This is a genomic window from Acidaminobacter sp. JC074 (assembly GCF_022496765.1).
GTDB lineage: Bacteria > Bacillota > Clostridia > Peptostreptococcales > Acidaminobacteraceae > JABXKX01.
This window is the reverse complement of the sequence record NZ_VANV01000005.1, coordinates 57,672-274,947: the sequence shown is the minus strand read 5'-3', so window position 1 is coordinate 274,947 and position 217,276 is coordinate 57,672. Positions and strand designations below refer to the sequence as shown.

The 217,276-nt window shown below is 35.2% G+C and carries 225 protein-coding genes, 1 rRNA gene, 3 riboswitches and 1 other annotated feature (1 of these 230 running past the window's edge); of the genes, 178 read left to right on the top strand and 48 right to left on the bottom strand.

Annotation, left to right across the window (positions count from 1 at the left end):
- Nucleotides 1-181: 181 nt before the first annotated feature.
- The 5 genes from rrf to nadC all read left to right on the top strand — a co-directional run bounded on the left by rrf (nucleotide 182) and on the right by nadC (nucleotide 4,634).
- Nucleotides 182-298, top strand: a 5S ribosomal RNA gene (rrf, locus tag EZV73_RS07435).
- 364 nt (nucleotides 299-662) lie between these two features.
- Nucleotides 663-1,334, top strand: a complete 672-nt coding sequence (locus tag EZV73_RS07430) for a GntR family transcriptional regulator (RefSeq protein ID WP_240839621.1) — start codon at nucleotides 663-665, stop codon at nucleotides 1,332-1,334.
- A gap of 52 nt (nucleotides 1,335-1,386) precedes the next feature.
- On the top strand, nucleotides 1,387-2,304 hold the full coding sequence (gene nadA / locus EZV73_RS07425; protein WP_240839620.1) for a quinolinate synthase NadA: 918 nt from the start codon (nucleotides 1,387-1,389) through the stop codon (nucleotides 2,302-2,304).
- Nucleotides 2,305-2,307: 3 nt separating this feature from the next.
- Nucleotides 2,308-3,795: an L-aspartate oxidase gene (gene nadB, locus EZV73_RS07420; RefSeq protein ID WP_240839619.1), complete on the top strand. Its 1,488-nt coding sequence runs from the start codon at nucleotides 2,308-2,310 to the stop codon at nucleotides 3,793-3,795.
- 2 nt (nucleotides 3,796-3,797) lie between these two features.
- Entirely contained in the window at nucleotides 3,798-4,634 is an 837-nt protein-coding gene (gene nadC, locus EZV73_RS07415; protein WP_240839618.1) for a carboxylating nicotinate-nucleotide diphosphorylase, read from the top strand.
- Nucleotides 4,635-4,638: 4 nt separating this feature from the next.
- On the opposite strand, the gene EZV73_RS07410 is transcribed toward nadC, so the two are convergent.
- Entirely contained in the window at nucleotides 4,639-4,809 is a 171-nt protein-coding gene (locus EZV73_RS07410; RefSeq protein ID WP_240839617.1) for a uracil-DNA glycosylase, read from the bottom strand.
- Nucleotides 4,810-4,926: 117 nt separating this feature from the next.
- On the opposite strand from EZV73_RS07410, the gene murI reads away from it, so the two are divergent.
- Together murI and EZV73_RS07400 are read left to right on the top strand one after the other, a co-directional pair.
- Complete coding sequence (gene murI / locus EZV73_RS07405) at nucleotides 4,927-5,694, top strand: glutamate racemase (RefSeq protein WP_240839616.1); 768 nt, start codon at nucleotides 4,927-4,929, stop codon at nucleotides 5,692-5,694.
- Nucleotides 5,681-5,917, top strand: coding sequence for a hypothetical protein (locus EZV73_RS07400; RefSeq protein WP_240839615.1), 237 nt, complete (start codon nucleotides 5,681-5,683; stop codon nucleotides 5,915-5,917). The genes murI and EZV73_RS07400 overlap by 14 nt, the downstream gene beginning before the upstream one ends.
- A 20-nt stretch (nucleotides 5,918-5,937) precedes the next feature.
- Here the strand turns inward: EZV73_RS07400 and EZV73_RS07395 are convergent, their stop codons facing one another.
- Complete coding sequence (locus tag EZV73_RS07395; protein WP_240839614.1) at nucleotides 5,938-7,122, bottom strand: pyridoxal phosphate-dependent aminotransferase; 1,185 nt, start codon at nucleotides 7,120-7,122, stop codon at nucleotides 5,938-5,940.
- A gap of 141 nt (nucleotides 7,123-7,263) precedes the next feature.
- Here EZV73_RS07395 and EZV73_RS07390 point away from each other — a divergent pair, with 141 nt between their 5' ends.
- From EZV73_RS07390 to rsmI, 7 genes are read left to right on the top strand one after another with little or no spacing between them, the layout of a single operon-like run.
- Entirely contained in the window at nucleotides 7,264-7,446 is a 183-nt protein-coding gene (locus tag EZV73_RS07390; protein WP_240839613.1) for a hypothetical protein, read from the top strand.
- On the top strand, nucleotides 7,443-8,831 hold the full coding sequence (locus EZV73_RS07385; protein ID WP_240839612.1) for an aminotransferase class I/II-fold pyridoxal phosphate-dependent enzyme: 1,389 nt from the start codon (nucleotides 7,443-7,445) through the stop codon (nucleotides 8,829-8,831). The genes EZV73_RS07390 and EZV73_RS07385 overlap by 4 nt, the downstream gene beginning before the upstream one ends.
- An 8-nt stretch (nucleotides 8,832-8,839) precedes the next feature.
- Nucleotides 8,840-9,403 (top strand): signal peptidase I, encoded by a 564-nt coding sequence (lepB, locus tag EZV73_RS07380; protein ID WP_240839611.1) that lies wholly within the window; start codon nucleotides 8,840-8,842, stop codon nucleotides 9,401-9,403.
- Complete coding sequence (gene holB / locus EZV73_RS07375; protein WP_240839610.1) at nucleotides 9,393-10,367, top strand: DNA polymerase III subunit delta'; 975 nt, start codon at nucleotides 9,393-9,395, stop codon at nucleotides 10,365-10,367. Before lepB ends, holB begins: the two co-directional genes overlap by 11 nt.
- The gene (locus EZV73_RS07370; RefSeq protein WP_240839609.1) at nucleotides 10,368-11,258 is read left to right on the top strand and encodes a stage 0 sporulation family protein; all 891 of its coding nucleotides are present in this window, start codon (nucleotides 10,368-10,370) and stop codon (nucleotides 11,256-11,258) included.
- 24 nt (nucleotides 11,259-11,282) lie between these two features.
- Entirely contained in the window at nucleotides 11,283-12,026 is a 744-nt protein-coding gene (locus tag EZV73_RS07365; protein ID WP_240839608.1) for a tRNA1(Val) (adenine(37)-N6)-methyltransferase, read from the top strand.
- 8 nt (nucleotides 12,027-12,034) lie between these two features.
- Entirely contained in the window at nucleotides 12,035-12,868 is an 834-nt protein-coding gene (rsmI, locus tag EZV73_RS07360) for a 16S rRNA (cytidine(1402)-2'-O)-methyltransferase (protein ID WP_240839607.1), read from the top strand.
- A gap of 52 nt (nucleotides 12,869-12,920) precedes the next feature.
- Here rsmI and EZV73_RS07355 read toward each other — a convergent pair whose 3' ends face one another.
- Nucleotides 12,921-13,166, bottom strand: a complete 246-nt coding sequence (locus EZV73_RS07355) for an AbrB/MazE/SpoVT family DNA-binding domain-containing protein (protein WP_240839606.1) — start codon at nucleotides 13,164-13,166, stop codon at nucleotides 12,921-12,923.
- A gap of 272 nt (nucleotides 13,167-13,438) precedes the next feature.
- Between EZV73_RS07355 and EZV73_RS07350 the strand changes: the two genes are divergently transcribed.
- Complete coding sequence (locus EZV73_RS07350) at nucleotides 13,439-14,788, top strand: hypothetical protein (protein WP_240839605.1); 1,350 nt, start codon at nucleotides 13,439-13,441, stop codon at nucleotides 14,786-14,788.
- Between the two features lie 2 nt (nucleotides 14,789-14,790).
- Here the strand turns inward: EZV73_RS07350 and EZV73_RS07345 are convergent, their stop codons facing one another.
- Nucleotides 14,791-15,210: a DUF948 domain-containing protein gene (locus EZV73_RS07345; RefSeq protein WP_240839604.1), complete on the bottom strand. Its 420-nt coding sequence runs from the start codon at nucleotides 15,208-15,210 to the stop codon at nucleotides 14,791-14,793.
- Nucleotides 15,211-15,311: 101 nt separating this feature from the next.
- On the opposite strand from EZV73_RS07345, the gene EZV73_RS07340 reads away from it, so the two are divergent.
- Nucleotides 15,312-16,748: an NAD-dependent succinate-semialdehyde dehydrogenase gene (locus EZV73_RS07340; RefSeq protein WP_240839603.1), complete on the top strand. Its 1,437-nt coding sequence runs from the start codon at nucleotides 15,312-15,314 to the stop codon at nucleotides 16,746-16,748.
- Nucleotides 16,749-16,779: 31 nt separating this feature from the next.
- Here EZV73_RS07340 and EZV73_RS07335 read toward each other — a convergent pair whose 3' ends face one another.
- Nucleotides 16,780-17,142 (bottom strand): hypothetical protein, encoded by a 363-nt coding sequence (locus EZV73_RS07335; RefSeq protein ID WP_240839602.1) that lies wholly within the window; start codon nucleotides 17,140-17,142, stop codon nucleotides 16,780-16,782.
- Between the two features lie 153 nt (nucleotides 17,143-17,295).
- Between EZV73_RS07335 and EZV73_RS07330 the strand changes: the two genes are divergently transcribed.
- From EZV73_RS07330 to EZV73_RS07215, 24 genes are all read left to right on the top strand, one after another.
- Nucleotides 17,296-18,246, top strand: a complete 951-nt coding sequence (locus EZV73_RS07330; RefSeq protein ID WP_240839601.1) for a hypothetical protein — start codon at nucleotides 17,296-17,298, stop codon at nucleotides 18,244-18,246.
- On the top strand, nucleotides 18,243-19,478 hold the full coding sequence (locus tag EZV73_RS07325; RefSeq protein ID WP_240839600.1) for an ATPase, T2SS/T4P/T4SS family: 1,236 nt from the start codon (nucleotides 18,243-18,245) through the stop codon (nucleotides 19,476-19,478). Before EZV73_RS07330 ends, EZV73_RS07325 begins: the two co-directional genes overlap by 4 nt.
- Nucleotides 19,475-20,338 carry a hypothetical protein gene (locus EZV73_RS07320; RefSeq protein ID WP_240839599.1) on the top strand — a complete coding sequence of 288 codons (864 nt, stop codon included), beginning with the start codon at nucleotides 19,475-19,477 and terminating at the stop codon, nucleotides 20,336-20,338. Before EZV73_RS07325 ends, EZV73_RS07320 begins: the two co-directional genes overlap by 4 nt.
- Nucleotides 20,339-20,345: 7 nt before the next feature.
- A complete protein-coding gene (locus EZV73_RS07315; protein WP_240839598.1) occupies nucleotides 20,346-21,047 on the top strand; it encodes a type II secretion system F family protein in 702 nt (233 codons plus the stop codon).
- An 8-nt stretch (nucleotides 21,048-21,055) separates the two neighbouring features.
- A complete protein-coding gene (locus EZV73_RS07310) occupies nucleotides 21,056-21,256 on the top strand; it encodes a hypothetical protein (RefSeq protein WP_240839597.1) in 201 nt (66 codons plus the stop codon).
- Nucleotides 21,214-21,639 carry a hypothetical protein gene (locus EZV73_RS07305; RefSeq protein ID WP_240839596.1) on the top strand — a complete coding sequence of 142 codons (426 nt, stop codon included), beginning with the start codon at nucleotides 21,214-21,216 and terminating at the stop codon, nucleotides 21,637-21,639. The genes EZV73_RS07310 and EZV73_RS07305 overlap by 43 nt, the downstream gene beginning before the upstream one ends.
- 19 nt (nucleotides 21,640-21,658) lie before the next feature.
- Nucleotides 21,659-22,054 (top strand): hypothetical protein, encoded by a 396-nt coding sequence (locus EZV73_RS07300; protein WP_240839595.1) that lies wholly within the window; start codon nucleotides 21,659-21,661, stop codon nucleotides 22,052-22,054.
- Between the two features lies 1 nt (nucleotide 22,055).
- Nucleotides 22,056-22,625: an SAF domain-containing protein gene (locus EZV73_RS07295; protein ID WP_240839594.1), complete on the top strand. Its 570-nt coding sequence runs from the start codon at nucleotides 22,056-22,058 to the stop codon at nucleotides 22,623-22,625.
- 74 nt (nucleotides 22,626-22,699) lie between these two features.
- Nucleotides 22,700-24,229: a response regulator gene (locus tag EZV73_RS07290; RefSeq protein ID WP_240839593.1), complete on the top strand. Its 1,530-nt coding sequence runs from the start codon at nucleotides 22,700-22,702 to the stop codon at nucleotides 24,227-24,229.
- A 42-nt stretch (nucleotides 24,230-24,271) separates the two neighbouring features.
- Nucleotides 24,272-25,411: a class I SAM-dependent RNA methyltransferase gene (locus EZV73_RS07285; protein WP_240839592.1), complete on the top strand. Its 1,140-nt coding sequence runs from the start codon at nucleotides 24,272-24,274 to the stop codon at nucleotides 25,409-25,411.
- Nucleotide 25,412: 1 nt separating this feature from the next.
- Nucleotides 25,413-26,543 (top strand): DUF5711 family protein, encoded by a 1,131-nt coding sequence (locus EZV73_RS07280; protein ID WP_240839591.1) that lies wholly within the window; start codon nucleotides 25,413-25,415, stop codon nucleotides 26,541-26,543.
- 8 nt (nucleotides 26,544-26,551) lie between these two features.
- A complete protein-coding gene (locus EZV73_RS07275) occupies nucleotides 26,552-27,256 on the top strand; it encodes a CvpA family protein (protein WP_240839590.1) in 705 nt (234 codons plus the stop codon).
- A gap of 9 nt (nucleotides 27,257-27,265) precedes the next feature.
- Complete coding sequence (yedF, locus tag EZV73_RS07270) at nucleotides 27,266-27,853, top strand: sulfurtransferase-like selenium metabolism protein YedF (RefSeq protein WP_240839589.1); 588 nt, start codon at nucleotides 27,266-27,268, stop codon at nucleotides 27,851-27,853.
- Nucleotides 27,853-28,101 carry a DUF3343 domain-containing protein gene (locus tag EZV73_RS07265; protein WP_240839588.1) on the top strand — a complete coding sequence of 83 codons (249 nt, stop codon included), beginning with the start codon at nucleotides 27,853-27,855 and terminating at the stop codon, nucleotides 28,099-28,101. The genes yedF and EZV73_RS07265 overlap by 1 nt, the downstream gene beginning before the upstream one ends.
- Before the next feature lie 8 nt (nucleotides 28,102-28,109).
- On the top strand, nucleotides 28,110-28,337 hold the full coding sequence (locus EZV73_RS07260; protein WP_240839587.1) for a DUF951 domain-containing protein: 228 nt from the start codon (nucleotides 28,110-28,112) through the stop codon (nucleotides 28,335-28,337).
- 112 nt (nucleotides 28,338-28,449) lie between these two features.
- On the top strand, nucleotides 28,450-28,737 hold the full coding sequence (rpsF, locus tag EZV73_RS07255) for a 30S ribosomal protein S6 (protein ID WP_240839586.1): 288 nt from the start codon (nucleotides 28,450-28,452) through the stop codon (nucleotides 28,735-28,737).
- Between the two features lie 8 nt (nucleotides 28,738-28,745).
- A complete protein-coding gene (locus EZV73_RS07250; RefSeq protein ID WP_240839585.1) occupies nucleotides 28,746-29,249 on the top strand; it encodes a single-stranded DNA-binding protein in 504 nt (167 codons plus the stop codon).
- Between the two features lie 20 nt (nucleotides 29,250-29,269).
- Nucleotides 29,270-29,497, top strand: coding sequence for a 30S ribosomal protein S18 (rpsR, locus tag EZV73_RS07245; protein WP_240839584.1), 228 nt, complete (start codon nucleotides 29,270-29,272; stop codon nucleotides 29,495-29,497).
- A 132-nt stretch (nucleotides 29,498-29,629) separates the two neighbouring features.
- Complete coding sequence (locus EZV73_RS07240) at nucleotides 29,630-29,815, top strand: DUF6440 family protein (protein WP_240839583.1); 186 nt, start codon at nucleotides 29,630-29,632, stop codon at nucleotides 29,813-29,815.
- Nucleotide 29,816: 1 nt separating this feature from the next.
- Nucleotides 29,817-30,401, top strand: coding sequence for an NUDIX hydrolase (locus EZV73_RS07235; protein WP_240839582.1), 585 nt, complete (start codon nucleotides 29,817-29,819; stop codon nucleotides 30,399-30,401).
- Between the two features lie 126 nt (nucleotides 30,402-30,527).
- Complete coding sequence (locus tag EZV73_RS07230) at nucleotides 30,528-30,944, top strand: MarR family winged helix-turn-helix transcriptional regulator (protein WP_240839581.1); 417 nt, start codon at nucleotides 30,528-30,530, stop codon at nucleotides 30,942-30,944.
- 7 nt (nucleotides 30,945-30,951) lie between these two features.
- Nucleotides 30,952-32,673, top strand: coding sequence for an ABC transporter ATP-binding protein (locus tag EZV73_RS07225; RefSeq protein WP_240839580.1), 1,722 nt, complete (start codon nucleotides 30,952-30,954; stop codon nucleotides 32,671-32,673).
- Nucleotides 32,670-34,520, top strand: a complete 1,851-nt coding sequence (locus tag EZV73_RS07220; RefSeq protein WP_305037111.1) for an ABC transporter ATP-binding protein — start codon at nucleotides 32,670-32,672, stop codon at nucleotides 34,518-34,520. Before EZV73_RS07225 ends, EZV73_RS07220 begins: the two co-directional genes overlap by 4 nt.
- 14 nt (nucleotides 34,521-34,534) lie before the next feature.
- Complete coding sequence (locus EZV73_RS07215; protein WP_240839579.1) at nucleotides 34,535-34,966, top strand: hypothetical protein; 432 nt, start codon at nucleotides 34,535-34,537, stop codon at nucleotides 34,964-34,966.
- Nucleotides 34,967-34,990: 24 nt separating this feature from the next.
- Here the strand turns inward: EZV73_RS07215 and EZV73_RS07210 are convergent, their stop codons facing one another.
- On the bottom strand, nucleotides 34,991-35,527 hold the full coding sequence (locus EZV73_RS07210; protein WP_240839578.1) for a ribonuclease H: 537 nt from the start codon (nucleotides 35,525-35,527) through the stop codon (nucleotides 34,991-34,993).
- Between the two features lie 105 nt (nucleotides 35,528-35,632).
- Between EZV73_RS07210 and EZV73_RS07205 the strand changes: the two genes are divergently transcribed.
- The 5 genes from EZV73_RS07205 (at nucleotide 35,633) to mgsA (ending at nucleotide 40,253) form a co-directional block, all read left to right on the top strand.
- Nucleotides 35,633-36,727, top strand: a complete 1,095-nt coding sequence (locus EZV73_RS07205) for a metallophosphoesterase (protein WP_240839577.1) — start codon at nucleotides 35,633-35,635, stop codon at nucleotides 36,725-36,727.
- A complete protein-coding gene (locus tag EZV73_RS28870) occupies nucleotides 36,720-37,178 on the top strand; it encodes a winged helix-turn-helix transcriptional regulator (RefSeq protein WP_240839576.1) in 459 nt (152 codons plus the stop codon). The genes EZV73_RS07205 and EZV73_RS28870 overlap by 8 nt, the downstream gene beginning before the upstream one ends.
- A gap of 37 nt (nucleotides 37,179-37,215) precedes the next feature.
- Entirely contained in the window at nucleotides 37,216-38,655 is a 1,440-nt protein-coding gene (locus EZV73_RS07195; protein ID WP_240839575.1) for a M1 family metallopeptidase, read from the top strand.
- An 81-nt stretch (nucleotides 38,656-38,736) separates the two neighbouring features.
- Entirely contained in the window at nucleotides 38,737-39,858 is a 1,122-nt protein-coding gene (locus tag EZV73_RS07190) for a chorismate mutase (RefSeq protein WP_240839574.1), read from the top strand.
- Nucleotides 39,855-40,253: a methylglyoxal synthase gene (gene mgsA, locus EZV73_RS07185; protein WP_240839573.1), complete on the top strand. Its 399-nt coding sequence runs from the start codon at nucleotides 39,855-39,857 to the stop codon at nucleotides 40,251-40,253. The genes EZV73_RS07190 and mgsA overlap by 4 nt, the downstream gene beginning before the upstream one ends.
- A gap of 340 nt (nucleotides 40,254-40,593) precedes the next feature.
- On the opposite strand, the gene EZV73_RS07180 is transcribed toward mgsA, so the two are convergent.
- Complete coding sequence (locus EZV73_RS07180; protein WP_240839572.1) at nucleotides 40,594-40,833, bottom strand: thioredoxin family protein; 240 nt, start codon at nucleotides 40,831-40,833, stop codon at nucleotides 40,594-40,596.
- A gap of 291 nt (nucleotides 40,834-41,124) precedes the next feature.
- Nucleotides 41,125-41,297, top strand: a riboswitch (cobalamin riboswitch).
- Between the two features lie 83 nt (nucleotides 41,298-41,380).
- Here EZV73_RS07180 and EZV73_RS07175 point away from each other — a divergent pair.
- From EZV73_RS07175 to EZV73_RS07150, 6 genes are all read left to right on the top strand, one after another.
- Nucleotides 41,381-42,376: an ABC transporter substrate-binding protein gene (locus EZV73_RS07175; RefSeq protein ID WP_240839571.1), complete on the top strand. Its 996-nt coding sequence runs from the start codon at nucleotides 41,381-41,383 to the stop codon at nucleotides 42,374-42,376.
- Nucleotides 42,377-42,464: 88 nt separating this feature from the next.
- Nucleotides 42,465-43,511, top strand: a complete 1,047-nt coding sequence (locus EZV73_RS07170; RefSeq protein WP_240839570.1) for an iron ABC transporter permease — start codon at nucleotides 42,465-42,467, stop codon at nucleotides 43,509-43,511.
- Nucleotide 43,512: 1 nt separating this feature from the next.
- Nucleotides 43,513-44,283, top strand: coding sequence for a heme ABC transporter ATP-binding protein (locus EZV73_RS07165; RefSeq protein WP_240839569.1), 771 nt, complete (start codon nucleotides 43,513-43,515; stop codon nucleotides 44,281-44,283).
- Nucleotides 44,284-44,396: 113 nt separating this feature from the next.
- A complete protein-coding gene (locus EZV73_RS07160; RefSeq protein WP_240839568.1) occupies nucleotides 44,397-44,888 on the top strand; it encodes a helix-turn-helix domain-containing protein in 492 nt (163 codons plus the stop codon).
- Nucleotides 44,881-47,304, top strand: coding sequence for a heavy metal translocating P-type ATPase (locus tag EZV73_RS07155; protein ID WP_305037110.1), 2,424 nt, complete (start codon nucleotides 44,881-44,883; stop codon nucleotides 47,302-47,304). Before EZV73_RS07160 ends, EZV73_RS07155 begins: the two co-directional genes overlap by 8 nt.
- Nucleotides 47,305-47,313: 9 nt before the next feature.
- On the top strand, nucleotides 47,314-47,517 hold the full coding sequence (locus EZV73_RS07150; RefSeq protein ID WP_240839567.1) for a heavy-metal-associated domain-containing protein: 204 nt from the start codon (nucleotides 47,314-47,316) through the stop codon (nucleotides 47,515-47,517).
- Between the two features lie 22 nt (nucleotides 47,518-47,539).
- Here EZV73_RS07150 and EZV73_RS07145 read toward each other — a convergent pair whose 3' ends face one another.
- The 3 genes from EZV73_RS07145 to EZV73_RS07135 form a co-directional block, all read right to left on the bottom strand.
- Nucleotides 47,540-49,309: a M3 family oligoendopeptidase gene (locus tag EZV73_RS07145; protein WP_240839566.1), complete on the bottom strand. Its 1,770-nt coding sequence runs from the start codon at nucleotides 49,307-49,309 to the stop codon at nucleotides 47,540-47,542.
- A 114-nt stretch (nucleotides 49,310-49,423) separates the two neighbouring features.
- Nucleotides 49,424-50,290, bottom strand: a complete 867-nt coding sequence (locus EZV73_RS07140; RefSeq protein ID WP_240839565.1) for a sensor histidine kinase — start codon at nucleotides 50,288-50,290, stop codon at nucleotides 49,424-49,426.
- Nucleotides 50,291-50,294: 4 nt separating this feature from the next.
- On the bottom strand, nucleotides 50,295-51,140 hold the full coding sequence (locus EZV73_RS07135) for an MBL fold metallo-hydrolase (RefSeq protein WP_240839564.1): 846 nt from the start codon (nucleotides 51,138-51,140) through the stop codon (nucleotides 50,295-50,297).
- A gap of 192 nt (nucleotides 51,141-51,332) precedes the next feature.
- On the opposite strand from EZV73_RS07135, the gene EZV73_RS07130 reads away from it, so the two are divergent.
- From EZV73_RS07130 to EZV73_RS07120, 3 genes are read left to right on the top strand one after another with little or no spacing between them, the layout of a single operon-like run.
- Entirely contained in the window at nucleotides 51,333-51,788 is a 456-nt protein-coding gene (locus tag EZV73_RS07130; RefSeq protein WP_240839563.1) for an NfeD family protein, read from the top strand.
- A gap of 11 nt (nucleotides 51,789-51,799) precedes the next feature.
- Entirely contained in the window at nucleotides 51,800-52,732 is a 933-nt protein-coding gene (locus EZV73_RS07125; RefSeq protein WP_240839562.1) for an SPFH domain-containing protein, read from the top strand.
- Nucleotides 52,733-52,786: 54 nt separating this feature from the next.
- Nucleotides 52,787-53,128 (top strand): VOC family protein, encoded by a 342-nt coding sequence (locus EZV73_RS07120; protein WP_240839561.1) that lies wholly within the window; start codon nucleotides 52,787-52,789, stop codon nucleotides 53,126-53,128.
- 9 nt (nucleotides 53,129-53,137) lie between these two features.
- On the opposite strand, the gene EZV73_RS07115 is transcribed toward EZV73_RS07120, so the two are convergent.
- Entirely contained in the window at nucleotides 53,138-54,721 is a 1,584-nt protein-coding gene (locus EZV73_RS07115; RefSeq protein WP_240839560.1) for an amidohydrolase, read from the bottom strand.
- Between the two features lie 59 nt (nucleotides 54,722-54,780).
- On the opposite strand from EZV73_RS07115, the gene EZV73_RS07110 reads away from it, so the two are divergent.
- The 6 genes from EZV73_RS07110 to EZV73_RS07085 all read left to right on the top strand — a co-directional run bounded on the left by EZV73_RS07110 (nucleotide 54,781) and on the right by EZV73_RS07085 (nucleotide 59,325).
- Nucleotides 54,781-55,041, top strand: a complete 261-nt coding sequence (locus EZV73_RS07110; RefSeq protein ID WP_240839559.1) for a hypothetical protein — start codon at nucleotides 54,781-54,783, stop codon at nucleotides 55,039-55,041.
- A 377-nt stretch (nucleotides 55,042-55,418) separates the two neighbouring features.
- Nucleotides 55,419-56,096, top strand: coding sequence for a YkgJ family cysteine cluster protein (locus tag EZV73_RS07105; RefSeq protein ID WP_240839558.1), 678 nt, complete (start codon nucleotides 55,419-55,421; stop codon nucleotides 56,094-56,096).
- A 117-nt stretch (nucleotides 56,097-56,213) separates the two neighbouring features.
- Nucleotides 56,214-56,477, top strand: coding sequence for a Veg family protein (locus EZV73_RS07100; RefSeq protein ID WP_240839557.1), 264 nt, complete (start codon nucleotides 56,214-56,216; stop codon nucleotides 56,475-56,477).
- A gap of 62 nt (nucleotides 56,478-56,539) precedes the next feature.
- On the top strand, nucleotides 56,540-57,259 hold the full coding sequence (locus tag EZV73_RS07095) for a glycerophosphodiester phosphodiesterase family protein (RefSeq protein WP_240839556.1): 720 nt from the start codon (nucleotides 56,540-56,542) through the stop codon (nucleotides 57,257-57,259).
- Nucleotides 57,260-57,327: 68 nt separating this feature from the next.
- Nucleotides 57,328-57,427, top strand: a riboswitch (SAM riboswitch).
- A 91-nt stretch (nucleotides 57,428-57,518) separates the two neighbouring features.
- Complete coding sequence (locus tag EZV73_RS07090; RefSeq protein ID WP_240839555.1) at nucleotides 57,519-58,433, top strand: methylenetetrahydrofolate reductase; 915 nt, start codon at nucleotides 57,519-57,521, stop codon at nucleotides 58,431-58,433.
- A gap of 37 nt (nucleotides 58,434-58,470) precedes the next feature.
- A complete protein-coding gene (locus tag EZV73_RS07085) occupies nucleotides 58,471-59,325 on the top strand; it encodes a DMT family transporter (RefSeq protein WP_240839554.1) in 855 nt (284 codons plus the stop codon).
- Nucleotides 59,326-59,545: 220 nt separating this feature from the next.
- Here the strand turns inward: EZV73_RS07085 and EZV73_RS07080 are convergent, their stop codons facing one another.
- Nucleotides 59,546-60,169 (bottom strand): Crp/Fnr family transcriptional regulator, encoded by a 624-nt coding sequence (locus tag EZV73_RS07080; protein WP_240839553.1) that lies wholly within the window; start codon nucleotides 60,167-60,169, stop codon nucleotides 59,546-59,548.
- 77 nt (nucleotides 60,170-60,246) lie between these two features.
- Between EZV73_RS07080 and EZV73_RS07075 the strand changes: the two genes are divergently transcribed.
- From EZV73_RS07075 to deoD, 16 genes are all read left to right on the top strand, one after another.
- Nucleotides 60,247-60,723, top strand: a complete 477-nt coding sequence (locus EZV73_RS07075; RefSeq protein ID WP_240839552.1) for a permease — start codon at nucleotides 60,247-60,249, stop codon at nucleotides 60,721-60,723.
- Nucleotides 60,720-61,379 carry a permease gene (locus EZV73_RS07070; protein WP_240839551.1) on the top strand — a complete coding sequence of 220 codons (660 nt, stop codon included), beginning with the start codon at nucleotides 60,720-60,722 and terminating at the stop codon, nucleotides 61,377-61,379. The genes EZV73_RS07075 and EZV73_RS07070 overlap by 4 nt, the downstream gene beginning before the upstream one ends.
- A gap of 79 nt (nucleotides 61,380-61,458) precedes the next feature.
- Nucleotides 61,459-61,896: a DUF134 domain-containing protein gene (locus EZV73_RS07065; protein ID WP_240839550.1), complete on the top strand. Its 438-nt coding sequence runs from the start codon at nucleotides 61,459-61,461 to the stop codon at nucleotides 61,894-61,896.
- A 72-nt stretch (nucleotides 61,897-61,968) separates the two neighbouring features.
- The gene (locus EZV73_RS07060) at nucleotides 61,969-62,457 is read left to right on the top strand and encodes a Na+/H+ antiporter subunit E (RefSeq protein ID WP_240839549.1); all 489 of its coding nucleotides are present in this window, start codon (nucleotides 61,969-61,971) and stop codon (nucleotides 62,455-62,457) included.
- A complete protein-coding gene (locus EZV73_RS07055) occupies nucleotides 62,457-62,708 on the top strand; it encodes a monovalent cation/H+ antiporter complex subunit F (protein WP_240839548.1) in 252 nt (83 codons plus the stop codon). The genes EZV73_RS07060 and EZV73_RS07055 overlap by 1 nt, the downstream gene beginning before the upstream one ends.
- Entirely contained in the window at nucleotides 62,705-62,980 is a 276-nt protein-coding gene (locus EZV73_RS07050) for a monovalent cation/H(+) antiporter subunit G (protein WP_240839547.1), read from the top strand. The genes EZV73_RS07055 and EZV73_RS07050 overlap by 4 nt, the downstream gene beginning before the upstream one ends.
- Nucleotides 62,973-63,503, top strand: coding sequence for a DUF4040 domain-containing protein (locus EZV73_RS07045; RefSeq protein WP_240839546.1), 531 nt, complete (start codon nucleotides 62,973-62,975; stop codon nucleotides 63,501-63,503). The genes EZV73_RS07050 and EZV73_RS07045 overlap by 8 nt, the downstream gene beginning before the upstream one ends.
- 8 nt (nucleotides 63,504-63,511) lie before the next feature.
- Entirely contained in the window at nucleotides 63,512-63,784 is a 273-nt protein-coding gene (gene mbhE / locus EZV73_RS07040; RefSeq protein WP_240839545.1) for a hydrogen gas-evolving membrane-bound hydrogenase subunit E, read from the top strand.
- Nucleotides 63,781-64,188 carry an MnhB domain-containing protein gene (locus EZV73_RS07035; protein WP_240839544.1) on the top strand — a complete coding sequence of 136 codons (408 nt, stop codon included), beginning with the start codon at nucleotides 63,781-63,783 and terminating at the stop codon, nucleotides 64,186-64,188. Before mbhE ends, EZV73_RS07035 begins: the two co-directional genes overlap by 4 nt.
- Nucleotides 64,185-64,526, top strand: a complete 342-nt coding sequence (locus tag EZV73_RS07030) for a sodium:proton antiporter (protein ID WP_240839543.1) — start codon at nucleotides 64,185-64,187, stop codon at nucleotides 64,524-64,526. The genes EZV73_RS07035 and EZV73_RS07030 overlap by 4 nt, the downstream gene beginning before the upstream one ends.
- Nucleotides 64,523-66,157: a complex I subunit 5 family protein gene (locus tag EZV73_RS07025; RefSeq protein ID WP_240839542.1), complete on the top strand. Its 1,635-nt coding sequence runs from the start codon at nucleotides 64,523-64,525 to the stop codon at nucleotides 66,155-66,157. The genes EZV73_RS07030 and EZV73_RS07025 overlap by 4 nt, the downstream gene beginning before the upstream one ends.
- 47 nt (nucleotides 66,158-66,204) lie before the next feature.
- On the top strand, nucleotides 66,205-67,839 hold the full coding sequence (locus EZV73_RS07020; RefSeq protein ID WP_240839541.1) for a complex I subunit 5 family protein: 1,635 nt from the start codon (nucleotides 66,205-66,207) through the stop codon (nucleotides 67,837-67,839).
- Between the two features lie 77 nt (nucleotides 67,840-67,916).
- Entirely contained in the window at nucleotides 67,917-69,515 is a 1,599-nt protein-coding gene (locus tag EZV73_RS07015; protein WP_240839540.1) for a hypothetical protein, read from the top strand.
- Between the two features lie 49 nt (nucleotides 69,516-69,564).
- Nucleotides 69,565-70,236: a response regulator transcription factor gene (locus tag EZV73_RS07010; protein WP_240839539.1), complete on the top strand. Its 672-nt coding sequence runs from the start codon at nucleotides 69,565-69,567 to the stop codon at nucleotides 70,234-70,236.
- A complete protein-coding gene (locus EZV73_RS07005) occupies nucleotides 70,233-72,002 on the top strand; it encodes a HAMP domain-containing sensor histidine kinase (RefSeq protein WP_240839538.1) in 1,770 nt (589 codons plus the stop codon). Before EZV73_RS07010 ends, EZV73_RS07005 begins: the two co-directional genes overlap by 4 nt.
- Before the next feature lie 122 nt (nucleotides 72,003-72,124).
- The gene (gene deoD / locus EZV73_RS07000) at nucleotides 72,125-72,829 is read left to right on the top strand and encodes a purine-nucleoside phosphorylase (protein WP_240839537.1); all 705 of its coding nucleotides are present in this window, start codon (nucleotides 72,125-72,127) and stop codon (nucleotides 72,827-72,829) included.
- A 47-nt stretch (nucleotides 72,830-72,876) separates the two neighbouring features.
- On the opposite strand, the gene EZV73_RS06995 is transcribed toward deoD, so the two are convergent.
- From EZV73_RS06995 to EZV73_RS06980, 4 genes are all read right to left on the bottom strand, one after another.
- The gene (locus tag EZV73_RS06995; RefSeq protein WP_240839536.1) at nucleotides 72,877-73,299 is read right to left on the bottom strand and encodes a Fur family transcriptional regulator; all 423 of its coding nucleotides are present in this window, start codon (nucleotides 73,297-73,299) and stop codon (nucleotides 72,877-72,879) included.
- A gap of 141 nt (nucleotides 73,300-73,440) precedes the next feature.
- A complete protein-coding gene (locus EZV73_RS06990) occupies nucleotides 73,441-73,983 on the bottom strand; it encodes an NADH peroxidase (protein WP_240839535.1) in 543 nt (180 codons plus the stop codon).
- A gap of 52 nt (nucleotides 73,984-74,035) precedes the next feature.
- A complete protein-coding gene (rd, locus tag EZV73_RS06985; RefSeq protein ID WP_240839534.1) occupies nucleotides 74,036-74,197 on the bottom strand; it encodes a rubredoxin in 162 nt (53 codons plus the stop codon).
- Between the two features lie 173 nt (nucleotides 74,198-74,370).
- Entirely contained in the window at nucleotides 74,371-75,333 is a 963-nt protein-coding gene (locus EZV73_RS06980; RefSeq protein ID WP_240839533.1) for an aromatic acid exporter family protein, read from the bottom strand.
- Nucleotides 75,334-75,500: 167 nt separating this feature from the next.
- Between EZV73_RS06980 and EZV73_RS06975 the strand changes: the two genes are divergently transcribed.
- From EZV73_RS06975 to EZV73_RS06900, 16 genes are all read left to right on the top strand, one after another.
- Nucleotides 75,501-76,307, top strand: coding sequence for a DNA-3-methyladenine glycosylase (locus EZV73_RS06975; protein WP_240839532.1), 807 nt, complete (start codon nucleotides 75,501-75,503; stop codon nucleotides 76,305-76,307).
- A gap of 87 nt (nucleotides 76,308-76,394) precedes the next feature.
- The gene (locus EZV73_RS06970; protein ID WP_240839531.1) at nucleotides 76,395-76,823 is read left to right on the top strand and encodes a GNAT family N-acetyltransferase; all 429 of its coding nucleotides are present in this window, start codon (nucleotides 76,395-76,397) and stop codon (nucleotides 76,821-76,823) included.
- A gap of 12 nt (nucleotides 76,824-76,835) precedes the next feature.
- Complete coding sequence (locus EZV73_RS06965; RefSeq protein ID WP_240839530.1) at nucleotides 76,836-77,300, top strand: hypothetical protein; 465 nt, start codon at nucleotides 76,836-76,838, stop codon at nucleotides 77,298-77,300.
- Nucleotides 77,293-78,372: a phosphodiester glycosidase family protein gene (locus tag EZV73_RS06960; protein ID WP_240839529.1), complete on the top strand. Its 1,080-nt coding sequence runs from the start codon at nucleotides 77,293-77,295 to the stop codon at nucleotides 78,370-78,372. Before EZV73_RS06965 ends, EZV73_RS06960 begins: the two co-directional genes overlap by 8 nt.
- Nucleotides 78,373-78,510: 138 nt before the next feature.
- Complete coding sequence (locus EZV73_RS06955; RefSeq protein WP_240839528.1) at nucleotides 78,511-79,032, top strand: hypothetical protein; 522 nt, start codon at nucleotides 78,511-78,513, stop codon at nucleotides 79,030-79,032.
- 164 nt (nucleotides 79,033-79,196) lie between these two features.
- Complete coding sequence (locus EZV73_RS06950; RefSeq protein ID WP_240839527.1) at nucleotides 79,197-79,952, top strand: formate/nitrite transporter family protein; 756 nt, start codon at nucleotides 79,197-79,199, stop codon at nucleotides 79,950-79,952.
- A 233-nt stretch (nucleotides 79,953-80,185) separates the two neighbouring features.
- The gene (locus EZV73_RS06945) at nucleotides 80,186-80,506 is read left to right on the top strand and encodes a DUF6572 domain-containing protein (protein WP_240839526.1); all 321 of its coding nucleotides are present in this window, start codon (nucleotides 80,186-80,188) and stop codon (nucleotides 80,504-80,506) included.
- Nucleotides 80,507-80,992: 486 nt separating this feature from the next.
- Nucleotides 80,993-81,925, top strand: a complete 933-nt coding sequence (locus EZV73_RS06940) for an ABC transporter permease (protein ID WP_240839525.1) — start codon at nucleotides 80,993-80,995, stop codon at nucleotides 81,923-81,925.
- 8 nt (nucleotides 81,926-81,933) lie between these two features.
- Nucleotides 81,934-82,872: an ABC transporter permease gene (locus EZV73_RS06935; protein ID WP_330636968.1), complete on the top strand. Its 939-nt coding sequence runs from the start codon at nucleotides 81,934-81,936 to the stop codon at nucleotides 82,870-82,872.
- Nucleotides 82,873-82,882: 10 nt separating this feature from the next.
- On the top strand, nucleotides 82,883-83,908 hold the full coding sequence (locus tag EZV73_RS06930; protein WP_240839524.1) for an ABC transporter ATP-binding protein: 1,026 nt from the start codon (nucleotides 82,883-82,885) through the stop codon (nucleotides 83,906-83,908).
- Nucleotides 83,902-84,867, top strand: coding sequence for an ABC transporter ATP-binding protein (locus tag EZV73_RS06925; protein WP_240839523.1), 966 nt, complete (start codon nucleotides 83,902-83,904; stop codon nucleotides 84,865-84,867). The genes EZV73_RS06930 and EZV73_RS06925 overlap by 7 nt, the downstream gene beginning before the upstream one ends.
- A gap of 40 nt (nucleotides 84,868-84,907) precedes the next feature.
- Nucleotides 84,908-86,686 carry a peptide ABC transporter substrate-binding protein gene (locus tag EZV73_RS06920; protein WP_240839522.1) on the top strand — a complete coding sequence of 593 codons (1,779 nt, stop codon included), beginning with the start codon at nucleotides 84,908-84,910 and terminating at the stop codon, nucleotides 86,684-86,686.
- Between the two features lie 124 nt (nucleotides 86,687-86,810).
- The gene (locus tag EZV73_RS06915) at nucleotides 86,811-87,611 is read left to right on the top strand and encodes a mechanosensitive ion channel family protein (protein ID WP_240839521.1); all 801 of its coding nucleotides are present in this window, start codon (nucleotides 86,811-86,813) and stop codon (nucleotides 87,609-87,611) included.
- A gap of 164 nt (nucleotides 87,612-87,775) precedes the next feature.
- On the top strand, nucleotides 87,776-88,861 hold the full coding sequence (locus EZV73_RS06910) for a Fe(3+) ABC transporter substrate-binding protein (protein ID WP_240839520.1): 1,086 nt from the start codon (nucleotides 87,776-87,778) through the stop codon (nucleotides 88,859-88,861).
- Nucleotides 88,861-90,486, top strand: coding sequence for an iron ABC transporter permease (locus EZV73_RS06905; protein ID WP_240839519.1), 1,626 nt, complete (start codon nucleotides 88,861-88,863; stop codon nucleotides 90,484-90,486). Before EZV73_RS06910 ends, EZV73_RS06905 begins: the two co-directional genes overlap by 1 nt.
- On the top strand, nucleotides 90,473-91,102 hold the full coding sequence (locus tag EZV73_RS06900; protein WP_240839518.1) for an ABC transporter ATP-binding protein: 630 nt from the start codon (nucleotides 90,473-90,475) through the stop codon (nucleotides 91,100-91,102). The genes EZV73_RS06905 and EZV73_RS06900 overlap by 14 nt, the downstream gene beginning before the upstream one ends.
- Nucleotides 91,103-91,108: 6 nt before the next feature.
- Here the strand turns inward: EZV73_RS06900 and EZV73_RS06895 are convergent, their stop codons facing one another.
- A complete protein-coding gene (locus tag EZV73_RS06895) occupies nucleotides 91,109-91,897 on the bottom strand; it encodes a GyrI-like domain-containing protein (RefSeq protein WP_240839517.1) in 789 nt (262 codons plus the stop codon).
- Nucleotides 91,898-92,030: 133 nt separating this feature from the next.
- Between EZV73_RS06895 and EZV73_RS06890 the strand changes: the two genes are divergently transcribed.
- The 3 genes from EZV73_RS06890 to EZV73_RS06880 all read left to right on the top strand — a co-directional run bounded on the left by EZV73_RS06890 (nucleotide 92,031) and on the right by EZV73_RS06880 (nucleotide 94,725).
- Complete coding sequence (locus EZV73_RS06890; protein WP_240839516.1) at nucleotides 92,031-92,525, top strand: 4Fe-4S ferredoxin; 495 nt, start codon at nucleotides 92,031-92,033, stop codon at nucleotides 92,523-92,525.
- 73 nt (nucleotides 92,526-92,598) lie between these two features.
- Nucleotides 92,599-93,267: a response regulator transcription factor gene (locus tag EZV73_RS06885; protein WP_240839515.1), complete on the top strand. Its 669-nt coding sequence runs from the start codon at nucleotides 92,599-92,601 to the stop codon at nucleotides 93,265-93,267.
- Nucleotides 93,268-94,725 carry a cell wall metabolism sensor histidine kinase WalK gene (locus tag EZV73_RS06880; RefSeq protein ID WP_240839514.1) on the top strand — a complete coding sequence of 486 codons (1,458 nt, stop codon included), beginning with the start codon at nucleotides 93,268-93,270 and terminating at the stop codon, nucleotides 94,723-94,725.
- Between the two features lie 18 nt (nucleotides 94,726-94,743).
- Here the strand turns inward: EZV73_RS06880 and EZV73_RS28615 are convergent, their stop codons facing one another.
- The 3 genes from EZV73_RS28615 to EZV73_RS06870 all read right to left on the bottom strand — a co-directional run bounded on the left by EZV73_RS28615 (nucleotide 94,744) and on the right by EZV73_RS06870 (nucleotide 96,674).
- Nucleotides 94,744-94,872, bottom strand: coding sequence for a hypothetical protein (locus tag EZV73_RS28615; protein ID WP_255812936.1), 129 nt, complete (start codon nucleotides 94,870-94,872; stop codon nucleotides 94,744-94,746).
- 288 nt (nucleotides 94,873-95,160) lie between these two features.
- Nucleotides 95,161-95,829: an orotate phosphoribosyltransferase gene (gene pyrE / locus EZV73_RS06875; protein ID WP_240839513.1), complete on the bottom strand. Its 669-nt coding sequence runs from the start codon at nucleotides 95,827-95,829 to the stop codon at nucleotides 95,161-95,163.
- Nucleotides 95,830-96,119: 290 nt separating this feature from the next.
- Nucleotides 96,120-96,674, bottom strand: a complete 555-nt coding sequence (locus EZV73_RS06870; RefSeq protein WP_240839512.1) for a helix-turn-helix domain-containing protein — start codon at nucleotides 96,672-96,674, stop codon at nucleotides 96,120-96,122.
- A gap of 106 nt (nucleotides 96,675-96,780) precedes the next feature.
- Between EZV73_RS06870 and EZV73_RS06865 the strand changes: the two genes are divergently transcribed.
- The 14 genes from EZV73_RS06865 (at nucleotide 96,781) to trmB (ending at nucleotide 111,755) form a co-directional block, all read left to right on the top strand.
- A complete protein-coding gene (locus EZV73_RS06865) occupies nucleotides 96,781-97,359 on the top strand; it encodes a LysE family transporter (RefSeq protein ID WP_240839511.1) in 579 nt (192 codons plus the stop codon).
- Between the two features lie 115 nt (nucleotides 97,360-97,474).
- Complete coding sequence (locus EZV73_RS06860; protein ID WP_240839510.1) at nucleotides 97,475-97,882, top strand: hypothetical protein; 408 nt, start codon at nucleotides 97,475-97,477, stop codon at nucleotides 97,880-97,882.
- Between the two features lie 106 nt (nucleotides 97,883-97,988).
- A complete protein-coding gene (locus tag EZV73_RS06855; protein ID WP_240839509.1) occupies nucleotides 97,989-98,867 on the top strand; it encodes an AraC family transcriptional regulator in 879 nt (292 codons plus the stop codon).
- 71 nt (nucleotides 98,868-98,938) lie between these two features.
- Nucleotides 98,939-101,911: a glycoside hydrolase family 38 C-terminal domain-containing protein gene (locus EZV73_RS06850; protein ID WP_240839508.1), complete on the top strand. Its 2,973-nt coding sequence runs from the start codon at nucleotides 98,939-98,941 to the stop codon at nucleotides 101,909-101,911.
- A 43-nt stretch (nucleotides 101,912-101,954) separates the two neighbouring features.
- Nucleotides 101,955-102,503: a phosphatase PAP2 family protein gene (locus tag EZV73_RS06845; RefSeq protein WP_240839507.1), complete on the top strand. Its 549-nt coding sequence runs from the start codon at nucleotides 101,955-101,957 to the stop codon at nucleotides 102,501-102,503.
- 72 nt (nucleotides 102,504-102,575) lie between these two features.
- Nucleotides 102,576-103,853, top strand: coding sequence for a putative DNA modification/repair radical SAM protein (locus EZV73_RS06840; RefSeq protein WP_240839506.1), 1,278 nt, complete (start codon nucleotides 102,576-102,578; stop codon nucleotides 103,851-103,853).
- Between the two features lies 1 nt (nucleotide 103,854).
- Nucleotides 103,855-104,592, top strand: coding sequence for a TIGR03915 family putative DNA repair protein (locus EZV73_RS06835; RefSeq protein WP_240839505.1), 738 nt, complete (start codon nucleotides 103,855-103,857; stop codon nucleotides 104,590-104,592).
- A gap of 207 nt (nucleotides 104,593-104,799) precedes the next feature.
- Nucleotides 104,800-105,471, top strand: coding sequence for a ChbG/HpnK family deacetylase (locus EZV73_RS06830; protein ID WP_240839504.1), 672 nt, complete (start codon nucleotides 104,800-104,802; stop codon nucleotides 105,469-105,471).
- Between the two features lie 62 nt (nucleotides 105,472-105,533).
- Nucleotides 105,534-105,725: a hypothetical protein gene (locus EZV73_RS06825; RefSeq protein WP_240839503.1), complete on the top strand. Its 192-nt coding sequence runs from the start codon at nucleotides 105,534-105,536 to the stop codon at nucleotides 105,723-105,725.
- Between the two features lie 35 nt (nucleotides 105,726-105,760).
- Nucleotides 105,761-106,921 carry an aldo/keto reductase gene (locus EZV73_RS06820; protein ID WP_240839502.1) on the top strand — a complete coding sequence of 387 codons (1,161 nt, stop codon included), beginning with the start codon at nucleotides 105,761-105,763 and terminating at the stop codon, nucleotides 106,919-106,921.
- A gap of 165 nt (nucleotides 106,922-107,086) precedes the next feature.
- Nucleotides 107,087-108,709, top strand: coding sequence for an ABC-F family ATP-binding cassette domain-containing protein (locus EZV73_RS06815; RefSeq protein WP_240839501.1), 1,623 nt, complete (start codon nucleotides 107,087-107,089; stop codon nucleotides 108,707-108,709).
- Nucleotides 108,710-108,827: 118 nt separating this feature from the next.
- Nucleotides 108,828-109,166, top strand: a complete 339-nt coding sequence (locus EZV73_RS06810; RefSeq protein ID WP_240839500.1) for a hypothetical protein — start codon at nucleotides 108,828-108,830, stop codon at nucleotides 109,164-109,166.
- A 62-nt stretch (nucleotides 109,167-109,228) separates the two neighbouring features.
- Nucleotides 109,229-110,437 (top strand): MerR family transcriptional regulator, encoded by a 1,209-nt coding sequence (locus EZV73_RS06805; RefSeq protein WP_240839499.1) that lies wholly within the window; start codon nucleotides 109,229-109,231, stop codon nucleotides 110,435-110,437.
- A 676-nt stretch (nucleotides 110,438-111,113) separates the two neighbouring features.
- Nucleotides 111,114-111,755 (top strand): tRNA (guanosine(46)-N7)-methyltransferase TrmB, encoded by a 642-nt coding sequence (trmB, locus tag EZV73_RS06800; protein ID WP_240839498.1) that lies wholly within the window; start codon nucleotides 111,114-111,116, stop codon nucleotides 111,753-111,755.
- Nucleotides 111,756-111,760: 5 nt separating this feature from the next.
- On the opposite strand, the gene EZV73_RS06795 is transcribed toward trmB, so the two are convergent.
- Both EZV73_RS06795 and EZV73_RS06790 read right to left on the bottom strand, forming a co-directional pair.
- Nucleotides 111,761-112,261 (bottom strand): GNAT family N-acetyltransferase, encoded by a 501-nt coding sequence (locus EZV73_RS06795; RefSeq protein WP_240839497.1) that lies wholly within the window; start codon nucleotides 112,259-112,261, stop codon nucleotides 111,761-111,763.
- Between the two features lie 57 nt (nucleotides 112,262-112,318).
- Nucleotides 112,319-112,948: a hemolysin III family protein gene (locus tag EZV73_RS06790; protein WP_240839496.1), complete on the bottom strand. Its 630-nt coding sequence runs from the start codon at nucleotides 112,946-112,948 to the stop codon at nucleotides 112,319-112,321.
- Nucleotides 112,949-113,088: 140 nt separating this feature from the next.
- Between EZV73_RS06790 and EZV73_RS06785 the strand changes: the two genes are divergently transcribed.
- Together EZV73_RS06785 and EZV73_RS06780 are read left to right on the top strand one after the other, a co-directional pair.
- On the top strand, nucleotides 113,089-113,568 hold the full coding sequence (locus EZV73_RS06785; RefSeq protein WP_240839495.1) for a DUF1836 domain-containing protein: 480 nt from the start codon (nucleotides 113,089-113,091) through the stop codon (nucleotides 113,566-113,568).
- 40 nt (nucleotides 113,569-113,608) lie between these two features.
- Nucleotides 113,609-115,039: a diguanylate cyclase gene (locus EZV73_RS06780; protein WP_240839494.1), complete on the top strand. Its 1,431-nt coding sequence runs from the start codon at nucleotides 113,609-113,611 to the stop codon at nucleotides 115,037-115,039.
- 25 nt (nucleotides 115,040-115,064) lie between these two features.
- On the opposite strand, the gene EZV73_RS06775 is transcribed toward EZV73_RS06780, so the two are convergent.
- On the bottom strand, nucleotides 115,065-115,442 hold the full coding sequence (locus EZV73_RS06775) for a redoxin domain-containing protein (protein ID WP_240839493.1): 378 nt from the start codon (nucleotides 115,440-115,442) through the stop codon (nucleotides 115,065-115,067).
- A 9-nt stretch (nucleotides 115,443-115,451) separates the two neighbouring features.
- Entirely contained in the window at nucleotides 115,452-115,697 is a 246-nt protein-coding gene (locus EZV73_RS06770; RefSeq protein ID WP_240839492.1) for a hypothetical protein, read from the bottom strand.
- A 128-nt stretch (nucleotides 115,698-115,825) separates the two neighbouring features.
- On the opposite strand from EZV73_RS06770, the gene EZV73_RS06765 reads away from it, so the two are divergent.
- Genes EZV73_RS06765 through EZV73_RS06755 form a run of 3 tightly spaced genes read left to right on the top strand, consistent with a single transcriptional unit; the run spans nucleotide 115,826 to nucleotide 118,377 of the window.
- Nucleotides 115,826-116,803 carry an ATP-binding cassette domain-containing protein gene (locus EZV73_RS06765; RefSeq protein ID WP_240839491.1) on the top strand — a complete coding sequence of 326 codons (978 nt, stop codon included), beginning with the start codon at nucleotides 115,826-115,828 and terminating at the stop codon, nucleotides 116,801-116,803.
- Nucleotides 116,800-117,600: an ABC transporter permease gene (locus tag EZV73_RS06760; RefSeq protein ID WP_240839490.1), complete on the top strand. Its 801-nt coding sequence runs from the start codon at nucleotides 116,800-116,802 to the stop codon at nucleotides 117,598-117,600. Before EZV73_RS06765 ends, EZV73_RS06760 begins: the two co-directional genes overlap by 4 nt.
- Nucleotides 117,601-118,377: an ABC transporter permease gene (locus tag EZV73_RS06755; protein WP_240839489.1), complete on the top strand. Its 777-nt coding sequence runs from the start codon at nucleotides 117,601-117,603 to the stop codon at nucleotides 118,375-118,377.
- A 72-nt stretch (nucleotides 118,378-118,449) separates the two neighbouring features.
- Here the strand turns inward: EZV73_RS06755 and EZV73_RS06750 are convergent, their stop codons facing one another.
- On the bottom strand, nucleotides 118,450-119,946 hold the full coding sequence (locus EZV73_RS06750) for a phosphomannomutase/phosphoglucomutase (RefSeq protein ID WP_240839488.1): 1,497 nt from the start codon (nucleotides 119,944-119,946) through the stop codon (nucleotides 118,450-118,452).
- A 220-nt stretch (nucleotides 119,947-120,166) separates the two neighbouring features.
- On the opposite strand from EZV73_RS06750, the gene hisC reads away from it, so the two are divergent.
- From hisC to EZV73_RS06735, 3 genes are all read left to right on the top strand, one after another.
- Nucleotides 120,167-121,258, top strand: a complete 1,092-nt coding sequence (gene hisC / locus EZV73_RS06745) for a histidinol-phosphate transaminase (RefSeq protein ID WP_240839487.1) — start codon at nucleotides 120,167-120,169, stop codon at nucleotides 121,256-121,258.
- A 191-nt stretch (nucleotides 121,259-121,449) separates the two neighbouring features.
- On the top strand, nucleotides 121,450-122,442 hold the full coding sequence (locus EZV73_RS06740; protein ID WP_240839486.1) for a hypothetical protein: 993 nt from the start codon (nucleotides 121,450-121,452) through the stop codon (nucleotides 122,440-122,442).
- A gap of 76 nt (nucleotides 122,443-122,518) precedes the next feature.
- On the top strand, nucleotides 122,519-123,304 hold the full coding sequence (locus EZV73_RS06735) for a hypothetical protein (RefSeq protein ID WP_240839485.1): 786 nt from the start codon (nucleotides 122,519-122,521) through the stop codon (nucleotides 123,302-123,304).
- 29 nt (nucleotides 123,305-123,333) lie between these two features.
- Here EZV73_RS06735 and EZV73_RS06730 read toward each other — a convergent pair whose 3' ends face one another.
- Nucleotides 123,334-124,623: a 6-phospho-beta-glucosidase gene (locus EZV73_RS06730; protein ID WP_240839484.1), complete on the bottom strand. Its 1,290-nt coding sequence runs from the start codon at nucleotides 124,621-124,623 to the stop codon at nucleotides 123,334-123,336.
- Nucleotides 124,624-124,824: 201 nt separating this feature from the next.
- Between EZV73_RS06730 and EZV73_RS06725 the strand changes: the two genes are divergently transcribed.
- From EZV73_RS06725 to ptsP, 8 genes are all read left to right on the top strand, one after another.
- Nucleotides 124,825-125,586: a DeoR/GlpR family DNA-binding transcription regulator gene (locus tag EZV73_RS06725; protein ID WP_240839483.1), complete on the top strand. Its 762-nt coding sequence runs from the start codon at nucleotides 124,825-124,827 to the stop codon at nucleotides 125,584-125,586.
- Nucleotides 125,587-125,805: 219 nt separating this feature from the next.
- Entirely contained in the window at nucleotides 125,806-127,062 is a 1,257-nt protein-coding gene (locus EZV73_RS06720) for a PTS sugar transporter subunit IIC (protein WP_240839482.1), read from the top strand.
- A gap of 81 nt (nucleotides 127,063-127,143) precedes the next feature.
- Complete coding sequence (locus EZV73_RS06715) at nucleotides 127,144-129,807, top strand: sigma 54-interacting transcriptional regulator (RefSeq protein ID WP_240839481.1); 2,664 nt, start codon at nucleotides 127,144-127,146, stop codon at nucleotides 129,805-129,807.
- A 109-nt stretch (nucleotides 129,808-129,916) separates the two neighbouring features.
- Entirely contained in the window at nucleotides 129,917-130,183 is a 267-nt protein-coding gene (locus tag EZV73_RS06710; protein WP_240839480.1) for an HPr family phosphocarrier protein, read from the top strand.
- An 8-nt stretch (nucleotides 130,184-130,191) separates the two neighbouring features.
- Nucleotides 130,192-130,500, top strand: a complete 309-nt coding sequence (locus EZV73_RS06705) for a PTS sugar transporter subunit IIB (protein ID WP_240839479.1) — start codon at nucleotides 130,192-130,194, stop codon at nucleotides 130,498-130,500.
- Between the two features lie 5 nt (nucleotides 130,501-130,505).
- Nucleotides 130,506-130,811, top strand: coding sequence for a PTS lactose/cellobiose transporter subunit IIA (locus EZV73_RS06700; protein ID WP_240839478.1), 306 nt, complete (start codon nucleotides 130,506-130,508; stop codon nucleotides 130,809-130,811).
- The gene (locus tag EZV73_RS06695) at nucleotides 130,808-131,890 is read left to right on the top strand and encodes a DUF871 domain-containing protein (RefSeq protein WP_240839477.1); all 1,083 of its coding nucleotides are present in this window, start codon (nucleotides 130,808-130,810) and stop codon (nucleotides 131,888-131,890) included. Before EZV73_RS06700 ends, EZV73_RS06695 begins: the two co-directional genes overlap by 4 nt.
- Nucleotides 131,890-133,572: a phosphoenolpyruvate--protein phosphotransferase gene (ptsP, locus tag EZV73_RS06690; RefSeq protein ID WP_240839476.1), complete on the top strand. Its 1,683-nt coding sequence runs from the start codon at nucleotides 131,890-131,892 to the stop codon at nucleotides 133,570-133,572. The genes EZV73_RS06695 and ptsP overlap by 1 nt, the downstream gene beginning before the upstream one ends.
- A gap of 58 nt (nucleotides 133,573-133,630) precedes the next feature.
- Here ptsP and EZV73_RS06685 read toward each other — a convergent pair whose 3' ends face one another.
- The gene (locus tag EZV73_RS06685; protein WP_240839475.1) at nucleotides 133,631-134,290 is read right to left on the bottom strand and encodes a uracil-DNA glycosylase; all 660 of its coding nucleotides are present in this window, start codon (nucleotides 134,288-134,290) and stop codon (nucleotides 133,631-133,633) included.
- Nucleotides 134,291-134,315: 25 nt separating this feature from the next.
- On the opposite strand from EZV73_RS06685, the gene EZV73_RS06680 reads away from it, so the two are divergent.
- The 3 genes from EZV73_RS06680 to EZV73_RS06670 all read left to right on the top strand — a co-directional run bounded on the left by EZV73_RS06680 (nucleotide 134,316) and on the right by EZV73_RS06670 (nucleotide 140,524).
- Entirely contained in the window at nucleotides 134,316-134,666 is a 351-nt protein-coding gene (locus EZV73_RS06680) for an MGMT family protein (protein ID WP_240839474.1), read from the top strand.
- A 358-nt stretch (nucleotides 134,667-135,024) separates the two neighbouring features.
- Nucleotides 135,025-139,281 (top strand): 2-hydroxyacyl-CoA dehydratase, encoded by a 4,257-nt coding sequence (locus tag EZV73_RS06675; protein WP_240839473.1) that lies wholly within the window; start codon nucleotides 135,025-135,027, stop codon nucleotides 139,279-139,281.
- Nucleotides 139,282-139,375: 94 nt separating this feature from the next.
- Complete coding sequence (locus tag EZV73_RS06670) at nucleotides 139,376-140,524, top strand: aminotransferase class V-fold PLP-dependent enzyme (RefSeq protein WP_240839472.1); 1,149 nt, start codon at nucleotides 139,376-139,378, stop codon at nucleotides 140,522-140,524.
- On the opposite strand, the gene EZV73_RS06665 is transcribed toward EZV73_RS06670, so the two are convergent.
- The 7 genes from EZV73_RS06665 to EZV73_RS06635 all read right to left on the bottom strand — a co-directional run bounded on the left by EZV73_RS06665 (nucleotide 140,521) and on the right by EZV73_RS06635 (nucleotide 146,108).
- Nucleotides 140,521-141,159 (bottom strand): hypothetical protein, encoded by a 639-nt coding sequence (locus EZV73_RS06665; RefSeq protein WP_240839471.1) that lies wholly within the window; start codon nucleotides 141,157-141,159, stop codon nucleotides 140,521-140,523. The genes EZV73_RS06670 and EZV73_RS06665 overlap by 4 nt on opposite strands.
- Complete coding sequence (locus EZV73_RS06660) at nucleotides 141,156-141,590, bottom strand: zf-HC2 domain-containing protein (protein WP_240839470.1); 435 nt, start codon at nucleotides 141,588-141,590, stop codon at nucleotides 141,156-141,158. Before EZV73_RS06660 ends, EZV73_RS06665 begins: the two co-directional genes overlap by 4 nt.
- Nucleotides 141,591-141,594: 4 nt before the next feature.
- Nucleotides 141,595-142,164 carry an RNA polymerase sigma factor gene (locus EZV73_RS06655; RefSeq protein ID WP_240839469.1) on the bottom strand — a complete coding sequence of 190 codons (570 nt, stop codon included), beginning with the start codon at nucleotides 142,162-142,164 and terminating at the stop codon, nucleotides 141,595-141,597.
- A 60-nt stretch (nucleotides 142,165-142,224) separates the two neighbouring features.
- Nucleotides 142,225-142,578 (bottom strand): GerW family sporulation protein, encoded by a 354-nt coding sequence (locus EZV73_RS06650; RefSeq protein WP_240839468.1) that lies wholly within the window; start codon nucleotides 142,576-142,578, stop codon nucleotides 142,225-142,227.
- Between the two features lie 9 nt (nucleotides 142,579-142,587).
- The gene (locus EZV73_RS06645; RefSeq protein ID WP_240839467.1) at nucleotides 142,588-142,839 is read right to left on the bottom strand and encodes a hypothetical protein; all 252 of its coding nucleotides are present in this window, start codon (nucleotides 142,837-142,839) and stop codon (nucleotides 142,588-142,590) included.
- Between the two features lie 76 nt (nucleotides 142,840-142,915).
- Entirely contained in the window at nucleotides 142,916-144,910 is a 1,995-nt protein-coding gene (locus EZV73_RS06640) for a methyl-accepting chemotaxis protein (protein ID WP_240839466.1), read from the bottom strand.
- A gap of 154 nt (nucleotides 144,911-145,064) precedes the next feature.
- The gene (locus EZV73_RS06635) at nucleotides 145,065-146,108 is read right to left on the bottom strand and encodes a winged helix-turn-helix domain-containing protein (protein WP_240839465.1); all 1,044 of its coding nucleotides are present in this window, start codon (nucleotides 146,106-146,108) and stop codon (nucleotides 145,065-145,067) included.
- A 1,262-nt stretch (nucleotides 146,109-147,370) separates the two neighbouring features.
- Between EZV73_RS06635 and EZV73_RS06630 the strand changes: the two genes are divergently transcribed.
- The 4 genes from EZV73_RS06630 to EZV73_RS06615 all read left to right on the top strand — a co-directional run bounded on the left by EZV73_RS06630 (nucleotide 147,371) and on the right by EZV73_RS06615 (nucleotide 152,476).
- Nucleotides 147,371-148,588, top strand: coding sequence for an HD-GYP domain-containing protein (locus EZV73_RS06630; RefSeq protein WP_240839464.1), 1,218 nt, complete (start codon nucleotides 147,371-147,373; stop codon nucleotides 148,586-148,588).
- Between the two features lie 39 nt (nucleotides 148,589-148,627).
- Nucleotides 148,628-148,829: a binding site (T-box leader), on the top strand.
- Nucleotides 148,830-148,890: 61 nt separating this feature from the next.
- Nucleotides 148,891-150,114 (top strand): tyrosine--tRNA ligase, encoded by a 1,224-nt coding sequence (tyrS, locus tag EZV73_RS06625; protein WP_240839463.1) that lies wholly within the window; start codon nucleotides 148,891-148,893, stop codon nucleotides 150,112-150,114.
- Nucleotides 150,114-150,530 (top strand): hypothetical protein, encoded by a 417-nt coding sequence (locus tag EZV73_RS06620; RefSeq protein ID WP_240839462.1) that lies wholly within the window; start codon nucleotides 150,114-150,116, stop codon nucleotides 150,528-150,530. The genes tyrS and EZV73_RS06620 overlap by 1 nt, the downstream gene beginning before the upstream one ends.
- Nucleotides 150,531-150,751: 221 nt before the next feature.
- The gene (locus tag EZV73_RS06615; RefSeq protein ID WP_240839461.1) at nucleotides 150,752-152,476 is read left to right on the top strand and encodes an IS1182 family transposase; all 1,725 of its coding nucleotides are present in this window, start codon (nucleotides 150,752-150,754) and stop codon (nucleotides 152,474-152,476) included.
- A gap of 275 nt (nucleotides 152,477-152,751) precedes the next feature.
- Here the strand turns inward: EZV73_RS06615 and EZV73_RS06610 are convergent, their stop codons facing one another.
- Nucleotides 152,752-153,966, bottom strand: coding sequence for an ATP-binding protein (locus tag EZV73_RS06610; protein ID WP_240839460.1), 1,215 nt, complete (start codon nucleotides 153,964-153,966; stop codon nucleotides 152,752-152,754).
- 205 nt (nucleotides 153,967-154,171) lie between these two features.
- On the opposite strand from EZV73_RS06610, the gene EZV73_RS06605 reads away from it, so the two are divergent.
- The 5 genes from EZV73_RS06605 to EZV73_RS06585 are packed head-to-tail and all read left to right on the top strand — an operon-like array spanning nucleotide 154,172 to nucleotide 157,422.
- Nucleotides 154,172-154,366 (top strand): helix-turn-helix transcriptional regulator, encoded by a 195-nt coding sequence (locus EZV73_RS06605; protein WP_240839459.1) that lies wholly within the window; start codon nucleotides 154,172-154,174, stop codon nucleotides 154,364-154,366.
- A gap of 1 nt (nucleotide 154,367) precedes the next feature.
- Complete coding sequence (locus EZV73_RS06600; RefSeq protein ID WP_240839458.1) at nucleotides 154,368-154,787, top strand: hypothetical protein; 420 nt, start codon at nucleotides 154,368-154,370, stop codon at nucleotides 154,785-154,787.
- A gap of 53 nt (nucleotides 154,788-154,840) precedes the next feature.
- Nucleotides 154,841-155,611 carry an ABC transporter ATP-binding protein gene (locus tag EZV73_RS06595; RefSeq protein ID WP_240839457.1) on the top strand — a complete coding sequence of 257 codons (771 nt, stop codon included), beginning with the start codon at nucleotides 154,841-154,843 and terminating at the stop codon, nucleotides 155,609-155,611.
- Nucleotides 155,611-156,807 carry an ABC transporter permease gene (locus EZV73_RS06590; protein WP_240839456.1) on the top strand — a complete coding sequence of 399 codons (1,197 nt, stop codon included), beginning with the start codon at nucleotides 155,611-155,613 and terminating at the stop codon, nucleotides 156,805-156,807. The genes EZV73_RS06595 and EZV73_RS06590 overlap by 1 nt, the downstream gene beginning before the upstream one ends.
- A 9-nt stretch (nucleotides 156,808-156,816) precedes the next feature.
- Nucleotides 156,817-157,422, top strand: coding sequence for a hypothetical protein (locus EZV73_RS06585; protein WP_240839455.1), 606 nt, complete (start codon nucleotides 156,817-156,819; stop codon nucleotides 157,420-157,422).
- An 18-nt stretch (nucleotides 157,423-157,440) separates the two neighbouring features.
- On the opposite strand, the gene EZV73_RS06580 is transcribed toward EZV73_RS06585, so the two are convergent.
- Nucleotides 157,441-157,761 carry a helix-turn-helix domain-containing protein gene (locus tag EZV73_RS06580; RefSeq protein ID WP_330636965.1) on the bottom strand — a complete coding sequence of 107 codons (321 nt, stop codon included), beginning with the start codon at nucleotides 157,759-157,761 and terminating at the stop codon, nucleotides 157,441-157,443.
- Between the two features lie 105 nt (nucleotides 157,762-157,866).
- On the opposite strand from EZV73_RS06580, the gene EZV73_RS06575 reads away from it, so the two are divergent.
- Nucleotides 157,867-158,970 carry an NADH:flavin oxidoreductase gene (locus EZV73_RS06575; protein ID WP_240839453.1) on the top strand — a complete coding sequence of 368 codons (1,104 nt, stop codon included), beginning with the start codon at nucleotides 157,867-157,869 and terminating at the stop codon, nucleotides 158,968-158,970.
- 10 nt (nucleotides 158,971-158,980) lie between these two features.
- On the opposite strand, the gene EZV73_RS06570 is transcribed toward EZV73_RS06575, so the two are convergent.
- On the bottom strand, nucleotides 158,981-159,610 hold the full coding sequence (locus EZV73_RS06570) for a TetR/AcrR family transcriptional regulator (protein ID WP_240839452.1): 630 nt from the start codon (nucleotides 159,608-159,610) through the stop codon (nucleotides 158,981-158,983).
- Between the two features lie 153 nt (nucleotides 159,611-159,763).
- On the opposite strand from EZV73_RS06570, the gene EZV73_RS06565 reads away from it, so the two are divergent.
- Nucleotides 159,764-162,379, top strand: coding sequence for a PEP/pyruvate-binding domain-containing protein (locus EZV73_RS06565; protein ID WP_240839451.1), 2,616 nt, complete (start codon nucleotides 159,764-159,766; stop codon nucleotides 162,377-162,379).
- Nucleotides 162,363-163,706, top strand: coding sequence for an MATE family efflux transporter (locus EZV73_RS06560; protein ID WP_240839450.1), 1,344 nt, complete (start codon nucleotides 162,363-162,365; stop codon nucleotides 163,704-163,706). Before EZV73_RS06565 ends, EZV73_RS06560 begins: the two co-directional genes overlap by 17 nt.
- Here the strand turns inward: EZV73_RS06560 and EZV73_RS06555 are convergent.
- Nucleotides 163,699-164,154, bottom strand: coding sequence for a flavodoxin domain-containing protein (locus tag EZV73_RS06555; RefSeq protein WP_240839449.1), 456 nt, complete (start codon nucleotides 164,152-164,154; stop codon nucleotides 163,699-163,701). The two genes, EZV73_RS06560 and EZV73_RS06555, sit on opposite strands and share 8 nt — an antisense overlap.
- Nucleotides 164,155-164,277: 123 nt before the next feature.
- Between EZV73_RS06555 and EZV73_RS06550 the strand changes: the two genes are divergently transcribed.
- Entirely contained in the window at nucleotides 164,278-164,700 is a 423-nt protein-coding gene (locus EZV73_RS06550) for a MarR family winged helix-turn-helix transcriptional regulator (RefSeq protein ID WP_240839448.1), read from the top strand.
- A gap of 33 nt (nucleotides 164,701-164,733) precedes the next feature.
- Here EZV73_RS06550 and EZV73_RS06545 read toward each other — a convergent pair whose 3' ends face one another.
- A complete protein-coding gene (locus EZV73_RS06545; protein WP_240839447.1) occupies nucleotides 164,734-164,889 on the bottom strand; it encodes a hypothetical protein in 156 nt (51 codons plus the stop codon).
- Between the two features lie 250 nt (nucleotides 164,890-165,139).
- A riboswitch (SAM riboswitch) is annotated at nucleotides 165,140-165,236 on the top strand.
- Between the two features lie 90 nt (nucleotides 165,237-165,326).
- On the opposite strand from EZV73_RS06545, the gene EZV73_RS06540 reads away from it, so the two are divergent.
- The 5 genes from EZV73_RS06540 to EZV73_RS06520 are packed head-to-tail and all read left to right on the top strand — an operon-like array spanning nucleotide 165,327 to nucleotide 170,567.
- A complete protein-coding gene (locus tag EZV73_RS06540; RefSeq protein WP_240839446.1) occupies nucleotides 165,327-166,487 on the top strand; it encodes a homocysteine biosynthesis protein in 1,161 nt (386 codons plus the stop codon).
- Nucleotides 166,477-166,884 (top strand): NIL domain-containing protein, encoded by a 408-nt coding sequence (locus EZV73_RS06535; RefSeq protein WP_240839445.1) that lies wholly within the window; start codon nucleotides 166,477-166,479, stop codon nucleotides 166,882-166,884. Before EZV73_RS06540 ends, EZV73_RS06535 begins: the two co-directional genes overlap by 11 nt.
- Before the next feature lie 5 nt (nucleotides 166,885-166,889).
- Nucleotides 166,890-167,603 (top strand): UPF0280 family protein, encoded by a 714-nt coding sequence (locus EZV73_RS06530; RefSeq protein ID WP_240839444.1) that lies wholly within the window; start codon nucleotides 166,890-166,892, stop codon nucleotides 167,601-167,603.
- The gene (locus tag EZV73_RS06525; RefSeq protein ID WP_240839443.1) at nucleotides 167,596-168,219 is read left to right on the top strand and encodes a vitamin B12 dependent-methionine synthase activation domain-containing protein; all 624 of its coding nucleotides are present in this window, start codon (nucleotides 167,596-167,598) and stop codon (nucleotides 168,217-168,219) included. The genes EZV73_RS06530 and EZV73_RS06525 overlap by 8 nt, the downstream gene beginning before the upstream one ends.
- A 2-nt stretch (nucleotides 168,220-168,221) precedes the next feature.
- Entirely contained in the window at nucleotides 168,222-170,567 is a 2,346-nt protein-coding gene (locus tag EZV73_RS06520; RefSeq protein WP_240839442.1) for a homocysteine S-methyltransferase family protein, read from the top strand.
- A gap of 20 nt (nucleotides 170,568-170,587) precedes the next feature.
- Here the strand turns inward: EZV73_RS06520 and EZV73_RS06515 are convergent, their stop codons facing one another.
- The 3 genes from EZV73_RS06515 to EZV73_RS06505 form a co-directional block, all read right to left on the bottom strand.
- Nucleotides 170,588-171,772: an ATP-binding protein gene (locus EZV73_RS06515; protein ID WP_240839441.1), complete on the bottom strand. Its 1,185-nt coding sequence runs from the start codon at nucleotides 171,770-171,772 to the stop codon at nucleotides 170,588-170,590.
- 193 nt (nucleotides 171,773-171,965) lie between these two features.
- Complete coding sequence (locus EZV73_RS06510) at nucleotides 171,966-173,126, bottom strand: aminotransferase class V-fold PLP-dependent enzyme (RefSeq protein WP_240839440.1); 1,161 nt, start codon at nucleotides 173,124-173,126, stop codon at nucleotides 171,966-171,968.
- 11 nt (nucleotides 173,127-173,137) lie between these two features.
- Nucleotides 173,138-174,190 (bottom strand): ornithine cyclodeaminase family protein, encoded by a 1,053-nt coding sequence (locus EZV73_RS06505; RefSeq protein WP_240839439.1) that lies wholly within the window; start codon nucleotides 174,188-174,190, stop codon nucleotides 173,138-173,140.
- A 79-nt stretch (nucleotides 174,191-174,269) separates the two neighbouring features.
- Between EZV73_RS06505 and EZV73_RS06500 the strand changes: the two genes are divergently transcribed.
- Nucleotides 174,270-175,721, top strand: coding sequence for a sigma-54-dependent Fis family transcriptional regulator (locus tag EZV73_RS06500; protein ID WP_240839438.1), 1,452 nt, complete (start codon nucleotides 174,270-174,272; stop codon nucleotides 175,719-175,721).
- Between the two features lie 45 nt (nucleotides 175,722-175,766).
- On the opposite strand, the gene nhaC is transcribed toward EZV73_RS06500, so the two are convergent.
- Nucleotides 175,767-177,167: a Na+/H+ antiporter NhaC gene (gene nhaC, locus EZV73_RS06495; protein WP_240839437.1), complete on the bottom strand. Its 1,401-nt coding sequence runs from the start codon at nucleotides 177,165-177,167 to the stop codon at nucleotides 175,767-175,769.
- 266 nt (nucleotides 177,168-177,433) lie between these two features.
- On the opposite strand from nhaC, the gene EZV73_RS06490 reads away from it, so the two are divergent.
- From EZV73_RS06490 to EZV73_RS06455, 8 genes are all read left to right on the top strand, one after another.
- Entirely contained in the window at nucleotides 177,434-178,240 is an 807-nt protein-coding gene (locus tag EZV73_RS06490; protein ID WP_240839436.1) for a hypothetical protein, read from the top strand.
- A 177-nt stretch (nucleotides 178,241-178,417) separates the two neighbouring features.
- Nucleotides 178,418-179,062, top strand: a complete 645-nt coding sequence (locus EZV73_RS06485; RefSeq protein ID WP_240839435.1) for a flagellar brake protein — start codon at nucleotides 178,418-178,420, stop codon at nucleotides 179,060-179,062.
- A 61-nt stretch (nucleotides 179,063-179,123) separates the two neighbouring features.
- Nucleotides 179,124-179,585, top strand: a complete 462-nt coding sequence (locus tag EZV73_RS06480) for a hypothetical protein (RefSeq protein WP_240839434.1) — start codon at nucleotides 179,124-179,126, stop codon at nucleotides 179,583-179,585.
- A 9-nt stretch (nucleotides 179,586-179,594) separates the two neighbouring features.
- Nucleotides 179,595-180,275, top strand: a complete 681-nt coding sequence (locus EZV73_RS06475; RefSeq protein WP_240839433.1) for a response regulator transcription factor — start codon at nucleotides 179,595-179,597, stop codon at nucleotides 180,273-180,275.
- Nucleotides 180,272-182,017, top strand: coding sequence for a cell wall metabolism sensor histidine kinase WalK (locus EZV73_RS06470; protein ID WP_240839432.1), 1,746 nt, complete (start codon nucleotides 180,272-180,274; stop codon nucleotides 182,015-182,017). The genes EZV73_RS06475 and EZV73_RS06470 overlap by 4 nt, the downstream gene beginning before the upstream one ends.
- 186 nt (nucleotides 182,018-182,203) lie before the next feature.
- Complete coding sequence (locus EZV73_RS06465) at nucleotides 182,204-182,959, top strand: lytic transglycosylase domain-containing protein (RefSeq protein WP_240839431.1); 756 nt, start codon at nucleotides 182,204-182,206, stop codon at nucleotides 182,957-182,959.
- Nucleotides 182,960-183,063: 104 nt separating this feature from the next.
- On the top strand, nucleotides 183,064-185,427 hold the full coding sequence (locus tag EZV73_RS06460) for an ATP-dependent DNA helicase (protein ID WP_240839430.1): 2,364 nt from the start codon (nucleotides 183,064-183,066) through the stop codon (nucleotides 185,425-185,427).
- A gap of 54 nt (nucleotides 185,428-185,481) precedes the next feature.
- Nucleotides 185,482-186,048, top strand: coding sequence for an AAA family ATPase (locus EZV73_RS06455; RefSeq protein ID WP_240839429.1), 567 nt, complete (start codon nucleotides 185,482-185,484; stop codon nucleotides 186,046-186,048).
- A gap of 44 nt (nucleotides 186,049-186,092) precedes the next feature.
- Here the strand turns inward: EZV73_RS06455 and EZV73_RS06450 are convergent, their stop codons facing one another.
- Nucleotides 186,093-186,830 carry a flagellin gene (locus EZV73_RS06450; RefSeq protein WP_240839428.1) on the bottom strand — a complete coding sequence of 246 codons (738 nt, stop codon included), beginning with the start codon at nucleotides 186,828-186,830 and terminating at the stop codon, nucleotides 186,093-186,095.
- Nucleotides 186,831-186,975: 145 nt separating this feature from the next.
- Between EZV73_RS06450 and EZV73_RS06445 the strand changes: the two genes are divergently transcribed.
- From EZV73_RS06445 to EZV73_RS06425, 5 genes are all read left to right on the top strand, one after another.
- Nucleotides 186,976-188,181 carry a hypothetical protein gene (locus EZV73_RS06445; RefSeq protein WP_240839427.1) on the top strand — a complete coding sequence of 402 codons (1,206 nt, stop codon included), beginning with the start codon at nucleotides 186,976-186,978 and terminating at the stop codon, nucleotides 188,179-188,181.
- Nucleotides 188,178-189,368 carry a glycosyltransferase family 4 protein gene (locus EZV73_RS06440; RefSeq protein ID WP_240839426.1) on the top strand — a complete coding sequence of 397 codons (1,191 nt, stop codon included), beginning with the start codon at nucleotides 188,178-188,180 and terminating at the stop codon, nucleotides 189,366-189,368. Before EZV73_RS06445 ends, EZV73_RS06440 begins: the two co-directional genes overlap by 4 nt.
- A 14-nt stretch (nucleotides 189,369-189,382) precedes the next feature.
- Complete coding sequence (locus EZV73_RS06435) at nucleotides 189,383-191,125, top strand: Crp/Fnr family transcriptional regulator (protein ID WP_240839425.1); 1,743 nt, start codon at nucleotides 189,383-189,385, stop codon at nucleotides 191,123-191,125.
- Nucleotides 191,126-191,131: 6 nt separating this feature from the next.
- A complete protein-coding gene (galU, locus tag EZV73_RS06430; protein WP_240839424.1) occupies nucleotides 191,132-192,004 on the top strand; it encodes a UTP--glucose-1-phosphate uridylyltransferase GalU in 873 nt (290 codons plus the stop codon).
- A 131-nt stretch (nucleotides 192,005-192,135) separates the two neighbouring features.
- Nucleotides 192,136-192,852 (top strand): type II toxin-antitoxin system prevent-host-death family antitoxin, encoded by a 717-nt coding sequence (locus tag EZV73_RS06425; protein WP_240839423.1) that lies wholly within the window; start codon nucleotides 192,136-192,138, stop codon nucleotides 192,850-192,852.
- Here the strand turns inward: EZV73_RS06425 and EZV73_RS06420 are convergent.
- Entirely contained in the window at nucleotides 192,849-193,493 is a 645-nt protein-coding gene (locus EZV73_RS06420; RefSeq protein ID WP_240839422.1) for an aspartate/glutamate racemase family protein, read from the bottom strand. The genes EZV73_RS06425 and EZV73_RS06420 overlap by 4 nt on opposite strands.
- 91 nt (nucleotides 193,494-193,584) lie before the next feature.
- Between EZV73_RS06420 and EZV73_RS06415 the strand changes: the two genes are divergently transcribed.
- From EZV73_RS06415 to EZV73_RS06390, 6 genes are all read left to right on the top strand, one after another.
- Entirely contained in the window at nucleotides 193,585-194,436 is an 852-nt protein-coding gene (locus EZV73_RS06415) for a LysR family transcriptional regulator (RefSeq protein ID WP_240839421.1), read from the top strand.
- Between the two features lie 100 nt (nucleotides 194,437-194,536).
- Entirely contained in the window at nucleotides 194,537-195,466 is a 930-nt protein-coding gene (locus EZV73_RS06410) for an ABC transporter ATP-binding protein (RefSeq protein ID WP_240839420.1), read from the top strand.
- 3 nt (nucleotides 195,467-195,469) lie between these two features.
- Nucleotides 195,470-196,528: an ABC transporter permease gene (locus tag EZV73_RS06405; protein ID WP_240839419.1), complete on the top strand. Its 1,059-nt coding sequence runs from the start codon at nucleotides 195,470-195,472 to the stop codon at nucleotides 196,526-196,528.
- Entirely contained in the window at nucleotides 196,525-197,574 is a 1,050-nt protein-coding gene (locus tag EZV73_RS06400; protein ID WP_240839418.1) for an ABC transporter permease, read from the top strand. The genes EZV73_RS06405 and EZV73_RS06400 overlap by 4 nt, the downstream gene beginning before the upstream one ends.
- Nucleotides 197,575-197,585: 11 nt before the next feature.
- Complete coding sequence (locus EZV73_RS06395) at nucleotides 197,586-198,635, top strand: sensor histidine kinase (RefSeq protein WP_240839417.1); 1,050 nt, start codon at nucleotides 197,586-197,588, stop codon at nucleotides 198,633-198,635.
- A 2-nt stretch (nucleotides 198,636-198,637) separates the two neighbouring features.
- Nucleotides 198,638-199,252, top strand: coding sequence for a response regulator transcription factor (locus EZV73_RS06390; protein WP_240839416.1), 615 nt, complete (start codon nucleotides 198,638-198,640; stop codon nucleotides 199,250-199,252).
- 354 nt (nucleotides 199,253-199,606) lie between these two features.
- On the opposite strand, the gene pepV is transcribed toward EZV73_RS06390, so the two are convergent.
- Nucleotides 199,607-200,995 (bottom strand): dipeptidase PepV, encoded by a 1,389-nt coding sequence (gene pepV / locus EZV73_RS06385; RefSeq protein ID WP_240839415.1) that lies wholly within the window; start codon nucleotides 200,993-200,995, stop codon nucleotides 199,607-199,609.
- Between the two features lie 123 nt (nucleotides 200,996-201,118).
- Between pepV and EZV73_RS06380 the strand changes: the two genes are divergently transcribed.
- The 8 genes from EZV73_RS06380 (at nucleotide 201,119) to EZV73_RS06345 (ending at nucleotide 207,444) form a co-directional block, all read left to right on the top strand.
- The gene (locus tag EZV73_RS06380) at nucleotides 201,119-201,907 is read left to right on the top strand and encodes an EFR1 family ferrodoxin (RefSeq protein WP_240839414.1); all 789 of its coding nucleotides are present in this window, start codon (nucleotides 201,119-201,121) and stop codon (nucleotides 201,905-201,907) included.
- Between the two features lie 39 nt (nucleotides 201,908-201,946).
- Nucleotides 201,947-203,119 carry an SAM-dependent methyltransferase gene (locus EZV73_RS28855; protein ID WP_240839413.1) on the top strand — a complete coding sequence of 391 codons (1,173 nt, stop codon included), beginning with the start codon at nucleotides 201,947-201,949 and terminating at the stop codon, nucleotides 203,117-203,119.
- Nucleotides 203,120-203,557 (top strand): GNAT family N-acetyltransferase, encoded by a 438-nt coding sequence (locus tag EZV73_RS06370; protein ID WP_240839412.1) that lies wholly within the window; start codon nucleotides 203,120-203,122, stop codon nucleotides 203,555-203,557.
- Nucleotides 203,558-203,666: 109 nt separating this feature from the next.
- Entirely contained in the window at nucleotides 203,667-204,092 is a 426-nt protein-coding gene (locus EZV73_RS06365; RefSeq protein ID WP_240839411.1) for a MarR family winged helix-turn-helix transcriptional regulator, read from the top strand.
- A 56-nt stretch (nucleotides 204,093-204,148) separates the two neighbouring features.
- The gene (locus EZV73_RS06360) at nucleotides 204,149-204,760 is read left to right on the top strand and encodes an FMN-dependent NADH-azoreductase (protein ID WP_240839410.1); all 612 of its coding nucleotides are present in this window, start codon (nucleotides 204,149-204,151) and stop codon (nucleotides 204,758-204,760) included.
- Nucleotides 204,760-205,440 carry a pirin family protein gene (locus tag EZV73_RS06355; protein ID WP_240839409.1) on the top strand — a complete coding sequence of 227 codons (681 nt, stop codon included), beginning with the start codon at nucleotides 204,760-204,762 and terminating at the stop codon, nucleotides 205,438-205,440. Before EZV73_RS06360 ends, EZV73_RS06355 begins: the two co-directional genes overlap by 1 nt.
- Complete coding sequence (locus EZV73_RS06350) at nucleotides 205,440-206,174, top strand: class III extradiol ring-cleavage dioxygenase (protein WP_240839408.1); 735 nt, start codon at nucleotides 205,440-205,442, stop codon at nucleotides 206,172-206,174. The genes EZV73_RS06355 and EZV73_RS06350 overlap by 1 nt, the downstream gene beginning before the upstream one ends.
- 187 nt (nucleotides 206,175-206,361) lie before the next feature.
- Nucleotides 206,362-207,444 carry a KamA family radical SAM protein gene (locus EZV73_RS06345; RefSeq protein ID WP_240839407.1) on the top strand — a complete coding sequence of 361 codons (1,083 nt, stop codon included), beginning with the start codon at nucleotides 206,362-206,364 and terminating at the stop codon, nucleotides 207,442-207,444.
- Between the two features lie 56 nt (nucleotides 207,445-207,500).
- Here EZV73_RS06345 and EZV73_RS06340 read toward each other — a convergent pair whose 3' ends face one another.
- Together EZV73_RS06340 and EZV73_RS06335 are read right to left on the bottom strand one after the other, a co-directional pair.
- Nucleotides 207,501-208,526: an NADH:flavin oxidoreductase gene (locus EZV73_RS06340; RefSeq protein ID WP_240839406.1), complete on the bottom strand. Its 1,026-nt coding sequence runs from the start codon at nucleotides 208,524-208,526 to the stop codon at nucleotides 207,501-207,503.
- Nucleotides 208,523-209,320, bottom strand: coding sequence for an AraC family transcriptional regulator (locus tag EZV73_RS06335; protein WP_240839404.1), 798 nt, complete (start codon nucleotides 209,318-209,320; stop codon nucleotides 208,523-208,525). Before EZV73_RS06335 ends, EZV73_RS06340 begins: the two co-directional genes overlap by 4 nt.
- A 138-nt stretch (nucleotides 209,321-209,458) precedes the next feature.
- Here EZV73_RS06335 and EZV73_RS06330 point away from each other — a divergent pair, with 138 nt between their 5' ends.
- The 4 genes from EZV73_RS06330 to nifJ form a co-directional block, all read left to right on the top strand.
- Nucleotides 209,459-212,002 carry a GH116 family glycosyl-hydrolase gene (locus EZV73_RS06330; RefSeq protein ID WP_240839402.1) on the top strand — a complete coding sequence of 848 codons (2,544 nt, stop codon included), beginning with the start codon at nucleotides 209,459-209,461 and terminating at the stop codon, nucleotides 212,000-212,002.
- Nucleotides 212,003-212,014: 12 nt separating this feature from the next.
- Nucleotides 212,015-213,391 (top strand): MFS transporter, encoded by a 1,377-nt coding sequence (locus EZV73_RS06325; RefSeq protein WP_240839401.1) that lies wholly within the window; start codon nucleotides 212,015-212,017, stop codon nucleotides 213,389-213,391.
- 183 nt (nucleotides 213,392-213,574) lie between these two features.
- Entirely contained in the window at nucleotides 213,575-213,793 is a 219-nt protein-coding gene (locus EZV73_RS06320; RefSeq protein ID WP_240839400.1) for a hypothetical protein, read from the top strand.
- A gap of 554 nt (nucleotides 213,794-214,347) precedes the next feature.
- Nucleotides 214,348-217,276: the 5' portion of a pyruvate:ferredoxin (flavodoxin) oxidoreductase gene (gene nifJ / locus EZV73_RS06315; protein WP_240839399.1), read on the top strand. The gene runs 611 nt beyond the window's last position; 2,929 of the gene's 3,540 nt are visible here — the first part of the coding sequence; it begins with the start codon at nucleotides 214,348-214,350; its stop codon lies off the right edge, out of view.

Below are 217,276 nucleotides of genomic sequence, written 5' to 3'. Positions count from 1 at the left end.
TGTTTAGGTGATAGATACTAATAGGTCGAGGACTTGACCAAATAACGGCGTAGCGTAAGCGAAGTCGTATGAGCGATATCACGCAAGTGATTAGCGAAAGAGAATTGTAAAGCTTGAAATTCATATATGCAATCTTCAGAGAATATCTGAATTAAATAGRTGACTTAATAAGTCATGTATATCTGGTAACTATATCACGAAGGCTACACCTGTTCCCATCCCGAACACAGAAGTTAAGTTTCGTAGAGCTGATGATACTTGGTTGGAGACGACCTGGGAAAGTAAGACGTTGCCGGTTTAAAAAGCAGTTTAAGGAAATCCTTAGGCTGTTTTTTTATTTATTTAATAGGATAATACAATTTTTACATATGCATGAATTAATTATATTTATAGATTATTAGTGATGTATTTTATGAGGCTTAAATAAATAGCAAAATGCTCATAAGAAGAGAGCCTTTTGTCTATTTAGTCATAGATAATTCAACAATATAGACACCACATGTATCAATTGGTATCGCTATGTTTCTAATAATTACAATACTTGTTCATTTTATGACTCAGTCAATTGACAGGGAGTTAAATGTGGGTTAAAATATAGGTGCAATTTAATGACATAGTACCATAGGGGTATAACGTTATTTTTACATTCGGAGGAAATTATTTTGGACCTGTTTGATCAGAAGAAAGAAAATAAATCATTAACCTCACTCATTTTTGATAAGATAAGAGAAGATATACTCAATGATAGATACTTGGCTGGAGATAAAATTGTCGAGGCTAAATTAGCTGAAGAATTAGGTGTAAGTAGAACACCAGTTAGAGAAGCATTAAAGCAATTAGAATTGGATGGTCTTGTTGACAATATTCCTAACAGGGGTGTTGTTGTTAAAGGGATCTCTAATCAAGATATTCATGATATTTACACAATACGTGTTGCAATTGAAGGTATTGCTGCAAGATGGGCAGTTGAAAGAATGGATGAATCTGATGAGTCTGTGATTGATGATCTCAAAGAGATCTATGACTTAATGGAGTTTTATACATTTAAGAATGATACCGACAAGTTTTTTGAGCTAGACACTAAGTTCCATGAAACAATTTACATGGCAAGTAAGAGTAGATATTTGGAGCAAGTATTAAGAGACTTCCAATTATTCATTAAGACAACTAGAAAAAAATCATTATTGGTTGATGGTAGACCTAATTATGCATTAGGTGAACATAAGGCTATTTTACAAGGGTTTATAGAAAAAGATGCTGATAAAGCATATGAAGCAACAGTTAGACATATTGAAGGTTCTAGAAATAATGCAGAAAGCTTTAATAATAGATAAGTTGTAGTTAAGACTATCTTAGATAGTCTTTTTTTTTAGAATGGAGACATAAATGGAAATCAATTCAATTGTAAGTGAAATTAAGAAGTTAAAGAGAGAGAAGAATGCTGTTATACTAGCTCATAACTATCAAATTCCTGAAATTCAGGATATAGCTGATATTGTAGGTGATTCTCTCAAACTTAGTGAAGAAGCAGCTAAAACAGATGCAGATATTATTGTATTCTGTGGTGTGCATTTTATGGCTGAAAGTGCTAAGATACTTAGTCCAACAAAAAAAGTACTTTTACCGGCTATTGATGCAGGTTGTCCTATGGCAGATATGATCACAGGTGAAAAACTACGTGCTTATAAGGAAGAAAACCCTGGTACAACAGTTGTATGTTATGTAAACTCTTCTGCAGAAGTTAAAGCAGAATGTGATGTTTGTGTCACGTCTTCAAATGCCTTAAAAATTGTTGAATCATTAGATTCAGATAAAATTTTATTTGCTCCAGATAGAAATTTAGGTAACTATATCAATAAGAAATTACCAAACAAGAAAATGGAATTATGGAATGGCTTCTGTATTACACATGAACGTGTAAAACCTGAAGAAGTTGCCATTGTAAGAAATAAAAAGCCAGGTGTTCAGGTAGTGGTACATCCTGAATGTAATCCTGCAGTTGTAGAATTAGCAGATTTTGTAGGTTCTACATCACAAATTTTAGCCCACATTAGAAACAGTGAAGACAAAGAATTCATTGTAGGAACAGAAATGGGTATTTTACACACACTTAGAAAAGAGAACTTATACAAGAAGTTTACTTTATTATCACCTGCATTAATTTGTTACAATATGAAAAAGACGTCATTAGAAGATGTTTTACATGTTTTAAAGACTGAAGAAAATGAAATTACTGTAGATGAAGAAATTCGTGAGAAGGCGTATCATTCATTAAATAGAATGTTAGAATTATCAAAGGGGTAAGAAATGACAAGTATGCAACCAGCTTATGATGTAATCATTATCGGTTCTGGTATTGCAGGTCTATTTACTGCAATGAAACTTGATTCTAATAAAAGTGTATTGGTCGTATCTAAAGATGAATTAAAATGTAGCAACACCAACCTGGCTCAGGGTGGTGTTGCTGTAACATTTAATCCTCATGATTATAATAGTCATGTGGAAGATACACTAAAAACAGGTTTCAACCATAATGATGAGAATCGTTTAAAAATAATGGTTGAAGAAGGCGGCAGTAATATAGAAGCCCTCATGTCAATGGGGGTTCATTTTGATTGTGATGCTGATGGTAATTTATTACTGACTAAAGAAGGCGGACACTCTAAAAGAAGAATTGTTCATTATAAAGATACAACAGGTCAAGAAATTATTCGTGGTCTTCTTGAAGCATGTCTAGAAAAGGATAATATCAGTCTTAAAGACCATATTTTTGTTACCGATTTAATATGTGAAGATGATCAAGTACAAGGTGTTAAATTAATTGTTAATGATAGAATAGAATCTGTATATGCCTCTAAAGTTGTTATAGCAACAGGTGGTGTTGGTGGTTTGTATGAACATACAACAAATGCAAGCATTGCAACTGCTGATGGTATTGCAATAGGCGCTCGTATAGGTGCAGAAGTGGCAGATATGGAGTTTGTTCAGTTTCATCCTACAGCTTTGAATAAAAAGGATGATGCGCACTTTCTTATATCGGAAGCCGTTAGGGGTGAAGGTGGTATTTTAAGAAATGAAGCTGGTGAAGCTTTTATGGAAAGATATCATCCTCTCAAGGATTTGGCACCAAGATCAGTTGTTTCCAAGGCTATTATTGAAGAGTCAAACAAACAGGGCAATCAAAATATTTATCTAGATGTGACACATTTACCTGAAGATTATATAAAAAATAGATTTCCCAATATATATATAAAGTGTTTATCTTATGAGATAGACATGATTAAAGATTTAATACCAATCGTCCCTGTTCAACATTACATGATGGGTGGTCTTAAAACAGACGCTATAGGTAGAACAAATATCAAAGGTCTTTATGCTTGTGGTGAAGTGGCATGTACGGGTGTTCATGGAGCCAATAGAATGGCTAGCAACTCTTTATTAGAGGCCATTGTCTTTGCAAATCGGGTTGCTGAAGATATCAATGTAGCCGAGGTCATTGTACCAGATTTAAAGAAAAGTTTTGAGGCAATTGACGACTCGTCTTGTATCAAGTCTCATACTTATAAACAGCAATTGAAGCATATTATGAGTGAACATGTTTTTATATTCAGAAGTAAACATGATTTGATTTATGCACTAGAATTAATTGAAGGCATGAACGTGGATTTAAGTAAGAAATGTAATTCACAAGAGGCTTTTGAATTAAGGAATATGATATTTGTTTCAAAGCTGATTATTAAAGCTGCAATTGCAAGAGAAACATCTCTGGGCAGTCATATCATTGAAGGAGAGTAAGGATGTTATCAAATTACAAAATAGATCCAATAATTATTAGAGGGCTTGATGAAGATATTAGCTATGTAGATATCACTTCAGATATCTTGTTATCATCAAAAGACAAGTGTCTTGCTGAGATGAAGACAAAGGCTCAAGGCGTTGTTGCTGGTTTACAAGTCGCTAAACGTGTTTTTGAATTAGTAGATCCTGATTTAGAAGTTGAACTCCTTGCAGAAGATGGGGATTATGTAGATAATCAAACTGTTATTTTTAGAGTAAAAGGTTCTTCTAGATCGATTCTAAAAGGGGAACGTGTGGCATTAAACCTTATGCAAAGAATGTCGGGTATTGCTACAATGTCATACCAATATGCTAAGGAAGTTGAAGAGTTCCCAATGCGCGTGGTGGATACAAGAAAAACAACACCTGGTTTAAGAATATTAGAAAAATACGCAGTAAAGCTTGGTGGGTGCAGCAATCATAGATTCAACCTTTCTGATGCAGTTATGATTAAAGATAATCATATTAAGGCAGTCGGTTCCATTACAAAGGCTGTTGAAATTGCAAAAAAAGAAGTGCCTCATACTACTAAAATTGAAGTTGAAGTAGAATCACTAGATCAATTAAGAGAAGCATTAAATGCAGATGCAGATATTATTATGCTTGACAATATGGACAATGAAACCATGGCTGAAGCTGTGAAAATAAATCAAGGAAAAGCCATTTTAGAAGCATCTGGCAATGTTACACTAGAGCGTTTAAAAAGTATCGCTGAGGTAGGTGTTGACGTCGTTTCTGTAGGAGCACTGACACACTCTGTTACAGCATTTGATATCAGTATGAATATAGTAAAATAAGTTCTTATGAGCTTATTTTTTTTTCTTTAAAAGCTTCACATGGATTACCAGATGATTTTAAAACAACCTGTGACGGCATGGCATATGATTTAAATCCGAAGAACTTACAGCCCCTTGGTTTTTTAGGATCCCATGTGACATAGTAGTAGACACATTTCATACAATTGATTCTCATTATTTCTCCTCATTTAATTCGTTCTTGATTTATAGTATAATATATTTAGTTTAAAAAAACTATACACAGTCAGGGATATGTATGTGTATAACTTTTATTTTGTTAGGGGTTATCAACATGTTAATAGGTATTTTTGATTCAGGTATGGGAGGTTTAAGTGTTTTGTATGAAGCTAAAAAAAGACTTCCTAATGAATCTTTTATATATTTTGGAGACTCAAAAAATGCTCCGTATGGTATAAAAACTAAAGAAGAAGTCATTGAAAGATGTATAGAAATTTGTGATTATTTAATGACACGTCATGTAGATGCAATCGTTGTAGCTTGTAATACAGCCACAAGTGCTGCTATTAAGGTCTTAAGGGACAAGTACCCTATACCTATTATAGGCATGGAACCAGCTTTAAAACCAGCTGTAGAGTCAAATAAAGGCAAGGCAATAGCAGTCATGGCGACACCTATGACTTTAAAGGAAGAAAAATTCAATGATCTTTTAAACAAAGTGGCTTCTTCAACAAGCGTTTATAAGGTACCTGCTCCTAAAATTGTTGAGTTAATAGAAGAAGAAATGCTTGAATCAGAAGAAATTTTACCAGTCTTAGAAGCGTATTTTAGAGATATAAAAGACAATATTGAAAGTGTTGTTTTAGGGTGCACACATTATCTATTTATAAAGGATTTTATCTATGATCTACTGGGTCAAGATATAGAGCTTATTGATGGTAATCTAGGCACTGTTAATCAATTAAAAAAGAAACTGTTAGAGAATAACTATAAGTCAGAAGAAAATAGATTTGTTGAAATTATCAATTCAGCCGGTAAGAGCAAGGTAGATTTATCAAAAAAATTATTAAAAGTATTAGAGGAGAAGTATGGAGATAACTGAAAAGGAAATAGAAATTATTGATAAAAAGCTTAAAGAGCTGGTAGAAGAAGAGATTTTAACACCCAAACATGAGCAAATTATACGTTTACGATATGGTATAGGCTGTGATCAAGCTGATTTTAAAATGATGTTAAAGGTATGTCGTTTAAAGCCAAAAGATATGAAAAATGAACTACTGATGGCTGAAAAAAGAGTGTTCAATATATTAAAGAAGAGAATGTAGAAATAGAGCTGAAATCAGCTCTATTTTTTTAGGTCATTTATAAATTGTTTCATTTTTTCAATACCAGTTTTAATGGTTTCCATATCAGCAGCATAAGTGATTCTAACATAATCATCTAGTCCAAATGCTATACCTGGAACAATAGCCAACCTATAATCATCAAGTAGTCTATTACAAACTTCTAAGGAGAAACTATCAGGCGTATCTATATAAGCCTTTAATTTAGAAATATTGATAAAGACATAAAAGGCGCCATCCGGTCTAACGATTGACAAGTCCTCAATATCTTCAAACATTTGAATGACTTCATTTCTCCTACTGTGATAAGTATCGACCATGTGCTTTGTATCTGCTTCACAGTTATTAATGGCTTCAACAGCAGCCCATTGTGTGATTGTAGAAGGATGTGATACCAAATGGCCCTGTATAGCCGACATGGCTGATGCAAGTTTTTTATTAGTTGCTGTATAACCTAATCGCCAGCCTGTCATCGAAGCTGACTTTGAAAGGCCATTGATTGTAATCGTCATATTTTTTGCTTCTTCTGATAAACTTGCAATAGAAGTAAAATCATCATCAAAAGTAATTTTTTCATAGATTTCATCAGCTAGTATGTAGATTTGATTTTCAATACACATCTTAACAATTGGTTCTAGTTCTTCTTTTGTATAAACGGCACCAGTTGGATTGGATGGATTAGTTATAAATACAGCTTTTGTCTTATTAGAGATTAAAGCTTTTAACTCTGCAGCTTGTAGCTTGAATGAGTTTTCCTCTTTTGTGTTAACAAATACTGGTGTACCATTTAAAAGTTTGACCATCTCAGGATAAGATGTCCAATATGGTTTTGGAATAATAACTTCATCATTTGGATTTAAGATAGCAAGTAGTGCATTGGATATTGCATGTTTGGCGCCACTTGTCACAACAATTTCATCAAGGTCATAAGAAACATGATTGTCCCTCTTTAATTTATCTACAATAGCCTGCTTTAATTCAAAAAGACCTGAAGCCGAATCGTATTTAGTTTTGTTAGCATGAATCGCTTCAATAGCAGCTTGTTTTACCTTGTCTGGTGTAAAGAAATCAGGTTCCCCTATACTAAGACTTGTCACTTCAATGCCTTGTCTGTTCAGTTCTTTTACCTTTGTACTGATACCAATCGTCACTGATGGTGAGATGATGGATGTTTTATTTGCCAACATGTGCTTGCCTCCAAATCATTAAGTTTTTATAACAAGTCCAGCCATTGTAGAATATGGTATTGGATACTTGTTATAATAAGATATCTAATATAGTATCATAATTTTCTTGATAAAATAAGTCTTTTTTTGATAGGTGAGGTAATGGATAAAGTTTTGATGACACAAATAATTGGTGTATCTCTTATTTTTGTAGTAGTGGTTATAGTGGCATTAGTCAATATTTTAAGAATCAACTATCATTTGAATAAAAATGATAAGGAAAAAGAAGCTGAAAAAAGAAAGACTACAAAATTATACGATGTTAATAAGAGGAAAAAATCTTGAAACTGTTTGATCAATTGACCGCCATCAAAGATGAAAACCTAGTATCTTTTCATGTTCCAGGTCATAAATATACTGAACTCTATAAGCCATATTTAGACCGTTTGGATAGTATTTTAGACATTGATGTGACTGAAATACCTGGTACAGATGATTTGTTTGATCCTGAGTCCTGTATTAAAGAATCTCAGGATGAGTTGTCCAATCTACTAGATACTAAAGAAAGCTATTATCTTGTTGGTGGCACCACATCGGGAATATATGCCATGATCATGTCAGCAGTTCAACCTGGTGATACGCTTTTGGTTGCAAGAGATTGTCATCGAGCAGTTTATGATGGTCTATTTTTAGGTCAGATAAATGCAGTTTATATCAACCCGATTATGGCGTTTGGTATTCCTATGGGGATTACGCCTTCGCAGGTGGAAAAGGCCATTCAAGCTCATCCGCATGTCAAGGGTTTGGTTTTAACTTATCCTAATTATTATGGTATTGGGAGTGATTTAAAAGCAATAAAAGCTGTATTAGATAAGTATAATATTATGCTAATAGTGGATGAAGCACATGGCGCTCACTTGTTTTTAAGTTCAGATTTAATGCCTTCGGCTCTTGAGATCGGAGCAGATATAGTGGTGCAGTCTAGCCATAAGTCTTTACCTGTTATGACCCAGGCTTCTGTACTTCATTTAAATTCAGATAGAATATCACAGAATAAGTTGGAAATGATGTTAAAACTGCATCAAACATCAAGTCCATCTTACCTTCTGATGTCTTCATTAGATATTGGTTATGACATATCTAAAAAAGAAGGCAAAAGATTGATGGAGAATCTTTTAGAAGAAATCAAGAGAATAAAGAAAAAACATAAGTTATTTCTAATAGAAGAGGATTTACCTGACGGATTTTCTTTGGATCCAACTAAGTTAACTTTACTTGGTAGTAAGTATAATATTGATCCAATTTCATTTGAAGAAATGCTGAGAATGAATGGCATTCAAATAGAATTTTCCAATGATAAAGTAGGTGTTTTAGTAACCAGCATTATGAACACTCAAAAGGACTTTGATTATTTAATCAAAACAATGGAAATGTTGAAATTTAAATGTTATAGTGGTATAGATACAATTGTCTATAGTGACACTTGTATGCCTAAATTATCAATAAATGAAGCTTATTATGGCGTTCATAATCAAATAAAATTGGAAGATGCTTGTGGCAAAATCGCCGCACAATATATCATACCTTATCCACCTGGAATACCTTTAATTATTCCTGGGGAAATGTTCGAAGAAGATAAGATAGAATTAATAAAAGAGATGTTAGCAAAAAAAAATAATATTAGTGGTATTGAATCTATGAGTGATAAAATCAATATCCTTGCTGACTAGGAGGAAAAATGAAACAAGAATTATTGGAATGGATCAAGTCGATTGTTTTTGCGGCTGTTTTTGTGTTTGTACTACAATTGTTTGTTGTACCAACAACTATATATCACACATCTATGGTACCAACCTTACAACCTAAGGATATGGTGGTTATTCAAAAGACTAAGAATGTTGAAAATGGGGACATTATTGTTTTTAAATCGGATATGACTTTTGGTGAGTCAGGCGTTAATGAACTGCCTTTTTACAGACGATTTTTTGTCAATGAAAATACAAGAAAGAAACTTATAAAGCGAGTAATTGCAGGCCCTGGTGATAAGATTGTTATTGAGGGTGCAGATGTTTATGTAAATGATGAGCTCTTAGACGAACCATACATCAATGATTCTGGTTATGACACAATTTTCTTTGAGGAAATTCCAGAAGGCTATTATTTTGTAATGGGGGATAACAGACGATTCAGTATGGACAGTAGAAATCCTGATATTGGTTTGATAGAAGAAGAAAGAATTGTGGGTAAAACGACTTATAGGATATTCCCATTAGACAAAATTGGAAAGATAGATGAGTTTTAATAGAGTAATTGGACATGAAAAGACATGTGCATATTTTAAAGAATTAATAAAAAATGAAACCTTACCTCATGCAATCATGCTTGAAGGTATGGTAGGTGTGGGTAAAACGACTTTAGGATCTGCATTATCAGCCTCTGTCTTATGTGAATCTAAAACAGGTGATGCTTGTGGTGTATGTAGGTCATGTTTAAAAATGAATCATGACAATCATCCTGATTTTATGGTTATTGAGCCAGAAGGTACACAAATAAAAAACGCACAAATTGAAGCTTTTCAAGATTTTATCAATATAAAGCCTTATGATGGACAATATAAGGTTGTTTTAATAAAAGATGCGGATAAGATGAATGCTTCATCTCAAAATAGAATTTTAAAGACACTTGAGGAACCGCCTTTGCATGTTGTGATTCTTATGTTAACAACCAACTCAGAAGCGCTATTACCGACGGTTCTGTCTAGATGTCAAATTATTAAGTTGAATGGCCTTCATCAGGATCTTGTATTGAATTACATTGAGTCAAATCATGAAACAGATGAAGCAGAGATAATCGCTAAGTTAGCGGATGGCTCTATAGGTAAGGCGATTGACTACATAACGTCAGAAAGCTTTAAGTTGATCCAATCTCATACAGAGGAAATTCTTCAGGCAATTCATACAAATGAAAAGGCCAAGTTATTAGAGCAATTATCATACTTTAATGACGAGAAAGAAAACATTCAGAAGATACTGGATTATATGATATTATGGTATAGAGATATACTTTTATTCAAGCAGGCTAAAGCAAAGCATTTATTGATTCATTCAAGATCGCTTGATGTGATCAAGAAGTTGGCAAGAAACCTATCTTTAAATAAGATAATAAATAATATTGAAGCAATTGAGCTTACAAAGAAGAAGTTAAGACAACATGGACACTTTGATTTAACGATGGAAGTCATGTTGATTCAATTATTGGAGGACTAAATGGTTACGGTCATTGGAGTAAGATTTAAAAAAGCAGGAAAAATATATTATTTTGATCCTGATAATATTGATACCTCAGAAGCCAAACACGTTATTGTTGAAACAGCAAGAGGTGTAGAGTTTGGTAATTTGGTTATCAATAAGCGTCAAATTCCTGATGATGAGGTGATTGCACCTTTGAAGAAGGTCTTAAGAGTAGCAACAGAAGAAGACATAAAAGTTCATGAAGAAAATCAAACAAAGAAGGCTGAGGCATTTAGCATTTGTTTAGAGAAAATCAAACATCATGAATTAGAAATGAAACTGATTGACGTTGAGTATACTTTTGATAACAATAAAGTTATTTTCTATTTCACATCTGATGGAAGAGTTGATTTCAGAGAGTTAGTAAAAGATTTAGCATCTGTTTTTAGAACAAGAATTGAACTTAGACAGATAGGTGTTAGAGATGAAGCAAAGATGTTAAACGGCATTGGATCATGTGGTAAGAGACTTTGTTGTGCTAATTGGTTAGGTGATTTTGAGCCCGTATCTATTAAGATGGCTAAAGATCAAAACTTATCTTTAAATCCAACAAAAATATCGGGTATTTGTGGTCGTTTGATGTGTTGTTTGAAGTATGAACATGAAGTTTATCTTGAGCTTAAAAAAGGCATGCCTAAAGATGGTGAAATGATAAAAACACCTGATGGAAAGGCTATTGTTGTAAACACTCAAACTATCAGAGAGCTTGTAAAAGTTCGTTTAATTGTAGGTGAGGAAGATGGTAAGCCTGTTTTAGATGAGGACATTACTGCTTATAAGAAAAAAGATATCAGAAGAATAAGAAGAAACCCACCTCAGAAGAAACAACAAAAAGAGCAAGGGAAAGAAACTAAAGAGCAGGGGTAACCTGTTCTTATTTTTGGAGAAAATATGTTAGACAATGAACGTTTCGATTTGATTCAGAAAAATGGATTTGGAATCATTCAGAATAAAAAGTGGTTTTCATATGGTATTGATGCAGTTCTGTTAAGTCATTTTGCCGAGATTAAAGATGGTGATAGAATCATGGACATGGGAACGGGTACAGGCATCATTCCATTACTGTTATCACTTAACCATCAAGTGGATAAAATCTATGGTATAGAAAAGCAAGATCAAGTAGCCGATATGGCACATAGATCTGTTAAGAAAAATAAGTTAGAAGACACTATTGAAATCATTAAGGCTGATGTCCTTGAGCTTAAAAATAAGTTTGATGCAGGGTCATTTGATGTAATCGTCTCTAATCCACCTTATTTTAAAAAGGGAAACGCCCTTATAAACAATGGTTCTGTAAAAGCTCAATCGCGTCATGAAACAAGTGGTGATCTTGAGGACTTCATTAAGACTGCAGCACTGCTACTAAAAAACAAGGGTTGTTTTTATATGGTCCATCGACCAATGAGATTAGTTGACATCATATACTACTGTAGAAAACATAATTTGGAACCAAAAACTTTACAATATGTGTATCCGCATTGTGATAAGCCACCGAACATTCTATTAATTAAGTGTGTAAAAAATGGTAATCACGAGTTAAAACATAAGGAAAATCTATACGTTTATGATAATAACAGGGATTACACACCTCAGATTAGGGAGATTTACAGGAATCTAAAAATTGATGTATTCTAGGAGGAAGTATGGAAAACGGTAAGTTATATATTTGTCCAACACCTATAGGAAACTTGGATGATATGACAATTAGGGGGGTAAACACCCTTAAAATGGTAGACATTGTTGCAGCTGAAGATACACGTCATTCATTGAAACTTTTAAACCATTTTGAAATAAAAAACAAGCTGATTTCATACCATGAGCACAACAAAAAAAGCGCTGGAATTGCCTTGATTGATAGGTTATTAGAAGGTAAAAATGTTGCCTTGGTGTCTGATGCTGGTATGCCTGGTATTTCTGATCCAGGTGAGGATTTAGTGAAATTATGTATCGAAAATGGTATAGAAGTAATTGCCCTTCCAGGTGCATCAGCAGTGGTAACTGCTTTAGCTGCTTCAGGTTTATCCACTCGATATTTTCACTTTGAAGGTTTCTTAGAAAAACATAAGAAAACAAGAAATGAACGACTTGAGTATCTTTCAAAACTCACTTCTACTTTGGTATTTTATGAATCGCCACATAGACTTTTGGATACTTTAAAAGTCTTTCAAAAGGTGTTTGGTAATCGTCAAATGGTAGCAGCCAGAGAGTTGACAAAAAGGTATGAAGAATATGTCAGAGGAAGCATAGAAGACTGCATTCAACACTTCAGCACGGCAGGTGTTAAGGGTGAGTTTGTTCTATTAGTCGCTGGAAATGACGCTGTGGAAGTTGAAACTTTTGACACAAGCATTGAAGAACATTTGCTTGAATTGATGGCTAAGGGACTGACAAAAAAAGAAGCGACCACCGAAGTTTCAAAGAAAAGAAAACTTCCTAAAAAGGAAGTTTATCAAGTCAGCATAAATCTAAAAAAATAAGCCTCTTTAGAGGCTTTTTTTCTTCTTAAAATAGAGTAAATAAAATCTATGATTACTTTAAGTTACCGATTTCTTCGATACAGCTAGGGCAAACATTTTTTCCCTTAAGGTTTTGAACACCTTTAGCTTGACCACAGAAAACACATGCTGGTTCGTATTTTTTTAGAATGATTGTGTCACCTTCAACAAAGATCTCTAAAGCATCTTTTTCACCAATCATTAATGTTCTTCTCAACTCGATAGGAATAACGACTCTTCCAAGTTCGTCAACCTTTCTTACAATTCCAGTTGATTTCATGTTACATCCTCCTCTTAGACAAATTTCGACATTGATACCATACCACTTCACTATTAATATTACAGAGCATGAAATTAAAAGTCAACGTAGTTAGATTCGAATTATGGTTTTCTTAGAAAATAACAAGTTGGTTGCTCATTGTAATTGTACCCATGAAACTGATTTCTACTCATATTTTTGTAATATTACCATTTTTCTTCAATTTTATTCACGAAAAGTATAAATGTTTGAATATTCAGTTATCTGTGGTATAAGTATATTAAGGGGGATCTATGTTTAATATCGATGAGATAAAATATCTTTGTTCATTGGATAAAGGTACATTTTATTTATCACCTAGAAGTACATACGAGTTTCTAATATATGGTGATATTGATCATTTTGAAATAATGATAGAAAGTGATTTAGATGACTGGATTAAAGATCAAAAGCTTTTGGAGTACAAGTATGTAGAGGATTCTCTTGAAGTTATTTATTTTGATGAGTTTTTTCATTTAAAGGTAAGAAGTTTAAAAGGTCAAACAATAGAAGAATATCTTAAAACTTTTGATTTTAATCTACATGCTGTTTCTATAAAAATATCCAAAGAAGTGGAAAAAAACGCATTTGCTTGTTTTAAGGAATCTTGTTATTCATCCTGGGTTGATCCCTTTAATGTAAAAGATTCTATTAAAGAAGGCTTTATTAGGCCAATGCATTATAAAGACTTAGAAAAAAATGGTGGTAAAGTTTTTAAAATGGTCCATTATATGATGACCCATCATTTAGATATTGAACAAGAAGTAATAAAAGAAATGAAGAAGTTAAACTATGAGGTAAATGCTTCTGTTTCAGATTACTTTTTTGACTTAATCAACCAGAAGAAGTCCTATCAATATATTAAGTTGTTGGATGAAGTTGGCTTGATAGATGCGACCTACCCAATTGTAGACGCCATGAAAACAGTTGGTACTTGGTCAAAGGGGTTAAGAAATCTAGAGAGTTTTGAAATGATGATGTCTGATGAGGTGTATTTTAGTGATGGTGTATATAGGGATATAAAAAGGGCACTAGTTTATAGATTTAGTTGTGGTTTGAATAAATACCAGTTACTCAAATTTTCCCTACTATTTAAAGATGCTTATCAAGTCATGGCATTAAAACTAAATGCACCTGAGAGATATGAAGACTCATTTAATAGTTTCTGTGATTATTTTGGCTTTGATGAGGAAACGTGTCAGTATTACAGTCAAGTGATCAAAAGCTGTGGTGATTTGGCTATTGATATGAATAAGAAGCGTATTACATTAGAAGAGCAATACGACTTTTATGATGAGTTTCAGGATCAGACAATAGAAGTCCTTTTAATCTATTATGTTCAGCAAATAGAATGTGAAAACAATAAACAGATTAAAGACTATGTGGAGTATTTAGTAAGAGGCTATATCAATAAGTATTGTGAGTTGCAGTCAATAAACAATACCATTACGACCATGGATATCGACAGGCATGCCCTCAGTGATGTTTCATTAACACTCTTAATTGAAGATGTAAAAAAGAAAATATATTATGGTAACATGCGTTATGATAGAAAGTCTATCATAAGACATTTACAGAAAATGATAGATGAAAAGAGTAGCTGATGCTACTCTTCTTCGTTAACAGTTTCATTTGATTCTTTTGTAAAGAACTTATCATAAGCTCCTTTTGCAATACTTGCAGTATGGAAAATTGATGTCAATCCATCAACAACAGACTGATTTTCTTTAACAACCTCTGTGACAGATTCAGTTGTTTCAGCAATGTTGTCCACTGTGCCTCTGAACTGAGTAATATCATGTGCAACTTCCTCAGAAATGGTATTGACATTCTGACTGATTCCAGGTGCTTCTTTTAAAATGGCATCTATTTCTTTTCTGTTGTCTTCTACAACAGCATTGATATGTTTCATCGAACTATGGAGTTTCATAAGTATTTTAATGATGTAGATAATCATAACAATAAGTGCTATATATACACCACAAACCAGCAAATCTTTAAGCGTAAACGTAATAATTGTATCCATGATAGCTCCCTTCATCTTTCTTTCTAATAATATTATACAATGTAGTCATAAAAAGTACACCTAAAAATTCTAGTATGTTATGATTATGTAGGAGGTGTGTGATGAAATATTCAATATTCTACGATGGATCTTTTCAGGAACATGAAGGAGACTACTTTAAAGTTTATGATCCTTCTAATGGTAATGTCTTAGGTGAGGTTCCTAATGCATCTGAAAGTGATATGGAAAAAACAATTGAATCAGCCTATAAGGGATTCGAATTTTGGAGAGACAAAACAGCTGAATATAGGTGCGATTTATTAGAAAAATTATATGATCTGGTTATTGAGGAAAAAGAGAATTTAGCAAAAATCATGACTATGGAGAATGGGAAGCCTTATTTGGAGTCTTTAGGTGAAATTGTTTATGGTGCAAATTTTCTGAAATGGTACAGTGAAGAAGGTAAAAGGATTTATGGCCAGTTTATACCTGCTTCTTCGGAAAATAAGAGGATAATGGTCAGAAAGCAACCTGTGGGACTTGTTTATGGTATCACCCCTTGGAATTTTCCTTTTGCAATGATTACTCGTAAGCTAGCACCAGCGCTTGCTGCAGGCTGTACATTCATTATTAAGCCAGCAGCTGAAACACCATTAACAGCTCTCAAGTTCTTTGAACTTGTAGAACGTGTAGGTTTTCCAAAAGGTGTTTGTTCCTTAATAACTGGCGATGCTAAAACATTGACGGAAGTCGCTATGAAGGACAGCCGTGTAAGAAAGATTACTTTTACAGGTTCTACTGCTGTAGGCAAACTTTTGATGAAACAGAGTAGTGAGACAGTTAAAAAGATATCATTAGAACTTGGTGGTCATGCACCATTGATTGTATTTGATGATGCAGACATTGATAAGGCGATAAAAGGCACCCTTGCTTCAAAATTTAGAAACTGTGGTCAAGTTTGCATTGCAACCAATCGTGTTTTGGTTCATGAAAAGATACATGACTTATATCTTGAAAAACTGACTGAACAAGTTTTAAAGATGAAGATTGGCAACGGGTTTGAAGACCAAGTAAAAATAGGCCCTGTTATCAATAAAAAAGGTGTCGATAAAATTGATGGTCAAGTTAAGGATGCTATCGAGAAGGGTGCAAAGCTAGTATGTGGTGGTGAAAGTAAACATGTGGGGGATAATGATGATGTGGGTCATTTTTATAAGCCTACCATTTTAGATGGCGTTACAAGAGACATGGCAATATTCTATGATGAAACCTTTGGACCTGTTATTCCTGTGATTACATTTAAGGATGACCAGGAAGCCATTGATCTTGCAAATGATACTCCATATGGCCTTGCTTCATATTTCTTTACAGAATCTATTTCAAAAGCCTTTGTAGTGGCGGAAAAATTAGACTATGGTATGGTTGGCTTAAACACAGGTGCTATATCTGCTGCTCAAGCCCCTTTTGGTGGTGTTAAGGAGAGTGGTATAGGAAGAGAAGGTGGACATTTTGGTATTGAAGAATATCTTGAGACAAAGTATGTATGCCTTGAAATATAAAGAACTCAGCTAATAAGCTGAGTTCTTTTTTTTATACTACAAATTCTTGATTGTTAATAACGATTGAGTTTGCCTCAATAAAAATATTTGAATCATTAAACTCAAGTACGAAGTTAGGTATTGAAACAGCGACATTTTCATCTTCTGTATCTATGAAATCTGTCGATTGCATACCGCAATACATGATGTTGTTCAAACTCGTATTTTCTGTATCTTCTTCTATATCGTGATCTAAGTAGTAAAACGAGGTTACTTCATTAAAAACAATTTCATTAATTTCCTTGCTATTTTCAGTAAAATTCAGTTTTATTGTATCGTTCTTCGTATCGATTTGAAAGCGATCGATAGGCATATTTGTTATATCTGAAAGTAGCGGTGTTACTTTACTGTTCATATATATCCTTTCTAATCTGTGATTCTTCTCATACATACTATATCATTTGTATTTAAAAAGCAAGAATATTTTTCTATAATATCATTGACAAAATTTGACAAATTATTTTCGTTATGGCATACTTTATTTACAAAATATGTAAAAGAGGTGTGTATGTCTGAGGCAAATAATCTGGCTAAGGTTCAACAACTAAGCAAAATTGCAAAAGAAAATCCAAAAGATATTGAGTTTATTAGAGATCATCTCACATTAAGAAACAGACAAATTTTTGATTCAATTTTAAAAGAAAAAAAGGTAAAAGCCAAAAAGGCACACAGAGTAAAAGCATCAAAATCAGTAAAACCTATGATGGTGACAGTTATGAATGAAGCAAGACTTGCCGCTGAGTTGTCAGTCGCACTTGCTAAAAACAACAAAAACAAAACCATCGCAATCTTAGATGCTGACCGATTTAATCCTAAGCTCAATACCTATTTAAATGCAAAATCATATATCAAGTCTGTTTATACGCATTTGGATTTTCAAAGAACAACAGGACTTAATCTTTTAATTGATGCATCTCATAAACATGTCTTAACCAAGAAATATGCCCAGCATCTTTCCCTAAGGGTAAAGGGCTATAAGAACATCCATTATTTTTCTGGCAGTTACATGTTAGAAGATTATGAGTATTATAAATTAGAAGACTTTAGGCAAATAATCAAGTTCCTTAAAAGTACTTACGACTTGGTAATTGTTCATACTAATGATTTTATTTATGATGCTTTTACAGTTCATAGTTTAATAGGTTCAGATGTTAACCTAATTCCATGTAAGGGGCTTATGCATGATGTTAAGGAGAAAACAAAATGTATGACATTTTTAGAAAAGAAGCAAAGAGTGACTTCTGATAAGAATATCTATGTTCTCTTTAATCACGATAAGAAAAGACATATTAATAAGCGCTTGTTGAATCAAGCCATGGATGAAAAGTTTTTAAGTATCTCTTATTTAAAGCAACGTGATGTCGATTCAAGTCAATATAATTTGACAAGGCATATGAAAAAAAGAGTCTTAAAGGAGTACAGCCAACTGATGAAAAGTATAGACCAGGTGATATCATGAGTTTGATTAAAAGTCATCATACCAAGTTAGATTTTAATAATGCCTATGACCGCAACATTTCTATCGACGTTATCAAAGAGATTGTTACATTTATCATTAACAAACACGCTTCTTTAATAGTAGACATAGAAACCAAACAGGCCAGTGCTGAACTTTTGAATCAAGAAATTGTTAGATACTTAGATGATTCAAGACAATTTCAAATGAATCGTGATGAAGTTATTTCAGAAGTGATGAATTATATGTTTGGATATGGTATCTTACAGAAATATGTGGATGACCAGGAAGTAACAGATATTGATGTCTGTCGCTACGACTTTGTCATTATAAAAAAGTATGGACATAAGGAGATTGCCCCCATTCAGTTTGCAGATGAGCTAGAATTCACAAACTTCTGCAAGCTGATTATTATACGAAATGGTGGTGTTATCAATGAATATGACAGCCATGCCCGCGTAGCAGACCAAACCTATAGAATGAGAATTAATGTAACCATTTCTCCAAGAAATGTGATGGGTTCGTCTATGACCATCAGAAAACATAGACTATCACCATATGATTTGACCCAATTAAGAAATATGAAGATGTTTGATCTCGAAACGGAAAAGCTGCTTAGAAAGTTGATGGTCATCCCTTCAAGAATTTTAATTGTCGGTAAAGGTGCTTCTGGTAAAACAACTTTATTAAGGGCTTTATTACATGAAATACCTATAACAGAGCGTTTTTTGGTATGTGAATCAGATACAGAACTCTATCCTGAAAATCCAAATTTTATTGTCCAGAAGGTTAAAGGACTTGGTAAAAGGCAAATTGCCTTAAATGAGCTGGTAAGGGACGGCCTTACCATGTCTCTAGATGGCTACTGCATCGGCGAGTTGGTCGGCAGTGAAGTGAATGAGTTTATTAAGGCAGGTTATACAGACCATAGGATATTAGGTACATTACATGCCTTAGGTGTTAAAGAAGCCATACCAAGGATGATTTCAATGATGGATACTCATAAGAAGAACATAGAATCCTTTATTGGAAAATCCCTAGATATCATCATTTACATGAAGAAGTTTAAGATTGTAGAAGTAGCTGAGGTCTATTATAAGGAAGACATTTGTTTTAATACACTGATGAAGTTTGATATAAAAATGGAGACACCATCTAGGTTAGAAGGAGAATTTCATCACTTATCTCAATTAAAGGCATCATTAAAAGATGAAATTGGCAGGCGGTATTTATGATAAAGTTTGTATTAGCATTGACTTTTATGGTCATACTTGATTATTTATCTCAAAAGGAGTACAAGCCCCTTTATTTAGAGGTTAACTCAATAAGAGTAAAATCTTATCTAATTAGCAGGTTACAAAGTAAGATGGCATTAACATCACGTTTGGCTACTTTCTTGAATGTCTATAGCCTAATCTTTATTGTGGTCATGCTTTTTATCTATTTTTTTTCAATGAGTTTTTTCATAACAAGACTTTTGATACCGAGTCTTTCTATGGGGCTACTCTTCGCTGTTATCCCCATTATTTACTTAGAGCTAAAAGAGCAGTCTTATCATAATCAATTGTCTCTAGAAGTGACCAAGCTCATCAGCTCATTAACAAGATGGGCGATTGTAAAAGAAGATGTCTATTTTTGCTTTGCAAAATCAGTGGATCAAGTAGAAGGGCCACTAAAACTTTATATCAATGACTTTCTTATGCAGGTTAAGTATTCAGGACATATCAATTTTGCCTTTGATCATATTATTAACTTTACTCAGCATGAACTTTTGAGAAATCTGATGATCAACTTACAACAGACTGCCTATTGCAAAGGGGATTTAATAGGTATACTTGAACGTTTAGAAGAGGAAAGCTATCTGATATTTGGCGAACATGAAAGAAGAAAAACGGATACCTATTTTGATAAGCTGGCTATTTATTTTTCAATTATCTGTGTCTTAGTTATGACGGTATTTATTTTAACCATCAATGTCAGAATGAGATCTTTTTATTTAGAGACAAGTGTGGGCAACCATATCTTATCTGTCTTTTCACTACTATTTATTGTAGGTGTTTATCTGGCGAGTAAAATCACAAGTTTTAATTACTAGGAGGCTTATGTTATTAATTAAGTTTATTATCCTTATAGCCATATTCACCCAAGTTATATTTGTCAATCAGTTATTAACACTGAATCATCATAATTTTGATAAATATACGCTAAAGGTGAACATTCACTGGATTGTCATTGGTCTTTCGACAGCACTGGTTATTATACATTGGTCGTTATTTATTCTCTTACTACTTATTTATGCCTTAGTCTATTCCTACCATCAGAGTTGGATGATAAAAAGAAAAAAAAGATTGATTGAGTTCTATGGTTACAAAATATTTAAGTTTCTGATTAACCAAATATCATCAGGCATCTTGGTCAGTGATGCCATAAAATCCATGTATAGAGTGGTAGATGAAAAACACCTGAGAAAGACACTGATTGATGTATCTGCATATTATGCTAAAACCAGTGACCTCCTGGTATCATTGGATATTTTAAAAGAGAATTACAAGGGAATGGAAGTGGACACCCTGTGTATGGCAATTGAGCATGGTATATATACAGGCACCAATTACGATACTCTAAAGAAAATGGAACAACTCTTATTTAAACGCTATATAAACCAGATTAAATTAGAAACAAGATGGCGAAAAAAAAGATCCATATTGTCGGTACTTCTTTTGTGCAGCATCATGATATTTATGATTGCCATACCCGTTGTAATGGATATGATGGATGCTTTTAACCAAATATTTTTGTATTAGGAGGAATTATGTTTAATTATTTGTTTATAAGATTGAAAAACAAACGTGGAGAATTGGGGATAGGGACAATCGTCAGTGTGGCCATAGCTATTATAGTTGCTGGGTTTGTCTTAATTCCTGGCATGAGAGGTTTCGCTCAGATGGTTCTAGATAGCATGGATGCCTGGTGGCAAAATACTGTACAAACCAGTATCTTTCCAACAACATAATGGACGTATCTAGTATCTTAACCATGTCACTTGTCCTGATTATTCTATTGGTATTTATTGTTTTTGCCTTGGAGCTTATGATTCCCATACAGCTTAAGTTTGAGATGAATGGTATCTGCAGAGGTTATATATATAAAATTGAATCCAATGGCAAATTGTCAGAAGAGGAATCCGATAATCTTAAAGCTTCTTTAGAAGCAATTGGACTAAAATCTCCATCTATAGTAACAGACAATACCGGCAATAAATTTGGAGACAAGGTGACTTTATCAATTACATGTGAATACACTCACGATAGGTTGATTAACCTATATCATAGATCTGGAGAAACATTGGAACTTAGTTATGAGAGAACATACTTCATTAGAAAAATTGAAAACTAAAAGGGGAGAAAGCAGCATTTTGATTATACTTTTAGCTGCAGCAATCATTATTTTTCTAATCCTTCCACTGGTTGCCCTTATGTTTGATAAGGCCTTGGTCAAGCTAGCCATACAAACCATAACAGACGAAATTGATCTTCAAATGTATCAAGTATATCAGTATCTGGACATAGAAGAACTCAGCACAAAAGACCTGATCTTAAAAGGAGATATGGTATCGGCTCTTAACCAGGCCTTGGTACTGGAACATCCTCAAGTTAAGTTTATTGACGTCCAGTCCATTCAACTTGAAAATCGACTTTTAGTAATGAAATTTGAACTTAAGTTAAATCCTACATTGTATAGAGAAATCTATGCTTTAGATAAGACCTATAAGTTTGATTATTTTATGAAGATGCCTATAAATGGAGAATAAAATGAAGAAAATATCTGTGAAATTAATTGTTTTGATTGTGGCTTTTGTTTTGCTGACAATTTTAGAAATGGTTATAAATGAAGACAAACCGGAAACCGAGATGATTGCAGTTTACGTTGCCAGTGAAGAAATTCTTTCTGGTACACAAATACAGTCCTACATGATAGAAGAAGTTTCTATTCCAAAACATCTTTCTTCTGCTTATATAGCCACAGGTCATATTAATGGTTATACCACAACCACCTTACAGCCAGGTGAGTTTATATACAGTCATCAGTTATCTGATAAATCACCTATTTCGCTTATGGAAAATGAAAGAATGATCACCATTAAGTGTTCCGTTGTCGAAGGCAATGGGTGGTTATTTAAAATCAATGAACTTGTAGATGTTGTTATGGTTCATAAAGATGGTCGAGTCTTAATAGAAGATGCTAAAGTCTGTAGGCTCTTTAATGATGAAATGGATGACTCCATGTTACAATATATGTCTTTAGTCGTGAATACAGAAGCATCATATAAGTATTATGATAATTTGTCAAAATCACAAGTTTATATTTCAAAGAAACATTGATTTCAGAATGGATTGTCACTGATTAACCATATATGATACAATGAACGTGTATCTATAACAAACATGGAGGTTATATGGATAACGTTCAGGTACCATTTTATGATGAACAATCATTAAAGCAATATTATAATGCCTTAGAATATTTGCCAATATATGTTGTGAAATTAGATCTTGACTTGAATGTCGTTTGGGCCAATCGATTTGCTAAGGATTTAGATGAGAATTTGTTAAATCATCGCTGCTATAGAAATTTTAATCCTGATATGGAACAGTGTACTTTCTGTCCAGTGGTTAGAGGCATAGCATCAAAGCAAACTGAAATATCTTTGATAGAAATAGTTGAAGAATCTGATAAAATATTTGAGGTAACAGCAATTCCGTCATTTGATGAGGAAGGCAATATTGATGGTGTTTTTGAAGTGCGAAGAGACGTTACAGTCTTAATTAATCATCAGAAAACAAAGCATGAACCTAAATCTAAAAAAGTTAAGGATGAACGTTTTTCTGCAGATAACTTACTGGATATAGTAACAAATGAGTTAAGAGAGCATTCAGAAAATGTACTTGAGTTACATACAAGACTAGGGTCTGGAAAAATGTCTCAAGATCAAAAGTTAAGTTATGCCAGTATGAGAACATCAATTGTTAAGATGCAAAACATCATGTCGAATATCACAATGATGCGTAACCTAAACAAGGGCATCATAAAATCAACCAAGAAGAAAATGAGCTTGAAAGATCTTATTATAGAAAAGTTTGATTACTATAGAAGTAAAGCAGATTTTAATGGTAATAATTTCGATTATAAGTTTGATTCAAGTATTCCTGCAAAGTTGGTATTTGATAAGACTAAAATTGATTTGATTTTATCCAATCTAATTGATTATAGTATGACACATACAACAAATAGATATATTAATTTACTTACTGCACTTGTTGATGAAAGTAATGAACAAGTTAAAATAAGCATAAAAATAAAAAATGTCGGTTCTATCAGTATCCATGATACTGTGGAAAAGGATCACGAAGTATATGTACGTAATAATTTAGCGCTCAGTGTCATTAAAAATTTAGTTGAAAGTTTAGACGGTCACTTTAAGATGACACCAGTCAGTGGTTATGGTGTTGATATTGAGTTGACGCTGGTAATGAAGAAACCTTTTACAGCTTCTAGGTTACCGATGTTTAACAGGATAACGCAAGAACTTAGAAGTAAAAAAGAGCGTATCATCTTGTCTGAGCAAACAGGTAAGAAGAAAATTCTGGTTGCCGAAGATGAACCGATTGGTAGAATTACTTTAGAGCAGATGCTAAAAAATGATTTTGAAGTTATCTTTGCTAAAAATGGTAAGGTCGCTGTAGAAAAGTATTTTTCGGAACAACCTGATTTGGTTATCATGGATATTATGATGCCAATTATGAATGGATTTGATGCATTCGATCAAATAGAGAGAAATTCTATAACAAGGGTACCGATCATAGCATGTACGGCCAAGGTTATAAATTCTGAAAAGGAATATTTGAAGAGCTACGGTTTTGATGATTATATTGCCAAACCCGTCAATCTTAAGACTTTAAGAGAGATGATAAATCGTCATATATAGATGCTGTCATCTTTTCTTTCAGTTAAAATGAAAGGAAATAAAATGAAATTTAATTTAATAGCAACTGCAACTTTTGGTATTGAGGCCATTGTTGGAAGAGAACTGAAATCTCTTGGATTTGAAGATGTAGTTGTTGAAAATGGTAGGGTACTATTTACAGGTAATGAAAGAGATATATGTAGGGCTAATATGTGGCTAAGAACTGCTGACCGTGTCTTTATACAGGTGGCTGAATTTAAGGCAACAACATTTGAGACCTTATTTAATCGTGTAAATGAGATTCCATGGGAAAATTATTTGCCTTTTGATGCTGAGTTTCCTGTGAACGCAAAGTCAGTAAAATCTAAGCTATTTTCATTATCAGACATACAGAGTATTTCTAAAAAGGCAATTGTAAAAAGATTGGGTACCTTATATAACAAAGATTGGTTACCTGAAACTGGTGCTAAGTATTCAATACTTGTAGGCATCTTAAAGGACACAGTAACAGTAAGCATAGATACATCGGGTGTTGGACTTCATAAGAGAGGTTACCGTGAGCAAGGTCACCATGCACCTTTAAAAGAAACACTTGCTGCTTCTTTAATAAATATTTCTAGATGGCAAGGTAAAATCCCATTAATTGATCCTATGTGTGGTACGGGAACAATAGCTATAGAAGCTGCCTTAATCGGTAGAAATATTGCACCGGGCTTGAATAGGAAATTTGACTTTGAACAGTGGTCTATCATACCTGATGATGTATTTAAGGCTGTTAAAAAGGAAGCTTATGAAAAGATAGATTATGATGCACCTCTTCATATTGAGGCATACGATAAGGATCCGAGAGCCATCAAAATTGCACGTGAAAATGCTGAAATAGCAGGTGTAGAAGAGGATATTCATTTCCAAGTAAGAGATGTTAAAGATTTAAGTTCTAGTAAGAAATATGGTTATATCATTACGAATCCGCCTTATGGTGAGAGATTAAATGAGTTAGAAGAAGTTCAAGAGCTGACACGTGTGATGTCTAATAGATTTGAAATGTTAGATACATGGTCAAAATATGTTTTTACAGCATTTGAAGATTTTGAGAAATTCTATAATAAAAAATCTACTAAAAATAGAAAACTCTACAATGGTAAGTTAAAGTGTTATTTCTATCAATACTTTGGTCCTAGACCACCACGAAAGAAGGATTAAGGTGGCAAGGAGGAAAAAGCCATTATCTAAAAGATTGGCTTCATTAGGGTTGTTTGTTGTTGTTGCTCTATTTGTGTTCAATTTTAACTTCTTGTTAAAGCAAACTTTGATCTTATTAAATATTGCAGATTTAAACTGGACTTCAATTAAGAAGATTGATGTAGAGATGGACCAAAACCTTGAAAAGGAAGCTGTTGTTTTTGCCTATAACAATACTGTAATCGTCAGTGCCAACAATGAAATTAAGTTGTATGACGAAAACGGTGATATGATTAATGCTAGAAAAATTACTTCCGACAATACTAAAATTATTGGTATGGATGAATATTTTGCTGTTGCAGACTTGCTTCAAGGTAACATCTTCATATTAGACTACACAGGTAAAACCGTTGGACAAATTGATAATTTAGGTTCTATACAGGATATCATTTCTACCAGTAACAACTATTTTGTTGTAATTACCCTAAGCAATCAGTTGAATGTCTATGATTCTCAAGGTGTTTTAAATTCTAATGTACAGTTGCCAGAAGGAGAGCTTTTAGGTTTAGATTTATCTTCTGATAAGGCCCAGGTTATTACAACTATATTATCTTCTGATAAGTATCAGTACAATTCAAAAATCATCACTTATAGTATGAAGGATAATCTGATGATAGGCGGTCATAATAATTATAGCAACATTGTCTATGGCGCTAAGGTTTATGATGACCATATTATGATAGTTGATACAGGTGGCCAGCATGCTTATAGGATTGGTGATTCAGAGGATTACACTTGGAGTATTGAACGTGAGGGTGAGCTTCAGTATTTTGAAATTGATCAAAATGGTTCTATTTATGAGTTAACAAAAGTAGAGAATTTTACAGATATAATATTCAGATTAAGTGCAACAACAAAAGATGGTAAGGAAATATTCAAAAAAGATTTGGAACAACAATTTACTAAAATTGTATTAACACCGGGTAAAGTTTTATTACAAAACGACCGTATTCTTGAAATATATTCAAGTGATGGTATACTTCTAGCATCGTATGAAAGTAACAAAAAGATTAATGATGTGGAATGGCTAAATTCTGAGAGATTGATAATCGAGTGTAATGATTATACTGAAATCTTAGAATTGGCTTATTAGAGGTTGATATGAATTGGTTAGATTTTGTTATAATAGGTATTCTGGTTATCAATGTTGGTTTGGGTTGGTTCAAAGGTTTGATACGATCTGTTGTGAACTTAATAAGCATTGTGGCTGGTTTTGTTTGTGCTAAGATGTACCATATGGAAATGTACAGAGAGCTGAATACCCGTTTTGATCTATTAAATAAGCTAAAAACAGGTATAGCAGATACTTTTAGTCATGTGGAAATGCCTGAACTGGCAGATGCTAAGTTGATGACAACCGATCAGTTGACAGGCCAATTACCAGAATCAGAGGTGGTTTCATCTTTGATCGAAAATTTTATTAAAAGCGATCAGTTTGAGGCGGTTATTCATAGCAGTGTTGATAATTTTTCAGAAGCTTTTTCAACATGGTTGTCTGATAAACTGCTTATAATCGTTTCTATGTTTACAATCTTCATATTGGTTTATTTGGGCATTAGAATTATAGGTTATGTTCTAAATTCTCTCTTCCAGCTGCCTGTACTCAAGGGTGTAAATAAGTTGTCGGGTCTTTTATTTGGCTTGGCAAAAGGTATGTTTTTTTCAATGTTATTGGTTATATTTATTGTTCTATTAGGACCAATTATGAGTAATTTAGGACTTGTGGAAACCTTGGAGAATTCACAAGTTGCCATATATTTTTATAAGTACAATATTGTTATGATGATATTTGAAGGATTAATTTAAGGAGGCATTATGCAAACAACTGTAGATGCAAGAGGACTTGGTTGTCCAGTACCAGTAATCAAAACTAAAAAGGCTTTAGAATCGATTGAATCAGGCAATGTATTAACAATAGTTGACAATACAACTGCTAAGGAAAATGTAACAAAACTTGTCAAAAGTCTTAATTATGAATTCCATGTAGTAGAAGATAATGGTGAGTTTTACATTGATATTACCAAAGGTGAAGGTGTAGAAGTAGCTGTTAAAGATACAGGTAACTTCTTTGACTCTGTTGTCGTATGTGGTTCAAATAAGTTTGGTGAAGGTGATCCAGACTTAGGAGAAATTCTTATAAAGGGTTACTTCTATACATTAAGCGAGTTAGATGTGGTACCTAAGGCAATTATTTTCTTGAACTCAGGTGTACATTTAACAACAACAAACTCTAAGGTTTTAAAAGATTTAACAATATTAGAAAGCAAGGGCGTAGAAATTATCTCTTGTGGTACATGTTTAGATTTTTATGATTTAGCCTCTGATCTAGCTGTTGGTGGCGTATCAAACATGTATACCATTGTAGAGCATATGAACAACAGTAAGAAAGTGATCAGAATTTAATGAGTTATTTAGTAATTACATTTGAGTCGACGCACAAGGCAATTAAGGCAGAGAAGCAATTGGCATCTTTGGATGTAGAAATCATTCCGACACCACGTCAGTTAAGTGCCAATTGTGGTATTTCCATTAAAGCTCGTGTTGAAGACTTGGAGCAAATAAAAGAGAAGATGGAAGGTTCATACGGTGATATGAATCAAGCTTATGAAGTACACCAAGAAGATGGTGCACTTACATTTAAGAAACTTTAGGAGGATTTATGCCACTTAATTTACTTGTAGGCGATGTTATCACAACTAAAAAAAATCATCCTTGTGGCAGTCATGATTTTGAAATCATGAGAACGGGTATTGATTTTAGAATAAAGTGCTTAGGTTGTGATAAGCAGATATGGATTGAAAGAAGAAATTTAGAGAAAAGAATCAAGAAAGTTGCCCGTGGTGAAGCGTCTTTTACCAAGGATCAACTCGAGATAAAAAATAAATAAAATAATTGTTGAACTCATGTGAGTTTAGTGATATAATATTGTGGCGTAATAGAAAAGACTATTACTCTCTGCTCCAAATCAGGAGCCAATTAGACCATAGGGAGGTGTAAAAATGAGAAAGTATGAAACGCTTTTCGTATTAAAGACTAATATGGAAGAAGCTGCTCGTGTAGCGTTAATCGAGAAATTCACTGGTATCATTGCAAACGACGGTGAAGTGACTAACGTTGATGAGTGGGGTTCAAGAAAATTAGCTTACGAGATTGAAAAACTTACTGAAGGTTACTATGTATTAGTAGATTTCAAAGCTAATCCAGAGCTTCCAAGAGAACTAGAAAGAAATTTCAAAATCTCTGATGATGTTTTAAGATACGTGGTTATTAACAAAGAAGAAAAGTAGGGGGCCGAATGAATCAAGTCGTATTAATAGGACGTTTGACGAGAGACCCTGAATTAAGATTTATCCCTAGCAGTGGTACAGCTGTTGCAAGATTTGCAATTGCTGTAAATAGAGAATTTAAGCGTGAAGGTCAACCGGATGCTGATTTCTTTAATATTGTTGTATGGGGTAAGTCAGCAGAAAATTGTGCTAACTACTTAAAAAAAGGTAGATTGGTAGCAATCAATGGTAGAATGCAAAACAACAATTATGAAGATAAAAATGGTGTTAAGCATTATACAATTGAAATTCATGCAAACAGAGTACAGTTCTTGGAGTGGGGCGATAATAACAACAATAATAACGCCAGACCACAACAACAAGGCGGGTACAATCAAGGTTATAATAATCAACAAAATTATAATCAACCACAACAACAACAACAATATCAACCGCAACAACAGAATAACCAAGCTCAAGATGATTTTGGTGGATTCCAAGCGATTGATGGAGACGATGATATTCCATTCTAGAGAAAAAGGAGGACAGAATAATGGCTTTTAAGAGACCTGGAAACAGAAGAAAAAAAGTTTGTCAATTTTGCCAAAACAAAGATTCTCAAATCGATTATAAAGATGTAAAGAAATTACAAAGATACCTTTCTGAAAGAGGTAAGATTTTACCTAGAAGAGTTACTGGTACTTGTGCTAAGCATCAAAGAAAACTTACAATCGAAATTAAGAGAGCTAGAGTTATGGCTTTATTACCATTCGTTAAGTAATTAATGTAGACCGATATTTAATATCGGTCTTTTTAGTTGTAAAAAATCTTTGACTGAGGTCATTTTTTTTAATAAATGAGTTGGTATTTATCCCTTTTAGTATTAAAGTAGATATAAGAAAGGGGACTTAATATGTTTGGTTCAAAAGAGAAGAGATTTAAGATCCTTCATGAGGAAGGTGCAGTATCTGTATTCCGAGTGATACAGGATACTAAAACTGGCGTGAATTATTTGTATGCTGGCATAAGCAGTGGTGGTGGTATAACGCCTTTACTAGATAAAAATGGTGAAGTTGTTGTAACAACTGTAGAGGACTAGAATGAAAATAAAACGTGTAGAAAAAATTAAAGAATTAAATTACTTGCATGGCTATAGAATTCACTATAAAACTAAGAATGGCCAGGATAAGGCATGGGAACTTGTCTCGAGAGGCGATAAGAAGAGGCTGGACAAGGAACTCTTTGACAATCATTCTTATACAGATGGCGCTATGGTTTTTGCAGTCAATGAGGAAAAAACACATGTTGTCATATTAAGAGAGTATAGAGTATCGGCTGGCAAGTATATCTATATGTTACCTGCTGGATTAATCGATCATGATGAAGATATAAAAGATGCTGCCGTCAGAGAGTTTAGGGAAGAAACGGGTTTGAAACTCTATCCTGAATATGTCGAAAAAGAACGTTATACTTCTGTTGGCATTATCAATGAAAAGGTCAATATAGTTTATGGTAGATTCTCTGGTGAGCCAACAAAAGCTTATCAAGAGGAGAGTGAAGATGCAGATATCTTTATAATTGATAAAGAAGAGGCCATAAGGATTTTAAATGAAGAAGAAGTTTCAATTAGATCTGCCATGCTTTTACAGCAGTTCTTTTCAATACATCCATACTTTAATGGTTAAGACATTCTTAGGAGTGTCTTTTTTTGGTTAGAAATTTAACTATTAAAAGACTATAAAATGATAGATTTTTGAGTCAATTAGTTATATTATATAATAGTTATAAAATATAACTATTAGGAGGTAGAAATGAATACACAATTAATTGATGATGTTATTCGAGTCATGCCGGTACTACATAAAAGTTTTTTTCATGGTATTAAGAAAACGGATTTTAGAAAATACACAGGTATTTTAATGCATATTAGTGATAATGATGGATATTCTATGTCGTATTACTGTGATAAGATGTACATCTCTAAGCCCAACTTAACCAAGGCCATAGATGCATTAGCTGAAGATGGATTTGTTGAAAGAAGAGAAGATCCTGATGATCGTAGAAAAACAAATATCTATGTAACAGACAAGGGTAAAGAAGAGGCAAGGAGTAAGTGGGAAGGTTTAAGAAAACATGCCTTAGAAAGACTGAGTGTCTTGAGTGAAGAGGAACTCGAAGAACTTCATGTACATGTACTGGGTATGCATAGAATATTAGAGAAGGTTTAGGTGGTATATGTTTAAACTGTTTAAGAATTTAAAACCTTATTTACTGGGAGTAGTCGGTGTGCTTGTTCTGGTATTTATACAAGTTATGTCTGAACTTTACTTGCCAACATTAATGGGCAATATTGTAGACAATGGTATTGCCAAGCAGGACATCAACTATATCTGGAAAACAGGTGGTTGGATGCTTTTAATCACCCTAGGTGGTACGCTTGCAGCACTAGCAGCTAGTTTTTTATCATCTCGTATTGGTATGGGATTTGGTAGAGATTTAAGAAATAAAGTATTTAGGAAGGTAGAATCGTATTCGCTTCACGAGTTTGATGAGATTTCTACACCTTCACTTATCACGAGAACAACCAACGATATAACTCAGGTTCAGAATGTTGTCACAACCATTTTAAGAATGTTTGTTAGAGCGCCAATTATGGCTATTGGTGGTATCATTATGGCAGTTTCTAAGGATGCAACATTATCTTTGATTCTTGTCGGTGTTGTGATTGCACTTGCGGTGATTATAGGTATCGTTGCTAAAGTCAGTTTGCCCCTATTTAAATCTATGCAGAAAAAAATAGATAAGTTGAATATGGTTGTAAGAGAAAGACTGTCAGGCGTTAGAGTTATTAGAGCTTTTAACAGGGTGGAAAATGAAAAAACTAAGTTTAAAGCTGCCAATGACGATCTTACAGATACAACGATCAGAGTCAACAAGATCATGGCACTTTTGATGCCTTTAATGATGCTTTTAATGAATGTAACGACCATAGCAATTATGTGGTTCGCATCTTATAGAATTGATGCTGGTAACATGATGGTTGGCGATTTAATTGCCTTTATCCAGTACGTGATGCAAATCATGTTTGGCCTTGTCATGACGACCATGCTATTTGTACTTGTACCAAGAGCTTCAGTATCTGCAGTTAGAATCAATGAAGTCCTAGATAAGGATCCAGATATTGTTGACAATCAAAAAACTGTTGAGTTTGAGAAAAAAGGTCATTTGGAATTTAAAAATGTTTCATTTAAATATCATGGTGCAGAAGAAAATGCCATTGAGAATATATCCTTTGAGGCTCTTCAAGGACAAGTAACGGCCATTGTAGGTGGTACAGGGGCAGGAAAGTCAACCTTAGTTAATATGATCCCTAGGTTCTATGATGTATCAAGTGGTCAGGTACTACTGAATGGTCAAAGAATTGATCAGATGAGTCAAGCTCAGTTAAGATCGAAAATTGGTTTTGTACCACAGAAGTCTATCTTGTTTACTGGTTCCATAAAAGATAATGTTGCCTTTGGTAATGACAGTCTTTCAGATGATGATTTAAATCATGCTTTAGATATTTCTCAAGCAGAGTTTGTATATGAAAAAGAAGAAGGAGTAAAGTCTCAAATATCCCAAGGTGGTACCAATGTTTCAGGCGGTCAAAAACAGCGTTTATCAATTGCGAGGGCGTTAGCTAAGAAACCTGAAATTTATGTCTTTGATGATTCTTTTTCAGCCCTTGATTTCAAAACTGATGCCAAGTTAAGAAAGGCTTTAGAGGAAGAAACGAAAGATGGTACTGTTATTATTGTTGCACAGCGTATAGCAACAGTGATGAATGCAGATCAGATACTCGTATTGGACAATGGTAAAATAGTTGACTCTGGTACGCATCAGGAGCTTCTAAATATGAGTGATGTCTATAGAGAAATTGTTTACTCTCAAATGGGAGAGGAGGAAGTATCATGACAGAAAAAAATCAAGAAAGAAAAAGAGGCAGAGGGCCCGGTCATGGTCCAGCAATGGGACGTCCTGTAGAAAAAGCCAAGGATTTTAAGGGAACCTTAAAGAGACTTTTAGGATATCTTAAACCGAGAAGGGTCCAGTTGATCTTTGTCATTATTTTCGCAGTGATTTCAACCATATTTTCAATTGTAACCCCTAAGGTATTAGGACTAGCAACAACCAGTTTATTTGAAGGATATTTTGCCAAAGCTCAAGGGTTAGGTGGTATTGATTTTTCATATATTTTCAACATCCTTTTAATTGTGGGGATACTCTATTTAATCTCCTTTGCCTTTTCATATCTTATGCGATATATCATGGCAGGTGTTTCTCAAAATACCGTGAGAACCCTTCGTGAGGATGTCAGTAGAAAGTTAAGTCATTTGCCTTTGAAGTTCTTTGATTCTAAAGCTCATGGTGATATTTTATCAAGAGTCACCAATGATATAGATACGGTGAGTTCAACTTTAGAACAGTCTATGACTCAGATGATTACGGCAGTGATTACCATCATCGGTGTTATTGTTATGATGTTATCTATAAGTCCACTTTTAACATTGGTTGTACTCATTACTTTACCTATGAGTATCTTTATTACTAGAAAAGTGGCTAGTACATCTCAAAAGTATTTCAAAGCACAGCAAAAAACTTTAGGTCAACTCAATGGCCATGTAGAGGAAATGTACACAGGGCACCAAGTTGTAAAGCTATTTAATTATGAAAAGCAGTCTATAGAGGATTTCGAAAAAGTCAATGATGAACTTTATAATGTAAGCTGGAAAGCTCAGTTTATTTCAGGTATCATCATGCCTTTGATGACACTTGTTAACAATATCGGTTATGTATTTGTTGCTGTTGGTGGCGGTATTATGGTTGCTCAGCGTGGTATGGCTATTGGTGATGTTCAGGCCTTTATTCAATACTCAAAATCTTTTGGTCAGCCCATTGTTCAAACGGCTTCTATTGCCAACTTGATTCAATCGACAGTTGCTGCTGCAGAACGTGTTTTTGAAGTACTAGATGAATTAGAAGAAGAGTCTTTAGAAAAGGGCAGAGAGTTAGACCAGATACATGGTGATGTAAACTTTAATCATGTTAAGTTTGGTTACAGTGATGATAACATTCTTATGGAAGATATGGACATCCATGTCAAGAAGGGTCAGACAGTCGCTATAGTAGGTCCGACAGGCGCCGGTAAAACAACTTTGGTGAATCTTTTAATGAGATTTTATGATATACATGAGGGTTCTATCACTGTAGACGGACATGATATTGTAGACTTTAACAGGGGCTATTTAAGAAGTCAATTTGGTATGGTTCTACAAGATACATGGCTTTTTAATGGCACCATCAAAGAAAATATAGCCTATGGCCGCGAAGATGCGACAGACCAAGATGTTTACAAGGCTGCAAGGGCTGCTTATGCAGATCATTTTATCAGAACACTGCCAGATGGCTATGATACTGTCTTAAATGAAGATGCAAGCAACATCTCACAAGGACAAAAGCAGCTTTTAACAATTGCTAGAGCTATTCTTGCCAATCCATCTATATTAATTTTGGATGAGGCAACTTCAAGTGTAGATACAAGAACAGAAGTATATATCCAACGTGCCATGAACAGATTGATGGAAGGAAAAACCAGCTTTGTTATTGCCCATCGGTTGTCTACAATACGTGATGCTGATATAATATTAGTAATGAATGAAGGTACAATTATAGAACAAGGAAACCATGAGTCTTTAATGAATCAAAATGGTTTTTATGCTGATTTGTACAACAGTCAATTTACAACAAATACAGCAGTTTAGAAAGGGGCCCAGTGATGGATTGGAAAAAAGAATTAGAAGAAGCACATCAACTAACTAGAGATCGACGTTTTGAACTAGCAGCTACCAAGTATAAAGAGATTATAGAAGGTAGTGAAGGTGAACCAGTGTATCATTATTGGGCAATCAAACACTTTGCTGATATTGTTGGTATGTTGTTTATGAAAGATTATTTTAGAGCCATCGATATGTATCAAAAGATCATCAATGAATATGAAGAAGAAGATGGTTTATATGAGTGGTGTCAGGTAGATATGGCTAAAACCTATATGTTATGTGGTATGGAGATGTTTGAGTCATATGATAACATGATGGATATGTTAGAGCCGATTGATAACCATATGGCAGAATACATTGAAGGTATGAAAGAAAAAAGAGATGATTACTTTACGGATCGTGCAGAAGTCATCTATAAGAGTAGAATGTAGGAGTGGCTTGCCACTCCTTGTTTTTTAGCGATTTTCGTCCATGCCGATATTAGCCAGTTCATCTGCACGGTTGTTCATCTTAATCAGATACTTGTAATCCTCTAAGTTGATGTTTCTCTGTGTGATGAACTTCTTATACCACTTGTTGACTTCAGCTGTTTTGTTGACATCTAGATGACCCTTGACCTTAAAGAAGGTGACTTGGTTAAAAGAACGAACCAGATCTAGAAGTTCAACCCATAAAGCCTTGTTTTCTACAGGTTGCTTTTTAGAATTTTTCCAGCCATTTTTTTCCCAGTTGACATACCATGATTTTCTGAAGCACTCAACGACATAAGCGGAGTCAGAATACACCTCAATGTTGACACTTTTATCTGTGATCAACTTCATAGATTCTATAACACCTAAAAGTTCCATAATGTTATTGGTCGTATTTTTATCACCACCATAAATTTCTTTGAAGTTTTGACCGTATTGTAAGATGGCACCATAACCACCTACATTGGTTTCATGTTGATTGCCTGAACAGGCACCATCTGTATATAAATATATTGTTTTCATATTTCACCTCGACAATATTATAACATCAAACCATTTGCAAGTATAATCGATTTATCATATGATTATACATGTTAAGATATTTCCTAGGAAATAAAAGGAGCTTAATTGAAAACAGTAAACTTAGATTTAAGAGATAACTATAAAATAGTGGTTATCAGTGATGTACATGGCCATAAAGACCATCTGGATATGTTACTAAGAAAACTCCAATTAGATGAAGACGATATTCTTATCATCCTAGGAGATTTTATCAATAGGGGAAGAGACTCTCTAAAAACCTATGAATATATTAAAAATCTCTCTAAGAGGAAAAATACATATGTTTTAAAAGGCAATCATGAATACTTTATTCATACCTGCATCAAAGATAAGGATAAAATTGAAAGACTTCATGACTTTCTAAAAGAAGAATACTATGAAACTATAGTTGGTTCGGTACTTGATGAAAGTGATCATAACATACATACCATAACAAGTGATGAGCTTTTGGATTATTTTGATAGTCATGAGGTGGTGGCTTATCTTGAATCATTACCCATCTATCTAAGAGCAGACGGCCATGTGTTTGTACATGGTGGTTATGATGAAAGTTTTAAAGAGGAAGGTAAGTTCTTAAAATATGATTTTTATAATGATCTAAGTGGTATCAACAAGGACAAGATAGTAGTTGGCCACTGGCCGGCAAGTAACCTGAGATTTCATGACCTTTCAAACGTGCCCTACTTTAATGATGAAAAGAACATCATATTTGTTGATGGCGGTTTAGGGGTTAAAAAGACAGGTGAGCTGAATGCACTTATCATTAGCAAAGAAAATGGTAAGATAGAGTATACTTATGACCAGTATCATGATTTTATAGAAGGCACTATTATAATGGAACATGCCTTTAAGCACGAACCTCTTGTATATGTTAATTTTCCTCATTATCAGTTTGAGTTTATAGAAAAAGGCAAAGAGATGTCCTTGTGTAAACACAGCCATTCAGGCATGGTCTTTCATGTTTTTAATGGTTTGCTCTATGAAGAGGATGGTAAGTATAGACTAAAGACCAATTACATAAATAGGTTTTTAGATTTAAAAGTTGGCGATCAAGTTTATGTATGTGAGTGCTTTGAAGATTGTGTACTCGTTAAATACAAAGATGTTTTTGGATGGGTCAAAAGAAATCAAATTCAAATAAAAGGAGACAATTGTGGATAGATATGATTTAACAATTCTAAAAGAATTGCAAGACAATGGAAAACTGAGTATAGCTGAGCTAGGACGTATGATAGGTCTGTCTACAACAGCAACCAAAGAACGTGTTAAAAAACTTGAAAATGAAGGTGTTATCAAGGGTTATTCTGCTATCATTGATGCTTCAAAGGTAGGCTATGATATGACAGCTTATATCACTGTACCAGTTGGTAATTTAGAAATAAAGGAAATGGCAGATAAATTATCTTCTATGGAAGAAATTGTGGAATGTCACAAGGTAACAGGTAATACTTGTTTTTTAGTAAAAGTGCGCGCAAAAAATTCAGCTCACTTAGAACATCTGATAGATATGATTAATAATTTTGCCAAGAACACATACACTTATCTTGTATTGTCTACTGCCAAGGATGATCAACGTGTTATTTTAGATGAAGAAGCATTTGATGAAGCCTAGGCTTCATTTTTTGTACCAATATCTGTAGGAGGTTTTCATGAAAAAGATTGTATTGTTGATGGCTCTATTTTTAATGGTAGCTTGTCAAGCAGAGGAAATATCTGATCCTATTGTAAGCCAAGTTTATGAAGAAGATGCCTATACTGATTCTGACTTGGATGAGTATAAAATCGATGCGGTATTAGATGATGAAAAAAGAGTGATTGATGTGAATCAAGTCATCACTTATACCAATCGGGAAAATGTTGATCTAGATAAGCTGTATTTTCATCTGTATCCCAATGCCTTTTCTAAAGAAGCTCAACCATCTATAACAGGTAATACAAAAGGTGTAGAAAACTTTGGCGCCATAGAAGTATCTTCTATTATAATAGATGGACAAGTTGTTGATTTTAATAAGGGGCCAACACTGACATCCATTTATGTACCATTTGACTTTAAAATGGGTCAAACATATAAGATAGAAATGGCCTATCAAGTTAAAGTATCCGATACATCAGAACGCTTTGGTTATGATGGTGGTATTTATAACTTGGGAAACTGGTATCCGATCATTTCTGTATATGATGAAGACGGCTGGAACCTAGATCCTTATTTATCAATTGGTGATCCATTTTACAGCGACATGGCCAATTACGATATACATATAAGTGTACCGAGTGATTTTATTGTTGCAGCTTCTGGTTATACCATAGAAACGCTTCAAACGGATCTTTTGACTTATCATTTTAAAGGTGACAGAATGCGTGATTTTGCCATGGTGATTTCTGATCAATTTGAAATCATAAAAGAAAGTGTTAATGAGACGGATGTCTATCTTTACTATCCAAAATCTTTAAAAAAGCACAAATGGCTAGATGATGCACTAGCTTACGGTGTAGACAGCATAAGACTCTTTGAAGAAGTCATTGGTGATTATCCCTATAAGACATACAGTGTTGTATTAACAAATTTTCCATCAGGCATGGAATATCCAGGTTTGGTTTTTATTTCTAAAGGTTACCTTTTAAATTCTCAAGCTTCTTTAAGAAATGTCATTGTTCATGAAACCGTACACCAATGGTTTTACAATATAATAGGTGATGATGAAATAGACGAAGGTTGGATTGATGAAGGCTTAACAACTTATTTTACAGCCTATTATGAGAAAGAATTAATTGATGAGGATACTTATAATACCACTATGGAGAGATATCAGTCACGAGTGGATGCTTATGGCTTTGATGATATCGTTGTCGCCAAAACATCTTATGAGTTTGACAACTGGAATGACTATGGTGTGTCTGCATACTCAAAGTCAGCCCTTGTTTATCATGAGTTGTACAAGGCTTATGGAGATGATAAGGTGCGTGAGTTTGCAAAGTATCTTTATGAGAATTATGCCTATAAAATCTTAAAAGAAGAAGATTTAAGACAATCCATTGAAAGTGTATTTGGCCAAGAAGCGGGTAAAATACTAGATACATGGTGGTATTGACTTGACATATTGTTAAAAACGCACTAAACTACCTATAATATAAAAGTATGCTATGCATACTTTTTTTCAGTGAGGTGACCTATGAGAGACATAGAAGAATTAAGAAAAGATATTGATGGTATTGACAGAGAGCTTGTAAAGCTGTTTGAAAAACGTATGAAAGTTGTAGAAGAAGTGGCAACTTATAAGATCGCTACAGGCAAAGCCTTAAAAGATCCACAAAGAGAAGCTGCTTTGATTGAAAAAAATGTAGCATTATTAGAAGATTCAAGATTTGAGAGACTTTTGAGTGTCTTCTTTAAAGATATTATGGAATACAGTAGAACACATCAGCAAACTTTGATGACAGCAGTAGAAGACCAAGCACATGACCTTAAGAAAAATCCTATAGTAGGTTATCAAGGGATAAATGGATCTTTTTCAAGCATTGCTGTAAAGAAATTCTTTAAAGAATCGTATAGTACTCAATCTTTTACGACTTTTGAAGAAACTTTTGATTCATTGTATAATAATCAAGTAGATTATATTGTTTTACCAATTGAGAACAGCTCAACTGGTGCTATTAATGAGGTATATGATCTATTATTAAAATATGAAATGCAAATAATAGGAGATGTCTATTTAAATGTTAGACATAATTTGATTGGACAAGGATCGATTGATAAGATTCAAGCGGTTTATTCTCATGAACAAGGATTTAAACAGTCTAGAAAGTTTTTAAGTGATTTTGATTGGCAGCATTTTTCTTATTCTAATACTGCAGAGAGTGTTAAACATGTCAAAGCCTTAAATGACGAGACTTTAGCAGCCATAGCGAGTGTTGAGGCTGCAGAAGCTTATGGGCTGGATGTATTGGTAGAAAATATTCAGGACCATGATTACAACACAACGCGCTTTGTGGTTTTATCTAAAAAAGCCTTAAATGATGATCTTTCTAATAAAATCAGTATGGTTATCAGATTGTCGCATGAGCCAAGATCACTATTTAATGTATTGGAGTTGATTGCAAAATCAAACATCAATATGTTAAAAATTGAATCAAGACCTATTCCTGATAAGCCATGGGCCTATATGTTTTATATTGATATTGCAGGCAACATCAATGATGAAAAGACCAAAGAGACATTAGAACAAGTAAGACAAGCATGTCATTCTGTCTTAATACTAGGAAACTATTACAGTAGAAACGGAGTTAGTCAATGAAAATAGCATTAATTGCACATGATACAAAAAAACCAAAGATGATTCAGTTTGTACAAAAGCACCATGATATTTTAAAAGATCATGACTTATGTGCGACAGGTACTACAGGAAAAAAGATAAATGAAGCCAGTGGTTTAGAAGTGGAAAGATTTTTATCGGGTCCAATTGGTGGCGACCAGCAAATTGGTGCAAGGGTAGCCATTGATGAGATTGATTTGGTGATTTTCTTAAGAGACCCTTTAACAGCACAACCACACGAGCCAGATGTTCAAGCACTTTTAAGAGTATGTGATGTTCATCAGGTACCTCTTGCTACCAATGTAACGTCTGCAGAGATATTATTATACGGTATGATCCATAAAGAAGAGTGGAAAACTATTAGAGATGCATATTAAGCCGACTTAGTCGGCTTATAGTCGTTTTTGGTATATTATTCTAGCTTAGACTTCGATACACTTATATTGGAGGTGATTGCTATGAAAGACCACATATACAAAATTTTGATTTTCCAGGTCGACAAAGCTAATGAAATGATAAGATCATGTACACATAAGATTCATGTAAATCATCAGTTTTATAACGATAAAGGCGAACCATCTTGGCAACTTCATTCCAATAAGTGTCATCATGGCAATCTTTTTTGTAAGTAAGAACTCACAGGCTGGTCGCAATAAGTTCCTGCTCGTAACACAGAGCCAAAACTTTATGAAACCTGGACCAATAAAAAACGCAAGACTAGATTCTTGCGTTTATTTCTTTTATTAACTTCTTTTTACTCGGTACAGTACCTTTAAATAGAAGGTCTCCATTTATAACCAGAGTAGGTGTTGTCATCACACCATAGGCAACGATGGATTTTAAATCCTCTACCTTATCAATTTGGAGATCTAGTTGCTCTTCTTCTTTAATTTCTTCCAGCATTTTATAGACCTTGTCACATTTTTTACAACCCGTTCCTAATACCTTTATAATCATAAAATTCTCCTTTTTTTCATTATAACATGGATGTTAAGGAACTTAAATATGGATAACCTGTGTATAAGTCTGTGTATAATGTGGATAATAAAACAAGTGTTCGATTAGAAATGTTGAAGTTATCAACAAAAATTGTTAGTAAACCTGTACATATTGTGTATAAGTAGTGAATAAGTCATATATTTTGTGTATTGTATACATTATTAAGCTGTTTTTGAAGTGAATATGTGGATAACTTTTAAAAACCATGTGTTGTAAGAAACAATCTACTGTGATATAATTCACTTGTTAATTAAATAGAATGTTTAAGGTGCCGTAAGGATAATAGGGAATGAGGACGAGCCTCAGCAGCCCCCGCTACTGTAATTAGTGATAAACACACATAACCACTGGATTTTATCTGGGAAGGGTGATGTTTAGATGAACTAAAAGCCAGGAAACCTGCCTTAATCAAACAAATCAGCTTCGGAGGGAAGTCGCGATTGGTATGAAATAACCAAGCTGATTTTTGTCAGCTTTTTTTATTCCAACGCAAATAGGAGGAAAAATGAAGAAGTTAATCAGTTTACTATTAGTAATGATGATGGTATTTGCATTTGTTGGTTGTGGTGCCAATGAGGCAAATGAAACAAATACAGTAGAAAACACAGAAGTTGCAGAAACAACTGAAGAGGTAGCTGAAACAGAAGAAGCAACTGAAGAAGTAGAAGACGTTGTTGAATCTTACTATCCTGTATCTCTTACAGATGGTATGGGTAGAGAAGTAACGATTGAGTCAGAACCTATGACAGTAGTTTCTTTAGCACCAAGTATGACAGAATTGGTTTATGCTTTAGGTTTAGGTGATCGTTTAGTTGGTAGAACAGACTACTGTAACTTTCCTGAAGCAGCTTTAGAAGTTGATTCAATTGGATCATTAAGAGAGCCAAACTTAGAAGCAATTATAGCCTTAAATCCAGACTTAGTTTTAATGTCTACACATGCTAGTGAAGAAGTATTAGCCAAATTGGATGAAGCTGGATTAACAGTGGCAATCTTATTTGCACAAGAAAACTTCGATGGCGCTTATGAGATCATTGACCAAGCAGGTATGATTTTTAACGTTGAAGAAAATGCTACAGCTTTAGTTGATACAATGAAGGCTGATGTAGCAGCTGTCTTAGAGGCTGTTAAAGATGTTGAGAAAAAGACGGTATACTATGTAGTTGGTTTTGGTGAGTGGGGTGACTATACTGCTACTGGCGATACTTTCATTCATGAAATGTTAGAAATGGCTGGCGGTACAAATATCGCTGCAGACGGTGAAGGTTGGTCTTACAACTTAGAATCAATTATTCTTGCTGATCCTGAATATGTAATTTGTTCTCAAGTAGGAGATACAAAGACAATTTTATCTGAAACAGAAGGTTATATGGAGTTAACAGCTGTTAAAGATGGTAAATTAGTTGAAATTAATCAAGATTTATTATCAAGACAGGGACCTAGACTTGCAGAAGGTTTAAAGGCAATTGCTGAGTTGTTACATCCAGAATTATTTCAATAAAAAATAATGACTAGGCTTAGCCTAGTCATTCGCATTTAAGAGTTTAATAAAATTTCCTATTTTTAGAAATATTTGAAAGAAGATGAACATGCAAAGAAATAGAAAGAATTATCTACTGATACTCATGATGATTGTGGCACTGTTTTTTACAATTGTTGTTGCTTGTGTGATTGGGTCGGAGCCGATTCCCTTATCACAGTCTTTAAGGTTGATTTTAAATAAAATTCCACTGATTAATCAATTCATCAGTATTGAGGACATAGATATAAAAGTTCAAAACATCATTTATATTGTAAGAATTCCAAGAATCCTAGGTGCTACCTTGATTGGTATGGCCTTAGCGGGCTCAGGTGTTGTTTTCCAAGGTGTACTTAGAAATCCACTTGCTGAACCTTATATACTTGGTATTTCCTCTGGAGCTGCTTTAGGTGCAACTGTCACAATCGTGACAGGACTATCATTTACTATTTTTGGTTTAACATCGGTATCCATTGGTGCTTTTATTGGTGCTATTTTAACCATGGTATTGGTTTACAATATTGCAAGAGTTGGCATGAAGACATCTATAACGACCTTGTTGTTATCAGGTATTGCGGTAAGTTCTTTATTACAGGCACTTGTTTCACTTATGATATCTTTAAATAGAGACCAGGTGGAGAGAATCATATTTTGGACAATGGGGTCTTTATCTTCAATAAAGATGAGTCACATTGATGTGGTTTATATACCTATTTTAATCTCATTGTTGATATTTTTATTTTTCTCAAGAGACCTCAATGTTATGCTTTTAGGTGAAGAGAGCGCGACGTCTATGGGAATAGATGTTGTGATTCTTCGAAAGATACTATTGGTGGCAGCATCAGTTGCTACAGCTTTTTCGGTTTCAATCAGTGGTATTATCGGATTTGTAGGTTTGATTATACCGCATGCCATGCGTTTAGTTGTTGGACCTAATCACAAGTATTTAACACCAGCTTCACTTTTATTTGGTGCTATTTTCTTGATTGTATCTGATACAATTGCAAGAACTATCATTGCACCAGGTCAGTTGCCAATAGGTGTTATTACAGCAGTTGTTGGTGCACCATACTTTATATTCTTATTGTACAGAAATACCAACATCAGCAGGGGGTAATATGAGTAGAATACATGTTAATCAAGTAAATTTTTCATATGACCAAAAGCAGATTCTTCATGACATCACATTGGAGATGGAGAGAGGTAAGTTTACGGGTATCATTGGACCAAATGGTTCAGGCAAAACAACATTTGCAAAATTGATGAGCAAGCTCTTAAAGCCTGATGCTTCTACTGTATACGTAAATGATCAAGATATAAATACCATTAGGATAAGTGATTTGGCTAAGGTGATGGCTATGGTGCCACAGGCCAGTCAGATCAATTACGACTTAAGTGTTTATGAAGTGGTCATGTTAGGTCGAACACCTCATTTAAAGAGATTTCAAAGAGAATCTGACTATGATTTGAACTTAGTAGAAGAAGTGATGAAAGAAACCGATACTTGGCAGTACAAAGATCGTATGATACACCAATTAAGTGGTGGTGAAAGACAGAGGGTTATTATTGCTAGGGCTCTAGCTCAGGAACCCGAGATTCTTATATTAGATGAACCTGTTACCTACTTGGACATCCATCACCAACTACAGGTGATGTCACTCATAAAAGAACTATCCAATAAAAGAAATATGACCATCATTACCATTTTGCATGATTTAAATTATGCTTTAAAATACTGTGATCATGTTGTTTTGCTTTCAGAAGGACGCGTCTTTAAACATGGACAGCCTAAAGATGTTGTTACAAAAGACCATATAAAATCGGTTTATAACATAGATGTTAACATCATGGATCATCCAGTAACCAAGCATCCAATGGTGATCTTCTAACTCTCGAAAGAGAGTTTTTTATTTTTTTGTTGACAAAGTGCACTAATGGGGTGTACAATGAAGTCGAAGTACAACATTGTCCACTAATGTCCAATATTGTACAAGGAGGTAAAATGAAAATTTATACAGTAGATGAGGTTGCTGAAGTTCTAGAGGTTTCAGTAAAAACAATAAGACGTTATATATATGCTGGAAAAATTGGTGCTTCTAAGATAGGCGGCCAGTGGCGGATTAATCAAGACCAATTAGATGACTATGTGAGGTCTACATCAAGTGAGCATGTATGTAACAACAGTTGTCATTCGGAAGTATCTCAAGATGATTTTTGCGTTTTTATGGATACAGATTATTTTTCTTCTGAAGACAAGTTGCAGTTATGTACCATTATAGATTATTATTCTGACACGGTAGAAGAAATCACCAAGCTGTCAGAGATACTTTCAAGAGTTGTCACAGAAGATGGTGTAAATGGTGGTCAGGCAAGGTATAACTATGTATATGACCAAGCACTTAATCGTGCAAGATTTGTCTTATGGGGAAATGCAAGCTTTATTGAAAAAGCGACCGGTCTTTTAAGACCATTTGAAGGAGGTTCTCATGCATAAGGAGTTGATTGTTGAAGGCATGTCTTGTGCAGCATGTTCATCATCTATAGAGCGTATACTCAATAAAAAAGATGCAGTGAAAGAGGCAAGCGTTAATTTAACTACCAAAAAATTAAATGTAACTTTTGATGAAGGAGCCATCAGTCTCGATGACATTAAAACAACCATCGTAAAAGCTGGTTTTGAGCCAGTAGATATTGTTGAAAACAAAACCGTTGTTATGCCCATAGATGGCATGACGTGAGCAGCTTGTTCTTCGACAGTTAGTCGAGTTTTAAACAAGGCTGAAGGTGTTGTGTCTGCAGATGTAAATATAGCTACAAATAAGGCCACCATTGTTTACAATCCAAGTAAAATCAGGATTTCAGAAATGAAACGCATCGTAACAAATGCTGGTTATACGCCACTGGATATTGAAAAGACACTTTCAGTTAATAAAGGCAAGGACGAAGAAAAGCGTCTGTGGAATGAGATGAAAATCGCAGCAGGTTTTACCATTCCTTTACTGATTGTTGCAATGGGTCCTATGATAGGTATGCCCCTTCCAAAAATTATATCGCCGGACCATAATCTAAGTTTGTTTGCAGTATTACAGCTTCTTTTAACATTACCGGTTATGTATGTCGGTAAGCATTTCTACACAAAAGGTTTCAAAGCTCTAGTAAAGAGATTGCCTAATATGGATTCCTTAATAGCCATAGGTACATCAGCAGCTGTTATCTATTCTTTATATGCAACGATAATGATCATCATGGGTGATCGTCACTTTATGCACAGTCTATATTATGAAAGTGCTGCGACTATTATTACATTAATCAAGTTAGGTAAAACTTTAGAACACAGATCTAAGGGTAAAACAACAGCAGCTATTGAAAAATTGATTAAGCTTCAACCTAAAAGAGCCATGGTTTTACAGGACAATGAGTTTGTAGAAATGGCCATAGAGGAAATTGAAGTCGGTGATATTGTATTTGTTAAACCAGGTGATTCTATACCAGTTGATGGTGAGGTTATTGAGGGTGAGTCGAGTGTGGACGAATCCATGTTGACAGGTGAGTCACTACCAATCGATAAAAATGTTGGTTCAAAAGTAGTTGCTGCTAGTATGAACAAACATGGCAACATGAAAGTTAAAGTTACAGCTTCACATGACAAGACTGTTCTTTCAAATATCATTCATCTGGTAGAGGATGCTCAAGGAAAGAAAGCACCAATTGCTAGACTTGCTGACATAATTTCTGGTTACTTTGTACCAGTGGTAATTGCCATAGCACTTGTTTCCTTTGCTGCTTGGTTTATTGGTACTTCTGATTTAGAATTTTCACTTAGGATATTTATAGCCATTCTTGTTATAGCATGTCCATGTGCACTTGGACTTGCCACACCTACAGCCATTATGGTTGGTACTGGTAGATCGGCTGAATATGGTGTTCTGATTAAATCAGGTGAGGCGCTTGAACAAGCACATAAGATTGAAACAGTGGTATTAGACAAAACAGGTACCATAACAGAAGGTAAAATGACGGTAACGGATCTTGTATCTACCATCAGTGAAAAAGAACTGCTCTATTATGTTGCATCTGCTGAACAAGGTTCTGAACATCCGATTGCAAGAGCAATTGTAGAATATGCTAAGGAAATGAATATTAGCCTATCAGATGTTAAAGGTTTTAAGGCTTTACCAGGCTATGGTTTAGAGGCAACACTTGATTCTAAGAAACTTGATATTGGTAATGAGAGATTGATGAGGAAACTGGGTATAATGTACCAAGTAGACCATGAATGGGAGAGAATTGCCTCTCAAGGTAAAACACCAATCTTTGTTGCAATTGATAATGAGTTTGCAGGTTTTATAGCTGTAGGTGATACATTAAAAGACACTTCTAAAGATGCCATTAAGGCTTTAAAAGAAATGGGCATAAAGGTTGCCATGATTACTGGTGATCATCAGACAACTGCCAATGCCATTGCCAAGGAAGTTGGTATTGATGAAGTCAAAGCAGAAGTTTTACCAGAGGATAAATCTGAAGCGGTTAAGTCATTCCAAGAAAACAGTGTAACTGCCATGGTGGGAGACGGTATCAACGATGCGCCGGCACTTGTACAAGCGGATGTGGGTATAGCTATTGGATCTGGTACAGATGTGGCTATAGAAGCTGCGGATGTTGTACTTATAAAAAACAATCTTAATGATGTTGTAACGGCTATTAAGTTGAGTCGGATGACCATTAGAAATATCAAGCAAAACTTGTTCTGGGCATTTTTCTACAATGTTATTGGTATTCCAGTTGCCGCTGGCCTACTCTATTTATTTGGTGGTCCGCTTTTAAACCCAATGATTGCAGCTGCAGCAATGTCTTTAAGTTCTGTATCGGTTGTTTCTAATGCACTTCGCTTAAGAAGTATGAAAATATAGGAGGAATATATGAAGAAAACAATGTTAATTGAAGGAATGATGTGTGGTCACTGCACAGGAAGAGTGACTACAGCCCTAAATGCACTTGAGGGTGTAGAAGTTTTAGAAACAAGTGTTGAGAAAAAACATGCAGTAGTAGAAACTGAAGTTTCTAATGAGCTCTTAAAAGAAGCTGTAGAAGACATCGGTTATGATGTTATAGACATAAAATAAGGCGGGATTTCCCGCCTTTTACTTATTTACTTAATTCAATAAACTCGTCAATTTCTGCACAGATTTCATTTAATGAAGTTTGCCAGAATGATTTATCAGTGACATCAATGTCCATTTGCTTAGCCACATCTACAACATTCATTTTACCAGTAGAACGTAGTAAAGTGTTAAGCTTAGGTACAAATGACTGTCCCATTTCTTTGTACTTAGCATAAATACCCTTTGCAAATAATAGACCAAATGCATAAGGGAAGTTATAGAAATCAAGATCAGGAATATAGTAATGCGTCTTGCACATCCACATGTATGGGTGTCTAAACTCTGGATCTAAACCATCACCATAAGATTCCTCTTGAGCTTCTAACATGAATGTCTTGATTTGGTCTGGTGATAAAGGACCGCCTTTTCTAGCTTCAAATACTTTTGACTCAAATAAGAATCTAGAATAGATATCTACAATAACTTGAGAGTAACCTTGAATGGCAACTTCAAGAATAGAGAATTTAGATTCAGGGTCTGCATCTTTTAGTGCGGCATTTTTTACAATGGTTTCACAGAATATTGAAGCTGTTTCAGCAAGTGGCATTGGAGAACCAATGTTTAGTGGTGCTTCATTATATAGATTGTAGTTATGGAAACCGTGTCCCAGTTCATGTGCTAAAGTGATGGCATTGTTAAGTTTGCCAGTATAGTTTAAAAGAATTCTAGATTCTTTAAGACTGAATAATCCTGCACAGAATGCACCACCAGACTTTCCTTTTCTAGGCTCCACATCAATCCAGTCATTGTCAAAAGCTGTTTGAGCGAAGTCTCTCAGTTCTTCAGAGAATGTAGCGAACTGCTCTAGTACAAGTGCCTTTCCTTTTTCATATGGGAATGTAATATCACTTGATCCCATCGGTGCAAAAATATCATAGAAAGGTAAGCCATTTTTATGACCTAAAAGTTCCGCCTTCTTCTTATAGTAAGCTCTGAACTTAGGGAGTGCATCCTTCATAGCATCCAACATGGCATCCAGTGTTTCTCTATTCATATATGAGTTGATCAATGTTTTTTCTAGTGGAGAGTCATAGCCTCTTAATTCATTTAAAGTTAAACTTTCCCCCTTGATACCATTAAGAGCTGTTGCAGAAACTTCTTCGTTCTTTTTATAGACTTTCATTTCTGCATGGTAACCGGCCAAACGTTTATCAGGATCTTTTTCAAAAGCTAGATTTCTGATTGCCTGGAGTGGCATGACTTCAGTTTTACCGTCGATTTCAACCTCCTCTGTCATACCAGAAGATATTTTCTTTTGTAATGTATCAAATGATCTTGAGCCTGTTTGTCTCATCCTTTCAATGATACTTTCAGTTTTTTCATCTAATGCATACTTTTCATTTTTAAGGATATTTTTAAGATAGAATTCATAAGTTTGAATAAGGTCAGACTGAGAAAGCATCTTATCTAAATCTTTAGTAACCAGCCATTTGGCAAACATAACTTGCCCAGGTATCAATAAGGCATTTAAACTTTGTATCTTCTGAAAACTGTTAAGTGCAGAAGCATTTGTTGAGTCTGTAGAAAAAGATAAGCTCGAAAAAGATGCAACTGGTGCAATTAAGCTTCTCATCGTTTCATTTTCTTTTAGATATGTTTCAATGATTTCTACATCACTTTTATCACTAGCCAAGAGCTTTGTGATTGTTTCAGTAGTGCCTTCAGCCTTAGAGATCAGTGTTTGAAGGTCATTCTTAAATTTTTCATCTTCGAATGAACTGTACAGTCCATCAAGATTCCATGTTAAACCCATAGTGTCCTCCTAATTATTTTTGTATACGAAATATTACTCTATAAGTCTATCTCAAATGACAGAAAAGTTCAATTATTTAAGAGGAAAACAAAAAAAGAAGACATGATCTGTCTTCTATAAGGTATGCTTTGGCATTTCAATGATGACTTGAAAGAATTTCTCATTAAAGACTTCTATTGAAAGATGTCCCTTGTACTTGTCCACAAGCTTTGTAATAATACCTAAACCTAGTCCATGATTCTTTGTATCTGACTTCGTTGTAAAGCCGTCTAAGCCAAATTTTGAAGGATTGTCCTCCTGAATAAAGGCATTGGTAATAACAAAGACATAATCTAGTTGATCCTCGTTGATATTGATTGAAATCATCCTTTCAGATTCTTTAGAGATTTTCTTATTGGCTTCAATGGCATTATCTAAAAGATTTGAAAAGATGGATACAATATCAATCACTGCATGATGGGCAATTGTGAGTTCAGTTGTGCAGTGATAATCTGTTTCGATTTGATGGTCTTTTGCTGTGTCTAGTTTGTTGTAGATCAAGACGTCGAGTTCATCAGCACCTGTATTGATACGTCTAAGCTTCTTATCTGTTGAATCTATGTACTGTTTTGTATAGTCTTCAAGCTCATCATACTTGTTGTTTTGCACCAGTTCATAAATTACCATAAGATGGTTTTTCATATCATGTCTATGTTGACGGTACATCTTTAAGTCGCTTTCTAGATATTGATACTTTAACAGTTCAAGTTCTATTTTTTCATGTTTTCTATTAAGAATAAAAACCTTTTTTAAAAGAAAAAGCAGAAACCAGTTTGTCAGTAAAAAGATGCTGATCAAAATGGGGCCTATCAAAATTCTCTTATTATCCATTTGCAAAGAACCTGCTGTAATGGCATAGGTCATGACAAGTGCAAACAATACAATGACAGAATAAAAGACGGCGTATCTATAAAGTTTTGTTAAATTTTGATTTTTTTGCATAAGGTCACCTAATTATCATGAGATCTTCACCGTAAATAATATGGCCAGTGAAGTTTTCTCGAATTTCATCTAAAATTTTTTCTTTATAAATTTCATTGTTCTTATCCATATCCTCATCAAGAATATGTTCTTGCATAAATAGTTGGTGATAGAGGACCAGCTTTTTAGGCTGGATACTTTGAGCGATTTTGCCCAGTTCTAAACCTGATGTATGAACACTGCTGTGATACTTTTGCCACTGAGGGCTTCTTGTTTTTAGGCCACCAGCATAATAAACTTCATGGACCAAGATGTCGCAGCCACTTGCAAAATCTATAAGTTTTTTACTTGGGGCCGTATCACCTGAGATAACAATGGTTTGGTCTCCTGTGAACTTAAAGGCGTAGGCTTCTAAGTTTCCGTGGGGGACTAAAATCGCTTCAACCTTGATATCACCATCATAAATGATGCCTTCATGTAGATCTTCTACTCTGACCTTATAGCCCTCTGTATTGGCTTTTTCTAAGCCATGTATTCTTTCATGAATATCTCTTTCATAAGCTTTAAGGAGATAAGCAGCCATATCATCTGTTCCCTTTGGACCAAATAGCTTTAAAGGCGCCCTTCGGCCTAAAATCCATGGGGTGATGATCAAGTCACTTAGACCGAGCGTATGGTCTGAATGCAGGTGTGTAAGAAAGGCCGTATCAATTTCAGAGATATTGTAACCTGCTGCATTGATGCGTCTAATTAAGCCTACACCAAAATCTACTATATAAAGTTTTCCATTATGATCAACACCCACACAAGGACCAGAACGGTTTGGGTCTGGATTGGGCGTGCCTGTTCCTATTAAAACGACTTGCGTCATGAAATCCCCTTTATATTTCTTATTTGACTATATTTTACCAAGTTTTTTCTGATATAATAAGATTAGTTATATTTATTATATAATATTTTTCACTTTCATGTCACCTTAATTCATTTTCGTGTCATATTTGAAAAACAATTATAAATGTCACCTATAATGTAATTAGAAAGATTCTTAAAGGAGGGATGCAGAATGACAGTTAACATTCTAGGTTTGTCGATACCACTTAGTGTCATCTGGATGATTATAGCCATAGGCTTTGGTTTAGCAGAAGGATTAACATTAGGATTGACATTTATTTGGTTTGCAGGAGGCGCACTGCTTGCGATGATTGCAAGTTTTCTAGGATTACCAATTTTCGTTCAAGTCATTGCTTTTATTGTAGGTTCGGCATTGATGCTTATCTATACAAGACCAGTTGCCAAAAAAGTATTAAAAATTGGCGCAACTAAAACAAATGTAGATAGTTTGATTGGTAAAGAGGGTATAGTAATTAAAGAGCTAAAACCATTTGCATTAGGTCAAGTAAAGGTAAAAGGTCAAATTTGGTCGGCAAAAGCTTGTGATGACGAAGCAATTGCAGAGAACGAGAGAGTTGAAGTGGTTAGCATTGAAGGGGTAAAACTCATTGTTAAACCAATGGATTAAAGGAGGTTCATATGGCAGGATTTATTTCTATTGCAGTTATTGTAGTTGTATTGATTGTATTAATTGCATCAAACGTAAGAGTTGTTCCACAGGCTCATGCATATGTAGTTGAGAGACTTGGTGCTTATGCAGGTACTTGGGATACAGGTCTTCATATTAAGATTCCACTAATTGATAGAGTGGCTAAGAAGGTTGTATTAAAGGAAAGGGTAGTTGACTTCCCACCACAACCAGTTATTACAAAAGATAACGTTACAATGAAAATTGATACAGTAGTTTATTACCAAATCACAGATCCAAAGCTATATGCTTATGGTGTTTCTAGACCAATCGTTGCTATTGAAAACTTAACAGCAACAACACTTAGAAATATCATCGGTCAATTAGAACTTGATGAAACATTAACATCAAGAGACTTAATCAATACTCAAATGAGATCAATCCTTGATGAAGCAACTGATCCATGGGGTATTAAAGTTAACCGTGTGGAAGTTAAGAACATCTTACCACCTAAAGACATTCAAGAAGCAATGGAAAAGCAAATGCGTGCTGAGCGTGAAAGAAGACGTGCGATTCTTGAGGCTGAAGGTACTAAGAAATCTGCAATCCTTGAGGCAGAAGGTCGTAAAGAAGCTGCTATCTTAGATGCAGAAGCGAGAAAACGTGCTAAGATTCTTGATGCAGAAGCGAAAAAAGAAGCTGAAATCAGAGAAGCTGAAGGTCATGCTGAAGCAATCAGACAAGTACAACAAGCGACTGCTGATGGTATTGAGTTCATTAAGAAGTCAGATCCATCGCAAGCTGTTATTGCACTTAAATCATTTGATGCAATGACTAGAGTGGCTGATGGTCAAGCAACTAAGATCATCATTCCATCTGAAATGCAAAATCTTGGTGGTTTAGTAGCATCAATTACTGAAGTTGCTAAAACAGCAAAAGAATAAGATCACACTTTAAACACTCTAGTTTTCTAGGGTGTTTTTTTGAAAGGAGACCCTATGATTACAGGTACACACACCATGATATTTTCTAAGGATGCAGCTAAGGACAGGGCTTTTTTTAGAGATGTTTTGAAGTTTCCTTATGTAGACAATGGTGGTAATTGGTTGATCTTTGATCTTCCAAAAACAGAAATGGGTATTCATCCATCCGACTCTGAATGTCATGAAATTTATTTTTTATGTGAAGATATCAATGATTTCATTGATGAGATGAAAAGTCATGGCATTCTTACAAAAAATAGACGAGATGAACCTTGGGGCAAGATTATAGACATTGAGCTACCTGGTGGCAGCACCATGATGATTTATGAACCACTCCATAAAAGACCCAAAGCTTAAATCGATGATTTAAGCTTTGTATTTTATTTGACCACCTAGAATGGTCATATGAACTTTTGATTTGAGTATATTTTCAAAGATGTTGCCATCTAAAATGACAAGATCAGCTAAAAAGCCAGGCAGTAACATGCCTTTTTTATTTTCTTCAAAAGATGCATAAGCAGATTCAGCTGTATAATTGTAAATAGCATCATATACTGAAATAGCCTGGTCCTTAAGGTAGCCTGCTTGAGGTGTACCATCAAGGCCTTTTCTTGTTACCGCACAGTGAATGCCTTTGATGGGGTCCGCTGAATCAACGGGTGCATCAGAACCAAAAGACATTCTAAGGCCCAAGTCTATCATCGTCTTCCAATTGTATGATGTGTCAGCAAGCTTTCCTACTCTGTCATAAACAATATGAGCATCATAGTCTAGAAAAATTGGCTGAACATAAGCCATTACATTTAGTGCTTTCATTCTCTGAAGTTGGTCTTTAGAGGTAATTTGGCAATGGACAATACCATGACGCAATTGATGGTTAGGTTTTTTTTCTTGAGCATATTCAATGGCTTCTAAAGCAGAATCAAGCATCTTATCTCCAATACAATGTATGGCTGATGCTATCTTGTTCTTATGAGCGAAGTAGACATATTCATTGAGTTCGTCCTGTTCATACATGTGAATACCCGTTTCATCAGGTGCATCTGCATAAGGTTTATTAAGCCAAGCAGTACGACCACCTAAAGAACCATCACCAAGAATTTTTAGTGGGCCAAACTTAAAGAAGTTGCTGCCTTTATTCTGTTTGTAGCCAGATTCAACCTGATGCTTTAAAATATCTATGTTTCTAAATAAGGACTGTTCATAAACTCTTACAGACAGTTCATTCTCCACATCAAGTTCAATAAGACTCTCTAAAACATCCGGAATAAGTGACTCTGAAAATACACATAAGTCATCACTTTGGACAGAAGTAATTCCCAGTGAGTTCAGATAGTGAGCTCCTGTTTTAATCCACAACTTTAAGTCGTCCTTTGTAGGTATTGGCATTTTTCCAGTAACCAGTTCAAGAGCATTTTCCTTAAAGACACCATTTTCATATTCACCACCATCAATCAGCGTTTTATCTTTAGAAAAACCAAAGGTCTCTAGTAGATGAGAATTACAAGTTGCCACATGACCACAGGCTCTTCTTAAAAACAAGTAGTGGCCTTGTGAAATTTGATCAAGATCATCAGCAGTTACAATCTCTTTTATATCGAAGTTATCTTGATTCCAACCCCTGCCTACAACCCAATCATTTTTCTTTATTTGATGTGTTTCGAGATACTCTTTTGTGATTTTAACGACATCAGCCTTACTCTTAGCACCTGACAAGTCCACTTGACTCAGTGATGCACCTAATCCTAATAAATGAATATGACTGTCATTAAAGCCAGGGAAAACATCCCTTCCTTCTAGGTCGATGACCTGGGTTTTATCTGTTTTTAAATCAATGACTTCCTCGTGACCAATGGTATGAATTCTGCCATCCTTTATTGCTATAGCTGAAAAAACATCGGATTCATGTCTCATTGAAAATATACGTCCATTATGTAAAATTAAATCCATATATTTACCCCCTATGGTATAATGATACTTGAAATATCTAATGAATAATAGGAGATTTTATGCGCCTGGTCAATTTATTGAAAATAGGAAGACTGATGGTTTCTGTCATCATGTTGGTTTCAATTGTTTCTTATACTTATATGAGCAAGTATTTGGCTTTGCCTAGACTGGATCTGATTGTGACAAGTTTTTTAAGTGTATTTGTTTTTTTACTGGGTCTTCAATATCACTTAGAAAAAAAAATGGGCATAGTGGCCATGTTTTTAATGATTTTTTCAATCATGATGCTTGTTATGACTATTTTGGGCTTTGTTTTGTAATGTTACAAAGAAGTTACTGATTTAAGGATTCTTGACAAGGCTGTTACATTGGACATTTTTCTTATAAATGGTGTTATACTGTTTGTGAAAGGAAGGTGACGAGTAGATGTTAACAGTAGTATTAGTGGCAGTATTTATTTATTTGGAAGTTTCAGGACGAAAGGCGTCGAAAGGCACTGGAACAACATATAATTAAAATTTACTTACATAAATGAAAAAACACCACGCGAGTGGTGTTTTTTCTAATGAGATTTTTAGGAGTAAAAGAGAAATTCAAAATGAATTTTCAGCTATCACTCTTATAATACCCAATGATATTTAATAAAATCATTTTTTTGAAATTTTTTTAAATATGTTATAATTTTTTTGGAGGGACTATGGAAATTACAAAAAAAATGATAGAAAAATCAAACGTCTTGTTAAAAAACAACAATTTAATATCAAACCTAAATGATATTTATTCAGAAATTCCCAGCGGTAAGTGTAATGGGTGTGCCAAATGCTGTGTAGAATCGGTTCATGCATTTTATGTAGAGTTTCTAAATATCTATAAATATGTACAGGACAAGGGCATGTATGAAACGATTATGAAACGTATAGAAGATCATTACTTTAATGAGCTTGTTGTTAAACAGGCATGTCCCTTTCTAACAACTGAAAACACTTGCATGATCTATGAAGTACGTCCTTATGTCTGTCGTTTATTTGGTCATTCTACAAGACAAGAACATGAAGCGAATTATCAAAATATCCTTGAACAAAATCTAGAAGCGGATGCCTACTTTTTTGAAACATACGGTGTGCATTTGAGTCAGGAAGTTATTTATCATAAAATTAATTTTTGCCAGGCATTTAAGGCAGAAAAACCAATTTCACAGAATGAAAAACTTAACTTGATTGACCGCTTATTTATGTTGGATACCCAATTTTTAATGGCAGATATTTTGCCTGAGGAAATGCTGAATATGAGTATTACCAACTGGTTTATCTATACTAAGTACTCTGAAGACCAAGCTGGCGAAATGAGAATAAACCAATTGCTAAATGGAAAATGATGTTAAACAAATCGTGATTAAAAAACGTTGACATAGTTGAATATAAGATGTATAATTATTGAATTTTCAGAAAATAAATGTTATAATGACTCTAGGTATATTAAAGGGGTGATTATATTGGCAACAAGAGCAACACTAGGTAGTATCAGAAAACGCGTGGAGGCTAATATCGGTCAAAGCGTGACATTAAGAACACACAGTGGACGAAAGAAGTATTATACAAAACAGGGCAAGGTTATAGCGACATACCCGAGCATCTTCGTTGTAAACATTGATTGCGGCAAAGAATCGGAACGACATGTTTCTTATACATATTCTGACTTGTTAACTTCTACTGTTGAAATCACTTTGGATGATTCCAAACAAGGGTTATTGGCTTAGACTTTCTTATGAAAGTCTTTTTACTTTTTTGCTTTAGGTGTATAATCTTTTCGGAGGTGGCTATGGAAATACCTAATTGGATGTATGATAAACCCATTGCGCATAGAGGTTACTTTAATGAAGCGTCACCAGAAAACTCTTTAGGAGCCTTTCAGAATGCAATTGATAGGGGATTTGCTGTGGAACTAGATGTGCAGATCTTAAAAGACGATACCTTGATTGTTTTTCATGATGAGAATTTCAAGAGGATGACAGGAAAAGACCTGTCTATTTATGAGGCTACCTATGAAGATATAAAAGATTTGAGACTATTGGATACCGATGAAAAAATTCCACTCTTTGATGAGTTTCTCGAATTGATAAGAGGTCAGATTCCTTTAATGATAGAGTTTAAAAATGAAACCACTTCAAACCGTCTAGAAGAAAGAGGTTATGAGGCACTAAAGTCCTATCAAGGCCCCTATATCATTCAATCCTTTAATCCTTTATCTGTTTGGTGGTTTAAAAAACATGCACCTCATATAGTGAGAGGTCAACTGTCCTATGATTATAATGATGCTTCCTTCTTTAAAAGGTGGTTTTTATCAAATGTTTACGGCAATATTGTTACAAGACCTCATTTTGTGATTTATGACATCAAAGCTTTGGATTCTAAAGTCATCAAGCGATTGAAAAAAAGATCAATGCCGCTGTTTTCATATACTGCCAAGTCTCTAGAATCTTATAGGTATGCCATAGACCAAAGTGTACCGGCCTGCTTCGAAGGATTTGATCCTGAATAAAGATACAATCTTAAGAATATTTATTGACAACTTATAAAAATCATACTATACTGGATACAATTTAATAGAACTTATCAAGAGTGATGGAGGGACTGGCCCTATGAAATCCGGCAACCAGCAGTAAAATGTATGGTGCTAAATCCAGCGGTGTAAACCGAAAGATGAGAAAAATGATTACAGAGAACTCTTCCTTTCGGAAGAGTTTTATTTATTTTCTCGGTTTGGTTATGTTAGTAAATACCCTTTAGAGGAGGCTATCGTGTTAGAGAAGAAAATTAGAGATAAAGAGAGTGGGATCTTGTTGTATGGTTTAACGCCACCTAAAAAAAAGACAGAACATGAAAAAGTCTGTAGAATTGCTGAAAAACAGATGACAGCAGTAGAGTCCATTGGCGTAGACGGGCTGGTCCTTTATGACATTCATGACGAAAAAGATAGGATTGATGAGGAAAGACCTTTTCCTTTTCTAGAGACAATCGACCCGGTGGTTTATTCAAAAGATTATATGCATGACTTAAATGTTCCTAGAATTGTTTATCGTTGTGTTGGCAAGTACTCATCTGATGATTTATGTGATTGGTTACAAGACCCCAATAGATTTGATCATTATTCAGTCTTTGTAGGTGCAGCATCTAGTAAACAAGAGGTACCTTTAAAGTTGGGGGATGCCTATGATTTATACAAGGCATGTAACAAGAATTTGTCCTTAGGTGGTGTTTGTATACCCGAACGTCATATTACTAAGGAGAATGAACATTTAAGGATGATTAAAAAGCAAGAGAATGGTTGTCAGTATTTTATATCTCAAGCCGTTTATAATGTAGAAGCAGCTAAAAACTTTCTATCAGACTATTACTTCTATTGTAAAGAGACAGATACTGAGATGGTACCCATTATTTTTACCATTTCACCTTGTGGGTCTAAAAAGACATTAGACTTTATGAAGTGGCTTGGCATCAACGTATCTAAATGGTTGGAAAATGATATTTTAAACTCTAGAGATCCATTAGAAAAGTCTGTAGAAATTTGCATTGAAAACTTTGAAGCCCTATGGCAATATGCGAAAAAAAGAGAGATTCCAATCGGCTGTAATGTTGAAAGTATTTCCATTAAAAAATCAGAAATTGAGGCCTCTGTTGAAATGGCCAAAGCGATCAAAAAAATCATGGCATAATGGATAAGGCTCTGATATAATAGCCGAGAGGTGTATTATGTTATCGACTAATAAGAAGGCAGATATTCTGCTATTTATAACAGCTACAGGCTGGGCCATGTCTACAATCATTATTAAGGTTTATGCGGACAGTATTCCTATCTTTCATATTATGTTTGGTAGGTATATTTTAGCCCTTTTGATGATCAGTGTCTTTAAGTGGTCAGATATAAAAAAGATTAAAAGAAGTGATGTTTTACCAGGTATTGTGTTGGGCTTTTTTACTTTTCTAGCCTTTACCCTTGCCATTTGGTCACTCAGTCATACAAGTGCTTCAAAGTCAGGTTTTCTAGTGGCTATGTCGGTACTCTTTGTACCAATTGTGACCACCTTTATCAATAAGAAGCTACCTAATAAGTGGGTAACCTTCTCAGTCTTTCTATCAATAATTGGCCTGTATTTTATTTCGGGTATGAATGGTGGGTCATTTAACTTTGGTGATTTACTAGCGCTTTTATGTGCGGCATCATATACAGCCTATATTATGATTATGGATAGACATGCCAAGCATATTAATGAATCCATATTGGTTTTTTTACAGTTCCTTTTAGTGACCATCCTATCTGTGATAGGTATGCTGGTCTTTGAAGATGTTCAAATGAACTTACTTATAGATGCATGGGCACCCATACTTGTCATGGGTATCTTTGGTACAGCTATAACTAATTTTGCACAAACAACAGCTCAGAAGACAGCATCACCAGAGAGTGTGGGTCTGATTCTTCTAGGTGAACCCCTTTTAACATTGGTTATGGCGGCTGTATTCATTAAAGAGCAAATCCTTTTAAGTGGCCTATTCGGTGCTGGTCTCTTACTTGTCGCCTTAGTGATCACTGTTTTAAAGGATGTTTAGCAAAAAAATAAAAATACTCAAGAAATGGGTTGCGGTCCAATTCTTGAATATTCTTATCAATATTCAGTTTTAATTCATGTTATTCAGTTGTATTTACCCGCTTGATATCGGTAGTGGCGATATCTTGTTTATACCTTAAGTATACTTTGTTCAATGTAGAATTCAAATGATTCGGCTATTTAGCCGTATATCTGATTATTTAGCCGAATTCATAGTTTACTTAGCAAAAAATTTCATGATTGATGAGTTGGTAGTGATGGTTCTTGTAAGAGATCCATCCTTTTTTTTGCATCTTTTGCAAGGTTCTAGAAAGAGACGTTCTTTGAATACCAAGCTGTTCGGCCCATTCTTTTTTGCTGATTGCAAGCTCAAAAGACATGGCGTTTCTTTTCTTCATTTCACTTGTCAGGTAGTGAATTATCTGGTCTTCTATGGTTACAAATTTGATTTGTCTTATATTAGAAGAAAGAATATCACTTTTACTTGAAAGGTCTTTAAGAAAATGAATTAAGAAATGCTGGTTGGTTTGACAAAGTTCTAAAATGGTCTCTTTTGAGACATATGAAATGACACAAGTTCCCTTGGCTGTTATGGTCATTGGGATGGTATTGTCATTACAAAAAAGACGATTACCACCAAATGTTTGGCCAGGAGAAAAGTCTGTGATGGTCATCAGCTGACCCTCTTCGTTGATATATTGCATCAAAGCTTGTCCTTCTAAAACAATACCTAGTCCATCAACTTGATCACCAGATAGTTTGATAATGGCTTTATCAGAGTAAGTTTCTGTATGGTAATTGATACTTTCTACATCTTTAAACATGTCTAAATCATGAATTGTCATAAAATATCCTCCAAAAGTTACCGCAGTAACTTTTATATCTGTGTTCTCATTATATACTTTGGTTAGGAGGTAATCAAATGACAACATTAATTTTAATAGGGATAGCCCTTGTGTCTTTTCTTATATCCATAAAAAAAGATAAAACGAAAACACTCGATTCATTAAAACAGGCAAGAAAGATGATGAAAAGCATGTTATCAGACATTATTGGTATCTTGCTTTTGATTGGCTTAGTACTTGCTCTGATTCCATCAGAGATGATAGAAAAACTGATTGGAGGAGAAACAGGACTGATAGCTGTTATTGTTTCTGCACTTGTTGGCACAGTGACTTTAATACCAGCTTTTGTGGCCTTTCCACTCATTGGCTCTTTAAAGGCAAATGGTGCAGGTATTATGGCTTTAACGGCTTTTTTAACAACACTGACCATGGTGGGTTTTTTAACCATGCCTCTTGAGATTAAGACCTTTGGTAAAAAGTTTACACTAGTAAGAAATGCACTTTCATTTACATTTGCTATTATCATTTCATTGATTATGGGGGTGATCCTATGATAAAAAAACATAAGATTCTAATATTTGCCTTATGCTCATATGGCTTAGTTTTAATCATGTCACCTGAAAAAATCTTACCAGCACTTGGTCAAAGCAGGTATTATTTTCTTGAGATGCTTCAGATTTTACCAGCCGTATTTATTTTGACATCGTTGATTCAAACATGGGTACCGACCAAGGTAATTATGAAATATTTTGGAGATGGTTCAGGCATAAGGGGCTATGGTATTTCTGTTTTAATTGGCTCTTTATCAGCAGGTCCCATTTACGCTGCCTTTCCAGTGTGTCAGACCCTTTTAAAAAAAGGTGCCAGTATAAAAAATATTGTTATTATTCTATCTACTTGGGCAGTTGTAAAGGTTCCCATGCTTATTAATGAAGTCAAGTTTATGGGATTTAAGTACATGATCATCAGATGGATTTTAACAATTGTTGCTATCATCATAATGGCCCAGTTAACAGGTTTATTGGTTAAGATGAAGGACATAGAGTTTTCTAAGGAAAAAGATCTGATAGACGAAGCAGCCTGCATATTATGTGGCAAGTGTCTTCATGCTTTTCCCGATAAAGTTCAGCTTGTAGATGGTAAATATACTTTAATAGGTGAGTCGACTGATGATCTAAGATCAGTCTGTCCTATGGGGGCAATAAAGTAATCGATTTGTGAAATAATGTTGAGGTCATTTTGGTGGTTGTGGTATAATAATCTTAATCTATACAAATTAAGGAGGAATTATGCCAAGACCTACAAAATGGCGAAAAATTTCATTTGTTCCAGAACATACATTGTTTAAACCGTGTGGCATACCAAAAAGCAAGCTTGAGACCATCATACTAAAAGTAGAAGAATTAGAAGCCATACGATTAAAGGATACAGAAGGATTAAACCAAATGGAATGTGCCGAAAAAATGTCGGTTTCGAGGCAGACCTTTCAAAACATTCTAGAAAGCGCAAGGCGTAAAGTTGCAGAGGCTTTAACGACAGGTAAAGGCATCCATATTACAGGTGGGAAATATACTTACAATATATGTGATTATGTTTGTCAGACATGTGATCATGAATTTTCACTTAATGTGGAAGGTCAGGCAGTATGTCCAGTTTGTGGTTCAAAAGAAGTTGTTTGTGCTAATAAAGAAGAGTTTTGTAGGATGAATTGTCCCAAAAATGAATAATGTGGTCAGCTTGCTTAGCGAGCTGATTTTTTTGTAGTAAAAAGGGGTACAATTGATGTAAGGAGTTAGTTTATGAAAAAACAATTAAAGCAGTTTCAATTATACATTTTAATGATCTTCTTCTGGATTGTACTAAATGGCAATGCTGATTTAGCGACCATTATTTCTGGAACCATATTTTCTGTGGTAATCATTAAGATGACTTACCATATTATGTTTGAATTGGATGACAATATTCTTAAGTTGCCACCTATTTGGCGTTTTATTTGGTTTGGTTTTATTGTCTTGATCTCAATCATAAAATCTTCTATTTCACATGTCATTAGAATATTAAAGAACGAGCAGGACTATGTAACCTTTGATGTTCATTTGGATACGAAAAATGCAGTCATCATCACTTTGATTGCCAATGCTATTACAATGACACCCGGCACAATCACCTTAGATGTAGAAGACAATATTCTAAAGATTGTTGGTTTTAGTCGCTCAGAAAAAGATGTTAGAGATATGGTTAATGAGATACTTTCTTATCAAAAGCCATTCTTATATAGGAGAATATAATGTTAAATACAATGATGCTGGTCCTTTTGATTTCTATAGGCATCGTCTTTATTAGAATGATACGAGGCAAAAACATATGGGAGAAACTTTTATCTTTAAACTTAATCGCAATTATGATTGTTATGATCATTATTACATATGCTGTAGAGTACCAAATTGAATTGATTATGGATATTGCCATAGCCTATTCTATCATTGGCTTTTTATCTTTGATTCTCTTAGCTAAGTTTATTGCAGGAGGTAGAAAATGATTGTTAATATCTTATTGGTTTTAGCCATGTTCTTTGTTATGATGGGGGCCCTAGGTATCAATACCATGAAAGGTCCGATTCCAAAACTCTTAACCTCTTCTTTAATAGATGCCATGTCTATGATTTTACTGATCATAGCCTTAATATTAAAGTCAGGTTTTAATAGTATGTCTATAAAGTTGAGTATTGTTCTTTTGTTTGTGATGTTAACCAATCCCGTTATCAATCACGTGATTACAAAAGCAGCTTATGAGGAGAGCAAAGATGATTAAAATAGCCTTGATGCTGTTGTTACTTGTGATTACAACAGTCATAGTCATAGAAAAAAATAATAAGAGAGTCATTGTCTATTTCTCAGTGTTCTCATTGATAGCTGCATCTTTGTACTTCTATAATGATGCACCAGATGTAGCTTTAGCTGAAATTGCAGTTGGATCTGCATTTATTCCCTTAATATTTTTAATCACAATATCCAAACAACAAACCTTTACCGTGATGATGAATACAGACAAGGAATTCATTTACGAGGATTTATTGGTTGAGTTTTGTAAAAATGAAAACTTGAAGCTGAAATTGATCAATGCAAAAGATGTTTTTGATGATGAAGCCAAAAGTATACATGGTGCATTTAGACGTCAAGACATCGATATCATTGTTGATTATAACAAGAAAAAGAAGAGATACGATATGACATGTAAGGAATCGAATGTTATGATTGAGCGTTTTGAAAAAATGACTCAAAAGATTCATGGTATAAGAATCATACGTACAGTCGATGAAGAGACCATAGATTAGGAGAGGCTATGAAAAGAGTGAGAGGATTTTTAGTAGCAGTAGTTATCATATATATGATGTTCCAGATTATGTGGCATATCAATGGTGATTCTCTTGAATACAATACATCAAGTCATACCTACTATGTAGAAAATGGTCTTGAAGAAACCAGTTCGAAGAACCTTGTAACGGCTATTTATTTGGATTATAGATTATTTGACTCTTTTTTTGAGGCAAGTATATTATTGGTTGCAGTAACGGGCATTGCTTTTATGGCTATTAAAGATGAGGACTTACTATGAATTATTCTAAGATTTTAATAACAGTTAGCCGATTACTATTACCTTTTTTACTGCTGTTCTCCATTTACATTATTGCAAATGGTGATACATCTGTTGGCGGTGGTTTCCAAGGTGGCGTTATCATGGCGACTTCCTATTTACTTTATTACTTTATTATTGGTATGCATCCATTCAGTATCAACAAAATGCTGAAGATAGACAAGTATCTTTTTGTTGCCTTGCCTTTGGTTATTCTAATTGGCTTTCTAACGACGGGCAAGTTTTTTACCAATATGTTTCCCATGGATTTTCCTTATGCTATTAGAAGAACCTATCTGTTAATCTTAAACTTATTGATTGGTGGGAAAGTTGCTATTGGCTTTGTTTCCTTATTTATTATCTTTATAGAGGAGGGTAACTCATGATTATTGACATTATTTTGGCTCTTGCAATCATTGGTGTTGCACTCTATGGCATATGTAATACAGACAATATCATTAAATCAATCATATGCTTTAACATCATTCAGGCGGCCATTATTTTACTCTTTATCCTAATGGCAGGCTATACCGGTAATGATATTCCAATTATCACTGAAACGGTAAAAGACATGGTTGATCCTTTGCCACAAGCACTTATGATTACAGCAATTGTTATCTCTGCCTCAATCACCGCACTGGCACTTATGTTTTCTGTAAAGATTTTTCACTATTACGGTACGCTTTCTTGGCGTGAACTTGGCTCTAAGGACGTGAAAAAATGAATCAGTTTATATTTTCCCAGATATTAATTTTTACACCCATACTGATATCTGTTCTTATTTATACATTCAGTAAGCCTTGGGTGTCGTATTTGGCTTTTCTGGCACAAAGTATTATCACGCTCGTTATGATTGAGTTTTGGCAATACAGTTTGACACAAGGTGTTTTGAAGTTTACCTTAGGTGGTTGGTCAAAGATGATTGGTATAGAGTTTAAAATTGACAATCTCAGTCTGATCTTTATGACCATGGCAACCATTGTGTGGTGGGTTATACTCATCTATGCTTGGCAGCAGAAAAAAAATGACTATAAGTTTCTTTTTTTCCTGATGTTTTTAGAAGGTTGTTTTTTAGCACTTGTGCAAGTCAATGACTTCTTTACCTTGTTTGTTTTAATTGAGGTTATTACCATTATTTCATCCATACTTATTATCTACAAAAAAGATGGTATATCTCTAAGAGCAGGCTTATATTACTTGTTATTTAACAGTATTGGTATGACCCTTTATCTCTTTGGTGTGGCTTTAATTTATTTAAAAGTAGGCACTTTAAACATGTCCCTGATTAAGGCACAACTGATTGGTCAGGAATTTATGGCTGTAGACTACTCCATCATACAAGTTTCATTTGCATGTTTTTTTGTATCTATGTGTGTAAAAGCGGCCATGTTTCCGGTATATGAGTGGCTGCCACGTGCTCATACAGCAGCACCATCTTATATATCAGCCCTTTTATCGAGTCTTCTTGTTAAGACCGGTGTATTTGGTTTGATCAGGATTTTAGATGTATATAGAATTGTAGATGTATACCCACTTATTTTTTATTTAGGATGTTTTACAACCATTTCAGGCATCATATTTACCATTAGTCAAAATGATATAAAGGGTATTTTAGCCTTTTCGACCATTTCACAAATTGGTTTTATTTTAATGGGGATAGGGGCCAACTCTGATATTGGAATGACAGGCGCTTATCTTCAAATACTGAATCACTTTGTGTTTAAGAGCCTTCTCTTTCTTGGTGCTGGTATCATCATCAATGATTATGGTGTAAGAAGGGTAACTGAAATTAGAGGTGTCTTTAAATCTCATACGGTCCTTTCCATATGTATGGTTATAGGCCTACTGTCCATAACAGGGGCGCCTTATTTTATTGGCTTTATCTCTAAAAGCATGATCAAGTTATCCATTGAATCTCAGCTGCAGCTCAATCTATTTAGAATTGTCAGTCTGGGTTCCATTATCTCCTATATGAAGTTTGCTCAAATATTCTTTGGCGAACCTGTAAAGAGGAGAAGAAAGAACAAGGGACAACATTTTTCTGTCATCTTTATGACGTCCCTTTGTATAGCTTTGTTCTTTTTAGAGCTGGAGATTCTTGCACCGATTCTAAGTATCAATGATCCTGTAAGCAGTGATGTCATTAAAAGCATCGCTTATATTAAAAAATCTTTTTCTGACGGTTATTATCTGTTGGAGTACTTAATTTACTTTGTCATTGGTTTTGTTGTTTATAAGCTATTCATCAAGCCGAATGATAAAGTCATGCACTATATTAGACATTTTAGAATCAGTTTCCAAGATGCCATAGTCTCTTTGCTGGTATTCTTAGTTCTGGTCATTCAGTATTTATAAATGGAGGAGATGATTATGAGACTTGTATATAGGAAGGATGTGAGCATATGGACCCGATGATTTATTCACAAGCGCTCATTTTTGCGCCTATATTGGTCTCAGTAATGATTTATGTATTAAATAAAAAGTGGTTTAATTATGCTGCTTTTTTTGCACAGTCTGCAGTATCTTATTTGCTCTTTAGATTGTGGCAGTTTGTTTTAGACAATGGTATCATTACCTTTACTTTAGGTGGTTGGACCAGCGATATTGGTATAGAGTTTAGAATTGATAATCTCAGTTTGATCTTCATGACCATGGCAGTTATCATTTGGTGGGTCGTTTTAATATATGCTTGGGAACAAAAAAAGGGAGACTTTAAATTCCTATTTTTCCTCATGTTTTTAGAAGGCTGTTTTATAGCCTATGTACAAGGCAATGACTTTTTTACCTTATTTGTTTTGATGGAAATCATCACAATTATATCTGCCATTCTTATCTTGTATAAAAAAGATGGTATTTCTTTAAGGGCAGGTCTTTATTATCTACTCTTTAACTCTATAGGGATGACCCTTTACTTATTTGGAGTGGCCTTAATTTACTTAAAGGTTGGGACCTTAAATATGTCTATAATAATGGATTATTTGGCTTCTCATGATTTTATGAGTGCTCAGTTCTCTGTTGTAAAAATATCTTTGGCCTGCTTCTTTGTATCCATGTGTGTTAAGGCAGCATTACTTCCAGTATACGAGTGGTTGCCGCGTGCACACACAGCGGCACCGTCACATATATCCGCTCTTCTATCAGGCCTTTTAGTAAAATCAGGCGTTTTTGGTTTGATCAGAGTACTTTATGTATATGATGCTGCAGAGATTTATCCTCTTGTCTTCTATTTAGGATTTTTTACTGCCATCACTGGTATTTTCTTTGCAGTCAGCCAAAAGGACATTAAGGCCATACTGGCCTTTCATACCATCTCGCAAATTGGTTTAATTATAATGAGTCTTGCAGCCAACAGTCACGTGGGTAATCTAGGTGCTTATATGCATCTCTTTAATCACTTCTTGTTTAAGTCACTACTCTTTTTAGGAGCAGGCATCATCATCAATGAATACGGCTATAGAAGAGTGACAGAAATTCACGGCATTTTAAAGTCACATCCACTCTTGTCTCTGAGTATGTTCATTGGTATTTTTTCTATAACAGGTGCGCCACTCTTTGTCGGTTTTCATAGTAAGCTTATGATAAAGAATGCCATGCCTAATGAATTATATGTCAACTTATTTAGGCTTGTCAGTCTAGGAACGACTGTTTCCTTTGTGAAGTTTTCTCAGATTTTCTTTGGTGAGCCCTTAAAATATAGAAAGATTGGTAAGGGTCAACAATTTGGCGTGCTAATCTTGGCCGTACTGTGCATTGTCTTCTTTATAGTAGAACTTGATATCATTGAACCGATTATGTCTATAAACGGTAATTATACTCAAGCTGTTGCAAATAAGGTTAACTATGGGAAAAAAGCCATGTTTGATAATTACTATATGCTTGAATACATTGGTTACTTAGTTACTGCTTTCTTTATCTTCAAGGTCTTTGTTAGACCAAAATCCAAGTTCTGGCATGCGCTTCGTCACTTTAGAATGAAGTTCCAAGATGCCATAGTATCTCTTTTACTATTTTTAGTCTGGGTCATAAATTTTCTATAAAACACTTTCAGGGCACAGCTTGGGCACATGGCATGGTTATGATGTACATGTAAACAAGATATGAAAGGAGTTTTAAAATGATTAAAAAAGCAAGTATAATTGCATTAGCATTTTCAATATTAGTTTCAGGTGGTGCTTATGCAGAAACAAAGGCAGTAAAATTAGAGGATACTACAGTAGATTGGGAATACTCATTTGTTGATGAAAAGGATTATCTAAAAGATCTTAATGTCAACAAGGATGATATGAAATCGCTTGAGAAATTGTTTGATGAAGCAGTAAAGCTTGATCAAAAGGGAGACTTTGAAGCATCGATGAAAAAATGGGATGCTTATAATGAAATCTTAAGTAAGTACATAAAAGATGGATTAGTTCATAACTGGGAAATGGAAAGAGATTATCTAAAAGATATGGGCTTATCAGATAGTCAGCTTTCAAACCTAGAAAAACTATTTAATGAGGCAGTCAAAGATAATGGTAAGTGGGATGCTTATCAAGCAGCATTAGAGAAGATGTTACCAGAGCTAAACGAGACAATAGCAATTTCTTATGAAATGAAATGGGAAGATGAAGCTGCTTGGCTTAAAGATCTTGGCCTTCAAGACAAAGAAATCTCTACCTTAAAAACACTATTTGATCAAGCAAAAAAAGATGATGCAAAATGGGATGCTTATTACAAGGCATTAGAGGACTTAATGCCAGAAGCGTTTAAGCCTGAGCCTTATACATTTGACCAAGAAAAAGACTGGTTAAAAGAGATGGAGATTTCATCAGATGATATGCAAGCTTTAGAAAAAATATTTAATGAAGCTCTTAAATTACAAGAAGCTGACAAGTATGACCAAGCAGATAAAAAATGGGATGACTATTATAAGATTTTAGACAAGTATCAAGATGCATTTATAATTGAACCTTCTATGGAAATGAAGTGGGAGGATGAAGCGTCATGGTTAAAAGATTTAGGATTAGAAGATAAAGAAATTTCTAAACTAAAGACTTTGTTTGAAGATGCTAAGAAGGACGAGGATAAGTGGGAAGCTTATCATAAGGCATTAGAAGAGTTAATGCCAGAAGAGTATAAGCCTGAACCTTATTCATTTGATCAAGAAAAAGAATGGTTAAAAGACTTAAAGCTCACATCTGATGATATGACAGCTATAGAAAAATTATTTGATGAAGCTGTAAAGTTAGAAGAAGCTAGCAAGTATGATGAAGCCAACAAGAAGTGGGATGACTACTACAAGATTTTAGATAAGTATGAAGGTGCTTTTACAATCGAGCCTGTTATGGAAATGAAGTGGGAAGATGAAGCGGCTTTTCTAAAAGATTTAGGTTTAAATAATGATGAAATTTCAAAGTTAAAGGTTTTGTTTGAAGCAGCAAAGAAAGACGATTCCAAATGGGAAGCTTATTATGATGCTTTAGGCAAACATGATCTTGTTACAACCTGTACAGCTGAGGCTGCTGAAGCAATCAAGTGGGAAGACGAATCGTCTTGGTTAAATGAGCTAGGTCTTAAAACAGATGACTTATCAAAATTAGAAAAGCTTTTTAATGAAGCGGTTAAGTTAGATTCAGAAGGTAAGTATGACGATGCTTATGATAAATGGGATGCTTATAATGAGATACTGGGTCAATATTTAAATGAAACAGATGCATATGAAATAATGGATTAATATTTAGAGTCGGATTTTCCGACTCTAAAAGTGGTATTTGGAGGTTTGTATGAAAACCATTTTGGTCATTGAAGATGAAGTGAAATTAAATGAGATAATCTGTGATTACTTGCAAGAGGCGGGCTATAAGACACTTTCGGCTCTAGATGGGGAAGAAGCGCTTGAGCTTTTTGAAACTGAAAATGTGGATGGTATTATTCTAGACATTATGATACCTAAAATCGATGGTTGGTCAGTCTGTAGAAAAGTTAGAAAACAGTCTGGCATTCCAATTATCATGCTGACAGCACGTGGAGAAGAAGATGACAAACTCATGGGCTTTGAACTTGGTGCAGATGAGTATGTAACCAAACCTTTTAGTCCAAAAGTTTTGGTTGCAAGAGTTTCAAGATTGATTAAAAGAATCACTGAAACAGCAGTGACTGAAGGCAATCTGACTTGGAGAGGGATTGTCATAGACCTAGATGCCCACCAGGTAAAGGTAGATGATGACCAGGTTGAGATGACACCCAAGGAATATGATCTCTTAAAGTATCTAGTGGAAAACAAAGGCATCGTCCTTTCTAGGGAAGTGATTCTCAACAAGGTATGGGGTTATGACTTTTATGGAGAATTAAGAGTGGTGGATTCTCATATAAAAAAAGTAAGAAAGAAGATTTTACCTTATAGTGACGGTATAAAAACTGTTGTTAAGGTTGGCTATAGAATGGAGAACTCATGATAAAAAAATCTCTAACGGCAAAGATATTTGTCTTTGTCTTTGTCTTGTTTTTTGTTCAATTGTTCATACAGTTTGGTTTTCAAAAGTTTTTTTTGGCAAGCTATTATGAAAATGAAAAAATCAAGAATGCAAGCGTTTCATTTGATGAAGCTGTAAAAAAGTTTCAGGAGACTGAGGACTTGATGGACCAGGCTGGTATCCTTTATGACTATATGAATACGACTGATGAACCTATCTTGGTATTTGGAGAATATGGTGATATCCATCAGGCTTCTTATCTGACTTCTTTTGAAAGGACCATTACTGTTGAAATAGAGGGTAGAAGTTATATTTTACCTTTTTATGATAGCGTGGAAGCAGTGGCTATAACAGAAGCTGGTGTCATGGAAACCATTGACGCAAGCTCTTTAAATACCTTTGATTCAGATTTGATTGGTCAAGAGGCCAAGGTTTATGGTAGCGAATACAATGGCGTATTTGAGCCATATGGTATGAATATCAATGGGATTTATTATGATGTTTATGCCATGATATCTGCTGCAAGTGACATTGAGTTTCCTCAGGTTACAGATGAAATCTATCAAGCTGATACGATAGAGACACTAGCACAAGATGAAAATGATTTTATGCATGAAGTAGAGAAATACGGCGTCGTGATAGACTTTAAGGAGAGATTTTTAAGTCAAGATTTTCAAGATAAGATAAGCGACTTAAATAACTATTACTACAATGACCTATATGGTATGGACTATCAGAACAGTGATTATAATTTCTTAAGTGCCGACATCAAATATGATGGTATCCAATATACTGTGGTATCTGTACTGTCTTTACAACCGATTAACGAAGTCATTGATATTCAGTCTAAGTTTCAGTGGTACCTGGCTGGATTTATGTTGCTGCTCATATTGGTAGTTTCTTATGTATTTTCGAAGGTTATATCTAAACCTATTGTCAAAATATCTGAAAATACTCAGGCTATTTCTAATTTGGATTTTTCAGTTGTTTGTGAAGAAAACCGTCAGGATGAAATCGGCAGACTGGGTCAAAGCATCAACATACTTTCGACTTCTCTTAAAGAAAAGATTGATACCTTAGAAGACGAGATAGAGTTTGAACGCCGTCAGGAAAAGATAAGAAGAGAATTTGTTGCAGATGTTTCTCATGAGTTAAAAACACCTCTTGGCGTCATCAGATCTTATTCAGAAGGCATTAAAGATGGTATTTCAAAAGAAAAAGCAGACTACTACCTGCAGGTTATCATTGAAGAAGTGGATAAGATGAACGGTCTTGTTCTCGATATGCTTGAGTTATCAAACTTGGAATCCGGAAAAAGTTTAGATCTACAGACCATCAATATGAAAAGACTGATCAGTAATATCTTAAGAAAGTACGAACACATCATACCTAATTTACAGGTCTCTATCAGCTTAGAAGATACACTTGTAGATGTAGATGTTAAGCAGATGGAAATGGTGGTTCAAAACATCTTATCCAATGCCTTTAGGTATGTAGATGAAAGAAATATTATCAATATCAGCCTGATTAATAATGAACTTTTAATTGAAAACTCTCATGAGTTTTTAAAAGAGGATGATATGAAGAAGCTATGGGATAGATTTTACAGGATTGAAAAATCTAGGTCTAGAGTTTTAGGGGGCAATGGTTTAGGCCTTTCTATCGTCCAGAAAACATTGGAACTGCATGACTTTGAATATGGTATAGAAAACACATCTTTAGGTTTCCTTTTTAAAATCCGTTTTTAATCAGTAAAACGGGGTATTAACTTGTAAGAACTCTACAAAAATCATTGGCTGATCTTTAAAGCATTAGTCAGAAGATAGGTTTAATGATACAATCAATACAGTTAAAAGAAAAGGAGAAAATTATGAAAAGTACAGCACATATTAAGCCTGAAGGCGTTGAAATTGCAGAAACGGTCTTATTACCTGGTGATCCACTAAGAGCGAAATTCATAGCTGAAACTTTCTTAACTGATGTTGTTCAGTTCAATACAGTAAGAAACATGTTTGGTTTTACTGGTACATATAATGGTAAGAGAATTTCTGTCATGGGTTCTGGTATGGGTATGCCTTCTATTGGTATCTACTCTTGGGAGCTTATCAATGTATTTGGTTGTAAGAATTTAATCAGAATTGGTTCTTGTGGTGCCATGCAAAAAGAACTTAACTTATACGATGTAGTTATTGGTATGGGTGCTTCAACAAACTCAAACTATGCAAGCCAATACAACTTCAACGGTACTTATTCAGCAATCGCATCATGGGACTTATTAAACAAGGCTGTGAAGGTTGCAGAAGAGAAGAATACACCTGTTACAGTTGGTAACATCTTATCATCTGATATCTTCTACAATGCAGATCCTAACGCTATGAAGCCTTGGATGGATATGGGTGTTTTAGCAGTAGAAATGGAAGCTGCAGCACTTTATATGAATGCAGCTAAGTTCGGTGTGAATGCATTATGTATTCTAACAGTTTCAGATTCTTTAATTACTCATGAAGAAACGACACCAGAAGAGAGACAAACTGCATTTACTAAAATGATGGAAATTGCCTTAGAATTGGCTTAAGAGATCGAAAGATCTCTTTTTTTTATAAAAAAAAATCCCAGTAGGGATTAGTGGACATCGCCATTACACTTATCGCATACACCCTTGATGTATGTGTGATATTCTTCTAGTGAAAAACCTTGAAGTGATGGAATGTCAGCTGTTGATAAATCATAATTGAAGTCATAAACCGTATTACATTTGATACATTTAAAATGACCATGATGGCTTGTATCAGAATCATATCTTGCTTCATTATCTTCAATTAACACTTGAATGGCAAGCCTGTGTTTAACAAACAAGTCAAGTGTGTTGTAAACAGTTGTCTTTGATAGAGTAATAAGCTCATCTGATAATGCGTTATAGATTTCATCCACTGTTGGATGAGACCTGTATGTGTTTAGATATTCATAGATTTTTACTCTTGGTAAAGACGCTTTTACACCATGCTCAGCCAAGTGTTTCTTTATTTCATCAATTGACATTTTCATGTAAGCACCTTTCCTTTCTTATCATTAATCTAAAATTGTTATTATTACAAAATGGTACTAATAATATTTTACACGTCTTAATTGATCTTGTCAAATAAGGTCTAAAAAAGGGAATACATAACTGTATTCCCCTAGATATTATTAACCAAAGTATCTCTTTAGTAAACCTCTGAAACCTTGACCATGTCTAGCTTCGTCCTTAGCCATTTCATGTACAGTATCATGAATAGCATCTAAGTTTAATTGCTTAGCAAGTGTAGCTAATTCTTTTTTACCAGCGCAAGCACCATGCTCAGCTTGTGCTCTTAACTCTAAGTTCTTCTTAGTAGAATCAGTGATTACTTCACCAAGTAATTCAGCAAATCTTGAAGCATGATCTGCTTCTTCAAATGCATATCTCTTGAATGCTTCTGCAACTTCTGGGTAGCCTTCTCTATCAGCAACTCTAGCCATAGCTAAGTACATACCAACTTCCATACATTCGCCTTGGAAGTTTTGTCTTAAGCCTTCTAAGATTCTTTCGTCAACACCTTGTGCCACACCTACAACATGACCGTCAGCAAAATCTGCTTCTTCGTCTAATAAGTTGAACTTCTCAGCTGGTGCGTTACAAAGTGGACACTTTTCTGGTGCTTGATCACCTTCGTGGATATAACCACATACTGTACATACATATTTCTTCATTTTAAATTCCTCCCGATAATCTTAAGTTATAGTCTGAACATACGCCCATGTATTATTCAGCAACTGTGAAAAATTCTTTACCTACGCCACAAATTGGACAAACCCAATCCTCTGGAATATCTTCGAAAGCTGTACCTGGAGCGATACCGCCATCTGGGTCACCTACTACTGGATCGTAAATATAGCCGCATGGTTCACATAAATAGTTTTTCATAATAGTACCTCCATATGTATAGTTTGTTTTTCAAATTTGTAATGATTACAAATTAATAATACATATGATTTTACTATCTGTCAACAGGTTTTTAGAATTTTTATAAAAAACTTTTCTGATAATAAAATAACATCCTATCTTGGATGTTATTAGGCTTCTTTGAATGTCATTTATCACCATTTGATATTGGGATAAGATTCTATAAAACGCATTTTACTTTTAATGAACTCCTCTAAATCATTTAGATATGAAAAGAGAGCTGCTTGTTCAATAAAACCCTCTCTGTCATCTGGCAGGGGAAGATTCTCAAACACTTGACGAATAGCGTTTAACTCATCTAATAAATCTTTGGCATCATTTTCAGGACTAAAAGCTCTTGCCATCTTATAAGTGTAATCACTAAGTAGTCTTGCCTGTCCTTGATTAATAAAGGTTTGGTTCAAATGCTCTCTCATGATTTTGATTCTATGTGTTTGATAGAGCCTTAATTGAAAGTACTCCAAATAATAGGAATAGTCTTTTGAATAGTAGTTTGCCATTTGTTCTTTGGCAATTTCTCTGGCCACTTTTATCTTTTTAACCAGATTATCCAGATCCAGTTCTTCTTCATCAATAAAACAGAGGTTATTGATGTTCATACTTAATGCATGTAGGTTTTCTTTAATTAAATGATCGATCTCACCCATTAATTCTAATATTCTTTTTTCCTTTTGAGGCACATGAAAAGAAAGTATTAGGCCAATGACAACACCAATGAGAACTAGAGTGAATTCATTTAAAAAGTGCTGCATGGTCACTTCAGAATATACTAAAAGGTGAGAGGCTAGGACGATATTGACGATTAAGCCCTCTCTCACCTTGAACTTATAAGACAAGGGGGTAAAGACTGCAATGAAAATAAATAAGACTCTTATGTTGTAGCCTAGGATTTCAAACATGGCATATTGTATGGATAAGCCAATAACTGCTGCAATGAGTCTTCTTACAGACACATTCACAGATGATTTTTTTGTATCCTGCAGGTTGAGAATTGTAATGATGCCTGCTGAAATATAAAAATCGAGGCCTATAAACTTGGCAAAAAGTGCTGCTGCTACAAATCCTATAATTATTTTAATGCTTCTGTACCATCTCATAATCTATCCTCACATGTTTAATAGTAAAATAGCTGCTGCTATTGTATTGATTATATTAAGCCCTATTGATAAAAGCAAGTGGTGATTAATCAGTGATGGAAAAACCTTGGTCTCTCATGTTTAAAGTACAAGATATCTGTTAATATTAAATATAAAGAGGAGTAAAGATGATTATAAAAAATAGAAATTTAAACTTAAAGCAAATTGCAGAATCCGGTCAAACCTTTAGATGGTATCCACACTCAGAGGGGTATGTGATTGTGGCCAATCATGAAGTCATATATGCTAGGCAGCTAGAGGATGGTATTGAAATAGATTCTGAAGATCCTTATTGGTTAGACTATTTTGACTTAGAAAGAGATTATCAAGACATAATCAATCATTATAAAGGCAAGGATGTTTTTTTAGATGAGGCCATGGCTTATGGATGGGGGGTAAGGATCTTAAAACAAGACCCTTTTGAAATAATCGTATCTTTTATTATTTCTGCTAACAACAACATCAAGAGAATCACATCTGCTATGGAAAAGATTTCTCATTACGGGACTTATCTGAAAACCATAGAAGGCAAAGACTATTATGACTTCCCAAGTCCTGAAGATTTGATACAGGTCACAGTAGACGATTATAGATTGTGTGGTCTAGGTTATCGAGACAAGTATCTCCATCAACTGATTCAGGATATAACAAGTGGAAACATTGACCCATATGCTATAAAAGATTTGTCAGACAAGGAACTAAAAGAGACCCTGCTACGTCTAAAGGGTGTTGGTGAAAAAGTGGCCAATTGTATTGTATTGTTTGGTTATGACAGAAGTGATGGTTTTCCTATAGACACTTGGATAAAAAAAGTCTTAGACAAGAAATATGGTGTGACGAAAAACGAGACGGACTTCATAAAAAACTACTTTGATTACTATCCAGGTATCATACAACAATACCTTTTCTTTTATGGAAGGTTCATAAAAATTTAATATATTTCAGTATGTTACAGATAGGCTAAAAGACTGTTATTTAAAAGGGAGTATGCTACAATTAATTCGATTAGAGGAGTGATAAATATGAACATATATAAATGGGAAAACCACCAAAGTATTATTGAAAATGAAGACATTGTAAAGTTAATGAGATTGACCATGTTTAATCCAACTGATGGTAGAATCAAATCAGCTGTAGATGGCATCTATGGTAAGGAACAGGGAAGATTTTACGTATGTGAAGAAGACCAAATTATAGGGATTGTTGGCGTTAGAAGAGTAGACAATGCTTTTGTTGAGATTATGCATTTAGCAGTAGATGAATCTCACAGAAATAAAGGAATTGCGAGAGCCTTGATCAAGTATGTTAGAGATTCTGAACGCGTGGACGAAATCATTGTCTCTCCAGAAGAAAAAGACGTAGCATTCTTTAAGCATTTGGGCTTTAAAGTAGAAGAAGAATATGACCAGATCACAGATGTCGTGAGATTCATTTGTCGATTAAAGGGTTAAAATGGAGTAATTATGAGTGAAGTAGAACGTTCTGAATTGAAAAAGAAGCGTATTCAAAAGGGAGTTTTAACGGGTTTTATTATTGTTGTTTTAATAGCAGCTTGGCTCTTTATCGTTAAATATGGCATTGATATGAGTAAGAAATACATTGATGATGCCATGTTGCGTGTTGAAATGAGATCTTTGGAAAATCATCAAGCATTGGTTGAAGAAAATGCTTCATTAAATGTAGAAATTAAAGACTTAAACACAGATATCGAAAACTTAAGATCTCAAGTGGAGAACTTAAATGAAGATATTCAGTTGTTCTCATTGGAGGTAAATTCTCTAAAATCATCTATTGACACCATTGATTCAAGTGTTACTAACTCTGTAGAAATACAGGCAGAAATAGGCACTAGAATTCAAGAACTAGAAAATAGGTTAGAAGAGTTAAAAGATAGTCTAAATATCCTATTGGAGGCCCCAAATGAATAAGGTTTGGGTCTTTCTATTATTCTTACTGGCACCTGTTATTGTCTTAATAGTGGTTTCGAAATCTTATGCTGACAACTCACAGCTAGGCATGTACGAACACTATGATGAAGTGATTACATATGAGACCATTGATCCAATAGATACTGAAATAGATGAAGTATCTGCGGATTTGAGGGCGCTTTCTATCAGGATGACAGATATTGAAACCGTGGTGGACCACTTTGAATCAGTATTTGCTGAGTTTACAAGTAAAATCAATCAAACCATTCAAAGCAGTAAAGATCAAAAGTATTTATCAGATGATATTTACGAACAGCGTATTACCAAAGCACTTGGTGAACCCATTGATTTCTATTTAAGTGATACATCTGAAATTAAAATATTTGAGCTGGCTGAATTGGGTTATAGAGGTTATATCGCAAAGATCAAACTCTTTGATTCTGACGTCTTTAAACTGTCCTTGGCTCAGGGAGAAAACGGCAAGTTAGAAACGACATCAGATGCCGGTCAGAGAACGGGTGCAATCTTAGCCATAAACGGTGGCGGGTTTGGTGCTGGTAAGGTAAATGGACAAATCGTATCAACTATGATTGGTGGTGCAGTCGTTGATGGCAAAGTCATTCAGGAATTTGTACCTAAATCAAATGAAGACTTGTTCTTTGTTGGCATCAACAGACAAGGTGACCTTGTAGGTGGTGTACCAAAATCTCATGAAGAAGTTTTGGCTATGAAGCCTTATCAAGGGGTCAGTTTTATTCCTATCCTCATTCAAAAAGGCGAAAAGATTGAACTGCCATCTACATGGGCGAACACCAAACATCCTAGAACCATTATCGGCCAATATGCCAACGATGACTTAATTGTGATTGTTGTAGACGGTAGACAAGGAGACTACTCTGCAGGTATCACCTTAGAGAGACTTCAGGACAAGCTACTGGAATTAGGCGTTAAAGATGCTTACAATCTAGATGGCGGTGGCTCTACAGCTATGTATTTTAAGGGTCAGATTTTAAACAAACCATCTGATGGTCATGAAAGACCTGTAGCTAATAATTTTATTGTATTACCATAAGACCGAAAGGTCTTTTTTTTCTTTATAAAGAAGTTATTGGTATTTTCTTGAATAGACTTGAAGGAAAGACGCTTTAGATATTGAACTTGGCTATGTAAAGTGCTATGATGCTTGTGGGAATAAATTAAGGAGGTCACTATGTTAAAAAATATTACGTTAAACCTTGAAGCAATAGAGGCACTTCATTTCTTCTGGATTGCTGCAAGCGAAAAGGATCATGTAGATGAAAAGTTCTTTCATGATTTAGGAGAGATGGATGCAGTAAAACTTATTTATGATGATGAGTTTAATGCAGAATCTGTAAGAAGAGCACTTTCTGCTATTAAAAACCGTGAGCCATTTGATGGTAACAAGGTTGAGAGAAAGTTCTGGAACTTAAATATGTGGGCAATGGAAGATCTTGAGTTAACAGCTTCAATGATCACACCTATTAAAAAGTTAAACTTAGATGCTATGGTAGATAAGTTATCAGATTCAAAGTATGAAACATTAGAAGTATACTTCTCACCAATTCACGATGATGAATACAGAATCATCGATAACAAGCTGTTTATTAACTTCTTTAGAATTAGAACAAGCTTTGTTGATGACAGTGTCATGATCGGTGATATTGAAATGAATCAATACATTCAAGAAAAGTTACAAGAAGTTTCAAAGTAAGCTTTAGACACCAGTTCGCTGGTGTTTTTCTTTCTTTTAAAGGCGAATCCTATTATTTTTGTTTTTTCTTCAATTTATTTGTATTATGTTGAAATTTTTCTTGTATAATTCATCCAAGTGTGATATTCTTCGAAAGGATATTATTTAATTTTTTGGAGGATAAAATGAAATCATTGATTCAACTTGTCGATTATATCGTCAAAGCAGGTAAGTCTAAGACTGAAAAAACTGCTAGATTACTTATTTTACAAGGTATCTTAGCTGGTATGTTTATTGCAACAGGTGCAATTGGTTACTTCAAGTTAGTAGCTTATACAGCTGACCCAGGCTTAGGTAAATTCTTAGGCGCTTTAGTATTCCCTACAGGTATCATCGCAATCTTATTATTAGGTAGTGAGTTATTTACGAGTGACTGTATGGCAATACTTGCTGTTTACAAGAAGGAAGTAAAATTAGGTGCCTTTATGAAAGTACTGGCTATCGTTATCTGTTCAAACCTTCTAGGTGCTGTTATTATGGCTGCATTAAGTACAGGTGCTGGTATCTTCAGTGACCATATGCTAGAAATTGTTGCAAAGGTTTCTGTAGCTAAGACAACTATGCCAATTAGTCAGATGTTTATTTCTGCAGTACTATGTAACATCATCGTATGTTCAGGTGTTATGATGGCTTACAGTGCAAATGATGTTACAGGTAAGATTTTAGCAATTTGGTTCCCAATTTGTGTATTCGTTTTAAGTGGTACAGAGCATATCGTTGCAAACATGTTCTACTTATCAATGGGTTACTTAAATGGTGCTGAGATTACAATCGCTGGTATCTTAACAAACTTCGGTGTTGTAACATTAGGTAACTTTGTTGGCGGTGGTATTTTAATCGCAGGTGTTAACTACTTCAAAGGTAGAGAATTAGCATTATAATATATAATGAAGCTTGATCTAAATGATCAGGCTTCTTTTTTGGTTTGAAAACTTGGTTTTCATAAGTACTAAGCACTCGATGTGCTGAGTTCCTACTTTGAATCTATCATACAATTGAGTTTTTTTGGAAATATGATATGATTATATAGATGATAAAAAAATGCATCAGAAATAGTTGTGTATTCTGTCGCTTTGAAATAGGATGCTTTTGATAATGAATAGGAGTTAAGAGAATGGTTACACATAACATTGACTTAGTTGGTTATAATAGGGAAACAGATACAGTTCATTTGATTATTATGGATGAACAGAACTGGGACAATGCTGGCAAGCACATCGATGAGTTACAGGAAAAAATATTAGGTTATATTGCCTTTGTTGAAAATGGCGCTTATGATCATAAGTATCCTGAAATGTACAATAAAGAAATCATCATTGAGGTTGTCTTTGAATATGATCCAACTAAAGAGGGCCAGGCTTTCTTATCTCAAATTGACCAAGTATTAAAAGATACGGGTTATCAAATCAAGTTTAGAAATTATACATCGCTTTAGCGGTGTTTTTTTAGTATTATCATAATTTTTATGTCATAAATCAGTCAAATCAATATATACTTTTTTAGTCTAAATTATACCATAGGTATAATTTTTTATTTTATAGTATAAAATGTGCGTCCTAGTTTACATTATACTATTGTGATATGTTCATAAATAAGTGTTCATTATTGATACCATAAATAAATACTACTACAATAATATACTCGAATTATTTATAATTTTAGAGTAAAACACAAAATATAGTATATAAATGTGATTATCACTCAAATTATTTAGTATATATTCAATTATTAATTATATACAAAAGATTGAAGTGTGCTTTGAGTAGAATTAACTGAAAATAAAAAATGTTTTGTCTTTTCAAAAAAGTTAAGGTATTATTAAATTGTAGATGAAATAGTTATATTTATACCTCAATTTTAGTTGAATAAACTATAAATTATAGTATAACTGTTATCATCGTATTTGGGGGGGAGGAAGAATATGTTACGTTTCATTGGGAGAAGAGTCGTAATTGGCATTGTCACTTTGCTGATTATTGTGACGCTTACTTTTCTACTTGTAAACATGGCACCTGGTGATCCGGTTTCGGCAAAAATCAGACAGCTGCCAGACAGTGCAAGAGAAACCATTGAAAAAAAATATGGACTCGATAAGTCCATGTTTGAACGCTATATCATTTATATGAAAAACCTTGTGCAGGGTGACTTGGGTGATTCATATATATATGTAGGACGTTCAGTCAATGAAGTTATTGCGAAAAATGCACCAGTTTCTGGTCGAGTAGTAGGTTTGGCAATTGTTTTTCAGTTGATAATAGGCTTGTTCTTAGGTACAATGGCGGGTCTATTTAGAGAAAAAATTGCAGATCAGGTCATACGGATAATGGTTGTTATCAGTATTTGTATACCGAGTTTCGTATTTGCAGCACTCTTGCAGTATTTTGTAGCCTTTAAATGGAAGCTGACACCAATCTTTGGTTGGGGTGATCCAATTCATTATGTGATGCCTGTAATTGCAATGACAATTGGTGGCTTGGCTGGTTATACAAAATATATGAGAAACTCAACCATCGGCGTTATTAATGAGGATTATATTGTAACAGCAAAGGCAAAGGGTGTTTCTAAGGGGCGTTTGATTAGAAAGCATGTACTTAGAAATGCATCTATTCCAATCATTACCATGTTGGGATCGTCTTTAGCAGGTTTATTTGGAGGTTCATTCATACTTGAATCATTCTTTGGTATTCCTGGTTTAGGTTCCTATTATGTTAAGGCGGTTCAAGATTCTGATTACAGTATGATCATCGGTATGACCGTGTTCTTTGCAGCATTTTATATCTTCATTCTAATAGTTGTAGATATTATGTATGGTGTTGCAGATCCAAGAATACGTATTGCCAAGGGTAAGAACTAGGAGGCATGATGGCAGAAAAAGTAGCAATTGAAATTGAGGAAATGGATGATGCCTTTGAAATCATCGGGTGTGAAGATTTAGATTCTGAACTGATTTCTAAACCTAGTTTGACATATTGGAAAGATGTTTGGAGAAGATTTAGAAACAATAAGTTAGCATTAATCGGTCTTGTTATGCTTGTGATTGTTGTGTTTTTCACAATATTTGGTCCTGCAATCACAGGTTATGACTATACAAGAATGGACTATGAAATAAAAGATCAAGGACCAAGTGCTGAACACTGGTTTGGTACAGACCAAGCTGGTAGAGACTTATTTACAAGAGTGTGTGTAGGCGGTAGAGTTTCAATCATAATCGGACTTGCATGTACAGCTGTTATGTTCTCAATTGGTGCTGTATTAGGTGGTATAGCAGGTTATAAGGGTGGCGTCGTAGATGACATCATCATGCGTGCAGTTGAAATCATTGTTTCGATTCCGTATTTGGTTGTTGTAATCATACTATCCATTACACTTGGACGAGGCATGTTTTCTTTGATATTAGCCATGACCTTAACTTCATGGGGTGGTACCACACGTCTTGTAAGAGGCCAGGTACTACAGATTAAAAATCAAGAGTTTGTACTTGCATCAAAGGCCTTAGGGGGCAATACAAAAAGAATCATTGCCAAGCATTTATTACCGAATGCTATGGGGATCATCATGGTTTCGATTACATTCTCGATTCCGATGTTTATCTTTAGTGAAGCGACACTTAGCTTTTTAGGTATAGGTATACAACCACCACAAACATCTTGGGGTGCACTGGCTGCATCTGGTAGAGGGTCTTTGATGTTCTATCCACATCAACTATTTTTCCCAAGTTTGATGATTGTATTTACTATGTTGGCATTTAACTTAATAGGTGATGGATTGACAGATGCTTTAGATCCGAAGCTTAGACAATAACGGAGGTCATATGAAGATTTTAGAAGTTAAAAATCTTAGGGTTTCTTTTAATACATATGCAGGTGTCAATCAAGCTGTAAGAGGTGTGAGTTTTCATTTAAATGAAGGTGAAACTTTAGCAATAGTTGGTGAGTCGGGTTGTGGTAAAACAGTTACTTCAAAATCAATTTTGAGAATTCTACCATCACCACCTGCTTTCATTCACGAGGAATCAGAAGTTTATTTAGAAGGTAGAGAATTAACAAGCATATCGGATAGAGAAATGGTTGGCATTAGAGGATCGGAGATATCTATGATATTCCAAGATCCGATGACATCTTTAAATCCAACTATGAAAATCGGTGAGCAAATAGCTGAATCGATTATGATCCACCAAGGCAAGTCTAAAAAAGAAGCTATCGGTGAAGTGGTTGAGTTATTAGATCTTGTTGGTATTCCAAATCCAGAGGCAAGGGTTAAGCAATACCCTCATGAGTTTTCAGGTGGTATGCGTCAGCGTGCTATGATTGCTATAGCCCTTGCATGTAATCCTAAAATTTTAATAGCAGATGAACCTACAACGGCTTTAGATGTAACCATTCAAGCACAAATTATGGAGTTGATTAAATCATTACAGAAGAAGCTTAATACAGCGGTAATTCTTGTGACACATGATTTAGGAGTTGTTGCAGAAGTCGCAGATAGAATTCAAGTTATGTATGCTGGTGAAATCGTTGAAACCGGCACATGTAGAGATATATTTTATAAACCTAAGCATCCATACACATGGGCACTACTTAAGTCTGTGCCAAAGTTAGGTACTGAAAATAAGTCAGAGTTGTATTCCTTAAAGGGTACCCCTCCAGATTTATTAGATCCTCCAAAGGGATGCGCATTCGCAGCAAGGTGTGAGTATTGTATGAATATCTGCAGGGAAAAAACACCTCAAGTGACAGATATCGATGGTGGACATCAGGCAGCTTGCTGGCTTTTGCATCCTAAAGCACCGGATATCAATTATCAGGTAGAGTCATATACAGGAGGCAAAACATGTTAGATAAACAAGTGTTGGTAGAAGTACGTGATTTAAAAAAGCACTTTAAAGTAGGAAGAAAGCAGATACTAAAAGCAGTAGATGGTGTATCTTTTGATATCAATCTAGGTGAAACACTAGGCCTGGTAGGCGAATCTGGATGTGGTAAAACAACATGCGGCAGAACCATCATGGGACTTTATGATGCAACAGAGGGTGAAGTTTACTTTAAAGGTGAGAAGATACATGATGTCTCAGCAAAGGAAAAATTCAACTTAACAAAGAAGATGCAGATTATTTTTCAAGATCCATATGCTTCATTAAATCCAAGGATGACCGTTGGTGATATCATTTGTGAAGGGATTGATATTCACCAAATGTACAAGGGTGAAGCTAGAACAAAACGTCTGCATGAATTACTGGACTTGGTTGGTCTGAACCAAGAACATGCTTCTAGATTCCCGCATGAATTCTCAGGTGGTCAAAGACAGCGTATCGGTATAGCAAGAGCCCTTGCTATAGAACCAGAGTTTATTGTATGTGATGAACCGATTTCTGCTTTAGATGTATCGATTCAAGCGCAGGTAGTTAATTTACTGATTCAACTTCAAGAAAAATTAGGTTTAACTTATTTATTTATAGCTCATGATCTTTCTATGGTAAAGCATATATCAGATCGAGTGGGCGTTATGTATATGGGACATATGGTGGAAATGACAGCAAGTGAAAACTTATATGAAAAACCACTACATCCTTATACACAAGCACTATTATCGGCGATTCCTGAACCGGATCCAGATTATAGCCAGTCTAAGGAGAGGATTCAACTAGAGGGTGAAATCCCTAGTCCAATCAATCCTAAGCCTGGATGTCGATTTGTTTCAAGATGTCGTCATGCAAAAACAGCATGTCATGAAGTAACACCGGTTATTAAAGAGGTAGAACCGAATCATTTCGTTGCATGTCATTTATTTGATTGTTAATAAGCATAGGCTTGTTATATATGAAAAGGGGGAGGAAATAGTGAAAAAATTTGGTATGATGGTACTCGTGATAGCGCTTATCTTATCTATGGTATTAACAGGATGCGGTGGCACTGATAATGCTGTAGAAACTAACACAGGTACAAATACGGCGACAGAGACAACAGAATCAACGGCTAGTGGTTCAGAAAGTGATTCAACTTCTGATAGTATGGCAATGGACAGTGTTCAAGAGTATACTTATTCTCACGGTTCAGTTGTAACGGGTTTAGATCCTCATAAAACAGGTTCGATTCCAGTATGGGGTGTTCAGGCGCCAATTTATGAGAACTTAGTTAGATACGTTGTAGCAGCAGATGGTTCTGCTTCTTATGAACCAGGTGTGGCAACTGACTGGAGTGTTAGTGATGACGGTCTTGTTTGGACATTTAACTTAAGAGATGATGCTAAATGGGCAGATGGTAGTCCTTTAACAGCTCATGACTTTGTTTACTCATGGCAACGTGTATTTGATCCAGAAGTAGGTTCTGACTACGAGTGGATGGTAGACGCTATGATCAAAGGTGGCGGTGAGTTTAACAGAGGTGAAGGCACTAGAGAAGAAGTTGGTGTTACAGCTCTTGATGATCACACACTTCAAATTGAATTAAATATGAAAGTATCTTACTTCTTACAAGTTGCTTCATTCCCAACTTATAAGCCGGTAAAGAAAGACTTTGTTGAGCAGTTTGGTGATGAGTATGGTTCATCTCCAGAGAAAACTTTAGGTAATGGTCCATTTATGGTTTCTGAATGGAACGAAGGAGTTGATTTAGTTTATGTACCAAATCCACATTATTGGGATGCTGAGAATATTTATTTAACAAAGATTACTAGAAAAATTGTTAAAGAGCAAAATCCTAGAGCTCAGGCTTTAATGTCAGGTGAAATTGATGCTGCTGGTATCAGTGAACCAGAATGGCGTTCAATGTTAGATTCAACGGGTCAATTCGTTTATATCAATGAAGCGGGTGCAGATGTAGAATTCTTAATGTTCCAACAAAACAATGAGTTCTTAGCAAACAAGAAGATCCGTCAAGCTTTATCTATAGCTTATGATAGAGAAAAGAATATCAAAGAAGTTGGTGATGACTTCGGTTTCCCAGCATATTCAGTTGTACCTACAGTTATGCACTGTGGTGAAGAATTATACATTGATATTACAAAGGGGGAGAACGAGCACATCAAAACATTGATCAAGGAAAATCCAGATCCAAAAGCATTGTTATTAGATGGATTAGAAGAACTAGGTTATGATAGAGATCCTGCTTTAGTAGACATCACATTACAAACTAGAGGTACTGGTGAGTTCTCTAAAGAAGATGCAGAATGGTTAAAGCAGTTATGGAAAGATACTTTAGGCATTGACCTTCAAATCGAATTAACTGAGTGGAACATCATGTGGGATAACGTAAGAAACGGTAACTATGATATCGCTGTTGGTGGTTGGACTGCAGACGTTGATGATCCATCTAACTTAATTGATATCTTCCATACAAGTCCTAATACAGGCTACTACCATGGTGGAAAAACTGGTTGGGCTGGCCCTAAGGCTGACGAGTTTAATGCACTTGTAGAAAAGGCAATCAACACTTCTGACTCTCATGAAAAAGGTTTAATCTACATGGAAGCAGAAAAAGTATTATTAGACGAAGCTGTAATAGCACCTAAATACTTTGGTGAAGTATCTTCTTACAGAGCAAACTATGTTAAGGGATACTATTCAAACTCATTTACTTACATCGATTTCAAAGGCGTGTATATCGATGGTAAAGAATAAACACATTTAAAACATTACCCTGTAGAAAGGCTGTCTTAGACAGTCTTTTTACATTTTGAGAATATTTACATATTAGTTGCATACCATACTGTGAAAGTATAAAATATAGAAAAAGGAGGTATTTATGAATAATTTGATTGAAACAGTAAAAGGACTTGTTGTTACATATGGCATGAAAGTTATCTTATGTTTACTGTTCTTAATTATTGGTTTAAGAGTCATTAAGAGTATTGTAAAAAGAGTAGAAAAGGCACTTGATAAAAGGGACATTGATAAGACGGTTGCAAAGTTTGCAGCTTCAATGACTAATATTGTTTTAAAAATTTTGTTAGTGATTGCTCTTGCTGGTACCTTAGGTGTTAAGGAAACATCTTTTGTTGCTGTGCTAGGTGCTGCTGGTTTTGCCATTGGTATGGCTTTACAAGGTAGCTTAGGTAATTTCGCTGCAGGCGTGATACTTCTAATTTTAAGACCAATTAAGATTGGTGACTTTGTAGAAGTGGCTGGTATGACTGGTTCTGTGTCAAGTATTCAGGTATTTTCAACTGAGTTAAAAACACCTGATAATAAGACCATCATTATTCCTAACGGTTCGATTATTGGCTCTAACATTATCAATTACTCAGTAGAACCACAAAGAAGAGTTGATTTCACTTTTGGTGTAGATTATGATGCAGATATAAAAACAGTAAAAGAACTATTGGTATCAACGGCTAAATCACATGATTTGGTTTTAGATGATCCAGATGTGTTTGTCGGCTTAGCAGAACTGGGTGATTCATCAATCAATTTTGTTTTAAGAGTTTGGGTAAATGCACCTGATTACTGGACTGTTTTCTTTGATCTAAATGAACAAGTTAAAGAAAAATTAGATGCAGCAAACATTGGGATTCCATATCCACATATTCAAGTTGTTAATGATTAATGCATTGCAATTACTAGAGCAGACGAATTTGTCTGTTCTTTTTTTATACAATGATGTGATATAAAACAACACTTTTCGCTGATATTAATTTAACAAAAGCATTGACATGATAATGATAATCAATTACAATCCTAATGAAAGTGATTATCAACTAGGAGGAATCAATGAAAAAATTAATGAGTATGATAATGGTCGTAGCTATGATATTTGTATTTGTAGGCTGTGGTCAAAACAATACAGCAAGTGAAACTGTAACTGAAGAAGCAACAGAAACAGCTACAGAAGAAACGACTGAAGAGCAAGTAGTAAATATCTATACAGATCGTCATTACGATACAGACCAAGCTTTATATGATACTTTTACTGAAGAAACAGGTATTCAAGTAAATGTTGTAAAAGCAAAATCTGATGAATTATTGGAAAGACTAAAAATTGAAGGTGAAGAAACTGAAGCAGATTTAGTTGTTACATCTGATGTTGGTAGATTATATAGAGCACAAAATGAAGGTCTAATTAAGCCTTTCTCATCTGAACTTATTAAAAGTAATGTACCAGAAAACTTAAGATCTACTGAAGATTTCTGGACAGCACTAACAGTAAGAGCGAGAGTCATTGCTTATGCAAAAGACAGAGTTAACCCAGAAGATCTTTCTACTTATGAAGCTTTAACAGAGCCTGAGTGGGCTGGTAAAGTTGTTATCAGATCTTCAAGCAATATCTACAATCAATCTTTAATGGCTTCATTTATTGCCTTAAACGGTGAAGAAGCTGCTAAAGAGTGGGCAATGGGTATTGTAAACAATATGGCTAGAACACCAGAAGGTAATGACAGAGACCAAATGAAGGCTGTTGTTGGTGGTGTAGGTGATGTTGCAATTGTTAACACATACTATGTAGGTAAACTATTAAACTCATCTGATGAGTATGAAGTAGAAGTAGGCAACAAGATTGGTGTATTCTTCCCTAACCAGGAAACAAACGGTACACATATCAATATTTCAGGTGCAGGTTTAACAGCACACGGTAAAAACAGCGACAATGCTGAAAAGTTAGTAGAGTTCTTAACAAGTGAAAAAGCTCAATCAGACTATGCAAGTGTGAATTATGAATATCCTGTAAACTTAGCTGTAGAGCCATCTGAGCTTTTACAAAGCTGGGGTGAGTTTCAAGTTCAAGAAATCGATTTAGCCTTACTGGGTAAACACAATGCTGATGCAGTTAGACTAATGAATGAGGCAGGTTGGAAATAATGAAAACATTAAAGGGGCATGGTCCCCTTTTTCTCATATCAACAATTATTGTTCTTTTAATATTACTCCCTACATTTACCCTTATAGGTGAGCTTTTTAGTCCTATAGGTGAAAACTGGCATCATATTAAAGAGTTTTTATTAAAAGAGTATATATTAAATACCTTAATACTTGTCCTAATGACAGGCCTAATCACTGGTGTGATTGGTACATACTTGTCTTGGATGCTGAGTCATTATGACTTTAAACACAATAAGCTCTTATATATTATTTTATTTTTACCAATGGCCATACCACCCTATATTGCCGGCTATGTTTACGGCGGCATTTTTAACTATGGTGGTACACTAGAAAGACTCTTTATGAAATGGGAGCTTGCGCCTATCAGGTTGGATATTTTGTCTATACCAGGGGCTATATTTGTATTTTCAATTTTTCTGATGCCATACGTCATATTGGTTACAAAGTCATTTTTTCAAAGATTACCGGCTTCATATTTTGAATCAAGTTCTTTACTTGGTAAGAGTGCCAGCCAGACATTTATGAAAATCATACTACCTCTTTCTAGGGGAGCCATTATTGGTGGTGTGGTGCTTGTTATGTTAGAAGTTTTAAATGATTATGGTTTGGTTAAGTATTTTGGTATTCCAACATTTTCTACGGCTATCTATACCACATGGTTTGGGCTCGGAGATGTATCAAGTGCTATCAGACTTGCCAGTATTCTTATGGTTCTTGTGATTGTTATACTTTCGTCAGAACACGCCTTAAGAGGTAGAAAAAGAATTTCTCTTGCTAGAGCAAATGCTAAATCATATATTAGAAAAAAACCGAGCAAATTGTCTAAGCACATTTTCTTTTTGATCTATATTTTATATGTTTTAGCAGGTTTAATTATTCCTCTAATGCAGTTGACATCGTGGGCCATGATGGCCTTAGATACCGTTAATGTGGAAGGCCTTATAGAAACCTTTAAGGACACGGTATTAATGGCTTCTATCGTCACAGTATTGGTTTTAGTATGTGGTCTAATTATTGGTAACTTTAACAGACTTGTTAAAACCAAAATATCCAAAGCCTATGCTAGAGTCGTGGTGATTGGTTATTCTATACCGGCTTCTATTATTGCCGTTGCAGTCATGATATTTTTTATAAGTTTTGATAGAAACTTAGGTTGGTTATATGACCTCTTATCTTTAAAGAGTAACTTTTTAATGGGCAGCCTTATTATGCTGATATTTGCCCTAACACTTCGTTTTATGGCCATTGGTTTTAACTCTATTGAAAGTGGTTTTAACAAAATGGGCAACAAGTATTACGAGGCTTCTATTTTGCTTGGTAAATCAGGCCTTCAGACATTCTTTAAGGTTGATTTTCCACTCTTAAAGCCAGCGCTTTTAAGTGCTATGATTTTAACTTTTGTAGATGTCTTGAAGGAGCTGCCTTTGACGCTCATTTTAAGACCTTTTAACTACGATACTTTGGCAACCAAGGTATTTGTCTATGCAGGTGATGAAATGATTCATGAAGCCAGCGTATACGCGCTTATGATTATTGGACTGAGCGCAACAGCACTGATAATCATGCAATATATTTTAAAGGAGAGAAGAAATGCTGAAAATTAATGATATATCATTTAAATACCATGGTGCAAAAGATTTAACATTAAAAAATGTTTCAGCATTTGTAGACAATGGTGAAATACTAGCAGTTGTGGGTCCTAGTGGCGGAGGAAAATCAACTTTACTAAGGCTTGTTTCTGGTTTGGAATCACCTAAAGAAGGTCATATTTTCATTGATGATAAAAATGTGACATCCATGCGTCCGGAAAAGAGAAACATCGGTATGTTGTTTCAAGACTATGCCTTGTTTCCTCATTTGACTGTAGAAAAGAATATTGCCTATGGTTTGAAAGGGTCGATGAAAAAGAAGCGTGTTAAAGACATGTTGGAGCTTGTGGATATGCTTGGCTACGAGAAGAGATATCCTTATGAGCTAAGTGGTGGCCAGCAGCAGAGGATTGCCCTTGCAAGAGCCTTGGCACCGGAGCCCAAGATCCTTCTTTTAGATGAACCCTTTAGTAATTTAGATACTGAGCTTTTATCAAGTATCAGACATGAGCTGTTTGAGATTGTAAGAAAGCTTAAGATGACGACGATTATGGTAACTCATAATAAAATGGATGCAGAATATGCAGATAAAGTCATAAAAATAGTGGACGGAAAAGTAGACCAAGCATAGCTTGGTCTATATTAATATCTGTATCTCAGTTCTATATTTTTCAGGATTTCCCTTTAAAAGCATACCTGGTCCTTTTAAGTAATGCTCTCTGATCTTAGATTTTGCTTCTAGGTCATTGTCTTTAATATAATCGGTTAATACCTTATAAGAAAGCGAAAGCTTGTCATAGGGTCCAATATGCATAAGAGAAAGGGCCTTGCCGCCAGGAATTGTTTTAACCTCAATATCTTTGTAGGCCAGTTCTCTTTTTAGAGGTATACAAACTTCTACAGTCGCATTTTCTTCCTTGTAGTCTTCATCGTGATAAATAGAAAATGGTTTGCCAGAAAAGTTGTTTTTTACAGCTTTAAAAAGTTTGCCTAAATGTATGCCAACATCTTGGTACTTGCCCATGTAAGTGATGGATGCAACCAATTGATCCTCAACAGTGATGGTTTTTACAGTCTCTAATTTCATGGTGAGTTCCTCCTCAAAAGATTCAAAATCATCAATCCTTGCTTGCAGTTTCTTATAATGATTGATCTTCTCTTGAATCATTTCATTTTTTTCTAGTAGATAATACTTCAGATCAGTTTCATCTTCATACTGAGACAGGATTTCATGAATCTCTTTAATAGAAAACTCAAAATCCTTGAGAAGGACAATAAGCTTAGCGGTCCTGTAGTTGTCGTCATCATAATAACGGTAACCTGATGGCTCTACATAGTTAGGGACTAAAAGATTAATTTCATGATAATATCTCAGTGTTTTAATAGACAACTGAGTGACTCTAGAGAATTCTCCAATTTTATACATAAGGCGCCTCCTTATCATTAGTATAATCTCTACAGGTAGGGGAGAGTCAAGAATTTTAATATTCTGAATATTTTCAACCCCCTTGACGAGGGGGTCTATATTTTGTTATTATACCCCCTAGAGGAGGGGTGTTATGAAAAACTCACATATGAAATGGTCATGGATCTTCATGGTCTTATTTTTAACATTATCGATTATTGATTTTAGGTTTGGTATTCTAGGTTTTATCTGTATGGGTGCACCAATTTATCATGCACTTAGAGGAAGAGGCAAGATTCATTGTGCCAAGTATTGCCCAAGAGGGTCTTTATTAGCAAGATTCTTAGAAGGTATCAGTTTAGGTAAAACAATGCCGAAATTTATGAAGACTAAGAAATTTAAGAATGCTTTATTGATCTTTATGTTATCCGTATTTTCTTTAGGCATGTATCACACAGGTGGAGATCCTGCAAAGATTGCTTTTACCATGTTTAGATTTATGACATCATCATTAATTGTAGGTATTATTATGGGTGTCTTATTCAAACCAAGATCATGGTGTGCTGTATGTCCCATGGGTTATGGAACAGTTTTAATCGACAAGCAAATGAAAAAGAAAAATCCTAAAGTCGTCTTTAATACCAAGTAAAGACAGACTTTTTTTCTTTTTTGCCATAAAAATGCCATATTAATAGGTATAATGAGATTAAGAGGTGTAGTTTATGAAAGAGAAAATACTCGTTGTAGATGATGAAAAAGACTTAAGGCTGGTTATATCGGATTTTTTAGTTAAAGAAGGTTATGATGTTTTAGAAGCAGCAAACGGTGCTCAGGCACTAGAAGTGCTTTATGAGCATGAAGATGTCAAATGTGTGATACTTGATGTCATGATGCCGGTTATGGATGGCTGGTCAACATTAAGAGAAATAAAAAAAGACTATGAAATGCCTGTCATCATGTTAACGGCAAGGACGCAAATCGATGATGAAGTCTTTGGTTTTGAACTAGGAGCAGACGACTATGTGGCCAAACCCTTTGTAGCCGCTAGATTGATGGCAAGAATCAAGTCTGTTTTAAAGAAAAATCATTTGGTATTAGATGGTGTATTCAAGTTTGAAAATCTAGATTATAATAAGGTGTCTTGTGTCTTGAAAATATCAGATGAGGTTGTTGAACTGACACCAAAAGAACATGAACTCATGCAGTTTTTTATCTTAAATAAAAACATTGCCTTATCAAGAGAAAAGATACTAGACCATGTTTGGGGCTTTGATTATTTTGGCGATTCTAGAACTGTAGATACCCATATAAAAAGATTGAGAATAAAACTAGGTGATTATGCAAGACTCATTAAGACGGTCAGAGGCCTAGGTTATAGATTCGAGGTTTAAATGAAGAACTCATTTTCAATATCCTATAAATGGGCCATGATCTTAACAGTCATGGTCGTAGTTCTACTATCAGTAGGTCTTTTGATCAACAAGTTTTTCTTTTATGATTATTATTTAGCCCAAGAAAAACATGAGATACATGCTTTTGCTGATAGTATCAATGATAATTATGGTGATACAAAAGAAGTGGTTAAACTTATCAATGAGTTTATAACTAAAAAACAGGCCAGTGTCCAGTTGTTTTCTGAAAACCAGTCACTGGAGTTTTCATTTAATCTCTTCATGAAAAATGAATGGCAAGGTAAGGGCAATGGTAGAAATAATAGAAATACCATCAACCTGCCTCATGGCATTAAGGTTGACTTAAGTGATGAAGGCTATGTCTTTTTTGACTTTGAACACGATGCCATAACAACCCAGCTTCTCGGTTTGGTTTACAAGCTTGATAATGGTGATATTTTGCTTGTGACAACACCTTTTGAAAGTCTAAATACAACAGCAGACATTGCTATGAGATTTAATGTCTATATCGTCTTGGTTCTTTTAGTGGTGGCAATCATTATTGTTGTATTGATGGCTAGGAAGATGACCAAGCCAATTATTCAGTTAACGGATATGACCAGTAAGATTTCTGAGTTGGATTTTACTGAAAAGTTTGAAGGTCATTCCAATGATGAAATACAGTCATTAGGTGAGAACATCAACGCAATGAGTCAGGCCTTAGAAGGTGCTCTAACTGATTTGCAGCTTGCCAATGAAAAACTCTTAGAAGACATCAAAGAAAAAGAAAAAAATGTGGAGATGAGAAAAACACTCATTGCCAACGTTTCTCATGAGTTAAAGACGCCAATAGCTCTTGTTATGTCTTATTCAGAAGGATTGAGAGAAAATGATGTTTTAGATGATGAAAAGAAAGCTTATTATTTAAATGTTATTTCAAATGAAGCAGAGCACATGGACAGACTTGTAAGAGACTTGTTAGATCTTACAGAGCTTGAGTATGATGCCTTTGAGCTGGATATAAAATCACTGGACTTATCTTCTCTCATTGATGAGATTATTGATAGATATGCTTATCTAATCAGAGAAAAGCAAATAAAGGTACAACTTGACAAAGATGATATAATAGAAATATCTGGAGACAAGAGAAGGTTAGAACAAGCCTTAACCAACTTGATTGTCAATGCCATTGAATATACCTCAGACCAAGGCCAGATAACAATTGAGGTTTCGCAGGAAGATAAGACAAGGGTTGTGATTAAGAACACTGGCAGTCGAATCAGAGAGCAAGATTTTGAAAAGATCTGGACATCGTTCTTTAAGTCAAAAAACAAAGAAAGAAGAATAGGCGGCTCTGGAATTGGCTTGTCCATAGTTCGTGCCATAGTAGAAAAACATCAAGGTTCTTATGGTGCTTATAATGAAGACAACGGTGTAGCATTTTTTATTGAAATTTAAAACCCACATATGTGGGTTTTATTGTGCAGATTTGTAATTGTCATGTACTTGGTTAACATCAAGATCACTCAATAAATTGTAGCTTATCCCATTGGTTCTTGAATTTAAAATCATGCCTGAAAAATCATGAGAAGTAATATCTATCATATGATCACTAAAGAAGATAACAGTATTAATGCCGAGACTACCATATATTTATACAAGATGGACGCATTTCTTTATACATGATGGATATCTTTTATCATACAAGAAGTTTAGCTTGCTGTGCAAGAATGACAAGTGTCCAGAAAAAGTAGAATTGACATAATAATTCTGAACAAACATCGTTAAAATTCTATAATGATATTCATGAAAAAACGCACTCACATATGGTCGGTTCATCCTACCATAAACGATCAAAATGAAAGTAATGACAAAAGAAAAAAGTAGCTTCCGCTACTTTGCTCCATATATTTCATAATAAGCTTCAATGCTTTTTTTCATATTGTCATCGATGATTACTTGGCCATCAATTTCTCTATTGTAAAGGTAGTCGACAACTTCTTCCATTGTTACAATAGCACAAGTCTTGAAGCCAAATTTCTCTTCAAGCTCAACTAAAGCTGTTTGCTCGCCTTGACCCTTTTCCATTCTGTTTACAGAGATGATTAGCCCCATAACGTCTACGTCTGCCTGAGCTTTTAAGATAGGCATCGTTTCGTAAATCGATGTACCAGCTGTAGTTACATCTTCAATGATTAGTACCTTTTGCTTGTCCGCTAATTTGCTACCAAGTAAAATACCTTTATCACCATGGTCTTTTAATTCTTTTCTGTTAGAGCAGTATGAAACATTCATGCCAACTTCGTTTAAAGCGATGGCAGTTGTAACACTTAAAGGAATACCCTTGTAAGCAGGACCAAATAAGATATCAAAATCACCATAGTTCTCTTTTATAGCTGTTGCATAAAATTCACCAAGTTTTTTTAATTGCTCACCAGTTTTATAGTTACCTGCATTAATAAAGAATGGTGTTTTTCTACCACTCTTAGTTGTAAAATCTCCAAAAGTTAGTACATTTGAATCGATCATGAACTTAATAAAGTCAATTTTGTATTGTTCCATATTACCCGTCCTTTCTCGTTGTATGAATTTATCTTGAAAAGTATACAACACTTTTTTAAGGAATGCTAGAAGAAATAATTGAAAAAAACCACAAATTGATTTTAGGTTGCCATTAAATTGTCACAAAAGAAGACTATAATGTATTTACAATATGTAGGAAGGTCATGTGGAGAAATCACAAGAAGCTTCTGATGATGCCTAGCATCATTAAACAAGAGATATAATACTACCCCAAATCTAAAAAGAATGACGTCTGTCATTCTTTTGCTTTTTTGAGTAATTGTCTTTTATTATTCAGGGTAGTACAAAATCATGTGCAGGATACTTAAAGTCTCAATTGGATTGTCATAAGTATGTTTAACATCCGCTTTAAACTTGATGGTGTCTCCTTTCTTTAAGTGATATTCTATACCGTCGACTGTCATTAGGAGCTGACCATCAATAACAGTAATAAACTCCTGAGAATTTTCTATATGAGCCTCTGCTTCAAAATGTGCGCCTGGATCAAGTTCAATCTGATATGTTTCAAATCTCTTCTTAGGATCAAATAAAACGATTGGATAATTTCTGTAGCGGCCAGAATCGCCTGTAAGAGGTTCTCTATTTTCAAGTGATATGATTTCTACGTTCTCTTCTGGTACGTTCATTAACTCTGTAAATGATATTTTAAAACCATTGGCCAATTTCCAAACAGTCGAAATAGAGGGATTAGATGTGCCTTTTTCTATTTGTGATAGCATACCTTTACTGATACCAGTGAGTTTAGCAACCTTATCTAGACTCATTTTCTGTTTGGTTCTAAGCTTTTTCAAGTTGGCACCTATGACATTTTTATAATTATCCATAAGACTCCTTTTAATATATTAAACATTTTGTATTGTATATTAAACGTAAGTTTGATATAATGACTATATTGTTTATTATAACACACAAATTTGAGGAGGTATATCTATGAATTATTTATCCTTTATATCCTATGTGTTGATTACGACATTCACACCAGGACCCAACAATATCATGTCTCTGATCAATGCAGGTAAGGCTGGCGTGAGAAAAGGTCTTAAATTTAACGTTGGTGTGTTTTTTGGTTTTACCATTGTTATGTTACTTTGCGGCGGATTTAGTCATGTTCTAGGCCAAATGCTGCCTGTTGTAAAGCCGATTATGAAATACGTTGGCGCTCTTTACATTGTTTGGCTTGCCATAAAAATATTCAAAAGTTCTTATGCAGTGGAAAATGAAAATACTGCCCTATACGGCTTTAAAGAAGGTTTATCACTTCAGTTTGTAAATCCAAAAGTCATTCTTTATGGCATGACTACTCTATCGACTTTTGTGCTTCCCCATTACGAGAGTCGTTTAGCAATTTTATTGTTTGCTCTTGGATTAGCACTGGTCGGTTTTATTGCGACACTTTCATGGGCTCTGTTTGGTTCGATTTTTCATTCATTCTTGATAAAAAGAGAAAAAGTCGTCAATGCTGTATTATCTATTGTGCTTCTTGTAACTGCTGTATCAATTGTTTTATAATCATATGTTTTCTCAGCTAAAAAATCATTTCTAGTAATTATTTGAACTGTACATGATTTGTCATAATTCTGTCACTTTAAAGGATTATTATTTAACTAGAAAGAAGGAGGGAAGCATGAAAAAAATATTATTGTTAGTTTTATCCATGATTATGGTGATGGGCTTAAGTGTTTATGCATTTGCAGAGGATGATATTTGTGAACTTTCAGAAGAGGATTATGCTAAGGTATTAAGTGTGAAAAGTATCTTCCTAGGAGAGAAGGTTACAGAAGGTACACTTACGCAAGCTGAAGCAGATGCTATTTATGAAGATCTAGAAAATAAGGTTCGTAACAATACCATGAGAGGCCTTGGGTTTGGCCAATGGTTAAGAGAGTCAGACTATGCGGATGATTTATATGAAATCATGCCACATAAAAACCAAGGTATGCATCAAGGCTCTCATTCTCAAGATGGTCAAGGTTGTCAATCTGGTGAAAGACCTATGAACGGTAGAGGCTATAGAGGTGGTAGAAACAATTAAAGTTATATGATTTAATCAGGGATAAAACCTTGATTTTTTTGTTTTTAAAAAAAATTGTTTACTAAAATATTCATGGACTCTATAATAATTTTAACAGGAGGGGCTTATGGGGTATTCTAAGGCATCAGAATCATTATCAGAACTTGATTTAACCCTAAGAACAGATCATCTCTTAATAGAGGTCATATGGTTTAGGGAAATGGAGAAAGAGGGGCAATGGGTCATTGATGAACATATGCACCACAGTTTTGAGTTTCATTTTTGTGCAGAAGGTGATGGTCATGTCTATTTAGAAGATGATGACTTCATTGTATCTAAGGGTCAGTTTTATTTGACGCCGCCAGGGAAACAACATGCCCAGACTCAAGGCCTGACAGACTCTTATAAGGAGTATTGTCTAAACTGTAACATCACCCTTTTGGATGACAATCAATCAGAGGGTTTTGCCATCTATGAGGTATTAAGAAAGAGTTCAATGGCTGTACCTGAATGTGAGGAAATCCTCAAACTCTTTTCGAAAGCACTATTAGAAGCTGAAGATAAGGCCATTGGTTATCAAAATGCTATAAAAAGTTTGATGACCCTCATACTTGTTGAAGCGACACGAAGACTGGCAAAAGACTTTACTTCTTATGAATCGAAAAAGAAGTTCAAACACTTTGATGCAAGATACCATGAAATCTATAGATACATCAGAAGCAACCTTTCAGATCATTTGACAGTTGCGGAGATTTCTAGTCATATCCATCTGAGTGAAAAACAGCTCAATCGCATCGTAAAGGATAATACTGGCCTGACAGTCAAGCAGTTGATGTCCGATTTAAGAATGACTGTTTGCAAAGATATGCTCAAGTACACCAACAAGCGTATTTCTGAAATTGCAGAAGAAACAGGCTTTTCAAGTGTCTATTACTTTAACCAGTTTTTTAAGAAGTACGAGTCTGTTTCACCGACTGAGTTTAGAAAAATGTCCGAAAATCTATAAAAATGGTCAGATAATAATATTTTATATTCATCACTTATCTCTTAGACTAAAGTCGAGGTAGGTGATTTTTTATGTTTAAATATGAGAGAGTAAAAAAGATAATAAAAGATTTAGAGGCCTTTAAAGTGGATCTTAAACCGGTTGACCAAGTATGGATGAAGTCAGGAGACTTTAAGACACCAAAAGAGGCGGATGCAAATGGAGATTATAAACTTCACAGATATGATGACCTTTGGCATGAGACACGTGCGTGGTTTAAGGCAGAACTTGATTTAAATGATTGTCATGGTGACTATATGATTCGCTTAGAAACAGGTAAGGAAGGCCAATGGGAAGCTATGAATCCACAGTTTCTTTTGTTTGTGGATGGTGAAGTTTTTCAGGGGCTTGACGTCAACCACCGTGAGGTTTTGATTCCATCAGGAAAAAAGGTCAGACTGGATTTTCATGGCTTTGTAGGCATGCAGGGCTTTCCGGTATATTTTAGATTAAAAGTTGGTAAGATAAATCTAGAGCTAGAGCAATTGATTTATGATTTGAAGGTACCTTTGGAGGCCGCTGAGGTTGTAGAGGAAACTGAAAAAACATACTTGCTAAAGCATTTAAATCATGCCATTAACTTACTTGATTTAAGAGCTTATCCAACAGAGGATTCTGTTAAGCAAGCAAGAAAATACCTAGAGGAGACGATTTATAGCCATGAAGAAGTTTCTGAAATTCTTTACAATAAAGACCTAGTGGCAAAAGTATCTTGTATCGGTCATACACACATCGACGTGGCATGGTTGTGGACTTTAAAGCAAACACGTGAAAAGTCTGTAAGATCTTTTTCGACAGCACTCAAGCTAATGGAATTGTATGATGATTATCTCTTTATGGCATCACAACCGATTCTTCTTCAGTTCGTTAAAGAAAGTTATCCTGAAGTCTTTGACAAGATACTTAATCGTATAAAAGAAGGTCGATTTGAAGTAGAAGGTGCCATGTGGCTAGAAGCAGATTGCAACCTTACATCGGGTGAGTCCTTAATTAGACAGATCCTTCTTGGTAAAAAATATATGAAGGAAAACTTTGAGGTAGACAGTAAGATATTGTGGCTACCAGATGTATTTGGCTATACGGCAGCTCTGCCACAAATCCTAAATGGCATGCATATCGATCATTTTGTGACATCAAAGATTTCATGGAATGAATACAACAAAATGCCTTATGATACTTTCTACTGGCAAGGTATTGATGGTAGTGAAATTCAGACAAACTTTATTACTAAAATGGACATTGATGATTTTAACAAGGGTGATCACAGATCCAAATATGAAGGTGATATAGCACCACATCAAATTGCTGGTGCTTGGGCGAGATACCAACAGAAAGATCAGAACAATCATATTATGGTCAGCTATGGCTATGGCGATGGTGGCGGAGGTCCAACAAAAGACATGTTTGAAGTGGGCAGACGTATGAGTAAATGGATACCTGGTCTGCCTAAGGTTAAAATAAATTCTCTTACAGAATATTTCTCTGAGATGGATTTTTCGAAGATGAATCTTCCTAAATGGATTGGAGAGCTTTACTTAGAGTACCATAGAGGTACATTGACGACCATGGCAAAGTCTAAAAAGTACAACCGCTATTCTGAAAACCTATATATGCACCTAGAGCTTATGAACGCCATCTTTGAAGAGGACAAGTCGGGTCTTATTGATAAGGGATGGGAGATGATTCTACTCAATCAGTTCCATGATATTATTCCTGGTTCGTCCATTAAGGAAGTCTACGATGAATCTTTTGACCAATATGAGAAGATTATCTTAGATGGCCATAAAGAGATGAATAGATACCTAGATAAGTATGTATCGGGTGATGAGAAGAGACTGTTAGCCTTTAACCACACGTCCAGTGATGGACTTCAAAGAGTTTTTCTACCAGAGGGGGTTTCAGCACTTAAGTATAGGGATGAAGTTTATCCAGTTCAAAATCAGATATGTATGCTTTCACTGCCGCCTAAAGGTTATAAGACTTTTGAGATGATTTCAGGTCAAACTGAAACACAAGACATTTCTCATGTAGAGACTAAGTTCTATTCTGTTGACTTCGATGAAAATGGCATCATTACAAGTTTGTATGACAAGATCAACGACCGTGAGCTGGCTGAAGGTAACTTCAATGAACTCGTTTTATATGAAGATCGTCCCCACAATTATGATGCATGGGATGTCAACATCTACTTTGAAGAAAAGCAGTATAAGATACATGAACTAGACTCAATAAAAATGATTAGAGGTCAGGTATTTGATGAGGTATTAATAGAAAGATCTTTCTTGAAATCAAAGATTCATCAAAGCATCAAGTTTTATCATGAACATGGTCGCATAGATTTTGATACAGATGTGGATTGGCAAGAAAGACATCTTCTTCTTAAGGCAGGTTTTGAAACGTCGATTCTCGGTAAAGCAAGTTACGATATTCAGTTTGGTCATATTGAAAGACCGATTCATAGAAACACATCTTGGGATGAGGCTAAGTTTGAAGTGTGTGGTCATCACTACTGTGATTTGGCTGAAAGAAATTATGGACTTGCTCTTATGAGTGACTGTAAGTATGGCTATGATATTCATGAAAAGACTATGAGAATAAGTTTGTTAAGAGGTGCGACCTATCCAAATCCTGAAGCTGATTTAGGTAAACATACTTTTACTTATTCCATTATGCCTCATAAAGAAATGAAAGAAATTATCAGTGAAGGTTATCTACTGAACCACAAGGTAGAAACTCAGTTAGGTAATTTTGATCAAGCAGAAAAATCATATTTTTCTCTTTCTAACGATCAAATTGTTGTTGAGACAATTAAGATTTCTGAAAAAGGTGATGGTATCATCGTGAGACTTTATGAATCACTAGGCGAAAGCGGACAAACAAGATATGAGACTGCTTTTGAAGGTCAAACATATTTAACTTCATTAGATGAAACGACTTTAGAAGATGCACATGACCTTTTGACCTTTAAACCATTTGAAATAAAAACATTATTTATCAAAAAATGATGAAAAACAAACCCACTTATGATAGGCTTTTAGTGGGGGTGAAATGATGAATTTTGAGTTTGCAATACTAGATTTTATTCAGTCTATCCGATTCGGTCTACTTGATAGCTTTATGGTTTTTATAACCACCATAGGTGATGCCGGTATCTTTTGGATTGTGACTGCTTTGGTTTTAATTGCTTTTAAGAAAACAAGAAAATTAGGTGTAGCTTGTCTAATATCCGTTGCATTTTCTGGTCTATTTACCAATGTGATTTTAAAGAATGCCATTGGAAGAGAAAGACCATATATGTTTAAAGAAGTGGCCATGCTGATTGATGCTCAGCCGGACTATTCTTTCCCATCAGGTCATACATCAGCAGCTTTTTCAGTTGCATATGTTTTACTGAAAGAAAAGTTTATGATAGGTAATGTTAAGATTTACATACTGGCGATAATTTTAGCATCATTGATGGCTTTTTCTAGAATGTACTTGTATGTACATTTTCCAACAGACATTATCGGCAGTCTGATAATTTCTTATCTTTATGCCATGGCAGCCATACTGATTACAAAGAAAATATTTAAGACAGATTCTTTACAAGAGCTTTAGGGCTCTTGTTTACTTTTTTGGAAGGAAGGTGTATAATTAAAGTACGAACATATGTTCTGAAGAGGTGTTTTTATGGAATTGTTAGAAAAACTAAAAATCTTAGCAGAATCAGCAAAGTACGACGTATCTTGTTCATCAAGTGGCAGTGATAGAAAAAAGAAAGAAGGCATGACTGGTAATACGTCTTTACCTGGCATTTGTCATTCATGGGCAGCAGATGGCCGTTGTGTCTCACTCCTAAAGGTGCTTTATACAAATGACTGTGTCTACGACTGCGCTTATTGCGTCAATAGAAGGAGTGCAGATTTTCCTAGAGTAGAGTTTACACCTAGAGAGCTTGTAGATATCACCATGAACTTTTATAGAAGAAACTATATTGAGGGTCTTTTTATCTCTTCTGCCATTAAACATAGTCCAGAGTATACCATGGAACGTATGATTCAAGTCGTAAAAATTCTTAGGCTTGAAGAAAGATACAATGGTTATATTCATATGAAGGCCATACCAGGTGTAGACCAAAAACTTTTAGATGAGGCAGGCCTTTATGTGGATAGGATGTCAATCAACTTGGAACTACCGACTGAGAAAAGTTTGAAGCTTTTGGCGCCTCAAAAAAGCCAGAAGAAGATGTTACTGCCTATGGGTTATTTAAAGGATAAACTCATCCAGAACAAAAAAGAAGTAAAAATATACAGACATGCAAAACCATTTATGCCAGCAGGTCAAACAACTCAATTGATGATTGGAGCCACTCAAGATACAGACTTCTCCATTATCAAATTATCTGAAGCCATGTACAATAAGATCGCCATGAAGAGGGTTTATTATTCAGGTTATGTACCTATTGTACAAAACAACTCACTGCTGCCTTCAACGGTTAAACATCCAAAACTTAGAGAGCACAGGCTTTACCAAGCAGATTGGTTACTAAGATTTTATGGTTTTCAGGCAGATGAAATACTTTCAAAAGAATTTCCATCATTGGACTTAGAAGTGGACCCCAAGTGTAACTGGGCCTTAAAGCACATCGGTTTTTTCCCAGTTGAAGTCAACAAGGCATCCATAGAGGAACTTTTAAGAGTGCCTGGCATTGGTAACATTACGGCTAGAAGAATACTCCAGTCCAGAAGGTTTGGTCCGGTTACTTATTTGGATTTAAAGAAGATGGGTGTGGTTTTAAAGCGTGCCAAATACTTTCTAACCTGTCAGGGTAAGTACTATGGTGAAATTGATATAGATTCAGAAAAAATTAGAAATCGCATGCTCATTATTGATCCTGTGGCCAAGAAAATTCATGTGGATCAGATCTCTATGTTTGAGCAGTATCCGACTTTGTTTGGAGGTGGATAAAATGGTTGTCTATTTATATGATGGGTCATTTGAGGGCATGTTAACATGCGTATATGAGGGCTATTATTCAAAGGACGATGTAAAAGGTATCTATAATACTTACCAGTACGAAGCCAATCTATTTCATGAAGCAAGATTTATTGTAACTGATTTAGAAAAATCCCATAAGGTAGGTCTTGCTATCGTCGAAAAGCTTTCAGAAACTTTCTTTCATAAAATTGTTAATGCCTTCTTCTCAGAAGACTATGATGTGGCAAGTCATATTTATCAGCTTTTAAGATTTGGCTTTAAAAATGGTCCTGAAGTCATCATGCATGTGACACATCCTTATGTAGCACCTGTTGTTGATTTGGCGAACTCGGTAGGCAGGGAAACCCATCTCTTTGTTGGTCTTGTCAGGTTTGTAAAGCTTAAGGGAGGTATTTATTACTGCGAGTTTGCACCTACTTATAACCAAGTCCCTCTTTTGGCAGAACACTTTTCTCATAGGCTGCATGACCAGATCTGGGTCATCCATGACGTTGAAAGAAACTTAGCTGTCTTTTATGATAAGACCCAGTGGTACGTCAACGAATTTTTCGGCTTAGACGACTATGAACTAGATGATGAAGAACTCTTGTATCAGTCTCTTTGGAAGACTTTTCACAAACACATTGCTATTAAGGAAAGAATCAATCCCAAACTCCAAAGATCTTTTATGCCTAAGAAATACTGGAAGTATTTACTGGAAATGAATTAATACGATTATAGTCTAAATATTAGTAGTTTGACCATGTAATGCGATTATACTCGAATTATGTGGTCCTTTTGTTTGAACTGCTTTTGTTCTAATGGTACGATTATTGTAGACGACGATGAAGAAGTTCAAAAGGATGTTTGCTATAATTTTCAGGATGAACAGATTATCTTTAGGTGAACATGATTGTTAGTAGATAATGGAGAAACTATGAGAGTAATGATAACTGCTGAAGATTTCGGCTTAACAAAGGGAATCAATTATGGTATTTATGATGCTTGTGTTGAAGGTATCGTCACAAGTGTTTCCTTGATAATGAATTTAAAGCTTACAGGTCATGCACTGAATTTGATTGAAACTTTAGATGTCGGTATTGGTTTGTCTTTAAATGTAACACATGGTAAGCCAGTCAAAGACTTAGATCTTTTGATGGAATATGGCTTTTTAAAGCCAGAGCATGATTTAGATGATCAAGTTTTAAAGGCTATAGAAGAGGAGTTTGAATGTCAGATCAAAAAGGCACTTGATTTGAATATTGACATCAGATTTCTTACGACCTATCAAGCCTATCATTTAAAGGAACAAGCTATTTTTGATCTGCTTGTTCAGTTAGGCCATAAATTTGGTTTACCTGTTCGTGGCAAGTATGATTATACAGATGTGTTTCATGGCAATCGAGCGAGTGCGGATACACTTTTTATGTTGTTTCAGCAGAAGGCAGATTTCTTAGAAGTGGTTGTCAAACCGGGATTTTTATGTGGTCAACTTATAGAGTTGTCCAATTACCGTGAATCAAGAGTCATTGAGCATTCCATACTGGTTAATCCCTATGTCAAACAGATGATTAAGGATTATGATATTGAGCTTACAGATCGAGTTTAACTCGGTCCTTTTTTAGGATAAAATAAAGTGTACTTTACTTTATCCTAAGAGGGAGAAGTCTTATGCAACATTTTGACAGATATATTCCTAAGAATATTGAAGTTAAGAAGTTTTCACTTTTAAATAAAACAGGTTTAGATATTGGCTATGGTGGTATTATATGCATGTGTGACACGTTGATTGCAATTAATGGGAATAAGAGTTTTATCCCTGTTAATATATTAATTTCCCAATGGACTAAGAATATAGTATAATATTATTTAGGGACGCTAAGTAAAAAGGAGTGTGTATGAAGTACAGAAAGATTAACGAAAACTATGAATCGTCAATACTTGCATTTGGGTGTATGAGAATGCCTGTCATTGATGGTAAATATGGTGATATCGATGAAGAGAAAGCCATTGAGATGATTCGCTATGCACTTGATAATGGCATTAACTATATTGATACAGCCTATCCTTATCATGAGGAAAACAGTGAAACGGTTGTTGGAAAGGCCTTAAAGGATGGTTATAGAGAAAAGGCAATCTTAGTTACTAAAAATCCAGTATGGAAAGTAGAAAAATATGAGGATTTTGAAAAGTACTTAGATGAGCAGTTAGAAAAATTAGATGTAGATTACATTGATATTTATTTGCTCCATGCTTTAGGTGAGGAGAGATTTGAAAAGATCAAAGACTTAGGATGTTTTAGATTTTTAGATGAAATGATTGAAAAAGGCAAAATTAAAGAAGCTGCGTTTTCATTCCATGATAAGAAAGAAGTATTTCCTAAGATTTTAGATTCATACAATTGGACACTTGCAATGATTCAAATGAACTACAAGGACATTGATGAACAGGCAACTGTTGAAGCCATTGAATATGCAGAGTCTAAGGGTGTACCAATCGCAATTATGGAACCTTTAAAGGGTGGTCAGTTAGCCAATCTTCCTGAATCAATTACGGATATTTGGGATGACGGCAAAAACATGACGCCAGTTGAAAGAGCTTTAAGATGGGCAGCAAACTTTAAAAATGTTAAAACCATTTTATCAGGTATGTCTACCTTAGATCAGATGAAAGAAAATATTGAAATAGCAGCACGTTTAGAGGCTGATGTTATAGCAGAAGAAGAATCTAAAAAGTACTTGGAAGTAAAGAAAGCCATAGAGGCAAGAATTAAGGTGCCATGTACAGATTGTAAGTACTGCATGCCTTGTCCTGCAGGTGTCAATATTCCTGGCAACTTTACCAACTACAACAAGGCATTTATGTATGAGGATATTGATATTGCAGCTTATACTTATCAAGAAAAATACAAGGATGAACAAAGAGCATCAGCTTGTATTGAGTGTGGTAAATGTGAACCTCAATGTCCACAGGGCATTGAGATCATCGACCGCTTAAAAGAGGTAGATAATCTATTAAGTAAGCCTTATGAATTGAATGAAGACCATTGGAGATTATAGAGTATACTTGTTATACTCTTTTTCTTTTGGGTATGGAGTAAATAATTGAAAAAATTTATTTATTTCTTAAGTCAAAGAGTGTATAATAAATGAGTTGAATACTCAACTTGACATAGATTAACATAAGAAAAGGAGGAGTCATACATAAGTATGGCGTAATTAAAAATGATTAATGTTACAGATGTAAGTCTCAGATTTGGAGACAAGAAATTATTTGAAGATGTTAATATCAAATTCTCGAATGGTAACTGCTATGGTGTTATCGGTGCAAATGGTGCAGGTAAGTCAACTTTCTTAAGAATTTTATCAGGCCAAGTAGAAGCTAATACAGGTTCTGTTTCTATGTCACCTAATGAAAGAATGGCTGTTTTAGAACAGGACCACTTTAAGTTTGATGAATTCACAGTATTAGATACAGTTATCATGGGTCATAAAAGACTTTATGAAATCATGCAAGAAAAAGATGCATTATATGCAAAGCCAGATTTTACTGAAGAAGATGGTATTAAGGCAGCAGAACTTGAAGGTGAGTTTGCAGAACTTGATGGATGGGATGCTGAGACAAATGCAGAAAAAATGTTAATGGGTCTTGGTATTACTAAAGACATGCATTACAAGTTAATGAGTGAATTACAAGGTGGAGAAAAAGTAAAGGTACTTTTAGCACAAGCTTTATTCGGTAACCCAGATAACCTACTTCTGGATGAGCCTACAAACCACTTGGACTTTAGAGCAATTAACTGGTTAGAAGAATTCTTATTAAATTATGAGAACACAGTACTGGTTGTATCCCATGACCGTCACTTCTTAAACAAGGTGTGTACACACATGGTGGATATTGACTTTAGTAAAGTTAAGTTATTTGTTGGTAACTACGACTTCTGGTATGAGTCTTCTCAATTAGCTCTTAAATTAATGAAAGACCAAAACAAGAAGAAAGAAGAAAAAATCAAAGAACTTCAAAACTTCATTGCTAGATTTAGCTCAAATGCTTCTAAGGCAAAACAAGCGACATCTAGAAAGAAACTTTTAGATAAGATCACTGTAGATGATATTCAACCATCTTCAAGAAGATATCCTTTTGTTGGTTTTACACCAGAAAGAGAAGCTGGTAAGGAGATTTTAACAGTAGAAGGTATTTCTAAGACTATTGATGGCGAAAAGGTATTAGATAATGTAAGCTTCATTGTGAATAAGGGTGACAAGATTATCTTTATGGCAAGAAATGAACTTGCTAGAACAACATTATTTGAAATCCTTATGGGCGAGATGGAGCCAGACGAAGGTACTTTCAAATGGGGTGTAACAACATCTCGTTGTCAACTTCCTAAAGACAATACAAGCTACTTCGAAGGTTCTGAATACAATCTAGTAGACTGGTTAAGACAGTACTCACCAAATGAGAAAGATGAAACATTTATCAGAGGTTTCTTAGGAAAAATGCTATTCTCTGGTGAAGAAGCCTTAAAAAATGCCTCTGTTTTATCAGGTGGTGAGAAAGTACGTTGTATGTTCTCAAGATTGATGTTATCAGGTGCCAATGTTCTATTATTAGATGAACCAACAAATCACTTGGACCTTGAATCTATTCAAGCAGTTAACAATGGTTTGATTGCCTTCAAAGGTACAATGTTGTTTACATCACATGACCATAAGTTCATTCAAACAATAGCAAACAGAGTTATTGAGTTAACACCAAACGGTACATTCGATAAGTTGATGGAGTTTGATGAATACTTAGATGATAAAGATTTACAAGCAGAAATTGATAAGATGTACAAAGCTTAATGAAATGGGCAAGTTAGTTTTCTAACTTGCTCTTTTAATTTATTCTTCATTTTTCTAACAGATATTGTATGATATTATAAGTATATGTAAATAAGCATCTGACAGAAAAGGAGACATGATGAAGCGGTATGGTAAGTATTTGGTATTGGTTGTTTTACTAGTAGTTGAATTAGTCACAATAAAAGTGTTCTCAAATTTCGAGCTTGTCACACTGATTGCCATATGGGGGGCTTTTTATGCTTATATAGCCTACAGAGGTATTTTTAGATTAGATGAACAAGTGAACTTAAGCGAATCTGCCGTATATGGTGGTTCTGAAATTTTGTCAGATCATGACCATATCAACAACAAGTCTATGTACAATAATCAGTTTCAGTTTTCATCCAAGTGGCTCTACTTGACATGCTTTTTAATCCATGTTGGTATCTGCCTGTACTTGATATTTTTAACAAAGTAAAAGAGTCAGTGTCATGGTATGTATGGATTAAGTTTGATATACTGTAGGTGGGGAGGGAAAATATGCGTATAGGTGAATTTTCTAAAAAGACATCGACCAGTATTGATACCATCAGACACTACATAACCTTGGGTCTATTGGTACCGCCTAAAGAGGGGAAATACTTTCGATTCGATGATAGATGTACCATTGATTTAGAGAGAATCAAGGAAATGAAGGATATGGATTTTACTTTACAGGAAATCAAGAATATCTTTTTACTTAGTCGATTCTCAAAATTGTCAATGGGGCAGGAAAAACAACATTATAGATCTTTTTTCAAGAACAAGATGAAAAAGCTTATTAGGGAGAGAGAGCTTTTAGATGATAAAATTACGCTTCTTGAAAACAAGGTCAACAAGTTAGATGAAGAATTCAAACAAGAACCAGTCATGCTTGGCATTGACTTGACTTTCTTACCAAATATATATTGTCCAGATTGTCAAAAGAGTCTAAAGCTTGATTCTGCTGACATTCAAGAGAACATGATAATAAGCGGTCAGATGTCTTGCGATTGCGGCTATAGCATTGAGATTGTGGATGGCATCTTAATTGACCGTGAAACCATGAAGATAACAAAAGAAACAGATGATTCATATGTTATCAGGTATGTGGATGAAACGGACAGTCACTTTCTAGACAATCTTTATGCTGCTATGGAATGGTCTTATAGAAGCATCAAGCCCGAAGGTCATCAGTTGATGTTAGAACTTGGTGTCGGTAATGGTATCTTCTTAAGTCATATATACAATCATTTACCAGATGATATGACTTATGTTGCAGTGGATTATGATTACAGTAAGCTTAAGTATTTAAAAAAGGTATTTGAACGTAGTGGTGTCAAGAAAAAAATTGTTTTCATATGTTCTGATTATATATGTATGCCAATGAAGCATCGATCTGTGGATTACATTGTTGATTTCTTCGGTATGAGTAATTACTCTTTTAGAAATCATGGTGTGCTTCATCAACAAATCAATGATTATTATAAGGCATCATGTAAGCTATTAGGTACTTACATGTTATTTGATAAATACAAGTCTAATGAAGAATTGTCTCAGGAGCAATACAAGCTCTTTAAGAAGAAAGACATTCAAGGTTACTTAAAGGATTTAGGCTTTGTTATGAAAGACGAATATGAAACTTCCTATGCTGAAGAAGGCGAGAAGGACGATGAGTACTTTAGTGTAACCAATCGTGTAAGTTTCTATGGATTCTTAGGAGAACGTTAGTGTTGGGTTAACCCAACACTTTTTTTTATGCATGAATATACAGAATAGGAAAACGTTTCGACGCTCAAAGTATTGAAAATAGCCAATTCTTTCAATCTGAAAAAAGTGTATTTCTATGCAGGAACTTGTTTATTAAATGATTGTAATAATTGTCTCAATTTTTCGAACATCTTTATACAATTAAAAGCGGCAAAGTGTAGACCCATGGCCATAGTCTCTTAAAAAAAAGTTAAAAAAATTTTAAATTGCCTATTGATGTTGCCTTATCACAACAATATATACTATCAGTGTAAGATAAAGAAAAGGAGGTCGTTGGTATGCAAACGACAAAACATAAAGTTGCTGTCCGTGTGAATAAGAACACTAAGAGAAGCCAGCGACTGATTTAAGATAAGAGGTGACGATATGAAAAACTTAAAGAAAGCAAGAAGAGAGTACAAAAGACATCAAGCAAAGAAAGCTATGACAAAATTAAGCATAGAGAGAGAATTATTATTAAGCACTATGGTTTATTAGTTTGAGCATAACTCCTTTTCCCCCCCAAAAGTTAAGGTGTTGTTTAATAATATAGACTAAGGATTTCTACGGAAGTCCTTATTTTCTTTTTTGATGTTAACTTTTACTTGATTTTTTCCTTTTCAATCATTAGAATAGTTCTGTATAGAAAAGAGGTTTTATGAGATTAAGATATGTCGAAAACGCCCATCAGTTGATTGAAGATCATCCGCGTTTGTTATCAAAACCAGAACAGTATAAAGATTCGTGGCAATCACTCTTTAATAAAGAGCAGCCTTTGTATGTGGAGTTTGGTGCAGGAAAAGGTAGTTTTATTATCAACTTAGCTAAGCAGACACCTGAGGCCAATTTACTTGCTTTCGAAAGAAATGCAAAGGTGGTATTTAAGAGCATTGTCAAGTTGGAAGAAGAATCACACGATAACTTTTTTATTGTATGTGCTGATGTTACCAACTTAAAAGAGATATTTCCTGATCATTCAGTTGATAGAATCTATTTAAATTTCTCTGATCCATGGCCGAAAGACCGTCATGCAAAGAGACGTCTTACCCATAGAGGTTTTTTAGAGAAGTATAAGGAAATCTTGAAAACAGGTGGAGAAATTCACTTTAAAACAGATAATGATGATTTATTTGCTTTTTCTGTAGAAGAGTTTAAAGAAAATGGTTGGGAGCTTCTAGTAGTTACAACAGACTTGCACAATAGTGAGTTTGTAGTGGGTAACGTTATGACAGAGTACGAGGAGAAGTTCTCATCTAGAGGTAAAAACATCAACAAATTGATTGCAAGATATAAGGGATAGCTGAGCTATCCCTTAAATTCTGTTTCTAATATGCTCATGATGATTTCATCATGGTAGCCATTTTCGTCTTTATAGGCATCTCTTAAAACACCTTCCTCAACAAAACCTAGCGATTTGTAGACATGAATACCTCTTTTGTTGAAATCATATACTGAAAGTTCAATTCTATGGAGCTTTAACTCTTCAAAACCCACTCTCAAAGCTTCTTTCATGGCAAGTCTGCCATAACCTTTGTTTTGGTCCTTTTCATTAAAGATGGCAATTCTTATATTGCAGGCATGACCATCCATCTCATTAAGCACAACTTCACCGATGATCTTATCGTTATCAATCATGAAATAATCCCTTCTTGAGTCGCTTCCTGCAATTCTTTCAAGATAAGCTTTTGCCTGATCTAAGGATATATTCATTTGGCCACCTGTGTACTTGTAACATGATTCAGAAGCTTCAGTTACTGCCTGGTGGTACTCTTTGTATCTATCTGGATCTACATTTATCAGTTTCATATTATTCCTCCAATCCTACTATAATGTATAGAGGTCATGTAAGCTAGGTATTCTTGTTTATAAAACAAAATAGTAGACCATTAAGAAGTGAAGGGCACTTCCTAGTAGAATAAATAAATGAAAAATCTCATGAAATCCAAAAGGTCCTAGATGGAACTTGGATTTTTTAGCATAAAAGACAGCACCAACCGTGTAGGATACACCACCAGCTACAAGAAGGCTGATACCTACAGGACCGACAGCCTGGTAAAGTGGATAAATGGCAAAGATGGCAGCCCAGCCTAAAATCACATATAGGGCCGTGTAGATTTTTCTTGGCATATTTAACCATAAAATTTTAAAGACAATTCCTGCTATAGACAATGTCCAAATGACTGCTAATAAGATATAACCTACAAGTCCCTTTAAGGCTATTAGACAAATTGGGGTATAGGTTGCTGCTATCAATATGTAAATCATAATATGATCAGCCTTACGCCATTTCTTTAATGTTTCTGGTGCTTTCTGTAGTGCATGGTATATGGAACTGGTGCCATAAAGACCGATTAGCCCCATAAGAAATATAGTCATTGCAACCATTTGAAGCCAACCGGTGCTTTTAATTAAAACAAATGGCAAGGCGATGATGTAGGTTACCATACCTATAAAATGGGTGATGGAATTGATAGGTTCTCTAATAGATGTCATATAAACACCTCCTAATGTAGTATTAATAACTAGATGTATTTGTTTAAATAAATATATCACCAAGATGCTTGTGTGTCAAGGTGGTTTTGATTACTTTACAAAAGACATATTTTATCTTAAAATGAGATGAGGTGACAGACATGAAAGACCAGTATTTAAACTATCAATTAATAGATAAAGATGAAATCCCAAAGATTCCTCTTTATATGGACCAAGTGACAGGCTATCTAGATGACTTGTTTGATCCAATCAAGAAGTTAGAGGCTGAAAAGACTTTAACAAAAACCATGATCAACAACTATGTAAAGGCATCAGTTATAAAAAGTCCTGAAAAAAAGAAGTATAAGAAGGATCAAATAATGGAACTGATGATGATCTATTTATTAAAGAATACATCACAAATCCAGGAAATTGATATGCTTTTTAAGTCATTTGAAGATTCATCCGACTTGTATGACATATTTAGAAATGAGTACAATGCCTGTGTTGAAGATTTAAAAAAACAAGTGGAATCAAGTGATGCAAATAGGCTTGATTTAGCCATGAAACTTATGATCAAGTCGAGTGTTGAAAAACGCTATGCTGAAATGCTTTTAGAAGAAGAAAAAAATGATGCTTGAATGACAGCCATCTCGGTATATATATAATGAGGTGGCTTTTATGTTGCAGAGTAAACGTATTAGAAATTTTGCCAGAATGCAATTCTTTTTAACATTAGCAGTTTTGTCAGTATTTGCAGTATCTGTATACAGGATGAACGGACAGATGTTAAGAAAAAACTTCATAGATGTCGGTAGAAGTCAATCTGAGTTTGTCTACAATATCGCCAATAATGGCCTGCAAAGAAACATTGAGTTTGGTAATATTGTTGCAAGAAATAACTTGGTTCAAACTTATGCAAAAAACCCTGATGATTCATGGAATGCCAATTATGCTTTTGATTATTTGCAAGGCGTTGCTCAAGATGTTGAGGATATTTTTTCTGTTGCAATTATCTCTTATGAACAGCAGGATAAGTACTTACGCAGTGATGAAGAAAACCATTTCATTTTAGAAGATGTCAGATATTATGATACCAAGGCCTATTATCGTGGCGATCACACAGTAAATGATAGAGAAAGAAAGATATATTATCTGCAGATGCCTATCAGAGTGGAGGGGCTTGTAAAAGGAGTTGTCAGTCTTAAAGTCAGTTACAAAGAATTTGGTGATAGATTTATTAATGGCAACAGGTATCAAAAAACAGGAGAATTTAGCGTACTTGATGAAGCTGGATTGACATTACTGAGTTCCGGGACCGATAGTGACATAGAGTATGATGTCGATTTACTAAGAGAAGCTACTAAAGAGGATGGTATCGCATCCGTTGATGATTGTTTCTTTTATGTTGAAATAAGAGAACTTGATGAAGAGGAAATGATCTTTGTTTACAAACAAGAAAAGTCAGAGATCTTTAGACTAAGAACTCAGATGATTTATCAAATTATGTTTGCCTTTATTGGTATTATCGTGATTTACGCAGTTTTAAGCCTAATATTCAGTTCATACTATAAGTATATGATCAGTGCAGATGCTCAAGTTGTTTTAGAAGAAACTGTTGAGGCGGAGACAAAGGATTTAAGAAAGAAAGTCAGACTAGACAGTTTAACGGAGATATACAACCATGCTTTTCTCATTGAGCTTTTAGATGAGGTCCTTGTATCAGACAGGATTGTCACTATCATGATGCTAGATATTGACTTCTTTAAAAAGATAAATGATGAATATGGACATCCCATTGGTGACCAAGTCTTAATAGAAGTAAGTGAGCTACTTCTTGACAGTATTCGTAATGAAGACTCTGTAGGCCGCTATGGCGGTGAGGAGTTTATGATCATACTTCGTGATACCAACCTTGATATTGCATATAAGGTAGCGGAGAGAATACGGCTGGACATTATGAACAAAGCCTTTTCTGAAAAAACTCTAAACATTACTGCTAGTATTGGTCTTGCCCAGTGTTATGGAGAATCATCGCTTGATCTTATTAAACAAGCTGATAAAAAATTGTATGAGGCTAAGGAATCTGGTAGAAATCAGACTAAAAAATAATCGCTTGATGATTCAAGCGATTTTCTTATAGTTTATTGAGGACATCCTCAGGTTCATAGCGGTAAGTATAATCAGTTTCTACAAATAGATCGACTACCTTATTGTCTCCATCTATTACAATAGTAGCAGGAACCGGCAACTCGTTCTTGTCATTGCCTTGATCGCTTGAGAAGTTGATATTCCATCCTTTATAAAGTTCATTTAACTTCTCTTCCATTGTATAAACTAAACCGAGTTTTCTTGCAAATTCATTGTCCTTATCACTGACAACATGAAAGTCAAATGTTTTTTCTTCAAACATTTTCTGAATGATTTCAGGTTTTTCAGGGCAAATGGCTACAATTTCGCAACCCTTATCTCTAAAATCTTCTAATAAGTCTTGATAACTATCAAGCTCTAACATGCAATATGGTCACCATCCACCTCTGTAGAATGTGATCAATAAATTCTTTTTACCTTTTAATTCATTTAAAGAAACAGGCTGATTTTCAGTATTGAGTAGCATATGATTGTCAATTGTATCGCCTAACTGAATGGCGTTTTTGACTAAATCAGATTGTTTCAATAGTTTAGCTGCGTGATTTACAGTCTGCTGAATTTCGATAGGTGCTTTTTTAATACCTTCACGCATCTGTGCTAATTTACTTTCAATTTTCATTCTATACCTCCTTAGTATATTATAACAGGAATTATGTATAGATACTTTTAAATATTCTTAACATTGTTTCAGACTTCATTTACTGATAAAATTAATTTCTTCGCGTGCGATTCTATTAAGGAGGTTTTATGATTGAAGTTTGTAACTTATCTAAGACATTTAAGGTCGCCAAACGGCAAAGCGGTCTTATCTCATCTGTAAAGGCCTTTTTTAAACCTGATTTTGAAGTGATACATGCCCTATCAGATATTAATTTCAAAATCAAGGAAGGTGAAATTGTTGGTTATATAGGCCCTAACGGGGCTGGTAAATCAACTACCATCAAAATTATGAGTGGTATCTTAAACCCATCTCAAGGGACTTGTAAGATACAAGATAAAATTCCATGGAAAAATCGAATAGAACATGTAAAAAACATTGGTGTTGTATTTGGTCAGCGATCTCAACTATGGTGGGATGTGCCTGTAATGGATTCTTATATCTTACTTAAGGATATCTATAAGATTCCTGACCATGAGTTTAATGAAACACTGGAACTTTTATCATCAAGCCTAGATATAAAAGACATCTTAACCCAACCTGTCAGACAGCTGAGTCTAGGTCAGCGTATGCGATGTGAAATCGCTGCATCACTTCTACATAATCCCAAAATACTATTTTTAGATGAACCAACCATTGGTCTGGATGCGGTTTCTAAAATAGCTGTAAGGGACTTTATCAAGACCATTAACAAGGAAAGAAAAACAACTGTTATATTAACCACTCATGATATGAGTGATATAGAAGCATTGGCAGATCGGATTCTCCTTATTGGGAAAGGTAGACTCTTATTAGACGGCACCCTTAAGCAACTCAAAGACAAATATGTTACCCATAAAATTTTAATAGCAGATTACCATGATTATGATGGTCAGATTCAATTAGAAGGTACAGAACTTCTTGAGATGACCCATAATAGGTTGAAACTTAAGATTGATTTATCTAAAAGAAATGTTTCTGAGATTATCAGTCAGCTGAATACAAAACTTGATATTGTTGACTTAACCATTGAAGATAGGGCAATTGATGAGGTTATTGTAGATCTTTATAAGGAGTTTGAGATATGAAGCAGTATGTGAGTTTCTTTAAAATGTCTCTTATGAAGGGCTTACAATACCGTATTGCAGCTCTTGCAGGCATGAGTACACAGTTTTTCTTTGGTTTCATTTTCATTATGGTCTTTAAGGCCTTTTATGACTCAGGCATAAAAGCCGATATTACTTTGCACCAACTGGTACAGACGGTTTGGCTCAATCAAAGTTTCTTACTCTTTATCATGTTATGGTATAGAGACGGAGAAATCTTTAATATGATTACTTCAGGTAACATAGCCTATGAACTTTGTAGACCGACCAACCTATACAATCACTGGTATGCTAGATTGATAGGTCAGAGGATTTCTGGTGCTATGCTCAGATTTTTACCAATCTTAGTAGTGGCATTTTTCCTACCTTATCCCTATAATCTTGTAGTCCCAAGTGATTTTATGACATTCATCTTGTTTCTAGTAACCTTGATACTAGGTTTGATACTTCTAGTAGCCATATCTATGTTCCTTTATATATCGGTATTTTATACCTTGTCGCCTTTAGGTTCAACTCTGATTTTTGCAGTGTTTGGCGAGTTTTTCGGTGGCTTAACCATACCAATTCCCTTGATGCCCAAATGGCTACAGGTCGTGTCCTACCTATTACCTTTTAGGTATTCATCAGACTTGCCTTTTAGAATTTATGCAGGTCATATTGATCACGGTGAGGCCATGGTCAGTATTTTGTTTCAACTGTTTTGGATTTTTTTATTGGTATCACTTGGTCAGGTATGGATGAAGTCGGCACTAAAAAAAGTTGTGGTACAAGGAGGTTAAATGAAATTACTATTCAAATACATCAAGATTCATTTTATGAGTCAACTGGAGTATAAAACTTCTTTTATCCTCTTAACCCTAGGACAGTTCTTTGTGCCATTTCTTATTTTCGTATCAATGATTTTACTTTTTAATCGATTTGAAAATTTGCAGGGATGGACCTTGTACGAAGTGGCCTTGATATACTCAATTATTCACATGTCTTTTTCCATCAGTGAACTGATTGCAAGAGGTTTCGACATGTTTAGGCACATGGTAAGAGAGGGGACCTTTGACAGGGTTTTGATTAGACCCAGATCCACAATTATACAAGTCATAGGTTCAAAAATAGAGTTTACAAGGGTTGGAAGACTGATTCAGTCCATTATTGTAATGACTCTTTCTATCGTTCACTTGGATATGACTTGGTCTGTAGAGAAAATAGGCTTACTCATTTTAATGGTCATCAGTGGCATCTTTGTTTTTTCTGGTATTTTCATACTAGGAGCGACCCTGTGCTTTTGGACCATTGAAGGATTAGAAGTGGTCAACTTATTTGCAGATGGCGGCAAGGAAATGGCCCAGTATCCACTGGGTATTTATCAAAAGTGGATAAAAAACTTCTTTACATTTGTGATTCCTTTTGGGGTTATAAACTACTATCCTATGCTGTACTTGTTCGAAAAGACAGACCAGGTATTTTACGCCATAACACCTGTCTTTGGCATTTTATTCATCATTCCATGTGTCCTTATTTGGAACTTCGGTGTAGGGCATTACAAGTCTATAGGCTCATAAAAATAGTCCCAGTATCACTACTGGGACTTTCTTTTGTAATAAATGTTTTCTAAATCGATGCTTAGAGTCTAATTAAAAGGTGCTTAACTCTTTATAGTTAGATAAGAAGTTTCTGATTTCTGTCTCCATCTTTTCTACGCCACCATCTTTGTTGGATTCAATATTGAGTGGTAAGATTGGATCATGGAGTGATAATCTTAATAAAAACCAACCATTGGCTTCTTCTGAGTTCACTCGAACGCCTTCATAATTTACCTTGGCAATACTGTAACCATCAAGACTTTCTACATGAGCTTTTAAGTCCTCGATAACCTTGTCACCATAAGTTTTAAAATCTTCTGTTTGGATCTTAATTCTATGTTCTTTAGATTCAACAGGTTCAACTAAACTTTCAATTAATGAAGAGATTTGTTTACCTTCAGTTTTCATCTTAGCCATTTTAATGATTATTTTTGTGATTGTATAGGCACCATCATCTAAGAAGAAGTTTTCTTTTAAAGCACCATGACCTGATGTCTCAATGGCAAGAACACTTTCAGTACCTTCTTGATTGAGTCTTTTAGATTCATTGATAACGTTCTTGTAGCCACGTTTAAATCTATGATGTACACCACCAAGAGACTCAATAAAATCTGTTAAGCCATCTGATGTTACTGAATCGGTAACAATGGTTGTTCTAGGATAATCTTCTAAAACAATGGCACTCATTAAACCTATTAAGTTATTTCTATTGATGATTTTACCGCCGCGGTCAACAATAGCTGCACGGTCTACGTCAGTATCGAAAATGATACCTAAATCTGCATCGTGTTCTATGGTAGCCGCTTGTATTGAAGCCATAGCTTCTGGATCCTCTGGATTAGGAATGTGATTAGGGAAATTACCATCTGGATCTAAAAACTGACTGCCTTTAGTCTTTGCTCCAAGTGGTTTTAATACTTTATTAGAGAAAAATCCACCAGCACCGTTACCGGCATCAACAATGATCTTTAAACCTTCAAGTGGTCTGATGTCACTGGTTTCTTTTCTTATTTTATGTACGAGATAATCAGCATATACATCAATAAGCTTGTAATCGATAATAGTACCTGATTTAGTAGATGAGAAATTAGCTTGATAGAGTTCTTCAGCTTTTGTTAAGAGTTCTGTGATGTCAGCCTTGTCTAAACCGCCACCTCGAGTAAAGAATTTCATACCGTTTCTATTAAAAGGTAAATGACTTGCAGTAATCATGATTGCACCGTCGCAATTATGTTTTCTAAACTTAGTAGACATAAACATGGATGGTGTTGATGCGATGCCACAAGTATATGTAGTGATGCCTAGACTTGATAAGCTATTGACAATCGCTTCTTGCAAATCGGGTCCTGTCAGTCTAGAATCTGTCCCTACTGAAATAGAAATTTCTTCTGTATTTAAACCTGATTTTTTACTTAGATACATACCAAATGCCAAAGCAATCCATTTGACATGGTCATTTGTTAAGTTCACTTTCTCCGACGGGATACCTTCCATAGCAATACCCCTTATATCTGAACCGTTTTGAAGATTTAAAAATTGTAAATTCATAAAGCCTCCCAGCTAATTTTTCTTGTCTCTACTAATTTAATCCTATTTTCTCATGATGTCAACATTTTGAGTTAGAAAGTGGGACAAAAAAACACTTATACGCATAAAAATACAGAGAAATGAGTAAATTGAACAAAAATTCGCAAAATTTTGCAGTTTGATTGATTATTTAAACTTTCTTAGATAAACTAAATATAATAATTATAAGGGAGGATTACAAATGAGTATTTTTAGGAAAGAACTTGCAGGATTAAAGGAGTATGTACCAGGAAAGCCAATTGAAGATGTTATGAAAGAATATGGATTAACATCTATTGTAAAACTGGCTTCAAATGAAAACCCTTTAGGTCCATCCAAAAAAGCCATAGAGGCAATTAAACGTGAAGCAGAGAATATTCATATCTATCCAGATGGGGCTGCACTTGAACTAAGAGAAAAGCTTGCAAAAAAACATGGCATTTCTATGGATCAAGTTTTAATAGGTTCTGGTGGCGAGCAGATTCTGAAGCTTATCGCACACACTTTTGTGGATGAAGGTGATGAAGTTATATTTGGTGCACCGTCTTTTGCCCTTTATGATATTATGTCTAGTCATATTGGTGCTAAGTGTATTAGTTTGCCATTAACAGAAGATTTTAAACACGATTTGAAAGCTTTTGAAGAACATTTAAATGAAAAGACTAAAATCGTTTATATTTGTAATCCAAACAATCCAACAGGAAATATTATGCCTAAGGCTGAGTTAGTAGATTTTATATCTAGACTGCCAGAATCAGTTGTTTTAATGTTAGATGAAGCCTATTTTGAATATGCCATTCATGATCCTGATTACTTAAACGGACTGGACATATTAAAGGAAAGAAAAAATACAATTATCTTAAGGACCTTCTCAAAAGTGGCGGGTCTTGCTGGATTGAGAATCGGCTATTGCTTCTCTAGTCCAGAAATCATCAGAGAGATGTCTAAGATAAAGGGTGTGTTTAATGCCAATAGAATCGGACAAATGGCAGCCATCGCTTCTTTAGATGATGATGAGCATATAGAAAATACAGTAGCATTAAATAAGCAGTCACTTGATATGATGAAGGTTTACTTTAATGAACACAATATGAAATATGTTGAATCTCATGCCAATTTTATTTTCGTTGATATCAATCAGTCGTCGAGAGAAGCCTATGTAGAATTACAAAAACGTGGTGTTATTATCAGACCTGGTTTTTTATGGGGATTTGAAAATTATATCAGGGTATCGAGTGGTACCATTGAGCAAACAGAAATTTTTATAAAGGCCTTAGATGAAATTACTAAATAAAAGAAGAATGTGACTATTGATGTCACATTCTTTCCTTTTAGTGCAAAAACCTGTGATTTGAGTCATATTGTGATAGAATATAGGTGTTAGTAAGTTCATAAATATTTAATGTTTTGATTATATACTTTAGTAAAACCATGTAGTATACTAATTAAGCATAAAAAATGACTTTAAAATAAGGAGAGGTTAATATGAAGAGAATATTATCATTAGTAATGATCTTTGCATTAGTTATGGCTATGTTTGTTGGCTGTGGCGGCGAAGAAAATGGTATCAAGGCAGCAGAGAAAATGACTGCACAAGAAGTTTATGAGAAGGTACAGGAAGCTAGTAAAACAATGACAAACACGTCATTCTTAGCAGACTTTAATCTTGAGATGTCAGGCTTAGAAGAAATGGGATTTGCTGGTCCTATGGGCATGACAGTTACAGGTGACATGAAAGATGCTGAAAACATGATGATGGCGTTAACTGTTGATACTGGTCAAGGTATGACAATCAGTGGTGAGATTTACATGACTGATAAGAAGATGTTAATCCATGCACCACTTTTACAACAGTTTATGGGTTATGCTTATATTTCAGCTGACTTAGATCAGTTAGCAGAATCTACTGGTACACCAGTAACTCAACCTGATCCAGAAAAAGTACAAGCTATCCTAGATAGATTTGCTGAAACTACTGAGTATTCAATTTATGACTTAGTAAAAATCAGAGAAGAAAAAGAAACTGTAGAAATCACTGTAAATGAAGAAGTTGTTGAAACAGTTAAGTTAACTGCTGATATTCAACTTGATGGTGCTGAAGATGTATTGTTCGCATTTATCGAATTTATTATGTCAGATGCAGAAGCCAAAGAATTATTCTTCTCTAACATGACTGAAGAGCAATTAAATGAAGCGATTGCAGAAATGAACAACGAAGAAGCTAGAGCTGAAATGAAAGCTGCTTTAGATGCAATTACTGTAAATGAGTTAACTGTAGTTACTTATGCAAATGCAGATTACTTAACAGTAAAAACTGAAATGATGGTAGATGTAGACTTTGTTGATCCAACAACTGAAGAGTCAATGAACATTAAATTAAATGGTTTCATGGACTACTTTAACATTGGTGGTGTAGAGTCAATTGTACTTCCAGAAGTTGCTCCAGAAGAAATTATGAACTTAAACGACATGATGTAATAAAAAGATCCTTCGGGATCTTTTTTAATGCTTAGAATTCCAAAAAATAGGTATAAATAGAATAGGAGTGATGCTTATGAAAAAATATATCTTATTTATATTTATTTTATTAGTGGGATGCACAAGTTCTAAGGGGACAGGAGAAGAAACTGTCTTCATTAATCTTAAAGAGATTCCGACAATTACTCAAAATCAATCAGTTTATATTCCAGTTGATTCATTAGAAGACTTAAATATTGATATACTAAGAGACTTAGAAAAGAATAAGATTTACCTATCGGAATCTGAACAATACAGCAGCATCAGCAACGACAGACCTTATAATTGGTACGTTGATCAAGGCAATACAGGCACACATTCAGGTAACAACTGCGGGCCTTCTTCTGTTGTCATGGCTGGCATTTGGCAGGACGAGGATTTTGAAGTTACTGCACAAGAGGCTAGAGGTGAGTTCAGATCATATGGCGGTTGGTGGTATACAGATGATATCAAAGATTTTTTCGATAAGCATTCGATATCCTATGATGTAGATGAGTATGATGGTGCTATGGAATTAATCTCTACTCTAGAAGCAGGCCATATCATCCTTCTTTGCATCGATACAACTTATATTGAAGAAAAGGATGACAAGGATTCCTATATTGGTAAGTTTTATGATTACGATGGTGGACATTTTCTAATTGTTAAAGGCTTTACCTATATCGATGGCACTTTGTATTTTGAAGTATATGATTCTAACTGTTGGGGAGAAAGTTATGAAGATGGTTCTCCAAAAGGAAAAGACCGCCTGTATAGAGCGGATGATCTTCATGAGGCAATAGAAGTTTGGTGGGATTATTACTTTATAATCGAAGATATTTAAAAAAAGGCGTTAGCATAGAAGCTAACGTCTTATTTAAATTGTAGCAGATATTTTTTATGAGCTTCAAGTAAGTCGTCGAGTGTATCTTTAAGAATATGCCCACTTCTAGTTAATGGGTGTATAGACAGTGCTTGAAGAGCAGTCTTATAGTCACCCTTGATTGCAGCTTCAATGGTCAAACGTTCATATGATTTAAGTATATGTAGTTCACCTTTGGCGGCGTCATTTAAGTCGTCAATACTGAGTGGATGTGCGCCAGTATCGGTAATTAGACATGTTGTTTCAATGACTGCATCATATGGTAAAAAAGGTAAAGTATTTTTATTTTGTACATTGACAACCATATGTGACTTCTTATTGTTGTATATGGCGTTGATCAGTTCACAAGCGGCATCTGAATAATAGGCCCCTCCTCGAAGTTCAAGCTGTTTAGGCTTGTCCTTTAAGTTCATATCCTTGTAGATGGTAAAAAGTTCATCTTCCACCTTCTTAACGACTTCACCACGTGTACCATTTCTTTCATAGTCATCAAGTGCATGTAGGAGCATTTCATTTTCCATGTAATAGTATTTGTGATAGTAGCAAGGCATCATATTGGTTGCCAGTATTTGCTCAGTAATATAGGGAATATCCTCAATATTTTTTGGATTAAACTCATTGTCATTTAGTAAGTCTGGAAGAATCTTTTGTATGATATTTTCCCCCTTGTGGTATACACCATGTCCCCATACATAGTGGTTTAGACCTATTGCATGAAAGAGAAAGTCATCGGATCCAATAATTTTTTCAAGTGCTCTTCTCATATTGACTGGGACATTACATAGACCAATGCATTTAATATTTGTATGTCTGAGCACTGTTTCAGTAATGATGCCAGCTGGATTTGTAAAGTTAATAAGGTAAGCATCAGGACACAAGCTTTCCATATCTCTACAGATATCGAGTATTACGGGGATGGTTCTAAGTGCTTTGGAGAAGCCACCGACACCATTTGTTTCTTGACCCAACATGCCGTATGAAAGTGGGATACGTTCATCTTTGATTCTTGCTTCAAGTTGACCTACTCTAAGTTGTGTCACGACAAAATTTGAGTTTTTAAGGGCCAACTTTCGGTCTAAAGTCAAATGAACTTTAAGGTCGATGCCTGATTTTTCAACCATTCGCTTAGCCAGTCCGCCAACAATATTCAGCTTTTCTTGTCCCGATTCAATATCAACTAGCCAAATTTCTTTGATGGGCAACTCCTTGTGTCTGGTAATGAATCCTTCGATAATTTCAGGTGTGTAAGAGGATCCACCACCGATAATTGCAATTTTCATAGAAGACTCCTTTATTGTTTCGTTATTGATTTTCTTATTTTATTTCTTATTGTGCTAATTGTATATGATTAATTTGATAAAAACAAGTGATAATAATTCAATAACTTTGGTAGAAATGAAAATTATACTAAGAACAGGTAAGAGAATATGGGCTGTCTTGTTAAGAAAGTATGTTATAATATCTACAAGTGAGGTTATTTTATGAGAGCAAATGAAAGACTAGATGAGATTGTTAAAATCCTGAATAAGCAGGGCCGGGTACACGTAAAAGCATTAAGTGAAATGTTTCAAGTGACAGAGGATCTGATTAGAAAAGATTTAAAAAAGTTAGAGGAAAAGGATTTAATAGATCGTATCTATGGTGGGGCAGAACGTAAGAAAAAGAAATTTGATGCATCCAATGTTAATTACCGCATGAACATCCATAGGGATCATAAGATGCTTATAGCAGAAAAAGCATTATCCATTATAGAAAACGGCGATTCAATATTCTTAGATGCATCATCCACATGTGCCATGATTGCAGAAGTTTTGGTAAAAAGTCATAAGGAGTTGACTGTCATCACCAACATGCTTGAAATTGTAAGAATACTAGAAGCCAACAATGACATCAGGTGTATATTAGTAGGTGGTCTCTACAATCGAAGGATTGGTGGTTTTGTTGGAATTGAAACCATTGACTTGATAAAGGACTACCATGTTAACAAGGCATTTATCTCTTGCATGAGCGTTAGGTTAGATGATCAGACTTTGTATTCTAGCACCAAAGATATTGGCCTTACAAAAACGACCATTTTGAATCAGTCTAGTTTAAAGGTCTTGGTAACAGAAACACGAAAATTTGATTATCATGGTACAGTCAAGTTTTATAACTTAAGCGATTTAGATTGCCTAATATGCGAAAGACCCTTATCTCCACAAGAAGAAAATTTAATTAATGAATTAGGATTGAACATCATTTAATTATGATGTTTTTTTAGTGTGTAATGCTTACACACTCTAAGAAAGGGTATTTACACACTATAAGAGACTGTGTGTAAAAACGACAATCAAGTCATTTCAATAGATTGAAAGATATATTGGCCAAAAAATACTTTTGGCACGCCTCTTGCTTTTACTATACATGAAGCAATACAGCTTTAAATGTGCGTAAGTGCAATTATATTATTTAGGGAGGTTTACATGAAAGGTTTATTACAATGGTTTGAAGAGTATTTCGTACCATTCGCTGCAAAGGTTGGTTCGCAAAAACATCTTGTAGCAATTAGAGATGGATTCATTGCGATTATGCCATTAATTATTGCAGGTTCATTTGCAGTTTTAATCAACGTTTTTCCAGTTGATGCATGGACAAAGTTCTTAGATACGACTGTAGGTGGTTACATTCGATCAACAAATGGCAACATTTGGACAGGTTCATTTATGATCATGTCATACTTGGTAGCCTTTACTATACCATATTCATTTGCAAAGAATAAAGGTTCTAACGAACTGGCAACTGGTTTGCTTGGTTTGGCGACATTTATTATTTTAATGCCAGGTATGGAAGAAGGATGGGGCTTGCCAAATGCGTGGGCAGGAACAAACTCATTATTTGTATCAATCTTTAATGGTTTATTTGTAGCAGAGCTCTTTACAAGATTATTCGGCAACGACAAGTTGGTTATTAAATTACCAGACGGGGTACCGCCTGCAGTTGCTAAGTCATTTGCAGCTTTATTGCCGTCACTTATCACAATTGTTGCTGTTTCAGTTATCAAAGTAATTTGGGTAGAAGCATTTGAGATTTCAAATATCATGGAATTTGTTATGAATACAATCCAAAAACCTTTAATTGGTATGGCCAATACACTACCGGCTGCAATTACTGTAGCATTCTTTAATCATTTCTTATGGTTCTTTGGTTTACATGGTTCAAACATCTTAGAGCCACTGATGCAATCACTGTATTTACCGGCATTAGAAGCAAATGCTGCAGGTACAGGTCAGTTCATTGTTACTAAACCATTCTTTGATGCTTTCGTTTATATGGGTGGTTCCGGAACAACAATCGCCTTATTGGCTGCCATATTCGTGGCTTCAAAGAGAAGAAAAGATTTAAGAGATATCGCAAAATTAGGTATAGCACCTGGCATCTTCAACATCAACGAACCAGTTATCTTTGGTTTGCCAATTGTTTTAAGTCCAGTATTCTTTATACCATTTATTATAGCACCTGTTGTTTTAACAATTATCGCATTTACGGCAACAGCGATTGGTTTTGTACCACTTACAACAGTAATGGTACCATGGACAACACCACCGGTTCTTGGAGGTTACTTGGCAACAGGCGGTTCATTTACAGGTGGTGCTTTGGCACTCTTTAACTTGGCTGTAGCATTTATTATCTATTTACCATTTGTGCTGATAGCAGAAAAATTAGATGGTGTTGAAGTTTAGATTATATGAAACTTTAAGGATGCAACTTGTTGCATCCTGTAATGCTTTATAAGAATAAGCTTATATACTTTGGAGGTAACGATGAAACGAATCGATCAAATTTATGACACATTAAAAGAGTTAGAAAAAAAGGCTGATAATGGTGTTTCAGCCTATGATATTTGTGATGTGATTGATGCCGATCGATCTAATGTGAGTCGTTATTTAAACCTTCTTGTAGAAGAAGGGAAAGTGGATAAAATCGGTGGTAGGCCAGTTTTATTCAAAACAAAAGCATTTACTGAAAAAAAAGAAAGTGACAGTTTCAGTAGCCTTATAGGATCTGGATTGTCTTTAATGATACCTGTTCAGCAGGCAAAAGCAGCCATATACTATCCACCTAGGGGCTTGCACACCCTCCTATTAGGTGAGACTGGTGTTGGTAAATCCATGTTTGCTGAAAAGATGTATCAGTTTGCTAAAGAAGTAAAAATGATACCAGAAAAAGCGCCTTTTATCCATTTTAACTGTGCTGACTATGCATCCAATCCTCAGCTTCTAGTAGCTCAGATTTTTGGTGTAAAAAAAGGTGCCTTTACTGGTGCAGATCAAAATAAAGATGGTCTTCTCTTAAAGGCTGATAGGGGTATCTTGTTTTTAGATGAGGTCCACCGCCTTTCACCAGAAGGCCAAGAGATGTTGTTTACATTCATTGATAAGAAGGTTTTTAGACCCCTAGGCGAAACTGAGGCCACACTGTCTGCGGATGTACAAATCATTGCAGCAACAACCGAAGATCCAGGTTCCTATCTATTGAAGACTTTCACAAGAAGAATACCTATGACCATATTTCTTCCTCCTTTATCTGAAAGATTATTAGAGGAAAGATATCAATTGATTCAGGTATTTATCAATCAAGAATCCAAGAGAGTCAATAAAAGCATCTACATCAACAAGCAATCACTTATATCCTTCTTGTTGTATGAGTGTTCCAATAACATCGGTCAGTTAAAAAGTGACATTCAGTTGGCTTGTGCCAAAGCCTTTTTAAACTACAAGTCTCAAGAGGAATCTTATATTCTGATAAGCCAGATGGATTTACCTCATCATGTTAAAAGAGGCATGATGAAAATAAAAGAATACCGAGATGATATTGATAACCTCTTGAAACATAAGGGAGATATTCTACGATTTTATTATGATGAATCTCCTGAGTATGATGTTTCACAAGAGGATGAAACTTATTTTTACAATATGATTGATGAAAAGGTGAGTGCCTTAAAAGCATCTGGCATGGGTGAAGACGAAATCAATCAACTGCTCAATATTGATATAGAAAGCTATTTTAAGAAATACATCGGCAACTTAAAGCTGGATGAATTAAAAGGCATAGTTGATGAAACGATTATAGATGTGGTAGAAAAGGTCTTGGATTTTGCAGGCAAACGTCTGAATAGGATTTATGATGAGCGCATCTTATTTGGCTTGTCGTTACATCTTCATTCGAGCATCGAACGAATCAGGAGTGGCAAGCGGATCTTTAATCCCAAACTTAATCTCATAAGAGTCCAGTACGATCAAGAGTTTATCATTGCAATGGAGATTGCCAAGATCATCGATAAGACTTTTGAAATAGAAGTCCCACTGGATGAAATTGGCTATTTAACGATGTTCTTGGCAAGTGAATCGGATCAATTCAATAAAAGCAGCAACAATGGCGTTTATGTTTTAGTTGTAACCCATGGTATGTCTACTGCTACCAGTATGGTTCAAGTTGCAAAATCGCTTGTAAGTGCTGAAAATGTACTGGGATTAGATATGTCTTTAAGTATGAAGGCTGAAGACATGTATGAAATTGTGAAATCAGAAGTCATCAAACTGAAGGCTTATGATGGTATTATGCTTTTGGTTGATATGGGTTCTTTGCTAAACTTCGGAGACATGATATATGAAGAGACCGGTGTCATGATAAAAGTCATTGATATGGTGAGTACACCAGTTGTTTTAGAAGCCTGCAGAAAGGCAGATTTAGGCAGAGACATCAATGAGATCTTCAACTCATGTAGGGAAATGCAGCAAAGAAACAGACGGAAAAGAAAAAAGAAGCTCCACCAGAAATCTCTTATACTAACAGCATGTTTTACAGGTGAAGGTGCGGCTGAAAAACTAAAGAAGGTCTTGCAAGAGAAAATACCTTACTTGGAACATGTTCGTGTAGAATCTATAAACATATTAAATAGGAAAGAATATCTTCAAAAAATAGAAGATTATCAAAAGGAATACCGCCTACTAGCCATAGTAGGTACCATAGACATTGATATTTCTGGCGTTACCTTTGTGTCTGCTGTTGATATATTCTCTGGAAGTGGGCTTGACCGCATTGAAAAAATAGTCTTAGAAGAAGATAGCTACTACAAAATAGTACAGTCTTTAAAAGAGCATATAACCATAACCAATATCGATAAGCTCATGGGCCTCTTAAGAAATTTCTTATTCGATGTAGAACTGGAACTGCAGATAAAGATAGCTCATGATGTTAAAACAGGTATTGTACTTCATATGAGCTTTTTAGTAGAAAAATTGTTAAAGGAAAAACCGGCAACTCCATTTGATAATTTAGAGGCCTTTAAGGAGAAGTATACACGTGAGTTCATTCAAATTAGAACCTGCTTAAATGCCATGGAAGATTTTTATCAAATTCAGATAAATGATGACGAAGTTGCCTACTTATGTAAAATGTTAATTGAAAATACTAGTGTGCAATAAATGCACAGTGTGTAAAGTGTGAAATTTCAGTGTGAACCTTTAGAAACGTTGAAAATTACACGTTTAAGTTGGCACGATTCATGCTTAATACTACTGTGAGGAGGTAATCATGAAAAAAGTAACTGTAAGAGTAGAAGGAAGTTCTGGTTTGCACGCTAGACCAGCAAGTTTATTGGTAGCCAAAGCTCAAGCTTTTGAGTCTGAGGTGTTTATAGAAAAAGATGGTAGAGAAATCAATGGTAAAAGTATTATTGGTATTCTCGGTTTAGGTGTAGTAAAGGGTGACCAAATAGTTGTTGCCTGTGATGGTCCTGATGAAGAGGATGCAGCGGAAGCACTGAGAAGACTTATTGAAGAAGATTTAAAAAACGAGTAGGAGGGTTTATGAAAGATATTATGTTGGTATGTTCTGCTGGTATGTCAACCAGTTTGTTGGTTGTAAAAATGAATGAAGCTGCAAAGGCACAAAATATTGATGTAAACATATTTGCCGTATCTGAAATGGATGCAAGTAATCATTATGATAAAATTTCTGTTCTATTATTAGGACCACAAGTAAGATATTTGAAGGCTAAATTAACTAAAACGTTAGCACCAAAATCTATTCCAGTGGAAGTGATTAACAGTATGCATTATGGAACGCTAAATGGTGAAGCCGTTTTAAAGGCAGCGCTTGATTTAATTAAGGAGTAATAAGAATGGATGAAATGATCATTTTTGGATTAATAACAGCAAGTGGCAATGCTAAATCAGATGCTATGGAGGCCATTCAACATGCTAAAGCAGGTGATATAGTTGCTGCAAGACAAGCCATTAAAAATGCAGAAGAAAGTCTTAAAGAAGCTCATAAGACTCAAACTTCTTTAATTCAGTCTGAGGCCAGTGGAAAAAAGGTGGAGATGTCCATTCTACTTGTTCATGCACAGGATCATTTAATGAATGCAATTTTAATGAAGGATCTAGCGGCAGAGTTTGTTGATTTATATGAGCAGGTGAAATCATGAGAGGGTTGGGTATCTCTATTTATCCTGAACATGGGAGTTTGCAGGAAATCATAGACTACATTCAATTGGCTTCTAAATATGGATTTACAAGGATTTTCACATGTTTTATATCTATTAAAGATGAGGATTTTGAGAAGTTCAAATGCATCATGGTTGAAGCCGGTAAATGTAATATGAAAGTCATAGCAGACATTAGTCCTGAGGTTTTTGAGAAGATGCAGGCAAGTGTCCATGATTTGAAGCCTTTTGTTGATTTAGGTTTAAGTGGTATTCGTCTAGATATTGGTTTTACAGGCAATGAAGAAAGCATTATGACTGCCAATCCTTACGGTTTGAAGATTGAAATCAATATGTCAAATGGTACTAAGTATTTAGAAACTATTATGAGTTATCAGCCTGTAAAAGAAAACCTATATGGCTGTCACAACTTCTATCCACATAGATATACTGGCCTTTCAAATGAGCATTTTATGAAATGTTCTCAGCAGTTTAGCGATTTAGGTATTCACACAGCAGGATTTGTCTCTTCTGAACATGCCCGCTTTGGACCCTGGCCAGTTGAGGAAGGTCTGTGTACATTAGAGTCTCATAGAGACTTAGATATTGTTACCCAAGCCAAGGATTTGTTTTCTAGTGGATTGATTGACGATGTTATCATTGGGAATGCATTTGCCAGTGAAAGTGAACTTAAGCTTTTGTCTGAATTGACAAAGGAAATGATAGAGTTTAGGGTGAGCCTTGAAGAAAACATCACCGAGTTAGAGAAGACCATTGTACTAGAAGAACCTCATTTCAATAGGGGGGATGTAAGCGCTTATATGATTCGGTCAACACAGTCTAGAGTCAAGTATAGGGGGGAGTATTTTGAACCTAAGAATATCAGGGACATAAAAAAAGGTGATATCTTGATTGATTCTTCCCTGTATGCCAGATATGCCGGGGAATTACAAATTGCCTTAAAAGATATGAAAAATTCCGGTAAAACAAGTATTGTTGGCAAAATTTCTGATGATGAGATTTACTTGTTAGATAGGGTGAAACCTTGGCAGAAGTTTAAGTTAATAAAAAGTGAGGTATGATGAAGGGAATAGGTGCATCGCCTGGCTATGGAGCTGGGCGTGTTTTTATAAAAAGAACTTTTGAAGATCCAAATAAGGAAATGACGACAGACAGTAAGCTTGAACAGACAAAGTTAACTGAAGCTTGTCATTCACTTATGGAGAAACTAAAGAGAATTGAAGAAAAAACATTTAATGAAATAGGCAAAGAGGAAAGTCAGATTTTTAAAGCACATCAGATGATGTTAACAGACCCTGAGCTTTTAAATAAGATAAAGTCATTGATTGAAGATAAAGGCTACTCGGCTGCATATGCTATTAAGTTGGTGCGTGATGACATGGTAATGATGTTTGAGTCTTTGGATAATGATTATATGAAAGAACGTGCAGCAGATATCAAAGATGTCTGCAATGGTTTGATTAAGTTATTGATAGGTGTTAAAGATATGGAAGTTGCAGGTGATGAAGATCTGATAATTGTTGCACATGATTTAACACCATCAGATACAGCAAGTATGGACAAGGATAAGGTTTCAGGTTTTATTACTGCCATAGGCGGTTCTACATCACATACAGCAATTATGTCTCGAACACTTTCAATACCAGCTGTGGTTGGTGTCTCAAATCTATTTGATATCATTCATGAAAATGATTACCTTTTAATTAATGGTGAGACTGGTGACATCATCATAAATCCAGATAGTAAAGAGTTAGAGAATTTTAATAAATCAAGAGATGCATACATGCAGAAACAAAATGCCTTAAAGAACCTTATAGGTAAAAAATCAATTTCAAAAGATGGTATTCAAGTTTCTCTTGGCTGTAACATTGGTCAGCCAGAGGATATGGAAAATGTCCTTAAAAATGATGGGGAAGGTATTGGCCTGTTTCGATCAGAGTTTCTATATATGAACAGAGATAGCCTTCCAACTGAGGAAGAACAGTACCTAGCTTATAAATTGGTACTTGAGCAAATGGATGGGCCAGTAGTAATCAGAACCTTAGATGTTGGTGGTGATAAGCATTTAAGCTATCTAGATTTTCCATCAGAAGAAAATCCATTTCTAGGTTATAGGGCCATCAGGTATTGTCTAGACCATGAAGATATTTTTAGAACACAAATAAAAGCACTTTTAAGGGCGAGTCTACATGGTGATTTGAAAATCATGTTTCCAATGATATCTTCCCTACAAGAATTATTAAAGGCAAAAGCACTTGTAAATGATGTGGCCTCACAAATGAAAGAAGTTGGCGATTACCAAGTTGGTATGATGATTGAAATTCCATCTGCTGCTATAATTTCTGATATTCTTGCAAAGGAAGTTGATTTTTTCTCAATTGGAACCAATGACTTGATACAATACACTACAGCTGTTGATAGAATGAATGAGACCATATCAGACTTATATACACCCTATCATCCAGCTTTATTGAGGTTGATCAAGACAGTAATAGACAATGGCCACAAAGAGAACATTTGGGTTGGCATGTGTGGCGAGGTTGCAGGCAATGAAGACCTGATTCCTATTTTATTTGCCATGGGTCTAGATGAGTTTAGTATGAGTCCGTCTTCTATTTTGAAATCAAGACAAATTATTCGGTCACTAGATAAAGAATCTAGCCAAAGGGAGCTGGCATCTATCATGCGTATGGACAAGTCAGATGATATTGAAGATTATCTTAAAAAGTTAAATTGGGTATAATACAAAACACTGATCTTAAAGTATCAGTGTTTTGTTATTTAAAAATTTGCTTAATGATCTACCATTCTATTGAACCTAAATTGTCTTGATTAAGATAATCATTTACCTTAGAAAAAGGTTTGCTGCCAAAGAAACCTCTGTAAGATGATAGTGGACTTGGATGCGGGCCTTTGATGATATGATGTTTTTTATCAATGATTTTTTCTTTCTTTATAGCATCATTGCCCCATAGTATGTAAACAATTGGATGATCTGAATCATTAAGTGATTCAATGACAGCCTTAGTAAAGTGCTCCCAGCCCTTGTTTCTATGAGATCTTGCCTTGGATGCTTCAACTGTTAAGACGTCGTTGATCATAAGTATGCCTTGTTTGGCCCATTCTTCCAAATCACCATGTATCTTGGTAATGCCGACATCATCTAGAAGTTCTTTGAAAATGTTTTTAAGTGATGGCGGCAGTTTTTCACCCATTGGCACTGAAAAGCTGAGACCCTGAGCCTGATTTTGACCATGATAAGGATCCTGACCTATTAAGACTACTTTTACATCTATAAAGTGTGTTAGGTTAAAAGCATGAAAAATATGACTTTTTTCTGGATAGATGGTATGATTTTCGTAGGCATCATCTAAAAAAGATTCCAGTTCTTTAAAGTAATCTTTATCGAACTCTTCTTTTAGAATCTGATACCAATCGTCGTTTAAATAATTTTTAAGCATAGTTTCCTCCATAGAAAGGTTAGTTATGAATATATTTACTGAGCAAGCTTTAAAGGTCATTGTAAGTGTCCCAAAAGGCAAGGTACTGTCATATGGTCAGGTAGCAAGATTAGCCGGCAGTCCTCGTGCAGCGAGACAAGTTGGCTGGTTGTTAAGATCTATGTCCAATACTTATAATCTACCTTGGCATCGAATCATCAACTCTAAAGGACAAATATCCCTAAGAGATCCTGAGGGTGCATTTATGCAGAAGATTCTCCTTGAAGGAGAAGGAGTTGTTGTTAATGATTATACCGTTGATTTAAAAGTCTATCTCTGGGACATTGATTTTGTACCCTTTGACTTCATTGATCTAGAAGCATATGCTTCACATTAAACTGATTTTTATCAGTTTTTTTTATGTATAGGAAGATAAATAATTTCACATTTTGTATCTTAATACTAAATTGCCGTTACAAAGTCTCCTAAATGGGTAGAATTATTATTGGGGTCATCACTTTCTGTGAATTTGATGCCTTTGGCCGAATGATCTTGCTAAATGATGTTTCACAGTCATTATATCATACATTTTATGTGTCAATAGGCCATGAATTTAATAGTTTTTTAAATTTATTTAGGTTTTTTTTAAGTTTTTTATTGAACAGTTTATGAATTATTAATGTGATTAATATTAACTTTTTTATTAAAATGAGATAAGATGAAATTACGGGTTGAGCGAGGTAAATGGAGGAATTATGAGTAAACCATATAGTATTGGGATTGATGTTGGTTCAACGACAGTAAAGTTTGTTGTTCTCGACAATGACAACCATGTTGTTCATAAAGAATACAATCGACATTTTTCTGATATTAAGAATACTGTATTTCAAATGTTTGAGAATGCTAAAGAACTGCTGATAAAAAAAGTTGGAACTATTCATATAACAGGTTCAGCAGGTATGAATATATCACAAAAGTTAGACGCACCTTTTATTCAAGAGGTAGTTGCATGTACATCGACCATTGAGGAAATTGTACCTGAGGTAGATGTAGCCATTGAACTAGGTGGAGAAGATGCAAAAATCACTTATTTTGGTGACGTCGTCGAACAAAGAATGAATGGTACTTGTGCAGGTGGTACAGGTGCATTTATAGATCAAATGGCATCACTTTTACAAACGGATGCTTCCGGTTTAAATGAACTGGCTAAAAACTACAAAACAATTTATCCCATAGCATCTAGATGTGGGGTGTTTGCAAAAACAGATATTCAGCCACTTTTAAATGAAGGTGCTTCTAAGGAAGATATAGCCGTGTCTGTTTTACAGGCTGTTGTCAACCAGACAATAGGTGGTCTAGCACAAGGTAGACCCATCAAGGGTAAGGTTGCCTTTTTAGGTGGTCCACTTTATTTTATGTCTGAACTCAGAAAAAGATTTATTGAAACACTTGAGTTGACAGATGAGAATGTCATTTTTCCAGATGACTCTCAGTACTTTGTGGCCATGGGTTCAGCACTTATATCTAAAAAAGGTACGGCTCAGACATTTGATAAATTGTATAAGAACATCAACAAGATTTATTCTATTGATGATGCAAGACAAATTACTTTACCACCCTTATTTGAATCAGATGAAGACTATCAAGCTTTTAAGACAAGACATGATTCACATAAGGTGGGTAGAAATGACATAGAAAATTACAAGGGCAAAGCCTATCTTGGTATAGATGCCGGTTCGACGACCACAAAGGTTATCCTAGTGGATGAGGATAAGAATTTGCTCTTTTCTCATTATGGTTCTAACCAAGGCAAGCCTTTGATTTCTACAATAGAGGCCTTAAAGGTTTTAAAAGACAAGATGCATCCTGAAGCTTATATAGCTGGTTCAACGGTAACAGGCTATGGTGAGCACTTGATTAAAGAGGCACTTCGTATAGACCACGGTGAGATTGAAACGGTAGCCCACTACACAGCGGCGGATCATTTCTTAAATGGTGTAGACTTTGTTCTAGACATCGGTGGTCAGGACATGAAGAGTCTTAAGATCACAGGTGGTGTTATTGAATCCATTATGTTAAATGAAGCATGTTCATCAGGCTGTGGTTCTTTTATAGAAACATTTGCCAAGTCACTAGAGCTTAATGTAGAAGAGTTTGCAAAACTGGGTGTAAAGGCAGATCATCCTGTTGATTTAGGTACGCGTTGTACTGTATTTATGAACTCGAAGGTCAAGCAAGCTCAAAAAGAGGGGGCCAGTGTAGCGGATATTTCTGCAGGTATATCACTGTCTGTTATTAAGAATGCTCTATTTAAGGTTATCAGAATGAAACGCCCTGAAGATTTGGGTGAGAAGATTGTTGTACAGGGCGGTACTTTTTACAATGAAGCTGTCCTTCGTGGTATTGAAATCATCTTAGGCAGAGAAGTGATTAGACCAGATATTTCTGGACTTATGGGTGCCTTTGGTGCTGCTATTATTGCAAAAGAAAGAGATGAGTCAGGTCAATCTGACATGATTTCTTTAAATGATCTAGAATCATTTTCTGTAGAAAATTCACTCAAACGTTGTGAACTATGTGGTAACAACTGTTTGATGACCATTTCGACTTTTTCTAACGGTAAGAAGTTCTATTCAGGTAACCGTTGTGAAAGAGGTGCAGGTGAAGTTAAGAAGAAAAATCAGGCACCGAATATGTACGATTATAAATACAAGCGATTATTTGGCTATAAGCCATTAAGAATCGATGAAGCCAAACGTGGTGAAATTGGTTTGCCTAGAGTCTTAAACATGTATGAAGATTATCCATTTTGGTTTACCTTCTTTACAGAACTGGGTTACAGGGTAAAACTATCAGGACGTTCTTCTAAAAAAATATTTGAGAAGGGACTAGAGTCTATTCCATCAGAATCTGTATGTTATCCAGGCAAGCTGGTGCATGGGCATTTAGAGGACTTATTGGACGCTGGCGTGAAGAAGATTTTCTATCCTTCTATTCCTTACAATATCAAGGAAGATCCTGAGGCAAACAACCATTATAATTGCCCAGTTGTTATTTCATATCCGGAGACCATTTGGGCCAATTTAGAAAGACTGAAAGACGAGTCTGTTACTTTCTATCATCCATTCTTGCCAATAGACAATCCTAAGAGAATGTACAAGAGATTGGTTCAAGAACTTGGTGCTGAAGGCATTGATGATGGTGAACTTAAACTTGCGCTTGATAAGGCATATGGAGAACTGGACAAGTACAAGCAAGATATAAAAGACAAAACTTATGAGACACTTGATTACATCAAAGAAAACAAAATAAAAGGCATTGTTTTGGCAGGTCGTCCTTATCACTTGGATAAGGAAATCAACCATGGTATCGATGAAATGATCCATTCTTATGGTTTTGCAGTCCTTTGTGAAGATGGTTTTAGAGATTTGACCATCGAGAGACCTATCAGAGCTGTGGACCAATGGGTTTACCATACCAGACTTTATAAGGCTGCTGACTATGTAGCCCGCCATAAAGATTTGGAACTGATTCAATTAAACTCATTTGGCTGTGGTCTAGATGCTGTTACAACAGATCAAGTTCAAGAAATTTTACATCAGAATAATAAGTTATATACGACCATTAAGATAGATGAAATCTCTAATTTAGGTGCGGCTAGAATCCGTGTGAGATCTTTAATAGCTGCTATTAATGAGCGAGATAAAAATAACATTTTACCGAAGAAGCTTTATGACAATAAACCGCGACCTGTTTTTACAAAGGAAATGAAGAAGAAACATACCATTTTGGTTCCACAAATGGCACCGATTCATTTTCAGTTTTTAGAAACAGCCCTGGTTGAAGATGGCTACAATGTTGAGCTCTTGCCTTCTGTAGATGCAGGTGCCATAGATGAAGGACTTAAGGTGGTTCATAACGATGCTTGTTATCCATCTATTATGACCGTTGGTCAGATCATTGAGGCTTTGAAGTCTGGTAAATATGACTTAGACAATGTATCTGTTATTATGTCTCAAACTGGCGGTGGCTGTAGAGCCACAAACTATATTGCTTTTATAAGAAAGGCCCTAAAAGATTTAGGAATGGACCATATTCCAGTAGTATCATTTAATGTGGCTGGACTTGAGAAAAACCCTGGTTTTAAACTGACACCAAAGCTTTTAAGAAGACTAGGTGACGGTGTCTTAATGGGTGACCTTCTAATGAGAATGCTCTTTAAGGTACGTCCTTACGAACTTGAAGAAGGTTCTGCTAATGCTTTATATGAAAAGTGGGTGGCAATCTTTAAAGATACCATCAGAGGCAAAGGCAAGAAGTTTAAAGACCTGATTCCACAGGTCGTTAAGGAGTTTGATACACTGCCAATTCATGAAAACATGATCAAACCTAAGGTGGGTATTGTAGGAGAAATTCTAGTTAAGTTCCATCCAACTGCCAACAATCAAATTGTGGAATTTTTAGAAGCAGAGGGTGCAGAAGCAGTTATGCCTGACCTGTATGACTTTGTTCTTTATACTCAGTACAACAACGTTTATAAGTACGAGGAGTTATCAGGTTCATTAAAGAGCAAACTTGTCAGCCAAACGGCTATTAAGTTTTTAGAAAGCTTAAGAAATGACATGAGAAAAGCTCTGAATGAAAGTAAAAGGTTTACAGCGCCTGAGCCAATAGAGCATCTGGCTGATCTTGCAAGACGTCACTTGTCTATCGGTAACCAAACCGGTGAAGGTTGGTTCTTAACAGCAGAGATGGTTGAGCTTATAGAATCAGGTGTTGATAATGTGGCTTGTTTACAGCCATTTGGATGTTTACCAAACCATATTACTGGTAAGGGTATGATTAAAGAACTTAGAAACTCTTATCCAATGAGTAATATTGTTCCAATTGATTATGATCCAGGTGCATCTGAGGTCAATCAGATTAATAGAATAAAACTCATGTTATCTGCAGCCTTTAAGAAGTTAGAAAAACAGACTAAGGAAGACAATAGAACTACAAGTATTCAATAAGCCCGAGAAATCGGGCTTTATCTATTTAGAAATTCTATAGTTGTAATAGTTGATTCTTATGCTTATTGTGGTAAATTAAATGTGAGGTGTGAGAATGAATATATTAGAACGAGTTTATTTAGATAATGGCGCAACTTCTTTTCCAAAAGCGCCAGGTGTAGCTGAAAACATGGCAGCATACATATTGGAAAATGGATCCAGTGTTTCAAGAGGTGCCTATAGCTCTGCTATGGATGCCAGTCGCATGGTTTATGAAACTAGAGAATTGCTTTGTGAAATGTTTAATTTCGATCATCCTGATCATGTTATTTTCACTAAGAATATCACTGAGAGTTTAAACCAAGGGCTTAAGGGTTTGATTGATTCGAAAGACCATGTCATTATTTCATCTATGGAACACAATGCTGTCATGAGACCTTTAAACAGCATAGGCTGTAAATTAACACGCGTCCAGGCAGATATTGAAGGATTTGTATCACCAGAAGATGTAGAAAAAAGCATTCAAGCTGACACAAAGGCCATAGTGATGATACATGGTTCTAATATTTCAGGATCTGTAAACGACATAGAAGCCATAGGCAGACTTGCCAAAAAACACGGCATTTATTTTATTGCAGACGTTGCACAAACTGCAGGTGTCATAGACATCAGCATGGACTATATCGATATGTTATGTTTTACTGGTCATAAGAGTCTTCTAGGACCAACAGGTACCGGTGGATTTTTGATTCAACCAGAGCTTGCTAAGATTATGAAGCCTTTAATAGAAGGTGGTACAGGTTCTGCTTCAGAACAAGAGACTCAACCAGACCATATGCCTGATAAATTTGAATCAGGTACACCAAACGTTGTAGGTATTTGTGGCTTACATACTTCTTTGAAGTATGTCTTAGACAAGGGGATTAAGAACATTCATGACCATGAAATGAAGCTGGTTAAGTATTTCTTTGATAACTTTGACCAGCCAAGTGTAAGAGTGGTGGGAAGTAGAGAGTTATCCAATAGAACAGCAGTCATTTCCCTTGATTTCAAAGACCACGACAATGCTGTTATTGCCTTTAAGTTAGAACGTAATTATCATATACAAACAAGGGTAGGGATGCACTGTGCACCATCGGCTCATAAGACCCTTGGCACTTTCCCAAATGGGACTGTAAGAGTGAGCTTTTCATCATTTACGACAAGAGAAGAAATTCAGTATCTCATAGATGCCATTGATACGTTAGTAAAGGAAACCAATTAAGGTTTCCTTTTAAAGAGTCTAATATTTAAATAGTTTCGAATTGGTTTTCTTATGAGAAACCTGGCTACAGGCAATATGAGCTGCATCAAAGAAAAAGAGATTTTTGCATGTCCTTTGAAGTCTATGGCAATATCATCTAAAATGGGATTCAGTTGAAAGTCGTAGTTTTTCTTTCTATTGAGTGGTATAAATAAGACCATACTGATAATATGCATCATTTGTGTATAGTATGGATCATCTAAGCCCAGTGTCAGATGAAGACTGGCTTCCTTTGGTGCAATAATTGAGATAAGTTTCTTAACTAAATCAAGTGTCAGATGGACAATTTCAAGCGATGGCCTTTTTAAGGACCGTCCTTTTTTCTTTTCTTTTTTTTCTTCCTTTTGATTGTCTTCTTTTTCATCCGTTTTTTCGTCATCTGAGACTTGAATTTTAAAACCGAAAAATCTAAGCTTGAGCTTCTTGTTATACTCAATCCTCAATAAACCAAAAAGATAAGATCCTTTGAATAAAATACCTGAAGTATCAAACCATACCGCCCCTTTTATTGGAGAAATAAGCAAGATAAATAGTAGGCCTAAAAGGATAAGGATGATATAAAAGATAATCATCAAAAGCACTTTTAAGACAATCATAGTAAGCCTCCTAGACTCTTTTTAGGCTTAGGTGCTTTTTCCTTTTTCTTAGGCATATTTTCAATAACTTTCTTAGAACCCTTGTAGATGCCCTTGGCCGCTTTTGAAAGATTTTGACGGTTGGGAATTACATTTTTAATAACAGGTGTTTCTTCAAGCGCTTTTTTGGTATCAGATAGCTTTTCACTAAGTGGGACCTTTCTGTCTGCAAATGCTTCTTTAAGAACCGCTTCTCTGATCTGACTGACTTCATCTGGTATTTCCACTTGGTCCATACTGTCTAATTCATAAAAGAGTAACTTGATTTCAGACAACTTTTTTCTGCAAGATGGGCATGCAGAAAGGTGACGTTCAACTTGAAGCTTCTCTTCGTCTTCTAAAAGGTCGTCTAGATATTCATATAATAACATTTCATCAAATTGACAAGTCATTTTCTCACCCCCATAATCCGCGTGTTTCTAAATTTTGTTTTAGGATTTTACGTCCTCTGTAAATGTTTGTTTTAATGGTGCCTAAAGGTATGTCTGTGTACTTAGATATTTCTTCATAGCTCATTTCGTGTAGGTGCCTGAGTATCAGTGGCAACCGATATTTATCTTCGAGTTTTGAAATTTCTTCATGAATGATATTGGATGTATCTTGAAATAAGATGTAATTTTCTAAGTTAAACTGAGATGCAATAGCATCTTTTAAAGTCTGACCGTCTTCTGTCATGACTTGATCCAATGATACACTGGCTTTCTTCTTACGTTTAAAATTAAGACATGTGTTGACTGTAATTCTCTTAATCCAAGGTAATAGAGGTCTGTCTTCATCGAATCGATCAATGTTTTTGAGTATCTTTATAAAAGATTCCTGTAATAAATCAAGTGCATCTTCTTTAGAATGTGTGTAATTATAACAGATACTGTATATGAATTTTTCGTATTTTACATAAATCGTATTTAAGGCTTCCTTGTTTTGCTTTTTACACTGTCTGATCAGCCTTTTTTCCGATGAGTCCACAACTTCACCACCTTTGAAAGAATGAAACTTAACGACAGCAAGCTGTCGTTAAGTTAAAAATTACTCGTCTTCTGTTTCGCTTTCTGGCTTCATTTCTTTGATCTTGTCAATTAAGGCAGGCACGCTGTCTAAAAGTGATTCAAAGCTGCTTCCTTTTCTAATTGGAATTAAGTTCACATCAGAACCGTTTACAACTAATAAAGCTTGTGGTGTTGCTTTGGCACAAATACCTGAGCCGCCACCATTTGAATCAGCACTTTCGCCACCTGCTCCAGCACCTAGACCAAATGAAATACTTGCCAGTGGAATAATGGTAACATCACCAACTTTGATCTCTTGGCCAATTATTGTTTGTGAGTTAATAAAAGCTTCAAATTTCTCAAATAATACGTTAATGTTCTCTTGGATATTCATCATAACCTCCTAATTGTTTATGAACTTATCAAGTTCAGTCATGTTTTCAAATTCAAATGTCTCGTCTATGGATAGAAATTCATGTTTATCTTTGTCGATAACCATTACACCTTTGGGACTAAGGGTGCCATATATACTCGAGTCTTTGGCACCTACCATGGTGACATCAAGAACATGGATTGTTACATATGTTTTGTCACCAATATGTATAGGCTGAGAGGTAATGGTTTTGGATGCAGTTTTAATTTTTTTTCTAAACATTTAAACTCCTTTCCATGGGCCCTATACTTATTAATACACCATAGAAATGAAAAAGTTTCAAAAAAAGAAGAAAAACTTAAGAAAGTTTTTCTATCTTGAATAAGTTGATCTCTGATTTGAGAGAATCAGCCATATCATTTAATTTGTTTGCAGACTTATAGACGTCTCTAATGGTTTGGGTTTGTTGAAGCACTGAAGCGGTTACTTGCTCTGCGGCAGCTGCAGATTCTTCTGATACCGCAGAAATGTTTTCTATAGCCGAAACGATTTCTTGTTTTTCCTCGTTCATACTTTTTACAAACTGATGTGTAGAGAAAATCAAATGAGCAATGGTATCCGTCGAATCATGAACATCCATAAAGACTTCATGAACCGCATTAACTGCCTCATTTTGTTCAGAGTTTCTTGCTTTTACATCATTCATAATATCAACAGCATGTCGACTTTCAGATTGTATTTCTGAAACAATAACCTTGATGTTTTCAGCAGCTTCATTGGAACCCTCTGCTAGTTTTCTGATTTCCTCAGCTACAACTGCAAAGCCTCTACCGTGCTCGCCGGCTCTAGCAGCTTCTATAGAAGCATTTAGTGCTAGAAGGTTGGTTTGTTCAGCAACCGCTGTAATGGTTTCTAGTATGCCACCAATTTCTACAGACTTCATTTCAAGTGCCTGTATGGTCATGGCAATATTATCTGTTGCTGTATTATTTTCATGTGTTTTGGCTTTTAAAGTTTCAATGACTTCTTGGCCCTTATCATTGGCTTCTTTTACTTGGTTTGCAGAATCAGCCATATGTGTGCTATTTGCATTAAGTTCTTGTATTTTCTTTGATAACTGGTCTATCAGTATAACACCTTTTTCTGTTTCCAGAGCTTGATCACTGGATCCCTTGGCGATTTCTTCAATGGTTCTTGCAACTTCCTCTGATGTTTGATTGACTAAAACAGCATGTTCATTCAGTTCATTTGCTGAAGACGACACATGGTAGGTGACTTGTCTTGATTTTTTTAGCATATCAGAGAAAGAATCGATCATGGTGTTAAAACTATCTGACATACGTCCAAACTCATTTTTAACCTTAACATCTGAGCGGCAGGTTAGGTCACCATTTTTAACAATATTCATGGTAGCCTCTAAAGCATGGATCGGTTTTGTGATACTTCTAGAAATCATAATGGCAATAAGGGTACCAATGAATAAACAGACGATGATTAAGATGACAGTTGTCTTTAATATTGGTAGGGTTAAAGCGCCAAGCTCGCTGGCTTCAATGCTGCCAAGTACAATCCAGTTGGTTGATGGAATTCGGCTATAATTGCCAAGTCTCATAATGCCGTCCTCACTAAAGGTAACTTGACCAGAAGCTTCATTAGCTATTAGTTTTACAATATCTTCTGACACTTCAGTGCCGATTTTTTCTTCATTTCTATGGGTCATAATGGTCATGTCTTGACCAATCAAGATGGGATAACCTGTTTGTCCTATAGACATGTCATTGATTAGGTTGGACAGTCTTTCTAAAGTAATATCGATTGAAATAACGCCAAGAAGTTTACCCTTATCAGTAACAGGTGTGGCCACTGAAACAACTAAAGCACCAGACTGTTCATCAACATATGGTTCAGTCCAAATGGTTGTCATGGCTTCTTTCGCTTTAATGTACCACTCCCTAGAAGTTGGGTCGTATGTATCTGGCACGTCAGGCCAGCTTGGGTCAATCATTTCCTTTTTATTGGTACCCATGTATACATATAACACGTCTTCGTTAGAATCTACGTATTTTTGGAAGTCGTTTAAAAGTGTCTCTCTGCTGTAGTTTCTTTTATCACTTGTTGCAGTTTGAATGGTTTCACTTTGCATAGCGTAGACTTCTGCAGCGGTCTCAAATGTTTTTAGGTAGTTTTGAACACGCTGTGTGATTTCATCTACGACTTGTGCGTTGGATGTTTTATAGCTGGACTCAAATGACTGCCGACTGTTGATAAAGGATATGGTACCGAGTACAAGCAGTGGTAGTGCAATTACTATAATGAGTGTTGTGATTAGTCTGGTTTTAATACTTTTTTTCATAGTGCATCTCCTTTTTTTTGATTAGTTTAATACTAAAGTAAAGAAAAATCAAATATTTTGAATTTTTTGTTATTTTCACAAATAATTAAGTTTTTTCTTGTATTTTTGGAAATAAAAAAAACTCCAAGTGGAGTTTTCACGATTTGTAAATAAATTATAAAAGATCATCAATCATAGAAGTTAATAAATGTTTTAATTTATCCTTATCAAGGGTCATGTACATCCTGTTTTGATCACCTTGTTCAAAGTGAATCAAACCCAAGCCAAACATCTTGTTTACATGATAACTCATGGTTGCTGGGGTTATGTTAAACTCTTTGGCAAGCTCATTAGAATACCATTTCTTATCAGAAAGCTTTTGTACCATCTGATACCTTTTAGTATCGGATAAGAACTTAAGCAAAGGTTCATAAAGGTCCTTGTCCTGCATTTTACTTTCTAGTTGATCGATGTGCTGACCATAAATATACTTCTTAACCTTAATAGTAATATAAAGACTCATTGGTGCAAAGTAAGAGACAATAGGTTGCATGTCTCCAATATGGTCAATGTCACTTGCATCAAAATGGCCGTTCGAAAGGTTGAATAAGAAATTTTCAGGATCTTTATCATAAACGACTTGATGTTTTTTGATAATCTCTTCTATTTTGTCTAAATCCGGTTTGATTTTGCGTTCATAAAAATCGTCGTACAAATTGATGAGGGCAGGCTTGAGAGATGTTTCTACCAAGTCAGGTGTATGAATGAAATCATAAATCAAGTTTGTGGTCTTATCCAAATCTACGTGATCTTCAGGGCCATCGTAATAGGCCTTAACAAATTCCTCATAATCTTCAAAGTTTTTAGGTACTTTTAGATTATCAGTTTCACACAGTTTTTGAATATATGCTTCAAGACTCTTTGATGATATATCATCAAGTGTATGATCGGTGTGAATCATATGCAAGAGGTATTCTTTTGTAAATCTAATCTCACTGAAGAAAAGCTTTAAATTGTTCTTTTGGATAAAAGAAAGCGACTTAAGGTAAGCCTTTGCCTGATCAAAGTATTCATTGGTGCCTTTAATCAAAGCTTTTGGCATTTCTCTTTTTTTCTGCTTCAGTTCACCCTCGTATTTAGCTCTATATTTTTCAAGATTAGTAATAACATCGGCATACAATATAAAATCTATTTCTGGTATAAATTTGATTTGATTCATAATAACCTCTTCCCTTAACACTGTATTTTCTAGTACCAGTATAACACTATTCAAATCCTTAAGATAGTAAAAATGGACCCTTGTAAACAGGTCCATTCAGTATAAAGCAATATTTGATTGGTTAGACCTCTAAAGTGATACATAAATTTTCAGCTTGTCCATTTCGATCTTCAATGCTTCTTTTTTTGTAGACTTTATTTTCTTCATACTTCCCCCAAATCTATTTCATCTTAATAGTTGTACAGATTGAACTTTGTTAAGTATTGATCGAACTCATTTAAATGTGAGTTGCTTTTACTCTTTTTATTCTTTAATTTTAAACTCATAATATTCTCCTTCTTAGGAGATTGTTCTCTTAGAGAAAAACCTCCTCTAATTTTGTCGTTTGTAGCTTTTTTATTCTCTTTTGAAAAGCTTATTTTATTGAAGATTGTAAATCATAGTATCTGTCCATGAAAAAATCTACTTCGTTTCTGTAAATGATCCTTGGCTTTTCAATTTTAATTTTTTTACCTATTTTTCTACCCATATGTCCTCCTATTTAGGAGAATCCAAATCTTTGAAAGAAATTCATCTCCTATTTAATTAAAGTATGCTTTTGATTGTTTGATGTTTTCCTTCATAATTTCTCCTAGCTGTTAAACCTAATTAAGAAGTAGTCCATCTTTTCTAGTTGTGCAAGTTTCGATTGCTTATTTTTTCTTTGCTTGTTCATGATGACCTCCTTTTTTATACTGTAAGCGTTTCTTACATTTTCTCAAGCTTCTTCATTCATATCATATCGTGTCAAGAACTTGGATGTTAGTGTAACAACAGTTTTAGTTGTTTTCTACTGTAGTTTGTCAGTTTCCTTGAAGAAGATGATTGTAGAGGATGTTAGTTTTGATTCTGTCTTTATGCGACAATTACATTTGACTTTCATCTAATCACCTTTCTTGTTAGAATTTCATCTAACTATCTATGTAAAAAAATATGATGTGTATTTTCAATGGTTTTATATAGTTAGATGTTTATCGAAGTGTTTCTTTGATTTAATATTACAACTTTCATCTAACTATGTCAAGGGTTTTTATGTAGTTAGATGATTTTCTAATCTTTTTCTAATTTTTCTAATAGTCCTCTCATATATGTTAAAATCCCTCAAGGTTGGGTATGATTTAACCGATAAAGCATATTGTGAAACTATGTGTTTAAGACTTTTTTCATATCTTATTGTTAATTATCATGTATAATATAAAAAAAGAGTGTTTTGGAGGTGTCTTTTGAAAGTTATAAAAATCAATGAAGTAGAAATAGGCATGGTTTTAGCTTCATCCATTTTTTTAGGCAGTAGCGATGTTGAGTTGTTAAGTAAAGGTGTAGAAATTACTGAAAGACATCTACAGTTAATGACAAGACTTGGCATCAAGGAAGTGTCGGTTGTTTCGGATTCGGCTGAAATAGTAGAAACTTCCACAAGCAACGAGCAACAAGTTCAGATGATTAAAGATGAAGCTGACAGAGTCGGTGAAAGTTTTGATGCGGAATCTTACTTGGATGCTTTAAATAAGATAGAACTTAAAGAAGATGATATCGAACCAGTTCTTACTAATGTAGCCAATGCTAATATGGTGATTCATGTTTTAACTGGAGATGGCAATACACCTATTGATGAAAAACACAAAGATTTAGTTGAACACACTCAAAAGGCTTTTGATCAGTTGAAAACTGGTAATGAAATAGATTTGGAATCCATTAGACGAGATGTGAACAAAGCACTACCGGATATGATTAGAAATGATGATGTTTTAATGAGACTTTCTCAATTAAAATCTGGTGATAATTATACCTTCGATCATTCTTTAAGAGTATCAATACTTGCAACCATGATTGGTAAATGGTTGGGTTATAATGAAGAGCAATTAAGTGACCTTGCTCAAGCATCACTCCTATTTGATATAGGTAAGATGAAGATACCTGACTTTATATTAAATAAACCTAATAAAACAAAAGAAGAAGAATTTGATATTGTAAAGAAACATGCTCAGTTTGGTTATTCTATTCTTTTAAAAACAGAAGGTGTTACAAATAATATAAAGTACTCGGCTCTTCAACATCATGAAAGATTAGATGGATCAGGTTATCCTTTAAGATTAAGAGCTGGACAAATACATGAGTTTGCAAAAATTATTATGGTTTGTGATATTTTTGATGCCATGACCAATAAGCGTCCATATAAAGATAAAACATCACCATTTGAAGCTGCTGAGTACATTCAGTGGCATGCAGGTAAAACGCTTGACAGTAAGATTTGTTATATCTTTTTAAAGAACTTAGCAGTCTTCTATACAGGTAAGGATGTTTTACTTTCTACAGGTGAAACAGGTAGAATCATCTATGTGGATGTCAACTTCCCTACAAGACCTGTCATTCAGGTTGGTGAGAAGTTTGTTGACCTGGTAAAAGAGAAAGATATAAAAATTCTTGAACTCTATTCTTGACAAGTATAAAGAATTCATTTAAGATGTATAATAATTAAATAAACTACGTTGATAAACAATAGTAATAAGACAATAACGGATATAGAAAGACACTGGTAGATGGAAAGTGTTCAGATTGTTTTATGAAATTACGGGTTTTGAGTGTTAATGGGAAACTATTACGTATGATGTGCGTTAAACATATTAGAGGAAATCAAATGATTTCGAATTAAGGTGGTACCACGAGTTTTTCGTCCTTTGGATGAAAAGCTCTTTTTTATTTTATAGAAAATCATAGTTTTATGATCAAGGGAGGTTTATAGATGAACGTATATGAAGTACTAAAAGAGAGAGGCTTTATTGAGCAAATCACTCATGAAGAAGAAGTTATCAAGTTATTAAACGATGAGAAAGTGAAATTCTACATTGGATTTGACCCAACTGCTGATTCACTACATGTTGGTCACTTTATCCAAGTCATCGTCATGATGCACATGCAAAGAGCAGGTCATATTCCAATTGCACTAATTGGTGGTGGTACTGCTAAGGTAGGTGACCCTTCTGGTAAGACAGATATGAGAAAGATGTTAACAAATGAAACCATTGAATCAAATGGTGAAAGAATGTTAAATCAAATGAGAAAGTACATCACATTAGATGGTGAAAAGGGTATTCCAGCTAACAATGCTGATTGGTTAGATAACCTGAACTATGTTTCTTTCTTAAGAGAAATCGGTTCTAAGTTTAATGTAAACAGAATGCTTGCTGCAGAATGTTTCAAGCAAAGAATGGAAACAGGCTTATCTTTCTTAGAGTTTAACTACATGATCATGCAAGGTTATGACTTCTTAGAATTAAACAGAAGATACGACTGTAAGATGCAATTAGGTGGTAACGATCAGTGGTCAAACATCATTGCTGGTGTTAACTTATGTAGAAAAGCAGATCAGAAAGAAGTTTACGGTTTAACATTTAAGTTATTAACAACTTCAGCTGGTATTAAAATGGGTAAAACTGAAAAAGGTGCTGTATGGATTGATCCTGAGAAGACATCTCCATACGAAATGTTCCAATACTTCAGAAATGTAGATGATGCAGATGTTGAAAACTGTTTAGCACTTCTTACATTCTTACCTATGGATGAAGTTAGAAGATTAGGCGCTTTAGAAGGTGCTGAAATCAACAAGGCCAAAGAAATCTTAGCATTTGAATTTACAAAACTTGTTCATGGTGAAGAAGAAGCCAATAAGGCATTAGAAGCAACAAAAGCATTATTTGCAGGTGGTGGTGCAAGTGCAAATGTACCAACAAGTGAAATGGACAAGGCTTTATTTGAAGAAGGCAAAGAGCTTTTAGAAGTAATGGTTGAGCTTGGACTTCTAAAGTCTAAAGGCGAAGGTAAACGTCTTGTTAAGCAAAACGGTATTTCTTTAAATGATAAGAAAGTTCAAGATCCATTCTTCAAAATGACATTAGCTGATTTTGAGGACAACAAGGCAATGATTAAAAAAGGTAAGAAAGTTTATCATCAAGTTGAGTTGGTGTAATGAAAGCAAAAGTCCTTTCGATTAAGCTTTCTGTCGAAAAAGGTAATCGTATCGAGGTAAAAGAAGGGGTTCTACTTGAAAACTTTGGTCTTATAGGGGATGCATATGCTAAACCTGGTGATCGAGAGGTTTGTCTGATGTCTAAAATGACAACGGACCGATTATCTGATTTTGAAGAAGGATTGTGTGTGAAACGGTTTATAGAAACCATACTCATCGATCTGGATCCAGAAGACATTTCGATAGGGGATGTATTGATGCTTGGGGAAGCTGAAGTTTTAATCACAAAAAAAGGGAAACGTTGTTTTCCAGAGTGTGTTTTAATCAAACAGAAGAAAACATGCCCATTAATGACAGAGGCTATATTTGCTAAAGTTATAAAGGGTGGAAAAATCTGTGTAGACAAGACTCTGTGAACATTAACTTGTTGAAAAGGGGCTGTCCCGAAATAGATAAACCAGAAATGGAATAAAATAACAAAAAGGAATCCTCCTAGTTTATGTCGAATACATAAGTAGGAGGATTTTTGTGCAAAAAAATGAGATGATCTCTCACCCCCATCTCAAATTCCGTTACATCGTGTGACGTAACTAGCAGTACAAAAAATTATACTATGCATAATAATTTTAAAGGATTTATGGGCTATGGTCAAATAGAATTTAATTTCAAGTTGTTAGAACTTAAACTTCCTGATTCAGATCCAGTTTATACTTTACTTGAGGTTTTAAAGAAACTTGATTTTAAAAAGCTATTCGATAATTACAGCAGACTTGGTCGTTCAGGATACAACCCTGTTATGTTGTATGCAGTTGTACTTTATGCAAATATGCGTGGCATCAGAGCAATAGATCGAATCGTTGAGTTATGTACTAGAGATTTAGGTTTTATAACTATTACAGATGGTGAAACACCTTCCAGAACTACCTTCTATAATTTCTTAAATGATAAGTTAACGACTAATGTACTGGACGACCTTCATTACCAATTTATTCGACTTTTAAAAGATGAGAACTTAGTATCTTTAAAGGCTTTATACATTGATGGAACTAAGATTGAAGCGAATAGCAACCGATACACTTTTGTGTGGCGAGGAAGTGTTAATTATCATTTAGCTGGTTTACTTGATAAGATAGGACAAGTTTATGACGAGTACAATTCGATTATTAAGTCCAATAGATTTGATAAAAAATATATTCTACCTTGTAAGCAGATGTTTGTAATTGAAGGTATGGACAGAGTCAAAGAAATCATCGAGAAAAATCGTGAACGCAAAAGAAATAATAAAAACAAGGTATCAAATAATGTAATTCTAGAAATTGATAATTGTTCTCCTATAGATATGCTTGAATTGCAAAGGGCAATAAAAGTTATCTGTGATGGAGAAGGCATTTATTTTGTTCGCGGGAAAGAGCAAAAGAAGCCGAGATTACAGCATTTATATGAGGAATTAGAATTACTGGGTGGTCAATTGCTGAAGTATAAAAAATACTTTGAAATCATGGGAGATGACAGAAATTCATTTAGTAAAACTGACCTTGAAGCAACCTTTATGCGATTAAAATCGGATTACATGAGAAATGGTCAGTTAAAGCCATGCTACAATGTTCAAGTTGCTGTAGAAAATTATTTTGTTATTCATGTATATGTTAGTAATGACAGAACCGATTATAACACCTTGATTCCAGTAGCAGAGAAGCACAAAAAACACTTTATAATTGATTTAAGAGAATTAACTGCAGATAGTGGCTATTGTTCTGAGAGGAACTTATCTTACTTGCACGATGAAAAAGTAACAAGTTACATAAAATTGCAAACTCATGAGAAAATGAAGAAAAAATCTTACAAAGAGGATATTGGCAAATACTACAACATGAAAAAAGTTGTTAAAACGGATGAAACATACTATATTTGTCATGCTGGAAAAAAGTTATCCTATATGCGTACTGAAAGTTCTACTACGAAAGGTTTTACACAGAATTTTCAGGTTTATGGCTGTCATGATTGTACTGGTTGTCAGCACAAAGAGAAGTGTTTATACCAATATGACCCTGAAAGAGATCAAGAAAAAAATAAAGTAATGAAGGTAAATGAAAACTGGGAACAGCTCAGAATGGAATCGCATAAAAATATCTTAAGTGAGAAAGGAATCTTAAATAGACAGATACGCTCAATACAAACTGAAGGGTATTTTGGTGACATAAAAGCCAACGATGGTTTCACCTCATTCAATCATAGAAGTGAAGAAAAAGTTTACAAGGAATTCCTGCTTAATGCTGTTGGGAAGAATATGATGAAATATCATCGATTCATTAATGGAAATATAAAAGAATTTAAAGGAAAAAGCGACACAAAAGCTGCATAATCAGATTTTCTCTAATCAGATCCAATACCTGTTTTTGTTGCGCTTAAATTTGAACTAGAAAATAGCAATAAGAAAATCGCTTGAAGAACTAACGACTAAGAAGGTTAGTATTCAAGCGATTCTTGTAATTTTGGAGCTGTATTCTGGAAATTATCTTATTTCAGGACAGCCCCTTTTATTGGTTTGAAAACTTGGTTTTCATAAGTAACCAAGCACTCGATGTGCCAGGATGCTAGGGCGAGCAGGAACTTGTTCCGACCAGCGCTGAGTTCTTATTATATTAGCCAAACTGGTACAGCCCAGTTTTCTTTGTTTATAGGGACAAGGTCATCACACATACATATAATGTTGCCTTTTGAATGTTCTTTTCCAGTTTTATCAAGTATTTTAAAGTGACGTCCAGAATTTGATTTTGGTTGACCACTTTTTTTAATTTCTATAGGTTGTAATAGTCCATTTTCCTCGATGATAAGATCAATTTCCTTTTGATCGGAGTCTCGATAATAGAAAATAGGAGGCCGTCTTCCTGCATTCAAATAGCTCTTTATAATTTCAGACACAACAAATGTTTCAAAAAATGCGCCTGACATTGCTGAAACTTCTAGTGATTCACTTGTTGTCCACCTAGTCAGATAAGCACATAATCCAGTATCCATAAAATACATATTAGGAGCTTTTACAATGCGCTTTAAAGCGTTGTTAAAGTAAGGTTCAATCAAAACAACGATACCAGATGTAACCAGGATTGACAGCCAGTTTTTAGCTGTAGGTGAGGAAATACCAACATCCTTTGCCAGTTCTGAGTAATTGACCATTTGACTTGTTCTTGCTGCACACGCTGTTAAAAAACGTTGAAACTGCATTTCATCAGCAACTTGCGTTAAATCTTTTATATCTCTACGGATATAGGTGTCTACATAAGAAGCATAATATCTTTCAATGCTTTGATTTGTTGCATGTAGTGCTGGCATAGAGCCTTTATGAATAAGTTTATAGACTTCATTAAGGCCTAGTTTCTTTGATTTCCCGATACGCTTCATAAGTCTATCGATATCAGTTGTATAAGGCTCATTAGTTGATACTTGTAACTCTGACAGGGATAATCCTTGCATAGGAAGAATCCCCACTCTACCAGCAAGGCTTTCGCTGACACCTTTCATCATGTGAAACATTTGAGAACCGGTTAGCCAAAAATCGCCCATCTTTTTATGTTTATCTACGTGCATTTTTATATAAGGGAGCAGTTCAGGGGCATATTGAATCTCATCTATAATTACTGGTGGTTCATATTTTTGTAAAAATAGCTGCGGTTCTTCTATTGCCAATCGTCTTGCTAAAGGATCATCAAGACTGATATAGTTTCTTTCATTACTAGACACATATTCTAAGAGAGTTGTTTTGCCCACTTGTCTTGGTCCTGTCAGTAGTAAGACTGGAAATGTACTTGAAACTTCTTTAATGATGCTTTCTAAAGATCTTTTTATAAACATACTTCCTCCTATGAAACGTGTAATTTAAAGTATAATATTAGATTACACGATATATGAGCAAATTACAACAAATTCGTGTAATTTAAAACATAATCTTAAATTACACGAATTATTATAATTATGTTCACATATATTATGTAATATATAGTTGACATAAAGCAATATATATATTACACTTGCAATATAAAGATTGCAGGAGGTTGGAATGCCAATTAACAAAATTAAATTTAGAAGAATGGAATTGGATATGACCCAAGGGGACCTTGCAAAAGCAGTTGGTGTAACTAGACAAACCATTGGACTTATTGAATCGGGTAAGTATAATCCGACGCTGAGTTTATGTATCAATATTTGCAAATCACTTGGGAAAACATTGGATGAACTATTTTGGGAGGATTAGCATGGGCTTTATAAAGGATTTTAGAAAGTACAAAATAATGATGCAAATCTTATTAGGTGTAGGTTTACTCGCACTTGCGAGTGCTGTATTTGTAAGTGAGGATGCTTTAAAGGGGATATTGATGGGATTTGGTACGAGTGTAACAAGTCTTTCAGGTATCAATCTTATATTTATGTACATCAAGCAGAAGAAAGATGATGCCTATGAAAGTGACATGAATTTAGAGTTTGCAGATGAAAGGCTTAAGCTTAATAAATTAAAGGTGCTGGCTTACTCAGGTATTGTCGGCATGATGGCTTTGGCATTTTCAAATGTGATTCACCTGCTGTTTGATACAGATGTTTTAATCGGAAACATGATCATCATATTTGGCTATGTGGCAGTCTTAGTTGGTTTAAAAGTCTATTACAGAAACAAATAGAGTCAATTAATGTTACCAAATAAAAATCATATAACAAGTATTTAGGAGATAAAATGGTTGAAGTAAAAGATTTAGAGAAAATTTTTAAGTTAAGCAGAAGACAGATGAAAAAAGATAAAACAACAACATCTAGAAAAGTTGCTGTTGGCGGCATCTCTTTTTCAGCAAAACCAGGTCAGATATTTGGTTTACTTGGCCCAAATGGTGCAGGTAAAACGACCACTCTTCGCTGTATTTCCACATTGATTAAACCAACAAATGGTGAGATTTTTGTTATGGGTATGGACAATCAGAAGAAATCAAGTGATGTAAGAGGAAAGCTAGCTTTTTTAACCAATGAACTTAAGCTGGACAATCACTTCACTGCAAGTGATACCATTCAGTACTTTGGTGAACTTCATAATATGACCCAAAGTGACATCAAGTTAAGAAGGGATGAACTCTTTAACTACTTTGGTATAACAGAGTTTAGAGACAGAAAGATTTCTGAGTTCTCAACAGGTATGAAGCAGAAGCTTTCCATAGCAGTCAGTTTGATTCATGATCCAGATGTTGTCATCTTTGATGAACCGACTAATGGACTAGACATCATAACGGCAAGAGCAGTAACGGATTATTTGATGAAATTAAGAGACGAAGGCAAAGTTGTGATTGTATCTACTCATATAATGACTGTTGCAGAGAAACTGTGTGATCAGATAGGTATCATCATTGATGGAAAGTTGATTATAAATGGTACATTAGATGAAATTCTTTCGTCATCTAATACAGAAAACTTAGAGGATGCCTTTTTTAAGTATTATTCAGAAGTGAGAGGTGTTTAATGGACAAGAGACTTTTAACAGTAATAAAAAAAGAGTTAAAGAGAATCTTTTCAGATAGAAGGCTGATATTTACAACAATGATTCTGCCTGCTCTTAGTATTTATGTCATGTATTCCATTATGGGGACCATGATGATGGACAGAATAGATGATGTGGAAGAAAATATCCCATCTATTATACTTGTTGATGCACCGGATTCTTTTAAAGATTTTGTAGATGAATCTAAATTTGATATTACTTATGTTGATGCGCCATCAAAGGATTATGAAGACCAGATCTTAAATGGCGAAGCTGAGATTTATATGATTTTTGATTCTGATTTTGATGATCTGGCTATGTCCTATGAACTGCCTAATGTAAAAAGGTATTACAATGGGTCAGAGGATTATTCACAAGAAGCCAGATACAATATAGACAATACTCTAAAAGATTATGAAGCCTATCTATTAGGAATGCGTATTGGCAATCCAGATCATGTGGAAGTCTTTGACTTGAACAGGGATGTAGAAAATCCTAGAATCCAGGATGAAAAAAAGGCTACAGGCAAGGGGCTTTCTATACTCTTTCCTATGATGATTGCCATCTTCTTGTTTTCAGGAGCCATGAGTGTAGGACCTGATATGATAGCGGGAGAAAAAGAAAGAGGTACCATGGCAACCTTACTCGTAACACCAGTCAAGCGTTCAACGCTTGCTATGGGTAAAATCATCGCACTAGGTGTTATAGCCATCATTACATCTGCTTCATCGCTTTTAGGCATCATTTTATCTATGCCTAGCGCTGGTGAAATGTTTTCACGAGACGGCATTGATATGGCTTCCTTACAATTTACAGGTATGGACTTTCTAGCCCTGATTGCGATTATGTTGACACTTGTCAGTTTATATGTAGCTGTTATCTGTTTGATTTCCATTATGTCTAAAACAATAAAAGAAGCCAATACCTATATGTCACCAATTTATATGGTAGTGATGGTTTCTGGTTTTACGACTATGTATACGACAGGTCCAGTTGAATCTTGGCGTTATTTTATTCCTGTATACGGCTCAATCATGGCCTTAAAAAAACTCTTTGCTTTTGAGTTAACAGCAAACGTGTTATTATATACATGTGGCTCTTCAATTGTAATTGCGGGTATTTTGATATACTTTATAAAGAGCCTATTTAATAATGAGCGTGTTATGTTTAATGCATAGGAGTAAGAAATGGATTTTTTTAGTATCTCATCATCGGTAGTTGATCGAGAAGATTTAAATATATATGAGAAGATGTGTTGTGTTGTTCTTGCAAGGTTTTTTCAAGATAGTGAAGAAGATGATTTGACCATGGAGATGCTGGCAAAACACATGGGTGTTGAGGAGATTGTTGCTAAAGGCGCTTTCTTTGCACTTAAGAAAAAGGGCATACTGGAATCGACTGAATCTGATGTCAAACCAGGTACAATCATCAAGGCTGATCAAGTGAAGACTGATGTGGTTGAAGGCATGCCTTTAACATATGATCAAAGACTGAATGAAGTCTTCAACATCATTGATGAGCATATCAATGAACGTGAAGCCAAGATCATACTAGGTTTTGCAGGCAATGATCTGGACAAAATCAGAGACAAGTATCAGGTTGCCAAGGCATCACAGTTCCAAGATAAAATTGAAGTACTGATACATGAACTTCAAAAGAAAGAACAGGGTAGGATTATTAAAAAAGATCTTGTGAATGAAGAACCTGTAGAAGCATTTACTTTTGAAGAAACACCAAAGACTCAGATCAATACTTATAAGATTAATTTAATGAAGAAATATGGTAAAAAGTAAGACTTGTCATCGACAAGTCTATTTTTTTAGCTCGTTTTCACCCCATGTACATAAGGCCTGTAAAACAGGCATAAGTGACAGTCCTTTTTCAGTCAGGGCATACTCTACCTTAGGCGGAACTTGAGGATATTCTTTTCTGGAGATAATGCCGTCTGATTCCAGTTCTTTTAGTTGAACTGACAGAACCTTATGGGTAACACCATTTAAAGCTTTTTTCAGCTGGCCATACCTCATGACTTCTTTTTTCCATAACCAAAATAGGATATGCATTTTCCATTTTCCTGATATAAGTGAAAAGGCATAAGCAAATGGTTTTATATTTACAATTGATTGATCCATGTCCATACTTTCTTTTTTGATAGTAGCTTTCTTAAAAGTGCATACTTTTATTTCTCTTATGCCAAGTATATAATAGCCTTGATTTAAATGCAAAGGAGCTAAGAGATGACAAGTTTATATAATCCAACAAGAGTTAAGAATATGAAATTAAAGAATAGGTTTTTTAAAGCAGCGGTTTGGGAAGGACTTGCTAAAGACGATGGTCATATGACTCAGAAACTGTATGATATTTATGAGTCTTATGCTAGAGGTGGTGTTGGTACCATCTTTACGGGCTATGCTTATATTTCAAAGGATGAAAAGCCTAATCCTAAAATGATGGGTATCTACAGCGATGATTTTATCAAAGACTATAAAAAGCTTACTGATATGGTTCATAGCTATGATGCTAATATAGTTATGCAAATCGTTTATGGTGGCTCACAGTCTCACTTAGAGCCACCCAGCCAAGAAATACTTGGACCATCTTCTATAACAAATGAACTAACAGGCATTAAACCAAAGGAGATGACTAAAGAAGATATTGATACTTTGATACAGTTTTATAAAGAGGCAGCTAGAAGAGTAAAATCCTCAGGTTTTGATGGCTTGTGCTTGCATGCTGCACATGGCTACCTTCTGAGTCAGTTTTTATGTCCTAGATACAATAAGAGAAAGGATGAGTATGGTGGCAGTTTAGAAAACAGGGCACGAATCATCCTTGAAGTCATCCAGTCTATCAGACAAGAAGTGGGAAGTGACTACCCTATCTTTGTAAAAATCAATTCTGAGGATTTTATGGAAGATGGTTTATCTAGCCGTGAGAGTATAGAGGTTTCAAAAATGCTTGAAAAGGCCAGTGTTGATGCCATTGAAGTCAGTGGTGGTAATGAGTCGACTAAAAGCGTTTTAGAAAACAATTTAGGTCCTGCAAGAAAGATTCGAAAGGCTTTAAATGAAGAAGAATCTTATTTTAAAGAACATGCTCTTAAGTTGAAAGAGGCTGTATCCGTTCCAGTTATCCTAACGGGCGGTAACAGAGATTATCACAAGATGAATGAACTTTTAAAGCAGGGTATAGATTATTTTGGACTAGGAAGACCACTGACATGCCAAGCAGATCTTGTGAATATGTGGAATAAGGATAAAAGCAAAAAATCTAGGTGTGTATCCTGTAACCAGTGTTATCATACCCCTGGAAAAAGATGCATTTTTAACATAAAAGATTAACCCAAATGGGTTAATCTTTTTGGCTCATACCTTTTGCAAAGACACCGATAAAGGCTTCACCAATATCTTGTCTAAAATCTTTATCACCACTGGTTACTAAGGGATCGCCATTAATTTCTAGAACTGCATAACCAATCAATGAAGCATATAAAAGTCTTGATAGGGCTTGTGGATTGTAATCTGCCACAAGGCCTTTTTCTTTTAATATATCAAGCTTTTCTGAGACGATTTCTAAAAATGGTTTAACAATTCTCTTAAAGTATAATTCTCCCAATGTTTTATCAGTTATAAAGAGTGGTAGAAGTGCCTTAAGCACTTCTCTTTCTTTTAACTGAGTTTCCCTAGATTGAGTACGTTCTTGATTAGAGTAAAGGTTTAGAAGAAATTCTTCCATGGATTCTACGTCTGTAGAAACTTGCCAATTTCTTCTTGAAGCGATATGTCTTTCTGCTATGCTCATAAGAATATCATCTTTATTTTTAAAGTAATTGTAAAGGGTACCTTCGGCCATATCTGCAACTTGGGCAATTTCCTTGGTGGTTGTATGTTTAAAACCCTTTTCAGAAACCACTTGAATAGCTGCATCCATGATCATGCCGCGCATTCTTTCTATACGTTTTGCCTTGCGATCTGTTGTCATTGAATTCCTCCTCATTTATTGAGTATATACTCATAATAAACCCGATTATCTGAAAACACAAGGTTTATTTTGGTAGAAATCACTTGACAAACCACAAAAATGAGCGCATACTCAAATTATGAGGAAGTACTCAAAAATGAATTGGAGGTTATTATGAAACTATCATATGAGTTTTCAACAAAGGAGTTTCCTGAAATAAAAGAGGTTGGTGGTAAGGCACTTTCATTGATTACCATGACTAAAATGGGATTTAATGTACCAAGAGGTATGGTCTTAACGGTAGACTTCTTTTCTGACTGGTTAAATGAGTTGAAAAGCTTAAGAGGCATAAATGATTATTGGCAAGATGAATCCAAGTTTAAACCTTTGGCTGATACCCTAAAATCACATGCAGATAGCCTATTGTTTACCGAAAAGCAAAAGTCACTGGTACTTGCTTACCTGTCTAATTATGAGTCAGAACAATTATTTGCCATTCGTTCATCTTCTCCAGAAGAAGATTTAGCGGGAGCATCCTTTGCAGGTGGTTATGAAACTATTTTAGGTTCAAATAGAGAAACAATCTTTGATGATATCAAAAAAGCATTCATTTCATGTTTGGATGAACGTGTATTTTTCTACAAGTCACAAAACGAATTTGATACATCCTTAATAAGAATTGCAGTGGTCATCCAAACTCAGATAGCATCAGACATGAGTGGTGTTGGATTTTCATTAAATCCTCTAAACAATTGTTATGATGAAGTGGTTATCAATGCCAACTCGGGACTTGGAGAAAGTGTTGTATCAGGTATGGTAACACCTGATGAGTGGATTATAGATAAGATAGATAAGAAAATATTAGATTATAACAAAGGCAGTAAGAAAAAGGCCATTGTTTTAGACCAAAATGGTGGAACAAGAATAATTTCAGGTGATTCAGATGCGACGGTACTTTCAGACGATCAAGTTTTAGAGTTAACAGACCTGATTGACCATGTAGAAAAATCATTTGGTTTTCCTGTTGACATTGAATGGGCTTACTCAGATAATGAACTCTACCTACTGCAATCTAGACCAATTACAACCTATGTACCAATACCTGAAGTCATGCAAACAGAGCCGCACGAAAAACGCATACTTTATTTAGATGGTAGTCTGGTCAAGCAGGGTATTACAAGCCCAATCTCTATATTGGGTGGGGACTGTATAGAGGTTATGCAGAATGTCATGTTTGGAGATCTAATGGGCAAAGATGTTACCAGCAATCCTAAGTATGGTATGGCAACGACTATGGGTGGTCGTATGTATATGAATATTTCGACAACAGCTAAACTACAAGGCTTGGATAGAATGGTCAACTCATGGAAGATGGTAGATGAAACCACGGCAAATATGCTGGAAGAGCTTGATACTGATGCTTATGTGCCTGAAAAATTGCCTGAGTTTATGAAGGGTGCTTTATGGGGAGCTGTAAAGAACAATATGACTTCCATGAAAGCTACAATGAAAGCTATGAAAAAACCGCAGGACTACAAGGATTGGTATCAGCCTTTTGAAGATGAGTTTGACAAGTATTTAAAAGAATATACATTCCATGGTTCAGTAAAAGAAATTGCATATGAGACGTCTATGGCTTACATGGCGCTTTTAAAGAAAATGTTACCTTTTACCTATGCAGCAGAGTTTTCAAGAAAAAAATTATCTAAGCAATTAAACAAGTATTTTGATGATGGATCAGACCGTATGCAACTTTTAGAAAGATCATTACCTGATAATGTGACTATAGATATGGGCATGGCTATGTATGAGCTTTCCCAATATAAAGAAGTTAGAGATAACGACTATTCTACATTTAAAGCCATGACTTGGTCTGATGAATTTACGGCTAAATGGCAGGCGTATCTAGCAACCTATGGTTGTAGGACCCACAATGAACTTGACATTGCCGTTAAAAGAGCTTATGAAGATATTGACCAATTGTTCAATCAAATAAAAGCCATGTCAACCATTGATGATGCATTCAGTCCTGTGACCGTTTACAATCAGTCACAAAAGTTAAGAAAAGAAACATACGATGATCTAATTGCTAAAATGAATGATAGTGCTGGAAAGAAACTAAACAAGAGTTATGAAGCCTTGGTTTTACTTGGTGGCAAAAGAGAAGCTTTGAAGTATTGGTGGATAAGAACACTTGACGTGGTTAGAAAGGCTATTTTAGATCAAGGTAATAACTTGGTTCAACAAGGGAAACTGACGGATATCAATGATATATTCTGGTTCCATTTAGAGGATTTAGACCAGTTAGAGTCAATGGAAAAAGAAGCTGTTGATGAACATATTATTAAGAATAAAAGATACTTTGACAAACTATCACAAGTTCATCATTTTCCTAAGATGATTGACTCAAGAGGTAAAATTCTATCTGCAAAAAAAACAGAGGTAAAAGAAGGCGAAGTTGCCGGTCAACCTATCTCTCCTGGTGTGGTAAAAGGACGCATTAAGGTACTTAAGACACCTGATGAAAAGCCACTATTACCGGGTGAAATTATGGTGACAAGTGCCACAGATCCAGGTTGGACCCCACTTTTTATCAATGCATCAGCCATTCTTTTAGAAGTTGGTGGTTTGCTCCAACATGGTGCTTTGGTCGCTAGAGAATATGGTAAACCTTGTATAGCAGGTATTGAGGGTGTCATGTCAACTTTCAAAGATGGTCAACTTGTTGAAGTTGATGCGACAAGAGGTATTGTTAAACTCTTGGAGGTTGGTTATGAGGAAAAAAGTTGATTTACTCACAGACGATATAGGTCATTTAATAAAATCACTTAGTATACCAGCCTTCTTTGGTATTGTCATAAACCTACTTTATGGATTTATAGACGGCATTGTCATTGGGGATGGTATTGGACAAAATGCCTTAGGTGGTGTAACGGTCATATTTCCACTGACCCTTATAATTATTTCGTTTGCCTCACTCATTGGAGAAGGCTTAGGATCTTATGTGGCAAGAGAGATTGTTGTAAATAAGACACATGTCATAAAAGCCATTCAAACAGGTTTTGCATTAATGACTTGGATAATCATTGTTATTATAAGCATGAGTTTTGTTTTTATAGATCCTTTGTTAAGACTCTTAGGCGGCGTTGATCAAGTATTTGAATTTGCCAAGACTTATTATTTATCACTTTTAATAGGACTGCCTTTTATGGCATGGAGTTTGGTATACTTTCATATGCTTAATGCCCAGGGAGAAATCAAGGTAGTTATGAAAGCCATGATGATCAGCTCAGTCATCAATATTGTTTTAGATATCTTGTTTGTTTATGCTTTTACTTGGGGAGTTTATGGCGCTGGTATTGCAACTGCGATAGCTCAAATATATTGGTTTAGCCATATGCATATCCATGCCAATAAGGGGCAGATGCTGACATTGAAGATGCCAGTTAAGTTTAGAGTAGACTTAAGATATGCAAAGGCAATAATAGTTGTTGGTCTGTCTGCCTTTATCAGGCAAGTTGGTGTCAGCATATCACTTATTTTAATAAATACCATGGCAAGTTCTTATGATGTTATATACCTTACAAGCTTTGGTGCAACGCAGAGGATATTACGTTTGATTATTTCACCAATAGCTGCTATTAGTACAGCATTCAAACCCATTGTCGGCCAGAATTTTGGAAAAGGGCATTATGAACGAGTGCAAAATACCATTCGTTATTCCGTAAGAACCTCATTATTAGTAGGCTGTGTCTTGTTTCTAATCATCCTAGTCGTAAGACAACCCTTAGGTCTTTTATTTGGTATCTCTCATGCTGAGATAAGTATCTTTGAAAAAGTTTTGATGTTGACATGTGCCTTACTTCCAATCTATGGTGTTCAACACCTGGCTGTGGCATATTTTATAGCACTTGGTATGGCCAAAGAAGCCGTTTATTTGAACTTGCAAAAACAGGTCATTATCTTAATGCCATTGGTTTTCATTTTACCGAAACTGTTTGGTGTATATGGCTTGTTTATGGCACTACCGCTTTCAGACCTCTTAAGTATTGGTATAGCCTTTATTATGATGAAAAGGAGTATTCATCGCTTAATCATAAAAGAAGTTCCTAGTTAGGAACTTCTTTAAATGTATCAATGAGTTTTTCTATTTCACTTGCGTTTAGTCTTGAGACATCTTGAGATGCTTTTACAATCATTTTAGTGATGAACTTGTCCATAAATTTCATCTTTGAAAGTTTGAGCTCATAGCCGAAATGATAAGTTTTGACTTTTTTTAATTGACTTGGAACCAGTGATTGATAGTCTGTTTCTTCATTGCAGCAAAAGAAGATAGACAGGTCTTTATCTTGTAGATCATCATTTTTTTCTACAAAGTCTGTAAGAGGCTTTCTGAGCTTACCCATATAAACTGAAGTACCTAGTATGATATGTGAATAATCATCTAGGGTAATAGATGTGTCCTGGTCTAAGGAATTTATGTCACATCCTAAACTCTTTGAAATTTTTTCAGCGCAAGACTTTGTTGTACCGTATTTTGATGAATAAAGTACCAATGTTTTCATGGTAAGCTCCTTTCTATTATAAGAATATCTTTGCATTTTAGTCAGCTGGTGTTATAATAAAGGTAATGCATTACCTTTATTAGGTAGTATATTACCTTTTTATACATATGTCAAGGAGGCACCATGGATTATTCAAGAGAAATATTTGCAAGACTCTTTTTATTAACAAGAAAATGGGAGGTCTTATTTAATAGGAAAAATACTGAACTTACCCTGAAGCAGATGATGTGCTTAATTGTTGTAAACAGTGGATTTGACCATGATCCAACCATTAAAGAAATTGCAGGTGTGCTTTCTACGTCACATCAAAATATCAAGGCAATTGTCCTTCAGCTAGAAAAAAAATCATTTGTTTCATTATACAAAGATTCACAAGATAAACGCATAACTAGAGTTAAAATATCTGAAACTAAAGCCTCTTATTGGCAGAAGCAAAATGTAGAAGATGAAAAAACAATGGGGGCATTATTTGAGGGAATTTCAGAGGAACATCTAAAAATAACCTTAGAAACCATTTTAAAGTTAGATGAGAACGTAAGTTACTAAAAAATGCTTATTACCCAGAAGGTAGTAAGCATTTTATTTTATCACGATAAATGCAACGATGAAAATTACTACAATAATCAAACCCAAGATAACATTGAAGTTAGTTACTGAGGTATCATATCTTGTTTTAGGATTGGCAGCGCCAAACTCTTCTTGTTTGTCATTGGTTGTTGATTTTCCGTCTAACATAGCATCCTCCCTTATCTATAAAAATATTATACCATGAAGCTTGTATCCAGGTAGCTATGTACATGAAAGTGTTTATTTGAAACATGAAACTTCAGTCTAAAATAAACGTGTAATCTATGATTTTACACTTTGTTGAACTGCCTTGGATACTGGTCACGATGGTATAGATAAAAATTTACCTGCATAAAAAATCATTTTCTTGTTGACAAGTCCATGTCAAAGACCTATACTAGATTCAACAATTATATAGTACTTATCAAGAGTGATGGAGGGACTGGCCCTATGAAATCCGGCAACCAGCTTTAAGCATGGTGCTAAATCCAGCGGTGAATACCGAAAGATGAGTGGGAAACAAGGCATACGTATACTCTCCTTTCGGAGAGTATTTTTTTTATATGAGTTATTGCTTGTTCACACTCTTGATACAAGGGGGAAATATGAGAACTTACGAATCGATTAATGAAAAAATCAAATCAGGCAAGGCAGTTGTTGTTACAGCTGAAGAGGTTGTACAAATTGTCAAAGAAGTTGGCGTTGAAAAAGCAGCCAAGCAAATAGATGTTGTGACAACAGCTACATTTGGACCTATGTGTTCTTCAGGGGCTTTTATAAATTTTGGTCACGCCAGCCCAGCCATTAGGATGGAGAAGGTAACGCTAAACAATGTGCCAGCATCAGGTGGTCTTGCTGCAGTGGACACTTATATTGGTGCTACTGAGGAGTCTTTAGAAAAGGGCTACGAATACGGTGGTGCCCATGTTATATGTGACTTGATAGAAGGTAAAGAAGTTGAATTAAAGGCTACAGGCAAAGGCACAGACTGCTATCCAAGAAAAGAAGTATCGAGAAAAGTTAAGCTTGAAGATTTAAATGAGGCTTATATATACAATCCAAGAAACTGTTATCAAAATTATGCAGCAGCAGCCAATACATCTAAGCAGCCTCTTTATACCTATATGGGGACACTACTGCCAGATGTTAATGTCGTGACTTACTCAACTGCTGGTACACTCAGTCCACTTCTAAACGATCCACATTATAGAACCATTGGCATTGGTACAAGAATCTTTTTAGCTGGTGCTCAAGGTTATGTTGCATGGAGAGGTACTCAGTTTAACTCAGCAGCAAAAAGAGATGAAAATGGTATTCCAATTGGTACAGGTGGTACCCTTGCACTTGTTGGTGACATGAAAGAAATGTCTAGAGAGTATATAGCACCAGCTGTTTATGAAAAGTATGGTACATCCATGTTTGTAGGTGTCGGTATTCCAATTCCGATTTTAGATGTTGAGATGATGAAGCAAGTATCTATTGGAAATGATCAGTTAAAGACAAATGTTTTAGACTATTCGGTGAGTGACGGGCCTAAGCCTGTACTGGCAAGAGTTTCATATGAAGAATTACAATCAGGCAAAATTACAGTAGGTGATAAGGAAGTAAAAACAGCACCTTTGGCATCTTTATACAAGGCTAGAAAGATTGCAGGTGAACTTAAAGAGCAAATAAAAAAAGGTCAATTTTACTTATCTAAACCCGTAGAACTATTTGATTCAAACAGTGTGACTAAACCAATGAAGGAGGCTTCTGATGAGAATTAAAATGATTTTAAAGTTTCCTAAGAAGGTAACCAACACACCCATCACTTATGACTTGATTAAGAAATTTGATCTAAGGGTGAATATATTAAAGGCGGATATCAACTACAAGTTAGAAGGTTATTTGGTATTTGACATTGACGGTAATTCCAAGCAAGTTGCTGAAGCCTTGGCTTATTTAGAAGATGCTGGCGTAGAAGCAGATTTAATTACAAATACCATAGAAATTGATAAAAACACATGTGTATCATGTGGTATTTGTACATCAGCATGTACGGTTAGAGCATTATCAATGAATCGAGAGGACTGGACACTTAACTTTACAGAAGAAAGATGTGTTGGATGTAACAGGTGTATCGACGCCTGTCCTACTAGAGCAATATCCAACGCTATGTGGTAATTCATATGTATCAAGAAAGAGTATATAGAGAACAAATCAGAAGCGAAAAACTTCATAGAAAGACATTGATTGATAAGGAAACAGATCTTTTGATTGTAACATCATCAGCTTTTTGTCAAGAAGACTATGTTACAAAACTAAGGTCGGATGTTTCAGATTATATAGGTAGAAGAAATGAGTTTACAGGCTTAGAACCCATTGACATGGATTTGTTTGCACCAAAGGTAATCCAGCATATGATTGAAGCATCAAGTCAGGCGGGCGTAGGTCCCATGGCAACTGTTGCTGGCGCCATTTCTCATTATGTGGGTGAGTCGTTAAATGACCATGAAATCATGATAGAAAATGGTGGTGATATTTATCTTAAGTCCAATGAAGATAAGGTGATTGCCATTTATGCTGGTGATTCACCATTTTCTAATCAAGTAGGCATAAAAATTAAATCAGAAGATACACCAATCGGTATTTGTACATCTGCAGGCAAAGTGGGTCATTCACTTAGCTTTGGTAATACAGATGCAGTTGTTGTTATTTCTGAGGATACACTTTTAGCAGATGCTACAGCAACGGCTATTGGTAACAGGGTCAAAACAGCTGAAGATATTAAAGAAGGTTTGGAATTTGGTAAGTCCATCAGAGGCATTGCTGGTATTGTCATCATCATCGATGATGAACTAGGCGCATGGGGTGATATTGAACTGGTAAGTGTGGATGGATAAGTCTTTAGTGCTTAAGTATTTGGGTTATGAAAATCAAGTCATTGATGAAGACCTAGATGAAAAAATTGACAGGCATATGCAGACCATGTCTCAGGTTAGTGGTCATACCATCTACCAGATCTTTGATATAAAAAAAGATGATCTGATTTATGTAAGGGGTACTAAACTTGAATTAAGAGGCAGGAGTATCAAACACATCTTAAGTCAAGCAAATCAGATAGTCCTGTTTGCAGCCACTCTTGGACCAGAAGTGGACCAGGTCATTTTAAAAGCCGGTTACTTATCAAAAGTGGACCAGATGATCTTAGATGCATGTGCCAGTGTTAGAATCGAAGAGCTACTGGACCTTATGGCCGAAGGCATTAATAAATTTCAAACGCCAAGGTTTAGTCCAGGTTATGGTGATCTAGATATATCTATTCAAAAGGCCTTGGTTCAAGTGATTGATGGCAGAAGGATCGGTTTGACAGTAACAGATTCTTCGCTTTTGATTCCTAAAAAATCTGTAACAGGGATTATAGGTTTATCAGATCAGATCATGGACATCACTTATAGGTTTTGTGATGATTGTTTAAAGAGAACATCTTGTGATTTTAAGATATGTAGTAGGGAGTAAATATGAATTTTAAATCGTTTTTGAAGACGCATCAAGTCCTTTTTGATGGGGCAATGGGGACTCAAGTTCAATTATTAGGTTTACCACTGGGGACTGTGCCAGAAACCATTACCTTAGAAAGACCGGATGATTTGCTGAAGATCCATAAAGCTTATGTAAATGCTGGTTCAGACGTTATTTCGACCAATACATTTGGTGCCAGTGCTTATAAGTTAAAAGAAACATCTTATTCAGTAGGAGAAGTTGTCACAAAGGGTATTTCTATCGCTAAAAAATCTGGTGCCAAGTATGTGGCCCTTGATTTAGGACCTGTCGGTATAATGATGAAACCCATCGGCAATATGACATTTGAAGAGGCTTATGATGCCTTCAAAGAACAGGTAGAGTATGCTGAAGGTGCTGATCTGGTCTTAATTGAGACTATGTCAGATCTTAATGAAGTAAGGGCTGCCATTTTAGCAGTAAAAGAAAATACAGACTTGCCTGTCATTGTATCTATGACCTTCCAAGAAGACGGTAGAACACTAACGGGCGTGACGCCAAAGTCTTATGTCAATGCAGTAGAAGCGCTTGGTGTAGATGGATTAGGTGTCAACTGTTCATTAGGACCAGAACAACTGCTTCCGATTATTGAAGAAATCACAAAGGTAGCCACAGTACCAGTGATTGTACAGGCCAATGCAGGTCTTCCACAAGTCATTGGTGGTAAAACAACCTTCTCTGTTACTCCTAAGTCTTATAAAATATTTGCAGAGAAATTTTTAGATTTAGGCGTTAGAATCATTGGCGGTTGCTGTGGTACAGGACCAGACCATATAGCTGAAATCAGATCTTTAATGGGTCAAGTAGATTTTGAGGCAAATGACAAAGTATATGCGGTTTCATCAACGTCTAAATATGAGGCCTTTGAGAATTTTGTTAAAATTGGTGAGCGGATCAATCCTACTGGTCATAAGAAGTTGAAGGCAGCTTTAAAAGCAGACGATTTAAGCTTGGCCATTAGAGAAGGTATTGAACAGACGAGTGCAGGTGCCCATGTATTAGATGTTAATGTGGGGCTTCCAGACATCGATGAAGAAGATGTCATGAAAAGGGTTGTAGATGAACTTTCGAGTGTTTCAGATCTACCCCTTCAAATCGATTCTTCTAAGTCGAAGGTAATAGAGGCTGGTTTAAGAAGATTTCCTGGAGTAGGTATCATTAACTCTGTTAATGGTAAACAGAAATCTATGGATAAAATTTTCCCTATAGCAAAAAAGTATGGTGCGATGGTTATTTGCTTAACTCTTGATGAAGAGGGGATTCCAGAAACTTATGAGGCCAGAGTTAGAATTGCAGAAAAAATGATCAAAGAAGCCAAGAAGTATGGTATTGCAGAGGAAAGGCTGATTATAGATTGTTTGGTACTAACGGTATCAGCACAACAATCACAGGTTATGGCCACCATAGAGGCTATAAGGACTCTAACTACCAAATACAAGGTCAAAACAACACTGGGTATCAGCAATGTATCATATGGTATGCCTAATAGACCATTACTGACAAGAACATTTTTAAGTCTAGCCATGCAGGCAGGTTTATCTTCAGCTATATTAGACCCTTTAGATGATCATTTATACAATACCATTTTATCCATGAATGTTTTATTAAATAAGGATGTGGGTGGCCAGGATTATATAGAAAATATCAAAGAAATCACTGCTTCTAAGGTATCAAAAGTAGATACTGTACAAAAGTCAGACTTACTTGAAATGATTATGAAGGGTTATAGAGAGGAAACACTATCTTATACAGTCAAACAATTAGAGACCCTTTCTCCTATAGAGGTAGTTAATGAAAAATTGATACCTACACTTGATGAAGTTGGCCTTTTATTTGATAAGAAGAAGATCTTTTTACCTCAACTTATAAGGGCTGCAGAAACCATTGGTGTTGCCTTTGATGAAATAAAATCACGTCTTCAATCTAATAATCAAATCTCAAAAGGTAAGATTGTTATGGCGACAGTATATGGTGATGTTCACGATATCGGTAAAAACCTAGTCAAAATTTTACTGGAGAACTATGGCTATGAAATCATTGATTTAGGTAAGGATGTTCCACCTGAAGTGGTTGTTGAATCCGTACTTAAAAATAACATCAAGCTGGTTGGTCTGTCAGCACTTATGACAACAACCGTCGAGAGTATGGAGAAGACCATTAAGCTTATAAGGGAAGCGTGCAAAGATACCAAGGTCTTTGTTGGTGGCGCTGTATTAACAGAAGAATACTCTAAGAAAATTGATGCAGACTTTTATTGTAAAGATGCCAAAGCATCTGTTGAGGTTGCACAAGAAGTTCTAAGATAAGGTTAATCAAAAAGAGACGATTAGTCTCTTTTTTCGTATAAGAATTCAATTATATTTTTGTGAATAATTCCATTTCTTGAATGATTGACTTCATCCATAGAAATTACAAACTTAGGGAAGTTATCTTCTATTGCCTCTAGTACTGAAAATTCTCTTTTAATTGTAGAGTCACTCGCCAATAAATAGGTTACTTGTATATACATAGTCGAAGAGCCATCACTAGCTATGAAATCAATTTCTTTATCGTCGTATTTACCTACTTCGATGGTGTAACCACGCCTCTTAAGTTCAATGAACACAATATTTTCTAGGGCCTGGCCAATATCCTTCTCATTATTAAAGTATAATTGTCTGATACCTAAGTCATTAATATAGTATTTTTCATTGGCTCTAAGAACTTCTTTACCTTTTACATTAAACCGTGAAACACTGTAAATAAGGTAAGAATTCTTTGCAGCTTCAATATACTGATAAATTGTTTCGCGTGATAGTTTTCTTCCTTCATTCTTTAAGTACTTAGTTATTGTACCAGCAGAAAAAGTCTGACCGATATTATTTAGTAGATATTGCATAAATCTCTTAAACAAATCAATATTTTTAACATGATATCTTTCCACAATATCCTTAAGTAAAATAGATTGGTACATGTCCATAATGTAGTTTTTTCTTGTTCTTTCACTATCGAACTGAAGACTTCCAGGTAATCCACCAGATTTTATATAATCTATAAACTCGTGATTGCTTGGACGGTGATTGTAAATTTCATTTAAAGATAAGGGATATATCTCAATAGTGTAAAGACGCCCTGTTAAATAGGTAGCTAGTTCTCCAGAGAGTAATTTAGAGTTGGATCCTGTGATATAAATGTCAGTATGACCTTTGGAATGTAGTGAATTAATTACTTTCTCAAATTGGTTGACTTCTTGAATTTCATCAAGAAAAATATAGTATGTATTGTCCGTAACCATTTTTTCGCTGATATACTGATGAAGTTTCATGTAGTCTTTAAGTTCTTCATGTTCTAACCATTCTAAGTTGATACTGATGATTTGATCTTTTGAGACTCCTTTTTTTATAAGTTCGTCTTGAATTTGAATTAAGAGTGTAGATTTGCCCACACGTCTCATCCCCAGAAGTACTTTAATGACATGTTTGTCCATAACCTGTTTGACTTCATTTATGTATTGTGTACGTTTAATCATCATTTGACATCACCTCATTTTCATCATAACATTGGAATGTCTTTTCAACAAGACATTTTTGATGTATATCACCAAAATGTCTCTTTAAAAAGACAAAAATGGTTAAACTGCATAAAATGTCTCATAAAAAAGACATTTTATGCAAAAAAATAACACTCAAAACGAGTGTTATCAGATAATTAATTTTAAGTTAGGTTTATCTCATTTCTTCCAAAATATCTTTAAGCACAGCCACTGCCTTATCAATATCATCATAGTTGTTGAAGAAGTGACATGAGAATCTTGTTGCATTAAATCTAGGTGAAACAATAACGTTTCTTTTCGTTAACTCTTTGGCAACTTCTTCACCATCAAGACCTGGGAATCTAACTAAGACAGAGCCAGTTCTACGACTTTCTTCTCTTGGTGATAAAATCTCTAAACCCATTTCGTCTAATTTTTCCATCAGGTAGTTGGCAACTAAAATAGCTTGTTTAAAGATGTTTTCTATACCTAGATCCATAATATAGTTGATTGATTCACCAAGGGCATAACCTGCTGAATAACTCATTGTAGAATACTCATAGCCTCTTAAGCCATCATTATACTCGTATCTCGTCGCATCAAAGATATATGGATTTTTCATTGAACGCCAACCGACAAAAACAGGTTCAATTTCATTTTTTAGAGATTCTCTAATATAAACAATTGCAGCCCCAAAAGGACCACACAACCATTTATATCCACCTGCAACAAGCGCATCCACATCTGTATCCATTACATCAATAGGAACAACACCTGCAGACTGAGTCGCATCAATGATACATTTGGTATTGTTGTCATGACACAACCCCGCAAGTTCTTTTAGATCAAATCGAACACCGTTTGAGTACTGTGCATGACCGACACAAACAACAGAAGTTTCCTCATCCATCAGATCTCTAATCTGATCAATAAATAAATCTGCGGGCTTATCTTTTACATTTACAAAACGAATCTCTGCACCCGTTTCCATGGCAACTCTTCTCCATGGTGTCACACCAGATGGGAATTCTATGTCTACAACGATGATGTTGCCTTTGGGTTTTAATGCCCATGCGATTTGACAAAGCCCCTCTGTAGCGCTAGATGTGATGGCTATGTTTTCTTCAGAGCAGTTGAAAAGTCTAGCCGAGGCTGAACGGGTATTTTCTACAGATGCAATTTCTGCTTCCTCATCAAAGCTTACAGTGCCTGCATAGGCAATCTTATTCATAAAAGCTTTTAGTGACTCCTGTACCGGTAATGGCATAATAGAGATCGATGATGAGTTTAAATAAACGTATTCTTTTAGTGCTGGGAAATCTTCTCTTATTTTATCAATGTTAAATTCTTTCATTATTTTTCCTCCTATATTTCAATCGTTTGTAAATTGTCTTGTTTGGCAACTTGAATCAAGTGGTCTGCAACAATTAAGTCTTGAAGAGCTAAACCAGTTGTATCGAATATGGTTATGTCCATCTGACTTGTTCGACCGTCTTTTTTATTGATGATGACTTCACCTATCTCTGAATAGATATCACTTACTTTAATGACATTTCTCTTTATTGCCAGTTCAGTTTCACCAATGCTGATGGCTTGTTTGATATCATCTACAACTACTTTGGCAATTGAAAAAATGGATTCGTCAAGTTCTTGTTTACCTTCCATATCAGAACCAACGCAGGTAATGTGTGTACCTTCTTTAACCCATTCAGCAGCTATAAGAGGTTTTCTAGATGGTGTGGTTGTAACGATGATATCTGCATTCTTTGTTGCCTCCATCAGATTACTTGCCACATGGAAGTTCACATTAAATTGTCTTTCAAGTTTTTCAAAGCTATTAGCTTCTTGATACTTGTATAAGATATGATCTTTTAATCTGTCTTTGATGGTCTCTGTAAATCTAATAGCTGAATCTTCTGATAAAGGATCGTAAATAAAGATATCTTCAATATGCTCCATTGTCATTAGGAGGCCAGCAACATTGTAGAAAGCCTGATTACCAGAACCTACGATAAGAACCTTTTTAGAATCTTTTCTAGCCAAGTACTTTGCACCTACAGCGCCAGCAGCCCCTGTTCTCATGCCAGTAATGGAACGTGAATCTAATAGCCCTTTTAATTGACCATTAGAAGAATCAAAAATCATCATTGTGCCTGTTAAACGAGGTATGTTTAATCGGTCATTGGATGTCATGTAAGTAAGTGCCTTTAAACCATAGACACCAACATTACCTTCAATCAATCCTGATTTGATATCCATGTCCTTTTTACCCATGATCCAATCATGGGTGATGACGGGAAATAGCTTTGTTTCATTTTGTGCTTTTAAGATGTATGCCTTTTCAACTTTTGAAATCACAGACAACATATCGAGTGATGCTCTTACGCGTGCATCATCAATTAAATAAAATTTACTCATAGTTTTCCTCCTTTATGATTCATAGTTGCAAATATCGTGCCAAATAATCTATAATCAAATTAGTAAGTAAGGAGGCAGCATGTCCAACTCTAAAGTAAAAGAAATACTGAAAGATTTAGATATTGATAATAAAAATGGTGTTATTGACCTATTAGAGGACTTGAATGAAGGTATATTGATTGTTGACAAGGCATACAATATTATTTTTTATAATGATCACTTAGCCAATATTGAGTTTCTAGATAGTGAAAATGTCATTGGTAAGAATCTGTTTGAAGTATTTCCAGATAAATCTGCAATCAACTCTACCATCTATCAATGCATCAATACGGGTACCAAGGTTGTAGATAAGTTAGAAGAATATTTTACTTACAAGGGTAAGCAAGTTTCTGTCATAAACACAACAATTCCACTGTATAAGGATGGTGAAATTATTGCAGCCCTTGATTTAAGTAAAGATTTGAATCATTACAATAAACTTTTGAAAGCCAATTTTGGCAGTCAATCCAAGTTATCAACTTCCGGTAAGACACATTATAGCTTTCATGATATAATCTCAAATGATTCAGAAATGAAAAGAACCATTGAACGAGGTCTTAAAGCAGCAAGGCAGACTTCAAGTGTTTTAATTGTTGGAGAGACAGGGACAGGAAAAGAGTTGTTTGCTCAATCCATACATAATGAATCTCTAAGAAATCATAAGCCTTTTATTGCAATCAACTGTGCTGCAATTCCAGAGACTTTGATGGAGAGTATTTTGTTCGGTACGGCCAAGGGTTCTTTTACAGGTGCAGTAGAAAAAAGAGGTCTATTTGAACAGGCCAATCACGGAACCTTGTTACTAGATGAGATCAATTCATTGAGTATTGGCTTACAGGCTAAACTATTAAGAGTCTTGCAAGAAGGTACCTTTAGACGTATTGGTGGAGAAAAGGAGATTGCATCTGACGTAAGAATAATCGCAACCAGTAACAGTGATTTGATGGATATGGTTAAGGACAAAACCTTTAGATTGGATCTTTATTATCGCTTAAGCGTTATAACTATTGAAATTCCACCACTTAGGGATAGAAAGTCCGATATTAAACTACTTGCGAATCACTTCTTGGAAATATTGTCTGAGCATATTGAGACCAAGGCAGTTGCATTTACAGACCAGGTACTTAATCTGTACCAAGGTGCAAAGTGGAAAGGAAATGTCAGAGAACTTAGAAATGTCGTGGAAAGTTCTATGTGCTTACTTGATGACGAGACATTTATTTCTATAGAGCATACACCTAGGTATTTAAGAGAAGAAGCTGTTACTAGATCTCATGAAGAGCCCACTAAATCAAGTAGGAAAAAATCACTTAATGATTTGATGTTTGACTATGAGAAATCAGTGATCCTAGAAGCCTTAAAGAATCATGGAAACAATATCACAAAAGCTGCTGAAAGCCTTGATATTAGCAGACAATCTATGCAATATAGGATGAAAAGATTAGGTATCAGTAAGAGTGATTTTGTACTTATACATAAAGATGACATGTAAAAACCAAAGCCGAAGCTTTGGTTTTTAGAATTTATTAAAGTGGTATTAGCCTTCTAATGCGATAGGCTCTTCTTCTTTTTCTAAAGGTGCCATTGTGATGCCTAAATAGCCGTAAACGACTGAGACAACAGGATTGATTAGATTTAGAAATGCATATGGCAAATAAGCAAATGGGTGGATACCTATAACGCCACTGACATAAGCACCACATGTATTCCAAGGGATTAAAACTGATGTAAGCGTTCCAGCATCTTCTAAGGTTCTAGAAAGGTTTTTAGGATCAAGGCCTCTCTTTATAAATTCATCCTTGTACATTTTGCCTGGTAAAACGATCGCCAGGTACTGGTCACCAACGATGTTGGTACCTATACAAGTAGCAACAACTGCAAGGATCAGTGAACCGTTTGATTTTGCTCGTCTTAATAGAGCTGTTGTGATTTCTACAAGCATACCAGATTCATCTAGGGCACCACCTAGCATCATTGCGCATACAATCATTCCAATGGTGTAGTACATAGAATTGATACCGCCTTTACTGAACAAACTATCAACGAATGCTACGCCTGTTTCAGAGACATAACCATCATATGCAACATTAATCAAACTCGCAGGTGTTGCACCTTGGAAGACAATTGCAAATATACCTCCTAATACAGCCCCTATGAACAAACTTGGCAGTGGTGGAAACTTCTTAATAACTAAGACAATAACAATGACTGGACAAAGTAATAGGAGTAAACTCACATTAAAAGTTGATTCAATAATCGTTAATAACTCATTAACTTGTCCTAGAGTGTTGGTGCCAGATTGATATCTTAATCCAATAACCAAGTAAATTATAAATGCAATGACATAACTTGCACCTGTTGTGTAGACCATGTGTTTGATATGATCAAATAGATTAACGCCAGTTACTGCTGGTGCAAGGTTTGTTGTTTCTGACAGAGGCGACATTTTATCACCAAAGTATGAACCAGAAATAATGGCGCCTGCTGTCATTGCTGGTGGTATACCAAGGCCATTACCAACTCCCAGAAGTGCGATACCAATGGTTGCGATTACTGTCCAAGAACTACCTGTTGCAATGGAAACAATGGAACAAGAAACCATAGCAGAAACTAAAAAGAACTTTGGACTGATAATCTTAAGTCCCCAATAAACAAGTGTTGGTACAATGCCAGCTTTGATCCATAAACCAATAATTATGCCGATAAGAAAGATAAACATCACAGCAGGTAATGTCCTTGCAATCATTTGAACCATACCTTTTTCTAGTTGTTCCCACTTACGTCCAGCTGAGAGTGCAAAAATACATACTAGTGCAGTTGTTAGTAAGAGTGGTACGTGAACAACACCCTCTGCAACAACAAGCGTATATGCAATTGACCCCATCAAGAATAGAAACGTAATGACTGTTTTTAACATTCCGATTTTTTTTAATTCCATACTTCTCCTCCTTAAAACTATAATTCCCCCTCTTAACTCACGATGAGTTATCTCTTAATACTGCAATTTAGATACCAACTTATTGTAGGCATAGATGACAAGTTAGTCATGAAAAATTCATCGAACCGCCAACTTATTTTGCGTATAGAATGATTTTTAGTCAGTAGCATCATCAGCCATTTAATAGGATTTTTGTCCAATGATTTCAATACAGATTAATTATTAGTGTTATAATAATGCTAGACAAATGAGAAGGAGAGTGTTTTATGATTACGACATGTTCGGTGGCACCTCATGGATTTTCCATTATAGAAGAAATTGCAGGTCCAGAAAAAGAGATGTTTAAAAAGACAAGAGATAGTATGATTGAAATGGGAGAGCTTATTATGAAGGATAGGCCAGACACCATCGTTGTATTAACCCCTCATGGTTTAAGGTTAAGAGGCTTTAATGGGATTTATACAACCGCTTATTGTAGAGGTTCTTTGTCTCAGTTTGATGTATCGGTATCCCTTGACTATAAGTGTGATACAGATCTATCTAATGAAATATTAGATGCACTTGATCAAACTGACATTCCAGTAGTAGGCTGTAATTATGGGGCACTCTCAGGTGAATTTTCTAACATTGAAATGGATTGGGGAACTTTGATACCTCTCTGGTTTTGTACGGCTGATTATCAGCCTGAGATAGTCGTTATTGCACCAACTAGAGAGATACCTAAAACACAGCTAATTGAGATGGGTAAAGTTATGGGGAATATCTTTAATAGAAGTAAAAAGAAAATCGCTGTTATTGCAAGTGCAGATCAAGGTCACTGTCATGATAAAGATGGCCCATATGGTTATCATGAATCATCTAAGATTTTAGATGAAAAAGTCATGGCACTTGTAGTAGCTGATGATCTAGAAAAACTTCTTTATATAGAAGAAAGTTTAATTGAAGATGCCAAACCTGATTCTATATGGCAGATGCTTATCTTACACGGCATCTTAGGAGACTCAAAAAAAGGTAGACTTCTTTCTTATGAAGTACCAACATATTTTGGTATGGCCGTGGCTGTTTATGAATAGAAATCAACCTATAAACACAAGATGACTGATGGTGATGACGATTTAGTTTTTAAGAAAGAGTAAAACCAAATTACACATCATGTGGGTAAATGGGACAAATATACGTCTAAATACATCATGTGCTTTTAAAAACCACTTTTTTTGGATATAATTAAAGTATACAAAGAAGGTGGTTTTATGAATAATAATTGGTTTAAACCGAAGCAACGCATTGAACTTCATATCGATACGAGTAAAGGTATATTAAATCTGGCAACTCATATGGAACATATTACGGATGCAGGTGAGTTTATTGTTGCTGCACCATTTTATAAAGGACATCTATATCCATTTCTTTCAAAAGAACATGTGGAGCTTTTTACAATAGTGGAAGGTACGGGCATCATCTCATGTGATGTTGTAGTTGACAGACGTCTCAAGAACGGCGATGTTGTCTTATTGCTGTTAGAAAGAATTTCGGATATTAGGAAAACACAAAGAAGAAAGCATTACCGTTTACCAACCCTATTAGAAGCAGAGGTCATCACACCGGAAAGACCTAATTTATCCAAAATACATGCTGTTAGTAGAGATATCAGTGCAGGTGGTATTCGAATGGTAACACCTGAGCAGTTATTCCAAAAAGAGCATGTGCGTTTAAGAGTTGATTTAAACGGTCAGGAACTCAGTTTACATTCCAATGTTCTTGAGAGTATAGAAATGAATACAAATAGCTTGAGATACGATACACGTTTACAGTTTTCTGAACTAAATTCCAATGAGGAACGTGTGATTGTGGCTTATATATTTGATGAGCAGAGAAAGCGTAGAAGAAGAGGGTGAGTTGGTCAAACAACTCATTTTTTTATTGTCTTATTTAGTGTACAATGTTATTGAGGGACTTATGAAAAAAATTATCATTATAATCGTATGCTTCTTACTGGTAGCATGTCAGAACGATAAAAAACCACCAGTAAAAATAATTAGAAACAAACCTGTTGTAGAGGTTGAAGAAACTATTGAATATGTTGAGACAGATGCCTTAAAGGATTTGGTTAAACTGGTTAACAAGAAAACCGGTGTAGTTGATTTAATGGCACTACATGATTTGATTTCACCAAAGCTTTTAGATGAAGTGAATTTGAACAAGAACATTGATGATCAAATGGACCTTATAGATGAAATCATTTTAGAATCTTTGACCGAGTGGAAGAAGGATAAAGTTCAAGAAGTATTAATAGAAGAAAATCTAGACTTGAATCAGGATGATATAGATACACTTGTAGAGTGGGCATCGTGTCATGATGCTTATAAAGTCATGTCTGTTTATGAAGTTGTTTATTTAAAAGAAGAAGCTAAGAAGTAAGGGGGACTTATGGCTGATAGAGTATTGGTCGTAGAAGATGAATACCGTATGCGGGAACTGATCGTCGCATACTTTAAAAAAGAAGGTTACGAGGTCTTAGAAGCTGGAAATGGCAACGATGCCATTGATATTTTTGAGCGTGAAAAAGTTGACCTTGTAATACTTGATGTGATGATTCCTGGCATGTATGGTTGGGAAGTATGCAAATACATCAGAAATATTTCATCTGTACCAATTATTATGTTAACCGCTAAATCTGAAGAAGAAGATAAGCTTTTAGGTTTTGAACTTGGTGCAGATGAATATGTGACCAAGCCATTTTCACCAAAAGTCCTTGTTGCGAGATCTAGAAATCTCTTAAAACGTGTGAAGGGAGATCTAGAAACAGGTGAGGGTGTGATTCACATTGATGGTATCAAGATCAATACCCTGTCTTATGAAGTTAAAGTAAATGACAAGGTCATAGCCACTTCACCAAAGGAGTATGAACTTTTATATTATTTAGTAGAAAACAAGAACAGGGTATGTACCCGTGAAAAGATTCTCGATAGAGTTTGGGGTTATGACTACATGGGGGATTACCGTGTTGTAGATACCCACATTAAAAAGCTTAGGTCTAAACTTGGTGAACATGCTAATTTAATCAAAACGATTATTCGAGTAGGCTATATGTTTGAGGTGAAAAAATGAGATTAGGCCTCGTAGGCAGAATGACTTTCACAACCTTTATTTTATTCATGATGTTTTTAATCATAGCCTTTTTCTTTCAGGGGGCTTACTTTGGTAATTTCTATTTGGATCAGAGAATAGACATTATTACCAAACAAGTAGATGAGTTTAGTAAAGACTATAGGACATCACACTGGGAAAGTCAGGAGTTACAGGACAATCTAAATCTTTTTAATACCACCAATGGTATTGAGTTAACGGTTTTAGATAAGTACGGTAACATTAAAAATGAAAATGTGTATGAGATTGTTATTGAGTCATTTGATGGTTCGGTACATAAATTACAATTAAACCATGCCCTTAACAGTGACAGTGAAAGTATCCTATCTCTAAGGGTGGGAGACTATATTTATGCTGAAGGCTATCATTGGCCTTCAAGTGACATCATCTTCAAACCTTTAATCATATCAAATGGTAATTCTGAAGTTATTCGTGTTGTGGATGAAGAAGCTAATATGGATTTTGTTGAAGGCTATATCATTGGCTTGAATGTACCGACATATTCAGATATAAAGTCAGCCTTTTACAAACAGCCCATCCGTGAAGTTGTTTTAGATTTTATCGTTAAATATGGTATGAAATATCCTTGGCTGAGTGATTCAGGGGTTTATGAGGAAGTTTATCCAAACGAAGTACTCAACAGGTTGATTTTTTACCATCCGCTAGGTGATGCGGGAGATAGAGAAGTTGTTTTTGCACTGGGCTCTGAAAGACATATTATAGAAGCCAAGAGTATTCTTTCAGACTATCATGTCTATATTATTCTTTTATCATTGGTGCTGATTGTTTTCTTATCTTACTTCTATTCTATGACGCTTATGAGACCAATTATTGAGATTAACGATAAAGCTTCCAAAATGGCTCTACTTAATTTTGATGAAAAAATTGAAGTGACCAGAGACGATGAATTAGGTTCGCTATCAGAATCGCTGAACACCTTATCCACCAACCTTTCGAACAGTATGGAAAAATTGCAAGATGCCAATGTCCAACTAAAAAAAGAGATTGAAAAGGAACGTAAGCTTGAGAATCTAAGAAAAGAGTTTGTGAGCGGTGTTTCCCATGAACTCAAAACGCCTCTTGGTATCATTCGTGGATTCGCAGAAGGTGTTAGAGATGATGTATTTGAAGACTCAACCTACTACTTGGATGTTATTATAGAAGAAACTGAAAAAATGGATGCTTTGGTTGTCGATATGCTTGAGCTAAGTAAGTTGGAATCGACCAATTTCCAGATAGAAAAGAAGCATTTTGACTTGGTCAAATTGGTTGAATTTGTCTGTGGCAGATTTGAATACAGTCTAAAAGAAAAGGGATTAGAAGTTGTAATCAAACGACATACTGAACATGCATCATGTTTTGCAGATGAGTTTAGAATAGAGCAAATTTTAGTCAACTATCTTTCAAATGCAATAAGACATTCTATGCGTAATGAAAAAATAAAAATTGACATTAGTGAAACAAATAATCGTTTGCTCCTGCAAATTGAAAACGTCGGAGAAGCCATTCCTGAAGAAAAGATCGAGAAGGTTTGGAATCGGTTTTATCGGGTTGAAGCTTCTAGAAATAAATCCGATGGTGGAACTGGCTTAGGACTAGCAATTGTAAGGAATATAGTAGAATTACATGGCACAGATTTCGGTGCTGAAAATACAAAAGATGGTGTAAGATTCTTCTTTACAGTAGACATTCATGAGACGTAAAAATACGTCTCTTTTTTTGTCTTATTTTCAGAAAATTCATGATTATTGCGAATATTACTTTTTGCAAAAAAAGCTTGCAATCATAAATCACTATGCTATAATAGCACTCGTGTTAAGTTTTTAGCACGTTTTTTTTAGCCAATAATTGGAATTTAGATATAAAAAAGAATTAGGAGAGAAATTAAAATGAAAAAATATAGAGTGGTAATGCTCGTGATTTTCATGTTGATGGTTAGCCTTTTAGCTTTCGTATCTCAGGGTGAAGATATGATTTTGGTGAATGAAGTTGAAAATGCAAACTTCGAAATTGAAATCAACAAAATCAAACTTGAGACAAAATTAAAAGAAGCTGATCGAATTGCAGCTGAAAGACATGAACAAGTATTACTCCAACAAAAAATTGATGCTTCTAAATTTAATGAAGTAGAAAAACTGAATCAATATTTTGAGTTAAAGGAACAGGAAAGAGCCTTGACTCAAAATGCACGTGTTGATGAGATTATGAAATTAACACCTCTTGATGAGTACACAGCAGGTCTTGTTATCGAATACGCTGACAAATATGGTGTTCGTGCTTCATTGATTTTAGGTGTGATTGATCTTGAGTCATCTTTTAACCCATACCTAGTAGGTACATCAGATGACAGAGGTTACATGCAAATTATTCCTGGCACTGAAAAATGGTTGGCAACAGCTTATGGTGAAGAGTTAGGTCTTGAGTATGATCCTTCAAGAATCTTTGATGCAGACTACAACATTCCACTGGCAGTAAAGTACTTATCAATTCTTCAAAAAGAGTTTGGTGATGATACTAAGATGCTGACAGCTTATAACCGTGGTAACTATGGTATGCAAAAATGGTTTGAAAAACATCAAACTTATGAGACTGCTTACTCACGTGTTGTATTAAAAAGAGAACAAAAATACTTAAGTGTATACTAAAATGTTTATAGAATCTTCTTAGACTGAGTCTAAGGAGATTTTTTTCTTTTATCTTAGTCATTTTTTGGTTATAATGAGTACGAACGAACGTTCTAGGAGTTGCTATGTCAGATATTAAGATTACAGAAATTGATATATCCGTAAGGGACCTGATCCACTTTGTTTATAGAGGTGGTGATTTAGATGCCCGTTTTGTTGGCAAATCAAGAGCACTTAAGGGGACCAAAGCTCATCAGGCCATCCAAAAGAAAATGGGTGATGACTATGTGTCTGAAGTGACCTTAAAGCATGAGGTCTCCAGAGACAATATTTTGATTCGCATCAAAGGCCGTGTAGACGGTGTTATTCATGGTGACATGATTACAATTGATGAAATCAAGTCTACCTTAAGAGAGCTAGACAGTCTTAGTGAGGATGACTACCCCATGCACTGGTTACAGGGAGAGTTTTATGCCTATATCTATGCACTTAAACACGATAAGAAGGAAATGAAAGTTCAACTGACTTATGTGACTGTTGATGATTTCCAGGTAAGGCGATTTGAAAGACCTTATACCTTTGAAGATTTAGAAGCCATCTTTTCTGAAACATTAGAACTGTATTTGGATTTTGCCTACCGCATAGATGACTGGCAACAGATTCGTGATGCATCTATTAAAGCTCTTAGTTTTCCTTTTGAGTCTTATAGAAAAGGCCAAAGAGACATGGCCGTATGTGTTTATAAGACCATTCAAGAAAAGAAGAAGTCTTTTATACAGGCGCCGACCGGCATCGGTAAAACCATTTCTACCTTGTTTCCAACTGTAAAGGCTATTGGAGAAGGTCATACAAGTAAGATTTTTTACTTAACAGCCAAGACCATTACACGGTCTGTTGCTGAAGAAGCTTTTGATCTAATGAGACAAGAAGGTCTTCGAATGAAGAATTTAACCATTACTGCAAAAGATAAGATTTGCTTTGAAAAAGATGCTGCCTGTATACCAGAAGAATGTTCTTATGCAAAGGGTTATTATAACAGAATTAATGATGCCATTAAGGATATTTTGGATAAAACGGATGCCTACACACGAGAGGTGATTGAAGAGTATGCAATCAAACACCACGTCTGTCCCTTCGAATTTTCCCTTGACATCGCTTTAATTGCTGACTGTATCATTTGTGACTATAACTATGTTTTTGATCCTAGAGTGAATTTAAAGCGATTTTTCGCTGATGTCCAAAAAGACTATGCTTTTTTGATCGATGAAGCCCATAATTTGGTAGATCGTGCAAGAGGTATGTTTTCATCAAAAATTGCAAAAAAACCCTTGTTGGATATTAAAAGAGGCCTTAAGCCTCATGCCAAAAAAGATAAGATTGAGCCCTTTATGAAGGTGGTTACAAAACTAAATAAAGCGCTATTAGACTATAAAAATGACTGTATAGAAAAAGATAAGTTTATCTTTCATGACCAGCCCATAGAACTCATTCAAATTATGAGGCGGTTCTCGCAGTTAGCAGATGTGATATTAAGTGATTACAAGGACCTTGAATGTTATGATTTGATACTGGACTATTACTTTGAAGTCCTCAATATGATTAACATATCAGAACTTTATGACGATGCTTATAAGACCTATGTAGAAATAAAGAGAAATGACATTGAACTCAATCTGTTTTGTGTAGATCCAGCTTTTCTTTTGTCGCAGACTTTAAAACATGGGGCAGGTGCAGTTTTCTTTTCTGCTACTTTGTCACCCATTCAATACTTTCATAGACTTTACTCTTATGAGGAAAAAGACTATACCTTGATTTTAAGTTCGCCATTTGATGAGAAAAACAGGATGTACATGATTGGGTCAGATATAAAAACGACTTACAAACAGCGTCAGTATTCCTATGAAGACATTGCCCTTTACATTAGAGATATGGCCTTATCTAAGACTGGCAACTACATTGTCTTCTTTTCATCTTATGTTTATAAGAAGGAAGTCCTAGAATGCTTTGAAGACCTAGAAGTAGATGTGGATATTGTCGATCAACAAAGAGACCTTTCTGAAAATGAAAAAGAAGAGTTTTTAGGCCAGTTTAAAGAAGATGTGGAAAAATCGATGGTGGCATTTTGTGTTCTTGGCGGTTCTTTTTCTGAAGGCGTAGACCTTCGAGGTAACAGGCTTATTGGTACCGCCATTGTAGGCGTAGGCCTTCCAATGGTTTGTCTAGAAAGAGAAATCATAAAATCCTATCATCAAGAGCATGATGAGGATGCTTTTAACTATGCCTATGTTTATCCTGGCCTTAACAAAGTCATGCAGGCAGCTGGTAGGGTCATAAGAACGGAAGAAGATAAGGGCATCATCATGTTGTTAGATGAAAGATATACTTACCATTCATACAGACAAGTCATACCTTATGACTGGCGGCCTCTTATCACGACTAGACGAACTTTTAAACAAGACATTCAGTATTCGTGGGATCAAATACTATAATTGTATTTAAAACTTTTTTGTGTTATTCTTTTTAGAATATATAAGGAGGGCGCTATGAAACCATGTATTATGATATTGGGACCACAGGCTGTTGGTAAGATGGCTGTTGGTATGGCTTTAAGAGAAAAATACAATTATCGATTGTTTCACAATCATATGTCCATAGAACTGGTCAATGACTTATATGGCCAATTAGATAAAGAGGCTTTCAAATTAGTGGGAAAGCTAAGACAAGTTATATTTGAAGATGTATTTACAAGAGACTTAGATGGTTTTACATTTACTTATATGATGGCCTTTGATTGGCCTTCTGAGCATAAATATGTAGAGGACTTCATTGCTAAGTTTGAATCAAATGGCTTTACAGTTTTTCTTGTAGAGCTAGAAGCAGATGTAGAAACAAGACTTGAAAGAAATAAGAGTGATTTAAGATTAAAACAAAAGGCCACAAAGAGAAACATTGAATGGTCAGATAATAATCTATTGGAGTCTATGGATAAGTATAGACTCAACTCTAATCCAGGTGAAATGACCTATGAAAGGTATTTGAAGATAAACAACAGTGATTTATCACCTGATCAGGTTGCTCAGATGATTTATGATTATATTCAAAACAAGTAAAAGTCGAAGGGTGACCTTCGACTTTTTTGGTTGCAACCAAATCATTAAATGAGTAGACCCAGTCTAGATTCTGCTTGTTCTGCCTGCTTGTTCTGCAGCAGAATTTTGTACTGGTTTAAAGAGTTTTGCTTATTAAGTTCTATCACTTGTTTAGCAATATCTAAATCTCTAATACCAGATTGTGATGCCGCTTGATTGATCTCGCTGACACGCGTATTGTTGAGATTAGATTCTAAGCCATTGGTTGATGCGCCAATTTCTGATAATGACTCAGTAACTCTTGAGATGGCCTCATCGATTTTATCTACACCATCTTCTACAGAGAAGTTATCTAGACCAAGTGCTTCTAGACTGGCATCTCTGATTGTCATCTGGGTTCCCTGACCATTCGCACCCACACCTAGCTGCTGATTGGTAAAAGATCCGTCGACAAGTTTTTTTGTATTGAAATTTGTGTTTTGTACATTGCTCTGAATATTTTCGAATAGACTGTTGATCTCATTTTGAATAACCGCACGATCTTCATCCGTAAAGATACCGTTGCCCGCTTGAACAGTCAGTTCTCTAACTCGTCCCAAGTCTGTCAGGACATTTTGTAAAGAACCATCAGCTGTATTTAATAAGTCTTGGCTGGATTCTATGTTTTGGATCGCCTGTTGGTCACCCTTAATTTGGCTTTCGAGTTTTTCGGAAATCGCAAGCCCTGCCGGATCGTCCGATGCAGAGTTTATTCGATTACCACTGGCAATTTTAGAATAAACGTCATATGCTTGGATCTTCAATGATATCACCTCACAATCTACTTTATTATATACCCATTTTGAAGTAAGTTAAACATTTGAGATAGGTTTTAAAACGCGTTATCAGAATGTTCTGTTAATTTTTGTTTCTTTTGGGTATAAAGATTGTCAGAAAGTTGGTGATAATTTGAAATTGGCATTTGGAATGATAACAAAAGATTTATTAAGTATGGAACCACTAGATCAATTTTTAGACAATGCAGAGAAATTCGGACATGAAGTAGACAGTGTTGTTGTTGGTTATGCTGATCAACTCGATATGAAAGTGGTAAAAAAACTAAAAGAAAGAGTCAAAGTATATTTGGTAAAAATAAGACAGTCTCAGGTCTTACACGAGAAGCTTGTAAAGCTTGGCATGTCTGATGATGACATCTGTCATTTAATTGGAGACTATAGCAAACCATCAGATGGTAGGGCGGCTTATGGTGTCAGCAGAAACCATGTTGTCTTAGAAGCCATGCTCAACAAGCTGGATGTCCTTGTTTTTATTGATACAGATGTGTATCCAGAGGTTGTGATTAAAAAAGAAAACTTGCTGGACACGGATATTTACCAGACAAGAAAAACTGATATAGAAGACGTTTATATTCAAGAAGTTGATTTTTTAGGTGAACATTTAAAGCACTTAGAAAAAGATAATGTCATGGTGACGACCAGTGACTATACGGGTTATTACATCATACCGCCTATGCAGTTTGAGGGCATGCAGGACCTTTTCTTTGGCCTAAAAAAAGAGCAGGCTTATGACTACATAACCAATTCTTACAGCCATCACTGTCTTGCAACCGATCATGGCAAAAAAAGAAGTGGTTTTAAGACCCATAAGGTTCTTGGGGGGAATGTGGCCATTAAGCTCAAGCTATTTGAGACCATGCTGCCTTTCTTTTCATCGACTTATATGGTGGAGGACAATAAGTATCTGACAAGAGGCGAGGATACCTTACTGGCCATCCAGGTGAAGAATCATGAGAAATTTATTTTTTATGACATTGATATGAAAATCTTTCACAATACATACAGTCATTTCCCGATTGTACCGGATATTGTCGGAGATAAAAATATAAAAGACAGGTTCTATTATGCATGTATGGGGTGGATCGGCAGGAACCCATTTTTAAATGAAATGCATGAGCTTAAATTAGAATCAGTTTATAAAATAGAGCACCAGTATTTAGAGGCAGGTTCTAAAGCCATAAGTAATTATTTAGATGACGATAGATTTCTTTTATTACCTAAGGCTCATGAAAAGGCTTATAAGCATTTAGAAACGATGAATGAAGAGTTTGAAGCATTTAAGGCAAGTTGGTTTGATTTTATAAGGAGGATGAAATGAGAATTTTGATTTTGAATCATTTCCCACTAGAGGGATCGGGTAGTGGGATTTACACGAAAAACTTAGCAAGAGAATTAAGCGAGATGGGTCATACTGTGAAAGTTGTTTTCCCAGAAATTGAAGAGGTATCATTTGATGAGTTTGAAACAAGAGTGATTTTATTTAAGGGACCTCAGACTGAAAATCCTGAATTTGATTTTAACTTTCCGTGTTTTACATCACATCCAAGAAGTGTGAATACATACTATGAGTTAGATGATAATCAACTTAAGGCTTACGTTCAGAAATTTGTAGATGTGACCAAAGAAGAAGTAGAAAACTTTAAGCCAGACCTTATTCATGCCCAGCATCTATGGGTGACGCCATATGCGGCTGCTCAAACGGGGGTACCTTATATCGTTACAGCACATGGGACAGACCTAAAAGGTTTTGTAAAAGATGATAGATATCATAAGTATGCCTTAGAGGGTGCAAAAAAGGCAGCTAAGGTCATTACCATTTCAGAACAAGTAGATGAGGAAGTTACAACTTTATATGGTGTACCAGAAGACAAGAAAGAACTTGTATTAAACGGCTATGATGAGAACTTGTTTAAAGTAAAAGATTTGAATTGCTTTGATGTATTAAATGACTTTAACTTATCACTAGAACCGGATTATGTGGTTTCCTTTGCAGGTAAATTGACCCACTTCAAGGGTGTAGATGTTCTCTTAAAGGCGGCTAGAATTTATAACGAAGCCATTGATGGTGAAGTGGTGACCTTAATTGCGGGTAATGGTGAACTTTATGAGGAACTTAACAAACTTAAGATGACCCTGAAACTTGACCACGTACAATTTTTGGGTCATGTTAACCAACACCAGTTAGTAGACTTATACAATATTGCAGATGTATCAACAGTCCCATCTAGAACTGAACCTTTTGGACTGGTAGCTATAGAAGCTTTAGCATGTGGTACGCCAGTTGTTGGTACCAATCAAGGCGGCTTGCCAGATTTTCTAATTGAAGATGTTGGTACACTTGTCCCAGTGGATGATGACATTGCTCTTGCAGACGCAATTGTTGCTGAAATCAAACATAAAGAAAAAGAAAAACGTGCAAAAGCAGCAGCTGATTATGCCTTGAAGAACTTCTCATGGAAACGATCAATTGGTGTTGTTGCATCTATATATGAATCAATAATCTAAAGAAAGGAGTCATCATGAGAACAACCCTTGTTATACCAACTTATTGGTCTAGAGAAAATAATGAATGGCATGAGGGTGATGCAGTATATGATCATCCAACCCCTATAAACGGTGATGATACTTTAGGGCGAACCCTTGAAAGTATGAAGGACTTGGACAATAAGAAATTTAAGCTGGTGATTCCAATATGTCCTACCTGTAAAGAAGTAGAAGCAGAATCTGAAAGACGTGTTAGAGAAATTGTAAAGAAGGTAGGTTTAAACATTGAAACATACATTTTTACAGCTGAGAACTTAAGAAATATACAAAAGATTCTTATTGAGCAAGGGCTCTCTGAAAATGATGCCAACCTGCTTGATATTCATGGTTATTCTAATGTAAGAAACATCTGTCTCTATGTCTCACATGTTTTGTCTGCTGAAGTTACCATCTTAATTGATGATGATGAAATCTTTGAAAATCCTAAGTTTGTGGATATGGCAAAAGAGTATATCGGTAAGAGAATTTATGGTAAGAGTGTTTATGGTGTTGCAGGTTACTATTTAAATAAATACGATGAGTTTTACGATGATGTCACCATGGTACCATGGATGACTTATTGGGATAGATTTGGATCTAAAACAAAGGCATTTGATAAGATCATTTCTTGTGATCCAAGAATTAAAATGACACCATTTGCATTTGGTGGATTGATGGTCATTCATAAGAACTTATTTAAGACTGTGGCCTTTGACCCAGATGTGACCCGTGGTGAGGATATTGACTATCTGATTAATTCTAAGATGTTTGGCTTTGACTTTTTCTTAGACAATAAGCTGAATATCAAACATCTACCACCAAAGAAGAACCATCCAATCTGGAAGAGACTCAGAGAAGATATTTATAGATTTTTATATGAACAGGCTAAGATTCGTTCGCAATACGAAGTCAACAATATGACTATGGTGAAGGCCAAAAACTTTGATCCATATCCTGGCGACTTTTTAACAGATGATTTAGAAGATAAAATCTTTAAAACCAACATCTTACTTGCGCTGGAATACTTGGCTGACGGTGACATTGAAGGCTGTAGAGAATCTATAAAGAACATCTACCTTTCAAAATTTGATGCTGTGCCGACAGATGATCCATTTACAGCTTATAGACGTGTACAGAGAACTTGGGTTAAAATTATTGAAGCGACTAGCAAACATCGTACGATTATTAGAAGAGAGATGGAAGTTAATAACTTGTCTCATTCACTCAGAAGTCTAGAAGACATTGAAATTTCTTCATTAACAAAAGAAGAGATCATTGATCGTATCAAGAAGTTCTCTGATTTTAAAGACCTATCAGATAGGGAAGTAGAACTACTTTCTCAAATCACAAGTGTAAGAGGCTACAAGAAAGATGAAGTTGTTATTCAAATTGGAGATACCAACCTTGAGTTTATGATGATCATCAAAGGTTGTGTTAGAATTTCTAAATACAATGATTCTAATGAAGAAATCAACCTTGCAACCATTTGCTCAAATGGTGTGATTGGTGAAACTTCTATCATTAAAGAAAAGTACAATGTTGTCGGTATAGCCGATGAGTTTACAGAAATGCTGGTTATGAAAAAGGCAGATTTAGAAGGCCTAATTCAAGCGGATGCTACCCTTGGTGTCAAAATGCTTTACATCATTTTGGAAAGATTGTATTATAAGCTTAATAAGACAAATCTCTTATACAGAGAAAAGATTATGCAAGATGAAAATTCAATTGACATGCATTAGGGGGAAATGATGAGAGTAAGAAAGGCTATTATACCTGCAGCCGGCTATGGTACTAGGTTTTTGCCGACAACAAAGGCAACACCTAAAGAGATGTTGAACATTGTCGACAAACCTGCAATCCAGTATATTGTGGAAGAAGCAGTTGCTGCTGGTATAGAGGAAATACTTATAATTACGACGAGAAATAAATCGTCTATTGAGAACCATTTTGATGCAACTCCAGAGCTCAATGATATGCTTAAGTCTAAGGGGAAAGATGACTTACTGGCACTTTCAAAAGAAGCTGAGGATTTAGCAGAAGTCTTCTTTAAAAGACAAAAGGAGATGAAAGGTTTAGGCCATGCTGTATTACAGGCTAGAGCCTTTGTAGGTGATGAGCCATTTGCCATTTTATTAGGAGATGACATCGTTTATCATGAGAAGCCATGTTTAAAGCAACTGATTGAGGTCTTTGATAAAAGGCAGGCTTCAGTATTAGGTGTTCAGTCTGTTAAAAAGGAAGATGTCTCTAAGTATGGTATCGTTGATGGCAAACAAATAGATGACAGAACCTATACCGTTGAAGGTATGATTGAAAAACCGAGTATTGAAGAAGCACCTACGACGGTAGCTGCCTTAGGCAGATACGTTTTAACACCTGCAATATTCGATATCTTAGAAACAACTCAACCGGGTAAGGGTGGTGAAATCCAGCTAACTGATGGCTTGATCGAACTTGCCAAGAAGGAATCGATGTTTGCATATGATTTCGAAGGTATCAGATACGATACAGGTGATAAACTGGGTTACTTAAAAGCAACTGTAGAATATGCCTTACGCCACGAGGGTGTTAAAGCATCTTTTAAAGACTATATTAAAGAAATAAGTGAAAAGCTATAGTATAAATCCAAGTCGAAAGACTTGGATTTTGTACGTATTTCACTAACGAACGAACTATTTTAAAATCTATATCGAACGATATATTGACATATATCGCACGAAGCGTTACGATGTATTTAAGGAGGTGGCATATGAAAACAATCACTGCTACAGAATTTAAAAAAAATTTAGGTTCTTATTTAGATGCTGTAAAAGAAAAGGAAGAAGTTTATATTACTAAGAATAATAAAAAGATAGCCAGACTTGCACCTATATATACAGATGCAGAAGAGTATTTTATGGTCAAAGAGGAATCTGCTTATTATGGTAATCTTACTGTAAGTTATGAGGAGTTTATGGAGATAGCTGAGAAATCAGAACATAGGCTTGAGTACTTAAACGGTGAAATCTATCAAATGGCATCACCTTCTATGACGCATCAAGAAGTTGTTGGGAATATTTATTTTCAGTTCAAACTTTTATTTAGAGATAAGAAGTGCAAACCATTTATTTCGCCATTTGATGTTCATTTTTGGAAGAAAGACATAAAAAGTCCGGATGTCTTGCAACCGGATGTGTTTATTGCATGTGATACGGACGAAAAAGTTAACGAAAAAGACCGTTATATGGGGATACCAACACTTGTTGTAGAAGTATTATCTCCTTCTACACGATCTAGAGATATGGTGTTTAAGCTCAACTCCTACATGCTTTCAGGTGTTGAGGAATATTGGGTTGTAGATCCCGTGAATAAAAAGGTAATGGTTTACAACTTCGTGGCATATGAAGCTTTGAATGTTGAAATATATACAGAAGGTAAAATTCATTCTACTATGGGATTTGACATAGATTTTGACGAATTGTTTTAAATGAGTTTAGCACCTGCCTGTACAATGATTTCTTCTGCTAGAACTTGTGTAGGATCAATGAGAGGAATAGGTGTATCCTCCTGTTTAAAAATCAAGGGTAGTTCTGTACAACCGAGTATGATACCTTCTGTATAGTCTAATTGATTTAAGACTTTTTCTTTAAGACCGACGTCAATCGTTTGGTCTTTTTTATATGTATAAATTAAAGTCATGATGTCTTTTTTCATGGTATCATTTGGTATTAAAACATCTTTATATAACCCTACTGCATAGGTCCCCTCTGTTGCTAAAAGTACGACCTCGCTTTTAAGTCGTTTCTTGGTTTCTTTCATCATATGTATGATAGGAATATTGATGGATGCTTGAATCCTGTCATAAAAGTAGTGAGCTGTATTACAGGGCATGGCTAATATGTCTGCACCGGCCTCTTCAAGTCTTTTAGCCGCTTCTATCATTTTATCAGTAGGATCAAGGCCTCTCTTTAGTATATAGTCTGTACGATCAGGTATCTGAGGATAATTATCTATGATCACGTGTAAGTGGTCCTGATCTCTAGCTACCTTTGTATTTCTTACAATTTTTCCGAATAAATCAACGGTGGCCATAGAGCCCATACCACCAAGTATACCAACTGTTTTCATAATGACTTCCTTTCTATCATCATTCTACTATGATATGATTAATATGATAAATACATATAATAATGATGATTAATATAAAAAGGATATGAATATGGATGTAAAAAAATTGCGTTATTTCTTGGAAATATCAGAAACCCTCAACATAACAAAGGCTGCTGAAAACTTGCACATGTCCCAACCGCCATTGACTTATCAGTTAAAACTCCTAGAAGAAGAACTGGGTACAAAGCTTTTTACTAGAACCACAAGAAAGCTTGTTATGACTGAAGCCGGTGAAAAACTTAAGGTCAGGGCGCATCAGATTCTTGAACTTATGGAAACCACAGAAAATGAGGTCAGACAGATTCAATTTGAGTCCAACGAAATTCAGATTGGTTTTGTTGCTTCATCTGCAGCTCTTTTATCGCCAGACAAACTCCTTAGTTTTCATAAGCTTTATCCTAGCATGAAGTTCATCATGAAGGAAGGAAACACCCATAAGATACTGGATTTACTCAACCATGGCTTGATTGATGTGGGTTTTGTTAGAACTCCTTTTAACGCTGAGATTTATAATGTTGAGTATCTTGAGCCAGAACCTATGATTGTTGTTTATGACCCAAAGGTTTATCAGCTAGATGAAAAGATAGGTGTCAAAGATTTAAAAAATTTGCCTCTTGTACTGGATAAGAGATTTCTTGAGCTTATAGAAAATGAAGCTTTCACATCAGGCGTCCGCCCTAATATCATCTGTTTAGGTGAAGATTCAAGATCTATTTTAGCCTGGACAGAAGCGGGGTTAGGTGTCGCCATATTGCCCTTTAGTGGCAAGTCCTTTATAAGATCTTCAAAGCTTAAGTATGCCATTATCAATTCAAAGTCACTTGAAACCAGGTCGGCCATTGTTACATTAAAGAATAAGGACAAATCTATGGTAGATGACTTGATTGATATCATAAAATGACATTTGTCACTAAGTATTGTGACATATAGTACTGATTTTAAAGCTTATTATAAGACATAATAAGGCTATAAGATATTTCACAAAACAAATGGAGAGACGTATGGTTAAAATAGAGAATTTAGTAAAGAGATACAAAGATAAGTTGGCAGTAGATAACTTGTCCATGCATATACCAGAAGGCAAAGTAATCGGTTTATTGGGACCGAATGGTGCTGGAAAAACGACCACCATCCATGCCATTTTGGGTTTGGTGGACTTCGATCATGGTGAGATTTCAATATTCTCAAAACCCTTTAAAAAATATGAAATTGAAATAAAAAGAGAAGTTGGCTTTGTACCTCAGCATCTCGCTATTTATTATGACATGTCATGTGAAGAAAATCTCAGATTTTTTGGCAGTCTTTATGGATTAAAAGGTAGGAAACTATCAGAGCGTGTCGATCAGGTGCTAGAGATTGTCGGCTTAGAAAAGCAGAGAAAAAGAAAACCCGATGAATTTTCTGGTGGTATGAAGAGGCGTTTAAATATTGGCTGTGCACTGTTACATGAACCAAGACTTCTGATTATGGATGAACCAACTGTCGGCATTGATGCTCAAAGTAGAAACTATATCCTTGATACAATAAAGTCTTTGAATGAAAATGGTATGACCATTATCTACACCTCACATTATATGCACGAAGTGGAGTTTCTTTGTGATGAGGCCATTGTTATAGATGAAGGTCGTGTTATAGCCTCTGGTGATTTGGAGAGTTTAAAAAAGATGGTCAGTCATGACAATGTCTTATCTATAGATTATGACGATACCCATGAAGGCTGTCTTGATAATTTATCATCATTAAAAGGTATTCTTGGCATCGAATCAAATGAAAATGCCTATAAAATTGTCTATGATCCTGACTTAATTACTAAAAATGTACTGTTAAGAGAAGTACTTAATTCTGGCATAGAAATAACTGAAATCAAGGATATGAAACCGACCCTTGAAGATGTATTTTTAACACTGACTGGTAAGTCCTTAAGGGGGTAGTTTATGTTTAAAGTGATGATAAGATATTTAAAAACATATACCAAAGACATTGGCTCTTTTATATCCCTCGTTGTTTCACCAATCATCTTTATCCTTATACTTGGTATGGCCTTAGGTGGCAATATGGGGGTGAGTGACTTTGATGTGAAGGTCTTACTTTTATCGGATGAAAGTCAACTGTCAGAGGCCTTAATCGAGACTTTTGAAAACGCAGATATAGAAGTTGTTAAGGTATCAGAAGAGCCTTCTTCTGATGAGCTTAGACACTATTCTGCAATTGTAAGAACGAAGGATGAAGTTTCCATTACAAAGTCAAGTTATAGAAAAACAAGTGCAGGCATCGTTTCGCAGGTTTTAAATGAATTCTTGATAGCTTACGATGCCTTAAGCATCAATCCAGATATTGAGTTTAAAGAGGTCAGTGAAAACATTCTGGTTAATTCTAGGGATTTTCATTCTATTGCGCCAACAGCCATGGAATATTATTCGGTTACCATGCTGGCTATGGTACTCATGTATTCTTTAGGCTACGGTACAAGTTTGATGTCCTATGAGATAAGAGACTACAGAGGCTTAAGATTGAGAGTAGCACCAATTCCTCAATGGCAGACATTTTTAGGCATATCTTTAAGTGTCATGATCTTGATGCTTGTTCAAGGTTATGTGATCGTATTTTTTTCCAAGTTTGTATATGGGGCTAGATGGACAGACAACTATCTAATCTTAACGCTCATGATTGCTGGTTTTTCATTGATTGGATCCAACATTGGTATGATCATAGCCAGTATTGTACAAGATGAAAACAAGGCAAACTCAATGGTCAATATGCTGGTGCCTGCCTTAACGGCTGCATCAGGTGGTTATTTTAAGATAGATTCAAGTTCGGAAATATTTTTGATGGTTCAAAAGTTTATTCCAAACTTTAGGTTTCATGAAATGGCTTTTGCCCTTAACTTTACAGGCGCGGCTGAGCCTATAAGAATAAGTATGATTTATATGGTGATTTTGGTTGTATTGTCAACCCTTGGACTCATGTATCAGGTAAAGCAGGTGGCAAAATGAAGATAACTCTATTACAATTTAAAAGATTTTTGATTCACAAGTCGACTTTTATTGCCATAGTAACAGTTGCCTTATTAACCATGCTTGTAGGTACGTCTTCTTATACAGGACAAATTACAATGGGACTGGTTGATGAAGATCAAACAAGTGAGTCAAAGTGGCTTTATTCTGACCTTGAATCCATTCAAATTGTTCACTTGGATAAGTCTGAAATACTTGAAGCCTTATCCAATAAGACCATTCAAATGAGTTTATACATTCCTAAAGGCTTTAGTCAAGATGACAAGACAAAAATAGAGATGGAAATGGTCGATGATTATGGTGGTAACCAGGGGACCATAGCCACTATAAATAACCGTATCAACATCATGAGGGGCATAGAAAACTTTGATGATATAAAACAGGGTGGTGTTAAAGACGTTCAGCTAGCCCAAAAGGACTTTTCAAGCATTGAAAGGTTATCTGATACCATTGGTATTTTGATGATGTCTATCATGTATTTAGCAAGTACACTCGTCAGACAATTAGAAAGAGACAAACATGAAAATAGAATCCAAAGAGTCCTTGTAAGTCCAATTAAGCAGAGTCACTATATAGCCCAGCAGTTGTTTGCCTTTTTACTGGTGATTATGATTCTTATTGCATCATTTTTCCTTGTTAATATGTTTATGTTAGATATTGAGTTCGGTCCAGAGATTGTCCCTATGTTTATGGTAATTGTCGTCTTTTCAATTTTGATTTTATTGGTCGCCTTTATAGGATTGTTAGTGGCAGACAATTACAAACACACACACTCTTTTACAACACTCTTTATCATGGTTATGTCTATGTTAGGAGGCTGCTTCTGGCCGGTGAGCATCATGCCAAGCTTCATGCAATATATGTCAAGATTTCTACCGACCTACTGGACTGGAGAGATCATAAGAGAACTGGCTATTAGTGAAAGGATTGACGCGACTCTACCTTACTTAGGTGCACTTGCTGCTATGACCTTGATTTTGTTTATCATGGGTTCAACAAAACGTGTGAGTCTATCAAATAAGTGATATAATTAATTATGAGTTATTTAATAAGTATTTGGTTTTTTATTATAGAAATAATTTTACATTATAATACTGATAAGATGATAAGCCCTGAACAAGTATTTATTCTTGTGTCTGGGCTTTGCCTGGTTGTTCTGACCATAAGACTGAAGGATATTAAATACATCAATGTATTAATGATAATGGTTTCATTTATAGGCGTTTATTTTTATCCATCACTTGTCTTGATTGTCTCATCTCTTGTTTCGGTGAACTATCAAAAACGGCTTCAAATCCTTGTTGTTATGATGGCTATTTTATTATCCTTATACTTAAAAGCATTCTTTTTAGTAGGACTTATTCCTATTGTGTTTGGTATCAGATATTATAAAAATGTTTATGAAGAAACAAAAGTTCAACTGACTAACAAGTTAGATAGTGAAAGAAAACTCCGTTATGATTTAGAAGATGCAAAGAAGGAGCTGATGGATTCACAAGAAGAAATTGTCATGCTTACAGAAGTTCACGAGAGAAATCGTATTGCAAGAGACATCCATGATAAGGTCGGTCACCAGCTCATGGGGACCTTGATGGCCCTTGAAACATCTATTGTCATGGAGGATAGAGAAATTAAGGATCAATTTCTTAATAAGGCTTATGACCAGTTAAAAGATGGTATAGATATGGTGAGAGAAACCGTACATGATATGTCTACTTATGATAAAGTCGGTTTTTCATCTTTTATAGAGGTGGTTGATAACTTTTCATTCTGTCAGATTAAGTATGATTATAAAGGTGATGTTAACTCTATACCTACCCATGTATATGTGGTTTTGATTATGAACTTAAAAGAAGCACTGACCAATGTGATGAAATATTCTAAAGCCAGTGAAGTGAAAGTCAGTCTAGAAGTCAATGATGTGTATATCAGATTAACAGTTGCTGACGATGGTAAAGAGATTGTAGAAGTTTCAGAAGGACTCGGTCTTTCTGGTATGAGACATAGGTTACAAGGTGTTGGTGGTATTTTATCTTATCACTATGATAATGGCTTTAATCTTGTCATGTATATTAAAAGGGGGTAAAGATGCGAATTATTATAGCTGAAGATGATGCGCTTATTAGAGAAAGTTTGACCATGATGTTTGGTATGTATGATGACATAGAATTACTTGGAACTTTTGAAAATGGTAAAGAAGCATATGACTTCTTAAAAGGTAATCAAGTAGATTTACTCCTGACAGATATAAGAATGCCTGTAATGGATGGAGTAGAACTTACCAAGAAGGTTGAGGACATGAATGTAAAGGTTCTTGTTCTAACGACTTTTACAGATCATGAGTATATTTATGAATGCATTACACACGGTGCAGATGGGTACATTCTGAAGTCTAGGGGCATCAAAGAAATCTATAAAAGTATTCAGTCCGTTATGGCAGGTCAAGTGGTCTTTGATACAACCGTTAAATCAGCTCTTCTAAAAAAGCCAATAGCAAAAGAAAGAGATGAATGTGTAAGTTTGACACCAAAGGAATTTAGTATCCTCAAGTGCATTGGTTCAGGTCTTAATAATAAAGAGATATCAGGGGAGCTCTTTTTATCGGAAGGTACCATTAGAAATTACATCTCACAGCTGCTAGATAAGCTAGACTTAAGAGACCGTACGCAACTTGCAATATACTATGTAAAATACTACGAATAATCACGAGTGTTCACTGTTTTGCAATATAATTCGTATATAGATAAATATAATGATAGATATTAATAAGTTAACCGAAGTTATTATAGATATTTTAACCTGAGATGCAAATAGACATATAAGTCTAACAGGTTGTCAATACTATGATAATGGAGGTTTTTTTATGTATTTCGTTAAGAAAAAAAGGTCTGTATTATTCATTTTCGGGAGAAAAGAAACTTTCAAATGATGCACTGGTCGCTCTGACACTTTTATAGCAGAAGGCAAACCCAAAGAAAAAGAGATGATTGTTAAGATTGTCGTTAACTTAATAGGTAAGTAAAAAGCACAGATTAAGTCTGTGCTTTGGTCTGAAATTTATTTGGCCAACTCATAAAGAGCAGAAGCGTAAATTTGCGATTGTTTTACTAAGTTGTCTATTGTAATGTATTCATTCTTTTGGTGAGCCAGTTCAGGTTCTCCTGGGAATACGCCACCAAATGCAACGGCGTTTTTCATTGCTCTTGCATAGGTACCACCACCCATAGTAATTGGTTCGCTCATATCGCCAGTATGCTCTTGATAAACCTTCATCAGTTTAACAATAAGCTCATGATCCTTCGGGAAGTAAATTGGTGCCATATGGTCTAGAAGATTATAAGACATGCCAATGTCCTTAAATGTTCTCTTGATGCCGTCTTCTACAACCTTAAGTGGTGTTGTAATAGGGTATCTAACATTAACAAGCAGTTTAACACTGTCCTTGTCCATTTCTATCTTACCAACGTTGAAAGTCAGTTTACCTGAATCTTCATCTTCAAAACCACAACCTGCTCTTTGACCGTTGTAATCAAGACCGATGGTTCTTTCATAACCTCTAATAAAGCTAGATGAGTCACCCAGTTTAACATCTAAGTTGTTTACAAAGTCCAGTAAGTATGAAATGGCATTTTCACCAACCTCAGGTGTAGAACCATGAGCTGAAATACCAGTAGACTGAATGGTTGTTACACCGTCTTTTCTGTCTAATTTTAAGTTGCCACCCTTGTCCTTCATATAGGCATTGATCATAGGCTCAATGTCGTAAGTTTCAATGATTTTTGCTTCTGCATAATCAGGTACCATATTGGCTGCATTACCACCTGTGATAGAAAGGACTTCTACGCCGCCATCATTTAAAAGTTCTTTAAAGTCTTTTTTCAGTTCAAATACTGTAATACCTTTTTCGCCATGACATGCTGGAAACTCTGCATCTGGTGTAAAAGCTAGCGATGGTGTTTCTTCATGTTCTAGATAATAATTGATACCAGCCCAGCCTGTTTCCTCATTCAGACCAAAGATGATTCTAACTCTTTTATTAAGTGTCACACCTTCATCTAAAAGTGCTTTCATAGCATAAAGTGTTGCTATAGCAGGTCCTTTATCATCTAGGGTACCTCTACCAAATATCTTGCCGTCAGCAATTTCTCCACCGTATGGGTCATAATCCCAACCGTCGCCTTCAGGTACAACGTCTAGATGTACCAATATACCAATTAAATCATCACCTTGGCCGATTTCTGCATAACCTGCATAGTTGTCAACGTTTTTAGTTTTAAAGCCTAGCTTATCAGCTAGATTGAGTGTGTAAATCAGACAATCGTGTACCTCTTTACCAAATGGCATGTCGCCATCTTTTTTACCTTCTACGGATTTGAATCTAATAATTTCTTGTAAAGACGTCACCATGTCATCTTGCATGTTTTTTATTCTATCATTAAATATCATGACTATTCCCCCTTTAAATTTAATTGTATCTCTACTTAAGCTTAAATACTAGTAGTTACTTCTTAAAAAATCACACGTTTAGAATGTTCTCAAAAGGTGTAAATATAATGAGAGGTGATTATTATGTATGGTATTTATTATTTTTCAGGAACAGGGAACACAAAGGCACTAGCAGATATGCTAAATGGGCATTTAGATAGTCGTGTCTACAATATTGAGAAAGATTTTGATCTGGAAGAGGAACTTATCTTTTTGTATCCGGTTCATGGATTTGGTGTACCCAAGATAGTCTTGGACTTTGCAAGGTCTTTACCAGAATCATCAAAGAAAGTTCACATCATAAGAAATGGGGCGGATCATATTCGCTTGAATTATTACGCCTCTTTTAAATTAATAGAAATTTTAGAGCAAAAAGGCTACAAAGTGTTGTATGATAGGCTTGTGGTCATGCCTGCAAACTTTCTTGTGGACTATCCAGATCCGTTAAAGGCTATGCTGTATCATGCAGCAAAAAAGAAGATTAGTCATGCTGCTAAAGAAATAAAAGAGGGTATGATAAGAAGATTTGATTCCAATACTTTATTGGTTTCATTGTTTAACAAAATTCATGACATGCAAAGTGGTCCTGGTTCAGAGTCCTATTATAAATACTTTAAAGTAGCAGACTATTGTATTAACTGTAAGACCTGTGTGAATAATTGTCCCATGAATAACATAGATGATCAGATAAATTTCGGTCAAAACTGCATTATGTGCTTAAGATGTGTTTACAATTGCCCTGTTCATGCCATATACTCTAAGGGCATGTTGAAAAAGGGATATTCTCTTAAGACGATAAAGTATGATCAAAACTACAAGCCGAGAGGTTTTTATAAACATTTTATTAAGTATGTGAACAATATTGAAAAATAGTGTACTATGAAGTAAAGATATCTATTGAAGAGGTGGAAAGTGGAAAAAGTATTTAATATATTAGAGGAAGTCATAAACAATGAAAAAATTATCTATGCTGTTTTTTCTAATGTGAGAAAGGGCGTAGATAAGGAGTTTAACAAGCTGAAAATAAAGCCGGTGGTTATAAAAAATGAGCGTGTTTTACAGTTTGAATATGAGTATGATAAAAAAGTAAAACATGAGAATTTAAACAATGTACAAGCCATTGATATCGCTTTTGGTTTAATTAAAACTTATTTCAAACAGGCTATGATTTATACCATAGATGCTGACTATCAAGTACTTGTTAGTAAAAAAGGTGTAGCAAAAATTTTACAGAAGGCACCTTCAAGAAATACTTTCGATTTATCACACAATAGGAAAAAAAATTATATCATTGAAGAAAACAAACCATGCAACTTCCTACATGCCTTAGGTGTTATGACGGAAAAGGGTAAGGTTATCAATAAGAAGTACGATAAGTTTAGACAGATCAACCGTTATCTAGAGATGGTATCAGATTGTGTGCCTCATTTAGATACATCTAGAAAAATTCAAATTGTTGATTTTGGATGTGGTAAGGCTTATTTGACTTTTGCTTTATATTACTATTTAGTAGAAATCAAGAAACTTGACATTGATATTATTGGCTTAGACTTAAAGGCAGATGTCATTGAGCACTGTTCAAAGCTTGCTAAAAGTTTAAACTACAAAGACCTTCACTTTGTGCAGGGAGATATTAAAAACTTCACTGGTTTAAAAAAGGTTGATATGGTGGTGTCATTACATGCATGTGATACGGCTACAGATGAATCCCTTGTGAAAGCCATTACATGGGATGCAGATGTTATTTTAGCTGTACCATGTTGTCAGCATGAACTCTTTAAGAAGATTCATAATCCTCTTATGGAGACCATGGAAAAGCATGGCCTTATCAAGGAAAGATTATCTTCTTTAATTACAGACTCTATTCGGGCGAATGTTTTAGATATTATGGGTTATAATACCCAGGTCCTTGAGTTTATCGATATGGAGCATACGCCTAAAAATATATTATTAAGAGCTTACAAGACTGGTAATATAAACACAGATGCTGTTAAAGAGTATAAAGAGTTTGCAAACTTCTGGCATATCAAACCTTACATTGAACAAGCTTTAGGTGAAGAGTTTACTAAGAGATTAGAGGACTAAATGGATTATATTAGAATAGATACAGATCACATAAATGATGAAGTATTATACAATATTGCCAAATGGCATAATGAAACACCGAGAATCTGGATACCAGATTATATACCAACAGAAGAAGAAATTGCCGAAACCATTGCGCGTATGAAGGATAAAGAGGCTTATATTTGCATAGCGAAAGATCAGGTTATACTTGGTTTTATTTGGGCCGAAAAACAAGACCAAGACGTCATGATTTTATCTCTATATGTAGATGAATCCATCAGACAAAAAAGTGTTGGTACAGAATTAAAGCTTCAGCTGGAGCATTGGTGTAGAGAAAATGAGATTAGAAAGATTAAGACGACGGTTCATTCTAAGAACAAAAAGATGCTTTTATTAAACGAAAAACTGGGTTATGAATCAAAGATGGTTCATATGGAAAAAATCATAGATGAGTAGGACACGGATGTGTTCTATTCTTTTTTTATAATATCTTAATTTCAAGATACTTGACAAGAAGATATATCTTGGATATAATTATCTTGAAATCAAGAGAAAAGAGGTTGTTATGAATTACCGTCAAGATCCATCTATTAAGTTTATGATTGTACTGAATAAGATGATGTCTTCAATCACACATAAAATGGCGCCACACTTTAAAGCATTAGGCATTCATGAAACTGAGTTCTTTGTTCTATTTGCTTTAGATGCCAATGGTCCCATGACCATTCAGGAGATTGGTTCTAAGATAGACATGACCTCTGGTACTATGACTTATGTCATTGATAAGTTAGAAAAGAAAGACTATATCAAACGTGTAAGATGTCAAGAGGATAGAAGAAGGATCTACATAGAGTTAACAGATCAAGGCGTAGACTTTTGGAATGAAATCATTTCAAAACATATGATTGCCATGAACGACTCTTTTTCACATATGACAGAAGATGAAATGTTACAACTCATAGAGTTGATGAAAAAAGTAGGGAAGGGTTAATTCTCTACATTAATATCTTGAATTCAAGAGACTTTAAATTAAGAAAGGACAAACACATGAAAATATTATTAATCGATGCAAATCCAAAAACATCAGACTACTCACATTCTAAATGGGCAGCAGACCACTATGTAGATGCACTTAAGGAAAAAGACCATTACGTAGAAGTATGGCCCCTATACCAGATGAAGATCCCAATGATTGATGAAGAGGTTATGTCGGCCTTCGGTAAGTCTATGAAGGGTATGGAACTGACTGAGGAAGAATTTGAAAAGATGAACCTAAGAAATCTTATTTTAGATAAGTTCGTAAAGTTTGATCATTATGTCATTGTATCACCTTTGTGGAACTTTGGTGTACCGCCTCAATTAAAAGCACTTATTGATGTGATTGCAGTTGCTGGCAAAACTTTTAAGTATACAGAAAATGGACCTGTTGGCTTACTAGAAGGCACCTTTGTTCATATCCAGGCTTCTGGTGGTGTTTACAAAGACATGATGGAAATGGAGTTTGGTAACAGATATGTTTCTCATATATTTAAGTTTTTAGGTCTAGAGGAAAAATTAGCCCTTCTAATTGAAGGTACCAACATGGGTGACTTCTCTAGAAATGACTACCAGTCTACTTTAGATGATTGGGTGACTAAAAGCGTAAGGGAAGTGATGTAATGAAATACATTGATCATAGAGACATAGGCTATTTTAACCATGGTTGGTTAAAAACCTATCATCATTTTTCTTTTGCAGATTATCATAATCCAGAAAGAATGCGCTATGGTCCATTAAGGGTCTTAAATGATGATATCATTGATCCACATCAAGGCTTTCCAAAACATCCTCACAGGGACATGGAAATCATCTCATATGTCATTGATGGCGGTTTGAGTCATGGTGATTCTATGGGACACGAAGAAACAGTCTATAGAGGTCAGGTTCAATATATGTCTGCAGGGAAAGGGGTCTATCATTCAGAATACAATCATGGTGATGAGCCAGTAAGGCTGCTGCAGATTTGGATTTACCCTGATGAAAAATCATATGAGCCGACCTATGGTGATTATAGGTTCGACTGGAAGGCTAGGATTAACAAGTGGCTTCACCTGGTTGGTGATAAGGCGCCTATAAAGATCCACCAAGATGCAAACATTTATGTCACTTATTTAGAAAAAGATCATGAACTAAACTTTGAGGTGAAAGAAAACAGAAAAATCTACGTGGTACAGATTGAAGGTCAGTCTAAAGTAGGTCAAAAAGAGTTTAAAACAAGAGATGCCATTGAAACAGATGAGACGCTTGATTTTAAGGCTGAAACAGACAGTCATATACTTGTTATAGAAATGAGGTCCTAATGGTTGCAATGTTTTTAGGTCATGGGAGTCCTATGAACGCTATAGAGGAGAATGACTTTACAAAAGTTTGGAAGATGCTTGGACAAAAGTATCATCCAAAAGGTATCTTGATGATATCGGCCCATTGGGTTACAAATGGTACTAAGATTCAGTCGGCCATGCATCCTAAGAAGATTGATGATATGTATGGTTTTCCAAAAGAACTGTATGATTTAAAGTACCCTGTAACAGGAGATTCTTATCTAACTAAAAGAGTTATAGAGTTGATAGGTGCTGAAATTGATGATTCATGGGGCATCGATCACGGTGCCTGGTCTATACTTGCTCATATGTATCCGAATGCTGATATACCTCTTGTACAAATGAGTTTAGATAAAAATTTATCTCCTAGTGACATGTTTGAAATCGGAAAAAAGCTTGGTCAACTAAGAGAAGAGGGTTACATGATTATTGGTTCTGGCAATGTGGTCCATAGTTTTAAGCATATAAAAGATGACCCCGTGTCATTTGCCCTTGATTTTGATAATGAAATTGAAAACATGATAAAAAGTCATAATTATGAAGGCATAATCAATTATCATTTGATAGACAACCAAAAGAAAGCCTTTCAAACCAGTGAACACTTTGATCCTTTGTTATATGTCATAGGCGCATCGGTATCTAATAAAATAGACATTTACAATAAGAAAGTTGTTTACGAAGCCTTTTCTATGACAAGCTATGTGTTCTCGTAATATACAATACATGGAGATAAAAAAAGCTAGAAATCTAAGAGTGATTTCTGGCTTTTATTGTAATTTAAAGGCTTGTATCTATTAACATTTTATGCGCTTTAGTTTCGCAATTCGAAACTTTAGCTTTTATGTGTTATAATGAAATGTAGGCTGAATTTTCAAAAAACAGACATAAGAAAGGAGAACCATGGAAAAATGGGAACTTAATTTAAGAAATGATATTGTAGATCTTAGGGTCAAAGATCAAGAGACGACTTTGGAAGAGGTTATTGAACGTCATCCAATGAGGATACCAAAATACTATTATGATCTAATTGATCAGAATGACCCAAATGACCCCATTAAACGCATCTCTTATCCAAATGCTTTTGAAGTGGACTTAATGGGAGATTACGATACTTCTGGTGAGGCAAGTAATACTAAGTTACCTGGTCTTCAACACAAGTATTCAACAACTGCTCTCGTACTCACGACATCTACCTGTTTTATGTACTGTAGACATTGTTTCAGGAAGAGACTGGTAGGGCTGAGCAGTGAAGAAATTAATAGTAGATTAGATGAAACCATCAAGTATTTATCTGGTCACGAGGAAATCAACAATGTATTGTTATCAGGAGGCGACTCATTTTGTTTAACAGATGAGCAGATAGAAGCTTATTTGAAAGGCCTTACTGAAATTAAACACTTGAACTACATTAGATTTGGAACAAGATCATTGGTTGTATATCCAGAAAGAATTACAGACAATCTGGTAAGTATTTTAGAGAAGTATTCTAAGAAAAAAGAAATTGTGATTGTTACTCAATTTAATCATCCAAGAGAATTAACTCAGGAAGCACTTAATGCTATTAAGAAGATTAAAAATATTGGGGTATCAATTAACAATCAAGCTGTAGTTTTAAAAGGTGTGAATGATACACCTGACGTATTAGCTGAACTTCTTAATGGTTTAAATAGAGTCGGTATAAATCCATATTATGTATTCCAATGTAGACCTGTGAAAGCTGTAAAAATTGGCTTCCAAAAGACTTTATTAGAAACCTATACGCTCATTCAAGAAACACGTAAAAAGTTAGATGGACTTTCTAAACGATTTAGACTGATTATGTCTCATCCGAGAGGTAAGGTAGAAATCGTTGGTGTTCACGGAAACCAAATGATCTTTAGATTTCATCAAGCTAAAGACATGTCTGATCACGATAAAATGTTTATACGTGAGATTGATGAAAAAGCTCAATGGCTGGACAATGATTTAATGCCTATTGAGTAGTTGAATTGAAATTTCATATGCTGATATTAAAAAAAGCCAGGAGCAATCCTGACTTTTCAACTTTTTTGAGGACATTTATGGCCATCTACAACAAACTGACATCTTTTACAGTGGAAGCAGATATTGACTTCTTTTTTATTTAGGGCCTTCTCTGTCCACTTTGGATCCGCTAAGAGTCCCCTTCCTACAGCCACCATATCTGTATAGTCATTTTCTATTAAGTATTCTGCTTGTTCAGGTCTTAAGATACCGTAAACAGAGATAACCGGTTTATTTGTATGTTCTTTCATCTTATAACCCATGTAGGTGATAAAGGATTCGGGATAATCTGATGGAATATCCAGAGACTTAATACCGATACCAGATGAGACATTAAATACATCCACTCCGGCTTGCTCTAAAAGTTTGATACCTTTTATGTCATCTTCAAAAAATGGATCATTGACCCCAAATCGATAAGAAATAATAAAGTCATCCCCAGTAGCTTGCCTTATGTCTTTGACAATATCTAGAGACAATTTGTAGCGATTTTCTGTAGAACCGCCATATGCATCACTTCTGTGATTGGCCTGAGGTGATGTAAACTGACTCAGTAGGTAGCCATGAGCCCCATGAACCTCCACGCCATCAAGACCAGCCTCTTTGGCAAGAAGGGCCGAGTTTACAAAGTGTTTCTTGATGGTTTCGATTTGGTCCTGATTCAGTTCAAGAACTTCTTTGTTTAAAGCTTCCTTATAAGATGACGTATAAACTTGATCTGGATATGCTTTGATGCCTGCATGAACGATTTGAACGATAACTAAAGCATCCTCTTTATGACAAGCTTTGGCAATTCTTTCATACTGTTTGATATGCTTGTCATCCCATATGCCGAGCTCAGTATCAACAATTCTACTTTCTTTAGAAATCCCAGCTGCTTCTACAACGATGAGGCCTGTCGCATTTCTTTTTCCATAATGTTCTTCTCTACTAACGGTTTCTAAACCTTCTTCATCAGCCCAGTTAAAACAAACCAAAGGTGGCATAACAATTCTGTTTTTACAGACTCTCTTGCCTATTTGAATGGGTGAGTTTAGTTTCATCTATGTTTCCTCCTATATGTAGCGGGTGGTGTATTTACCTTAGAAATAAAAAAGGCGGTAAAGTTGTTTCTATTTGAAAAGCCTAAACGCCTACAAATGTCTTCGATGGTTAAATCTGTGTTCTTTAAAAGGGAAGTAGCCAAATCCAAGCGAATAGTTTGATAGTACTGGTAGGGGGTCAGGTTAAAATCCTTTTTAAAGGTCCGATTAAGTTTATCTACAGATATATGAAAATGATCGGCCATTTTCTTTACAGAAAATTGATACTGTATTTGCTGAGAAATATAGTGGTCGTACTTATGACTGTCACTTTCATCGACTGTAAGGGATTGGCACTGATAGTTGTAGATATCGATCATCATGTGACTGATATGCTTCATTATCTCATGGTCTTCATTTTCATCTTTAACCAGATTGATCAGCTTTTCAAAATCTTTTTCTAGATTGTGGTTGGCTTGAATAAATGACTGGTCAAAGAGAGAACTTAACATACTTTCAAAGAGTTTGCCCCTGATATTTGCCCACAGAAGTCCAGGTGGGTAATCATGATCTGCATACATCTTATATTTACAATGATGGGGTAAAATGAAGGCATTGCCTGTATGGAGCTTATGGTGGTTGCCGTAAACTTCAATGTGCAAGGTGCCGGATAAGACATAACCCAGGACATTGGTTGGACTATTTTCTCTTTCTATCAAATAGCTTTCATCTTCATTCAATTTGCCCAACTGTCTTATATGTAAAAGATTGTTATAAGCATGCTTGTTTTCATAAAAGATCTCATTAAATAACATAGTGCCTCCCATAACAGTTTAGCAATGAATTTTATATTATGCAATTTATTCATATAAAATAGAGGGTTTCTTATATATAAAACATGCAATCTATCTGATAAACTTTGAGTATGAGTATGTAAGAAGAAAGGATTTTAGATGATTTATAGGGGACAGTATACATCGGAAATATCATTTCCTTTAGGCGGTATTGGATCAGGCAGTATCGGTTTAGCAGGTAATGGTGCTTTAATAGATTGGGAAATAAACAATAGACCCAATAGAGAGACCATCAATTCTTTTACCAACTTTGCCATCAAGGCAGAAAATGATTATGAGCTTGTAGATTTTAGACTCTTGCAAGGAGATATCTCTAAGGATTTTATGGGTGGCATGCATAAGGGCAATCATTCATGGGGCTACGGTCATGGTCCAAACAGGGGCACCATGTCTGGTATGAAGCATTTTTCTGACCATGAGTTTAAAGGCGAGTTTCCTATAGCTGAATTAAGTTTCAAAGATGAAAAGTTTCCAGGTGCTGTTACTCTAGAAGCATTTAATCCATTTATACCATCAAATGATTTGGATTCTTCAATACCTACAGCCATGTTTCATATAAGAGTAAATAATACGAGTGATCAGACCTTAAAGTATACAGTCGCACTTTCTGTGACAAATCCTTTAAAATCAGCTGGGAAAAACCACTATTTTAATGAGGATGGTCTACATGGCATTACGATGAATAGTCGCTTCAATATGAAGAGCCATTTACAGTATGGCAATGTGACCATTGCTTCAGACTGTGAAGATACTTCTTATCAAGAATACTGGTACAGGGGTGGTTGGTTTGATAATGTGACCATGTTTATCAATGATTTTTCACGCTTTGGTCCTCTAAAAAACAGAAGGTTCGACAAGACTAGAAAACTAAAGAAAGATACAGCTACCCTAGCAGGTGCGGTTAGTGTAAAGCCTGGTGAAAGCAAGATCATTAAGTTTAACATAGCCTGGTATGTGCCTAACTACTGGAAGTATTGGCTTGGGACAGTCCCAACGAAAATACCCAAGTGGAAAAATTACTATGCCAAGTTGTTTGATTCTTCAAAACAAGTATCTGAATACTGTTTCAAAGAATGGGACAGGCTTTACAGTGAGACCAAAATGTTCAAAGACACCTTATTTGAGTCCGATTTACCAGAGCCTGTATTAGATGCCATACAAGGCAATCTCGCCACTCTTAAAAGCACCACTTGTTTAAGGCTGACAGATGGTGAGTTTTACGGTTGGGAAGGCGTCAACAAAACTTGGGGTTCCTGTGAAGGCACATGCCAGCATGTCTGGAACTATGCTTACGCTTTACCTTTTTTATTTCCTAAACTAGAAAGAAGCATTCGTGATTTAGAAATGAAATACAACTTGAGTAAGTCAGGTAAGATGAACTTTAGATTGATGTTACCTCTAGGGAATGCCAAACAACCTTTTAGGGCTTGTGTGGATGGTCAGTTGGGTACAGTCATGAAGTTCTACAGAGAATGGAAAATATCTGGTAATACAAAGTGGCTTAAAAGACATTGGCCTAATATAAAAAAGTGTTTAGAGTTTACTTGGTCAGAAAAGAATCCAGACAAGTGGGACATAGATAAGACGGGCGTTTTACATGGTAGACAACACCATACCTTGGATGTTGAACTTTATGGTCCTCATGCTTGGCTGACTGGTTTTTATCATGGTGCTTTACTGGCTGGTGCTGAAATGGCAAGAGCAGTCGGTGAGTTAGATAAAGCAAGAGATTATGAGAACTTGTATCAAAAGGGTCATGAGTGGATTGAAAACAATACCTTTAATGGCGAGTATTATATACAAGATATTGATGTAAAGAGTAAGGCGGTCTTAGACAAGTACGGTGGCAATCGTTCCTTAAACATGTCTGGTGGCTACTGGGATGAAGAAACAGGAGAAATTAAATACCAAATTGGCAATGGTGTGGAAATTGATCAAGTGGTTGCAGATTGGCATGCTGATTTGATGGGACTATCTTCTATCTTCAATCAAGATCACAGAAGAAAAGCGCTTGAGAGTATCTACAAGTACAACTTTATTTCACTAAGAGATATCAACAATCCATGTCGAGTATTTGGCGTCAATGGTGAATCTGGTCTTTTGATGTGTAATTGGAAAGATATAAATGATAAGCCTAAGATTACGATTCCATATACTGAAGAAGTTATGAGTGGGTTTGAATATGCTGCCGCTTGCAACATGCTCCAGTGTGGAATGGAAAATGAGGCCTTAGAAATTGTTAAGAGTATTCGAGACCGTTATGACGGTATGAAGAGAAATCCCTTTGCAGAAATTGAGTGTGGAGCCAGTTATGCAAGAGCCATGGCTTCTTATTCATTCTTACTGACCTACTCTGGATTTAAATATGATATGACCAAGAGAATGATAGGTTTTAAACCCTTAAAAGATGGCAAGTACTTTTGGTCTATAGATGGGGCATGGGGAAGTGTGCTTGTTACACCTAAGGGAATGGATTTGAAAGTGCTCTACGGTAAGCTTGAACTTGAAAAGATTTCTCAGCCATTTAAGTCTGTAAAGACTGTACATTTAAATCGAGAGTTCCGTGAAGTGACTGTAATAGATGACGTCATTGAAGTCTCTGTGCAAATGAAATCAGGAGACCTTTTGACGATAGAGGTATAAAGGAAGTGAACGATGAGCTTAACACTAAAAGAGAAAATAACTTATGGTCTAGGCAGTCTTGGCATTTCACTGATAACAGTGATTCATATGCTGTACTTGGTTTATGTATTCTTTCCAGCTGATAATGCTGGCCTAGTTTACGTCATTCCACAGACCAGCATCTTTATGGGACTAACTGTGCTGGGTCTTGTACTGTTTGCCAGTCGGCTCTTTGATGTCATAACGGATCCGCTGGTAGCCCATTTATCTGATATGAGTAAACATCCCAAGGGGAAAAGACTACCTTTTATGAAAAGAGCAGCCTTGCCTATGGGTCTATCTTATGTCTTGGTATTCTTTGTGCCTTTTGCAGACCAGATCCACCACTTAAATGTGGTATGGTTAACCTTGTTCATGTTTTTAAGTGCCTTGTTTCTAACATTGTACTCTATTCCTTATTACTCTTTAATAGTAGATATGGGTAAATCACCTGAGGATAAGATTGATCTGGGCACTTATTCGAGCTTATTTTGGTTCTTAGGATTTCTAATCGTATCCTTTGCGACTACATCATGGGACTATTTGGAGAGTGCCTTTTCCATCACAAGGCTTCAAAGTCTGCAGTTGTCTTTTGTCATTATTGGTCTATTTGGGGTTATCTCACTTATGGTGCCAGTCATCTTTTTAGATGAAAAGAAATATGAGTCTGATATGAACCGAGAGCATATCAGTTTAAAGAAATCATTAAAAACAGCCATGGGTAATCGTAATTTCATCAGGTTTTTTAGAAGTTTGATCGCCTATGGTGTGGCTACCTATATCTTTGAGAGTGGTTTGATCTATTACATTACTGTACTGGCTCTATTGGATGAAGGTGCCCAAGGTGGCCTGACCACTATAATCGGTGTTTTAACCTTAGGCATGTATCCTCTTATCAACAAGGTCAGTAAGAAACAAGGCAAGAAACCTGTGATGGTTGTTGGTTTTATTTTATTCGGTATAAGCTTTGTATTGATAGGTTTGCTTGGTCTTGGGTCTATGAGTGTCTATCTAATACTGGGGATGATAGTACTTCTTTCACCATTCAGTCAAGCTTGTTTTACAATTCTTCCTGGTGTGGTAACAGCCGATTGTGCTTCATATGAATCCTATAAGACAGGAGAAGACCATTCAGCCATGTATATGGCCATGATAAGCTTTGGACAAAAGCTGGGTTCCAGTATAGGTATGATTTTATTTACAAGTTTTCTTTTGCTAGGAAAAGATGTTGGCAATGATTTAGGTATACGGTTGGCTGTCTTCTTTTCTGCCGGACTTTGTGTTATAGGTTTGCTATCTGTACTTTCATATGATGAAAAGGAAATCATGTCTTATGCGGGAGAACTTAAACAAGCCTCAGGTGATGCATAATTGATTTAGAGAGCTTGCAAATAATTGTATCTGTATTTATACAATTATGTAAAATCAATCACTAAAATCTTATGAATTGTATAAAAACGGCATATTTGAAATTGATTTATGCATTTAGATTTTTTCTGTTGATTTCTTAAAACCATAGGCGTATACTGACTACGGATTTTAAGGAGGTTGATTATGAAAAAAGTAATCGTCTTATTGATATGTTTAATATCTATTGTAGGTATTTTACTTTTAGCATCAAAATATGACAAAAGAGATTTTGCAGACCAAAAGGACCATGCCCTACTTTATGGGTTAAAAGATTTAGTAGATGAAAATGATATTGAAGTCTTAGAAACAATAGAATTTTCACATGCAGATTTTAAATTCTGGGGAATTCCAGATGCAAATTAAAGCCTCAAGTAGTGGGGCTTTAAATTTTTTTTGAAAAACAATGACAAAAATACAAAAAAGATGATGAAAGATTTTGATTAGAAAGATAAAAAATTGTATTGGAAAATTCATTTTTTTCGAAGTCAAATACTAGATGTTGTACATGAATTATTTTTCAAGTACTAGATAAGTGTAAAATACTAAATTCGCATAAAATTACTCGGAATTTTAACTGTAAAAAAATTGTTTAAGTTTATTAAAAGTGGCTAGATATTATGTGGGTCACTTTGTTTTTTTGTTGTACTTTTCTGTTCCAAAAAAACAACAAAAAAACAATTTCGTCGGCTGAAACAATTTAAATTACTTATGTTTAAGATTCTGTTGACACATTGTATATTGTATACTATACTGAAGTTACACTGTAGAAGTACAATAAAATAAGACTGCAAAAAAATCTTTTTTTTGCGCTTATTACACATAAGAATTCAATTCTTATGAAAGATACAAAAAGGTTAATAATCTTATACCATTAGGACATTTTGTCCGACTACTAATTTACAGGAGGGATAGTAACAATGGGTAAAGTTTTCAAGACTATGGATGGAAACTCGGCTGCTGCTTACGTATCATATGCGTTTACAGATGTAGCTGCAATCTATCCAATCACGCCTTCATCAGACATGGCGCAACATGTTGATGAAATGGCTGCTTATGGCAAGAAGAACATCTTCGGTCAAGAAGTTCTAGTTTCTGAGCTTCAATCTGAGGGTGGTGCGTCTGGTGCTGTTCATGGTTCATTACAAGGTGGTGCATTAACAACTACTTATACTGCATCTCAAGGTTTACTTTTAATGATTCCAAACATGTACAAGATCGCTGGTGAGTTATTACCATGTGTATTCCATGTTTCTGCAAGAGCTATTGCAACTCATGCGTTATCAATCTTTGGTGATCACTCAGATGTTATGTCAGCAAGACAAACTGGTTTTGCTATGATCGCTTCAGGTTCTGTTCAAGAAGTTATGGACTTAGCTGGTGTTGCTCACTTATCAACAATCAAGTCTAGAGTACCATTCTTACACTTCTTTGACGGTTTCAGAACGTCACATGAAATTTCTAAGATCGAATTAATCGATTATGCTGAATTCGAAAGATTAGTTGATATGGACGCTGTTCAAGCATTCAGAAACAACTCATTAAACCCAGAGAGACCTGTTACTAGAGGTACTGCTCAAAACCCTGACATCTTCATGCAAGCTAAAGAAGCTTCTAACAAGTTCTACGAAGCAGTTCCTGCTATCGCTCAAAGCTACATGGAAGAAATCTCAAAAGTTACTGGTAGAACTTACAACTTATTTGACTACTATGGTGCAGATGATGCAGATAGAGTTATCGTTGCTATGGGTTCTGTAACTGATACTATTGAAGAAACTATTGACTACTTAGTTGCTAAAGGCGAAAAAGTTGGTGTAATCAAAGTTAGATTATACAGACCATTTGCTCCTGAGTATATGTTAAAAGTATTACCTGAAACAGTTACAAAGATTGCTGTTTTAGATAGAACTAAAGAGCCTGGTTCAATTGGTGAGCCATTATACTTAGATATCAGATCTATGTTCTATGGAACTGACAGACAACCACTTATCGTTGGTGGTAGATATGGTCTTGGTTCAAATGAAACTAACCCATCTCAAATCAAAGCAGTATTTGATATGTTAGCTACTGAGCCTAAGAACAACTTCACTATCGGTATCAATGATGATGTTACTAACTTATCATTAGAAGTTAAAGAAGAAATCGTTACTGAAACAGAAGGTACAACTAGATGTATGTTCTGGGGTCTTGGTTCAGACGGTACTGTTGGTGCTAACAAGTCTGCTATCAAAATCATCGGTGACAAGACTGACTTATACGCTCAAGGTTACTTCTCTTATGACTCTAAGAAGTCTTACGGTATTACTGTATCTCACTTAAGATTCGGTAAAGAGAAGATCAGATCTACATACTTAATCACTGAGTCTGATTACGTTGCATGTCACAACCAATCATATGTTGTTCAATACGACATGATGAAAGGTCTTAAGAAGGGTGGTACTTTTGTACTTAACACTTCATGGACTGGCGAAGAGTTAGCTAAGAACTTACCAGCTGCAATGAAGAACTACTTAGCTAAGAACGAAATTAAGTTCTACACAATCGACGCTGTTAAGATTGCTGACGAAATTGGCTTAGGTAACAGAATCAACATGGTAATGCAATCTGCATTCTTCAAGCTTGCTGAAGTTATCGATGTTGATGACGCTATGAAATACTTAAAAGATGCTATCGTAACTGCTTACGGTAAAAAAGGTCAAAACATTGTTGATATGAACAATGCTGCAGTTGATGCTGGTGTTAACGCATTAGTTGAAGTTGAAATTCCTGCTGATTGGGCTACTACTACTGAAGGTCCTGGTATGGTTTCAGACGGTACTGCAAGAGATACTGAGTTTATCACTAAGATCTTAAGACCAGTTGCTGCTCAAAAGGGTAACGATCTTCCTGTATCTACATTTACTGGCGTTGAAGATGGTACTTTCGAAAACGGTTCTACTGACTTCGAGAAGAGAGCTATCGCTACAAACGTGCCAGAGTGGCAAGTTGACAACTGTATCCAGTGTAACCAATGTTCACTAGTTTGTCCTCATGCTGTTATTAGACCATACTTATTAGACGAAAATGAAGTAGCTAACAAGCCTGCATCATTTGTAACTAAGAAAGCTATTGGTAAAGGTTTAGAAGGATTAGAGTACAAGATCCAAGTATCAACTCATGACTGTACTGGTTGTGGTGTATGTGCTCAAGTTTGTCCATCTAAGCAAAAATCATTAATCATGAAGCCTCTTGCTTCACAAGATGTTGAATTAGAAAACTACGCTTACGCTAAGACTTTAACTATCAAAGATGATAAGATGACTAAGTCTACTGTTAAAGGTTCTCAGTTTGCTCAACCATTATTCGAGTTCTCAGGTGCTTGTGCTGGTTGTGGTGAGACTGCTTACATGAAAGCTGTAACTCAATTATATGGTGATAGAATGATCCAAGCAAACGCTACGGGTTGTTCTTCAATCTGGGGTGGTTCTGCTCCTGCTACACCATTCACTAAGAATGCTAAAGGCCAAGGTCCAGCTTGGGCGAACTCATTATTTGAGGACAACGCTGAGTATGGTTATGGTATTGCTCTTGGTGTTAAGACTGTAAGAAATCAAATTAAAGCTGAAGCTGAAAAAGTTATCGCTGCTGCTCCAGAATTAGCTGAAACATTCCAAGCATGGGTTGATTCTATGTTAGATGCTGAAGCTTCTAAGACTGCTTCTGAAGCTGTTAGAGCTGCAGTTCAAGCTGGTCATGCAAATGCTGACGTTCAAGCTGCATTCGACTTCATTAAGAAGAACGATGAGTACTTAGTTAAGAAGTCTATCTGGATCGTTGGTGGTGACGGTTGGGCTTATGACATCGGTTACG

What these genes read in the sequence shown, in the direction of transcription:
- nadA (WP_240839620.1), top strand. Translation starts at nt 1,387, where the DNA reads ATGGAAATCAATTCAATTGTAAGTGAAATTAAGAAGTTAAAGAGAGAG.
- nadB (WP_240839619.1), top strand. Translation starts at nt 2,308, where the DNA reads ATGACAAGTATGCAACCAGCTTATGATGTAATCATTATCGGTTCTGGT.
- nadC (WP_240839618.1), top strand. Translation starts at nt 3,798, where the DNA reads ATGTTATCAAATTACAAAATAGATCCAATAATTATTAGAGGGCTTGAT.
- EZV73_RS07410 (WP_240839617.1), bottom strand. Translation starts at nt 4,809, where the DNA reads ATGAGAATCAATTGTATGAAATGTGTCTACTACTATGTCACATGGGAT.
- murI (WP_240839616.1), top strand. Translation starts at nt 4,927, where the DNA reads ATGTTAATAGGTATTTTTGATTCAGGTATGGGAGGTTTAAGTGTTTTG.
- EZV73_RS07400 (WP_240839615.1), top strand. Translation starts at nt 5,681, where the DNA reads ATGGAGATAACTGAAAAGGAAATAGAAATTATTGATAAAAAGCTTAAA.
- EZV73_RS07395 (WP_240839614.1), bottom strand. Translation starts at nt 7,122, where the DNA reads ATGTTGGCAAATAAAACATCCATCATCTCACCATCAGTGACGATTGGT.
- EZV73_RS07390 (WP_240839613.1), top strand. Translation starts at nt 7,264, where the DNA reads ATGGATAAAGTTTTGATGACACAAATAATTGGTGTATCTCTTATTTTT.
- lepB (WP_240839611.1), top strand. Translation starts at nt 8,840, where the DNA reads ATGAAACAAGAATTATTGGAATGGATCAAGTCGATTGTTTTTGCGGCT.
- holB (WP_240839610.1), top strand. Translation starts at nt 9,393, where the DNA reads ATGAGTTTTAATAGAGTAATTGGACATGAAAAGACATGTGCATATTTT.
- EZV73_RS07370 (WP_240839609.1), top strand. Translation starts at nt 10,368, where the DNA reads ATGGTTACGGTCATTGGAGTAAGATTTAAAAAAGCAGGAAAAATATAT.
- EZV73_RS07365 (WP_240839608.1), top strand. Translation starts at nt 11,283, where the DNA reads ATGTTAGACAATGAACGTTTCGATTTGATTCAGAAAAATGGATTTGGA.
- rsmI (WP_240839607.1), top strand. Translation starts at nt 12,035, where the DNA reads ATGGAAAACGGTAAGTTATATATTTGTCCAACACCTATAGGAAACTTG.
- EZV73_RS07355 (WP_240839606.1), bottom strand. Translation starts at nt 13,166, where the DNA reads ATGAAATCAACTGGAATTGTAAGAAAGGTTGACGAACTTGGAAGAGTC.
- EZV73_RS07350 (WP_240839605.1), top strand. Translation starts at nt 13,439, where the DNA reads ATGTTTAATATCGATGAGATAAAATATCTTTGTTCATTGGATAAAGGT.
- EZV73_RS07345 (WP_240839604.1), bottom strand. Translation starts at nt 15,210, where the DNA reads ATGGATACAATTATTACGTTTACGCTTAAAGATTTGCTGGTTTGTGGT.
- EZV73_RS07340 (WP_240839603.1), top strand. Translation starts at nt 15,312, where the DNA reads ATGAAATATTCAATATTCTACGATGGATCTTTTCAGGAACATGAAGGA.
- EZV73_RS07335 (WP_240839602.1), bottom strand. Translation starts at nt 17,142, where the DNA reads ATGAACAGTAAAGTAACACCGCTACTTTCAGATATAACAAATATGCCT.
- EZV73_RS07330 (WP_240839601.1), top strand. Translation starts at nt 17,296, where the DNA reads ATGTCTGAGGCAAATAATCTGGCTAAGGTTCAACAACTAAGCAAAATT.
- EZV73_RS07325 (WP_240839600.1), top strand. Translation starts at nt 18,243, where the DNA reads ATGAGTTTGATTAAAAGTCATCATACCAAGTTAGATTTTAATAATGCC.
- EZV73_RS07320 (WP_240839599.1), top strand. Translation starts at nt 19,475, where the DNA reads ATGATAAAGTTTGTATTAGCATTGACTTTTATGGTCATACTTGATTAT.
- EZV73_RS07315 (WP_240839598.1), top strand. Translation starts at nt 20,346, where the DNA reads ATGTTATTAATTAAGTTTATTATCCTTATAGCCATATTCACCCAAGTT.
- EZV73_RS07310 (WP_240839597.1), top strand. Translation starts at nt 21,056, where the DNA reads ATGTTTAATTATTTGTTTATAAGATTGAAAAACAAACGTGGAGAATTG.
- EZV73_RS07295 (WP_240839594.1), top strand. Translation starts at nt 22,056, where the DNA reads ATGAAGAAAATATCTGTGAAATTAATTGTTTTGATTGTGGCTTTTGTT.
- EZV73_RS07290 (WP_240839593.1), top strand. Translation starts at nt 22,700, where the DNA reads ATGGATAACGTTCAGGTACCATTTTATGATGAACAATCATTAAAGCAA.
- EZV73_RS07285 (WP_240839592.1), top strand. Translation starts at nt 24,272, where the DNA reads ATGAAATTTAATTTAATAGCAACTGCAACTTTTGGTATTGAGGCCATT.
- EZV73_RS07275 (WP_240839590.1), top strand. Translation starts at nt 26,552, where the DNA reads ATGAATTGGTTAGATTTTGTTATAATAGGTATTCTGGTTATCAATGTT.
- yedF (WP_240839589.1), top strand. Translation starts at nt 27,266, where the DNA reads ATGCAAACAACTGTAGATGCAAGAGGACTTGGTTGTCCAGTACCAGTA.
- EZV73_RS07265 (WP_240839588.1), top strand. Translation starts at nt 27,853, where the DNA reads ATGAGTTATTTAGTAATTACATTTGAGTCGACGCACAAGGCAATTAAG.
- EZV73_RS07260 (WP_240839587.1), top strand. Translation starts at nt 28,110, where the DNA reads ATGCCACTTAATTTACTTGTAGGCGATGTTATCACAACTAAAAAAAAT.
- rpsF (WP_240839586.1), top strand. Translation starts at nt 28,450, where the DNA reads ATGAGAAAGTATGAAACGCTTTTCGTATTAAAGACTAATATGGAAGAA.
- EZV73_RS07250 (WP_240839585.1), top strand. Translation starts at nt 28,746, where the DNA reads ATGAATCAAGTCGTATTAATAGGACGTTTGACGAGAGACCCTGAATTA.
- rpsR (WP_240839584.1), top strand. Translation starts at nt 29,270, where the DNA reads ATGGCTTTTAAGAGACCTGGAAACAGAAGAAAAAAAGTTTGTCAATTT.
- EZV73_RS07240 (WP_240839583.1), top strand. Translation starts at nt 29,630, where the DNA reads ATGTTTGGTTCAAAAGAGAAGAGATTTAAGATCCTTCATGAGGAAGGT.
- EZV73_RS07235 (WP_240839582.1), top strand. Translation starts at nt 29,817, where the DNA reads ATGAAAATAAAACGTGTAGAAAAAATTAAAGAATTAAATTACTTGCAT.
- EZV73_RS07230 (WP_240839581.1), top strand. Translation starts at nt 30,528, where the DNA reads ATGAATACACAATTAATTGATGATGTTATTCGAGTCATGCCGGTACTA.
- EZV73_RS07225 (WP_240839580.1), top strand. Translation starts at nt 30,952, where the DNA reads ATGTTTAAACTGTTTAAGAATTTAAAACCTTATTTACTGGGAGTAGTC.
- EZV73_RS07220 (WP_305037111.1), top strand. Translation starts at nt 32,670, where the DNA reads ATGACAGAAAAAAATCAAGAAAGAAAAAGAGGCAGAGGGCCCGGTCAT.
- EZV73_RS07215 (WP_240839579.1), top strand. Translation starts at nt 34,535, where the DNA reads ATGGATTGGAAAAAAGAATTAGAAGAAGCACATCAACTAACTAGAGAT.
- EZV73_RS07210 (WP_240839578.1), bottom strand. Translation starts at nt 35,527, where the DNA reads ATGAAAACAATATATTTATATACAGATGGTGCCTGTTCAGGCAATCAA.
- EZV73_RS07195 (WP_240839575.1), top strand. Translation starts at nt 37,216, where the DNA reads ATGAAAAAGATTGTATTGTTGATGGCTCTATTTTTAATGGTAGCTTGT.
- EZV73_RS07190 (WP_240839574.1), top strand. Translation starts at nt 38,737, where the DNA reads ATGAGAGACATAGAAGAATTAAGAAAAGATATTGATGGTATTGACAGA.
- mgsA (WP_240839573.1), top strand. Translation starts at nt 39,855, where the DNA reads ATGAAAATAGCATTAATTGCACATGATACAAAAAAACCAAAGATGATT.
- EZV73_RS07180 (WP_240839572.1), bottom strand. Translation starts at nt 40,833, where the DNA reads ATGATTATAAAGGTATTAGGAACGGGTTGTAAAAAATGTGACAAGGTC.
- EZV73_RS07175 (WP_240839571.1), top strand. Translation starts at nt 41,381, where the DNA reads ATGAAGAAGTTAATCAGTTTACTATTAGTAATGATGATGGTATTTGCA.
- EZV73_RS07170 (WP_240839570.1), top strand. Translation starts at nt 42,465, where the DNA reads ATGCAAAGAAATAGAAAGAATTATCTACTGATACTCATGATGATTGTG.
- EZV73_RS07165 (WP_240839569.1), top strand. Translation starts at nt 43,513, where the DNA reads ATGAGTAGAATACATGTTAATCAAGTAAATTTTTCATATGACCAAAAG.
- EZV73_RS07160 (WP_240839568.1), top strand. Translation starts at nt 44,397, where the DNA reads ATGAAAATTTATACAGTAGATGAGGTTGCTGAAGTTCTAGAGGTTTCA.
- EZV73_RS07150 (WP_240839567.1), top strand. Translation starts at nt 47,314, where the DNA reads ATGAAGAAAACAATGTTAATTGAAGGAATGATGTGTGGTCACTGCACA.
- EZV73_RS07145 (WP_240839566.1), bottom strand. Translation starts at nt 49,309, where the DNA reads ATGGGTTTAACATGGAATCTTGATGGACTGTACAGTTCATTCGAAGAT.
- EZV73_RS07140 (WP_240839565.1), bottom strand. Translation starts at nt 50,290, where the DNA reads ATGCAAAAAAATCAAAATTTAACAAAACTTTATAGATACGCCGTCTTT.
- EZV73_RS07135 (WP_240839564.1), bottom strand. Translation starts at nt 51,140, where the DNA reads ATGACGCAAGTCGTTTTAATAGGAACAGGCACGCCCAATCCAGACCCA.
- EZV73_RS07130 (WP_240839563.1), top strand. Translation starts at nt 51,333, where the DNA reads ATGACAGTTAACATTCTAGGTTTGTCGATACCACTTAGTGTCATCTGG.
- EZV73_RS07125 (WP_240839562.1), top strand. Translation starts at nt 51,800, where the DNA reads ATGGCAGGATTTATTTCTATTGCAGTTATTGTAGTTGTATTGATTGTA.
- EZV73_RS07120 (WP_240839561.1), top strand. Translation starts at nt 52,787, where the DNA reads ATGATTACAGGTACACACACCATGATATTTTCTAAGGATGCAGCTAAG.
- EZV73_RS07115 (WP_240839560.1), bottom strand. Translation starts at nt 54,721, where the DNA reads ATGGATTTAATTTTACATAATGGACGTATATTTTCAATGAGACATGAA.
- EZV73_RS07110 (WP_240839559.1), top strand. Translation starts at nt 54,781, where the DNA reads ATGCGCCTGGTCAATTTATTGAAAATAGGAAGACTGATGGTTTCTGTC.
- EZV73_RS07105 (WP_240839558.1), top strand. Translation starts at nt 55,419, where the DNA reads ATGGAAATTACAAAAAAAATGATAGAAAAATCAAACGTCTTGTTAAAA.
- EZV73_RS07095 (WP_240839556.1), top strand. Translation starts at nt 56,540, where the DNA reads ATGGAAATACCTAATTGGATGTATGATAAACCCATTGCGCATAGAGGT.
- EZV73_RS07085 (WP_240839554.1), top strand. Translation starts at nt 58,471, where the DNA reads ATGTTATCGACTAATAAGAAGGCAGATATTCTGCTATTTATAACAGCT.
- EZV73_RS07080 (WP_240839553.1), bottom strand. Translation starts at nt 60,169, where the DNA reads ATGACAATTCATGATTTAGACATGTTTAAAGATGTAGAAAGTATCAAT.
- EZV73_RS07075 (WP_240839552.1), top strand. Translation starts at nt 60,247, where the DNA reads ATGACAACATTAATTTTAATAGGGATAGCCCTTGTGTCTTTTCTTATA.
- EZV73_RS07070 (WP_240839551.1), top strand. Translation starts at nt 60,720, where the DNA reads ATGATAAAAAAACATAAGATTCTAATATTTGCCTTATGCTCATATGGC.
- EZV73_RS07065 (WP_240839550.1), top strand. Translation starts at nt 61,459, where the DNA reads ATGCCAAGACCTACAAAATGGCGAAAAATTTCATTTGTTCCAGAACAT.
- EZV73_RS07060 (WP_240839549.1), top strand. Translation starts at nt 61,969, where the DNA reads ATGAAAAAACAATTAAAGCAGTTTCAATTATACATTTTAATGATCTTC.
- EZV73_RS07055 (WP_240839548.1), top strand. Translation starts at nt 62,457, where the DNA reads ATGTTAAATACAATGATGCTGGTCCTTTTGATTTCTATAGGCATCGTC.
- EZV73_RS07050 (WP_240839547.1), top strand. Translation starts at nt 62,705, where the DNA reads ATGATTGTTAATATCTTATTGGTTTTAGCCATGTTCTTTGTTATGATG.
- EZV73_RS07045 (WP_240839546.1), top strand. Translation starts at nt 62,973, where the DNA reads ATGATTAAAATAGCCTTGATGCTGTTGTTACTTGTGATTACAACAGTC.
- mbhE (WP_240839545.1), top strand. Translation starts at nt 63,512, where the DNA reads ATGAAAAGAGTGAGAGGATTTTTAGTAGCAGTAGTTATCATATATATG.
- EZV73_RS07035 (WP_240839544.1), top strand. Translation starts at nt 63,781, where the DNA reads ATGAATTATTCTAAGATTTTAATAACAGTTAGCCGATTACTATTACCT.
- EZV73_RS07030 (WP_240839543.1), top strand. Translation starts at nt 64,185, where the DNA reads ATGATTATTGACATTATTTTGGCTCTTGCAATCATTGGTGTTGCACTC.
- EZV73_RS07025 (WP_240839542.1), top strand. Translation starts at nt 64,523, where the DNA reads ATGAATCAGTTTATATTTTCCCAGATATTAATTTTTACACCCATACTG.
- EZV73_RS07020 (WP_240839541.1), top strand. Translation starts at nt 66,205, where the DNA reads ATGGACCCGATGATTTATTCACAAGCGCTCATTTTTGCGCCTATATTG.
- EZV73_RS07015 (WP_240839540.1), top strand. Translation starts at nt 67,917, where the DNA reads ATGATTAAAAAAGCAAGTATAATTGCATTAGCATTTTCAATATTAGTT.
- EZV73_RS07010 (WP_240839539.1), top strand. Translation starts at nt 69,565, where the DNA reads ATGAAAACCATTTTGGTCATTGAAGATGAAGTGAAATTAAATGAGATA.
- EZV73_RS07005 (WP_240839538.1), top strand. Translation starts at nt 70,233, where the DNA reads ATGATAAAAAAATCTCTAACGGCAAAGATATTTGTCTTTGTCTTTGTC.
- deoD (WP_240839537.1), top strand. Translation starts at nt 72,125, where the DNA reads ATGAAAAGTACAGCACATATTAAGCCTGAAGGCGTTGAAATTGCAGAA.
- EZV73_RS06995 (WP_240839536.1), bottom strand. Translation starts at nt 73,299, where the DNA reads ATGAAAATGTCAATTGATGAAATAAAGAAACACTTGGCTGAGCATGGT.
- EZV73_RS06990 (WP_240839535.1), bottom strand. Translation starts at nt 73,983, where the DNA reads ATGAAGAAATATGTATGTACAGTATGTGGTTATATCCACGAAGGTGAT.
- rd (WP_240839534.1), bottom strand. Translation starts at nt 74,197, where the DNA reads ATGAAAAACTATTTATGTGAACCATGCGGCTATATTTACGATCCAGTA.
- EZV73_RS06980 (WP_240839533.1), bottom strand. Translation starts at nt 75,333, where the DNA reads ATGAGATGGTACAGAAGCATTAAAATAATTATAGGATTTGTAGCAGCA.
- EZV73_RS06975 (WP_240839532.1), top strand. Translation starts at nt 75,501, where the DNA reads ATGATTATAAAAAATAGAAATTTAAACTTAAAGCAAATTGCAGAATCC.
- EZV73_RS06970 (WP_240839531.1), top strand. Translation starts at nt 76,395, where the DNA reads ATGAACATATATAAATGGGAAAACCACCAAAGTATTATTGAAAATGAA.
- EZV73_RS06965 (WP_240839530.1), top strand. Translation starts at nt 76,836, where the DNA reads ATGAGTGAAGTAGAACGTTCTGAATTGAAAAAGAAGCGTATTCAAAAG.
- EZV73_RS06960 (WP_240839529.1), top strand. Translation starts at nt 77,293, where the DNA reads ATGAATAAGGTTTGGGTCTTTCTATTATTCTTACTGGCACCTGTTATT.
- EZV73_RS06955 (WP_240839528.1), top strand. Translation starts at nt 78,511, where the DNA reads ATGTTAAAAAATATTACGTTAAACCTTGAAGCAATAGAGGCACTTCAT.
- EZV73_RS06950 (WP_240839527.1), top strand. Translation starts at nt 79,197, where the DNA reads ATGAAATCATTGATTCAACTTGTCGATTATATCGTCAAAGCAGGTAAG.
- EZV73_RS06945 (WP_240839526.1), top strand. Translation starts at nt 80,186, where the DNA reads ATGGTTACACATAACATTGACTTAGTTGGTTATAATAGGGAAACAGAT.
- EZV73_RS06940 (WP_240839525.1), top strand. Translation starts at nt 80,993, where the DNA reads ATGTTACGTTTCATTGGGAGAAGAGTCGTAATTGGCATTGTCACTTTG.
- EZV73_RS06935 (WP_330636968.1), top strand. Translation starts at nt 81,934, where the DNA reads ATGGCAGAAAAAGTAGCAATTGAAATTGAGGAAATGGATGATGCCTTT.
- EZV73_RS06930 (WP_240839524.1), top strand. Translation starts at nt 82,883, where the DNA reads ATGAAGATTTTAGAAGTTAAAAATCTTAGGGTTTCTTTTAATACATAT.
- EZV73_RS06925 (WP_240839523.1), top strand. Translation starts at nt 83,902, where the DNA reads ATGTTAGATAAACAAGTGTTGGTAGAAGTACGTGATTTAAAAAAGCAC.
- EZV73_RS06915 (WP_240839521.1), top strand. Translation starts at nt 86,811, where the DNA reads ATGAATAATTTGATTGAAACAGTAAAAGGACTTGTTGTTACATATGGC.
- EZV73_RS06910 (WP_240839520.1), top strand. Translation starts at nt 87,776, where the DNA reads ATGAAAAAATTAATGAGTATGATAATGGTCGTAGCTATGATATTTGTA.
- EZV73_RS06905 (WP_240839519.1), top strand. Translation starts at nt 88,861, where the DNA reads ATGAAAACATTAAAGGGGCATGGTCCCCTTTTTCTCATATCAACAATT.
- EZV73_RS06900 (WP_240839518.1), top strand. Translation starts at nt 90,473, where the DNA reads ATGCTGAAAATTAATGATATATCATTTAAATACCATGGTGCAAAAGAT.
- EZV73_RS06895 (WP_240839517.1), bottom strand. Translation starts at nt 91,897, where the DNA reads ATGTATAAAATTGGAGAATTCTCTAGAGTCACTCAGTTGTCTATTAAA.
- EZV73_RS06890 (WP_240839516.1), top strand. Translation starts at nt 92,031, where the DNA reads ATGAAAAACTCACATATGAAATGGTCATGGATCTTCATGGTCTTATTT.
- EZV73_RS06885 (WP_240839515.1), top strand. Translation starts at nt 92,599, where the DNA reads ATGAAAGAGAAAATACTCGTTGTAGATGATGAAAAAGACTTAAGGCTG.
- EZV73_RS06880 (WP_240839514.1), top strand. Translation starts at nt 93,268, where the DNA reads ATGAAGAACTCATTTTCAATATCCTATAAATGGGCCATGATCTTAACA.
- EZV73_RS28615 (WP_255812936.1), bottom strand. Translation starts at nt 94,872, where the DNA reads ATGATAGATATTACTTCTCATGATTTTTCAGGCATGATTTTAAATTCA.
- pyrE (WP_240839513.1), bottom strand. Translation starts at nt 95,829, where the DNA reads ATGGAACAATACAAAATTGACTTTATTAAGTTCATGATCGATTCAAAT.
- EZV73_RS06870 (WP_240839512.1), bottom strand. Translation starts at nt 96,674, where the DNA reads ATGGATAATTATAAAAATGTCATAGGTGCCAACTTGAAAAAGCTTAGA.
- EZV73_RS06865 (WP_240839511.1), top strand. Translation starts at nt 96,781, where the DNA reads ATGAATTATTTATCCTTTATATCCTATGTGTTGATTACGACATTCACA.
- EZV73_RS06860 (WP_240839510.1), top strand. Translation starts at nt 97,475, where the DNA reads ATGAAAAAAATATTATTGTTAGTTTTATCCATGATTATGGTGATGGGC.
- EZV73_RS06855 (WP_240839509.1), top strand. Translation starts at nt 97,989, where the DNA reads ATGGGGTATTCTAAGGCATCAGAATCATTATCAGAACTTGATTTAACC.
- EZV73_RS06850 (WP_240839508.1), top strand. Translation starts at nt 98,939, where the DNA reads ATGTTTAAATATGAGAGAGTAAAAAAGATAATAAAAGATTTAGAGGCC.
- EZV73_RS06845 (WP_240839507.1), top strand. Translation starts at nt 101,955, where the DNA reads ATGATGAATTTTGAGTTTGCAATACTAGATTTTATTCAGTCTATCCGA.
- EZV73_RS06840 (WP_240839506.1), top strand. Translation starts at nt 102,576, where the DNA reads ATGGAATTGTTAGAAAAACTAAAAATCTTAGCAGAATCAGCAAAGTAC.
- EZV73_RS06835 (WP_240839505.1), top strand. Translation starts at nt 103,855, where the DNA reads ATGGTTGTCTATTTATATGATGGGTCATTTGAGGGCATGTTAACATGC.
- EZV73_RS06830 (WP_240839504.1), top strand. Translation starts at nt 104,800, where the DNA reads ATGAGAGTAATGATAACTGCTGAAGATTTCGGCTTAACAAAGGGAATC.
- EZV73_RS06825 (WP_240839503.1), top strand. Translation starts at nt 105,534, where the DNA reads ATGCAACATTTTGACAGATATATTCCTAAGAATATTGAAGTTAAGAAG.
- EZV73_RS06820 (WP_240839502.1), top strand. Translation starts at nt 105,761, where the DNA reads ATGAAGTACAGAAAGATTAACGAAAACTATGAATCGTCAATACTTGCA.
- EZV73_RS06815 (WP_240839501.1), top strand. Translation starts at nt 107,087, where the DNA reads ATGATTAATGTTACAGATGTAAGTCTCAGATTTGGAGACAAGAAATTA.
- EZV73_RS06810 (WP_240839500.1), top strand. Translation starts at nt 108,828, where the DNA reads ATGAAGCGGTATGGTAAGTATTTGGTATTGGTTGTTTTACTAGTAGTT.
- EZV73_RS06805 (WP_240839499.1), top strand. Translation starts at nt 109,229, where the DNA reads ATGCGTATAGGTGAATTTTCTAAAAAGACATCGACCAGTATTGATACC.
- trmB (WP_240839498.1), top strand. Translation starts at nt 111,114, where the DNA reads ATGAGATTAAGATATGTCGAAAACGCCCATCAGTTGATTGAAGATCAT.
- EZV73_RS06795 (WP_240839497.1), bottom strand. Translation starts at nt 112,261, where the DNA reads ATGAAACTGATAAATGTAGATCCAGATAGATACAAAGAGTACCACCAG.
- EZV73_RS06790 (WP_240839496.1), bottom strand. Translation starts at nt 112,948, where the DNA reads ATGACATCTATTAGAGAACCTATCAATTCCATCACCCATTTTATAGGT.
- EZV73_RS06785 (WP_240839495.1), top strand. Translation starts at nt 113,089, where the DNA reads ATGAAAGACCAGTATTTAAACTATCAATTAATAGATAAAGATGAAATC.
- EZV73_RS06780 (WP_240839494.1), top strand. Translation starts at nt 113,609, where the DNA reads ATGTTGCAGAGTAAACGTATTAGAAATTTTGCCAGAATGCAATTCTTT.
- EZV73_RS06775 (WP_240839493.1), bottom strand. Translation starts at nt 115,442, where the DNA reads ATGTTAGAGCTTGATAGTTATCAAGACTTATTAGAAGATTTTAGAGAT.
- EZV73_RS06770 (WP_240839492.1), bottom strand. Translation starts at nt 115,697, where the DNA reads ATGAAAATTGAAAGTAAATTAGCACAGATGCGTGAAGGTATTAAAAAA.
- EZV73_RS06765 (WP_240839491.1), top strand. Translation starts at nt 115,826, where the DNA reads ATGATTGAAGTTTGTAACTTATCTAAGACATTTAAGGTCGCCAAACGG.
- EZV73_RS06760 (WP_240839490.1), top strand. Translation starts at nt 116,800, where the DNA reads ATGAAGCAGTATGTGAGTTTCTTTAAAATGTCTCTTATGAAGGGCTTA.
- EZV73_RS06755 (WP_240839489.1), top strand. Translation starts at nt 117,601, where the DNA reads ATGAAATTACTATTCAAATACATCAAGATTCATTTTATGAGTCAACTG.
- EZV73_RS06750 (WP_240839488.1), bottom strand. Translation starts at nt 119,946, where the DNA reads ATGAATTTACAATTTTTAAATCTTCAAAACGGTTCAGATATAAGGGGT.
- hisC (WP_240839487.1), top strand. Translation starts at nt 120,167, where the DNA reads ATGAGTATTTTTAGGAAAGAACTTGCAGGATTAAAGGAGTATGTACCA.
- EZV73_RS06740 (WP_240839486.1), top strand. Translation starts at nt 121,450, where the DNA reads ATGAAGAGAATATTATCATTAGTAATGATCTTTGCATTAGTTATGGCT.
- EZV73_RS06735 (WP_240839485.1), top strand. Translation starts at nt 122,519, where the DNA reads ATGAAAAAATATATCTTATTTATATTTATTTTATTAGTGGGATGCACA.
- EZV73_RS06730 (WP_240839484.1), bottom strand. Translation starts at nt 124,623, where the DNA reads ATGAAAATTGCAATTATCGGTGGTGGATCCTCTTACACACCTGAAATT.
- EZV73_RS06725 (WP_240839483.1), top strand. Translation starts at nt 124,825, where the DNA reads ATGAGAGCAAATGAAAGACTAGATGAGATTGTTAAAATCCTGAATAAG.
- EZV73_RS06720 (WP_240839482.1), top strand. Translation starts at nt 125,806, where the DNA reads ATGAAAGGTTTATTACAATGGTTTGAAGAGTATTTCGTACCATTCGCT.
- EZV73_RS06715 (WP_240839481.1), top strand. Translation starts at nt 127,144, where the DNA reads ATGAAACGAATCGATCAAATTTATGACACATTAAAAGAGTTAGAAAAA.
- EZV73_RS06710 (WP_240839480.1), top strand. Translation starts at nt 129,917, where the DNA reads ATGAAAAAAGTAACTGTAAGAGTAGAAGGAAGTTCTGGTTTGCACGCT.
- EZV73_RS06705 (WP_240839479.1), top strand. Translation starts at nt 130,192, where the DNA reads ATGAAAGATATTATGTTGGTATGTTCTGCTGGTATGTCAACCAGTTTG.
- EZV73_RS06700 (WP_240839478.1), top strand. Translation starts at nt 130,506, where the DNA reads ATGGATGAAATGATCATTTTTGGATTAATAACAGCAAGTGGCAATGCT.
- EZV73_RS06695 (WP_240839477.1), top strand. Translation starts at nt 130,808, where the DNA reads ATGAGAGGGTTGGGTATCTCTATTTATCCTGAACATGGGAGTTTGCAG.
- ptsP (WP_240839476.1), top strand. Translation starts at nt 131,890, where the DNA reads ATGAAGGGAATAGGTGCATCGCCTGGCTATGGAGCTGGGCGTGTTTTT.
- EZV73_RS06685 (WP_240839475.1), bottom strand. Translation starts at nt 134,290, where the DNA reads ATGCTTAAAAATTATTTAAACGACGATTGGTATCAGATTCTAAAAGAA.
- EZV73_RS06680 (WP_240839474.1), top strand. Translation starts at nt 134,316, where the DNA reads ATGAATATATTTACTGAGCAAGCTTTAAAGGTCATTGTAAGTGTCCCA.
- EZV73_RS06675 (WP_240839473.1), top strand. Translation starts at nt 135,025, where the DNA reads ATGAGTAAACCATATAGTATTGGGATTGATGTTGGTTCAACGACAGTA.
- EZV73_RS06670 (WP_240839472.1), top strand. Translation starts at nt 139,376, where the DNA reads ATGAATATATTAGAACGAGTTTATTTAGATAATGGCGCAACTTCTTTT.
- EZV73_RS06665 (WP_240839471.1), bottom strand. Translation starts at nt 141,159, where the DNA reads ATGATTGTCTTAAAAGTGCTTTTGATGATTATCTTTTATATCATCCTT.
- EZV73_RS06660 (WP_240839470.1), bottom strand. Translation starts at nt 141,590, where the DNA reads ATGACTTGTCAATTTGATGAAATGTTATTATATGAATATCTAGACGAC.
- EZV73_RS06650 (WP_240839468.1), bottom strand. Translation starts at nt 142,578, where the DNA reads ATGAATATCCAAGAGAACATTAACGTATTATTTGAGAAATTTGAAGCT.
- EZV73_RS06645 (WP_240839467.1), bottom strand. Translation starts at nt 142,839, where the DNA reads ATGTTTAGAAAAAAAATTAAAACTGCATCCAAAACCATTACCTCTCAG.
- EZV73_RS06640 (WP_240839466.1), bottom strand. Translation starts at nt 144,910, where the DNA reads ATGAAAAAAAGTATTAAAACCAGACTAATCACAACACTCATTATAGTA.
- EZV73_RS06635 (WP_240839465.1), bottom strand. Translation starts at nt 146,108, where the DNA reads ATGAATCAAATCAAATTTATACCAGAAATAGATTTTATATTGTATGCC.
- tyrS (WP_240839463.1), top strand. Translation starts at nt 148,891, where the DNA reads ATGAACGTATATGAAGTACTAAAAGAGAGAGGCTTTATTGAGCAAATC.
- EZV73_RS06620 (WP_240839462.1), top strand. Translation starts at nt 150,114, where the DNA reads ATGAAAGCAAAAGTCCTTTCGATTAAGCTTTCTGTCGAAAAAGGTAAT.
- EZV73_RS06615 (WP_240839461.1), top strand. Translation starts at nt 150,752, where the DNA reads ATGGGCTATGGTCAAATAGAATTTAATTTCAAGTTGTTAGAACTTAAA.
- EZV73_RS06610 (WP_240839460.1), bottom strand. Translation starts at nt 153,966, where the DNA reads ATGTTTATAAAAAGATCTTTAGAAAGCATCATTAAAGAAGTTTCAAGT.
- EZV73_RS06605 (WP_240839459.1), top strand. Translation starts at nt 154,172, where the DNA reads ATGCCAATTAACAAAATTAAATTTAGAAGAATGGAATTGGATATGACC.
- EZV73_RS06600 (WP_240839458.1), top strand. Translation starts at nt 154,368, where the DNA reads ATGGGCTTTATAAAGGATTTTAGAAAGTACAAAATAATGATGCAAATC.
- EZV73_RS06595 (WP_240839457.1), top strand. Translation starts at nt 154,841, where the DNA reads ATGGTTGAAGTAAAAGATTTAGAGAAAATTTTTAAGTTAAGCAGAAGA.
- EZV73_RS06590 (WP_240839456.1), top strand. Translation starts at nt 155,611, where the DNA reads ATGGACAAGAGACTTTTAACAGTAATAAAAAAAGAGTTAAAGAGAATC.
- EZV73_RS06585 (WP_240839455.1), top strand. Translation starts at nt 156,817, where the DNA reads ATGGATTTTTTTAGTATCTCATCATCGGTAGTTGATCGAGAAGATTTA.
- EZV73_RS06580 (WP_330636965.1), bottom strand. Translation starts at nt 157,761, where the DNA reads ATGGATCAATCAATTGTAAATATAAAACCATTTGCTTATGCCTTTTCA.
- EZV73_RS06575 (WP_240839453.1), top strand. Translation starts at nt 157,867, where the DNA reads ATGACAAGTTTATATAATCCAACAAGAGTTAAGAATATGAAATTAAAG.
- EZV73_RS06570 (WP_240839452.1), bottom strand. Translation starts at nt 159,610, where the DNA reads ATGACAACAGATCGCAAGGCAAAACGTATAGAAAGAATGCGCGGCATG.
- EZV73_RS06565 (WP_240839451.1), top strand. Translation starts at nt 159,764, where the DNA reads ATGAAACTATCATATGAGTTTTCAACAAAGGAGTTTCCTGAAATAAAA.
- EZV73_RS06560 (WP_240839450.1), top strand. Translation starts at nt 162,363, where the DNA reads ATGAGGAAAAAAGTTGATTTACTCACAGACGATATAGGTCATTTAATA.
- EZV73_RS06555 (WP_240839449.1), bottom strand. Translation starts at nt 164,154, where the DNA reads ATGAAAACATTGGTACTTTATTCATCAAAATACGGTACAACAAAGTCT.
- EZV73_RS06550 (WP_240839448.1), top strand. Translation starts at nt 164,278, where the DNA reads ATGGATTATTCAAGAGAAATATTTGCAAGACTCTTTTTATTAACAAGA.
- EZV73_RS06545 (WP_240839447.1), bottom strand. Translation starts at nt 164,889, where the DNA reads ATGTTAGACGGAAAATCAACAACCAATGACAAACAAGAAGAGTTTGGC.
- EZV73_RS06540 (WP_240839446.1), top strand. Translation starts at nt 165,327, where the DNA reads ATGAGAACTTACGAATCGATTAATGAAAAAATCAAATCAGGCAAGGCA.
- EZV73_RS06535 (WP_240839445.1), top strand. Translation starts at nt 166,477, where the DNA reads ATGAGAATTAAAATGATTTTAAAGTTTCCTAAGAAGGTAACCAACACA.
- EZV73_RS06530 (WP_240839444.1), top strand. Translation starts at nt 166,890, where the DNA reads ATGTATCAAGAAAGAGTATATAGAGAACAAATCAGAAGCGAAAAACTT.
- EZV73_RS06525 (WP_240839443.1), top strand. Translation starts at nt 167,596, where the DNA reads ATGGATAAGTCTTTAGTGCTTAAGTATTTGGGTTATGAAAATCAAGTC.
- EZV73_RS06520 (WP_240839442.1), top strand. Translation starts at nt 168,222, where the DNA reads ATGAATTTTAAATCGTTTTTGAAGACGCATCAAGTCCTTTTTGATGGG.
- EZV73_RS06515 (WP_240839441.1), bottom strand. Translation starts at nt 171,772, where the DNA reads ATGATGATTAAACGTACACAATACATAAATGAAGTCAAACAGGTTATG.
- EZV73_RS06510 (WP_240839440.1), bottom strand. Translation starts at nt 173,126, where the DNA reads ATGAAAGAATTTAACATTGATAAAATAAGAGAAGATTTCCCAGCACTA.
- EZV73_RS06505 (WP_240839439.1), bottom strand. Translation starts at nt 174,190, where the DNA reads ATGAGTAAATTTTATTTAATTGATGATGCACGCGTAAGAGCATCACTC.
- EZV73_RS06500 (WP_240839438.1), top strand. Translation starts at nt 174,270, where the DNA reads ATGTCCAACTCTAAAGTAAAAGAAATACTGAAAGATTTAGATATTGAT.
- nhaC (WP_240839437.1), bottom strand. Translation starts at nt 177,167, where the DNA reads ATGGAATTAAAAAAAATCGGAATGTTAAAAACAGTCATTACGTTTCTA.
- EZV73_RS06490 (WP_240839436.1), top strand. Translation starts at nt 177,434, where the DNA reads ATGATTACGACATGTTCGGTGGCACCTCATGGATTTTCCATTATAGAA.
- EZV73_RS06485 (WP_240839435.1), top strand. Translation starts at nt 178,418, where the DNA reads ATGAATAATAATTGGTTTAAACCGAAGCAACGCATTGAACTTCATATC.
- EZV73_RS06480 (WP_240839434.1), top strand. Translation starts at nt 179,124, where the DNA reads ATGAAAAAAATTATCATTATAATCGTATGCTTCTTACTGGTAGCATGT.
- EZV73_RS06475 (WP_240839433.1), top strand. Translation starts at nt 179,595, where the DNA reads ATGGCTGATAGAGTATTGGTCGTAGAAGATGAATACCGTATGCGGGAA.
- EZV73_RS06470 (WP_240839432.1), top strand. Translation starts at nt 180,272, where the DNA reads ATGAGATTAGGCCTCGTAGGCAGAATGACTTTCACAACCTTTATTTTA.
- EZV73_RS06465 (WP_240839431.1), top strand. Translation starts at nt 182,204, where the DNA reads ATGAAAAAATATAGAGTGGTAATGCTCGTGATTTTCATGTTGATGGTT.
- EZV73_RS06460 (WP_240839430.1), top strand. Translation starts at nt 183,064, where the DNA reads ATGTCAGATATTAAGATTACAGAAATTGATATATCCGTAAGGGACCTG.
- EZV73_RS06455 (WP_240839429.1), top strand. Translation starts at nt 185,482, where the DNA reads ATGAAACCATGTATTATGATATTGGGACCACAGGCTGTTGGTAAGATG.
- EZV73_RS06440 (WP_240839426.1), top strand. Translation starts at nt 188,178, where the DNA reads ATGAGAATTTTGATTTTGAATCATTTCCCACTAGAGGGATCGGGTAGT.
- EZV73_RS06435 (WP_240839425.1), top strand. Translation starts at nt 189,383, where the DNA reads ATGAGAACAACCCTTGTTATACCAACTTATTGGTCTAGAGAAAATAAT.
- galU (WP_240839424.1), top strand. Translation starts at nt 191,132, where the DNA reads ATGATGAGAGTAAGAAAGGCTATTATACCTGCAGCCGGCTATGGTACT.
- EZV73_RS06425 (WP_240839423.1), top strand. Translation starts at nt 192,136, where the DNA reads ATGAAAACAATCACTGCTACAGAATTTAAAAAAAATTTAGGTTCTTAT.
- EZV73_RS06420 (WP_240839422.1), bottom strand. Translation starts at nt 193,493, where the DNA reads ATGAAAACAGTTGGTATACTTGGTGGTATGGGCTCTATGGCCACCGTT.
- EZV73_RS06415 (WP_240839421.1), top strand. Translation starts at nt 193,585, where the DNA reads ATGGATGTAAAAAAATTGCGTTATTTCTTGGAAATATCAGAAACCCTC.
- EZV73_RS06410 (WP_240839420.1), top strand. Translation starts at nt 194,537, where the DNA reads ATGGTTAAAATAGAGAATTTAGTAAAGAGATACAAAGATAAGTTGGCA.
- EZV73_RS06405 (WP_240839419.1), top strand. Translation starts at nt 195,470, where the DNA reads ATGTTTAAAGTGATGATAAGATATTTAAAAACATATACCAAAGACATT.
- EZV73_RS06400 (WP_240839418.1), top strand. Translation starts at nt 196,525, where the DNA reads ATGAAGATAACTCTATTACAATTTAAAAGATTTTTGATTCACAAGTCG.
- EZV73_RS06395 (WP_240839417.1), top strand. Translation starts at nt 197,586, where the DNA reads ATGAGTTATTTAATAAGTATTTGGTTTTTTATTATAGAAATAATTTTA.
- EZV73_RS06390 (WP_240839416.1), top strand. Translation starts at nt 198,638, where the DNA reads ATGCGAATTATTATAGCTGAAGATGATGCGCTTATTAGAGAAAGTTTG.
- pepV (WP_240839415.1), bottom strand. Translation starts at nt 200,995, where the DNA reads ATGATATTTAATGATAGAATAAAAAACATGCAAGATGACATGGTGACG.
- EZV73_RS06380 (WP_240839414.1), top strand. Translation starts at nt 201,119, where the DNA reads ATGTATGGTATTTATTATTTTTCAGGAACAGGGAACACAAAGGCACTA.
- EZV73_RS06370 (WP_240839412.1), top strand. Translation starts at nt 203,120, where the DNA reads ATGGATTATATTAGAATAGATACAGATCACATAAATGATGAAGTATTA.
- EZV73_RS06365 (WP_240839411.1), top strand. Translation starts at nt 203,667, where the DNA reads ATGAATTACCGTCAAGATCCATCTATTAAGTTTATGATTGTACTGAAT.
- EZV73_RS06360 (WP_240839410.1), top strand. Translation starts at nt 204,149, where the DNA reads ATGAAAATATTATTAATCGATGCAAATCCAAAAACATCAGACTACTCA.
- EZV73_RS06355 (WP_240839409.1), top strand. Translation starts at nt 204,760, where the DNA reads ATGAAATACATTGATCATAGAGACATAGGCTATTTTAACCATGGTTGG.
- EZV73_RS06350 (WP_240839408.1), top strand. Translation starts at nt 205,440, where the DNA reads ATGGTTGCAATGTTTTTAGGTCATGGGAGTCCTATGAACGCTATAGAG.
- EZV73_RS06345 (WP_240839407.1), top strand. Translation starts at nt 206,362, where the DNA reads ATGGAAAAATGGGAACTTAATTTAAGAAATGATATTGTAGATCTTAGG.
- EZV73_RS06340 (WP_240839406.1), bottom strand. Translation starts at nt 208,526, where the DNA reads ATGAAACTAAACTCACCCATTCAAATAGGCAAGAGAGTCTGTAAAAAC.
- EZV73_RS06335 (WP_240839404.1), bottom strand. Translation starts at nt 209,320, where the DNA reads ATGTTATTTAATGAGATCTTTTATGAAAACAAGCATGCTTATAACAAT.
- EZV73_RS06330 (WP_240839402.1), top strand. Translation starts at nt 209,459, where the DNA reads ATGATTTATAGGGGACAGTATACATCGGAAATATCATTTCCTTTAGGC.
- EZV73_RS06325 (WP_240839401.1), top strand. Translation starts at nt 212,015, where the DNA reads ATGAGCTTAACACTAAAAGAGAAAATAACTTATGGTCTAGGCAGTCTT.
- EZV73_RS06320 (WP_240839400.1), top strand. Translation starts at nt 213,575, where the DNA reads ATGAAAAAAGTAATCGTCTTATTGATATGTTTAATATCTATTGTAGGT.